This window comes from Microbispora sp. NBC_01389, from assembly GCF_045040095.1.
GTDB lineage: Bacteria > Actinomycetota > Actinomycetes > Streptosporangiales > Streptosporangiaceae > Microbispora.
This window is the reverse complement of sequence record NZ_CP109552.1, coordinates 2,865,207-3,090,026: the sequence shown is the minus strand read 5'-3', so window position 1 is coordinate 3,090,026 and position 224,820 is coordinate 2,865,207. Positions and strand designations below refer to the sequence as shown.

General features: G+C 70.4%; 233 protein-coding genes, 3 tRNA genes, 2 pseudogenes and 2 CRISPR repeat arrays (2 of these 240 running past the window's edge). Of the genes and pseudogenes, 63 read left to right on the top strand and 175 right to left on the bottom strand.

Features of this window, described 5'->3' with window-relative positions; all coding sequences use genetic code 11:
* A protein-coding gene (locus tag OG344_RS14145; RefSeq protein ID WP_405088597.1) for a THUMP-like domain-containing protein crosses the window boundary here: on the top strand, positions 1-163 show its 3' end. 1,133 nt of this gene lie to the left of the window's left edge; only the last 163 of its 1,296 coding nucleotides appear in the window; its start codon lies beyond the left edge, outside the window; its stop codon occupies positions 161-163.
* Between the two features lie 159 nt (positions 164-322).
* Positions 323-1,333: a hypothetical protein gene (locus OG344_RS14140; protein ID WP_405088596.1), complete on the top strand. Its 1,011-nt coding sequence runs from the start codon at positions 323-325 to the stop codon at positions 1,331-1,333.
* A 25-nt stretch (positions 1,334-1,358) separates the two neighbouring features.
* On the opposite strand, the gene tsaD is transcribed toward OG344_RS14140, so the two are convergent.
* The 11 genes from tsaD to OG344_RS14085 form a co-directional block, all read right to left on the bottom strand.
* A complete protein-coding gene (gene tsaD, locus OG344_RS14135) occupies positions 1,359-2,396 on the bottom strand; it encodes a tRNA (adenosine(37)-N6)-threonylcarbamoyltransferase complex transferase subunit TsaD (RefSeq protein WP_327043744.1) in 1,038 nt (345 codons plus the stop codon).
* Positions 2,393-2,893, bottom strand: a complete 501-nt coding sequence (rimI, locus tag OG344_RS14130) for a ribosomal protein S18-alanine N-acetyltransferase (protein WP_405088595.1) — start codon at positions 2,891-2,893, stop codon at positions 2,393-2,395. Before rimI ends, tsaD begins: the two co-directional genes overlap by 4 nt.
* 19 nt (positions 2,894-2,912) lie before the next feature.
* Positions 2,913-3,635, bottom strand: a complete 723-nt coding sequence (gene tsaB, locus OG344_RS14125) for a tRNA (adenosine(37)-N6)-threonylcarbamoyltransferase complex dimerization subunit type 1 TsaB (RefSeq protein WP_327043742.1) — start codon at positions 3,633-3,635, stop codon at positions 2,913-2,915.
* A gap of 42 nt (positions 3,636-3,677) precedes the next feature.
* Entirely contained in the window at positions 3,678-4,232 is a 555-nt protein-coding gene (locus tag OG344_RS14120) for a class F sortase (RefSeq protein ID WP_405088594.1), read from the bottom strand.
* A gap of 2 nt (positions 4,233-4,234) precedes the next feature.
* Positions 4,235-4,882, bottom strand: coding sequence for a hypothetical protein (locus OG344_RS14115; RefSeq protein ID WP_405088593.1), 648 nt, complete (start codon positions 4,880-4,882; stop codon positions 4,235-4,237).
* Positions 4,883-5,032: 150 nt separating this feature from the next.
* Positions 5,033-5,455 carry a tRNA (adenosine(37)-N6)-threonylcarbamoyltransferase complex ATPase subunit type 1 TsaE gene (tsaE, locus tag OG344_RS14110; protein WP_405089087.1) on the bottom strand — a complete coding sequence of 141 codons (423 nt, stop codon included), beginning with the start codon at positions 5,453-5,455 and terminating at the stop codon, positions 5,033-5,035.
* Positions 5,456-5,580: 125 nt separating this feature from the next.
* The gene (locus OG344_RS14105) at positions 5,581-6,633 is read right to left on the bottom strand and encodes an alpha/beta fold hydrolase (RefSeq protein ID WP_405088592.1); all 1,053 of its coding nucleotides are present in this window, start codon (positions 6,631-6,633) and stop codon (positions 5,581-5,583) included.
* 25 nt (positions 6,634-6,658) lie between these two features.
* Positions 6,659-7,804: an alanine racemase gene (gene alr, locus OG344_RS14100; RefSeq protein WP_405088591.1), complete on the bottom strand. Its 1,146-nt coding sequence runs from the start codon at positions 7,802-7,804 to the stop codon at positions 6,659-6,661.
* Positions 7,805-7,856: 52 nt separating this feature from the next.
* Entirely contained in the window at positions 7,857-9,443 is a 1,587-nt protein-coding gene (locus OG344_RS14095) for an NAD(P)H-hydrate dehydratase (RefSeq protein ID WP_405088590.1), read from the bottom strand.
* A gap of 127 nt (positions 9,444-9,570) precedes the next feature.
* Entirely contained in the window at positions 9,571-9,921 is a 351-nt protein-coding gene (locus OG344_RS14090; protein WP_405088589.1) for a holo-ACP synthase, read from the bottom strand.
* A gap of 105 nt (positions 9,922-10,026) precedes the next feature.
* On the bottom strand, positions 10,027-10,797 hold the full coding sequence (locus OG344_RS14085; protein WP_405088588.1) for a GntR family transcriptional regulator: 771 nt from the start codon (positions 10,795-10,797) through the stop codon (positions 10,027-10,029).
* Between the two features lie 701 nt (positions 10,798-11,498).
* Between OG344_RS14085 and OG344_RS14080 the strand changes: the two genes are divergently transcribed.
* Positions 11,499-11,753 (top strand): hypothetical protein, encoded by a 255-nt coding sequence (locus OG344_RS14080; protein ID WP_405088587.1) that lies wholly within the window; start codon positions 11,499-11,501, stop codon positions 11,751-11,753.
* A 603-nt stretch (positions 11,754-12,356) separates the two neighbouring features.
* Here OG344_RS14080 and OG344_RS14075 read toward each other — a convergent pair.
* From OG344_RS14075 to OG344_RS14020, 12 genes are all read right to left on the bottom strand, one after another.
* Positions 12,357-12,719 (bottom strand): transposase, encoded by a 363-nt coding sequence (locus OG344_RS14075; RefSeq protein WP_405089086.1) that lies wholly within the window; start codon positions 12,717-12,719, stop codon positions 12,357-12,359.
* Positions 12,720-12,918: 199 nt separating this feature from the next.
* Complete coding sequence (locus OG344_RS14070) at positions 12,919-13,095, bottom strand: hypothetical protein (protein ID WP_405088586.1); 177 nt, start codon at positions 13,093-13,095, stop codon at positions 12,919-12,921.
* A gap of 25 nt (positions 13,096-13,120) precedes the next feature.
* Complete coding sequence (locus OG344_RS14065; RefSeq protein ID WP_405088585.1) at positions 13,121-13,906, bottom strand: ISL3 family transposase; 786 nt, start codon at positions 13,904-13,906, stop codon at positions 13,121-13,123.
* 259 nt (positions 13,907-14,165) lie between these two features.
* A CRISPR array of direct repeats spans positions 14,166-15,962; the repeat unit is 29 nt; unit sequence GGGACCATCCCCGCGTGCGCGGGGAGCAC.
* A 117-nt stretch (positions 15,963-16,079) separates the two neighbouring features.
* Positions 16,080-16,451, bottom strand: a complete 372-nt coding sequence (cas2e, locus tag OG344_RS14060; protein WP_405088584.1) for a type I-E CRISPR-associated endoribonuclease Cas2e — start codon at positions 16,449-16,451, stop codon at positions 16,080-16,082.
* Positions 16,448-17,410, bottom strand: coding sequence for a type I-E CRISPR-associated endonuclease Cas1e (cas1e, locus tag OG344_RS14055; RefSeq protein WP_327043733.1), 963 nt, complete (start codon positions 17,408-17,410; stop codon positions 16,448-16,450). Before cas1e ends, cas2e begins: the two co-directional genes overlap by 4 nt.
* 3 nt (positions 17,411-17,413) lie before the next feature.
* A complete protein-coding gene (gene cas6e, locus OG344_RS14050; protein WP_405088583.1) occupies positions 17,414-18,103 on the bottom strand; it encodes a type I-E CRISPR-associated protein Cas6/Cse3/CasE in 690 nt (229 codons plus the stop codon).
* Positions 18,103-18,819: a type I-E CRISPR-associated protein Cas5/CasD gene (gene cas5e / locus OG344_RS14045; protein ID WP_405088582.1), complete on the bottom strand. Its 717-nt coding sequence runs from the start codon at positions 18,817-18,819 to the stop codon at positions 18,103-18,105. Before cas5e ends, cas6e begins: the two co-directional genes overlap by 1 nt.
* Entirely contained in the window at positions 18,816-20,012 is a 1,197-nt protein-coding gene (gene cas7e, locus OG344_RS14040; RefSeq protein WP_405088581.1) for a type I-E CRISPR-associated protein Cas7/Cse4/CasC, read from the bottom strand. The genes cas5e and cas7e overlap by 4 nt, the downstream gene beginning before the upstream one ends.
* Positions 20,012-20,695 (bottom strand): type I-E CRISPR-associated protein Cse2/CasB, encoded by a 684-nt coding sequence (casB, locus tag OG344_RS14035; protein WP_405088580.1) that lies wholly within the window; start codon positions 20,693-20,695, stop codon positions 20,012-20,014. Before casB ends, cas7e begins: the two co-directional genes overlap by 1 nt.
* Positions 20,692-22,359 (bottom strand): type I-E CRISPR-associated protein Cse1/CasA, encoded by a 1,668-nt coding sequence (casA, locus tag OG344_RS14030; RefSeq protein WP_405088579.1) that lies wholly within the window; start codon positions 22,357-22,359, stop codon positions 20,692-20,694. Before casA ends, casB begins: the two co-directional genes overlap by 4 nt.
* A complete protein-coding gene (gene cas3 / locus OG344_RS14025) occupies positions 22,349-25,240 on the bottom strand; it encodes a CRISPR-associated helicase Cas3' (RefSeq protein WP_405088578.1) in 2,892 nt (963 codons plus the stop codon). The genes casA and cas3 overlap by 11 nt, the downstream gene beginning before the upstream one ends.
* Before the next feature lie 211 nt (positions 25,241-25,451).
* Positions 25,452-25,637, bottom strand: a complete 186-nt coding sequence (locus tag OG344_RS14020; protein ID WP_327043724.1) for a hypothetical protein — start codon at positions 25,635-25,637, stop codon at positions 25,452-25,454.
* A gap of 468 nt (positions 25,638-26,105) precedes the next feature.
* Positions 26,106-27,537: a CRISPR direct-repeat array (repeat unit 29 nt; unit sequence GTGCTCCCCGCGCACGCGGGGATGGTCCC).
* 73 nt (positions 27,538-27,610) lie between these two features.
* On the opposite strand from OG344_RS14020, the gene coaA reads away from it, so the two are divergent.
* The 8 genes from coaA (at position 27,611) to OG344_RS13980 (ending at position 34,877) form a co-directional block, all read left to right on the top strand.
* Positions 27,611-28,552, top strand: a complete 942-nt coding sequence (coaA, locus tag OG344_RS14015; RefSeq protein WP_405088577.1) for a type I pantothenate kinase — start codon at positions 27,611-27,613, stop codon at positions 28,550-28,552.
* 10 nt (positions 28,553-28,562) lie between these two features.
* Positions 28,563-29,492 carry a DUF389 domain-containing protein gene (locus OG344_RS14010; protein WP_405088576.1) on the top strand — a complete coding sequence of 310 codons (930 nt, stop codon included), beginning with the start codon at positions 28,563-28,565 and terminating at the stop codon, positions 29,490-29,492.
* A gap of 78 nt (positions 29,493-29,570) precedes the next feature.
* The gene (locus OG344_RS14005) at positions 29,571-30,497 is read left to right on the top strand and encodes an ABC transporter ATP-binding protein (RefSeq protein WP_405088575.1); all 927 of its coding nucleotides are present in this window, start codon (positions 29,571-29,573) and stop codon (positions 30,495-30,497) included.
* Entirely contained in the window at positions 30,494-31,360 is an 867-nt protein-coding gene (locus tag OG344_RS14000; protein WP_405088574.1) for an ABC transporter permease, read from the top strand. Before OG344_RS14005 ends, OG344_RS14000 begins: the two co-directional genes overlap by 4 nt.
* Before the next feature lie 17 nt (positions 31,361-31,377).
* Positions 31,378-32,310, top strand: coding sequence for an ABC transporter ATP-binding protein (locus OG344_RS13995; RefSeq protein ID WP_405088573.1), 933 nt, complete (start codon positions 31,378-31,380; stop codon positions 32,308-32,310).
* Complete coding sequence (locus tag OG344_RS13990) at positions 32,307-33,023, top strand: ABC transporter permease (protein ID WP_405088572.1); 717 nt, start codon at positions 32,307-32,309, stop codon at positions 33,021-33,023. The genes OG344_RS13995 and OG344_RS13990 overlap by 4 nt, the downstream gene beginning before the upstream one ends.
* Before the next feature lie 40 nt (positions 33,024-33,063).
* Entirely contained in the window at positions 33,064-34,407 is a 1,344-nt protein-coding gene (locus OG344_RS13985; RefSeq protein ID WP_405088571.1) for an AAA family ATPase, read from the top strand.
* A gap of 14 nt (positions 34,408-34,421) precedes the next feature.
* Positions 34,422-34,877, top strand: a complete 456-nt coding sequence (locus OG344_RS13980; protein WP_405088570.1) for a hypothetical protein — start codon at positions 34,422-34,424, stop codon at positions 34,875-34,877.
* Between the two features lie 165 nt (positions 34,878-35,042).
* Here OG344_RS13980 and glmM read toward each other — a convergent pair whose 3' ends face one another.
* Genes glmM through rplM form a run of 3 tightly spaced genes read right to left on the bottom strand, consistent with a single transcriptional unit; the run spans position 35,043 to position 37,425 of the window.
* The gene (glmM, locus tag OG344_RS13975; protein ID WP_405088569.1) at positions 35,043-36,428 is read right to left on the bottom strand and encodes a phosphoglucosamine mutase; all 1,386 of its coding nucleotides are present in this window, start codon (positions 36,426-36,428) and stop codon (positions 35,043-35,045) included.
* A 1-nt stretch (position 36,429) separates the two neighbouring features.
* Positions 36,430-36,951 (bottom strand): 30S ribosomal protein S9, encoded by a 522-nt coding sequence (gene rpsI / locus OG344_RS13970; protein WP_327043717.1) that lies wholly within the window; start codon positions 36,949-36,951, stop codon positions 36,430-36,432.
* A 30-nt stretch (positions 36,952-36,981) separates the two neighbouring features.
* Complete coding sequence (rplM, locus tag OG344_RS13965; protein WP_405088568.1) at positions 36,982-37,425, bottom strand: 50S ribosomal protein L13; 444 nt, start codon at positions 37,423-37,425, stop codon at positions 36,982-36,984.
* 338 nt (positions 37,426-37,763) lie between these two features.
* Between rplM and OG344_RS13960 the strand changes: the two genes are divergently transcribed.
* The 3 genes from OG344_RS13960 to OG344_RS13950 all read left to right on the top strand — a co-directional run bounded on the left by OG344_RS13960 (position 37,764) and on the right by OG344_RS13950 (position 43,141).
* A complete protein-coding gene (locus OG344_RS13960; protein WP_405088567.1) occupies positions 37,764-38,495 on the top strand; it encodes a CAP domain-containing protein in 732 nt (243 codons plus the stop codon).
* A gap of 49 nt (positions 38,496-38,544) precedes the next feature.
* On the top strand, positions 38,545-39,729 hold the full coding sequence (locus tag OG344_RS13955; protein WP_405088566.1) for a hypothetical protein: 1,185 nt from the start codon (positions 38,545-38,547) through the stop codon (positions 39,727-39,729).
* Positions 39,730-39,835: 106 nt separating this feature from the next.
* Complete coding sequence (locus tag OG344_RS13950; protein WP_405088565.1) at positions 39,836-43,141, top strand: hypothetical protein; 3,306 nt, start codon at positions 39,836-39,838, stop codon at positions 43,139-43,141.
* Positions 43,142-43,154: 13 nt separating this feature from the next.
* On the opposite strand, the gene truA is transcribed toward OG344_RS13950, so the two are convergent.
* From truA to OG344_RS13705, 49 genes are all read right to left on the bottom strand, one after another.
* The gene (truA, locus tag OG344_RS13945) at positions 43,155-44,084 is read right to left on the bottom strand and encodes a tRNA pseudouridine(38-40) synthase TruA (RefSeq protein WP_405088564.1); all 930 of its coding nucleotides are present in this window, start codon (positions 44,082-44,084) and stop codon (positions 43,155-43,157) included.
* A 75-nt stretch (positions 44,085-44,159) separates the two neighbouring features.
* Positions 44,160-44,696 (bottom strand): 50S ribosomal protein L17, encoded by a 537-nt coding sequence (rplQ, locus tag OG344_RS13940; RefSeq protein WP_405088563.1) that lies wholly within the window; start codon positions 44,694-44,696, stop codon positions 44,160-44,162.
* Between the two features lie 147 nt (positions 44,697-44,843).
* Positions 44,844-45,860, bottom strand: coding sequence for a DNA-directed RNA polymerase subunit alpha (locus tag OG344_RS13935; protein ID WP_030508347.1), 1,017 nt, complete (start codon positions 45,858-45,860; stop codon positions 44,844-44,846).
* A gap of 157 nt (positions 45,861-46,017) precedes the next feature.
* Positions 46,018-46,644 carry a 30S ribosomal protein S4 gene (gene rpsD / locus OG344_RS13930; RefSeq protein WP_327043710.1) on the bottom strand — a complete coding sequence of 209 codons (627 nt, stop codon included), beginning with the start codon at positions 46,642-46,644 and terminating at the stop codon, positions 46,018-46,020.
* A 20-nt stretch (positions 46,645-46,664) separates the two neighbouring features.
* A complete protein-coding gene (rpsK, locus tag OG344_RS13925) occupies positions 46,665-47,069 on the bottom strand; it encodes a 30S ribosomal protein S11 (protein WP_020542285.1) in 405 nt (134 codons plus the stop codon).
* A gap of 94 nt (positions 47,070-47,163) precedes the next feature.
* Positions 47,164-47,544 carry a 30S ribosomal protein S13 gene (rpsM, locus tag OG344_RS13920; protein WP_327043709.1) on the bottom strand — a complete coding sequence of 127 codons (381 nt, stop codon included), beginning with the start codon at positions 47,542-47,544 and terminating at the stop codon, positions 47,164-47,166.
* 221 nt (positions 47,545-47,765) lie between these two features.
* A complete protein-coding gene (gene rpmJ, locus OG344_RS13915; protein ID WP_003956441.1) occupies positions 47,766-47,879 on the bottom strand; it encodes a 50S ribosomal protein L36 in 114 nt (37 codons plus the stop codon).
* Between the two features lie 45 nt (positions 47,880-47,924).
* On the bottom strand, positions 47,925-48,146 hold the full coding sequence (gene infA / locus OG344_RS13910; RefSeq protein ID WP_030508344.1) for a translation initiation factor IF-1: 222 nt from the start codon (positions 48,144-48,146) through the stop codon (positions 47,925-47,927).
* A gap of 251 nt (positions 48,147-48,397) precedes the next feature.
* Positions 48,398-48,841 (bottom strand): DUF1707 domain-containing protein, encoded by a 444-nt coding sequence (locus tag OG344_RS13905; protein WP_405088562.1) that lies wholly within the window; start codon positions 48,839-48,841, stop codon positions 48,398-48,400.
* A gap of 64 nt (positions 48,842-48,905) precedes the next feature.
* A complete protein-coding gene (gene map, locus OG344_RS13900) occupies positions 48,906-49,748 on the bottom strand; it encodes a type I methionyl aminopeptidase (protein ID WP_405088561.1) in 843 nt (280 codons plus the stop codon).
* Positions 49,749-49,834: 86 nt separating this feature from the next.
* Positions 49,835-50,488 (bottom strand): adenylate kinase, encoded by a 654-nt coding sequence (locus OG344_RS13895; protein ID WP_204284272.1) that lies wholly within the window; start codon positions 50,486-50,488, stop codon positions 49,835-49,837.
* Entirely contained in the window at positions 50,488-51,795 is a 1,308-nt protein-coding gene (secY, locus tag OG344_RS13890; protein ID WP_327043697.1) for a preprotein translocase subunit SecY, read from the bottom strand. The genes OG344_RS13895 and secY overlap by 1 nt, the downstream gene beginning before the upstream one ends.
* A 181-nt stretch (positions 51,796-51,976) precedes the next feature.
* Complete coding sequence (gene rplO, locus OG344_RS13885; protein ID WP_327043696.1) at positions 51,977-52,432, bottom strand: 50S ribosomal protein L15; 456 nt, start codon at positions 52,430-52,432, stop codon at positions 51,977-51,979.
* A gap of 2 nt (positions 52,433-52,434) precedes the next feature.
* Positions 52,435-52,617, bottom strand: coding sequence for a 50S ribosomal protein L30 (rpmD, locus tag OG344_RS13880; RefSeq protein ID WP_111699899.1), 183 nt, complete (start codon positions 52,615-52,617; stop codon positions 52,435-52,437).
* 2 nt (positions 52,618-52,619) lie between these two features.
* Positions 52,620-53,252, bottom strand: coding sequence for a 30S ribosomal protein S5 (gene rpsE / locus OG344_RS13875; protein ID WP_327043695.1), 633 nt, complete (start codon positions 53,250-53,252; stop codon positions 52,620-52,622).
* 64 nt (positions 53,253-53,316) lie between these two features.
* Positions 53,317-53,700 carry a 50S ribosomal protein L18 gene (gene rplR, locus OG344_RS13870; RefSeq protein WP_327043694.1) on the bottom strand — a complete coding sequence of 128 codons (384 nt, stop codon included), beginning with the start codon at positions 53,698-53,700 and terminating at the stop codon, positions 53,317-53,319.
* A gap of 2 nt (positions 53,701-53,702) precedes the next feature.
* A complete protein-coding gene (gene rplF / locus OG344_RS13865; protein WP_327043693.1) occupies positions 53,703-54,245 on the bottom strand; it encodes a 50S ribosomal protein L6 in 543 nt (180 codons plus the stop codon).
* 18 nt (positions 54,246-54,263) lie between these two features.
* Entirely contained in the window at positions 54,264-54,662 is a 399-nt protein-coding gene (gene rpsH, locus OG344_RS13860) for a 30S ribosomal protein S8 (RefSeq protein WP_111699902.1), read from the bottom strand.
* Between the two features lie 172 nt (positions 54,663-54,834).
* A complete protein-coding gene (locus tag OG344_RS13855) occupies positions 54,835-55,020 on the bottom strand; it encodes a type Z 30S ribosomal protein S14 (protein ID WP_030451489.1) in 186 nt (61 codons plus the stop codon).
* Between the two features lie 2 nt (positions 55,021-55,022).
* Positions 55,023-55,607 (bottom strand): 50S ribosomal protein L5, encoded by a 585-nt coding sequence (rplE, locus tag OG344_RS13850; RefSeq protein ID WP_405088560.1) that lies wholly within the window; start codon positions 55,605-55,607, stop codon positions 55,023-55,025.
* A complete protein-coding gene (gene rplX, locus OG344_RS13845) occupies positions 55,607-55,912 on the bottom strand; it encodes a 50S ribosomal protein L24 (protein ID WP_327049506.1) in 306 nt (101 codons plus the stop codon). Before rplX ends, rplE begins: the two co-directional genes overlap by 1 nt.
* A gap of 8 nt (positions 55,913-55,920) precedes the next feature.
* The gene (gene rplN / locus OG344_RS13840; RefSeq protein ID WP_030508330.1) at positions 55,921-56,289 is read right to left on the bottom strand and encodes a 50S ribosomal protein L14; all 369 of its coding nucleotides are present in this window, start codon (positions 56,287-56,289) and stop codon (positions 55,921-55,923) included.
* Between the two features lie 187 nt (positions 56,290-56,476).
* The gene (rpsQ, locus tag OG344_RS13835) at positions 56,477-56,782 is read right to left on the bottom strand and encodes a 30S ribosomal protein S17 (protein WP_405088559.1); all 306 of its coding nucleotides are present in this window, start codon (positions 56,780-56,782) and stop codon (positions 56,477-56,479) included.
* Positions 56,775-57,011 carry a 50S ribosomal protein L29 gene (gene rpmC, locus OG344_RS13830; protein WP_327043690.1) on the bottom strand — a complete coding sequence of 79 codons (237 nt, stop codon included), beginning with the start codon at positions 57,009-57,011 and terminating at the stop codon, positions 56,775-56,777. The genes rpsQ and rpmC overlap by 8 nt, the downstream gene beginning before the upstream one ends.
* Positions 57,011-57,430, bottom strand: coding sequence for a 50S ribosomal protein L16 (gene rplP / locus OG344_RS13825; protein WP_030508327.1), 420 nt, complete (start codon positions 57,428-57,430; stop codon positions 57,011-57,013). Before rplP ends, rpmC begins: the two co-directional genes overlap by 1 nt.
* 2 nt (positions 57,431-57,432) lie before the next feature.
* Positions 57,433-58,287, bottom strand: a complete 855-nt coding sequence (gene rpsC, locus OG344_RS13820; RefSeq protein ID WP_327043689.1) for a 30S ribosomal protein S3 — start codon at positions 58,285-58,287, stop codon at positions 57,433-57,435.
* Entirely contained in the window at positions 58,287-58,640 is a 354-nt protein-coding gene (gene rplV, locus OG344_RS13815) for a 50S ribosomal protein L22 (protein ID WP_327043688.1), read from the bottom strand. The genes rpsC and rplV overlap by 1 nt, the downstream gene beginning before the upstream one ends.
* A 33-nt stretch (positions 58,641-58,673) precedes the next feature.
* Positions 58,674-58,952 carry a 30S ribosomal protein S19 gene (gene rpsS, locus OG344_RS13810; protein ID WP_055506384.1) on the bottom strand — a complete coding sequence of 93 codons (279 nt, stop codon included), beginning with the start codon at positions 58,950-58,952 and terminating at the stop codon, positions 58,674-58,676.
* Between the two features lie 11 nt (positions 58,953-58,963).
* Complete coding sequence (rplB, locus tag OG344_RS13805) at positions 58,964-59,800, bottom strand: 50S ribosomal protein L2 (protein WP_150930849.1); 837 nt, start codon at positions 59,798-59,800, stop codon at positions 58,964-58,966.
* Between the two features lie 131 nt (positions 59,801-59,931).
* Complete coding sequence (rplW, locus tag OG344_RS13800; protein ID WP_327043687.1) at positions 59,932-60,234, bottom strand: 50S ribosomal protein L23; 303 nt, start codon at positions 60,232-60,234, stop codon at positions 59,932-59,934.
* Positions 60,234-60,884: a 50S ribosomal protein L4 gene (gene rplD, locus OG344_RS13795; RefSeq protein WP_327043686.1), complete on the bottom strand. Its 651-nt coding sequence runs from the start codon at positions 60,882-60,884 to the stop codon at positions 60,234-60,236. Before rplD ends, rplW begins: the two co-directional genes overlap by 1 nt.
* Complete coding sequence (gene rplC, locus OG344_RS13790; RefSeq protein WP_327043685.1) at positions 60,881-61,537, bottom strand: 50S ribosomal protein L3; 657 nt, start codon at positions 61,535-61,537, stop codon at positions 60,881-60,883. The genes rplD and rplC overlap by 4 nt, the downstream gene beginning before the upstream one ends.
* 13 nt (positions 61,538-61,550) lie before the next feature.
* The gene (gene rpsJ, locus OG344_RS13785) at positions 61,551-61,859 is read right to left on the bottom strand and encodes a 30S ribosomal protein S10 (protein WP_012887830.1); all 309 of its coding nucleotides are present in this window, start codon (positions 61,857-61,859) and stop codon (positions 61,551-61,553) included.
* A gap of 245 nt (positions 61,860-62,104) precedes the next feature.
* Complete coding sequence (gene tuf, locus OG344_RS13780) at positions 62,105-63,298, bottom strand: elongation factor Tu (protein ID WP_405088558.1); 1,194 nt, start codon at positions 63,296-63,298, stop codon at positions 62,105-62,107.
* 97 nt (positions 63,299-63,395) lie between these two features.
* Positions 63,396-65,495, bottom strand: a complete 2,100-nt coding sequence (gene fusA / locus OG344_RS13775; RefSeq protein WP_405088557.1) for an elongation factor G — start codon at positions 65,493-65,495, stop codon at positions 63,396-63,398.
* A gap of 33 nt (positions 65,496-65,528) precedes the next feature.
* Positions 65,529-65,999, bottom strand: a complete 471-nt coding sequence (gene rpsG / locus OG344_RS13770; protein ID WP_030508317.1) for a 30S ribosomal protein S7 — start codon at positions 65,997-65,999, stop codon at positions 65,529-65,531.
* A gap of 1 nt (position 66,000) precedes the next feature.
* Positions 66,001-66,375: a 30S ribosomal protein S12 gene (gene rpsL, locus OG344_RS13765; RefSeq protein ID WP_030508316.1), complete on the bottom strand. Its 375-nt coding sequence runs from the start codon at positions 66,373-66,375 to the stop codon at positions 66,001-66,003.
* 681 nt (positions 66,376-67,056) lie between these two features.
* On the bottom strand, positions 67,057-70,932 hold the full coding sequence (locus OG344_RS13760) for a DNA-directed RNA polymerase subunit beta' (RefSeq protein ID WP_405088556.1): 3,876 nt from the start codon (positions 70,930-70,932) through the stop codon (positions 67,057-67,059).
* A gap of 19 nt (positions 70,933-70,951) precedes the next feature.
* Complete coding sequence (gene rpoB, locus OG344_RS13755; protein ID WP_405088555.1) at positions 70,952-74,425, bottom strand: DNA-directed RNA polymerase subunit beta; 3,474 nt, start codon at positions 74,423-74,425, stop codon at positions 70,952-70,954.
* A 422-nt stretch (positions 74,426-74,847) separates the two neighbouring features.
* Positions 74,848-75,354 (bottom strand): hypothetical protein, encoded by a 507-nt coding sequence (locus OG344_RS13750; protein WP_327043677.1) that lies wholly within the window; start codon positions 75,352-75,354, stop codon positions 74,848-74,850.
* The gene (locus tag OG344_RS13745; RefSeq protein ID WP_327043676.1) at positions 75,351-75,839 is read right to left on the bottom strand and encodes a hypothetical protein; all 489 of its coding nucleotides are present in this window, start codon (positions 75,837-75,839) and stop codon (positions 75,351-75,353) included. The genes OG344_RS13750 and OG344_RS13745 overlap by 4 nt, the downstream gene beginning before the upstream one ends.
* 188 nt (positions 75,840-76,027) lie before the next feature.
* Positions 76,028-76,417 carry a 50S ribosomal protein L7/L12 gene (gene rplL / locus OG344_RS13740; RefSeq protein ID WP_405088554.1) on the bottom strand — a complete coding sequence of 130 codons (390 nt, stop codon included), beginning with the start codon at positions 76,415-76,417 and terminating at the stop codon, positions 76,028-76,030.
* Between the two features lie 79 nt (positions 76,418-76,496).
* Positions 76,497-77,021 (bottom strand): 50S ribosomal protein L10, encoded by a 525-nt coding sequence (rplJ, locus tag OG344_RS13735; protein ID WP_327043674.1) that lies wholly within the window; start codon positions 77,019-77,021, stop codon positions 76,497-76,499.
* 211 nt (positions 77,022-77,232) lie between these two features.
* Positions 77,233-78,072, bottom strand: coding sequence for an LppX_LprAFG lipoprotein (locus tag OG344_RS13730; protein WP_327043673.1), 840 nt, complete (start codon positions 78,070-78,072; stop codon positions 77,233-77,235).
* Between the two features lie 195 nt (positions 78,073-78,267).
* Positions 78,268-78,981: a 50S ribosomal protein L1 gene (gene rplA / locus OG344_RS13725; RefSeq protein ID WP_405088553.1), complete on the bottom strand. Its 714-nt coding sequence runs from the start codon at positions 78,979-78,981 to the stop codon at positions 78,268-78,270.
* Between the two features lie 74 nt (positions 78,982-79,055).
* The gene (gene rplK, locus OG344_RS13720) at positions 79,056-79,487 is read right to left on the bottom strand and encodes a 50S ribosomal protein L11 (protein ID WP_139580512.1); all 432 of its coding nucleotides are present in this window, start codon (positions 79,485-79,487) and stop codon (positions 79,056-79,058) included.
* Positions 79,488-79,580: 93 nt separating this feature from the next.
* Positions 79,581-80,399: a transcription termination/antitermination protein NusG gene (gene nusG / locus OG344_RS13715; protein ID WP_405088552.1), complete on the bottom strand. Its 819-nt coding sequence runs from the start codon at positions 80,397-80,399 to the stop codon at positions 79,581-79,583.
* Positions 80,400-80,455: 56 nt separating this feature from the next.
* Complete coding sequence (secE, locus tag OG344_RS13710) at positions 80,456-80,713, bottom strand: preprotein translocase subunit SecE (protein WP_111699923.1); 258 nt, start codon at positions 80,711-80,713, stop codon at positions 80,456-80,458.
* 76 nt (positions 80,714-80,789) lie between these two features.
* A tRNA-Trp gene (locus OG344_RS13705) sits at positions 80,790-80,862 on the bottom strand.
* A 234-nt stretch (positions 80,863-81,096) separates the two neighbouring features.
* Here OG344_RS13705 and OG344_RS13700 point away from each other — a divergent pair.
* The gene (locus tag OG344_RS13700; RefSeq protein ID WP_327043670.1) at positions 81,097-82,302 is read left to right on the top strand and encodes a pyridoxal phosphate-dependent aminotransferase; all 1,206 of its coding nucleotides are present in this window, start codon (positions 81,097-81,099) and stop codon (positions 82,300-82,302) included.
* Positions 82,303-82,435: 133 nt separating this feature from the next.
* Here the strand turns inward: OG344_RS13700 and OG344_RS13695 are convergent, their stop codons facing one another.
* The 3 genes from OG344_RS13695 to OG344_RS13685 form a co-directional block, all read right to left on the bottom strand.
* Positions 82,436-83,677, bottom strand: coding sequence for an ATP-binding protein (locus OG344_RS13695; protein ID WP_405088551.1), 1,242 nt, complete (start codon positions 83,675-83,677; stop codon positions 82,436-82,438).
* A gap of 157 nt (positions 83,678-83,834) precedes the next feature.
* Positions 83,835-84,851, bottom strand: a complete 1,017-nt coding sequence (locus OG344_RS13690; protein ID WP_405088550.1) for a PASTA domain-containing protein — start codon at positions 84,849-84,851, stop codon at positions 83,835-83,837.
* A complete protein-coding gene (locus tag OG344_RS13685; protein ID WP_405088549.1) occupies positions 84,848-85,348 on the bottom strand; it encodes a SigE family RNA polymerase sigma factor in 501 nt (166 codons plus the stop codon). Before OG344_RS13685 ends, OG344_RS13690 begins: the two co-directional genes overlap by 4 nt.
* Before the next feature lie 74 nt (positions 85,349-85,422).
* Between OG344_RS13685 and OG344_RS13680 the strand changes: the two genes are divergently transcribed.
* A complete protein-coding gene (locus OG344_RS13680; RefSeq protein ID WP_405088548.1) occupies positions 85,423-86,442 on the top strand; it encodes an adenosine deaminase in 1,020 nt (339 codons plus the stop codon).
* Positions 86,443-86,515: 73 nt separating this feature from the next.
* Here the strand turns inward: OG344_RS13680 and OG344_RS13675 are convergent, their stop codons facing one another.
* The 3 genes from OG344_RS13675 to OG344_RS13665 form a co-directional block, all read right to left on the bottom strand.
* On the bottom strand, positions 86,516-87,388 hold the full coding sequence (locus OG344_RS13675) for a hypothetical protein (protein ID WP_405088547.1): 873 nt from the start codon (positions 87,386-87,388) through the stop codon (positions 86,516-86,518).
* Entirely contained in the window at positions 87,375-87,923 is a 549-nt protein-coding gene (locus OG344_RS13670) for an RNA polymerase sigma factor (protein ID WP_405088546.1), read from the bottom strand. The genes OG344_RS13675 and OG344_RS13670 overlap by 14 nt, the downstream gene beginning before the upstream one ends.
* An 86-nt stretch (positions 87,924-88,009) precedes the next feature.
* Positions 88,010-89,194: an RNA-guided endonuclease InsQ/TnpB family protein gene (locus OG344_RS13665; RefSeq protein WP_405088545.1), complete on the bottom strand. Its 1,185-nt coding sequence runs from the start codon at positions 89,192-89,194 to the stop codon at positions 88,010-88,012.
* Between the two features lie 331 nt (positions 89,195-89,525).
* Between OG344_RS13665 and OG344_RS13660 the strand changes: the two genes are divergently transcribed.
* From OG344_RS13660 to OG344_RS13645, 4 genes are all read left to right on the top strand, one after another.
* Positions 89,526-90,257 carry a class I SAM-dependent methyltransferase gene (locus OG344_RS13660; RefSeq protein ID WP_405088544.1) on the top strand — a complete coding sequence of 244 codons (732 nt, stop codon included), beginning with the start codon at positions 89,526-89,528 and terminating at the stop codon, positions 90,255-90,257.
* Between the two features lie 89 nt (positions 90,258-90,346).
* Positions 90,347-91,045, top strand: coding sequence for a response regulator transcription factor (locus OG344_RS13655; RefSeq protein ID WP_405088543.1), 699 nt, complete (start codon positions 90,347-90,349; stop codon positions 91,043-91,045).
* Positions 91,045-92,430 carry a sensor histidine kinase gene (locus tag OG344_RS13650; RefSeq protein ID WP_405088542.1) on the top strand — a complete coding sequence of 462 codons (1,386 nt, stop codon included), beginning with the start codon at positions 91,045-91,047 and terminating at the stop codon, positions 92,428-92,430. The genes OG344_RS13655 and OG344_RS13650 overlap by 1 nt, the downstream gene beginning before the upstream one ends.
* A gap of 40 nt (positions 92,431-92,470) precedes the next feature.
* Positions 92,471-94,348 carry an acyl-CoA dehydrogenase family protein gene (locus tag OG344_RS13645; protein WP_405088541.1) on the top strand — a complete coding sequence of 626 codons (1,878 nt, stop codon included), beginning with the start codon at positions 92,471-92,473 and terminating at the stop codon, positions 94,346-94,348.
* Between the two features lie 125 nt (positions 94,349-94,473).
* On the opposite strand, the gene OG344_RS13640 is transcribed toward OG344_RS13645, so the two are convergent.
* Entirely contained in the window at positions 94,474-94,632 is a 159-nt protein-coding gene (locus tag OG344_RS13640; protein WP_327043659.1) for a hypothetical protein, read from the bottom strand.
* Between the two features lie 307 nt (positions 94,633-94,939).
* Between OG344_RS13640 and OG344_RS13635 the strand changes: the two genes are divergently transcribed.
* On the top strand, positions 94,940-95,095 hold the full coding sequence (locus OG344_RS13635) for a hypothetical protein (protein WP_327043658.1): 156 nt from the start codon (positions 94,940-94,942) through the stop codon (positions 95,093-95,095).
* A gap of 73 nt (positions 95,096-95,168) precedes the next feature.
* Here OG344_RS13635 and OG344_RS13630 read toward each other — a convergent pair whose 3' ends face one another.
* The 7 genes and pseudogenes from OG344_RS13630 to OG344_RS13600 all read right to left on the bottom strand — a co-directional run bounded on the left by OG344_RS13630 (position 95,169) and on the right by OG344_RS13600 (position 102,807).
* Entirely contained in the window at positions 95,169-95,696 is a 528-nt protein-coding gene (locus tag OG344_RS13630; RefSeq protein ID WP_327049505.1) for a Uma2 family endonuclease, read from the bottom strand.
* 179 nt (positions 95,697-95,875) lie between these two features.
* Positions 95,876-97,021 (bottom strand): acetyl-CoA C-acetyltransferase, encoded by a 1,146-nt coding sequence (locus tag OG344_RS13625; protein ID WP_405088540.1) that lies wholly within the window; start codon positions 97,019-97,021, stop codon positions 95,876-95,878.
* A 162-nt stretch (positions 97,022-97,183) separates the two neighbouring features.
* Positions 97,184-98,218, bottom strand: a complete 1,035-nt coding sequence (locus OG344_RS13620) for a hypothetical protein (protein WP_405088539.1) — start codon at positions 98,216-98,218, stop codon at positions 97,184-97,186.
* 53 nt (positions 98,219-98,271) lie between these two features.
* Positions 98,272-99,468: pseudogene (locus tag OG344_RS13615) on the bottom strand (RNA-guided endonuclease InsQ/TnpB family protein); the annotation flags it as partial.
* A gap of 206 nt (positions 99,469-99,674) precedes the next feature.
* On the bottom strand, positions 99,675-100,580 hold the full coding sequence (locus tag OG344_RS13610; RefSeq protein WP_405088538.1) for a class F sortase: 906 nt from the start codon (positions 100,578-100,580) through the stop codon (positions 99,675-99,677).
* A 9-nt stretch (positions 100,581-100,589) separates the two neighbouring features.
* Positions 100,590-101,522: a hypothetical protein gene (locus tag OG344_RS13605; RefSeq protein WP_405088537.1), complete on the bottom strand. Its 933-nt coding sequence runs from the start codon at positions 101,520-101,522 to the stop codon at positions 100,590-100,592.
* Positions 101,523-101,679: 157 nt separating this feature from the next.
* Positions 101,680-102,807, bottom strand: a complete 1,128-nt coding sequence (locus OG344_RS13600) for a hypothetical protein (RefSeq protein WP_405088536.1) — start codon at positions 102,805-102,807, stop codon at positions 101,680-101,682.
* A 149-nt stretch (positions 102,808-102,956) separates the two neighbouring features.
* Here OG344_RS13600 and OG344_RS13595 point away from each other — a divergent pair, with 149 nt between their 5' ends.
* Positions 102,957-103,781, top strand: coding sequence for a hypothetical protein (locus OG344_RS13595; RefSeq protein WP_405088535.1), 825 nt, complete (start codon positions 102,957-102,959; stop codon positions 103,779-103,781).
* A 51-nt stretch (positions 103,782-103,832) separates the two neighbouring features.
* Here the strand turns inward: OG344_RS13595 and OG344_RS13590 are convergent, their stop codons facing one another.
* A complete protein-coding gene (locus OG344_RS13590; protein ID WP_405088534.1) occupies positions 103,833-104,861 on the bottom strand; it encodes a class F sortase in 1,029 nt (342 codons plus the stop codon).
* Positions 104,862-104,872: 11 nt separating this feature from the next.
* Entirely contained in the window at positions 104,873-106,276 is a 1,404-nt protein-coding gene (locus OG344_RS13585; protein WP_405088533.1) for a hypothetical protein, read from the bottom strand.
* A 239-nt stretch (positions 106,277-106,515) separates the two neighbouring features.
* Between OG344_RS13585 and OG344_RS13580 the strand changes: the two genes are divergently transcribed.
* Positions 106,516-107,661, top strand: a complete 1,146-nt coding sequence (locus tag OG344_RS13580) for an acyl-CoA dehydrogenase family protein (RefSeq protein WP_405088532.1) — start codon at positions 106,516-106,518, stop codon at positions 107,659-107,661.
* Here the strand turns inward: OG344_RS13580 and OG344_RS13575 are convergent.
* Positions 107,658-109,184, bottom strand: coding sequence for an FAD-dependent monooxygenase (locus tag OG344_RS13575; RefSeq protein ID WP_405088531.1), 1,527 nt, complete (start codon positions 109,182-109,184; stop codon positions 107,658-107,660). The two genes, OG344_RS13580 and OG344_RS13575, sit on opposite strands and share 4 nt — an antisense overlap.
* 72 nt (positions 109,185-109,256) lie before the next feature.
* Here OG344_RS13575 and OG344_RS13570 point away from each other — a divergent pair, with 72 nt between their 5' ends.
* Complete coding sequence (locus tag OG344_RS13570) at positions 109,257-109,994, top strand: TetR/AcrR family transcriptional regulator (protein WP_405088530.1); 738 nt, start codon at positions 109,257-109,259, stop codon at positions 109,992-109,994.
* Here OG344_RS13570 and OG344_RS13565 read toward each other — a convergent pair.
* From OG344_RS13565 to pdxH, 4 genes are all read right to left on the bottom strand, one after another.
* On the bottom strand, positions 109,960-110,121 hold the full coding sequence (locus tag OG344_RS13565; protein ID WP_165900601.1) for a hypothetical protein: 162 nt from the start codon (positions 110,119-110,121) through the stop codon (positions 109,960-109,962). The genes OG344_RS13570 and OG344_RS13565 overlap by 35 nt on opposite strands.
* A gap of 42 nt (positions 110,122-110,163) precedes the next feature.
* Positions 110,164-112,389 (bottom strand): SpoIIE family protein phosphatase, encoded by a 2,226-nt coding sequence (locus OG344_RS13560; protein WP_405088529.1) that lies wholly within the window; start codon positions 112,387-112,389, stop codon positions 110,164-110,166.
* Between the two features lie 120 nt (positions 112,390-112,509).
* Positions 112,510-113,214 (bottom strand): metal-dependent transcriptional regulator, encoded by a 705-nt coding sequence (locus OG344_RS13555; protein WP_327043644.1) that lies wholly within the window; start codon positions 113,212-113,214, stop codon positions 112,510-112,512.
* Between the two features lie 134 nt (positions 113,215-113,348).
* The gene (pdxH, locus tag OG344_RS13550) at positions 113,349-113,993 is read right to left on the bottom strand and encodes a pyridoxamine 5'-phosphate oxidase (RefSeq protein ID WP_327043643.1); all 645 of its coding nucleotides are present in this window, start codon (positions 113,991-113,993) and stop codon (positions 113,349-113,351) included.
* A 170-nt stretch (positions 113,994-114,163) separates the two neighbouring features.
* Here pdxH and OG344_RS13545 point away from each other — a divergent pair, with 170 nt between their 5' ends.
* Complete coding sequence (locus OG344_RS13545; RefSeq protein ID WP_405088528.1) at positions 114,164-115,270, top strand: citrate synthase 2; 1,107 nt, start codon at positions 114,164-114,166, stop codon at positions 115,268-115,270.
* Between the two features lie 94 nt (positions 115,271-115,364).
* On the opposite strand, the gene OG344_RS13540 is transcribed toward OG344_RS13545, so the two are convergent.
* Entirely contained in the window at positions 115,365-118,127 is a 2,763-nt protein-coding gene (locus tag OG344_RS13540) for an ABC transporter substrate-binding protein (RefSeq protein ID WP_405088527.1), read from the bottom strand.
* Between the two features lie 122 nt (positions 118,128-118,249).
* Between OG344_RS13540 and serC the strand changes: the two genes are divergently transcribed.
* Positions 118,250-119,362 carry a phosphoserine transaminase gene (gene serC / locus OG344_RS13535; RefSeq protein WP_405088526.1) on the top strand — a complete coding sequence of 371 codons (1,113 nt, stop codon included), beginning with the start codon at positions 118,250-118,252 and terminating at the stop codon, positions 119,360-119,362.
* 30 nt (positions 119,363-119,392) lie between these two features.
* Here the strand turns inward: serC and hemC are convergent, their stop codons facing one another.
* The gene (hemC, locus tag OG344_RS13530) at positions 119,393-120,397 is read right to left on the bottom strand and encodes a hydroxymethylbilane synthase (protein ID WP_405088525.1); all 1,005 of its coding nucleotides are present in this window, start codon (positions 120,395-120,397) and stop codon (positions 119,393-119,395) included.
* A gap of 285 nt (positions 120,398-120,682) precedes the next feature.
* Between hemC and OG344_RS13525 the strand changes: the two genes are divergently transcribed.
* Together OG344_RS13525 and OG344_RS13520 are read left to right on the top strand one after the other, a co-directional pair.
* Positions 120,683-121,249: an RNA polymerase sigma factor gene (locus tag OG344_RS13525; protein ID WP_405088524.1), complete on the top strand. Its 567-nt coding sequence runs from the start codon at positions 120,683-120,685 to the stop codon at positions 121,247-121,249.
* Complete coding sequence (locus tag OG344_RS13520) at positions 121,246-121,926, top strand: hypothetical protein (protein ID WP_405088523.1); 681 nt, start codon at positions 121,246-121,248, stop codon at positions 121,924-121,926. The genes OG344_RS13525 and OG344_RS13520 overlap by 4 nt, the downstream gene beginning before the upstream one ends.
* Before the next feature lie 9 nt (positions 121,927-121,935).
* Here the strand turns inward: OG344_RS13520 and OG344_RS13515 are convergent, their stop codons facing one another.
* The 8 genes from OG344_RS13515 to OG344_RS13480 all read right to left on the bottom strand — a co-directional run bounded on the left by OG344_RS13515 (position 121,936) and on the right by OG344_RS13480 (position 129,485).
* Complete coding sequence (locus tag OG344_RS13515; RefSeq protein ID WP_405088522.1) at positions 121,936-122,556, bottom strand: rhomboid family intramembrane serine protease; 621 nt, start codon at positions 122,554-122,556, stop codon at positions 121,936-121,938.
* Positions 122,557-122,629: 73 nt separating this feature from the next.
* Complete coding sequence (locus tag OG344_RS13510) at positions 122,630-123,439, bottom strand: crotonase/enoyl-CoA hydratase family protein (RefSeq protein ID WP_405088521.1); 810 nt, start codon at positions 123,437-123,439, stop codon at positions 122,630-122,632.
* 24 nt (positions 123,440-123,463) lie between these two features.
* Positions 123,464-124,243 carry an SDR family NAD(P)-dependent oxidoreductase gene (locus tag OG344_RS13505; protein ID WP_405088520.1) on the bottom strand — a complete coding sequence of 260 codons (780 nt, stop codon included), beginning with the start codon at positions 124,241-124,243 and terminating at the stop codon, positions 123,464-123,466.
* 33 nt (positions 124,244-124,276) lie between these two features.
* The gene (locus OG344_RS13500) at positions 124,277-124,621 is read right to left on the bottom strand and encodes an STAS domain-containing protein (RefSeq protein WP_327043635.1); all 345 of its coding nucleotides are present in this window, start codon (positions 124,619-124,621) and stop codon (positions 124,277-124,279) included.
* A 38-nt stretch (positions 124,622-124,659) separates the two neighbouring features.
* Positions 124,660-125,412 carry an energy-coupling factor ABC transporter ATP-binding protein gene (locus OG344_RS13495; RefSeq protein WP_405088519.1) on the bottom strand — a complete coding sequence of 251 codons (753 nt, stop codon included), beginning with the start codon at positions 125,410-125,412 and terminating at the stop codon, positions 124,660-124,662.
* The gene (cbiQ, locus tag OG344_RS13490; protein WP_405088518.1) at positions 125,409-126,173 is read right to left on the bottom strand and encodes a cobalt ECF transporter T component CbiQ; all 765 of its coding nucleotides are present in this window, start codon (positions 126,171-126,173) and stop codon (positions 125,409-125,411) included. The genes OG344_RS13495 and cbiQ overlap by 4 nt, the downstream gene beginning before the upstream one ends.
* A 150-nt stretch (positions 126,174-126,323) precedes the next feature.
* Positions 126,324-127,373, bottom strand: coding sequence for an energy-coupling factor ABC transporter permease (locus OG344_RS13485; protein WP_405088517.1), 1,050 nt, complete (start codon positions 127,371-127,373; stop codon positions 126,324-126,326).
* A gap of 75 nt (positions 127,374-127,448) precedes the next feature.
* Positions 127,449-129,485, bottom strand: a complete 2,037-nt coding sequence (locus OG344_RS13480; protein WP_405088516.1) for a glycosyltransferase family 2 protein — start codon at positions 129,483-129,485, stop codon at positions 127,449-127,451.
* A gap of 178 nt (positions 129,486-129,663) precedes the next feature.
* On the opposite strand from OG344_RS13480, the gene OG344_RS13475 reads away from it, so the two are divergent.
* The 3 genes from OG344_RS13475 (at position 129,664) to OG344_RS13465 (ending at position 132,530) form a co-directional block, all read left to right on the top strand.
* Positions 129,664-129,885 carry an EF-hand domain-containing protein gene (locus tag OG344_RS13475; RefSeq protein WP_405088515.1) on the top strand — a complete coding sequence of 74 codons (222 nt, stop codon included), beginning with the start codon at positions 129,664-129,666 and terminating at the stop codon, positions 129,883-129,885.
* A gap of 158 nt (positions 129,886-130,043) precedes the next feature.
* On the top strand, positions 130,044-130,673 hold the full coding sequence (locus OG344_RS13470; RefSeq protein WP_327043628.1) for a TetR family transcriptional regulator: 630 nt from the start codon (positions 130,044-130,046) through the stop codon (positions 130,671-130,673).
* Between the two features lie 306 nt (positions 130,674-130,979).
* The gene (locus OG344_RS13465; RefSeq protein ID WP_405088514.1) at positions 130,980-132,530 is read left to right on the top strand and encodes an FAD-dependent monooxygenase; all 1,551 of its coding nucleotides are present in this window, start codon (positions 130,980-130,982) and stop codon (positions 132,528-132,530) included.
* A gap of 12 nt (positions 132,531-132,542) precedes the next feature.
* Here the strand turns inward: OG344_RS13465 and OG344_RS13460 are convergent, their stop codons facing one another.
* The 6 genes from OG344_RS13460 to OG344_RS13435 are packed head-to-tail and all read right to left on the bottom strand — an operon-like array spanning position 132,543 to position 139,624.
* Complete coding sequence (locus OG344_RS13460) at positions 132,543-133,862, bottom strand: MFS transporter (protein WP_405088513.1); 1,320 nt, start codon at positions 133,860-133,862, stop codon at positions 132,543-132,545.
* A 27-nt stretch (positions 133,863-133,889) separates the two neighbouring features.
* Positions 133,890-134,225: a hypothetical protein gene (locus tag OG344_RS13455; RefSeq protein WP_405088512.1), complete on the bottom strand. Its 336-nt coding sequence runs from the start codon at positions 134,223-134,225 to the stop codon at positions 133,890-133,892.
* Positions 134,226-134,250: 25 nt separating this feature from the next.
* A complete protein-coding gene (locus tag OG344_RS13450; protein ID WP_405088511.1) occupies positions 134,251-134,580 on the bottom strand; it encodes a pyridoxamine 5'-phosphate oxidase family protein in 330 nt (109 codons plus the stop codon).
* The gene (locus OG344_RS13445) at positions 134,580-135,236 is read right to left on the bottom strand and encodes a hemerythrin domain-containing protein (RefSeq protein ID WP_405088510.1); all 657 of its coding nucleotides are present in this window, start codon (positions 135,234-135,236) and stop codon (positions 134,580-134,582) included. The genes OG344_RS13450 and OG344_RS13445 overlap by 1 nt, the downstream gene beginning before the upstream one ends.
* Before the next feature lie 47 nt (positions 135,237-135,283).
* Entirely contained in the window at positions 135,284-138,568 is a 3,285-nt protein-coding gene (locus OG344_RS13440) for a BTAD domain-containing putative transcriptional regulator (RefSeq protein WP_405088509.1), read from the bottom strand.
* Between the two features lie 57 nt (positions 138,569-138,625).
* On the bottom strand, positions 138,626-139,624 hold the full coding sequence (locus tag OG344_RS13435) for a nitroreductase/quinone reductase family protein (protein ID WP_405088508.1): 999 nt from the start codon (positions 139,622-139,624) through the stop codon (positions 138,626-138,628).
* 756 nt (positions 139,625-140,380) lie between these two features.
* On the opposite strand from OG344_RS13435, the gene OG344_RS13430 reads away from it, so the two are divergent.
* From OG344_RS13430 to OG344_RS13420, 3 genes are all read left to right on the top strand, one after another.
* Complete coding sequence (locus tag OG344_RS13430) at positions 140,381-142,228, top strand: FAD-dependent oxidoreductase (RefSeq protein WP_405088507.1); 1,848 nt, start codon at positions 140,381-140,383, stop codon at positions 142,226-142,228.
* A 76-nt stretch (positions 142,229-142,304) separates the two neighbouring features.
* Positions 142,305-143,330 (top strand): ATP-binding cassette domain-containing protein, encoded by a 1,026-nt coding sequence (locus OG344_RS13425; RefSeq protein WP_405088506.1) that lies wholly within the window; start codon positions 142,305-142,307, stop codon positions 143,328-143,330.
* Complete coding sequence (locus OG344_RS13420; RefSeq protein ID WP_405088505.1) at positions 143,327-144,163, top strand: ABC transporter permease; 837 nt, start codon at positions 143,327-143,329, stop codon at positions 144,161-144,163. Before OG344_RS13425 ends, OG344_RS13420 begins: the two co-directional genes overlap by 4 nt.
* Before the next feature lie 1,731 nt (positions 144,164-145,894).
* Here OG344_RS13420 and OG344_RS13415 read toward each other — a convergent pair.
* Together OG344_RS13415 and OG344_RS13410 are read right to left on the bottom strand one after the other, a co-directional pair.
* A pseudogene (locus OG344_RS13415) lies at positions 145,895-147,085 on the bottom strand (ATP-binding protein); the annotation flags it as partial.
* A 418-nt stretch (positions 147,086-147,503) separates the two neighbouring features.
* Positions 147,504-147,926, bottom strand: coding sequence for a GNAT family N-acetyltransferase (locus OG344_RS13410; protein WP_405088504.1), 423 nt, complete (start codon positions 147,924-147,926; stop codon positions 147,504-147,506).
* Positions 147,927-148,015: 89 nt separating this feature from the next.
* On the opposite strand from OG344_RS13410, the gene OG344_RS13405 reads away from it, so the two are divergent.
* Positions 148,016-148,273, top strand: a complete 258-nt coding sequence (locus tag OG344_RS13405; RefSeq protein ID WP_405088503.1) for a hypothetical protein — start codon at positions 148,016-148,018, stop codon at positions 148,271-148,273.
* A 50-nt stretch (positions 148,274-148,323) separates the two neighbouring features.
* Here the strand turns inward: OG344_RS13405 and OG344_RS13400 are convergent, their stop codons facing one another.
* Positions 148,324-148,701: a 5'-nucleotidase C-terminal domain-containing protein gene (locus OG344_RS13400; RefSeq protein ID WP_405088502.1), complete on the bottom strand. Its 378-nt coding sequence runs from the start codon at positions 148,699-148,701 to the stop codon at positions 148,324-148,326.
* A 551-nt stretch (positions 148,702-149,252) separates the two neighbouring features.
* Between OG344_RS13400 and OG344_RS13395 the strand changes: the two genes are divergently transcribed.
* A complete protein-coding gene (locus tag OG344_RS13395; protein WP_405088501.1) occupies positions 149,253-151,949 on the top strand; it encodes a ricin-type beta-trefoil lectin domain protein in 2,697 nt (898 codons plus the stop codon).
* Between the two features lie 220 nt (positions 151,950-152,169).
* Here OG344_RS13395 and OG344_RS13390 read toward each other — a convergent pair whose 3' ends face one another.
* Positions 152,170-153,015 carry an alpha/beta fold hydrolase gene (locus OG344_RS13390; protein WP_405088500.1) on the bottom strand — a complete coding sequence of 282 codons (846 nt, stop codon included), beginning with the start codon at positions 153,013-153,015 and terminating at the stop codon, positions 152,170-152,172.
* Positions 153,012-153,455: a MarR family winged helix-turn-helix transcriptional regulator gene (locus OG344_RS13385; protein WP_405088499.1), complete on the bottom strand. Its 444-nt coding sequence runs from the start codon at positions 153,453-153,455 to the stop codon at positions 153,012-153,014. The genes OG344_RS13390 and OG344_RS13385 overlap by 4 nt, the downstream gene beginning before the upstream one ends.
* A gap of 330 nt (positions 153,456-153,785) precedes the next feature.
* Here OG344_RS13385 and OG344_RS13380 point away from each other — a divergent pair, with 330 nt between their 5' ends.
* Positions 153,786-154,055, top strand: a complete 270-nt coding sequence (locus OG344_RS13380; RefSeq protein WP_405088498.1) for a transposase — start codon at positions 153,786-153,788, stop codon at positions 154,053-154,055.
* A 46-nt stretch (positions 154,056-154,101) separates the two neighbouring features.
* On the opposite strand, the gene OG344_RS13375 is transcribed toward OG344_RS13380, so the two are convergent.
* Positions 154,102-154,470: a helix-turn-helix domain-containing protein gene (locus OG344_RS13375; protein ID WP_405088497.1), complete on the bottom strand. Its 369-nt coding sequence runs from the start codon at positions 154,468-154,470 to the stop codon at positions 154,102-154,104.
* On the bottom strand, positions 154,467-154,841 hold the full coding sequence (locus OG344_RS13370; RefSeq protein WP_405088496.1) for a type II toxin-antitoxin system RelE/ParE family toxin: 375 nt from the start codon (positions 154,839-154,841) through the stop codon (positions 154,467-154,469). Before OG344_RS13370 ends, OG344_RS13375 begins: the two co-directional genes overlap by 4 nt.
* A gap of 327 nt (positions 154,842-155,168) precedes the next feature.
* On the opposite strand from OG344_RS13370, the gene tnpC reads away from it, so the two are divergent.
* A complete protein-coding gene (gene tnpC / locus OG344_RS13365; protein WP_405088495.1) occupies positions 155,169-156,662 on the top strand; it encodes an IS66 family transposase in 1,494 nt (497 codons plus the stop codon).
* A 103-nt stretch (positions 156,663-156,765) separates the two neighbouring features.
* Here tnpC and OG344_RS13360 read toward each other — a convergent pair whose 3' ends face one another.
* The 5 genes from OG344_RS13360 to OG344_RS13340 form a co-directional block, all read right to left on the bottom strand.
* On the bottom strand, positions 156,766-157,338 hold the full coding sequence (locus tag OG344_RS13360) for an Imm21 family immunity protein (protein ID WP_327043609.1): 573 nt from the start codon (positions 157,336-157,338) through the stop codon (positions 156,766-156,768).
* A gap of 310 nt (positions 157,339-157,648) precedes the next feature.
* Positions 157,649-158,122, bottom strand: a complete 474-nt coding sequence (locus OG344_RS13355; protein ID WP_405088494.1) for a DUF6941 family protein — start codon at positions 158,120-158,122, stop codon at positions 157,649-157,651.
* Entirely contained in the window at positions 158,122-158,538 is a 417-nt protein-coding gene (locus tag OG344_RS13350) for a hypothetical protein (RefSeq protein WP_405088493.1), read from the bottom strand. Before OG344_RS13350 ends, OG344_RS13355 begins: the two co-directional genes overlap by 1 nt.
* 3 nt (positions 158,539-158,541) lie before the next feature.
* Complete coding sequence (locus tag OG344_RS13345; protein WP_405088492.1) at positions 158,542-158,817, bottom strand: hypothetical protein; 276 nt, start codon at positions 158,815-158,817, stop codon at positions 158,542-158,544.
* Between the two features lie 216 nt (positions 158,818-159,033).
* Positions 159,034-159,522: a hypothetical protein gene (locus tag OG344_RS13340; RefSeq protein ID WP_405088491.1), complete on the bottom strand. Its 489-nt coding sequence runs from the start codon at positions 159,520-159,522 to the stop codon at positions 159,034-159,036.
* Here OG344_RS13340 and OG344_RS13335 point away from each other — a divergent pair.
* The 3 genes from OG344_RS13335 to OG344_RS13325 all read left to right on the top strand — a co-directional run bounded on the left by OG344_RS13335 (position 159,521) and on the right by OG344_RS13325 (position 160,716).
* Positions 159,521-159,685, top strand: a complete 165-nt coding sequence (locus tag OG344_RS13335; RefSeq protein WP_327043605.1) for a hypothetical protein — start codon at positions 159,521-159,523, stop codon at positions 159,683-159,685. The two genes, OG344_RS13340 and OG344_RS13335, sit on opposite strands and share 2 nt — an antisense overlap.
* A 153-nt stretch (positions 159,686-159,838) precedes the next feature.
* Positions 159,839-160,294: a hypothetical protein gene (locus OG344_RS13330; RefSeq protein ID WP_405088490.1), complete on the top strand. Its 456-nt coding sequence runs from the start codon at positions 159,839-159,841 to the stop codon at positions 160,292-160,294.
* 11 nt (positions 160,295-160,305) lie between these two features.
* On the top strand, positions 160,306-160,716 hold the full coding sequence (locus tag OG344_RS13325; protein WP_405088489.1) for a tyrosine-type recombinase/integrase: 411 nt from the start codon (positions 160,306-160,308) through the stop codon (positions 160,714-160,716).
* Between the two features lie 59 nt (positions 160,717-160,775).
* Here the strand turns inward: OG344_RS13325 and OG344_RS13320 are convergent.
* The 3 genes from OG344_RS13320 to cysS form a co-directional block, all read right to left on the bottom strand.
* A tRNA-Thr gene (locus OG344_RS13320) sits at positions 160,776-160,848 on the bottom strand.
* 51 nt (positions 160,849-160,899) lie between these two features.
* Positions 160,900-161,856: a 23S rRNA (guanosine(2251)-2'-O)-methyltransferase RlmB gene (gene rlmB, locus OG344_RS13315; protein WP_327043603.1), complete on the bottom strand. Its 957-nt coding sequence runs from the start codon at positions 161,854-161,856 to the stop codon at positions 160,900-160,902.
* A gap of 22 nt (positions 161,857-161,878) precedes the next feature.
* Positions 161,879-163,273 carry a cysteine--tRNA ligase gene (gene cysS, locus OG344_RS13310; protein WP_327043602.1) on the bottom strand — a complete coding sequence of 465 codons (1,395 nt, stop codon included), beginning with the start codon at positions 163,271-163,273 and terminating at the stop codon, positions 161,879-161,881.
* 324 nt (positions 163,274-163,597) lie between these two features.
* On the opposite strand from cysS, the gene OG344_RS13305 reads away from it, so the two are divergent.
* Positions 163,598-165,334: a DUF2637 domain-containing protein gene (locus OG344_RS13305; RefSeq protein ID WP_405088488.1), complete on the top strand. Its 1,737-nt coding sequence runs from the start codon at positions 163,598-163,600 to the stop codon at positions 165,332-165,334.
* A gap of 209 nt (positions 165,335-165,543) precedes the next feature.
* Here the strand turns inward: OG344_RS13305 and OG344_RS13300 are convergent, their stop codons facing one another.
* The 3 genes from OG344_RS13300 to OG344_RS13290 all read right to left on the bottom strand — a co-directional run bounded on the left by OG344_RS13300 (position 165,544) and on the right by OG344_RS13290 (position 166,963).
* Positions 165,544-165,813: a GlsB/YeaQ/YmgE family stress response membrane protein gene (locus tag OG344_RS13300; RefSeq protein ID WP_327043600.1), complete on the bottom strand. Its 270-nt coding sequence runs from the start codon at positions 165,811-165,813 to the stop codon at positions 165,544-165,546.
* Positions 165,814-166,004: 191 nt separating this feature from the next.
* Positions 166,005-166,478 (bottom strand): 2-C-methyl-D-erythritol 2,4-cyclodiphosphate synthase, encoded by a 474-nt coding sequence (gene ispF, locus OG344_RS13295; RefSeq protein WP_405088487.1) that lies wholly within the window; start codon positions 166,476-166,478, stop codon positions 166,005-166,007.
* 2 nt (positions 166,479-166,480) lie between these two features.
* Positions 166,481-166,963, bottom strand: a complete 483-nt coding sequence (locus OG344_RS13290) for a CarD family transcriptional regulator (RefSeq protein ID WP_327043598.1) — start codon at positions 166,961-166,963, stop codon at positions 166,481-166,483.
* Positions 166,964-167,219: 256 nt separating this feature from the next.
* Between OG344_RS13290 and OG344_RS13285 the strand changes: the two genes are divergently transcribed.
* Complete coding sequence (locus OG344_RS13285; protein WP_405088486.1) at positions 167,220-167,876, top strand: copper chaperone PCu(A)C; 657 nt, start codon at positions 167,220-167,222, stop codon at positions 167,874-167,876.
* A 74-nt stretch (positions 167,877-167,950) separates the two neighbouring features.
* On the opposite strand, the gene OG344_RS13280 is transcribed toward OG344_RS13285, so the two are convergent.
* Both OG344_RS13280 and OG344_RS13275 read right to left on the bottom strand, forming a co-directional pair.
* Positions 167,951-168,640, bottom strand: a complete 690-nt coding sequence (locus OG344_RS13280) for a response regulator transcription factor (protein ID WP_327043596.1) — start codon at positions 168,638-168,640, stop codon at positions 167,951-167,953.
* Positions 168,637-169,827 (bottom strand): sensor histidine kinase, encoded by a 1,191-nt coding sequence (locus tag OG344_RS13275; RefSeq protein WP_405088485.1) that lies wholly within the window; start codon positions 169,825-169,827, stop codon positions 168,637-168,639. The genes OG344_RS13280 and OG344_RS13275 overlap by 4 nt, the downstream gene beginning before the upstream one ends.
* 104 nt (positions 169,828-169,931) lie before the next feature.
* On the opposite strand from OG344_RS13275, the gene phoU reads away from it, so the two are divergent.
* A complete protein-coding gene (gene phoU, locus OG344_RS13270) occupies positions 169,932-170,591 on the top strand; it encodes a phosphate signaling complex protein PhoU (protein ID WP_405088484.1) in 660 nt (219 codons plus the stop codon).
* Between the two features lie 151 nt (positions 170,592-170,742).
* Positions 170,743-172,170, top strand: coding sequence for a hypothetical protein (locus tag OG344_RS13265; RefSeq protein WP_405088483.1), 1,428 nt, complete (start codon positions 170,743-170,745; stop codon positions 172,168-172,170).
* A gap of 46 nt (positions 172,171-172,216) precedes the next feature.
* Here OG344_RS13265 and OG344_RS13260 read toward each other — a convergent pair whose 3' ends face one another.
* The 3 genes from OG344_RS13260 to mshA are packed head-to-tail and all read right to left on the bottom strand — an operon-like array spanning position 172,217 to position 174,817.
* Positions 172,217-172,960 (bottom strand): phosphoglyceromutase, encoded by a 744-nt coding sequence (locus OG344_RS13260; protein WP_405088482.1) that lies wholly within the window; start codon positions 172,958-172,960, stop codon positions 172,217-172,219.
* 39 nt (positions 172,961-172,999) lie between these two features.
* Complete coding sequence (locus OG344_RS13255) at positions 173,000-173,485, bottom strand: YbjN domain-containing protein (RefSeq protein ID WP_327043592.1); 486 nt, start codon at positions 173,483-173,485, stop codon at positions 173,000-173,002.
* A gap of 9 nt (positions 173,486-173,494) precedes the next feature.
* Positions 173,495-174,817, bottom strand: a complete 1,323-nt coding sequence (gene mshA / locus OG344_RS13250) for a D-inositol-3-phosphate glycosyltransferase (RefSeq protein WP_405088481.1) — start codon at positions 174,815-174,817, stop codon at positions 173,495-173,497.
* A 137-nt stretch (positions 174,818-174,954) separates the two neighbouring features.
* On the opposite strand from mshA, the gene OG344_RS13245 reads away from it, so the two are divergent.
* The 3 genes from OG344_RS13245 to OG344_RS13235 are packed head-to-tail and all read left to right on the top strand — an operon-like array spanning position 174,955 to position 177,135.
* Positions 174,955-175,755, top strand: coding sequence for an SDR family NAD(P)-dependent oxidoreductase (locus tag OG344_RS13245; protein WP_405088480.1), 801 nt, complete (start codon positions 174,955-174,957; stop codon positions 175,753-175,755).
* On the top strand, positions 175,752-176,597 hold the full coding sequence (locus OG344_RS13240; protein ID WP_405088479.1) for a class I SAM-dependent methyltransferase: 846 nt from the start codon (positions 175,752-175,754) through the stop codon (positions 176,595-176,597). The genes OG344_RS13245 and OG344_RS13240 overlap by 4 nt, the downstream gene beginning before the upstream one ends.
* 10 nt (positions 176,598-176,607) lie before the next feature.
* Positions 176,608-177,135: a GNAT family N-acetyltransferase gene (locus OG344_RS13235; protein ID WP_405088478.1), complete on the top strand. Its 528-nt coding sequence runs from the start codon at positions 176,608-176,610 to the stop codon at positions 177,133-177,135.
* A gap of 15 nt (positions 177,136-177,150) precedes the next feature.
* Here the strand turns inward: OG344_RS13235 and OG344_RS13230 are convergent, their stop codons facing one another.
* Positions 177,151-177,711, bottom strand: a complete 561-nt coding sequence (locus OG344_RS13230; RefSeq protein WP_405088477.1) for an O-acetyl-ADP-ribose deacetylase — start codon at positions 177,709-177,711, stop codon at positions 177,151-177,153.
* Positions 177,712-177,762: 51 nt separating this feature from the next.
* On the opposite strand from OG344_RS13230, the gene OG344_RS13225 reads away from it, so the two are divergent.
* From OG344_RS13225 to OG344_RS13205, 5 genes are all read left to right on the top strand, one after another.
* A complete protein-coding gene (locus tag OG344_RS13225; RefSeq protein WP_111697688.1) occupies positions 177,763-178,119 on the top strand; it encodes a BlaI/MecI/CopY family transcriptional regulator in 357 nt (118 codons plus the stop codon).
* Positions 178,116-179,042 carry a M56 family metallopeptidase gene (locus OG344_RS13220; RefSeq protein ID WP_405088476.1) on the top strand — a complete coding sequence of 309 codons (927 nt, stop codon included), beginning with the start codon at positions 178,116-178,118 and terminating at the stop codon, positions 179,040-179,042. The genes OG344_RS13225 and OG344_RS13220 overlap by 4 nt, the downstream gene beginning before the upstream one ends.
* 101 nt (positions 179,043-179,143) lie before the next feature.
* Positions 179,144-179,578, top strand: coding sequence for a helix-turn-helix domain-containing protein (locus OG344_RS13215; protein ID WP_405088475.1), 435 nt, complete (start codon positions 179,144-179,146; stop codon positions 179,576-179,578).
* Positions 179,579-179,581: 3 nt separating this feature from the next.
* Positions 179,582-179,953 (top strand): hypothetical protein, encoded by a 372-nt coding sequence (locus tag OG344_RS13210; protein ID WP_405088474.1) that lies wholly within the window; start codon positions 179,582-179,584, stop codon positions 179,951-179,953.
* 158 nt (positions 179,954-180,111) lie between these two features.
* Positions 180,112-180,438, top strand: a complete 327-nt coding sequence (locus tag OG344_RS13205) for a DUF2516 family protein (RefSeq protein WP_405088473.1) — start codon at positions 180,112-180,114, stop codon at positions 180,436-180,438.
* Positions 180,439-180,462: 24 nt separating this feature from the next.
* On the opposite strand, the gene OG344_RS13200 is transcribed toward OG344_RS13205, so the two are convergent.
* Positions 180,463-181,434 (bottom strand): magnesium transporter CorA family protein, encoded by a 972-nt coding sequence (locus tag OG344_RS13200; protein WP_405088472.1) that lies wholly within the window; start codon positions 181,432-181,434, stop codon positions 180,463-180,465.
* Between the two features lie 77 nt (positions 181,435-181,511).
* Here OG344_RS13200 and OG344_RS13195 point away from each other — a divergent pair, with 77 nt between their 5' ends.
* Complete coding sequence (locus OG344_RS13195; RefSeq protein ID WP_405088471.1) at positions 181,512-183,212, top strand: DUF2207 domain-containing protein; 1,701 nt, start codon at positions 181,512-181,514, stop codon at positions 183,210-183,212.
* A gap of 50 nt (positions 183,213-183,262) precedes the next feature.
* Here the strand turns inward: OG344_RS13195 and OG344_RS13190 are convergent, their stop codons facing one another.
* Entirely contained in the window at positions 183,263-184,204 is a 942-nt protein-coding gene (locus OG344_RS13190) for an asparaginase (RefSeq protein ID WP_405088470.1), read from the bottom strand.
* A gap of 45 nt (positions 184,205-184,249) precedes the next feature.
* Here OG344_RS13190 and dtd point away from each other — a divergent pair, with 45 nt between their 5' ends.
* The gene (dtd, locus tag OG344_RS13185; protein ID WP_150931022.1) at positions 184,250-184,675 is read left to right on the top strand and encodes a D-aminoacyl-tRNA deacylase; all 426 of its coding nucleotides are present in this window, start codon (positions 184,250-184,252) and stop codon (positions 184,673-184,675) included.
* Between the two features lie 3 nt (positions 184,676-184,678).
* Here dtd and OG344_RS13180 read toward each other — a convergent pair whose 3' ends face one another.
* The 9 genes from OG344_RS13180 to OG344_RS13140 form a co-directional block, all read right to left on the bottom strand.
* Complete coding sequence (locus tag OG344_RS13180) at positions 184,679-185,755, bottom strand: folate-binding protein (protein WP_327043581.1); 1,077 nt, start codon at positions 185,753-185,755, stop codon at positions 184,679-184,681.
* A gap of 85 nt (positions 185,756-185,840) precedes the next feature.
* Positions 185,841-187,415, bottom strand: coding sequence for a SpoIIE family protein phosphatase (locus OG344_RS13175; RefSeq protein WP_405088469.1), 1,575 nt, complete (start codon positions 187,413-187,415; stop codon positions 185,841-185,843).
* A complete protein-coding gene (locus tag OG344_RS13170; protein WP_405088468.1) occupies positions 187,408-189,093 on the bottom strand; it encodes an ATP-binding protein in 1,686 nt (561 codons plus the stop codon). The genes OG344_RS13175 and OG344_RS13170 overlap by 8 nt, the downstream gene beginning before the upstream one ends.
* Positions 189,090-190,085 carry an ATP-binding protein gene (locus OG344_RS13165; RefSeq protein WP_405088467.1) on the bottom strand — a complete coding sequence of 332 codons (996 nt, stop codon included), beginning with the start codon at positions 190,083-190,085 and terminating at the stop codon, positions 189,090-189,092. Before OG344_RS13165 ends, OG344_RS13170 begins: the two co-directional genes overlap by 4 nt.
* Before the next feature lie 44 nt (positions 190,086-190,129).
* A complete protein-coding gene (locus tag OG344_RS13160) occupies positions 190,130-190,513 on the bottom strand; it encodes an anti-sigma regulatory factor (RefSeq protein ID WP_405089085.1) in 384 nt (127 codons plus the stop codon).
* 14 nt (positions 190,514-190,527) lie between these two features.
* The gene (locus OG344_RS13155) at positions 190,528-190,893 is read right to left on the bottom strand and encodes an STAS domain-containing protein (protein ID WP_327043576.1); all 366 of its coding nucleotides are present in this window, start codon (positions 190,891-190,893) and stop codon (positions 190,528-190,530) included.
* Entirely contained in the window at positions 190,893-191,726 is an 834-nt protein-coding gene (locus OG344_RS13150; protein ID WP_405088466.1) for an STAS domain-containing protein, read from the bottom strand. Before OG344_RS13150 ends, OG344_RS13155 begins: the two co-directional genes overlap by 1 nt.
* A 99-nt stretch (positions 191,727-191,825) precedes the next feature.
* Complete coding sequence (locus tag OG344_RS13145) at positions 191,826-192,236, bottom strand: Fur family transcriptional regulator (RefSeq protein ID WP_111697701.1); 411 nt, start codon at positions 192,234-192,236, stop codon at positions 191,826-191,828.
* Positions 192,237-192,612: 376 nt separating this feature from the next.
* The gene (locus tag OG344_RS13140; RefSeq protein WP_405088465.1) at positions 192,613-193,110 is read right to left on the bottom strand and encodes an FABP family protein; all 498 of its coding nucleotides are present in this window, start codon (positions 193,108-193,110) and stop codon (positions 192,613-192,615) included.
* 144 nt (positions 193,111-193,254) lie between these two features.
* Here OG344_RS13140 and OG344_RS13135 point away from each other — a divergent pair, with 144 nt between their 5' ends.
* Positions 193,255-193,617 (top strand): DsrE family protein, encoded by a 363-nt coding sequence (locus OG344_RS13135; protein WP_405088464.1) that lies wholly within the window; start codon positions 193,255-193,257, stop codon positions 193,615-193,617.
* A gap of 69 nt (positions 193,618-193,686) precedes the next feature.
* On the opposite strand, the gene OG344_RS13130 is transcribed toward OG344_RS13135, so the two are convergent.
* The 4 genes from OG344_RS13130 to OG344_RS13115 form a co-directional block, all read right to left on the bottom strand.
* A complete protein-coding gene (locus tag OG344_RS13130; RefSeq protein ID WP_405088463.1) occupies positions 193,687-194,394 on the bottom strand; it encodes a type 1 glutamine amidotransferase in 708 nt (235 codons plus the stop codon).
* Positions 194,384-195,658: a MurT ligase domain-containing protein gene (locus OG344_RS13125; protein WP_327043570.1), complete on the bottom strand. Its 1,275-nt coding sequence runs from the start codon at positions 195,656-195,658 to the stop codon at positions 194,384-194,386. Before OG344_RS13125 ends, OG344_RS13130 begins: the two co-directional genes overlap by 11 nt.
* Positions 195,659-195,686: 28 nt before the next feature.
* Positions 195,687-198,788, bottom strand: coding sequence for an ATP-binding protein (locus tag OG344_RS13120; RefSeq protein WP_405088462.1), 3,102 nt, complete (start codon positions 198,786-198,788; stop codon positions 195,687-195,689).
* A 97-nt stretch (positions 198,789-198,885) separates the two neighbouring features.
* The gene (locus OG344_RS13115) at positions 198,886-200,829 is read right to left on the bottom strand and encodes a hypothetical protein (RefSeq protein WP_405088461.1); all 1,944 of its coding nucleotides are present in this window, start codon (positions 200,827-200,829) and stop codon (positions 198,886-198,888) included.
* A gap of 146 nt (positions 200,830-200,975) precedes the next feature.
* On the opposite strand from OG344_RS13115, the gene OG344_RS13110 reads away from it, so the two are divergent.
* The 3 genes from OG344_RS13110 to OG344_RS13100 are packed head-to-tail and all read left to right on the top strand — an operon-like array spanning position 200,976 to position 203,292.
* Positions 200,976-201,635 (top strand): hypothetical protein, encoded by a 660-nt coding sequence (locus OG344_RS13110; protein WP_405088460.1) that lies wholly within the window; start codon positions 200,976-200,978, stop codon positions 201,633-201,635.
* Complete coding sequence (locus tag OG344_RS13105) at positions 201,635-202,312, top strand: DUF4352 domain-containing protein (protein WP_405088459.1); 678 nt, start codon at positions 201,635-201,637, stop codon at positions 202,310-202,312. The genes OG344_RS13110 and OG344_RS13105 overlap by 1 nt, the downstream gene beginning before the upstream one ends.
* Positions 202,309-203,292 carry a hypothetical protein gene (locus OG344_RS13100; RefSeq protein ID WP_405088458.1) on the top strand — a complete coding sequence of 328 codons (984 nt, stop codon included), beginning with the start codon at positions 202,309-202,311 and terminating at the stop codon, positions 203,290-203,292. The genes OG344_RS13105 and OG344_RS13100 overlap by 4 nt, the downstream gene beginning before the upstream one ends.
* Here OG344_RS13100 and OG344_RS13095 read toward each other — a convergent pair.
* The 10 genes from OG344_RS13095 to OG344_RS13050 form a co-directional block, all read right to left on the bottom strand.
* Positions 203,246-204,592, bottom strand: coding sequence for a hypothetical protein (locus OG344_RS13095; RefSeq protein WP_405088457.1), 1,347 nt, complete (start codon positions 204,590-204,592; stop codon positions 203,246-203,248). The genes OG344_RS13100 and OG344_RS13095 overlap by 47 nt on opposite strands.
* 30 nt (positions 204,593-204,622) lie before the next feature.
* A complete protein-coding gene (locus OG344_RS13090; RefSeq protein ID WP_405088456.1) occupies positions 204,623-204,784 on the bottom strand; it encodes a type II toxin-antitoxin system VapC family toxin in 162 nt (53 codons plus the stop codon).
* Positions 204,774-205,070: a hypothetical protein gene (locus OG344_RS13085; protein WP_405088455.1), complete on the bottom strand. Its 297-nt coding sequence runs from the start codon at positions 205,068-205,070 to the stop codon at positions 204,774-204,776. Before OG344_RS13085 ends, OG344_RS13090 begins: the two co-directional genes overlap by 11 nt.
* A gap of 121 nt (positions 205,071-205,191) precedes the next feature.
* Complete coding sequence (locus OG344_RS13080; protein ID WP_327043562.1) at positions 205,192-205,494, bottom strand: DUF1416 domain-containing protein; 303 nt, start codon at positions 205,492-205,494, stop codon at positions 205,192-205,194.
* Positions 205,494-206,333, bottom strand: a complete 840-nt coding sequence (locus OG344_RS13075) for a sulfurtransferase (RefSeq protein ID WP_327043561.1) — start codon at positions 206,331-206,333, stop codon at positions 205,494-205,496. The genes OG344_RS13080 and OG344_RS13075 overlap by 1 nt, the downstream gene beginning before the upstream one ends.
* A 459-nt stretch (positions 206,334-206,792) precedes the next feature.
* Entirely contained in the window at positions 206,793-207,185 is a 393-nt protein-coding gene (locus OG344_RS13070) for a thioredoxin family protein (RefSeq protein WP_405089084.1), read from the bottom strand.
* A gap of 206 nt (positions 207,186-207,391) precedes the next feature.
* Positions 207,392-208,261: a zf-HC2 domain-containing protein gene (locus tag OG344_RS13065; RefSeq protein ID WP_405088454.1), complete on the bottom strand. Its 870-nt coding sequence runs from the start codon at positions 208,259-208,261 to the stop codon at positions 207,392-207,394.
* Entirely contained in the window at positions 208,258-208,770 is a 513-nt protein-coding gene (locus OG344_RS13060) for a sigma-70 family RNA polymerase sigma factor (RefSeq protein ID WP_327043558.1), read from the bottom strand. The genes OG344_RS13065 and OG344_RS13060 overlap by 4 nt, the downstream gene beginning before the upstream one ends.
* 145 nt (positions 208,771-208,915) lie before the next feature.
* Entirely contained in the window at positions 208,916-209,596 is a 681-nt protein-coding gene (locus tag OG344_RS13055; protein ID WP_405088453.1) for a DUF2993 domain-containing protein, read from the bottom strand.
* A 142-nt stretch (positions 209,597-209,738) separates the two neighbouring features.
* The gene (locus tag OG344_RS13050) at positions 209,739-209,987 is read right to left on the bottom strand and encodes a MoaD/ThiS family protein (RefSeq protein WP_405088452.1); all 249 of its coding nucleotides are present in this window, start codon (positions 209,985-209,987) and stop codon (positions 209,739-209,741) included.
* A gap of 301 nt (positions 209,988-210,288) precedes the next feature.
* On the opposite strand from OG344_RS13050, the gene OG344_RS13045 reads away from it, so the two are divergent.
* On the top strand, positions 210,289-211,002 hold the full coding sequence (locus tag OG344_RS13045; RefSeq protein WP_182888052.1) for a response regulator transcription factor: 714 nt from the start codon (positions 210,289-210,291) through the stop codon (positions 211,000-211,002).
* Between the two features lie 71 nt (positions 211,003-211,073).
* Here OG344_RS13045 and OG344_RS13040 read toward each other — a convergent pair whose 3' ends face one another.
* A complete protein-coding gene (locus OG344_RS13040) occupies positions 211,074-212,921 on the bottom strand; it encodes a bifunctional metallophosphatase/5'-nucleotidase (protein WP_405088451.1) in 1,848 nt (615 codons plus the stop codon).
* A 131-nt stretch (positions 212,922-213,052) separates the two neighbouring features.
* Here OG344_RS13040 and mshD point away from each other — a divergent pair, with 131 nt between their 5' ends.
* Complete coding sequence (mshD, locus tag OG344_RS13035; RefSeq protein ID WP_405088450.1) at positions 213,053-213,970, top strand: mycothiol synthase; 918 nt, start codon at positions 213,053-213,055, stop codon at positions 213,968-213,970.
* Positions 213,971-214,009: 39 nt separating this feature from the next.
* Here mshD and OG344_RS13030 read toward each other — a convergent pair whose 3' ends face one another.
* From OG344_RS13030 to dcd, 3 genes are all read right to left on the bottom strand, one after another.
* A complete protein-coding gene (locus OG344_RS13030; protein ID WP_405088449.1) occupies positions 214,010-215,008 on the bottom strand; it encodes an anion permease in 999 nt (332 codons plus the stop codon).
* Positions 215,009-215,626, bottom strand: a complete 618-nt coding sequence (locus tag OG344_RS13025) for a DUF47 family protein (RefSeq protein WP_327043552.1) — start codon at positions 215,624-215,626, stop codon at positions 215,009-215,011. It abuts the gene before it with no gap.
* Positions 215,627-215,781: 155 nt separating this feature from the next.
* Positions 215,782-216,357: a dCTP deaminase gene (gene dcd, locus OG344_RS13020; protein ID WP_327043551.1), complete on the bottom strand. Its 576-nt coding sequence runs from the start codon at positions 216,355-216,357 to the stop codon at positions 215,782-215,784.
* Between the two features lie 118 nt (positions 216,358-216,475).
* On the opposite strand from dcd, the gene OG344_RS13015 reads away from it, so the two are divergent.
* Positions 216,476-216,549, top strand: a tRNA-Gly gene (locus OG344_RS13015).
* Between the two features lie 4 nt (positions 216,550-216,553).
* Here the strand turns inward: OG344_RS13015 and OG344_RS13010 are convergent.
* The 5 genes from OG344_RS13010 to OG344_RS12990 all read right to left on the bottom strand — a co-directional run bounded on the left by OG344_RS13010 (position 216,554) and on the right by OG344_RS12990 (position 219,077).
* Complete coding sequence (locus tag OG344_RS13010) at positions 216,554-216,979, bottom strand: type II toxin-antitoxin system VapC family toxin (protein ID WP_191055145.1); 426 nt, start codon at positions 216,977-216,979, stop codon at positions 216,554-216,556.
* Entirely contained in the window at positions 216,976-217,221 is a 246-nt protein-coding gene (locus OG344_RS13005; protein ID WP_191055146.1) for a hypothetical protein, read from the bottom strand. The genes OG344_RS13010 and OG344_RS13005 overlap by 4 nt, the downstream gene beginning before the upstream one ends.
* A gap of 331 nt (positions 217,222-217,552) precedes the next feature.
* Positions 217,553-217,966 carry a type II toxin-antitoxin system VapC family toxin gene (locus OG344_RS13000; RefSeq protein WP_405088448.1) on the bottom strand — a complete coding sequence of 138 codons (414 nt, stop codon included), beginning with the start codon at positions 217,964-217,966 and terminating at the stop codon, positions 217,553-217,555.
* On the bottom strand, positions 217,963-218,223 hold the full coding sequence (locus tag OG344_RS12995) for a CopG family transcriptional regulator (RefSeq protein WP_405088447.1): 261 nt from the start codon (positions 218,221-218,223) through the stop codon (positions 217,963-217,965). The genes OG344_RS13000 and OG344_RS12995 overlap by 4 nt, the downstream gene beginning before the upstream one ends.
* 302 nt (positions 218,224-218,525) lie before the next feature.
* Positions 218,526-219,077 (bottom strand): NAD-dependent epimerase/dehydratase family protein, encoded by a 552-nt coding sequence (locus tag OG344_RS12990; RefSeq protein ID WP_405088446.1) that lies wholly within the window; start codon positions 219,075-219,077, stop codon positions 218,526-218,528.
* Positions 219,078-219,245: 168 nt separating this feature from the next.
* Between OG344_RS12990 and OG344_RS12985 the strand changes: the two genes are divergently transcribed.
* Positions 219,246-219,548, top strand: coding sequence for a hypothetical protein (locus OG344_RS12985; RefSeq protein ID WP_405088445.1), 303 nt, complete (start codon positions 219,246-219,248; stop codon positions 219,546-219,548).
* A 104-nt stretch (positions 219,549-219,652) separates the two neighbouring features.
* On the opposite strand, the gene OG344_RS12980 is transcribed toward OG344_RS12985, so the two are convergent.
* From OG344_RS12980 to OG344_RS12960, 5 genes are all read right to left on the bottom strand, one after another.
* Complete coding sequence (locus OG344_RS12980) at positions 219,653-220,351, bottom strand: hypothetical protein (protein ID WP_405088444.1); 699 nt, start codon at positions 220,349-220,351, stop codon at positions 219,653-219,655.
* 41 nt (positions 220,352-220,392) lie between these two features.
* Entirely contained in the window at positions 220,393-221,268 is an 876-nt protein-coding gene (locus OG344_RS12975) for a carbohydrate ABC transporter permease (RefSeq protein WP_405088443.1), read from the bottom strand.
* The gene (locus tag OG344_RS12970) at positions 221,265-222,209 is read right to left on the bottom strand and encodes a carbohydrate ABC transporter permease (RefSeq protein WP_405088442.1); all 945 of its coding nucleotides are present in this window, start codon (positions 222,207-222,209) and stop codon (positions 221,265-221,267) included. Before OG344_RS12970 ends, OG344_RS12975 begins: the two co-directional genes overlap by 4 nt.
* A gap of 43 nt (positions 222,210-222,252) precedes the next feature.
* Positions 222,253-223,659 (bottom strand): ABC transporter substrate-binding protein, encoded by a 1,407-nt coding sequence (locus tag OG344_RS12965; protein WP_405088441.1) that lies wholly within the window; start codon positions 223,657-223,659, stop codon positions 222,253-222,255.
* A 287-nt stretch (positions 223,660-223,946) separates the two neighbouring features.
* Positions 223,947-224,820: the final stretch of a BTAD domain-containing putative transcriptional regulator gene (locus OG344_RS12960; RefSeq protein WP_405088440.1), read on the bottom strand. Its footprint extends 1,958 nt past the window's final position; 874 of the gene's 2,832 nt are visible here — the last part of the coding sequence; its start codon lies beyond the right edge, outside the window — the gene reads right to left on this strand; it ends in the stop codon at positions 223,947-223,949.

Sequence of the window (224,820 nt, the reverse complement as noted above, 5' to 3'; positions counted from 1 at the left end):
CGGCGCGGTGACGATCAAAAAGCGCGGGTCCGCGGTCGATGTCGAACGGCTGCGGAAGGACCTCCGGCTTTCCGGAGGTGAATCCGTGGTGATAGTGCTCACCCGGATAGAGGAACGGCCCTTCGTGTTCCTTTGTCAGCCTGTGACCAGCCAGAAGGGCTGAACTCCCGGCATTTCACCGGCAATCATCGCCTTTCCCAGTCCACGCCTGACGGCCGCGGGTCAGGGCCTACAGTTGGCCGTCGGGCAGTGCCGCCTGCTCGTTCGTCTGCGCGAGACCGGGCCGGACACAGCGGTTCGGCGAGCTGAAGGAGCAACCTCGGTGGAGCATTCCAGCCACAACCTCCTCCAGGCGGGCAGCCAGACCGCCATCTCCGACCGGATGCGCGAACTGCTCGCCCGTGCGGCCCAGGACCACGTCTACGAGCAGCGGACGCAGGGCGCCGCGCTCGACGACATCCGCCAGCGACTGGAGGGCATGGAATGGCTGCTCCGCGAGGTGCGGGAGCGTGAGCTCGGCGGCCTCGGCGCGGCGCTGGAGGCGATCACGCAACGGCTCGACGACCTGGCCGCCAGACCGCCGGCCTGGGCCGAAGGTCTCGCCCAGCACGTGGAACTGCTGCGCGGCCACGTGGAGGAGGCCGGCGGCCGGACCCAGGGGCTGGCCGACCGGATGACGGAGTTCGCGCACCGGCTCGGCAAGTTCCAGGGCGGCATGGAGGCGGCCGCCGGGCGCTTCACCCGGCTCGACAGGGCCCTCAGCTCGCTCACCGAGCGGACCGAACGGCTGGAGGCTGTCGTGATCGAGCGGCTGGAGTCGGTCGGCGGCAGGATCGAGGCGGTGGAGAGCGGCGTCGAGGCGGTCGGCGAACGCGTCGGGATGCTCCCCGCCGAACTGGGCATCGGAGACCTGCGCGGCGCCGTGGCGGGGCTGGGCTCCAGCGTGGACGGCGTGAACACCACCGTGGCCGGGCTGAGCGCCGGAGTGGGAGACGTCACCGCGAGCGTGGACGAGATGAGCACGACCATGGCGGGCATGAACGCCGACCTCACCCTCACGGCGGGGGCGGTTGCCCCGCTCGCGGAGGCGGTGCGGAGCAGGCCCGACCGCGAGCAGATCGCCGAGACCGTCTCGGACGCGGTCACCAGCGCCATGGAGCCCGCACGCGGCGACGTGGCCCGGCGGCTCGCCGCGCTGGAGGAGACCATGCTGGCGCTCGCGGAGGCCCTGCTGCGCCCCGTCCACGGCCCCGGCCCCGTCCACGGCCACAGCTCAGCCCACGGCGCCGGCCACAGCTCAGGCCACGGTCACCCCCGCGACCGCGCCGACTGACTCCGTCGCCTGACTCCGCCGATGCTCAGACGTGGACGACGGTGATCGGGAGGGACGAGTCGGCCGGGATCCGCAGCGTCGAGGGCGTGGCCCCGGCCGCGACCAGGTCGGCGCCGAGCGCCGCCACCATCGCGCCGTTGTCCGTGCACAGGCCCGGCCGGGGCACCCGCAGGCGCACCCCCGCCGCGTCGCAGCGCTCCTGGGCCAACGCCCGCAGCCGCGAGTTGGCCGCGACGCCACCACCGATCAGCAGGTCCTTCACGTCGTGGCGGGCGCACGCCTGCAGCGCCTTGCGGGTCAGCACGTCCACGACCGCCTCCTGGAACGACGCGGCGACGTCGGCCACCGGCACCGGTTCGCCCGACGCCTCGCGGGCCTCGACCCACCGGGCCACGGCCGTCTTCAGGCCGGAGAAGGAGAAGTCGAGCGTGCCGTCGTCGTGCTTGCCGCGCGGGAAGGCCACCGCCGAGCCCGAGCCCTCGCGGGCGGCCCGGTCGATGTGCGGCCCGCCGGGGAACGGCAGCCCCAGCACCCGGGCCACCTTGTCGAACGCCTCGCCCGCCGCGTCGTCCACGGTGGAGCCGAGCGAGATCACGTCCTGCGCGACGTCCGGCACGAGGAGCAGTGAGGAGTGCCCGCCCGACACCAGCAGCGCGATCGCGGGCTTGGGCAGCGGGCCGTGTTCGAGCTGGTCGACCGCGACGTGCGCGGCGAGGTGGTTGACCCCGTAGAGCGGAACGCCGAGGCCCAGCGCGTACGCCTTGGCGGCGGCCACGCCGACGAGCAGCGCGCCCGCGAGGCCCGGGCCCGCCGTCACGGCGACCGCGTCGATGTCGGAGAACCGCAGCCCGGCGGCGGCCAGCGCGCCCTCGACAGTCGGCGTCATCGCCTCCAGGTGCGCCCGTGAGGCCACCTCGGGCACCACCCCGCCGAACCGGGCGTGCTCGTCCATGCTGGAGGCGATGGTGTTGGCCAGCAGCGTGTGGCCGCGGACGATGCCCACGCCCGTCTCGTCGCAGGACGTCTCGATCCCCAGCACGATCGGCTCGTCGCGCCCCATCATGACTCCTTCTGTGCTTCCCGCTCAGCGTCGGGACGCTCACTCCCGAGGTCCTTCGTCATGGTGATGGCGTCCGTTCCGTCCTCGTAGTAGCGCCTTCGCAGGCCGAGGCGGCGGAAGCCGAACCGCTCGTACATCGCCTGTGCCGGGGGGTTGTCCGCGCGTACCTCCAGGAACACCGCGGTCGCGCCGCGCCGTGCCGCCTCGGCGAGCAGCGCGTCCATCAGCGCGGCGCCGACGCCGGCGCGGCGGTGCGCGGCGAGGACGGCGATCGTCTGCACGTCCGCCTGGTCGGCCGCCACCGCGAGCCCGGCGTACCCCGCGACCCGCTCGTCCACCTCCGCGACCAGGTAGTGCCGGGTGCGCGGCTGGTCGCGCAGCTCGCCCCGCAGCATGGCCTCGCTCCAGGCGTCCGCCGGGAACGTGGCCCGCTCGATCTCCATGACCGCGGGCAGGTCCGCCGCGGTCATCTGACGCAGGACGACCTCCGCCTGCCTCACGGCGTCTCCCCGGCGCGGGTCACGCGGTCACCCTCTTCGGCGTCCCGGGCACCTGCGCGTCGGGGCGCCGCAGGTAGATCGGCCGCGGCGGCCCGAGCACGGACAGCTCCCGCGCCTTCTCCACGGAGTCGACCCGCCCCTCGGGCACGCGGGCGATCTCGGCCGCCTCCGCCTCGCTCAGCGTGGCGAGGCGCCCGGCCGCCAGGGCCGCGAGCGCTCCGGCCGAGGGGTGCAGCGGGCCGCGTGTCCGGTCGGCGCCGATGACGTCCGCGTACATGGCGCCGCCCGCGCCGATCACCGGCAGTTCGCCGGGCAGGTCGTGCGGCCGGTCCACGCGCGGCCCGTCGAGCCGCGTGCGCGGGTCGCCGTACCGGGCCCAGAAGACCTCCTTGCGGCGCGCGTCGGTCGCGACCAGGAACGGCCCGCTCTCCTCCGCGGCGTACGCGAGGGCGTCGAGCGTGCACACCCCGAACGCCGGCACGCCCGCGGTCAGCGCCAGCGCCGTCGCCGTCATCAGGCCGACCCGCAAACCGGTGTACGGCCCCGGCCCGGTCCCCGCGACGATGGCGGTGACATCCCTGAGCGTCGCCCCGGACTCACGCAGGACCTGCTCGACGGCGGGCGCGAGAAGCTCCCCGTGCCGCCGCGCGTCGATCGTCGTCGACTCCGCCACCACACGCTCGCCATCGTGCAGCGCGGCGGTGACGGCGGGAGTGGCGGTGTCGAAGGCCAAGACAAGCACGAAGGTCAAGCGTAGTCGCTCCGCTCAGGCGGCCGGACACCGTCAGGCGGAGCGGGCCAGGGAGGCGTAGACGATGACGTTGTCGCGGTATTCGTGCTGTTTCCAGTCGAAGTCGCCGCCACAGGTGATCAGGCGCAGGCCGTCCTCGGTGTAGACGCGCTCGGCCGGGAAGTCGTTCTTGGGCACGCGCTCCACGGAGTCCACCGTGTAGGAGGCGGTCCTGCCGTCGCTGCGCACCACCTTCACGACCGCTCCCCTGCGCAGGTCGCGCAGGTGGTAGAAGACGGCGGGAGCGGTCTTGGTGTCCACATGGCCGATGATCACGGAGGCGCCGGGGTCGCCCGGCACGGCGCTGCCGGTGTACCAGCCCGCCGTGGTCGGCTTGTCGAAGGGCGGCAACTCCACGTCGCCCTCGTCGGAGAGGCCGAGCTTCATCAGCGGCGCCTTGAGGCGGAGCGCCGGGATGTCGATCCGCTTGGGGACGACGGACGTTCTGACCTCCGCCTGGTCACCCGCGTTCCCGCCCCCGGTGATCACGGCGAAGACGAGCCCGGTGACCACCCCGGCGACGATCACCCCCCGGGTGGACAGCGCCAACGTCAGGCTCCGGAGCGCCTGCGGGCCACCCCGACGCCGACGCCGAGCGCGGCCAGCAGCACGACGACGGTGACGCCCACCGGCGGGCCGGACGCGTCCTCGGGGCCCCCGGCGGCCGTGCCGCCGCCACCCGCGTGCGGAGCGCGGGTGGGAATCCTCGTGTGGTCCTCGGTGCCGTCCGGCTCCCCTTGCGGCGCGACGATCCGGAACGACGCCTCGCCGACGTCGTTGGTGGCCTCGCACCGCACCTGCACGCGGTAACCGCCCGCCTTCGCGCCGGCCCGTACGGTCGCGCTGCCCGTCACGAGCGGCATGGCCGTGGCGGAGGCCGGGGTGCCCGACTTCGCCGGCGGCGGCACCAGCGTGACGAGCCCCGTGAACGCGTCGGAACGCGCGGTCGCGCGATATTCGGGACCGCCTTCCGACAGCGGGCAGCGGGCGCTGACGCGCACGCTCCTGGTCGCGCCTCCCGTGATCCGCTTCGGCTCGACCGTCACCCGGATGTCCTGGCGCGAGATCGAGACGAGCGGCGTCGGCAGGGCCGGGGTCAGCGTCATGGTCGGTTCGGCCTGCACCGAGGCCTGCGCGGTGCAGCCCATTGCCCCGGCCAGGAGGACTCCCGCGACGGCGACCTGCGTGACCCTGCTCAACCGCACACCTCTTCCACCCAGGTCCCTTACCCAGAAAATCCAGACCGATTCATGACCGAGGATCTTCCGTGCCCCGATGATCCACAGGAACGCGGACAGGCGTCAAGGACTGCGCGGCGGACCGGTCTGAATCGCGTACGGCCAACGCCCTCAGGCGAGGGTGACGGCGGCCCACCGCGGGCCCACGCCCGACAGCCGTACGAGCCGTTCCTCGCCCTCGGCGCCGCGCTCGATGTGGACCTCCAGGCGGTCCTCCGACAGCCCCTCGACCAGGCCCTCGCCCCATTCGACCACGGTGACCGACTCCTCCAGCGAGGCGTCGAGATCGAGGTCGTCCACCTCCACGAAGCCGCCGAGCCGGTAGGCGTCCACGTGCACCAGCGCGGGCCCGCCCGACAGGGACGGGTGGACCCTGGCGATCACGAAGGTGGGGGAGGTGATCGGCCCGCGCACCTTGAGTCCCTCGGCGAGGCCCTGCACCAGGGTGGTCTTCCCCGCGCCGAGCGGCCCGCTCAGCACGACCAGGTCTCCCGGCCCGAGCAGCGCGGAAAGCCGCGCGCCCAGCGTCCGCATCTCCTCGGCGGTCACGGCCCGAAGCTCAGCGGCCCGAAGCTCAGCGGTGCGGAACTCCTCGGCTTGGGACTCAGCGGCTTGGGACTCGGCGGTCCCGGACTCGGCGGCCCGGGACGCGCCGGTGGTCACGCGTTTCCCCTCTCGGCCCGCTTCAGCAGCTCGCGCAGCGCCTCGTTCACGACGTCGGGCCGTTCGAGCTGCACGAGATGCGACGTCTCCGGCACGGTGGTGAGCTGGGCGGTCGGCACGGCGGCCGCGATCGCCCTGCTGTGGTCGAGCGGCGTCAGCCAGTCGCCCTCACCGACGATGATGGCGGTCGGCACCTTGTTCAGCACGTCGAGCGCGGTCAGCTTGTCGTGCGACATGAGCGCCGGGTAGAAGTCGGCGATCACCTCGGAGGGAGTGGCCCGGATCATCGACTCGACGAAGTCCACGACCGTCGGGCTGACACTCTTGGAATCGCCGAAGGCGAGATGGCGCAGCGCGAGGAACGACAGGTCGGTGCCGGCCTCCCGGCCGCGGTCGACGAGCGCGCCGCTCCGGCGCATGACCGTGACGGCGGACGGCACCGCGAGGTTGACCACCTTGGAGACCAGGGCGGGCAGGCCCAGGGTGATCTCGGCGAGCTTGCCGGCCGAGGTCGCGATCAGCGACACACCGCGGATCTTGTCACCGAACAGCTCGGGCCGCCGCTCCGCCAGAGCCATGATCGTCATGCCGCCCATCGAGTGGCCGACCACCACGCAGGGCCCGGGGACGAGCTCGTCGAGCACCAGCGCGAGGTCCTCGCCGAGCCGCTCGATCGTGCAGTCGCTCGACGGCGCGCGGGCCGACAGCCCGTGGCAACGCTGGTCCCACACCACCAGACGGTAGGAGTCGCGCAGGACGCGCCGCTGGTAGTGCCAGGAGTCGGAGGACAGGCAGTAGCCGTGGCACAGCACCACGGTCAGCGGCGCGTCCTCCACGCCGTCGACCTCGGCGTGGATCTGGACTCCGTCGGAGGTGGTGAGCGTCACCGGCCGTCCGCGCAGCTCCCCGAAGGGCTCGCTCCCCTCCAGGTCGGGCCGCAGGCGGATGCGGCCCACGGCGTATCTCTTGGCGAGCGTGGCCGCCGCCACCCCCGCCGACGCCGCGCCGAAGACCGCGCCGGCGATCCCGACCTTGCGACGTGTTCTCATGCCTGCCCTCCTCGCAGCCGCATGCTCAGCGTCCGTCCGTGTGGACGCGAGGCACGCGGGATCCGATCCTCGTCACGATCTCATGAGTAATCGTGCCCAAGGAATCCGCCCACTCCTGACAGGTCGGCTCTCCGTGGCCACCGGGGCCGAAAAGGATCACCTCGTCCCCCGATTCCGCCGCGTCGTCGCCGAGGTCGACGACGAACTGGTCCATGCACACCCGGCCGGCGATCCGCCGCCGCCGGCCCGCCGCCAGCACCTCCGCCCGATTGGTCCCGTTTCGCAGGATGCCGTCCGCATACCCGAGAGGAACGAGGCCAAGCGTCGTTTGCCGGTCGGTGACGTACAGGTGCCCGTACGACACGCCCGTCCCGGGGGCGACCCGCTTCACGCTCGCGAGCCTGGCGGTCAGCGTCATCGCGGGCCGGAGCCCGAAGTCGCCGAGCTCGGGGACCGGGCTCAGCCCGTAGATCGCGATGCCGGGGCGGACCATGTCGTACCTCGCCTGCGGCAGCGTGACGGCCGCGGCGGAGTTGGCGATGTGCCGGACGGCGTCGCTCGGCACCCCGGCCTTGTCCGCGACGGCGAGCGCCTCGTCGAACGCGGCGAGCTGGGCCTCGATGGAAGGATGGCCCGGGATGTCGGCGCACGCGAGGTGCGACCAGATGCCCGCGATGTCGACGGCGCCGGTCGCCCGCGCGGCGAGGGCGTGCTCGACCAGCGACGGCCAGTGGGCGACGGTGGCGCCGCCCCGGGAGATGCCGGTATCGATCTTCAGGTGGACCCGGGCGGTGCGCCCGGTCCTGCCGGCGGCCGCGACGATCTCGTCCACGACCCAGGGGGCGCCGGCGGACAGGTCGACGTCCGCGAGCAGCGCGGCGTCCAGCGGCTCGCCCGGCGTGATGAGCCACGACATGACCGGCGCCGTGATCCCCGCCTCGCGCAGGGCCAGCGCCTCGCGTACGAAGGCGGTGCCGAGCCGGGCCGCGCCCGCCTCCAGGCACGCGTTCGCCACCGGCACCAGGCCGTGCCCGTACGCGTCGGCCTTGACCACGGCCATCGTCTCGGCGCCGCCCGAACGCTCGGCCAGCAGCCGCACGTTGTCCCTGATCGCGGACAGGTCCACCCGTGCCTCAGCCTGGGTGGCCGCGCCCGCCGTCGAGAAGCTCACTTTCCCAGTGTGTCAGGTGGACCCGGGTGGATGCGCCCATAGACGCCGCACGTCAGAGCATGCGCAGGGCCGCCGGGATCGCCTCGGCGACGTCGAGGGCCGCGATCGGGGCCTCCCCGCGCCTCCCGCCGTCGCCCCCGTACCCGGCCTCGGCGCGCCTCCCGCCGTCGCCCCCGTACCCGGCCTCGGCGCGGCCCCCGGCGTCTCCACCGTCGCCGCCCCTGGCGGCGATCCGCGCGGCCAGGCCGTGGACGTACGCGGCGCACGAGGCCGCGTCGTAGCCGGACAGGCCGGCGGCGAGCAGGGCGCCTGTGATCCCGGACAGGACGTCGCCGGTGCCGCCCGTGGCGAGCCAGGGCGTCCCGGTGGTGTTGACCCGCACCGGCCGGTGCTCCTCGGCTACGAGGGTGGTCGAGCCCTTCAGCAGCACCGTCGCCCCCAGCTCCTTGGCGGCCCGCCGCACATGGTCCAGCCGGGCGGCCTCGATCCGCTCCCTCGGCACGTCGAGCAGCCGCGACAGCTCACCGGCGTGCGGCGTGAGCACGGTGGGAGCGGCCCTGCGCAGCAGCGTCCGGTCCTTGGCGACCAGAGTGAGCCCGTCGGCGTCCACCAGCACGGGCACGTCGGCCGAAAGCACGGCGCGGGCCACGGCGTGCGCCTCCGGGCCGGTGCCGAGCCCGGGCCCGAGCACCCACGCCTGCACCCGCCCGACCTCCTCCAGCAGGCCGTCCGGGGACGACGACGGGTCGAGCACGGTCGTGACCGCCTCGGGCCAGCGGGCCCTGACCAGCCGCACCGGCTCGGAAGCGCTCGCGAAGCGGACCATGCCCGCCCCGGCGCGCACCGCGCCGCCGGCCGAGAGCACGGCGGCTCCCGTGTACCTGTCGCTGCCCGCGGCGATCCCGACGACCCCCCGGCGGTATTTGTCGCTCTCCGCGCCCGGCCGGGGCAGCAGACCGGCCACGTCGTCGCCGGTCGGCGCGGTCACCTCGGGGTCCGGCAGGTGCGGCCCGAGGCCGATGTCCACCAGCTCGACCGATCCAGCGTGGGAGGCTCCCGGATCGACGAGCAGACCGGCCTTGTAAGCCCCGAACGTCACCGTCAGGTGCGCGCGGACCGCCGGTCCCTCGACCCGCCCGCTGCTCGCGTCCACCCCGCTCGGCACGTCGACCGCCACGACGAGACCCGCGGCCCCGGCGGTCAGCTCCGCGAGCGTGCCGTACGGTTCCCGCAGCGCCCCGCCGCCCCCGATGCCGACGAGGCCGTCGAGCACGACGTCGGCCCGGGCGAACAGGTCGGCGGCTTTATGGGCATCGAAGGGGCCCGCCCGTCCACCGGCCGCGAGCAGCGCGGTCAGGCCGCCCTCGTGGGCGCGTGAACCGGCCAGCACGGCCTCCACCCGGGCTCCCCTGCGGGCCAGCCGGGCCCCGGCGTACAGGGTGTCGCCGCCGTTGTCCCCGCCGCCGACCAGCAGCGCCACGTGGGAGCCGTACACCCGGCCGCGCACGCCTTTGAGCAGGTTCGCGCAGACCATGGCGAGCCCGGCGGCGGCCCGGCTCATCAGGGTCCCCTCGGGGAGCCTCGCCATCAGCGCCGTCTCGGCGGTCCGGATCTGGTCGGAGGTGTAGGCGGTCCGCATGCGTCCGACCGTAGCCTCCCGCCATGTCGATCGCGATCACCGCGCCCCACCGGTCGCCGGAAGACGCCGTCTCATGCCTCGGCGGCCTCAGGGCTCGAGGATGTCGGAATCCGGCGATTCGGAGGCATCAGGACTCGGCGATCACGTAGGCGACGGCGATGCCGCCGTCGTGCGACAGGGAGACGTGCCACCGGCGCACGCCGAGGCCCCGCGCCACTTCCGCGGCCCTGCCGGTGAGTCGCACCTCGGGACGGCCGTGCCCGCCGCGCACCACCTCCGCGTCGAGGTGGCTCAGGCCCGGCGGGGCTCCGAGGGCCTTGGCCACCGCCTCCTTGGCGGCGAACCGCGCCGCCAGCGACTCCGGCGACAGCGCCGCCTCGGCCTCGGTGAACAGGCGTCGTCGCAGACCGGGCGTGCGCTCCAGCGCCGCGCGCAGCCGCGCGACCTCGACCACGTCCACCCCGATGCCCACGATCACACCGCCAGCGTACGGGGGGCCTCCGTCTTTCCCCGTCTTACGCGAAAGTAATCCATCGATTTTCATCCACAGCCTGTGCACAACCCTCTGAGGCGTGCTGGGGGGTCATTTCGCCGCGCCCATCTGAGCCGAGTACTCCAGCAGATACAGATCCGCCGGCAAGACGATGTCGGCCGTCTCGACCGCTCGGCCACGCGATTCGTAGACTCGCTCGATCGTCAGCATGACGGAGCCCTGCGGATGAGCGAGCTTCGCGCACTCCTCCGCAGTCCCCAGTCGCGCTCCAACGGTCTCCGTCCAATCGTCGACGGGATGACCGATGACAAGCATCCGCTCGGCCACACCTCGCCCCGCGTGCGGACCCTCCTCCGGCATGACGACCGGCGTGCCCCTGGTGATGTCGAGAGGCTCCCAGCTCGTGGAGAGCATGACCGGGTGCCCGTCTGCGGAGAAGACATAGTCCGTACGGAGCACGTCCGGCGTGTCCGCGGCCGGTTCGCTCAGCCCCAGCCGCTCCCTGATCGACGCTGGTGCCTGCGCCGTACGCGAGGTGTAATCCCATGCGGCCCGGCGACCCTGGGCTTCCATCTCGCCCGCGAAGGGGCTCCCGGAGCGATTGCCTCGGTACCAGGCCCGAACCAGACGCTGCAGTTCGGGCTTGCCGCGTACGTAGGTGCCGGAGCCCGGCCTGGCCACGGCCAAACCCTCGGAGATCAGCACCCGCGCGGCCTGCTTGGCGACCGCATCGGACACACCGAACTCTCGCATGATCTCCGGACGGGACGGCAGGCGTGCGCCCGGAGGCAGTTCACCCGTGGTGATCTGCTGCCGGAGGTGTTCAACGATGCGCAGCCATAGAGGGCGATCGGGATCCACCGGAACAGGTTGACAGGCTGTGTCCCCAGCCTGCAAGCTGAGGACACAGTAGCAGAGCAGTGCCACCAGCTTAGGCGGTGTCTCCGTATGGATAAGCGAACTTTGGCTGGGGTCCCGGAGGCGGCCGACAAGGTCCGGTCATGGGCGCGTAGCACGGCGAGCGGGTACCACCCAGAACTTGCTGATCTGTGTGAGCGCGTGGCGTCCCGGCTGGTGGCGATCGCGGTGGAGCGCACGCCTGAGGACGGGGTGATCGCAGCCACGATCACCTTGGTCGACGGCGGCCTACGAGTGGAGGTCCACGATCCCGGTGAACCCGTGAGAGGCGACGAGAAGGACAAATGGTCAAGGGTGTCGGAGCTCACGCCGTGGTACGGCTGCAGCCGCACTCGGGACGGACACATGACGTGGGCCGAGCTGAGGGAACCAGCAGATCTCTCAGGTTCCGAAGGTCGACGCCGCACGGCCACCGCGACCCCTGGCTCTGAATTCATAAACAGGCGCCTACTCATCGAGTAGGCACATCTGAAGCTGCCCCGCTGGTCGACGTTGCCACGACTGACGGGGCTGGGCGGCCCCACGCCTGAGGGGGCTACCGGGGCCGCCCACCTATTCAGCCCGCCGCCATCGGAAAAGAAACGAGCCCGCCGAGATGCAACCCGCCGGACGGGCTCTTGAGATCAGGAACCGAGGTCCTGACCGTGGACAACAACCGCACGCCCTCCGCCCCGCCCGATGACGATTGGTCATTTCGCCGGCTCGTCGACGCGTACCGCGGCGACTGGGTCGTCCGACGCCAACCGTGGCCGTCGGCGACCAGGCGATGCCAACTCCCCTTCAGTGTGCTTGTCAAGAGCGACCTGGCCATGACGATCTACGCGTCCGATCTCGCCGACCTGGCCCGGCAGCTCGAGGAGCAGACCCGGCTTGCGGACGAACACACGGGGAAGGCGTGATCCTCCCGTCGTATCACGGCATCCACGTGCCTGATCCGCAGCCTGACGCCCAGAAGCTGCGATGGCTGAAACCACAGCCGCGCTGCCCCCACGTCAGAGTTCAGCGGCACACCTGTGAGTGCCGAGTCCGCATATACGAGCTGTGCCAGGCCGGAGGACTCGTCTTCGTCCGGCGGACCGACCGTGAGGAGACGGGGCTGGAGGTGGCGGAAACGGAGTGGCTGCTAACCGCCCGGGCACGGGAGCTGTGGGAAAAGATCCTCACTGGCCGCAGCGTGTGAGCCGGAGAGGGGACCGGCCGCCCTCACAGCCGATACAACCATCCCCGCGTTCATGGGAGCACCTGCCTCGTGCGGGCCGGCCGGTCCGGGGTACGGGGCTATGCCCGCACGTGTGGGGAGCACTCCAAACATGTGTTCTAGGTGAGGACCACTCCAGGACCATGCCCGTGGCCTAGTGCAGGCGGCGGATCTTCGCCCAGACTTCCACCTTGATCACCCCGCACAGCTTTCGAGGGGAGGGGGTCAGATTTCAGCCGTCCCCACGGGGTCAGTTCCGAGGATCTGGCCCACATCTCGTGATCATCACGACCCCCTATGAGCATCACGTTGTGAGGAGCACGCGCTTGCGAAGCAGGTCGAAGGTGGCGCGGCCGTAGGTCTGCCGCTTGAGCATCTTGAGCCGGTTGACGTTGCCCTCGACAGCGCCGGAACTGTGCTGCAGGGTCAGGCCGTTGAGGACGGCCGCGTGGTCTTGTCGGAGGCCTTTGGTGAAGGACCGCAGGTAGGGCAGGTCGTCGGCGTCGACCTTCGCCATCCAGTCGTCGAGCCGATCGCCGCGACGTTCGAGCATCATCTGGGCGAAGCCCTGTACATGCCCGGCAAGGACATCCAGGTGCGGGCAGTCGGCGAGTGCCTGCTTGAGGGCGAGTTGGTCGTCGCTGTCGAGGTTGTCGGGATGGGTCATGATCCACGCGGTGAGGGTGCGCACCTTGGGCGGCTTGGTGACGGCGGGCGGCGCGACGCGGGTCTCGCGGAACGGGGCCAGGTAGTCGCGGACCGAGCCGTAGCTGCCTCGGTACCCCCGCGCGGCGATCTCGCGGTGCAGTTCCAGGACATTGGTACAGCCCTGGTTCCAGCGTTCATGCAGGTGAGGCTTGTACGGGTCAAGCTTGCGGCCGCCCGGCCACGCTGGTGGCCACGACGTCCTCGGCCGTCTCGGCGCGGTAGAACCGGCGGACGGTCTCCTTGGCCAGGCCGAGCTCGCGCATGATCGGCTTGATGCCCTTACCTGCGGCCTTCAACGCCTGGACCTTGGCGTAGCGTTCGCGCGTGCGGACCACGATCGCGCTGGTCTCCGCGCGGGCCTTAGCCGCGTTGTCGGCCAGTTGCTGCAGGTCGCGGTCGGGTGCCGGCGACCGGGGCTGGCTGGGCAGGGTCGGCGCGGCGCAGACAGTGGTGGTGGGCGGCCACCGTCTCCTCCACGTATTTGCCCAGGTTGTTCCACAGATGCCAGCGGTCAGCAGTCTGGATGGCGTCCGGTGCGCCGGTACGGGCGCCGTCGGCATAGGCTCCGGCGCGGTCCCGGCAGATCACCTCGACGCCCGGGTGCGCGCGCAGCCATGCGGCCAGCGTCTCGGCCTCCCGGTCGGGCAGCACGTCGACCGGGTCATGGGTGTCCATGTTGATCAGGATCGTTCCGTAGACGTGGCCACGGCGGAACGCGAAATCGTCCACCCCGAGCACAGTCACCACACCTATCTCCGGATCGGGCATCGCCCGGATCCGGCGCAGCAGCGTGCTGCGGCTGGTCCTCAGCCCGAGCAGGTCGGCCAGGCGGGCACCCGCGCGGCCCGCCAACGCCAGCGCGATCGCATCCAGCATCCCGGTCAACAACGGGCTCCGCCGCGCGTACGGCCTGGTCAAGCCTGCGATCTGCTCGGCGAACGTCTGGGCGGGGCAGAGGCTGTTGTCGCAGAAGAACCGGCGGGACAGCACCCGGATCAGCACCCTGCGACCGCCGAACGCCGCATCAGCGAGCCGTCGCTCATAGTGACTATGCACACGAGTGGAGACGCACCCGCACTTCGGGCATGTGCCCTGCTCGGCACGGGGACGAACCCAGATCGTCACGTACGCCTCGGCCACCTCCACGCGGTCAACAACGACGCCGGCAAGGTGAGGAAGGAGGGCTCCAAGCCCAGGCTGATCACACCCGAGTCATGATCACAGAAATCCAGGTGCAGGGGGTCGTAACGATCACGAGATGTGGGCCAGATCCAGTTCCGATGACTGCCAACGCGGACTACACGTCCATCAGCCGCGACTTCCCTGTCCGCTGAGCAGGTGTTTCTCGTGTCCGTTCTCATGCGCGGGAGCACTTGTCATCACGCTCGTCGTGGCCATGCCGGTGGGGACCATCCCCGCATGCGCGGGGAGCACCCAGCGCAGCAACTCTTCGTCCCAGGCCCGAGGGATCATCCCCGCGTGCGCGGGGAGCACATCGGGACCATCCGGTAGACGCGGGCGGGGAAGGGACCATCCCCGCGTGCGCGGGGAGCACCCGAGGTGGCCGGTGAGCTTGTCCATGTCGGGGGGACCATCCCCGCGTGCGCGGGGAGCACGCATCTCGGGAGGAGGCGTCCGCCGCGCCGGGGGGACCATCCCCGCGTGCGCGGGGAGCACTCCGTGTCGTCGCAGAACACCCGGGCCACCTCGGGACCATCCCCGCGTGCGCGGGGAGCACTACACCTCGGCCCGGTGCGAGAACTCCAGGTAGGGACCATCCCCGCGTGCGCGGAGAGCACACGGCGTCCTCGATGCGCGCCGTCAGCTTGCCGGGACCATCCCCGCGTGCGCGGGGAGCACACGGACTTCGGGCGGCTCCTCGGGTCCAAGACGGGACCATCCCCGCGTGCGCGGGGAGCACGAGATCACCGCGCCGGGCGGCGCGACCGCCAAGGGACCATCCCCGCGTGCGCGGGGAGCACTGACCGAGGTTGGACAGGTTCAGCTTGCCCGCGGGACCATCCCCGCGTGCGCGGGGAGCACGCGTCCTCGAAAAGCTTCGCCTTCTGGGCGTCGGGACCATCCCCGCGTGCGCGGGGAGCACGAGGAGGAGGCGCAGGTGCCGCGCCCGGAGTGGGGACCATCCCCGCGTGCGCGGGGAGCACCAGTCGGTGATCGTGACGTCGGCGGTGTCCTCGGGACCATCCCCGCGTGCGCGGGGAGCACATGCCCACGATGGCCGCCGCTTTCGTGATGCTGGGACCATCCCCGCGTGCGCGGGGAGCACTCAGGAAGGGAAGTCGCAGCGGACCTCGCGCCGGGACCATCCCCGCGTGCGCGGGGAGCACCTGCCGAAGGACGGGGACGACGCCGCGGGGGCGGGACCATCCCCGCGTGCGCGGGGAGCACCCGTGCTCGCCGTCGGGGGTGAAGTCGACCGCGGGACCATCCCCGCGTGCGCGGGGAGCACCGGTTGCGGGTGGACGACATCACCCGCGCCCAGGGACCATCCCCGCGTGCGCGGGGAGCACGGGGAGACTTTTCGGCGGAGCGCGTATATGTGGGGACCATCCCCGCGTGCGCGGGGAGCACTCACACGCCCGCAGGACGGCGAGGACCGCATCGGGACCATCCCCGCGTGCGCGGGGAGCACGGGGGCGTCGAGCGTGCCCACGGCCTTCGGCGGGGACCATCCCCGCGTGCGCGGGGAGCACCACCACTCGAAGGAGATCAGATGCCGGTCAACGGGACCATCCCCGCGTGCGCGGGGAGCACGCCCATCGTCGCTGTCAGCGGGTCGAGGTCGCGGGACCATCCCCGCGTGCGCGGGGAGCACACCCGGTACGGGCACCTGTTCCTCGCCTGCCAGGGACCATCCCCGCGTGCGCGGGGAGCACGGCCACGCTCCGCGGCCGTGCTTGTCGACCTTGGGACCATCCCCGCGTGCGCGGGGAGCACAGGCCCTACGAAAACCTCGGCAGCCCCGGGACGGGACCATCCCCGCGTGCGCGGGGAGCACGCGTTCAACGAGGGCGCGGACGCGGCCCGCCGGGGACCATCCCCGCGTGCGCGGGGAGCACTACTCGTTCGGATGTTGTCCCCACGGCTATGTGGGACCATCCCCGCGTGCGCGGGGAGCACGTGTTTGCCGCGCCGAGCTGCTCCTTGGTGGCGGGACCATCCCCGCGTGCGCGGGGAGCACACTGGCTGACCTGCTGCTTTATCTGGCTGAGAGTCTAGTTTTGAGCACTTGTAGAGATTTGGACATTTCCGACATATTCGACGATGGGTCGGCCCTGCGGATTTCTGTTGCGGTTTCCTACCCCGGGTTGGCCTGGCCTCCGCGGCCGTAGCGGCGGCGTTGTGCGGCCTTGCTCCAGCCGGAGGGAGCGGGCGTGGCGGCGCTCACGGTGGGCTGATCCTTGGGACGGCGGAGCAGGATGAGGCCCTCGTGATCAATTGGATGCCACTTATGGTCGTAGGTCTCGAAGGTGAAGCCCTGCTCGTTGTCCGTGGTGTAGGCGAGAAGGGCGCGGCCGGTGTCGGCGTAGTGCTGGACCTCGTTCCAGAGCGCTTCCCGAATCCGCGCGGAGGGGCCGCCGATGAAGACGCCGGGTGAGATTTCCATCAGCCACCGGGTGAGGAAGCCGCGCAGGCCGGCAGGGCAGCGGGTGAGGACGATGACCGTCACCAGTCCACCTCGTAGTATTCGCCGTCGTAGTTGCGGCCGGCCTCGAGTTCTACGCCGTGGTCACTTTGGAGTGTGACTCGGTCGATGTCGTTTCCGGTGGGGTCGTCGCCTCCTCCGTCGGTCAGGAGGAGATGCTTGATGTCCTTCACACACCGCCGCAGGAGACCGATCTTGTTCACGTGATCGCGGATGGCGCGGCGGGTGAAAGAGCCGACGTCTTCCGGGCTTTCTGCGGCGATGTCGAAGGCGATCGGCAGGGCGATCTCGGTCTTGTACAGGTCGGCGATGTCCAGGACGAAGGCCAGTTCGTGGCCGGAGTGGATGAATCCGAGGCCGGGGGCGCAGCCCAGGGCGTGCACGGTGGTCTGGGCGATGCCGTACATGCATTGGGCGGCCGCGGTGACCGCCTGGTTGACGGGGTCGCCGGAGTCGAATGAGCCAGGGGTGTAGACGCGACCGTTCCAGGGGATCCCGACGCGGGCGGCCTGTGCCCGGTAGGAGTCTTTGACCCGGCGGCCTTCCCTGCCGAGAAGTTCGTGCCGGGTGAGGCCGTCGGGGTTCTCGTTCGGGAAGCGCATGCGGTACATCTCGCGAGCGACTTCCAGGCGCGTGCGCCGGTTGGCCCACTTGGTGGCCTGCGCTTCTACGAAGGTGGAGGACCGGTTGAGGGATCGGCCGCCGGAATAGAAGCGCACGCCGTGCTCCCCCACCCATACGACTCCCGCTCCACTGTCCCCGAGGACGCTCATCGCCTGGTGGGTGACCCGGGTACCGGGGCCCAGCAGCAGGGTTCCGATGGTGGCGGAGGGGATGTGGGTGATGCCGTTGGCGTCTTCGGCGGTGATGGCGTTGTCCTCGCGGTGCAGGGTGCAGCGTTCGAGGTAGATGAAGGAGATCCGGTCACTGATTCGGGTGAGTTCGCGAGGTGAGGAGGCTCCTCGCCGGCCTACTGTCGCCATGAGTCACGCCTTGACCAGAGTCATCAGGCCACAGCCGTAGCCTTTGGCCTTCCCCAGGCCGTGAGTGAGGGTACGCCGCAGTACGGCGGGGTCGGTCACCTCCAGGCGTCCGTCGAAGGTGACGGAGACCAGAGTGACCGGCTTGCCTTGGCCGGCCTTGGTGAAAGCGAGCTCCCGCCGGTTGTGGACGACGAGTTCGTGGCGGTCCCGTTCGGGGACCAGCTGATGCTCCGATGCCTTCTCAATGACACGGAATCCGGCGTTGTCCTGGCGCTGCAGGAGCCAGCCCATCTGATGCCGTACTCCGACGTGCGCGGTGATCTTGGTGGGTTCGTCGTCCTTTCGGCGGGCGGTGTGAACGGGGTTGGCGGTAAGCCGGAACGCCCACCGCTGGCCGGCCGCTAGCAGGTCGAGGAACGGCCCGTAGTCGAAGGTTTCCCAGCGGCCGGTCTGCGGCCAGCCGACCTGTTCCACGAGGTGGGTGAGGTCGGGCTTGGCGGGGCTGACGATGTGGAGGTGCGTCGCGGTGGGGCTGTCCTGATCGATGCGCCACAGAACGCGGGGGCCCTGTCCGGCGGGCGCGGGGATCTCCGCGAAGGACGACATCACCGCCGCGTGCATCCGTTGGGGTGAGGACAGCAGCCGCCGGGCGCCGACGCGGGCGGTGTTGATGCGGAAGCGGGTCAGGTACATCAGGCGCCTCGCAGGACGGCGGTGGGGTCGTGGCTCAGTGGGAGCGGAACGCGTGCGGTGGGGTTGGGCACCCCAGGGACGGTGATTCGCCGGACGCCGCGCAGAGCGTAGCGGCGGTGCAGCGGGTCGAAGCTCAGCGGCTGGTCACGCAGGGTGTCGACCGCGCCGTCCGCCGGTGTGGCTTCGATCAGCGCTTCCAGTTCGACGTGCTGTTGGGTTCGGTGTCGCCGCTGGTACCAGCGCGATGCCCGCCATTCCTGCCGCGCGAGCGCATCCTCAAGGGTGAGGTCGTTCCGCACGCCCAGGTCGACGGGCCGGGACGGCGGGCAGGAACGGCGGCCGAGGTAGGGCAGGAAGACCGGGTCGCGCAGCGCCCGGTGCAGCTCTTCCACCAGGCCCTGCTCACCTTCGACGCCTGCCACGAACACCGCGTCGGCAAGGTAGTACCGCTCCGACACCGGCATGGCAGCGTCGGTGTCGAAGCGGTGGGCGGTGTGGAAGTCGCGCAAGCGCGTGCCGGGCTGATCGATCCGCACGCCGAACTTCAGCGCGGCCAGGTCGGCGAGGTCGTCGCCCCGCAGGCGGCCCTGCGCGGCGGCGAGCAGCCCGACGACCCCGCTCTTGGTGGGGGCGGCCTCGGTGGATCGTCGGGCGAAGCGGGAGGAGGAGCCCCAGGCCTGCAAGGGTCCGGCGAGCTGCATCAGCAGAACGCTCATGCACCGGCCTGCCTGCGGGTGACCTCGGCCCCGACCTCCGCGACCAGGTCCGGCAGGGACAGAACGGTGCCGAGACCGGCCAGGGCCTCGGTGCTCCCGCCCACCCGCAGCACCCAGGTGGGAGTGTCCTGGGCGATGCCGTAGGCGCGTTCGATCTCGGGCATGTAGGCGGCGAGCCGCTCGCACGCCTGCCCCATGTGGCCGCCGATCTCCGGCTCGGCCCGGCAGGGCTCCTCGAAGGCCGCGACGACGTTGATGGGCCGTGAGGTACGCAGCTTCACGACCACCGCGTCGGGCATGGTGTGGTTGGCGAAGGTGTTGATCTTTCCGGTGGGCAGCGAGGTCAGGAAGCACTCGACGAACGCCTCGGTGGCGCGGCGCACCGGCTCGGTCACCGGCTCGTCGTCGCGCAGCCCTTTGCCCAGGTTGGCGCGCAACAGATCCACATCGAGCGCGGCGTAGCGGTAGAGGGTGGCGGAGTTGAACTCGACCGTTCCGATCATGCCCGCGCCCAGGTCGTCGTCCTCGCGCTCCTTGTAGTCGTCGACCGCGGTGTAGTAGTCGGACTCGATGTCCACCGGGTGCACGCTGAGGGCGTGGGCGACCTGTGCGGCGGCGTCAACGTTGATGTCGGAACCGTCGGCCACCATCCGGCCGAACAGGGCGATGTCGACCGAGTGCCGGGCGTTGGCGATCTGACGGGCGCGGTCCTTGTTGGCCTTGTCCTTGAAGAAGTCCGGGCCGGAGCCGTGCGCCTTGACCGCGAGCTCGGCCAGGCCCCGCAGCTGGTGGGCGCTGAGGAACATCAGGTACTTCGACTCCGGTGCGGGCGGCTCCGGGTTGTCCTTGGCCGCGGTCGCCTTGCGCTTGGGCACCTCGACCTTGGATCCGGTCGCCGTCTGGATCGTCTCGGCGGCCAGCTTCCACGCCTGGGCCTGCTCGATCGAGTCGTCCAGTTCGGCGATGTGCTCGGCGAGCACCTCGGCCACTCGCCGGGTGCGGACCCCCAGCTCGGCGGGGTCCAGCCGCCCGTGGAACGCGTGCCGGGTGGCCCGCTTCCAGGCCTGGCTCGACACCCGGGCCCTGCGCACTCCGCCGTACACGGCGCTCTTGGGGGTGCCGGTGTCGTCCCGGTTGAGGCAGCTGGGAGGGACGGTCTGCAGGGCGTGTACTTCCACGATGGTGCGTGTCATCACATGTCCTTGTCGGTGGGGTCGTCGTCGCTCGCGGAGGAGCTGTCCGGGGTGCTGTCGGAGGAGCCGTCTGGGGAGGCGGGGGGGAGGTAGGCGTGGAAGCCTCGCCCCCAGCTGTGGCGGACCTGGCGCAGCCCGTCGGGCCACTGGGCCTGGTAGAGCTGCCGGGCGAGCAGGCCGTAGTCCAGCGGGATGTAGGCTCCGCGCAGCAGGGAGACGATCTCCCGCAGCCGGTAGGCGAGCGCGTCGAGGGAGGTGGCAGTGCCCGTGCGGACGAAGCGGCGCCGGATCGGCTCGTCGATCCCGCCCTTGGGCATCAGCCGGCGGACGGCGGCACCCAGGTCTGCCCGGGGGCGGTGCATCCTGTCCGTCGTGCGCGACTGCTGGTGCAGCGCGTACAGGGTCACCGCCAGGAACAGGGCGGATTCGGCCCTGTCCTTCACCTGCTCGGAGTCACGCTCGCTGAGCCCTTGCTCGCCGTACAACCGCTCGATGCCGGCGATGCCCCACAGGTCCGGGGCCTCCTGGGGGAGTTTGCCGGCGCCACGTCGCAGCCTCGCCAAGGTGGCGACCGCCGTACTCCGATCGGCGAGGTATCCCGCCTGCAGTTCGGCGATGTAGGCGCCCGCGACCTCGCCGACCACCTGGCCGACAGGACGGCGGGTCGGGGTGGGTGCGGTCATGTCCGTGCCTCCAGTTCGTCGAGAGCCTTGCCGGGTGAGTCGGTCGCGGCCAGCGGCAGCGCTTTGCGTAGCCTGGCGTGGAAGCTCCGCTCGGCACCGGGTGCATTCAGCCACAGCGCCTGACCCTGCTTGGTTTCGATCACGCGCCCTTCCCATGCGGCGTCACCGGCCTCGCGCAGCACCTCATAGCCCAGTCGCCTGACCATGTCGTGGGCTTGCTGCTGCCAGACCGCGCGCACCCGGCTGGGGTCGTCCTGCGGACGGAGATCGGCGAGCCATGCGCGGAACGGTCCATCGAGAGTGGCGAACGCGAGATGCCGTGCCGCCTCCTTGGGTGGTTCGGTCTCGGCTCCGGCGGCGAAGGCGAGGTCGGCGGCGAAGTAACCCAGCGCGCTCACCGCGGCCTCGGCGTCGGCGACCGCGTCGACGGCCGCCTGTCCCAACCCGTGATCTTCTCGATGCAGCAGCACGAGCGGCATGGTGACGGAGTCATCGATGATCTCGTCGATGACCGACTGCTGCGTGCCGTACACGACGCCGAACAGGCGTGCCCGGATCAGGAAGGCGGGCAGGTCGCCTTCGACGCTGAGACGAGCCGCCCAGTCGAGAATCCGGGGCCGCACGATGGCGGCGGCCTCTCCGCGTTGCTCCCCGCTGGGGGCGTTCCCGGCGATCAGCGCGCCGAGCCCGCGCCAGGCGCTGCGGCTGGGATCGTGCTCGCGCGGCCAGTAGACCTGGGCCAGGCCCAGCTTCTTCTCCTGGGCCGGGCTGCGCCGCCAGCCGGTCATCGGCTCCAACTGATGCTTGTTGTGCGGCGCGAGGGTATCGCCGTAGCCGAGGATCGCCCCCGTCACGCCGTGCGCGTCGTAAGTCAGCCGCACCCGCCGGGACTGCCAGGTGTACAGGTCACGCACCCCCGCCGGGCGGCTGCTCAGCTCCAGCGGATCCATCTGACCGGGACCCGGGGACGGGTGACGCCAGGCCGGGAGGTCGCGAGCGGGGTCGGTGCGCAGGTTGTCGGTGTCGAAGGCGATCAGGTTGAGCAGCAGCGTCTCGCTGAGGGTGTCGCCTTCCACGAGAACGCCGCCGAGGTTGCCGGCCCAGCCGACACCGAGGGGGTAGACCTTGCCGTTCTTGACCCTCGGGTCGCCCTTGGCACCGGTCTTGATGCCCGAGGTGTCGAAGGCATGCGCGTGCAGGAGCCAGCGTGCGGCCTCGGCGAAGCCGAGCCGGGGCGCACCGCGGGCACGCATGGTGAAGAAGGGCGCGCCGTTGGGGACATCGGCGACGATGCGGTCCGGCGAGCCCGCCTCGCCGGCGATCTCCAGGCGGGCGCACTGCAGGAAGGGCTCGGTGGGGTGCAGCAGATCGAACCGGTGCCGGTGCTCATTCAGGTAGGCGGTGATGTCCTCGACGGGAAGGCCGCCGTCCCACAGCTCCTGCCACTGTTCCAGGTCGACCGGGCCCTGGATCGCGTCATGCGTGATCGCGAGCAGCAGGCGCAGCAGCGCGAACTCCTGGGTGGGAACGTCACCCACCAGCCGCTGCACCTGGGCGGCCTGTTCGAAGACCTCTCGCAGCGACAGCTCGTCCTCGGTGCCGTCCCGCATCCGGACCGGGAGCCAGCGACACCGAGTCAGGTCGAACGACGGATCAGCTCGCATCAGTCACCTTCAGACCGTCCTCGTGGGAGTAATGCAGGGCGTAGCCTGCCAGTTGGGTCCGACAGTTCTCGTCGAGCGTGAGGATCAGCTCTCCGGCCAGCCAGTGGCTCTCCTTCGACTGCCAGGCCGGGACGCAGTCCGCCTCCAGCTGCTCGATCGCCCGGTCCATCGTCTCGGGAACCGAGAAGTGGTGCGGCAGTCGCAGAGCGCACGCGGCCACGATGCGCGCGACCCTGGGCTCGGGCACCGAATCCGTGGGCAACTCCACGCCGCCTCGTCCTCGCGACAGCCACGGCACCGTGGTCAGGGTGCCGTCGCGGCGACGCTGGACGACCAGCACCTCCAGCGACTCCTGGGTATCCCGGACCTGGGCGCGGCCCCTGCGGGTGTCGTCGGCGTCACCCACCCCGGCTTCCACCCAGCCGACAAGAGCACGGCCGGGCCTGCCCACATAACTGATCTGAAAAGCGTCGGCCTTCTCGCGCTGCGTCGCCTGGTGCAGCTCGTGGGCGGCGCGGGCGCGGACCATCGCCTCCTGCCACGCCTGCGGGCCGACCTGCTGGTCGCTGTAGGCGCACTGCACAAGCGAGCTGATGTCGTCCGGCAGCCATACGACATTCCGCTTCGGCGCGGTACCGGTGAGAAAGGGCTCCAGCACGGCGGCCGACCGCAGCAGGGCGTGTAGTCGGTAGACGCGCTTGGAGCCGGGCACCGGCTCGACCGGCACGGCCGCCCAGTCCGCACCGGTCACCAGGCATCGGGCTGTCCGCAGCCGTACGGGGCGGTCGGCTTGGCCTTTGCCTCGCTGGTGGCGGTGAAGTCTGCCTATCCGCTGTAACAGAAGGTCAATCGGGCACAGGTCGGACACGAGTAGGTCGAAGTCGACGTCCAGGGACTGCTCAGCGACCTGGCTCGCAACGACGATGTGCGCGCTGGCGGGCCGGTTGTGGCTTTTGTCCGGAGGTCCGAACAGCTCCAGCAGCAGGGCGTCCTTCGCCAAACGGTCCAGGTCCAGGAAGCGGGCATGGGCCACGGTCACATGCTCGAATCGTTCGCGCAGGTAGGCCGCGGTTTCCAGCACCCGGTCCACCGTGTTGCGGATCACCAGCGCGCAGCCGCCCTCGGCCAACTCCTTCGCCAGGCGATCCCCCAGCGTCGGCAGGTCGTCGGCGAGAGGCTCAAGGTGCACGTCGGTCGTACGCCCAGAGCCCTCCACCGCTTCGATCACCGGCGGCCGATCTCGTTCAACCGCTGTGAGCAACGGGTAGTCGTCGGCGGCCTCGATCTCAGCGAACCCGGCCGTCCCTGCGTACGCCTCGGCCAGCTCGCGGCGTCGCCGGGCCGGGAGCGTCGCCGAGAGCACCACCACCGGCACGCCGTACGCGCCGAGCCAGGACAGCACCCGGTCCAGATAGGAGTTCATGTAGGAGTCGTAGGCGTGTGCCTCGTCGATCACGACCACCTTGCCGGCCAGGGCCAGATGACGCAGCGCCAGATGACGGCTCTTCAACCCCATGAACAGGAGCTGATCGATCGTCCCCACACCGAACGAGGCCAACATCGCCTTCTTCCGGCCCCGCAGCCACTGGTGCGCGATCAACTCGGCCGAGGCCGCCCGATCATCGCTACCCGGACTCCACACCTCTCGGCCACCGTCGGTGTCGACGCCACGCACTGACCGCCGACCGGCCCGGATCAAGTCGGCGTACGCCTCGTTGAGCGCCGCCTTGGAATGCGCCAGGTGTACCGAGTGCCGTCCCTCCTGGCCTGAGAAGACCCTGCCCAGCCACGTCAGCAGCCGGGGAAACATCGCGTTGCCCGTCGCCATCGTGGGCAGTGCGACGAAACAGCCGCCGGCTCCCGACTGGTGGGCGAAGACCTCCGCCACGGCCAGGGCCGCTTCGGTCTTGCCTTCGCCCATCGGCGCCTCGATGACAAGGAGACCCGGGCGGGCCATGGATCTCGCGATCTCGACGGCGCAGCGCTGCACCGGTCGGATCCTCGCATCAGTGGGCAGGGTGAAACGCGAGAAGAACAGCTCCGCCACATCGCCGGCCGGATGCGCCGCCTGCCACGGTGCCGGCAAATTCAGACCGTGCCACGCCGCTCTGACGCGTTCCTGGTCACTAACGCTTTGAGCATCGGGGAAATACGGGAAGAGATCGGGGTTGCTGGCGATCCAATCAGCGACGATGACCAGGCCGGTCAAAAGCACCTGCGCTTGCTGTGGCAGTTTTACCGTCTGCCACGCCGGAAATCTTTCCCGAAGTCGGCACAGATCAGCACACCGGTCAAGAAACTCCCATTGAACCTCTCGCCACAGCACCGCGCATTCCCGCGTACGAAGCAACTGCGGGCGATCGACCACCTGCTTGATATCCAGGGCCGTCGGCGGCACCCCATGGTGGCCACCGGCGACGATCGCGAACTGCAGAGCGGACGACTTTCGCCAGCCGTACCGCTCCGCCATCCACTCCTGCAAGAGAACCAGGCCGGCGAGGCCATGCGGGGCGAGCTTCCGGTCGGGGAACCGCTTCTGAAGCGGCATGTCCAGCCCTTCGGCCCGCATGCCGTCGGCAAGCAACTCCACCTGACATGCGAAAGCCGGCGTTGCCTTGCCGATATCGTGTGTCATCGCCGACCACACCACGAGACAACGAGCATCCGCTTCACCGCCGGGAAGCGCGTCCGACAGTATCCGCCATACCTGAGCCGGGACCCACTCATCCCACAACAACCCGGCTACGGCCCCGCTGTCAGCCATATGCCGCCACAACGGCAACCAGCCATCGCTGTCACGGTCATGCTTGGCCCACACCGCTCGCGCCGCCCTGGAAAGCCCTTCGGCGAGCTCGGCACCTACTGGCTCTTCATCGACCACAGAATCATCCCAATAAGCAGCGACGGCCTGCGTGTCACTCCGAATTCGTGACAACCCGAAACGTAACAGAGGAGAGGTGCTCTTCAAGGGCGAACTACGGATTGACCTGCTTCTTGTCACCCATGGCCGGACTCGCACTTTTGTCCACTCTAACCACATTTGCGCCATACCGGCCCCAGATGAGCCATCATTCGCGACCGTCTTCTCGGCGCTAGCGCAGCAACTTCTGTGCCCAGATGAGAGCCGCGCCGGCGGCAGCCCCGCCCGCGATCACGGACTGCGGCTGATTCCCGCCGGCGAGGTGAGTGAGGACGCCAGTGGCGCAGCCGACCAAGGTCGCGAACAGAAGGAGCACGAAGCTCTTCAAGTCGAGGAGCGGCTCCGGTTCCTTCGCCATAGAACCTCCTGAGGGGGAAGATGAAGCTCTATCGTTCGCATGTTGCCGTTCTTTGAGCGAGGAATCTACCACAGGAAGAACCGCGAGTAGGGCTATAAGAGAGGCCTCCTCGCCGACGACCAACCTCACGAAGAGTAATCGATCCAGTTCAGCCGCCGTGCCAACCGCTCAATCACGTAGGCCATCATGGGAGATGGCATGCTCCCCATGACATGGGGATGGTCCCATGCGGACGATAGTAGTAACCGTGCTCCCCGCGCACGCGGGGATAGTCCCAGCTCGCCACACCGCGAGCCCGCCGCCGCGCCGCGCCGGGGCCGTCCTCGCATTGACGGCCCTGGCGCCCCGCCAGGCACGTCAAAGCGATCGACCATCCAAGACCCAAAGCCAATACAGTCCGAAATGTCCGAGTCTACGAAAGTGCTCGTAATGTCGTCACGCGGCTCGCGTCTTCGCAGGTCGTGAAGTGTGCTCCCCGCGCACGCGGGGATGGTCCCGGGCCGCAGAGAAGGCGCTCACGGGCGGCTACGTGCTCCCCGCGCACGCGGGGATGGTCCCTTCACCATCAGCACGCCCGCCACCGCGGGGCAGTGCTCCCCGCGCACGCGGGGATGGTCCGTCCTGCTCCTCGATCGTCCTGGACGGCTTCACGTGCTCCCCGCGCACGCGGGGATGGTCCCGTGCGCGCCTGGGACTCCCTCACCCTCGGCGTGTGCTCCCCGCGCACGCGGGGATGGTCCCAGCCCTGGGCCGCCCTCATCGCCACCGGCCTCGTGCTCCCCGCGCACGCGGGGATGGTCCCAGGATCGTCGGCTTGCTCGCGACCTGAGGCGGGTGCTCCCCGCGCACGCGGGGATGGTCCCGGTTCGAGGTGCTCGCGCGCGGCCCTGCTGAAGTGCTCCCCGCGCACGCGGGGATGGTCCCAACCCGAAGCCGCCCCGGTCGCTGGACGAGCCGTGCTCCCCGCGCACGCGGGGATGGTCCCGGACATCCGTCGCACTGTTGAAACACTAGATCGTGCTCCCCGCGCACGCGGGGATGGTCCCGCCGGGTTGGAGCTGTTCGGCCCGGCGATCACGTGCTCCCCGCGCACGCGGGGATGGTCCCAGGGCCACCTGCGCGGCGCATTCCGTTGGAATGTGCTCCCCGCGCACGCGGGGATGGTCCCTGGCGGTGCTGGTCACCACCCGGCGCGGTGAAGTGCTCCCCGCGCACGCGGGGATGGTCCTCCCCTCGACCTCCCGATCGAGTGGCGGCACAAGTGCTCCCCGCGCACGCGGGGATGGTCCCGGGACGAGCATGGCCGGGGCCTTCTTGGTGCCGTGCTCCCCGCGCACGCGGGGATGGTCCCTGGACTCCCAATCCGATTGACGAGCCCTGTATGTGCTCCCCGCGCACGCGGGGATGGTCCCGTCAACCATTTCCCTTGTGAACCTACGCGGAAGTGCTCCCCGCGCACGCGGGGATGGTCCCTCGGGAAGACCGACGTGGACGTGCATGTCACCGTGCTCCCCGCGCACGCGGGGATGGTCCCGCCGCGATTCAGGCGGCCATCTCGACCGGCCTGTGCTCCCCGCGCACGCGGGGATGGTCCCATCATCCGCGCGGTCGGGGCCGGTATCCCCGTATGCTCCCCGCGCACGCGGGGATGGTCCCTTCGGACATGGGACTCTCCCTTCGGGAATGCTGTGCTCCCCGCGCACGCGGGGATGGTCCCATTTGTCGGGCGTCCGCGTGCAGGCCCGCGTCGTGCTCCCCGCGCACGCGGGGATGGTCCCTTCATGTACTACCAGGTCCGGGACGGGGACAGGTGCTCCCCGCGCACGCGGGGATGGCCCCTTCATGTACTACCAGGTCCGGGACGGGGACAGGTGCTCCCCGCGCACGCGGGGATGGTCCGGTCTGAGGCGCTGCGTGATTAGGGGGTGTGCTGTGCTCCCCGGTGAGCCCCTCGGTCAGGCAGGCGAGGAGTCATGGCTACGCTTGCCGTCGTGGCAGATGGGGACGCGTATGTCGAGCTCAGCCGGGAGCAGTGGCGTGACCTGCGCAGGAACACGCCGCTCACGCTCACCGAGGCGGAGCTGCGGGAGCTGCGCGGCGTCCACGACCCGATCGACCTGTCCGAGGTCACCGACGTCTACCTGCCGCTCACCCGGCTGCTGAACCTGCACTTCACCGGCTCGCGGCAGCGCGGCGCCGCCGTCGGCGCGTTCCTCGGCGAGCACAGCGCGCCCCCGCCGTACGTGCTGGGCATCGCGGGCAGCGTCGCGGTCGGCAAGTCGACCACGGCGCGGCTGCTGCACACGCTGCTCGCCCGCTGGCCCGAGCACCCCCGCGTCGACCTGATCACCACCGACAGCTTCCTCCATCCCAACAAGGTGCTGGAGGAGCGCGGGATCACGCACCGCAAGGGCTTCCCGGAGAGCTACGACCGGCGGGCGCTGGTGAGTTTCGTGGCCGACGTGAAGGCGGGCCGTCCCGCGGTCGAGGCGCCCGTCTACAGCCATCTGGAGTACGACATCGTGCCCGGCGCGACACACGTCGTCGACCGGCCGGACATCCTGATCGTGGAGGGGCTCAACGTCCTGCAGCCCGCGCCGCCGGACGCCCTCGCCGTCTACGACTACTTCGACTTCTCCATCTACGTGGACGCCCGGATCGAGGACATCCGCACCTGGTACGTCGAGCGCTTCCACAAGCTGCGCCGTACGGCCTTCGCGGACCCGAAGTCCTACTTCCGGCACATCGCGGCGCTCTCGCACGAGGAGGCGACCACGTTCGCGCAGGGCGTCTGGCGCGACGTCAACGAGCGCAACCTGGTGGAGAACATCGCGCCGACGCGCGAGCGGGCCGGGCTGATCCTCCACAAGGGTTCCGACCACTCGGTCACCCACGTACGGCTCCGCCGTACCTGATAATCGTCTGGTGCTGCATCTGCGGGTGATCGCCCCTTATGAGCGTACGGACCGGGTCGTCGAGGCGCTCGACCGCACGCCGGGCGTCACCAACATCGTGGTCCTGACCAAGGCGGCCCGGCGGCCTGAGGGCGACATGGTGCTCGCCGACGTCGCCAGGGAGGCCGCCAACACGGTCATCGAGGAGCTCAAGGCGCTCGGCCTGGAGGAGGACGGCTCGATCACGGCCGAGGAGATCGAGCTGTCCATCTCCCGGGGAGCCGACGAGGCGGAGGAGCGGGCGCCCGGCGAGGGCGAAGACGCGGTGGTGTGGGACCAGTTCGAGGCGCGGGTCGCCCTCGACAGCCGCATCACCTGGGCGTTCCTGACGTTCCTCACCATCGCCACCCAACTGGCGGCCATCGGTGTGGTCATCCCCTCACAGATCCTCATCGTCGGCGCCATGGTGCTCGGTCCCGAATTCGGCGCGGTGGCGGCGGTCTCCTTCGGCCTGCTCGGCCGCCACTGGCGGCTCATCGGCGCGGCGGCCCGTACGCTCACGGTCGGCTTCGCGGTCGCGGTCGCCGTCACCCTGGCCTGCGCACTCGCGGCGCGCGGCCTCCACTGGATCTCCCCCGAGACGCTGCGGCACCACGACGAGGTGCGCTTCATCGTGACGCCCGACAAATGGTCCTTTATCGTGGCGCTGCTCGCCGGAGCCGCCGGCGTACTGTCGATCACGGCGGGCAAGTCGTCGGCCCTGGTCGGCGTCTTCATCTCCGTCACCACCGTCCCCGCGGCCGGCTACATGGCGGCGGCCCTCGCGCTGGGCCGCTGGGACGACGTCGGCGGCTCCGCGCTGCAGCTCGTCGTGAACCTCGCCGGCATGGTCGTCGCGGGCACCTCGACGCTGTTCCTCCAGCGCCTCCTGTGGAGCCGGTACGGCGGAAGTCGCGCGTGACAGGCATACCTGAGGCGTAGATCGGTTCCTCCATCAGACGGAGGCCCGGCGGGGGCGTCGCCGAGTAGGGTGCCAGTCATGACAGCGAGCGCGACTCCATGCATCGCGACCGAGGGGCTGACCAAGCGGTTCCCCCGCGTCACGGCGCTCGACCACCTCACCGTCGCGGCCGGGACCGGCGTGACCGGCCTGGTCGGCGCCAACGGCGCGGGCAAGTCCACCCTGATCAAGATCCTGCTCGGCCTGGTGCCACCCACCTCGGGGAGCGCCTCGGTGCTGGGCCTGGACACGGCCACCCAGGGCCTGGAGATCCGGCGGACCGTGGGCTACATGCCCGAGCACGACTGCCTGCCCCCGGACATCTCGGCGACCGAGTTCGTGGTCCACATGGCCCAGATGTCCGGCCTGCCGCGCACCGCGGCCCGTGAGCGCGCGGCGGACACGCTGCGCCATGTCGGGCTGGACGAGGAGCGCTACCGCCCGATGGGGGGCTACTCCACCGGCATGCGGCAGCGCGTCAAACTCGCCCAGGCCCTCGTCCACGACCCTCGGCTGGTCTTCCTCGACGAGCCCACCAACGGGCTCGACCCGCAGGGCCGCGACGACATGCTGGGGCTGATCCGGCGGGTCGGCACCGAGTTCGGCATCAGCGTCCTGGTCACCTCCCACCTGCTCGGCGAGCTTGAGCGGGTGTGCGACCACGTGATCGTCATCGACGGCGGGCGGCTGCTGCGCTCCTCGGCGATCCGGGAGTTCACCCGGGCCGAGCAGACCATCGCGGTGGAGGTCGAGGAGGGGCAGCAGCAACTGGCCGACCGCCTCACGGGCGGCGGCGAGACGGTGGCGGTGCAGGGCAGGCTGCTGACGGTGCAGGTGTCCGCCGACGACCCCGGCCGCACCTACGACGCGGTGCGCGACGCCGTCAGCGACCTCGGTCTCAGCCTCCTGCGACTGGAGCAGCGCCGGGGCCGCATCGAAGATGTGTTCAAGGAGCCGGTGGCATGACGATCGAGCCGACCGCGGTCATCCACGACATCGGATACCGCCACTACGACGGCGTACGGCTCGGGCGCGGCCGGGCGACGCTCGCCCTCGGCGTGCAGAGCCTGCGCGGCGTGTTCGGGCTGGGCCGCACGATCCGCGCCAAGATCATGCCGTTGTTGCTGGCCGCGATCATGGTGATGCCGACGGTCGTGTCGATCGGCGTGATGGCGATCGCCAAGCAGTTCGTCATGCCCTATTCGCAGTACGCCGTCTTCATGCAGGCGGTGATCGCCGTCTTCCTGGCCGCGCAGGCGCCGTACCTGGTCGCGCCGGACCTGCGGTTCCGCGTGCTGCCGCTGTATCTCTCCCGCCCGCTGACCGTGACCGACTACGTCGTGGCGAAGCTGGCCGCGCTGACGGTCGCGCTGTTCTGCCTGATGGCGATCCCGATCACGATCCAGTTCGTCGGCGAGATGCTGATCGACATGCCGATGCCGCTGCACACGGGCGACTTCCTCGGCGCGCTGGGCGGCACGGTCCTGCGCGCGGTGCTGCTGGCCGCCCTGGGCGTCGCCCTGGCGTCGTTCACCCCGCGCCGCGGCCTCGGGGTCGCCGTCGTGATCGCGTTCTACATGTTCACCGCCGCCGTCTCCGGGCTCTTCTACGCCGTGCTCGCCTCGACCGGCCGGGACGACGTGGCCCCCTGGGCCCTGCTCCTCAACCCGTTCTTCCTCGTCGACGCCGTCCAGTCGGCGCTGTTCGGCACCGAACCGGCGGGCGGCGAAGCATACCCCGCGGGCATCGCCTCGGGCCTGATCCTGCTGGCCGTGACCGCCCTGGCCGTGACGGGCGTCCTCCTGCGCTACCGGAAGGCGGCGTCGTGACCACCACGAGTCCCCCCGTGACCACCCGCCAGGGCGTGCTGGAACTCGCCCAGGTCTCCCGCTGGTACGGCAACGTCGTGGCGGTCAACGACGTCACGATGACGATCGGGCCCGGCGTCACCGGCCTGCTCGGCCCGAACGGCGCCGGCAAGTCGACGCTGCTGCACATGATGGCCGGATTCCTCGCGCCGTCGAACGGCACGGCGACCCTGGACAGCCGGCAGATCTGGCACAACCACGACATCTACCGGCAGATCGGCCTGGTGCCCGAGAAGGAGGCCGTGTACGGCTTCCTCACCGGCCGGCAGTTCGTGCTGTCGGCGGCCCGGCTGCACGGCCTGCCGTCCCCCGACGACGCGGCCCGCCGGGCCCTCGACCTGGTGGAGATGACGGAGGCGTCCGGCCGCCGCATCGAGACGTACTCCAAGGGCATGCGGCAGCGCGTGAAGGTCGCCGCGGCCCTCGTCCACGACCCGCAGGTGCTGCTGCTGGACGAGCCGTTCAACGGCATGGATCCGCGGCAGCGGCTCCACCTGATGGACCTCGTCCGCCGGATGGGCGAGGAGGGCCGGACGATCCTGTTCAGCTCGCACATCCTCGAAGAGGTCGAGCGGGTGGCCCACCACATCGAGGTCCTGGTCGCCGGACGGCACGCCGCGTCGGGCGACTACCGGGAGATCCGGCGGCGCATGGCCGACCGGCCGCATCAGTTCCGGGTCAGGTCGAGCGACGACCGGCGGCTCGCCGCCTCCCTCATCGCCGATCTGTCCTCCAGCGCCGTCTCGCTGACGGAGCAGGGCATCGAGGTGCAGGTCACCGACTTCGCGCGCTTCACCGCGCTGCTGCCCCGGACGGCCCGCGACCTCGACGTCCACCTGTGGCAGGTCTCCCCCACCGACGAGGACCTGGAAAGCGTCTTCTCCTACCTCATCTCCGGGAGCTCCCGATGAACACCGTGGTCGCGGACATCACGTACCGGGCCATGCTCGGACGCAAGCGGATCTGGCTGCTGGTGCTGCTCCCGGTGGCGCTCGTCGTGATCGCGCTGCTGCTCAGGCTCATGAACGGCCCGTCCGAGCAGACGGCCGTGACGCTGATGAAGAGCTTCGCGATCGGCACGATGCTGCCGCTGCTCGGGCTGATCGGCGGGACGGGCGTCATCGCCCCGGAGATCGAGGACGGCACGATCATCCACCTGCTGTCCAAGCCGATCTCCCGCCCGGTGATCGCGGTGACGAAGTTCGTGGTCGCGGCCTCCATCATCGCGGTCTTCGCGGCGGTCTCCACGTTCGCCGCCGCCTACCTCCTGACCGGCATGGAGTCGGGCGTCGCGACCGGGTTCACGCTCGGGGCGCTGTTCGGCGCGGTCGCGTACGCGGCGGTGTTCCTGCTCCTGGGCGTGCTCACTCGGCACGCGGTCGCGATCGGCGTGATCTACGCCCTCGTCTGGGAGGGCGTCGTCGGCGGCTACGTGCCCGGAGCGCGCAAGTTCTCCATCCAGCAGTGGGCCCAGTCGCTCGCCGACCACGTCTCCTCGTCGGCCTTCTTCTCCACCGAGGTGACGCTGGGCTTCGCCGTACCGGCCATGGTCATCGTCACCGTCGGGGCGGTCCTGTGGACCGGCCAGCGCCTGCGCTCCCTCTCCCTCACCGGCGACGACTGACCACAGACCGACGCCCCTCGTTGTCGCTACGGTGGGACGCATGACACCGCGCCTGGCGCAACTCCGCCTGACCGAGTTCAAGTCCTTCCGCAACGAGTCCGTGCTGCGGATGGGCGACATGACCGTGCTCATCGGACGGAACAGCAGCGGGAAGTCGAACGCCCTCGACGGGCTGGAAGTGCTCTCCCGGCTTGCCACGGGCGCGGACCTGGTCGACGCTCTCGACAGCCGCCGTGGCGACGAGGGCCCCCTCCGCGGGGGCATCGAGGGATGTCCCCCTCACGGCGCGGACCGCTTCCGTCTGGGTTGCAGCGTCCTGTCGCCTGATCGGACGGGAAACGGCTACGTCGTCCTCCACCTCGACCTCACCGTGAAGGTGAGGCCGGAACCCGAAATCGTCAGCGAGACGCTGTCCGGGGCATCCGGCAAGCTCCGCAACACGAAAGATCCGACGGCAAACATCCTGCACAACCTCCTAAAAACCCGCCAGCCTGCGCCAGGAGGCGGCAGCATCGAGGCCACCTGGTACCGGGGAACCCGCGGACGTGATCGAGCGGCCTCCTTCCGTTCCACCAGGCTGCTGACTGCCCAGCTTCCGCTCCGGCTGGCGCAGGACACCGAGGCGGAAAGGCACGTGGTCCAGGCCGCCAAGGATGTGGTCCAAACACTTCAGGGTGTGTTCCATCTCGATCCCGTCCCGCACCTCATGCGGCAGTACGTGCCTGGGCGTGACGTGCGGCTGCGGCGGACAGGAGAGAACCTCTCCGCCGTGATCGGCCAGATGGCGGAGCGCGATCCTGACCAGTTCGCCCATCTGGTCGGGCTCGTCCGGGATCTCGTCGAACACGAGGTGACAGGCATCGACGTCATCCGGTCCGAACTGAACGACGTCATGCTCGCGCTGCGAGAGGGCCGTTCCGTCACCCCCGCCCGGGAAATGAGCGACGGCCTGCTGCGCTTCATGGCCATCGCGACAACCCTGATCACTCGTGGCCGGGACGTGGATCTCGGCGGCATGCCGGACCATGAGCGCCCCGTGACCGTGGTCATCGAGGAGCTGGAGAACGGGCTGCATCCCTCGCAGGCCGGCAAGGCCCTCGAACTCGTACGCAGGGCGGTCAAGGACGACGGAGCGCAGGTGTTGTTCACCACGCACAGTCCCGCGCTGCTGTCGGGACTGTCCGCCGAGGACCACAAGTCCGTCATTGTCTGTTCCCGCGACCGGGAGACTCAGGAGTCGACCCTCACGCCCCTGCCCGAGCTGGACGGCTACCCGCGGCTGATGGCCCAGGGAGACCTCGGCTCCGTCGTCACCGCGGGATTGCTGGGCGAGGAGCGTCGCGACGACTTCTCCGAGTTCGACCGTCTCATGGGGATCGGGTGACGGTGGCGCGACGCGTGGAATTCGTGGACACGTCGATCCTGTGCAATCTCCTCGACGTACCGGGCAAGAACCAGCACCAGCGAGAGATCGCGGAAGAGCTGCTGCTCAAGCGACGCCAGTGTGATCTCATCCTGCCCGTCACCGCGGTCATCGAGACGGGCAACCACATTGCGCAACTCCCGAACGGTCACGACCGGCGGGATCGGGCGAAGAAGCTCCACGCCCTCCTCGACCTGGTCGTCAGGGGCGTAGCGCCTTGGGTGCTGCACACGGTGGAGTGGGGCGAGCCCTTCCTGCGCGAGCTCCTCGAAGGCGGCGGTACGGGGATCGGTCTGGCCGATCATGCCATGAGCGGGCTCGGCCTCGGCGACCTGTGCATCCTGACCGAGCGAGAGATGTACAGAGAACGCGTGATCGGCGTCGAGGTCGGGATCTGGACGCTGGACGGACAACTCAAAGCGCACGAGTGACTCCAGACGCGGACGGTGCCGACGTCGGCGTGCCGTGCGTCAGAAGGGTAACTCGGCGAACAGCGGCGGCATGCGTTGAGGACCCCGCCGGGTGGGTGCCCGGCGGGGTCCTCGGAGTGTCGTGGTGTCAGGCGCGCAGGCGCGTGCCGGCCGTACGGGCGGGGGTCAGGCGCAGACCTCTTGGACGACCCCCGCGAGGCGGTCCGCCACGGTCCTCGCCTGCTCCTGTGACGCGGCCTCGACCATGACCCGGATCATGGGCTCGGTGCCGCTCGGCCGGATCAGTACCCGCCCGGTCTCCCCGAGCTCGGACTCCGCCTTCGCGACGGCCTCCCGCAGCTCGGGCGCCGACGCCTTGGACCTGGCCACGTCCCGCACGTTGACGAGGACCTGCGGCAGCTTCGTCATCACCGACGCCAGATCGGCGAGAGAACGGCCCTGCCGCGCCACCTCCGCCATCAGGTGCAGCGAGGTGAGCAGGCCGTCGCCGGTCGTTGCGTGGTCCATCATGATCACGTGACCGGACTGCTCGCCGCCGAGGTTGTAACCGCCGTCCTGCATCGCCTCCAGTACGTACCGGTCGCCGACCGTGGTCTCCACCACGGACAGGCCGGCCTCCCGCAGGGCGATCTTGAACCCGAGGTTGGACATCACCGTGGCGACGACCGTGTCCTTGGCGAGGCGGCCGTCGGCGTGCATCGCCAGGGCCAGGATCGCCATGATCTGGTCGCCGTCGATCTCCTCGCCCGCGGCGGTCACCGCGAGGCAGCGGTCGGCGTCGCCGTCGTAGGCGATGCCGAGGTCGGCGCCGCGTTCGGCGACGGCCTCCCGCAGGGGGGCGAGGTGGGTCGAGCCCACACCGTCGTTGATGTTCAGCCCGTCGGGTGCGGCGCCGATGGTCTCCACGGCCGCGCCCGCGCGCAGCAGCGCCTCCGGGGCGACCATGTGCGCCGCGCCGTGCGCGCAGTCGACGACGATCCGCAGCCCGTCGAGACGGTGGGGCAGGGTGGTCAGCAGGTGCGAGACATACCTGTCCGCCTCGCCGTACGCCTCCCGGACCCGGCCCACGGCCGGGCCCACCGGGCGGTCCCACTTCTCCCCGAGCCGCTGCTCGATCTCGTTCTCCACCGCGTCCGGCAGCTTGTAGCCGCCCCGCGTGAAGAACTTGATGCCGTTGTCGGGCGCGGGGTTGTGCGACGCCGAGAGCATGACACCGAGGTCGGCGCCCAGGGCGTTGGTCAGGTAGGCGACCGCCGGGGTGGGCAGCACACCGAGTCGAAGGACGTCCACGCCGGACGACGCGAGGCCGGCGACCACGGCGGCCTCCAGGAACTCTCCTGAAGCCCGCGGGTCCCGGCCTACGACGGCCATCGGGCGGCCGCGCCGCCCGACACTCGCGTGGAACGCCCCGGCGTCTCCGAGCACGTGCGCGGCGGCCACGGAGAGATCCATGGCCAGTTCCGCGGTGAGGTCGCGCCCGGCGACCCCACGTACCCCGTCGGTGCCGAAGAGGCGCCCCCCGGAGGAGGCGCCTACGGGCTCCCGCGACACGTTAGCGCTTGCTGTACTGCGGAGCCTTGCGGGCCTTCTTCAGGCCGTACTTCTTCCGCTCCGTGGCGCGGGCGTCACGGGTGAGGAAGCCGGCCTTCTTCAGCGGCGGGCGGTTGACCTCGGCGTCCAGGATGGCGAGCGCGCGGGACAGGCCCATGCGCAGGGCGCCGGCCTGGCCGGTCACGCCACCGCCGTCGATACGGGCGATGACGTCGAACGCGTCCTCGGCCCCGAGGACGACGAACGGCTCGTTGATGAGCTGCTGGTGCACCTTGTTCGGGAAGTAGCTCTCCAGCGAGCGGCCGTTGATGGTCCACTTGCCGGTGCCCGGCACGATGCGAACCCGGGCGATGGCCTCCTTGCGGCGGCCGGTGCCGTACGAGTTGCCCGTGGTGACGGGCTTGCGTGCGGCGCCCTCGCCGGCGGGGGCCGACTCGGTGGTGTACTCGGAGGGGAACTCCTCCGGGGAGTAGTCTTCCGGCTCGCCCTCGACGAGCGTCTCGATACCGGTGGGCTCGGCCACGGTTCTCCTCTTAACTTTCCTGGCTCGCGATTACTGGGCGATCTGGGTGATCTGGAAGTCCACCGGCTGCTGGGCCTGGTGCGGGTGCTCGGCACCGGCGTAGACCTTCAGCTTCTTGGCCATCTTCCGGCCCAGGGAGTTTTTGGGAAGCATGCCCCGGACGGCCTTCTCGACAGCCCGGTCGGGACGCTTCTCCATGAGCTCGCCGTAGCTGACGGCGCGCAGACCGCCGGGGTAACCCGAGTGGCGGTACGCCTTCTTCTGCTCCAGCTTGTTGCCGGTGAGGGCGACCTTGCCGGCGTTGATGACGACGACGAAGTCACCCGTGTCGACATGCGGGGCGAAGATCGGCTTGTGCTTCCCGCGGAGCAGGATCGCCACCTGACTGGCCAGCCGGCCGAGCACGACGTCGGTCGCGTCGATGACGTACCACTGACGTTCGACGTCGTTGGGCTTCGGTGAGAACGTGCGCACGGCAGTGCCTTCTGTCGGAATGTGAACTCTCGGTAGGTTGCGCAGGCACGGCGACAACCTCCGTCTCCACATGTACGGGAGAAGACGCCGGACGCGCCGTGCACCGGTCTGCGGGCAGACCGGTCCACACACAACGAACTCGCAGACTACCGCCCCCGTCTCGCACGGTCAAAACGACGGACGGAAGGGGTGTCTGGAACGACACAATTGAACGTTCATCAAATCCGTCCCCATGCGCCCCTTCTTCCTCCCTGCCGCAGGTCCCTATATTTGATGACGGCATGTGGCAGACCCCTCACAAAAGGAATACCCTTCGGGGCCCCTTCCGGGTGACTCAGATGGGTTTGCTGGCGTGCGCCGTCGCCGTCCTTCTCACCGGCGTCGTCATCGGCCGGGTGACCGCCGCCCCGGACCGCGCCGGGAACGTCTACCTTCGCGAGTCGCAGCCCGGGCCGCCGTCTCCCAGCGCGGACGCCCTCGCGCCGGCGCGGGGGGACCGGCCTCCCCTCGATCACGTGGCGCGCGCCGAGGCGCCCCAGGTCGTCACCAGGACGACCCCGGTGCCCAGATCCTCCCGGCGCGAGCGGCCGTCGACCATGATCGACGGCTCCGGCGGCGGCTCGTCGTACACCACGCTCACCCCGGAAACAGGCGGGGAAGGCGGCTCCTACGGCGAGGACCCGATGCGCTTCGCCTCGATGGAGGCCGAGCTGGTGCGCCTGGTGAACGCCGAGCGCCGCAGGCACGGATGCCGGCCGCTGCGCGTGGACCCCCGCCTGGTCGGATCCGCCCGCGCGCACTCGGAGGAGATGGCGGCGGGCAACCGGTTCCGGCACACCTCGCCGGGCGGAGCCACCCCCTGGGACCGCATGGGGGCCGCGGGTTACCGCGACGGCGGGGCCGAGACGATCGCGCGCGGCTACGACACCGCCGAGCAGGTCGTACGCGGCTGGATGGCCGGCTCCACCGACCGCGCCACACTGCTCAACTGCCGCCTGGTCGCGACCGGGGTCGGCGTGAGCGCGGGCCCCGGAGGCCCGTGGTGGACCGAGGACTTCGGTTATTCCTGACCCTTCCTCATCTCCTCATCTGTCCGGATCGCCGACTAATCTCAGCGCCATGGGTTATCCCGGCGACCAGCAACCACCCCGCCAGCCGCACTTCCCCCCCGATCCCCGCAGGCGGGACCTGCCGCCGTACGGAGCCGGGGACGACTCGCCCCGCTCCCCCTCCCGCCGCGAGGCGCCCTACGGCGGCGAGCAGCCTCCGTACGGGAACCGTGAGCACGGGTGGGAGCAGGGGCGGGAGGAGCAGGGGCGGGAGGAGCAGTCCTACGAGAACCGCGAGCAGCCCCCGTACGCCGGCCGGGCGCCTTCGCCGTACTCCGGCCGCGATCAGTCGCCCTACGGCGCGCGCCGGGAGGCCGGCCCGGGCCTGCCGGGCGGGCCGTACGACCCCGCGAGTGCGCCCCGGGCGGGTGAGATCGGTCCGGACCAGGCCCAGGAGAACCGCGAGGTGCGGCGCGAAGCCGCCGTTCCGCGGGTGCCACCCCCACCCGAGCCCCAGTGGGACCCCGACGACCGCGGACCTCTGTGGCGCCGTCCCTGGGTGCTCGGTCTCGCCCTGCTGGCACTGATCGGCGCGCTTCTCACCGGTCTGTGGTACGCCGCCCAGAACGAGGAGCCGCCCCCGCCGGACCCGGGTCCCACGGCCCGTCCCACAGCGCTCGTGCCCGACCGCCCGATGACCAAGTACGGCTACGCGGCCTCACGGACGACCGACAAGAGCCCGCTGTCGCTGCGAGAGATCTTCGGCAGGCCCAAACCGGTCAACAACAAGCGGGTGTACGTCCGCACGGCGACGCGCAAGGAGAAGAAGTGCGCGGACGGCGTCACCGGCGAGAAGATCACGAAGGCGCTCAAGGCGGCCGGCTGCACGCAGTTGCTGCGCGCGAGCTTCGCGGACGCCAAGGGCACGATCATCGGCACCGTGGGGGTCGCCAACGTCAGGACCTCGGCGATGGCGAAGAAGGTCGCCTCCGCCGGAGCCGGTGACGAGCGCAAGGACTTCCTCAAGCCGCTCCCCGGCAAGGACGAGGCGACCAAGCATCTCGGCAGCGGCGAGGCGTCCGCGGGAGGCTGGACGTACGGGCACTACGCGGTGCTGTTGTGGTTCCAGTTCAAGGACGGCCACAAACCCACCAAGAGCGAGCTCAAAAAGCTGTACCAGGCGGCGACGGACATAGCCGACGCGTCTGTTTACCCTGCCCTCGACACGCGTGCGCTCAACGGCGGTCCCAGCTGAGACCACACGTTCACTGAGGTGAGCGCGGCGCGGGCGCGTCCGGGAAGGCAGACCGAAACCCCCATGAAGGCACGCCGATCGCGTCCGCGCCGTTACGCTTCCGGCTATGCGTGGCAAGGATTCCGGTTCCGAGCACGAACATGACACGGCGTGGACTCGCAACGAGGCGGACGCCGACGGCTCGGCGACGACACCCGCGACGCCACCGCCGAGCTTCGGGCAGACGCCGCCGCCCGGCCGCGGCCGGGCGGAGCCGGACGAGGACCCCGCCCGGGCTTCCGACGCCACCCGCGCGGCGGGCGAGGCAGACCCGTGGACGCCGCCGGCCGTCCCCTATCCGACCCGGTACGGCTTCCAGGGCGGCCTGCGGGCGCAGGGCGGCTACGACGACGATGACGACCCGGAGAACACGAACAGGTTCAGGGCCATCCCGGCCTATGACGCCCCCCCGCCCGAGGGGGGTGGGGCCCCCGCCCACGGCGCCCACTCCGCTCCTCCCGGCCCGCCCGGCGGTCAGCCCGCTCCTCCCGGCCCGCCCGGCGGTCAGCCCGTTCCCCCCGGCCCGCAGCCTGGCCCGCCGGGCGCGCAGCCTCCTCCGCCCGGCGGTCACGCCGTCCCTCCCGGCCCGTTGAACCAGTCTGGCCCGCCGGGCGCACAGTACGGCCCGTACGGCGCTCACCCTCTTCCGCCGGGGACGCAGCCCGGCCCTCCCGCCCCGCAGCCCGGCATGCCGGGCATCCAGCATGTCCCGCCCGGTCCTCAGCCGGACGCCGGGGCTCTCCCCGCGCCGCGCCGTCCGGGCGACGCCGAACCGGGCGTCGGCTGGGTTCCTCGGCAACCCGCGTCCGGGCCGGACCTGCCCCCAGCACACCAGGGCGGGAGCACGCCGTCCTGGCAGCCTCCCGCGCAGAGCGGACCACCGGCCTGGCAGTCTCCCGCCCAGGGGGGACCACCGGCCTGGCAGCGAGTGGCCCATCCCGGCCCGGTCCCGCCTCAGCAGAACCCCGGCGCGACCGAATGGCCGCCGCCGCAGGACGCACGGCCCCCGTCGTCGTGGCAGCCGCCGCAGGAGCCCCAGGCCCCCTGGTGGCGACAGGTGGGCCCCGACGGGACGCAGGCCGAGGCCCCACGATCCGACGAGCCCTCGCCTGGCGTGCCGTCGTTCGCCGCGTGGACGCCGGGCCCCGTGGAGGACCGACCCGCGGAAGACGCGAGGTGGGCACCTGGAGACCCCGGTCAGCCGGGAGCCCAGAGCGTGCCCGCGCAACCGGCGCAAGCCGATCGACCGGCGGAACCGGCGCGGGACGTCAGCGGCGGCGCCGCGCCCGTGCCCTCGCCGCCCCCGGACGCGCCCGCCGCTCCGGGCACCCCGGTGCCCGCCCGGCCCGGCGACCTGCTCCCGGCTCCGGGCGAGCCGGGCGGCGCGTACGGCGAGGCCCACGCCTCCTCGGCCGCGTCGACCCGCCCCGGGGAACCCGGCGACGTGCCCGTGTGGCCGCCGAGGCTGCCGGGTGAGCCCGATCCCCAGGGCGAGGGCCGGGTTGGGAGTTCGTGGCCACCCTCAAGCGTCTACCGAGGCGCGCACGCGAGCGGCGACAGCAGCCCGGCCGGTGCCGGCGGCAGCGGCCACGACAACGATCGAAGCGGTGCTCGGAGCGGCGGAAGCGGACCAACCGGTTCCTCCACCGTCACCGGGCAACCCGGCATTGCCGGTGACCAGGCCGGCCCGTCCGGCGAGCACTCCGGCGTATCGGACGGCCCGGTGGACGAGACGGCAGGCAACGCGGCCTCGGCCTCCGGCGCCCTGCCCGGCGATCCCGGCTCCGGTCCCGCGCCGTACCCTCAGGGCGCCGGTGACCGGCCGTCCTCTCAGGACAGGGACGACGTGGACGGGAACGACGCGCACAGGGACAACGCGCACGAGGACGACGCGCACAGGGGCGAGGCCGGCGGAGACGAGACGGGCTGGAGCCCCTCCTCGCCCCATGGCGCCCTGCCGCCCGGAGCCGCCGGTGCCGGTGCCGGTGCCGGTGCCGGTGCCGCATCCGGCCCGTACGCCCTTCCGGCGGGGCCGCCCGCGGGCTTCGGAGCGGAGATCGGCCAGGCCGTCACCCCGATCGAGGGGTTCCCGATGCCGGGCGGGCCGTACGAGCCCGGTCAGCCCGTCCCGTACGCGGGTCAGCACGCCGCCCACCACGACCAGGGCGGCCCGTACGGCGGCCCCCCGCAGGAGGGCACGTGGCCGGTGCCCCCGCCGTCCCCCGAGGGCCCCTACACCACACCATCGCAGCAGCCGCCCGGCCAGGCGCCGAACCACCTCCCGGGCCAGGTCCCGGGCCAGATTCCGGGCCAGATTCCGGGCCTGCCTCCCGGCTACACACCGTCCGGAACGTCCCCCGGGGACGCTCCGCCCGCCGTGCCGGACCCCGGCACGGCACCGTACGACGCGCCGCCCGTGAGCCTGTCCGAGACCGACGACGCTCAGCGGCCGGCCTCCCCCGACGCCGATTCAGGACAGATGCCAACGACCTCCCCCGCGACCGGCTCCTCCACTCAGCCGAACGGCGAGACCCCGTTCGCGTTCACGCCGGTGACCCCGGCCAAGGCGGGCAGGCCCGCCCCTCCGCCCGGTTTCGGACCGCCCCCGACCGCACCCGGCAGCGCCCTTCCCGCGACGCTCGGGTCCACCACCCCTCCCCCTCAGGGTGGGAAGGTCAAGCGGATCCTGATGGCCGCCGGAGCGGTGGTCGTCGTGGGCGCCATCGGCACCGCGGCCTACTTCGCGTACGCGGGCGAGCCGGAAAGCGGCCCGCGGCCCCGCACATCGCCGGCCGGCGCCGCTCCGTCCTCCGCGGCGCCGCGGCCGAGCGCCGCGGTCGCCTCCACCATCCTGGACACCGAGCAGACCGATCCCCGGACCCTCAAGCCCGGCGAGGCGTTCCCCGACGAGAAGGTGACGCTGGACGGACGCACCTACCGCCGCGTGAAGGTCGACGTGACCGACGACTGCGGGAAGGCGGCCGCGGGCGCGTTCGCCACCGCCCTCACCGACCAGCAGTGCCGGCGGGTGCTCAGGGCCACTTACGTGGACGGCAAGCGCGACTACGCGGTCACCGCGGGCATCGCGGTGCTGCCCAGCAAGGTGGCGGCGCTCGCCGTGGACCGGGAGAAGAACCTCGGCGCCAACGTCTGGTTCCGCGGCCTCAACGGCACGCGGGCGAGCGGGGCCGACAAGGTGACGATCTCCGGCGGCTACGCGGCGGGGATGGTCTGGGGACGCTACATCGTCTTCAGCTACGCCACCTACGCCGACGGGCACACGCCGGACGCCAAGGACACGGGCCTCGGCCCGGTCAGCGGTGCCTTCCGCGACCACATGACCAAGGTCATCCAGAAGCGCGCCACCCGCTGAGCCCGGCGGGGCCTCAGGCGGCCGGCGTACGCACCCGGCGCGTGGCGGCGGCGCGCCGGGCCAGTTCCCCCGGCTCCGGGTAGCGCACCTCCTCCAGCGTCAGCCCGTGCGCGGGCGCGACGTGCACCCCCGAGTCGCGTACGGCTGTCGCCAGCACCTCGCCGGGCCACTCGACGGGCCGCCTGCCCTCCCCGACGGCCAGCAGCGAGCCGACCAGCGCCCGGACCATGGAGTGGCAGAAGGCGTCGGCGACCACGGTGGCGAGCAGGATGCCGTCCTCGCCCCTGACCCAGTCGAGCCGCTGCACCTCGCGGATCGTGGTCGCGCCCTCCCGTCTCCGGCAGAACGCGGCGAAGTCGTGCTCCCCCAGCAGGCGGGCGGCGGCGGCGTTCAGCAGGCCGACGTCGAGCGGCCGGGCGTACCAGAGCACCTCGCGCCGCCGCAGCGGGTCGATCCCTCCCGGCGCGTCGCCGACGCGGTAGCCGTACCGGCGCGACAGCGCGGAGAAGCGGGCGTCGAAGCCCTCGGGCGCCACGCTGACGGCGTGCACCCGCACATCGGGCGGCAGCACACCGGCCAGCCGCCGCGTCAGCACAGCGAGCAGCTCAGCGCCGCGCTCGCGCCAGGCCTCCTCGGGATCCTCGGGATCCTCGGCGTTCTCGGCGTTCTCGGGGGCGGGCCCGCGCCCGGACGAGAACGCGACGGTCGCGGCGAGCGGCACGTCGACGTGCGCCACCTGACCCCGCGCGTGGACGCCCGCGTCGGTGCGGCCCGCGACGGTCAGCGACGGCGCGGGATCCAGGCGAAGGATCCGGCCGAGCGCGTCCTCGATCTCCCCCTGCACGGTCCGCCGCCCGGGCTGGCGGGCCCATCCCGAGAAGTCGGTGCCGTCGTAGCCGAGGTCCAGCCTCAGCCGTAGTTCTCGCTCCACGACATCCCTCATACCGGTCCGGAACACGAAGAACGGGCCCAGCGTCCCCCTGAAGGGAAGCTGGGCCCGCTCACGGAGCCTGTCGGATCAGGCCTCGTCCTTCTTCTCACCCTGGGCCGACTCCTGGGCCGACTCCTCGACGGCCTCGGGAGCCTCGGCCGCCTCGTCCTGCGCCGCGGGCGTCTCCTCGACGTCCGCCTCCACCGGAGCGGCGGCGGGCGCCGCCTGCGCGGCCGGAGCCGTACGGGTGGTCCGCACCGGGTTGAGCTGCTCGGTCACCAGCTCGATGACCGCCATGGGGGCGGCGTCGCCCTTGCGGGGGCCCAGCTTGGTGATCCGGGTGTAGCCACCGGGACGCTCGGCGAACGTCGGCGCGATCTCGGTGAAGAGGTGGTGGAGGACACCCTTGTCACGGATGACCGTCAGCACCTGGCGACGGTTGTGGATGTCGCCCTTCTTCGCCTTGGTGATCAGCTTCTCCGCGAGCGGGCGGAGGCGCTTCGCCTTGGCCTCGGTGGTGCGCACCCGGCCGTTCTCGAACAGCGCGGTGGCGAGGTTCGCCAGGATCAGCCGCTCGTGGGCCGGGCTGCCGCCGAAGCGGGGGCCCTTGGTGGGCTTGGGCATTTCATGCTCCTCATGGATAACCCGCCCCGGCCGTGTCAGGTACCGGGGTCGGGCCGACCGGCATACCGGTCGTGACTGTCATCGCCGTCTCGTGCCGCCTCGCGGGGCGGCACGAAACGGTGGTGCCGCTGCTCGGAGAACGGGCGATCAGTACTGCTCGGTCTCGATGAACCCGCCGTCCTCGTCGTCGTACCCGCCGCCGGCCACGGCGGAGGGGTCGAACCCGGGCGGGGAGTCCTTGAGAGCGAGGCCCATCTCGTGCAGCTTCTGCTTGACCTCTTCGATCGACTTGGCGCCGAAGTTGCGGATGTCCAGCAGGTCCTGCTCGCTGCGGGCGACGAGCTCACCCACGGTGTGGATGCCCTCGCGCTTGAGGCAGTTGTAGGAGCGAACCGTGAGGTTGAGCTCCTCGATCGGCAGCGCCAGGTCCGCCGCCAGGGCGGCGTCCGTCGGCGACGGGCCGATGTCGATGCCCTCGGCCTCGACGTTGAGCTCGCGGGCCAGGCCGAACAGCTCGACCAGGGTCTTGCCGGCCGAGGCCACCGCGTCGCGGGGCTTCATGGACGGCTTGGTCTCGACGTCGAGGATCAGGCGGTCGAAGTCCGTGCGCTGCTCGACACGGGTCGCCTCGACCTTGTAGGTGACCTTGAGAACCGGGGAGTAGATCGAGTCGATCGGAATCCGCCCGATCTCCTGTCCCGGCTGCTTGTTCTGCGCGGCGGAGACGTAGCCGCGACCGCGCTCGACGGTCAGCTCCATCTCCAGCTTCGCCTTGCCGTTCAGCGTGGCGATGTGCAGGTCGGGGTTGTGCACCTCGACACCGGCCGGCGGCGCGATGTCGGCCGCGGTCACCTCACCCGGGCCCTGCTTGCGCAGGTACATCACCACGGGCTCGTCGTGCTCGGAGGAGACGACCAGCGACTTGAGGTTCAGGATGATGTCGGTGACGTCTTCCTTGACCCCGGGCACGGTCGAGAACTCGTGCAGCACGCCCTCGATGCGGATGCTGGTGACCGCCGCCCCCGGGATGGAGGACAGCAGCGTGCGCCGCAGCGAGTTGCCGATGGTGTAGCCGAAGCCCGGCTCCAGCGGCTCGATGATGAACCTGGACCGATGCTCCTCGAGCGACTCCTCCTGGAGGCTCGGGCGCTGTGCGATGAGCATGTGGTTACTCCTGACCGGGATCCCCCGTGTCGCTCCGAACGAGGGGCCCCTCGGTTACGGCGACGCCCGCTATTTGACGCCGCTCGCCTACAACCAATGATGCCGTACGGCCGGGAATGCGCCGGGCCGTACGGCGTCACGAGGTCGCCGGGCTCTGTTACTTCGAGTAGAGCTCGACGATGAGCTGCTCCTGGACCAGCGTGTCGATCTGCTGGCGGACCGGGAGCTGGTGCACGAGGACGCGCATGTTCTCGGCGGAGGCGCCCAGCCAGGCCGGGACGGTCTTGTCGCCGGCGGTCGCGCGGGCCACCTCGTACGGGAGCAGGTTGCGCGACTTCTCGCGGACCTCGACGATGTCGTGCTCGCGCACGCGGTACGACGGGATGTCGACCTTCTTGCCGTTCACGAGGAAGTGGCCGTGGCGCACCTGCTGGCGAGCCGCGTCCCGCGACTCGGCGAAGCCGGCGCGGTAGACCACGTTGTCGAGACGGCTCTCCAGGATCTGGAGGAGGTTCTCACCCGTCTTGCCGGCCTTGCGGTTGGCTTCCTCGTAGTAGTTGTGGAACTGCTTCTCGAGGACGCCGTAGATCCGGCGGGTCTTCTGCTTCTCACGGAGCTGGAGCTGGTACTCCGACTCCTTCGGACGGCCGCGGCCGTGCTCACCCGGCGGGTACGGCCGGATCTCGATGGGGCACTTGGCGGACTCGCACTTCTTGCCCTTGAGGAAGAGCTTGGTCTTCTCACGACGGCAGAGCTTGCAGTCCGGACCCGTGTAACGAGCCATTTCTCTCTATTCTCCTGAGCTCAGACGCGGCGGCGCTTGGGCGGACGGCAGCCGTTGTGCGGAACCGGGGTCACGTCCTGGATGGACCCGACCTCGAGGCCGGTCGCCTGCAGCGACCGGATCGCGGTCTCACGGCCGGAACCGGGGCCCTTGACGAAGACGTCGACCTTCCGCATGCCGTGCTCCATGGCGCGGCGGGCGGCGTTCTCGGCCGCCATCTGCGCGGCGAACGGGGTGGACTTGCGGGAGCCCTTGAACCCGACGTGGCCGGCACTGGCCCAGGAGATCACGTTCCCGTTCGGGTCGGTGATCGATACGATCGTGTTGTTGAACGTGCTCTTGATGTGGGCGTGCCCGTGAGCGACGTTCTTCTTTTCCTTGCGGCGCACCTTCTTCGGTGCGCCCTGGCGGCTCTTCGGCGGCATTTAAGCGCTGTCTCCTGGAATGTGGCTGCTTGCCCCATCCCCTGGACCTTCCAACCGGTACGACCGGCAAGATCCTCGGGCCGGGGCCTAAGGACTACTTCTTGCCGGGCTTCTTCTTGCCGGCGACGGTCTTCTTCTTACCCTTGCGGGTGCGCGCGTTCGTCTGCGTCCGCTGACCGTGGACGGGCAGGCCCTTGCGGTGCCGGATGCCCTGGTAACAGCCGATCTCGATCTTGCGCCGGATGTCGGCCTGGACCTCGCGCCGGAGGTCACCCTCGATCTTGTAGTTCGCCTCGATGAAGTCACGCATCGGGATGATCTCGGCGTCCGTGAGCTGGTGGACGCGCAGATCGGGGCTGATGCCGGTCGCGTCCAGGATCTCCTGGGCGCGGGTGCGGCCGATTCCGAAAATGTAGGTGAGAGCGATCTCCAGCCGCTTGTCGCGGGGGAGGTCGACGCCAACCAGGCGAGCCATGGTCGGGCATTCTCCTTCGATGTGGCGGAGGTCTTACGCCTCGCTTCCCCTCCCATGCCCGGGCGAGGGCCCCGGCCTCCGACCGGGGGTCTCCCGCGTGGTACGGCTTTCGCCGCCTGCGCGGGTGCGAGACGCGACTACAGTGTTCGGCCCTCACGCGGGCCGAGCCCGTCACCTGGACGGACTCACCTGCGGGCCTGGTGGCGACGTGTCTGAGAGACTCAGCCCTGGCGCTGCTTGTGGCGCAGGTTGTCGCAGATCACCATGACACGACCGTGCCGGCGGATCACCTTGCACTTGTCGCAGATCTTCTTGACGCTCGGCTTGACCTTCATAGTCCTTATTCGTTCCGCATACGGGCCCGTCCGACGACGGAAGGGCTACTTGTACCGGTAGACGATCCGCCCACGGCTGAGGTCGTAAGGGCTCAGTTCCACGACCACCCGGTCATCGGGAAGGATCCGGATGTAGTGCATCCGCATCCGCCCGCTGATGTGGGCCAGGACCTTGTGACCGTTGTCGAGTTGCACCCGGAACATGGCGTTCGGAAGCGACTCAATAACAGTGCCCTCAATCTCGATGGCGCCGTCTTTCTTGGCCATGGCCCTCGCGTTTCGCTGATCGGATCGTCAGAGGCTTCGGAACACTAAGCAGCCGCGACCTTCGGGCGCTTCCAGAGAGCGGCGACCAGCCAGGTCGCCTGAGCGCGAAAGGTCATAGTGAACCGACAAAGGAGTGTACGACAACCCGGGCCGAAATGCGAAACGACGGCAGGGGTCGCGACACAACCAGATGACAGAGTACCCCCCAGGGAGGGCGTACGGCCAGTGCCCGCCGGGACGGCGGGCCCGGATCAGCGACGCGGCCGGGGCTGGCCGATGGTGCCGAACACGGTGCCGACGAGGAGGACGGTGCCCCAGGGGCCCATGACCCAGAGCGGCCAGGGGTAGACGAAGTGCCCGCCGGTGAGTCCGATGATCAGCCAGACCATCCAGTTCACGGCGACGGCACTGGCCCAGGTGGCCCACGCCACCTTCACCGCGGTCCGCGCCTTGTTGCGCCGGGCCGGCGGGGGCGCGTCGCCTTTCGCCGCGGCGGGCAGGCGGTGCAGGTCCATCTCGGGCAGGTCGGCGGTCAGCGTGGCCAGCTCGCCGTACGTGCGGCTCCGGTAGAGCTGCTCCAGCCGCTCGTTGAACTCCTCGACGCTGAGCCTGCCCTCGGCCACGTGCTCCCGCAGAGCCGCGGCGACCCGGTCCCGGTCGCCGTCCGAGGCCCGCATGTCGGGCGTAGCCGCCATCACCATCTCCCGGTCATCGGAACGTTACGCTCCATTATGGTTCACGCCTCGCCCGGGCGAGCGATCAGAGACCGGTCTCTCCGGTCTCTGGGGTCACCCCTGCCCCGGCCCGGGGGAATCGGGAGGCGCCGCCGTCCAGCGCGGTGAGCACGAGCGGCCCGTCCTCCGTCACCGCGACGCTGTGCTCGAAGTGGGCGGAGGGCCGGCCGTCCATGGTGACGACCGTCCAGTCGTCGTCGAGTACGCGGGTCCTGTCGGTGCCGAGGTTCACCATCGGCTCGATCGCGAAGCACATGCCCGCCTCGAACTTGGGGCCGCGCCCGGGACGGCCGTGGTTGGCCACCCAGGGGTCCATGTGCATCTCCGTGCCGATCCCGTGCCCGCCGTACTCCTGGGGGATGCCGTAGCGGCCCTGAGACCGCACGTACCGCTCGACCTGGAAGCCGATGTCGGACAGGTGCCCGCCGACCCGCAGGGCGGCGATACCGCGCCACATGGCCTCCTCGGTCACCCGCATGAGCTCGGTCAGCGCCGGGTCGACCACTCCGATCCCCACGGTGATCGCGGAGTCGCCGTGCCACCCGTCGAGGATCGCGCCGCAGTCGATGGAGATGATGTCGCCCTCGCGAAGCTTGCGGCTGTCGGTGGGGATGCCGTGGACGACCTCGTCGTTCACGGAGGCGCAGATCGTGGCGGGGAAGCCCTGGTAGCCCTTGAACGAAGGGATCGCGCCCTCGTTCCGGATGGCCTCCTCGGCGGCGACGTCGAGATCCAGCGGCGTCATGCCGGGCTGCACGGTCGTCCTCAGCAGCTCAAGCGTACGGGCGACCACCAGGCCGGCCGCTCGCATCTTCTCCACCTGCGCGGCGCTCTTGAGCTGAATGCCGTGTCTGTTCTTCTTGAACACGTAACGCACCCCCTCTCGAAATTGTCCCATATAAGCCTGAACGCCACCCCACGATGTGGGGTGGCGTTCCCGGCCGTGGTAACGACTCAGTCGGCGAACCGCCGCAGCGCCGACATCGCCCGCTGAGTGATCTCCTCGACCGGGCCGGTCGCGTCGACGCCCTGCAGGATGCCCTCGTCGGCGTAGAAGGAGATCAGCGGTGCCGTCTGCTCCTGGTAGACCTCCAGGCGCCGCCTGATGGTCTCCTCGCGGTCGTCGTCCCGCTGGAAGAGCTCGCCACCGCAGGCGTCGCAGACGCCCTCCGTGGCGGGCGGGTCGAACACCAGGTGCCACACCTTCCCGCAGGAGCGGCAGGTGCGGCGCCCCGCGAGGCGCCGTACGACCTCGTCGTCCTCGACGACCAGGTTGAGGACGACGTCCAGCGAGGTGCCGAACTCGGCCAGCATCTTCTTGAGGACCTCGGCCTGGGGCACGTTGCGGGGGAAGCCGTCGAGAAGGAAGCCCTCCTTGGCGTCGTCCTCCGAGAGCCGGTCACGGACCATGGCGACCGTCACCTCGTCGGGGACGAGGTCGCCGCGGTCCATGTACTCCTTGGCGAGCCTGCCGAGCTCCGTGCCGCCGGAGACGTTGGCACGGAAGATGTCGCCTGTCGAGATTTTCGGGATCGACAGGTGCGATGCGATGAACTGGGCCTGCGTCCCCTTACCCGCTCCGGGGGGCCCCACCAGGACGACGCGCACTATCTCAGGAAGCCCTCGTAGTTACGCTGCTGGAGCTGGCTCTCGATCTGCTTGACCGTGTCCAGACCCACACCAACCATGATCAGAATGCTGGTCCCTCCGAACGGGAAGTTCTGGCTCGCTCCGGCCACCGCCAGCGCGATGATCGGGATGAGCGAGATGACACCCAGATACGGAGCGCCCGCTGCCGTGAGCCGCGTGAGCACGTAGTTGAGGTACTCGGCGGTCGGGCGGCCCGGACGGATGCCCGGGATGAACCCACCGTACTTCTTCATGTTGTCAGCCACTTCCGGGGGGTTGAAAGTGATGGACACGTAGAAGTAGGTGAAGAAGATGATCAGCAGGAAGAACACGGCCATGTAGATCGGGTGGTCGCCCCGCACCATGTTCTGGGCCAGCCACTCGATCACGGCGTTCGGCTGGCTGCTGTTGCCGAACAGCGTCACCAGGAGCTGCGGGAGGTACAGCAACGACGAGGCGAAGATGACCGGGATGATGCCGGCCTGGTTCACCTTGAGCGGGATGTAGGTCGAGGTGCCGCCGTACATCCTGCGGCCGACCATCCGCTTGGCGTACTGCACCGGGATGCGGCGCTGCGCCTGCTCGATGAAGACGACGACGCCGATCATCACGATGCCGACGACCATCACCACGACGAACTTGAACGGGCTGAGCCGGTAGATGTTGATCAGCTCGGACGGGAAGACGGCGATGACCTGAGTGAAGATCAGGATCGACATGCCGTTGCCGACGCCCCGGTCGGTCACGAGCTCGCCCAGCCACATGATCACCGCGGTGCCGGCGGTCATCGTGATGACCATGGTCACGAGCGGGAAGATCTCCTGGCTCAGCAGGACCTGCTCCTTGCAGCTCGGGAAGAGCTGCCCGCTGCGGGCCAGCGCGATGAACGCGGTCGACTGCAGCACCGCGAGCCCGATGGTCAGGTACCGCGTGTACTGTGTGATCTTCGCGGTGCCCGCCTGGCCCTCCTTCTTCAGGGCCTCGAGCCGCGGAATGACCACGGTCAGCAGTTGCAGGATGATGCTGGCGGTGATGTAGGGCATGATGCCCAGAGCGAAGACTGAAAGTTTCAGCAGGGCTCCGCCGCTGAACAGCTGCACCATCCCGTAGATGTTGCCGGCGTCCCCTGCCTGGGCCTGGTCGAGACACAGGGCGACGTTCTGGGCGTTGACGCCCGGAGTGGGAAGCACCGAGCCCAGCCGGAACAGCGCGATGATGCCCAAGGTGAAGAGCAACTTGTTGCGCAGGTCCGGCGTCCGGAAAGCCCGGGTAATCGCGGTCAGCACGGTCCCTCCTGCGCGCCTGTGACGCGGTAACGGTCGGCGATGGCCCGCGAGGCGTCCATCGACGAAACTTCTTGCCAAAGAGCTTGTTCGGCCACGGTCTGCGCCGTGTGCCAGGCGAACTCTAACGCACTACGGGCGCGGAGGCTCATAACGAACCTCCGCGCCTCGTGCTGCCTCATGCCTACAGCTCGGAAACCGAGCCACCGGCCGCGGCGATCTTCTCCTTCGCGCTGGCGGAGAAGGCGTGCGCCTGCACGTTCACCGCCACGGAGATGTCGCCGGTGCCCAGCACCTTGACGGGCTGGTTCTTGCGAACCGCGCCCTTGGCCACCAGGTCGTCGAGCGTGACGTCGCCGCCCTGGGGGAAGAGCTCCCCGAGCCTGTCCAGGTTGACGACCTGGTAGGTCGTCTTGAACAGGGCGTTGGAGAAGCCCTTCAGCTTCGGCAGCCGCCGCTGGAGCGGGACCTGGCCGCCCTCGAAGCCCGGCATCACGGTGTTGCGGGCCCTGGTGCCCTTGGTGCCACGCCCGGCCGTCTTGCCCTTGGACGCCTCGCCGCGGCCCTTGCGGGTCTTGGCCTTGTTGGCGCCGGGGGCAGGACGGAGGTCATGGATCTTGAGCGGAGCGTTCTCGGTCATGACTAGTCGACCTCCTCAACCTCGACGAGGTGCGACACCTTGGCGACCATGCCCCGGATCTCCGGGCGGTCCTCCTTGACGACGACGTCGCCGATTCGCTTCAGGCCCAGCGAACGCAGCGAGTCACGCTGGTTCTGCTGACCACCGATCTTGGACCGGGTCTGAGTGATCCTCAGCCGTGCCATCGTCAGCTCACCACCTTGGCGGCCGCCGCGGCCTCGGCGAGGCCCTCCGCGCGGGCCTTGAGCATCGCCTTGGGAGCGACGTCCTCGATCGGCAGGCCACGGCGGGCGGCGATCTCCTCGGGCCTGCTGAGGCCCTTCAGAGCCGCCACGGTGGCGTGCACGATGTTGATCGGGTTGTCCGAGCCGAGCGACTTGGACAGCACGTCGTGGATCCCGGCGCATTCCAGGACCGCGCGCACCGGGCCACCCGCGATGACACCCGTACCGGGCGAGGCCGGACGCAGGAGGACGACGCCGGCGGCTTCCTCGCCCTGCACCGGGTGCGGGATGGTGCCCTGGATCCGCGGGACCTTGAAGAAGTGCTTCTTGGCCTCCTCGACGCCCTTGGCGATCGCCGCGGGCACCTCCTTGGCCTTGCCGTAGCCGACCCCGACGAGGCCGTTGCCGTCGCCGACGATGACCAGCGCGGTGAAGCTGAAGCGCCGGCCGCCCTGGACGACCTTGGCCACACGGTTGATCTTTACGACGCGCTCGATGTACGAGACGCCCTTGTCTGCGGCGCCACCGCGGCGGTCATCACGACGGTCACGCCGCTCGCCACCGCCGCCGGCACCGCGACGCGGAGCTGCAGCCATCAGTGGTTCCTCTTCTCGTTGCTCTTGGGACGGGCCGCCGGTCGCGGCCTCCGGACCGGAGCCATCAGAACTCCAGCCCGCCTTCACGGGCGCTGTCCGCGAGGGCGGCGATACGCCCCGCGTAGCGGTTGCCACCGCGGTCGAACACGACGGCGGTGATCCCGGCGCTCTTGGCCCGCTGAGCGAGAAGCTCGCCGACCTTCTTCGCCTTCTCGGTCTTGTCACCCTCGGACCCGCGCAGCGAGGCGTCCATGGTGGAGGCGCTCACCAGCGTGTGGCCCTGGGTGTCGTCGACGATCTGCACGAACAGGTGACGCGTGGACCGATTGACGACCAGACGCGGACGCTCGGTGCTGCCGAACACGTTCTTGCGGACGCGGTTGTGACGGCGGGCCCGGGAGACCGTGCGGGCGGCCGTGTGCTTGCCGAACGCAGTCTTTCCAGCCATGCCTACTTACCAGCCTTTCCGACCTTGCGGCGGACAACCTCGCCCTGGTAGCGCACACCCTTGCCCTTGTACGGGTCGGGCTTGCGCAGCTTCCTGATGTTCGCGGCGACCTCGCCGACCTTCTGCTTGTCGATGCCGTCCACGTGGAACAGGGTCGGCTTATCGACGCGGAACGTGACGCCCTCGGGAGCGTCGATGATCACCGGGTGGCTGAAGCCCAACGAGAACTCCAGCTGCGTCGGGCCCTTGGCCGCGACGCGGTAACCGACGCCGACGATCTCCAGCGTCTTCGTGTAGCCCTGTGTGACGCCCGACACCATGTTGGCGATGAGCGTGCGAGACAGGCCGTGCAGCGCCCTGACCCGGTTCTCGTCGTTCGGGCGGGAGACGGCGATGGTGCCGTCCTCACCGCGCGAGACCTCGATGGGCTCGGCGACCGTGTGCGTGAGCGTGCCCTTGGGTCCCTTGACCTGGACCGCCCGGCCGTCGATCGTGATGTCGACACCCGTCGGTACGGGGATGGGCAGCCGTCCGATTCGCGACATGCTGGGTTCCTCCCCTCGTTACCAGACGTAGGCGAGGACTTCCCCGCCCACTCCACGCTTGCTCGCCTGCCGGTCCGTCATCAGACCGCCGGACGTCGAGATGATCGCGACGCCCAGGCCGCCCAGAACGCGGGGCAGGTTGTCCTTCTTTGCATAGACCCGCAGACCGGGCTTCGACACCCGGCGCAGGCCCGCGATGGAGCGCTCGCGGGTGGGGCCGAACTTCAGCTCCATCACGAGGTTCTTGCCAACCTTCGCGTCCTCGACGCTCCAGCCCTGGATGTAGCCCTCCTGCTGGAGGATCTCCGCGATGTGTGCCTTGATCTTCGAGTAAGGCATGCTCACGGTGTCGTGATAGGCCGAGTTCGCGTTCCGCAGACGCGTCAGCATGTCTGCGATCGGGTCGGTCATCGTCATGGCCGGTGGCCTTCCTCACCGCGGTTTCCCGATGGGACCTTCGGTGCGGTCGTGGGCGCTGTGGGCAGCGCCCGGTTGATAAGACTTCGTGCGGGGGGGCAGGCCCCCCGCACACCCCGAGAGCATCGCAGCGGGTGCGATGCCTTCAAGGAATGACATCCCTACCGGGATGTCACCAGCTCGACTTGGTGATGCCGGGCAGCTCGCCCCGGTGCGCCATCTCGCGGAAGCACACGCGGCAGAGCCCGAACTTGCGGTAGACCGCGCGGGGACGACCGCAGCGCGAACAACGAGTGTACGCCCGGACCTCGAACTTCTGCTTGCGCGCTGCCTTGACCTTCAGCGACGTCTTCGCCATGATCAGGCCTCCTTGAAGGGGAAACCGAGGAGCTTCAGCAGCGCCCGGCCCTGCTCGTCGTTCTTCGCGGTGGTCACGACCGTGATGTCCATGCCCCGCTGCCGGTCCACCTTGTCCTGGTCGACCTCGTGGAACATGACCTGCTCGGTGAGGCCGAAGGTGTAGTTGCCGTTGCCGTCGAACTGCTTCGGCGACAGGCCCCGGAAGTCCCGGATACGCGGCAGCGCCAGGGACAGCAGGCGGTCGAGGAACTCCCACATACGGTCGCCGCGCAGCGTGACGTGCGCGCCGATCGGCATGCCCTCGCGCAGCTTGAACTGCGCGATGGACTTGCGGGCGCGGGCGACGGCCGGCTTCTGGCCGGTGATCGCGGTCAGATCGCGCACGGCGCCCTCGATGAGCTTCGAGTCGCGAGCGGCCTCGCCGACGCCCATGTTCACCTTGATCTTGGTGATCGTGGGCACCAGCATGATGTTCTCGATGCCGAACTCCTCGCGCAGCTTCGCGATGGTCTCCTCGCGGTAGCGCTGCTTGAGGCGCGGAAGGGTGCGCCCGGTCTCAGTAGACGCAGTGGTGGTCGCAGTCATCAGCTGTCCTCACCCTCACTCGTCGTCTCGGCGTCGCCCTTCGCGGCGGCCTTCTTCTCGGGCTTCTTCTCGTCATCCTTGAGCTTCTTGACGTTGCTCACGTGGATGGGAGCCTCCATGGTCTGCACGCCGCCTTCCTTGGCGCCGCGCGGTCCCTGGTTGGTGACCTTGGAGTGCTTCTTGATCATGTTGACGCCCTCGACCACCACGCGCTCCCTGTCGGGGTAGGCGGCGATGATCCGGCCCTTGGCGCCCTTGTCCTTGCCGGCGATGACCTGGACGAGGTCACCCTTCTTCACGTGCAGCTTCGGCATCACAGCACCTCCGGCGCGAGCGAGATGATGCGCATGAACTTCTTGTCGCGCAGTTCACGGCCCACCGGGCCGAAGATGCGGGTGCCCCGCGGGTCGCCGCTGTCCTTGATGATGACCGCGGCGTTCTCGTCGAAGCGGATGTAGGAGCCGTCGGGGCGGCGGCGCTCCTTCACGGTGCGCACCACGACAGCCTTGACAACGTCGCCTTTCTTAACGCCTCCGCCGGGAATGGCGTCCTTCACCGTGCCCACGATGATGTCGCCGATTCCCGCGTAGCGCCGACCCGAGCCGCCGAGAACGCGGATGCAGAGAATCTCCTTGGCACCCGTGTTGTCGGCGACCTTGAGCCGCGACTCCTGCTGGATCACGTCTACTCCTGTGTGTCGTGCCGGTTCTCACCCAGCGGTGAGCCTGGCCGAACCCGATGTGGTCTTTTTCCCCCGGCGACAGTCTGTGACCGCCGCCGCGGGCGGACCGGGCCGATGGACGGCCCCGCCCCTTGGACACCGTCGTGGGGGGTGGTCTCCCACCCCCCACGAGGCGCGTCTTGGTGTGTTACTTGGCCTTCTCGAGGATCTCCACGACCCGCCACCGCTTGGTGGCGGACAGCGGCCGGGTCTCCATCAGGAGGACACGGTCGCCGACGCCGCAGACGTTCTGCTCGTCGTGGGCCTTGTACTTGGTCGTCCGACGGATGACCTTGCCGTACAGCGGGTGCTTGACGCGGTCTTCGACGGCGACGACGACGGTCTTGTCCATCTTGTCGCTGACGACCAGGCCCTCACGGGTCTTGCGGTAGTTCCGCGCCGCGGTGGCGTCGGTGCTCGCGTCGGTGGTCGGGGTCTCGGTTGCTTCAGACATCGCTCGGCTCCTTCTCGACCGTGACGATGCCGAGCTCGCGCTCGCGCATCACGGTGTAGATACGGGCGATCTCGCGGCGGACGGCGCGCAGCCGCCCGTGGCTCTCCAACTGCCCCGTCGCCGACTGGAAGCGGAGGTTGAACAGCTCCTCCTTGGCTTCCTTCAGCTTCTGGACCAGAGCCTCCTGGTCCTCGACACGCAGCTCCGCGGCGGTCAGACCCTTAGCCATCACGCCTCACCCACTTCACGCTTGACGAAACGGCACTTCATGGGGAGCTTGTGCATCGCGCGCCGCATGGCCTCGCGGGCCACGGGCTCGGCGACGCCGGAAAGCTCGAACATGACACGGCCGGGCTTGACATTGGCGATCCACCACTCCGGAGAGCCCTTACCGGAACCCATGCGGGTCTCGGCCGGCTTCTTCGTGAGGGGGCGGTCCGGGAAGATGTTGATCCACACCTTGCCGCCACGGCGGATGTGCCGGGTCATGGCGATACGCGCGGCCTCGATCTGGCGGTTGGTCACATAGCTGTGCTCAAGCGCCTGGATGCCGAACTCGCCGAAGACGACCCTGGTGCCGCCCTTGGCGGCGCCGCTGCGGTCGGGCCGGTGCTGCTTGCGGTGCTTGACCCTGCGCGGGATCAGCATGGTCAGCTCCCTTCAGCACCCGGCTGCTCCGCCGGGCCGGTCTCGGGGGCGGCCTGCGCGGCCGCCTCGGTCCTGGGTGCGCGGTCGGTACGACCGGCACCACCACGACGGGGACGGTCGCCGCCGCCGCGACGGGGACGGTCGCCCGCGCCGCCGCCACCACGACGGTCGTCACGCTCACGACGCTGGCCCGCACGGGCGCCGGCCGCGGCCGCCTCCCGCTCGGAACGGCTGGTCGGAGCCTCGCCCTTGTAGATCCACACCTTCACGCCGATGCGGCCGAAGGTGGTGCGGGCCTCGTAGAAGCCGTAGTCGACGTCCGCGCGGAGCGTGTGCAGGGGCACGCGGCCCTCGCGGTAGAACTCCGAGCGGGACATCTCGGCGCCGCCCAGACGGCCGGCGCACTGCACCCGGATGCCCTTGGCGCCGCTCTTCATGGCGGACTGCATGGCCTTGCGCATGGCCCGGCGGAACGAGACGCGGCTGGACAGCTGCTCGGCCACGCCCTGCGCGACGAGCTGCGCGTCGATCTCGGGGTTCTTCACCTCGAGGATGTTCAGCTGGACCTGCTTCTTGGTCAGCTTCTCCAGGTCGCCGCGGATGCGGTCGGCCTCGGCGCCGCGGCGGCCGATGACGATGCCCGGCCGGGCGGTGTGGATGTCGACCTGGACGCGGTCGGTCGTACGCTCGATCTCGACCTTGGAGATGCCGGCCCGCTCCATGCCCTTCTGCAGCATGCGACGGATCGCCACGTCCTCGGCGACGTACGACTTGTACAGCTTGTCGGCGTACCACCGGCTCTTGAAGTCGGTCGTGATGCCGAGGCGGAACCCGTGCGGGTTAACCTTCTGGCCCACTAGCGGGTCCTTCCCTTCGGCTCGCGGGACTCCACGATCACGGTGATGTGGCTCGTCCGCTTGTTGATCCGATAGGCACGACCCTGGGCGCGCGGGCGGAATCGCTTGAGGGTCGGCCCCTCGTCGACCCACGCGCGGCTCACGAAGAGCGTTCCCCGGTCGAGCTTGAAGTTGTGCTCAGCGTTCGCGATCGCGCTCGAGAGCACCTTGTAGACGGTCTCGCTCGCCGACTGGGGAGCGAACTGCAGCACGGCCTGCGCCTCCGAAGCGGGCAGCCCGCGAATGAGGTCCACCACACGGCGGGCCTTCCGGGGCGTGTGGCGCGCGAACCGCGCCTGTGCCCTGGCTTCCATCGCTTTCTCCTCTAACTGCTGGCTTGAAGGCGCTTACCGCCGGCTGCGGCGGTCTTCCTTGACGTGGCTACGGAACGTCCGCGTGGGGGCGAACTCGCCGAGCTTGTGACCGATCATCGAGTCGGTGACGAAGACCGGGACGTGCTTGCGGCCGTCGTGCACGGCGATCGTGTGACCGATCATGTCGGGCACGATCATGGAGCGCCGCGACCACGTCTTGATGACGTTCTTGGTGCCCTTCTCGTTCTGGGCGTCCACCTTCTTCTGCAGGTGGTCGTCCACGAAGGGACCCTTCTTAAGGCTACGTGGCATATCGGCTGCTCCTACCGCTTCTTCCTCTTGCTCCGACGACGGATGATCAGCCGGTCGCTTGGCTTGTTCGGCTGGCGCGTACGGCCTTCGGGCTTGCCCTTCGGGTTCACCGGGTGGCGACCACCGGAGGTCTTGCCCTCACCACCACCGTGCGGGTGGTCGACCGGGTTCATGGCGACACCGCGGACCGTGGGGCGCTTGCCCTTCCAGCGGTTCCGGCCGGCCTTGCCGATGTTGATGTTGGACTGCTCGGCGTTGCCCACCTGGCCCACCGAGGCCCGGCACCGCACGTCGACCTGGCGCATTTCGCCGGACGGCATGCGCAGCGTGGCGTACATGCCCTCCTTGGCGAGCAGCTGGATCTGCGCGCCGGCGCTGCGGCCGAGCTTGGCGCCGCCACCGGGGCGAAGCTCCACCGCGTGGATGAAGGTACCGGTCGGGATGTTGCGCAGCGGCAGGCAGTTGCCCGGCTTGATGTCGGCCGTGGGGCCGTTCTCGATCTGGTCGCCCTGCTTGAGGCCGGCCGGGGCGAGGATGTAGCGCTTCTCGCCGTCGGCGTAGTGCAGCAGGGCGATGCGGGAGGTGCGGTTCGGGTCGTACTCGATGTGCGCGACCTTGGCCGGGATCCCGTCCTTGTCGTGACGGCGGAAGTCGATGATCCGGTAGGCGCGCTTGTGGCCGCCTCCCTGGTGCCGGGCGGTCACCCGCCCGTGGACGTTGCGGCCGCCCTTGCTGTGCAGTGGGGCAAGCAGCGACTTCTCCGGCGTGCTGCGCGTGATCTCGGCGAAGTCCGAGACGCTCGCGCCGCGCCGACCCGGAGTCGTCGGCTTGTACTTACGGATGCCCATCTTTTTCGTTCATCCTTCGTCGGTTCGTACCGGTCGGGGTCCGCCTCACGGCGGTCCCCCCGGTGCTCTCTTTCTCGGGGGCCGGTCCCTCGCACGGTGGCGAGGGGCCCCTCTCCCCGCTGCGGCAGGTGCTAGCCGATCTGACCGAAGATGTCGATCCGCTCACCCTCGGCCAGGCTCACGATCGCCCGCTTGGTGGTCGGGCGCTGGCCGTAGCCATGCTTGGTCCGCTTGCGCTTGCCCTGGCGGTTGATCGTGTTCACGCCGGTCACCCTGACGCCGAAGATCTGCTCGACGGCGATCTTCACCTGCGTCTTGTTGGCACCCTTGCGCACCAGGAACGTGTACTTGTTGTGCTCATCGATCAGGCCGTAGCTCTTCTCGGAGACGACCGGCTTGAGGATGATGTCACGCGGGTCGGCGATCTTCTGCATCAGGCCTCTTCCTTCCCGCTGTTCGCCAGCCGCGCCACGACCTGGTCGTAGGCCTCACGGGTGAAGACCACGTCGTCGTGGCAGAGCACGTCGTAGGTGTTGAGCTGCCCCGCGTCCAGCAGGTGGACCTCGGGGGCGTTGCGCAGGCTGAGCCAGGTGAGCTCGTCGTTCTCGTCGACCACGACGAGGACGCTGCGGGCCTGCGTAATCTTCCGCAGCGCCTCCAGGGTGGCGCGGGTCCCGGGCGTGTCGCCCGTGACCAGACCGCTCACCACGTGGACGCGGCCGCCGCCGGCGCGGTCGGACAGCGCGCCCTTCAGGGCCGCCGCCTTCATCTTCTTGGGCGTCCGCTGCTCGTACGAGCGCGGCTGCGGGCCGTGGACGACGCCACCGCCGGCGAACTGCGGAGCGCGGGTCGAGCCCTGGCGGGCGCGGCCGGTGCCCTTCTGCCGGTACGGCTTCTTGCCGCCGCCGGAGACGTTGCCGCGGGTCTTGGTGGCGTGGGTGCCCTGCCGGCGCGCGGCCAGCTGGGCGACGACCACCTGGTGGATCAGCGGGACGTTGACCTTGGCGCCGAAGACCTCCTCGGGGAGGTCGACGGTCCCCGCCTTGGCGCCGCTGGCGTCGAGGACGTCGATGGTCGTGGTCACTTGGCAGCAACCCCCTTCTTGGCGGCGGTGCGAAGAAGAACCAGGCTGCCGTTGGCGCCGGGGATCGCACCCTTGATCAGGATGAGGCCCTTCTCTGCGTCCACGGCGTGCACCTTGAGGCTCTGAACCGTCGTGCGGACGTTGCCCATCCGGCCGGCCATGCGCAGGCCCTTGAAGACGCGGCCCGGGGTGGCGCACCCGCCGATGGAGCCCGGGGAGCGGTGCTTGCGCTGCGTACCGTGCGAGGCGCCGAGACCACGGAAGTTGTGGCGCTTCATGACACCGGCGAAACCCTTGCCCTTGCTCTTGCCGGTGACGTCGATGTACTGCCCGGCCTCGAAGGCGTCGGCGAGGATCTCCTGGCCGAGGGTGTACTCGGAGGCGTCGTCGGTGCGGACCTCGGCGAAGTAACGGCGCGGCGTGATGTCGTGCTTGCGGAGGTAGTCGCCCAGGGGCTTGTTGACCTTGCGAGGGTCGATCTGCCCGTAGCCGAGCTGGACGGCGGAGTAGCCGTCCTTCTCCGGAGTGCGGACCCGGGTCACCACGCACGGACCGGCCTCGACGACGGTGACCGGGATCACCCGGTTCGTCTCGTCGAAGACCTGGGTCATGCCGAGCTTCTTGCCCAGGACGCCCTTGATCTGCTTAGCCATGTCAGTGCGTTCCTTAGAGCTTGATCGAGATGTCGACACCGGCGGGAAGGTCGAGACGCATGAGCGAGTCGACCGTCTTCGGCGTCGGGTCGATGATGTCAATCAGCCGCTTGTGCGTACGCATCTCAAAGTGCTCGCGGCTGTCCTTGTACTTGTGCGGCGACCGGATGACGCAGTACACGTTCTTCTCGGTCGGCAGCGGCACCGGGCCAGCGACCTTGGCGCCGGTCCGCGTCACCGTCTCGACGATCTTCTTGGCCGAGCTGTCGATGACCTCGTGGTCATACGCCTTGAGCCGGATGCGGATCTTCTGTCCCGCCATAATGGCCTCGGTGTCCTTCGCTGTCGTCCTATAAAGCTTCACGCGGCCTGGTGCCGCAGGTCGTTTCCACGCGACCGACGTTCCGGAGCGCGTCCGGTGTTCCGTGATCTGGCAGTGGCTTCGGTCGAAGTGCGGCCGAAAGCACTGCGAGATCACGGTCTCGTCGTCCGTGGGGGGCCGTCTCCGGCCCCTCCGTGGTGCGGCGGCCAGGCCCTCACGGGCCCGACCGCCACCCAGCGGTGCTACTACTTGATGATCTTCGTCACGCGGCCGGCGCCGACGGTGCGGCCACCCTCGCGGATCGCGAACTTGAGGCCGTCCTCCATCGCGATCGGCTGGATGAGCTGGACGGTCATCTCGGTGTTGTCACCGGGCATGACCATCTCGGTGCCCTCCGGCAGGTTCACGACACCGGTCACGTCCGTGGTACGGAAGTAGAACTGCGGCCGGTAGTTGTTGAAGAACGGCGTGTGGCGGCCGCCCTCGTCCTTGGACAGGATGTAGACCTGCGCCTCGAACTCGGTGTGCGGGGTCGTGGTGCCCGGCTTGATGACACACTGGCCGCGCTCGACGTCCTCGCGCTTGATGCCGCGGAGGAGCAGACCGACGTTGTCACCCGCCTGGCCCTCGTCGAGGAGCTTGCGGAACATCTCGACACCGGTGACGGTGGTCGTGGTGCTCTTCTCCTTGATGCCGATGATGTCGACGGTCTCGTTGACCTTGACGATACCGCGCTCGATACGGCCGGTGACGACCGTGCCGCGACCGGTGATCGAGAACACGTCCTCGATCGGCATGAGGAACGGCTTGTCCGTGTCACGAACCGGCTCGGGGACGTTCTCGTCCACGGCGTTCATGAGCTCGATGATGGAGTCGCCCCACTTCTCGTCGCCCTCGAGCGCCTTGAGCGCGGAGACGCGCACGACCGGCAGGTCGTCGCCCGGGAACTCCTGGGCGGACAGCAGCTCGCGGACCTCGAGCTCGACGAGCTCCAGGATCTCCTCGTCGTCGACCATGTCGGCCTTGTTGAGGGCCACGACGATGTAGGGAACGCCGACCTGGCGGGCCAGGAGGACGTGCTCCTTCGTCTGCGGCATCGGACCGTCGGTCGCCGCGACCACCAGGATCGCGCCGTCCATCTGGGCGGCACCGGTGATCATGTTCTTCACGTAGTCGGCGTGACCGGGGCAGTCCACGTGGGCGTAGTGGCGCTTCTCGGTCTGGTACTCGACGTGCGCGATGGAGATGGTGATTCCGCGAGCCTTCTCCTCGGGCGCCTTGTCGATCTTGTCGAACGGGGTCGCGTCGTTGAGCTGCGGGAAACGGTCGTGAAGCACCTTGGTGATCGCCGCGGTCAGAGTGGTCTTGCCGTGGTCGATGTGCCCAATGGTGCCGATGTTCACGTGCGGCTTGTTCCGCTCGAACTTGGCCTTGGCCACTGGTCTGTCTCCTTAGAGATTCTGACTTGACTTGCGTCTTGCAACTCAGGCTGTGCCCGGCGGAGGGATCACTCCCCCCGCCGCGCACCGAGCGGAACTATTCGCCCCGAGCCTTCGCGACGATCTCCTTGGCGATGCCCGGGGGCACCTCCGCGTAGGAGTCGAACTGCATGCTGTAGCTCGCGCGCCCCTGAGTGCGGCTGCGCAGGTCGCCCACGTAGCCGAACATCTCAGACAGCGGCACGAGCGCCTTGATGACACGGGCGCCGGACCGTTCGTCCATCGCCTGGATCTGCCCGCGACGACCGTTGAGGTCGCCGATGACGTCACCCATGTAGTCCTCGGGCGTGGTGACCTCGACGGCCATCATCGGTTCGAGGAGTACAGCGTCCGCCTTGCGCGCGGCCTCCTTGAAGGCCATCGAGCCGGCAATCTTGAACGCCATTTCCGACGAGTCGACCTCGTGGAAGGCGCCGTCCTGGAGCGTGACCTTCACGCCGACCATCGGGTAGCCGGCGAGCACGCCGAACTCGGCCGCCTCCTGCGCGCCCGCGTCCACCGACGGGATGTACTCCCGCGGGATGCGGCCACCGGTGACCTTGTTCTCGAACTCGTAACCGTCGTTGCCCTCGCCCAGCGGCTCCAGGTGGATGATCACGCGCGCGAACTGGCCGGAACCACCGGTCTGCTTCTTGTGCGTGTACTCGACCTTCTCCACCTTGCGGCGGATGGTCTCGCGGTAGGCGACCTGCGGGCGGCCGACGTTCGCCTCGACCTTGAACTCGCGGCGCATCCGGTCGACGAGGATCTCCAGGTGGAGCTCACCCATACCCCAGATGACCGTCTGGCCGGTCTCCTCGTCCCGGCGGACCTGGAAGGACGGGTCCTCCTCGGCCAGCCGCTGGATCGCGGTGCCCAGCTTCTCCTGGTCGCCCTTGGTCTTGGGCTCGATCGCGACGTTGATGACCGGCGCGGGGAACGTCATCGACTCGAGGACGACCTGCTTGACCGGGTCCGAGAGGGTGTCGCCGGTGGTGGTGTCCTTCAGGCCCATGACGGCCACGATCTGACCAGCGGTCGCGGACGGGCGCTCCTCGCGCTTGTTCGCGTGCATCTGGTAGATCTTGCCGATCCGCTCCTTCTTGCCCTTGACCGAGTTCACCACGGTGGTGCCGGTCTCGAGCGTGCCGGAGTAGACGCGGATGTAGGTCAGCTTGCCCAGGTGCGGGTCGCTCATGATCTTGAACGCCAGTGCCGAGAAGGGCTCGCTCGGGTCCGGGTGACGCTCGACGATCTCCTCCTCCTTGCCCACCGCGTGGCCCTTGAAGGCCGGGATGTCGGTGGGAGCGGGAAGGTAGGCGACGATCGCGTCGAGCAGGGGCTGCACGCCCTTGTTCTTGAACGCGGTGCCGCACAGGACCGGGTTGATCGAGCCGGTGATCGTCGCCCGCCGGAGGGCGGCGACGAGCTGCTCCTCGGTGGGCTCGACGCCCTCCAGGAAGAGCTCCATCAGCTCGTCGTCGTTCTCGGCGACCGTCTCGACCAGCTTGTCGCGCCACTCACGGGCGGCGTCGGCGTGGTCGGCCGGGATGTCGACGGTGTCGTACATCTCGCCCTTGGCCGCCTCGGCGCTCCAGAGCAGGCCCTTCATCCTCACCAGGTCGATGACGCCCTTGAAGTCGGCCTCGACGCCCCAGGGAAGCTGGATGACCGCCGGAGTCGCGTTCAGCCGGTTGATCATCATGTCGACGCAGCGGTGGAACTCCGCGCCGACCCGGTCCATCTTGTTGACGAAGCAGATGCGGGGCACACCGTAGCGGTCGGCCTGACGCCACACCGTCTCGGACTGCGGCTCCACGCCGGCGACGCCGTCGAACACGGCGACCGCGCCGTCGAGAACACGCAGCGACCGCTCGACCTCGATGGTGAAGTCCACGTGTCCGGGCGTGTCGATGATGTTGATCGTGTGATCAAGCCAGCTGCAGGTGGTCGCGGCGGAGGTGATGGTGATGCCGCGCTCCTGCTCCTGCTCCATCCAGTCCATGGTGGCAGCGCCCTCATGGACTTCACCGAGTTTGTAGTTGATGCCGGTGTAGAACAGGATGCGCTCAGTCGTCGTGGTCTTGCCCGCGTCGATATGGGCCATGATCCCGATGTTGCGGACCATGGCCAGGTCAAGAGCGGTCGTGGTGGCCACTTCTTCGCGTCCTTAACTCGTCGTCGGTGCTCACTACCAGCGGTAGTGGGCGAAGGCCTTGTTGGACTCGGCCATCTTGTGCGTGTCCTCGCGCCGCTTGACGCTGGCGCCGAGGCCGTTGCTCGCGTCGAGAAGCTCGTTCATGAGCCGCTCGGTCATGGTCTTCTCGCGGCGCGCCCGGGAGTACTGGACGAGCCAGCGCAGGGCCAGCGTGGTGCTGCGCGAGGCCTTCACCTCGACGGGCACCTGGTAGGTGGCACCACCGACACGGCGGCTCTTCACCTCGAGCGTCGGGCGGACGTTGTCGAGGGCCCGCTTCAGGGTGACGACCGGGTCGTTGCCGGTCTTGTCCTTGCAGCCCTCGAGGGCGCCGTAGACGATCGACTGCGCGAGGGAGCGCTTGCCGTCCAGGAGAACCTTGTTGATGAGCGCGGTGACCAGCGGCGAGTTGTGCACCGGGTCAGCGACCAGCTGGCGGCGGCCAGGGGAACCCTTGCGCGGCATGTCAGCTCTTCTCCTTCTTCGCGCCGTAACGGCTGCGGGCCTGCTTGCGGTTGCGGACGGCCTGGGTGTCCAGCGAACCGCGGATGATCTTGTAGCGAACACCCGGCAGGTCCTTCACACGACCACCGCGCACGAGCACCATCGAGTGCTCCTGGAGGTTGTGACCCACCCCAGGGATGTAAGCCGTGACCTCGATGCCGTTGGTGAGCCGAACACGGGCCACCTTGCGCAGCGCCGAGTTGGGCTTCTTGGGGGTGGTCGTGTAAACGCGGGTGCAAACGCCGCGCCGCTGCGGGCTCCCCTTGAGGGCAGGAGTCTTGGTCTTGCTGACCTTGTCCTGCCGGCCCTTGCGGACCAACTGCTGAATGGTGGGCACCGCGTCTCCGTTTCGTGCCTAGCCGGTGATACGTCGTCCCGATCCTGGCGATGCCGCCCCTCACGGGTTTGCAGGTGCTGCCGGTGTCATGACCTGCGGATTTTCCATCCCCGCCGACCCACGCGCTCGGGTGTGTCGCGCTCTGCGCGCGCCACAACCGGACAGACCCGGTCGATCTGGAGGATTCACGCGGCGCCCCCCGCCCGCTCTCCCACAAGAGAGCACGGCTGTCAAGCGCACGCATGCGAGCCCACGAACCCATGGGCACGAAAGAAAAGACTACCCAGCGGTTCGCAAGTCGTCAAAACGACCGCCGCCGGATCGTCGGGTCCGTGTCATGGTTCCCGTCGCCTGCCTGCAGGCAGACAGCCAGAGGGCTCGGGAAGAGTGTACTCGCCCGCCACCCCTCCCCTCGCCATTTCCGCCCACCCCACGCCACTCAAAAGGAGAACGCCGAGCGGGAGGTACTGAGCGAGCCGGAGGGGCGCGCCGCCGATCTGGACCGAGAAGCGCGCGGGAGCGAAGCGACCAAGCGCGACGAGGGAAGCGCTCATCGCGCGCCTCCGGCACGACCAAGCGGAAGTGAGCGCCCCGATGAGCGAAGCGGGAGACACAGAACCGCCCGGGGAGCGGGTGCTCTCCGGGCGGTTCGGGGTTCGGGACTCAGCTGCTGTCCGGGACTCAGCGGCCGTACTGGCCGAAGTCGTACTCCTCCAGCGGGACGGCCTCGCCGCTGCCGGAGCCGAAGGTGTAGTCCGCCGCGGAGCCGTCGTAGCCGCCGACCGTGTACATCGCGGCCTTGGCCTCCTCGGTGGGCTCCACCCGGATGTTGCGGTACTGGGGCATGCCCGTACCGGCCGGGATGAGCTTACCGATGATGACGTTCTCCTTGAGGCCGAGCAGCGAGTCGGACTTGGCGTGGATCGCCGCGTCGGTGAGGACTCGCGTCGTCTCCTGGAAGGACGCCGCCGACAGCCACGACTCGGTGGCCAGCGAGGCCTTGGTGATGCCCATCAGGACCGGACGGCCGGAGGCCGGCTGGCCGCCCTCCGCCACGGTCTGCCGGTTCATCGCCTCGAAGCGCGGCCGCTCGACCAGCTCGCCGGGCAGCAGCTCGGTGTCGCCCGACTCGAGCACGTTCACGCGCTTGAGCATCTGCCGGACGATGACCTCGATGTGCTTGTCGTGGATCGACACACCCTGCGAACGGTAGACCTGCTGCACCTCGTCCACGAGGTGGAGCTGGACGGCCCGCGGGCCGAGGATTCGCAGGACCTCGTTCGGGTTGCGCGCACCGGCGATCAGCAGCTGGCCGACGTCCACGCGCTGTCCCTCGGAGACCAGCAGCCGCGACCGCATCGAGACCGGGTACGCGATCTCCTCGGAGCCGTCGTCCGGAGTGACGACGATCTTGCGGGTCTTGTCGGTCTCGTCGATCCGCGCGCGGCCCGCGACCTCGCTGATCGGGGCGACACCCTTGGGGATGCGCGCCTCGAACAGCTCCTGGACACGCGGCAGACCATGCGTGATGTCCGCGCCCGCCACACCACCGGTGTGGAAGGTACGCATGGTCAGCTGGGTGCCGGGCTCACCGATCGACTGGGCCGCGATGATGCCGACGGCCTCGCCGACGTCCACGAGCTTGCCGGTGGCCAGCGAGCGGCCGTAGCAGGTCGCGCAGACACCGATCTTGGCCTCGCAGACCAGCGTGCTGCGGGTCCGGACCGTCTCGATGCCGGCGTTCACCAGCGCGGTGACGGTGTCGTCGTTGATGTCGACGCCCGCCGCGGCGACGAGCTTGCCGTCCACCTCGACGTCCTCGGCGAGGATGCGGCCGTGCACGTTGCTCTCGGCGTTCTCGGCCTTGACCAGGGCGCCGGTGGAGTCGCGCTCGCCCACGTGCAGCGGGACGGCGCGGTCGGTGCCGCAGTCGATCTCGCGGACGATGACGTCCTGGGCGACGTCGACGAGACGACGCGTCAGGTAGCCGGAGTCGGCGGTCCGCAGGGCGGTGTCCGCCAGACCCTTCCGCTGACCGTGGGTCGAGATGAAGTACTCCAGCACCGACAGGCCCTCGCGGAAGGAGGACTTGATCGGCCGCGGGATCGTCTCGCCCTTGGTGTTGGACACCAGGCCGCGGATGCCGGCGATCTGCCGCACCTGCATGCGGTTGCCTCGGGCACCGGAGTTGACCATCATCCAGACCGGGTTGGTCGCCGGGAACGCGTTGACCATGTCGGTCTCGACGTCCGCCGTCGCGTGGGTCCAGATCTCGATGAGCTCCTGACGGCGCTCCTCGTCGGTGATCAGACCCCGGTCGTACTCGCGCTGGACCTTGTCGGCACGCTTCTCGTACCGGTCCATGATCTCGGCCTTGTTCGGCGGCGCCACGACGTCCTCGATGGAGATCGTGACACCGGCGCGGGTCGCCCAGTGGAAGCCGGCGTCCTTCAGCGCGTCGAGCGCGTTGGCCACCTCCACCTTCGGGTACCGCTCGGCCAGCTCGTTGACGATCGCCGAGAGCTGCTTCTTGCCGACCTGGTAGTTCACGAAGGGGTAGTTGGCGGGCAGCGTCTGGTTGAACAGGCACCGGCCCAGCGTGGTCTCCAGCCGGATCGCGTCACCGGCCTCCCAGCCCTCCGGGGCCTCCCAGCCGCGCGGCGGCGGGACGTCCTTGAGCCGCACCTGGATCTTGGCCTGGATGTCCAGCTCGTGCCGGTCGTGGGCCATGAGGGCCTCCGACACGGTGGTGAACACCCGGCCCTCGCCCTGGCCGCCCTCCTTCTCGGTGGTCAGCCAGTACAGACCGATGACCATGTCCTGGGTGGGCATCGTCACCGGCTTGCCGTCCGCCGGCTTGAGGATGTTGTTGGTGGACAGCATCAGGATCCGCGCCTCGGCCTGGGCCTCGGCCGACAGCGGCAGGTGCACCGCCATCTGGTCGCCGTCGAAGTCCGCGTTGAACGCGGTGCAGACGAGCGGGTGGATCTGGATGGCCTTGCCCTCGACCAGCTGCGGCTCGAAGGCCTGGATGCCCAGGCGGTGCAGCGTGGGCGCGCGGTTGAGCAGCACCGGGTGCTCGGTGATGACCTCTTCCAGCACGTCCCACACGACCGGCTTGGACCGCTCGACCATCCGCTTGGCGGACTTGATGTTCTGCGCGTGGTTGAGATCGACCAGGCGCTTCATCACGAACGGCTTGAACAGCTCCAGCGCCATCTGCTTGGGCAGGCCGCACTGGTGCAGCCTGAGCTGCGGGCCGACGACGATGACCGAACGGCCGGAGTAGTCGACGCGCTTGCCGAGCAGGTTCTGCCGGAAACGGCCCTGCTTGCCCTTCAGCATGTCGCTGAGGGACTTCAGCGGGCGGTTGCCCGGGCCGGTGACCGGACGGCCGCGGCGGCCGTTGTCGAACAGGGCGTCGACGGCCTCCTGGAGCATCCGCTTCTCGTTGTTCACGATGATCTCGGGCGCGCCGAGGTCGAGCAGACGCTTGAGCCGGTTGTTCCGGTTGATGACCCGGCGGTACAGGTCGTTCAGGTCCGAGGTGGCGAAGCGGCCGCCGTCGAGCTGGACCATCGGCCGCAGGTCCGGCGGGATCACCGGGATGCAGTCGAGGACCATGCCACTCGGCGAGTTGCGGGTGTTGAGGAACGCCGCGACGACCTTGAGGCGCTTGAGGGCGCGGGCCTTCTTCTGGCCCTTGCCGCTGCGGATGGTCTCCCGCAGGTTCTCCGCCTCGGCCTCCAGGTCGAAGCCGCCCAGCCGCTCCTGGATGGCCTGGGCGCCCATGCCGCCGCGGAAGTAGCGGCCGAACCGGTCGCGCATCTCGCGGTAGAGCATCTCGTCGCCCTCAAGGTCCTGGACCTTGAGGTTCTTGAAGCGGCTCCAGACCTCCTCCAGCCGGTCCAGCTCGCGCTGGGCCCGGTCGCGGAGCTGGCGCATCTCACGGTCGGCGCCCTCGCGCACCTTGCGGCGGGCGTCGCCCTTGGCGCCGGAGGCCTCCAGCTCGGCCAGGTCGGCCTCGAGCTTCTTCTGGCGGGCCTCGATGTCGGCGTCACGGCGCTGCTCGACGTGCTGCCGCTCGACGGAGATCTTCGCCTCCAGCGACGGCAGGTCGCGGTCACGCATCTCGTTGTCGACATGCGTGATCATGTAGGCCGCGAAGTAGATGACCTTCTCCAGGTCCTTCGGGGCCAGGTCGAGCAGGTAACCGAGGCGCGACGGGACGCCCTTGAAGTACCAGATGTGCGTGACCGGGGCGGCCAGCTCGATGTGGCCCATCCGCTCACGGCGCACCTTGGCGCGCGTGACCTCGACGCCACAGCGCTCACAGATGATGCCCTTGAAGCGGACGCGCTTGTACTTACCGCAGTAGCACTCCCAGTCCCGGGTCGGACCGAAGATCTTCTCGCAGAAGAGCCCGTCCTTCTCCGGCTTGAGGGTCCGGTAGTTGATGGTCTCCGGCTTTTTCACCTCGCCGTGCGACCACTGCCTGATGTCGTCGGCGGTCGCGAGGCCGATGCGCAGCTCGTCGAAGAAGTTGACGTCGAGCACTAGATAATCCCCTTTTGAATCAGACCTCGTCGACGGTCATCGCGCCCTCGTGGGGACGCCGGGACAGGTCGATGCCAAGCTCTTCTGCCGCGCGGAAGACATCCTCGTCGGTGTCCCGCATCTCGATCGACATGCCGTCGCTCGAAAGGACCTCGACGTTCAGGCAGAGCGACTGCATCTCCTTGATGAGGACCTTGAAGGACTCGGGAATGCCCGCCTCGGGGATGTTCTCGCCCTTGACGATGGCCTCGTAGACCTTCACCCGGCCCAGGACGTCGTCGGACTTGATGGTCAGCAGTTCCTGCAGGGCGTACGCCGCGCCGTAGGCCTCGAGGGCCCACACCTCCATCTCGCCGAAGCGCTGGCCGCCGAACTGCGCCTTACCACCCAGCGGCTGCTGGGTGATCATCGAGTACGGACCGGTCGAACGAGCGTGGATCTTGTCGTCGACCAGGTGCAGCAGCTTGAGGATGTAGATGTAGCCGACCGAGATCGGGTGCGGGAACGGCTCGCCGGAGCGGCCGTCGAAGAGCCGGGCCTTGCCGTTCTCCCCCACCATGCGGGAGCCGTCCCGGTTGCGCAGGGTGCTGTCGAGCAGGCCGACGATCTCCTCCTCGTGGGCCCCGTCGAACACCGGCGTGGCGACCTTGGTCCAGGGCTCGACCCTGTCCATGTCCTTCTCGCGCAGGCGCTCGGCCCAGGCCTCCTCGATGCCGCTGACGTCCCACCCGCGGGCGGCGATCCACCCGAGGTGGGTCTCCAGCACCTGGCCGACGTTCATCCGGCCGGGCACGCCCAGCGGGTTGAGCACGATGTCGACCGGGGTGCCGTCCTCCAGGAACGGCATGTCCTCCACCGGAAGGATCTTGGAGATGACGCCCTTGTTGCCGTGGCGGCCGGCGAGCTTGTCGCCGTCGGTGATCTTACGCTTCTGCGCCACGTACACGCGGACCAGCTCGTTCACGCCCGGAGGAAGCTCGTCGCCCTCCTCGCGGCTGAACACCCGGACGCCGATGACCTTGCCGGACTCGCCGTGCGGCACCTTCAGAGAGGTGTCGCGGACCTCGCGGGCCTTCTCACCGAAGATCGCGCGCAGCAGGCGCTCCTCGGGGGTCAGCTCCGTCTCGCCCTTGGGGGTGACCTTCCCGACGAGGATGTCGCCGGTCACCACCTCGGCGCCGATGCGGATGATGCCCCGCTCGTCGAGGTCGGCCAGCGCGTCCTCGGATGCGTTCGGGATGTCCCGCGTGATCTCCTCGGGGCCCAGCTTGGTGTCGCGGGCGTCGACCTCGTGCTCCTCGATGTGGATCGAGGAGAGCACGTCGTCCTGCACCAGGCGCTGGGACAGGATGATCGCGTCCTCGTAGTTGTGACCCTCCCACGGCATGAACGCCACGAGCAGGTTCTTGCCGAGCGCCATCTCGCCGTTGTCGGTGCACGGACCGTCGGCGATGACCTGACCCTGCTCGACCCGGTCGCCCTCGGCCACGATCGGCTTCTGGTTGAAGCAGGTGCCCTGGTTCGACCGCTTGAACTTCGCGATCCGGTACGTCGTACGGGTGCCGTCGTCGTTCATCACGGTGACGTAGTCGGCGGAGACCTCCTCGACGACACCGGCCTTCTCGGCGCTGATGACGTCGCCGGCGTCGGTGGCGGCGCGGTACTCCATGCCGGTGCCGACCAGCGGGGCCTCGCTCTTCAGCAGGGGCACCGACTGGCGCTGCATGTTCGAGCCCATGAGCGCGCGGTTGGCGTCGTCGTGCTCGAGGAACGGGATCATGGCGGTCGCGACCGACACCATCTGGCGCGGCGAGACGTCCATGTAGTTCACCTCGGACGGGTGGACGGCCTCGAACTCGCCGCCCTTGCGCCGGGCGAGCACCCGGGACTCGGCGAAGCCGCCGTCGGCGTTCAGGACCGTGTTGGCCTGGGCGACGACGTGCCGGTCCTCCTCGTCGGCGGTCAGATAGTCGATCTCGTAGGTGACCCGGCCGTCCTCCACACGGCGGTACGGCGTCTCGACGAAGCCGAACGAGTTGACCCGCCCGAAGGACGAGAGCGAGCCGATCAGACCGATGTTCGGGCCTTCCGGCGTCTCGATCGGGCACATGCGGCCGTAGTGCGAGGGGTGCACGTCGCGGACCTCGAAGCCCGCCCGCTCACGGGACAGACCACCGGGACCCAGGGCGGACAGGCGCCGCTTGTGCGTCAGGCCGGCCAGCGGGTTGGTCTGGTCCATGAACTGCGACAGCTGGGAGGTGCCGAAGAACTCCTTGATCGACGCCACGACCGGGCGGATGTTGATCAGGGTCTGCGGCGTGATCGCCTCGACGTCCTGGGTCGTCATGCGCTCGCGGACGACACGCTCCATGCGGGCCAGGCCCAGCCGGACCTGGTTCTGGATGAGCTCGCCCACCGTGCGCAGACGGCGGTTGCCGAAGTGGTCGATGTCGTCGGTCTCGACGACGACCGAGCCGTTCTCGCCCATCGACTCCTCGCCGGCGTGCAGCCGGACGATGTACTCGATGGTGGCGACGATGTCCTCGTCGGTCAGCGTGCCCTGGGTGATTTCGGCGCTGACGCCCAGCTTCTTGTTGATCTTGTATCGGCCGACCTTGGCGAGGTCGTAGCGCTTGTGGTTGAAGTACAGGTTCTCCAGCAGCGCCTGCGCCGACTCCTTGGTCGGCGGCTCGCCCGGCCGCAGCTTCCGGTAGATGTCGAGCAGCGCGTCGTCCTGGCCGGAGGTGTGGTCCTTCTCCAGGGTTGCCCGCATCGACTCGTACTGGCCGAAACGCTCCAAGATCTGGTCGCTGGTCCAGCCCAGCGCCTTCAGCAACACGGTGACCGGCTGCTTGCGCTTGCGGTCGATGCGCACGCCGACGCTGTCGCGCTTGTCGATCTCGAACTCGAGCCACGCGCCGCGCGACGGGATCACCCGGCAGCCGAACAGGTCCTTGTCGGAGGTCTTGTCGACCGAGCGGTCGAAGTAGACGCCCGGGGACCGGACGAGCTGCGAGACCACCACGCGCTCGGTGCCGTTGATGATGAAGGTGCCCTTCGGCGTCATGAGCGGGAAGTCGCCCATGAACACCGTCTGGCTCTTGATCTCACCTGTGGTGTTATTGATGAACTCCGCCGTGACGAACATCGGGGCGGAGTAGGTCATGTCCTTGTCTTTGCACTCATCTACGGAGTACTTGGGCGGCTCGAACCTGTGATCCCGGAACGACAGGGACATGGTTCCGGAGAAGTCCTCGATGGGACTGATCTCCTCGAAGATCTCTTCGAGACCTGATTGGGCCGGAATGTCCTTGCGCCCGGCCTGGCGAGCCACCTCGACCCGGCCCTTCCATCTCTCGTTTCCGAGCAACCAGTCGAACGACTCGGTCTGCAGGGCGAGAAGGTCGGGTACTTCGAGCGGCTCCTCGATTCGTGCGAACGACACGGTACGGGGACCGGCGGGTACGGCGGAGGCGTTGCGCGAGGCTGCCAACAGATGTCCTTCCGAGGGCTCGCGGACTGACTACACGCACGCCAGACGACCAAGATCAGAGGTTACTCAGAGAAGCGGTCGTCAAAGGGCAGCGCAAAGGGGCAGTGTAGCCGATCGGCATACACCTGTCCACTCCGCTCTCGCTCTGCGCTCCACGTTGCTGGCAGCATCACCCGTCCGCGCCAAAACGTCAACCCCGAGAGCCGACATTTCGCCTAACCGACAGGGGTCACGCTGGGTTTTCCCGCCCTCGGGACCTTAGCGAACGCCGGGGATCCAGTCCCTACCCGGGACCGGAGACGGGTAACGCTCAGTCACACGAACGGCCCAACGCTGACCGTGGGTCGACGCTGCCGTGCCCTTGAATACCCATCGGCAACCACGGTTCAAACGTGTTCTTTGCTAACAATTTAGCCACGCGCTTACGGGGCGGGCGTGTCCCCCAGAAGGGTGGACAGCCGGGAGGCCCGCCAGCCGTCGCCCTGCGTCACCATCACCAGACGTGCCCTGCCCTGACTGACCTGCTGTTTGGGCTCTTCCTCGCCCCCGCCCGACCGTGTCGTGACCATGTTCACGAACAGCAGCACGCGGACCTCCTCGGGCGTCGCCGACTCCACGCCCGCGGCCGCCACGACGGTCTGCTGGACCGTCCGCCGCTCCCGCGCCTCCGGGCCCAGCGTCGCCGCCAGCGTGCGGTAGCGCTCGGCCAGCTCCCCGGTGGCGTGGCCGCCCGCCCGGGCCATGTCGCGGTCGATCGTACGGTAGTCGTACGACAGCATGTCGGGCGCGTACGACCGGGCCGCCGCGAGGGCCTCGCGGGAGGCCGTGTCGGCGGCCTGGAGACGGCGCAGGTCGAGCAGCAGCCATACGGCGGCGACGGCCAGCCCCACGGCGGCGAGCGCCGGCAGCGCCCGCAGCAGCCGCCTCACTGCACCAGCTCCGCCCGGGAGACCAGCCACAGGCCCGACGCCTTGGTCACGTCCATCCGCCAGCGGAAGAAGCGCTCCTCCGGCGCGGCCTTCCTGCCGTCCTCCCAGTGGATCACCGCGTCGGCGACGACCAGGACCTGCGCCGTGCGCCGGTCTCCCGCGATGGAGGCGAGCGCGGAGGCCCGCAGGACACCCGTCTGGACGGCCTTGTTCTTCAGCGTGGCGGCCCTCAGTGCCGCCTGGTTCGCGGCGTAACGCGCCTTCTCCGGGCCGGTGGAGGTGGCCAGCGCGCGTTTGATGTCGTCGTCTATGCGGTGGTGGTCGATCGTCATGAGGCTCACGGCGTGCGCCATGGCGGCCCGGACGGCCATCTGCCGGTCCTGGACGGCCGCCTCGGCCTCCGTGCGGGCCCCGGCGAGGCGCTGGACCACCAGGGCCAGCGCGGCCGCGACGAGGACGAGCCCGACGGTCAGCGCGCGCCGCATCCCCGTCCACCTCCCCGAGCACCCGACCGTCTCGGCCTGATCACGTCGCGCCGGATCCTACGCCCCGACCATAGATCAACGGGCCCGCCCTGCCCATAGGGTCTGGATTCCGTACGGGCCCGGGCACGCGAAAGGGGCGGTCCCATCCGGCACCTGGATGGACCCGCCCCTTCGGTGAAGCGTGGAGACTACTTGACCGTGACGGTCGCGCCGGCGCCCTCCAGGGCGGCCTTCGCCTTCTCGGCCTGCTCCTTGTTGACCTTGCCGTCGAAGACGGCCTTCGGAGCGCCGTCCACGAGGTCCTTGGCCTCCTTGAGGCCCAGGCTCGTCAGGGCCCGGATCTCCTTGATGACCTGGATCTTCTTGTCGCCGGCGGCCTCGAGGACGACGTCGAACTCGTCCTGCTCCTCGGCCTCCTCGGCGGCGGCGCCACCGGCGGCCGGGGCGGCGGCGACGGCGACCGGGGCGGCGGCCTTGACGTCGAAGGTCTCCTCGAAGACCTTCACGAAGTCGGACAGCTCAAGGAGAGTCATCTCCTTGAAGGTCTCGAGCAGCTCGTCGGTGCTGAGCTTCGCCATGATGGTGTTCCTCCAGTGGATCTAGCAGAAAACGTGTAAGGGGACCGCGGTGCGCGTTTCCCCCGCCCGCTGCGCGGACCTACTCGCCGGCCTCTTCGCGCTTGGCGCGCAGAGCCTCGGCCAGTCGAGCCATGGTGGTGGGCAGCGCGGCGAAGGTGGCGGCAGCCTGGGACTGCTTGGCCTTCAGCGCACCGGCCAGCTTCGCGAGGAGCACCTCACGGGACTCGAGGTCGGCAAGCTTGGTGATCTCGTCGGGGGTCATCGACTTGCCGTCGACGACGCCGCCCTTGATCACCAGGAGGGGGTTGGCCTTGGCGAAGTCACGCAGCCCCTTGGCCGCCTCCACCACGTCGCCCTTGACGAACGCGATGGCGGTCGGGCCCTGGAACAGGTCGTCCAGAGTGGTGATCCCGGCGTTGTTCGCCGCGATCTTGGTCAGCGTGTTCTTCGCCACGGCGAACTTCGCATTCCCACCGAGAGAAACACGCAGCTGCTTGAGCTGCGCGACGGTGAGACCGCGGTATTCGGTCAGAACGGCGGCGCTGGATCCCTCGAACTCATTCTTGAGCTCGGCGATCGCGACGCTCTTCTCCGACTTCGCCATGGGCCTCCTTCCAGATGTGCCGCCGGCGGAAGGCCCTCGGAAAACAGACAAGCCCCGGCGCAGGCGCACGGGGCTTGGGCGGACGTCACACGTCCTCAAGCGTCTCCACACCTACGCGGGCCGTCCACTCACGTGGATCCTTCAGTCATCGGGCTGCACGCCCGGTGACGACCGGCGGTCTTCGGCAGGAGACAGACTACGTTGTCAACCGTCAGGACGGCAAATCGGCGGTGGCGCGCTGCGGCAGCTCGCCCACCTGGTCGGCCGCCGGCGCCGTGATGGAGACCGGCTCGTTGAACGACTTGAACATCGCCGTGGCCTTGAAGGCGCCCGCGTCCGGCTTGCCGCCGTTCAGCTCGACTTTCCGCGGCAGGCCCTGGGCGTCGATCCACGCGTCGAATTTGACGTCCTTGGCGCCGGCCAGCTCACCGCGCAGCTGTGAGCGCTGGTCGTCGGACAGCTGCTTGACCGCCTCGTCCACCGGGAACGTGCCCGAGTAGTGGGTCGTGTCCACCCCGCCGACCTGCTCGCTGCCCACCGACTTGACGTCCTTGGACGCCGTGAGCAGGGCGGTGCTGGTCTTCAGGTCGAACTGCCGGGCCTGGGCGAGGTACTGGTCGACGTCCACGCCCGCCTGCGAGCCGAGCTGCTTCAGGTCGAGCCTGATCCACGGTTTGGTGGCGCCGAGCAGGTTCTTGAGCATGTCGACCTTCACGTAGGCCACTTCGCCGTCGACGATGACCCGTACGCCGCCGGGCAGATTCTGGCCGTTGAACGACACCTGGCTCAGGTTGATGTCCGTGGCGACCTGCGGGCTCTTCTGGTAGAGCATCGTGCCCTGCACAAGCCCCGCCTGGGCACCCTTAGCGTCGGTGACGTTGACCACGAGATCCGCGGCGTAGGTGTTGACGTCGCCGGCCTTCTGCGCGCTCTGCTGCAGGACCTCGGACGCCGAGAGCGTGATCTTCTCGAGAGACGGAGTCGCGGTCGTCCCGCATCCCGCGACCGTGATCGCGGCCACCGCCCCCGCGGCCACTAGTAGTCGTCGCATTTTTCCATCCCTTTCTGGGTTCCCCCTTTACCTGCCCTTGACCCTATTCGCCTAACGCCTTACGTGCGTCGTCCCTGTCGCAACCCTCATGACATATGCACAAAACCTACACATGGACAGACAGGAGCCCCCGCCCGATGTCCCGGGCGGGGGCTCCTGTCAGGCTCGGCGGCCTGTCCGGCCGTCGTGAAACGGTCAGGCGTCGATCTCGACGGTCAGCGCCCGCGTCACGTTCGGGTCGACCGGGATGCCGGGGCCCATGGACGTGGTGAAGGTGACCTTCTTGAGATAGCGGCCCTTGGCGGCCGACGGCTTGAGACGAAGCACCTCGTCGAGCGCGGCGGCGTAGTTCTCCACCAGCTGGCGCTCGTCGAAGGACGCCTTGCCGATGATGAAGTGCAGGTTCGCGTGCCGGTCGACCCGGAACTCGATCTTGCCGCCCTTGATGTCGGTCACGGCCTTGGCCACGGCGGGCGTCACGGTGCCGGTCTTGGGGTTCGGCATGAGGCCACGGGGGCCGAGCACGCGGCCCAGGCGGCCGACCTTGCCCATCATGTCCGGCGTCGCGACGACCGCGTCGAAGTCCAGACGGCCCTTCGACACCTCGTCGATCAGCTCGTCGGAACCGACGATGTCGGCGCCCGCCGCGCGGGCCTCCTCGGCACGGTCACCGGTCGCGAAGACCAGGACCCGGGCGGTCTTGCCGGTGCCGTGCGGGAGGTTGACGGTGCCGCGGACCATCTGGTCGGCCTTGCGCGGGTCGACGCCCAGCCGCAGGGCCACCTCGACGGTGGCGTCGAACTTCGTGGTCGCCGTCTTCTTGGCCAGCCGCACGCCGTCCAGCGGGGCGTACAGGGCCGCGCGGTCGACCTCGGCCGCCGCGTTCTTCCAGCTCTTGCTGCGCTTCACTTCGTACTCCTAAGGAGATCGTGGTCCGGGCCGCGCCTCGGCCCTCCCACAGCGTTCGAATTCGCCGGTGAGAGTCAGTCGGCGATGGTGATGCCCATGGAGCGGGCGGTGCCGGCGATGATCTTCTCGGCGGCCTCGACGTCGTTGGCGTTGAGGTCCTGCATCTTGGTCTCGGCGATCTGGCGAAGCTGCTCGCGGGTCAGCTTGCCCACCTTGTCCTTGTGCGGGTTCGCGCTGCCCTTCTGCAGACCGGCGGCCTTCTTGATCAGCTCAGGCGCCGGCGGCGTCTTCGTGATGAAGGTGAAGCTGCGGTCTTCGAAGATGGTGATCTCGACGGGGATGATGTTGCCCCGCTGGGCCTCCGTCGCCGCGTTGTACTGCTTGACGAAGTCCATGATGTTGACGCCGTGCGGACCGAGCGCGGTACCGACCGGCGGCGCGGGGGTGGCCTGGCCAGCGGGAAGCTGGACCTTCACCAGGGCCGCGACTTTCTTCTTTGGAGGCATTAGTCCTTCTCCGGGTCCTTGGTCCTACAAAAGCCTCACGGCACGCCGGAACACGGCGTGCGTGAGGACGGCTATCGAGTCTACGCGAGCCGGTCAGATCTTCGAGACCTGGTTGAACGACAACTCGACCGGGGTCTCCCGGCCGAAGATCGAGACGAGGACCTTGAGCTTCTGCGACTCGGCACTGATCTCGCTCACCGTGGCCGGCAGCGTGGCGAACGGCCCGTCCATGACGGTGACCGACTCGCCGACCTCGAAGTCGACGGTCGCGGTGGCCGTCTTGGCCGCGGCCTTCTTGACTTCCTCGGACGGCTCCGGGGCGAGCAGCTTGGCGACCTCGTCGAGGTTCAGCGCGCTCGGCTTGTTGGACAGCCCGACGAAGCCGGTCACACCGGGCGTGTTGCGCACGGCGGCCCAGGACTCGTCGGACAGCTCCATCCGGACCAGCACGTAGCCGGGAAGCACCCGCTCCTTGATCGGCGTCTTCTTGCCGCCCTTGAACTCGGTGACCGTGTGGGTCGGCACCTCGACCTGGAAGATGAAGTCCTCCATGTTGAGGTTTCCGATGCGGCTTTCGATGTTCTGCTTCACGCGGTTCTCGTAACCGGCGTAGGAGTGGATGACGTACCACTCACCGAACTGACCGCGAAGCTGACGCTTGAACTCCTCGACCGGGTCGACGTCGGGGAGGACGTCGCCGTCCTCGTCGACCCGCGCGGCGTCGGCCTCTTCGGCGTCGGCCTGCGCGGTGTCGGCCTGTTCGGCGGCCTCGGCCGAGTCTTCGCCGCCGTCACCGCCGTCAGAGTCGGCGGCCGTGGTCTCCTCGACCTCTTCTACGGCCTCGTCCTGCTCGGTGCCCCACTCGTCATGCTCGTCATGGGAGCGGTCGGCCGGCATCGGGGACTCGGACACGGGACTCTTCCTTCTTCGCTTGGTGTCGTGGACGTGCTAAGACGTCTCGGGCCGGATCAGGATCCGCCGAAGACCCACAGCACAGCCTTACCCAGCACGGTGTCGATCCCGAAAACGAGCGCAACCATGATCACAACGAAGACCAGGACGACCACCGTGTATGAGATCAGCTCAGTGCGCCTCGGCCAGATGACCTTACGCAGCTCGGCGACGACCTGCCGGTAGAACAGAGCGGGCGAGGTACGCCTTGCCTTCTTCTCGCCGGTTGGCTTACCGGGCTTTCCAGCGGTCTCGCCGCGGGTGTCGATCGCCACAGTCCTCACCTGATCCGTCGTGTCCGTCGCAGTTTGCGGCGCGCTTTCACGCCATTGTTGCGCGGACCGCACTCCGCAGGGCACGAGGGACTCGAACCCCCAACCGCCGGTTTTGGAGACCGGTGCGCTACCAATTGCGCTAGTGCCCTAGGCCGTGCACCACGATACCCGAGAAACGCGTTGACGCATCCGTCCGTCGCTCACGTGGCCCACTAGTCGGTGAAGTGTACGCGGCAATCACCACTCCGTCGAACCGGACCGCTCGCCTGCCGTCCGGAGACCGCCCGGCACCGCTCCGATCCGGGCTCAAAGCTACCGTGCGGACCCGCCCGCGGGCCGGATATGGATGCGAAACCGCGCGGCGCGTCTGGAACGATGGAGGCATGACCCGACCTCGCATCTCCGCACGTATTTCCGCGATCTCCGAGTCCGCGACTCTGGCCGTGGACGCCAAGGCCAAGGCGATGAAGGCGGCCGGTCGGCCGGTCATCGGCTTCGGCGCCGGCGAGCCCGACTTCCCGACGCCCGGCTACATCGTCGAGGCGGCCGTCGAGGCGTGCCGGAACCCCAGGTTCCACAAGTACACGCCCGCCGGAGGACTGCCCGAGCTCCGGCAGGCGATCGCCGAAAAGACGCTGCGCGACAGCGGGTTCCGGGTCGAGGCCGCTCAGGTCCTGGTGACGAACGGTGGCAAGCAGGCGGTCTACGAGGCGTTCGCCACGCTGCTAGACCCCGGTGACGAGGTGCTGGTCGTGGCGCCGTACTGGACGACGTATCCGGAGGCGATCAAGCTCGCGGGCGGCGTCCAGGTCGACGTGGTCACCGACGAGACGACGGGTTACCTCGCCTCGGTCGAGCAGCTGGAGGAGAAGCTGACCGACCGCACGAAGGCGCTGCTGTTCGTGTCGCCGTCCAACCCGACGGGGGCCGTCTACTCCCCCGCCCAGGTCGAGGAGATCGGCCGCTGGGCGCTGGACAAGGGCCTGTGGGTCGTCACCGACGAGATCTACGAGCACCTGGTCTACGGCGAGACGGAGTTCTCCAGCATCGCCACCGCCGTGCCCGAGCTGCGCGACCGGGTCGTCGTGCTGAACGGCGTGGCCAAGACGTACGCGATGACCGGCTGGCGGGTGGGCTGGCTGATCGGCCCGTCCGACGTGGTGAAGGCGGCCACCAACCTGCAGTCCCACGCCACCTCGAACGTCTCCAACGTCGCGCAGGCCGCCGCGCTCGCCGCGGTCTCCGGCGACCTGTCCGCCGTCGCCGAGATGCGCACGGCCTTCGACCGGCGCCGCCAGACCATGGTCCGGATGCTCAACGAGATCCCCGGCGTGGTCTGCCCCGAGCCGTTCGGCGCGTTCTACGCGTACCCGTCGGTGAAGGCGCTGCTCGGCAAGGAGATCCGCGGCAGGCGCCCGGCGTCGTCGGCCGAGCTGGCCGAGCTCATCCTGGAGGAGGCCGAGGTCGCGCTGGTGCCCGGTGAGGCCTTCGGCACCCCGGGCTACTTCCGCCTCTCCTACGCCCTGGGCGACGACGACCTCGCCGAGGGCGTCAGCCGGCTGGCCAAGCTCCTGGCCGAGGCGCACTAGGACGAGCGCACCAGGACCCCGCTCACCTGGGCTCACCCGGCACGAAGGCCCGGCCCCGCCACGTGGGACCGGGCCTTCGCCATGCCGGCGATCAGGTGAACGACGGCTTGCGGCCGAGCCGCCGTGGCCGCGTTCAGGACCAGAGGACGCAGATCGGCGCTGCGACGATTTTTTCGTCCATTTCGATGACGCGCGGACCGGTGTGCAGCACGACACCGGCCACGAAGCGATCACCCAGTTCGTCCCGCAACCACCGCAAGTGCTTCGCGTCGTCGTGGCGTGGGGTGGCGGCGGCCTTGACCTCAATCCCGATAACTCGTCCCATGCCGAGCTCCAGAATGATGTCGACCTCGTGCCGTCCCTGGTCCTGCCGCAGGTGGTAGATGCGGGGCCGGCTGTCGCACACCGGCGCCTCCGCGCGTAGCTGCTGAACCACGAAAGTGTCGAGCAACCGGCCGAGCAGATCGCCGTCGCGGAGGACCGCTCGTTCGTCCACCCGCAGCAGGGCCGCGACCAGTGCAGGGTCGACGAGATAGCGCTTGGAGCCGCGAGTCAACCGCTTCAAGCGGTTACTGAACCAGGCGGGGACCTTGTCGGCGACAAGGAGATCGCGGAGGAGGCGCTCGTAGGCCTCTCCCGTACGGGCGTTCACGGCCGCCGCGTCGTAGAGCGTCTTGTCCGTGACCACACCGGCGGTATTCAGGGCCAGCGCCTCCATGTAAGCCCGGAGGCGCACAGGGTCGCGCCGTCCGTCGAGTGTCTCGATGTCTCGCGTCAAGGTCTGCTCGACATAGCTGTCCAGCCATCGCGCCCGCACCGAAGGCGGCATCCACTGAGCCTCGGGGAAGCCACTGCGCAATGCCCGATCCACATAGTCGGCCAGATCGGGCGGCTGTGCCGGTGTGGCGAGTTCCTGAATCCGTCCGTGCGCGAGCAGATCGGCGAAAGCAGGTCTCCTCGTATTGCGCTCAAGCTCCTTGACCGCGAGCCCCATCATGTCGATGCGGACCACCCGTCCCGTGCCGGGCCAAGTCCGGCCGCCGAAGTCGGACCATACGGAGCCGGTGAGGATGAATCGGCCGGGGCGGTGGTCGCTGTCCACCGCCCGCTTCACCGCTCCGAGCACATCGGGCACGATCTGCCACTCGTCCAGCAGGACCGGCTCCGGGAGCCGGCCCAGGGCTGCATCCGGATCGGCGAGGAAGGCGGCGTTCTCCCTGTCCCGGTCAAGTCGCACCACGGTCTCGACGTGCCGGACGGCCGTGGTGGTTTTGCCCGTGGCTCGTGGGCCAACCAGCATGATCGCGGGTAGCGTCCGAAAGAGGCCGTCGATGATCGGATCCACCATGCGCGGGATGTAGGAATCACGGCTCACCCAGGCACATTACCAATTTGACCCAGTCCTCAGTACCATTTTCCCCCAGGCGCCAGTACAACTTTGACCCACGTTAGAGTGCGACGATGACCCATCCGGAGGTGGGCGACGCCTCCGGCTTGGGGGGCCGGAGGCGTGGTGAGGACGGGGTGGAGTGTCAGCGGTCGAGGGCGACTCCGGCGGCGATCTTCCGCAGTTCCCGGTCGGCCGCGGCCCGGCCGAGCTTCGCCTCGTAGTCGGGGCTCATCATCACCTCGATCCCGACGCCGGAAGCGAGCGTCCACGTGATCGTGCGGGTGCCCCCATCCGTGATCCGGTCGCCGCCCTCCGACAGGCTGACCAGGTACGCCCTCCTGCCGTCGACGTCGACCGGCCTGGCGCCCTGCGCGGCGTAGCCTCTCAGCCGCTTCGCGAGCAGGCTCGCCGCCTCCTTCCGGTAGACGATCAGCTGGATGCTGTACACGCCGGGCTCCAGCCCCGGCTCCACCCAGCTCGTGGTGTAGCTCTCGGTGCCGAACCCGTCCTTGCCGGACCACTTGCCCCATTCGAGTTCCTTGGGCAGGTAACCGACGTGGACGCCGCCGAGCGTCCGGCCGTTCCCGAGGTCGCCGAGGTCCTGCGGCGTCCACGAGGTCTGCGCGTCCGGCGTGGTGTCGGACGTCGAAACGACCGTCGTCGCGACCGTGATCATGACCGCCGCCCCGGCGGGCGCGGTCGTGCCGGGAGCCGGCATCTGCGCGATGACCGTCCCCTCCGGGGCGTCGCCGGTGACGACCTTCACGATCCGCACCGTGAATCCGGCATTGTCCAGGAGGGTCATCACGTCCCCGGCGCTCTTGCCGACCACGTCGGGGACGACGCCCACGGGTACGGCGACCGTGTCACCGGAGCCGGTCTCGGACGGGGTCGCCGGCACCGGAGTGGTGACGCCGGCCCCGGCCCCGGTTCCCGGTCCGGCGAGGCCGCCGACGATCGGGTCGGCGCCGGGCCGGGCGGTCAGCGCCACGGGCACCCCCACCGCGACCGCCGCGGTGAGCACGGCGGCTCCCGCCGTACGAAACCGGACGGTGGCGCGGCGGCTGCGCCGCCGCACCGACTGGCCCAGGGACGGCGGCGCGTGCACACCGGCGACCTGCGCGGCCATCGCGTCCCTCAGCGCCTCCTCGACGTTCATGCCGACGCTCCTTCCAGGTTCTCCATGCGTGCGCGTACGCGGGCGAGGCCGCGCGCGGCCTGGCTCTTGACGGTGCCGACCGAGCAGCCGAGCAGCGCGGCGGTCTCGGCCTCCGACAGGTCCTCCCAGTAGCGGAGGACCAGCACGGCCCGCATGCGGGCCGGCAGTTTCCTGAGTTCGGCGACCAGCACCTCCCGCAGCCCGAGGTCGGGCGACTCCACCGGCGTCTCCGGCGGCTGGGCGAAGGCGATCTCCCGGATCACCCTGCGCCGCCTGGCCCTGCTGATCGCGCCGTTCACCACGACCCGCCGCGCGTACGCCTCCGGGTTGTCGTGGCGGATGCGCGGCCAGTGGCGGTAGACCTTCTCCAGCGCGCTCTGGACCATGTCCTCGGCGTCGGCGGCGGAGGCGCCGCAGACGAGGATCGCGGTGCGCAGGAGGGCGGTGCTGCGCGCGGCCAGGAACTCGTCGAAGGCCGCCTCGTCTTCATCGGTCATGACCCCCCCTTTCGCCCGTCCACAACGCGCGAGCCCGGCGGCGGGTTGAGAGCGGGATACGGCAGGATATGGAGATGGCACGCCCACTCGACACGCTCCCCAAGGCACACCTGCACCTGCACTTCACCGGTTCCATGCGGCACTCGACGCTCATCGAGCTCGCAAGGGATCAGGGCGTCCATCTGCCCGACGCGCTGGTGCAGGACTGGCCGCCGAAACTGCGGGCGACCGACGAGCGGGGCTGGTTCCGGTTCCAGCGGCTGTACGACATCGCGCGGTCGGTGCTGCGCCGCCCGGAGGACGTCTACCGGCTGCTGCGCGAGGCCGCCGAGGACGAGGCCAGGGAAGGCTCGCGCTGGCTGGAGATCCAGGTCGACCCGTCCGGGTACGCGCAGCGTTTCGGCGGACTGACCGAGACCCTTGAGCTGATGCTCGACGCGACGGAGAAGGCGGCGCGGGCGGCGGGGATCGGGATGGCGGTGATCGTGGCCGCCAACCGCACCCGGCACACGCTCGACGCCAGGACGCTGGCCCGGCTCGCGGTGCGGTACGAGGGCCGGGGCGTGGTGGGCTTCGGGCTGTCCAACGACGAGCGGCGGGGCCGGGCCAGGGACTTCGAGCACGCCTTCCGCATCGCGAGGCGCGCGGGCCTGCTCGCCGTGCCGCACGGAGGCGAACTGCTGGGAGCGGCGAGCGTCGCCGAGTGCCTCGACGAGCTGTCCGCCGACCGGATCGGGCACGGGGTGCGTGCGGCCGAGTCGCCCCGGCTGATGGAACGGCTGGCCGACCGGCAGGTCACCTGCGAGGTGTGCCCGCTGTCGAACGTCGGGCTGGGGGTCGTCGAGCGGCCGGAGGACGTGCCGCTGCGACGGCTGTTCGAGGCGGGGGTGCCGATCGCGCTCGGCGCCGACGACCCGCTGCTGTTCGGCGCCCGGCTGCTGCCGCAGTACGAGCTCGCCAGAGAGGTGTACGGCTTCGCCGACGCGGAGATCGCCGAGCTCGCCCGGCAGTCCATCCGGTCGTCGACCGCCCCCGAACCGGTCAGGAAGGAGCTCCTGGCCGAGATCGACGCCTGGCTCGCCGCTCCCGCCTGATCTCTCCCGTCCGGACCGCGACGTCGGCGGAGCCGGGGCACGTGCCGGGACGGCTCCCCCACGTGCTTCCGCCTCAGCGGACGGAGGAGGCGATCCGCAGGGCCTCGTCGCGGCCGGGGCCCTCAAGGCGCAGCCCGACCAGGCCGTGCTGCCAGACGAGCGTGGGCCCGGCCACCCGCTCCTCCCGCGCCCGGCCCTGCGCCGAGACGTACGACACGCCGTGGTTGCGGGAGATCCACCAGCCGCCGACCGCGCTCACCTGCTCCGGCCACGGCTCTCCCAGTTCCTTGTGCCAGACGACGGTCAGCGTCCCGTCGTACTCGTCGAGCCGGACTCCCGGCCACAGCAGCGTCACGACCCGGCCGCCGTCGGCCACGCGGACGTCCGCCGGCTCGCCCAGCGCGGACGGCACGACGACGGGGAACCGCACGGCCCGCCGCGCCTCGGGGAGCGTGACCCGGCGCTCTCCCGGGAGCGGGCCGGGCAGGCCCGTCGGCAGCGGCCCCGCGCCGCCGACGTGGATTTCCACCCCGGCGAACCGGAGCACCGACACCACCGCGGCCCGTCCCTGCGGGGTCGCGCCGAACAGCGCCGCCACCAGCACCGCCACCAGGGCCGCCGCGAGGCGCGGCGACGGCCGCCCGAGCCGCCACCTGGGCCGCCACCTGGGTCGCCACCCCTGCCTCCAGTCGGGCCTCCAGTCGGGCCTCCAGTCGGGCCCCCGGCCGATCCGGCGAGCGGGAAGGATCTGCGCGTCCTCGTTCTCCAGCCGGGCCCGGACAGCGCGCGCCATCTCGGCGGGAGACGGCCCGGAAGCGCCCAGACGCTCGCCGAGCGCCCGCAGCCGCGCCTCCAGCGCCTCCGTCTCCCCCGTATCCGTCTCCGCCGCCTCCGGCGTCTCAGGGGTGTCCGGGTCGCCGGAGCGGCCGTCGTCAGAGATGCTCACGGCCCACCTCCTCCCGCAGGCGTCGCAGTGCCCGGAACGTCCGCGACTTCACCGTGCCGAGCCGTACGCCGAGAACCTCGGCCGTCTCCGCCTCGGACAACTGCAGGAAATACCGGCACACCACCGCTTCGCGTTCCCCGTCCGGCAGCCGCCGCACCGCCTCGTACAGGCGGCTCCTGCCGTCGGCGCCCACAGCCGCGCTCTCCGGGTCGTCCGGCCCGTCCGGCGCGTACGGGTCCCGCTCCCGGCCCAGCCGTACGGCGAGGTCGGAGCGGCGGCCGCGCGACCGGGTGAGGTCGTGGGTCACGTTGGCCACGATCCGCAGGAACCACGGGCGGAACGACGCGTCCCTGCGGAAGCTCCGCAGGTGACGGAACGCCCTGACGAACGCCTCCTGGACGACGTCCTCGGCCTCGTCGCCCGCGCCGAGCAGGCTCGCCGTACGGTGGGCGATCGTGCTGTAGCGGGTGACCAGCGCCTCGTAGGCGCCGAGATCACCGGCCAGCGCGCGGGTGACAGCCTCGTCGTCGTCCATCGGGGGGAAATGTCGCTCGGGGGGGCATCGGCATCGGAAAGGTGAAGACTGTGACTCCTCCGCTCCCTGAAGGGAGCGGCTTCTCGCTAAGCCGCTTCCGCAGCGTCGCGAAGGGCAAGCCCTGCCCTCAAGATGTTGATTGCCGCGTTCACGTCGGCGTGCGTCTCGTGGCCGCACGCCTGGCATCGGAACTCGGCCTGGGTGACGCGGTTGTCCTTCGCGCGGTGCCCGCAACGCGAGCAGGTGCGGGAGGTGTTGGCAGGGTTCACCGCGATCAGCTCGCGACCGGCGCTTTCAGCCTTGTGCGCGAGCACACGCAGGAACACCCCCCAACCCGCGTCCAGAATCGAACAGTTCAACCCGGACTTCTGGGCGACGTTCCGGCCGGGCCGGGCGATCGTGCCGGACGCGGACCGGGTCATGTTCACGATCCGCAGGTCCTCATGCACGATCACGTCGTAACCGCCGACCAGTGCGAGCGCGGCCTTGTGCGCGCCGTCCAACCGCTGCCGCCGCACCTTGGCGTGCAGCGCGGCGACCCTGGCGGCGGCCTTACCGCGGCGCCTGGACCCGCGCTTTGCGCGGGCCAGCGCCCGCTGTGCCGCCGCGAGACGGCCGGCGGACGCGGCACGGCGGCGCGGGTTGTCCAGACGCTCCCCATCGCTGGTGGTGACCAGCGAGGCCACACCCATGTCCAGCCCGACCGCCGCGCCGGTCGCGGGAAGGGTTTCGGCGGGCACGTCATCACACGACAGGATCACATACCAGCGGGCGCCCTCCCGCTTGACGCTGATCGTCTTGACGGCGCCGAGCACACGGCGGTGCTGGTGGACGCGGACATGCCCGATGCCCTGAAGACGGACGAACGTCGCCGAGGGGTGCTCGGGCTGGGAGTCCCACCGGCACCCATCGCCGTCCTTCGGCCACTCCACCGTGCCGAACCAGCCGCGCCCCTTGAACCGGGGAAACCCCGGCGTGCGCCCGGCCTTCACCCGGGCGAAGAACGCCGCGAACGCCTTGTCCAACCGGCGCAGGGTGGCCTGCTGGGAGGAGAACGACCACCGGCCCTGACCGGCGGGGTCGTCGGCGCGGATGTGCTTAAGATCGGCCGACTGGTCGCCGTACCGGACCGTCACTCCAGCCCTGCGGTAGGCCGTACGGCGGTGCTCCAAAGCGGCGTTGTACAGCTGCCGGTGCTCCTCCAGGCACGCGGCGAGCGCGGCCGCCTGCTTGGCCGTGGGGCGCAGCAGGAACGTGAACGATCTGCGCACGCCCACCTCCCACATTCGGGAACGAGAACACCACGGTATCGCCTGGCACCGACGAAACCCGGAAGGAAATCCGTGATGCGCAGACCACGCAGGTCAGGGCACACTCTGGCCTTGGCGGCCCGCCCGCTCCCGATTCCCCCGTCGCCTCAAGGCGACGGCCCCCTCGGGAGAATCTGATGGGGGGACGGATGATCCGTCCACGAACTACGGGGAAAAGATCGTCGAGAACCCCGAAGCGTGTCCCAGCCCACCCCCGCGGCGAAGCGGATACCGGCCGATGGGACGGGCACTACACTTTCCACGATCGTCAGCGCGTGCAAACGAGGATTCTATGTCTGGGTATGACCGAGTAGTCCAGCCGGCCGCCGGTGACGAGGCTCTGGAGAACCACCTCGGCGGCGACGAGGCCAAGAACTACCGGCAGTACGAGTTCGACATGGTCGCGCCGCACGTCGGGCGGTCGCTGCTGGAGATCGGCTCGGGGCTCGGGCACTTCGCGGAGCAGTTCCTGCCGCGCCTGGACCGGCTCGTGGTGAGCGATTTCGATCCCTACTGCGTGGAGCAGCTGCGGCAGCGGTTCACCGACCGCGACGACGTGTCGGTGCTGCAGTTCGGCCTGCCGACGCGGATTCCGCTGGACGACCCGGTCGACACGGTCGTGATGATGAACGTCCTGGAGCACATCGAGGAGGACGCCGAGGCGCTGCGGTCCCTGGCCAGGGTGACCGCCCCCGGCGGCCGGATCATCATCTGGGTGCCGGGCTACATGCAGCTTTACGGGGACTTCGACCGCAAGGTGGGACACGTCACCCGCTACACCCCGGCCACGCTCCGCAAGACGGTCACCGACGCCGGTCTCGGCGTCGAGGTGCTCAAGCCGATCAACTTCCTCGGCGGCATCGCCTGGTGGGCGGCCGTGCGGCGCGGCGGCGTGGGCTACCCCGACCCCCGGCTCGTCAAGATCTACGACCGGACCGTGGTGCCGGTGACCCGGTTCATCGAGCGGTTCGTCACCCCGCCGTTCGGCCAGACCGTGTTCTGCGTCGCCCGCGTCCCGAGGTAAGGCCCACACGCCCCGAGGCGGGTCGCTCGCGTCCCGGAATCGACCGGCGAAATGCGACCAAGGACGTAGACCTGCACAATGGGTCCCCGATGAGTGAAACCAGAATCCTCGTCGTGGAGGACGAGCCGAACATCAGAGACATCGTGGAAGTCGCCCTGCGGTTCCACGGTTTCACAGTGACGGCCGTCGGCACCGGGGCGGCGGCGATCGACGAGGTCGGCAGGGATCAGCCCGACCTGGTCGTCCTCGACGTCATGCTGCCCGACATCGACGGCTTCGAGGTGTGCCGGCGGATCCGCGCGGACGGCGTCCATCCCCCGGTGATCTTCCTCACCGCCCGCGACGCGGTCGCCGACACCGTGCGCGGGCTGGGCCTCGGCGGGGACGACTACGTGACCAAGCCCTTCTCCGTCGAGGCGCTGGTCGCCCGGATCCGTGCGGTGCTGCGCCGTACGACCGTGCCCGCCGCGGCCGAGCGGGGCCAGGGGCCGACCCTCCGGGTGGCCGACCTCGAGCTCGACGAGGCGCGGTGGGAGGTGCGCCGCGGCGGCGTGCCGGTGGACCTGTCACCCACCGAGTTCCGCCTGCTGGCGTTCCTGATGTCCAACGCCGGGCTGGTGCTCACCAAGAGGCGCCTGCTGGAGGAGGTCTGGGGCTACGGCGGGAGCTCCCAGGTGCTCGAAACGTACATCTCCTACCTGCGGCGCAAGCTCGACCCACTCGGGCCGCCGCTGATCCACACCCAGCGCGGCATCGGGTACGCGCTGCGCCCGCCCCAGGGTTCCTGATGTCGCTGCGGACGCGGCTGCTCGCCGGGCTGCTCGGCGTGAGCGCCGTCCTGCTCGTCGTGCTCTCCCTCGCCGGCGTCCTCGTCCTGCGCGGGCACCTGCGTACGCGCCTGGAGGGGCAGGTGCAGGCGGCGACGGTCACGGCGGCGCGGCGGGTGGTCGAGGACGACCCGCTGGCGCAGGCGCTGACCGGCTCCACCTACGCCGTCGCCGCCTACGACATGGCCACCGGGACGGCCCATCTGGTCAGCGGTGACGCCGACAACGCCGCGGTGGTCCCCGGGCTGACCGAGGCGCTGGGCAGGAACCGGCTGCTGGCGTACGCGGCGCAGGGCGACACCTTCGACCTCGATCCCGGCGGGGAGAACGAGATGATCGCGGCGGCCGCGTTGTCCAGGAGCGGCCTGCGGCTGATGGTCGTCGCGGTGCCCCTGGACGCGGTCGACGACCCGGTGCGCCACCTTCTCGTCAGCGAACTGGCGACCGGCGGGGTGCTGATCCTGCTGCTGGCCGCCGGCGGGCGGCTGCTGATCGCCGGTGGGCTGGCTCCCCTGGGCAAGATGGCGCGGACCGCCCACCTGGTGGCCGAGGGAGGGGATCTCTCGGCCCGCATGCCCGAGGGGCCGTCGGAGGTGGGCAGGCTCGGCGCCGCGATCAACCTCATGCTCGACCGGATCGCGGACGCCTTCCGGGACCGCCAGGCGTCGGAGGACCGGGTGCGCCGCTTCGCCGCCGACGCCTCCCACGAACTGCGCACCCCGCTCTCGACCATCTCGGGGTACGCCGAGCTGTACCGGGCGGGCGCGATCCCGTCCGACGACCTTCCGAAGATCATGGGGAGGATCGAGGCCGAGGCCAACCGGATGGGCCGCCTCGTGGGCGAGATGCTGGAGCTCGCGCGGCTCGACCGGGGCGCGGCCCTGGCGCTCGCCGAGACCGACCTGGCGCAGCTGGCCCGGGAGGTCGCGGCCGACTCGGCGGCCCTCGACCCGGCGTACCCGGTGACCGTGGACGCTCCGTCCTCGCTGGTCGCGGTGGTGGACGAGGCCAGGATCCGCCAGGTGCTGGTCAACCTGCTCGGCAACGTGCGGGCGCACACCCCCGAGGAGACCAAGGCCACCGTACGGATCCTGCGCGCCCCCGGCGCGGTGACGATCCAGGTGTCGGACACCGGCCCCGGCATGAGCCCGGAGCAGGCCGAGCGCGCCTTCGACCGGTTCCAGCGGGGGGAGGACCATCTGTCGGGCGGTGCGGGGCTCGGCCTGTCGATCGTGAAGGCCATCGTGGAGGCGCACGGCGGCCGGTGCCGGATCATCTCCTCCCCCGGCGGAGGCACGGCCGTACATATCGGGCTCCCGGCGGTGCAAAAGGCTACTGGCGGGTAGGTAACGAGCACAGCTCGCTTCACCGCCGAGGAGGCCGACGATGACGACCGATTACGCGAGGGCCAGGGAGGTGGCCGAGCAGGCGCGCGAGACGGAGTGGACCCGCCCGAGCTTCGGCAGGCAGCTCTTTCTCGGGGACTTCCGGCTGGACCTGGTGCACCCCGCGCCCCGCCTGAGCGAGGAGCAGGTCAAGAAGGGAGACCACTTCCTGCGCGTCCTGCGGACGTTCCTGCAGGAGAAGGTCGATCCCGCGCTCATCGAGCGCACCGCCGTGATCCCGGACGAGGTGATCAAGGGCCTCGCGGCCATCGGCGCGTTCGGGATGACCGTCGAGGAGGAGTACGGCGGGCTGGGGCTGAGCCACCTGTACTACTGCCGGGCGCTGGCTCTCGTGACCTCGTGCTCCCCCGCGCTGAGCGCGCTGCTGTCGGCGCACCAGTCCATCGGGGTGCCGCAGCCGGTGCGGCTGTTCGGCACCGAGGAGCAGAAGCGGCGCTTCCTGCCAAGGTGCGCGCGCGGGGAGATCTCGGCGTTCCTGCTGACCGAGCCGGACGTCGGCTCCGACCCCGCCCGCCTGTCGACGACCGCCGTACGGGACGGCGACGACTACGTGATCAACGGCGTCAAACTGTGGACGACCAACGGCGTCGTGGCCGACCTGCTGGTCGTGATGGCGCGCACCGGCACCAAGATCTCCGCCTTCGTGGTCGAGGCCGACGCCCCCGGCATCACCGTCGAGCACCGCAACGCGTTCATGGGCCTGCGCGGCATCGAGAACGGCGTGACCCGCTTCCACCAGGTGCGCGTGCCGGCCGAGAACCTGGTCGGCCGCGAGGGGCAGGGCCTGAAGATCGCCCTCACGACGCTGAACACCGGGCGGCTGTCACTGCCCGCCACCTGCGTCGGCGCGGCGAAGTGGGCCACCAAGATCGCCCGCGAGTGGGGCCGGGCGCGGGTCCAGTGGGGGCGCCCGGTCGGCGAGCACGAGGCCGTCGCCCGGAAGGTCGCCTTCATCTCCGCCACCGCGTACGCGATGGAGTCGGTGGTGGACCTGGTCGGACGGCTGGCCGACGACGAGCACAACGACATCCGCATCGAGGCCGCCCTGGCCAAGCTGTACGGCTCGGAGATGGGCTGGCAGGTCATGGACGAGCTGGTGCAGATGCGGGGCGGGCGCGGCTACGAGACCGCCGAGTCGCTGCACGCCCGCGGCGAGCGCGGCGTGCCGGTCGAGCAGATGCTGCGCGACCTGCGCATCAACCGCATCTTCGAGGGCTCGACCGAGATCATGCATCTGCTCATCGCCCGGGAGGCGGTGGACGCCCACCTGTCGGTCGCGGGCGAACTCATCGACCCGAAGGCCGACCTGCGGGCCAAGGGCCGGGCGGCCACCCGGGCCGGCGCCTTCTACGCCAAGTGGCTGCCGGGGCTCGTGACCGGTCCGGGCCAGATGCCCACGTCGTACGCGGAGTTCGGCCCGCTGGCCCGGCACCTGCGGTACGTCGAGCGGACCAGTCGCAAGCTGGCGAGGTCGACGTTCTACGGGATGTCCCGGTGGCAGGGACGGCTGGAGCACCGGCAGGGGTTCCTGGCGCGGATCGTGGACATCGGCGCGGAACTGCTCGCGATCACCGCGGTCTGCGTGCGCGCGCAGGAGGACTCCGCCGAGTTCGGGCTCAAGCCATACGAACTGGCCGACACCTTCTGTCACCAGGCCCGGGCACGGGCAGAGGCGCTGTTCGACCGGCTGTGGGAGAACACCGACGCGGAGGACGTACGGCTGGCCCGGCGGGTGCTCGACGGGCGGTACACGTTCATGGAGGAGGGGATCGTGGACCCGTCCCTGGAGGGGCCGTGGATCGCCTCGCAGCGCACCGGGCCGGCCACGTTCGACGACGTCCACCGCCGCATCGGCTGACCCGCCCTGGTAGGGCGGCCTGTCCGGACGGCCTCGCCCGGAAACGGAACGGGCCCCGCCCCGCGACGCTGCGGGACGGGGCCGGGGCCGTGGGAGCCGGCCGTGGAGGGCCGGGCCGACAGGGCTCACACGTCGTAGCAGTACATCCAGCCGTAACCCGAGATGTAGCAGCGGTACCAGCCCTCCGGCTGCATCGCCTGCGCCGGGGCGGACAGGACGCCGAAGGTGGTGACGGCCACGGCGGTGGTGGCGAGGACGGCGGCGGCGCGCTTGATGGACTTCACTGGTATCACTCCTGGTGCGTGTGTCTCTCTGACAGTTACGAGTAGACACGAGGCGACTTGGGATGATCTGGGAGCCGACTTGGACTCCGCTTGTACTCCGACGGTCGCTTAGTTGGATGTCCAGGCGCGCGAAAAAGCCTTTGTGCCCGGTTGTGGCGCCTTGTTAGTGTCACCGGCATGTGGATTCTCTACGGCGACCGCTGATCAGCCCACGCTGATCCGCTCAGCTTTCCGGCCCTGTCCATCCGACGCGGCGGCTGAGTGACGGCACCTCGGTGCCGCGTCTCGACGTACCAGGAGATCCCTTATGCGTACTCGCATTTCCGGCAGAAGCGGCGACGGCGGCAAGCAGAACCCGCCCGCCCCGCAGCCCCGGCGTTCCTTCCCGCCCCCACCGCGTCAGATCCCGGCGCCGCCCATGCGGCCCGTACGGCAGCCCCGGCGGCTGCCGAAGGCCAAGTAGGCCGTTCACCCACATCGAAGGGGCACTCCGGCCGGCCCGGAGTGCCCCTCTTTTCGCCGGTCGGCGGGCTCCCTCAGACCGAGACGAGCACCGCGGGATCGATGGTGAGCTCCACCGGTGTGCGGATCTCCAGCAGATCCCCGGCGAAGACCCGCTCGACCCGCCGATAGGCGCCATGACCGGGGACCAACGCCCAGACCGTGATGTTGGGCTTGGGCAGCAGGTCCACCACCCAGTACTGACCGATCCCCGCCTTGGCGTACTCACCAGGCTTCTCGTACCTGTCGGTGCGCTCGCTGCCGCTCTCCCGCGAGACGACCTCGATCACCAGAAGAAGGTCCACTCCCTGGTAGGCCCGCTCGTCCCGTTCGACCGCCCGCCGGGCCGCCCCACCGTCGACGACCGCGACATCGGGCACCCGGATCCCGGTGGACGTGAACACGTCGACAGGACCGTTCACGTACAGATCGGCACCAGACCGTGTGATCGCGCCTTCCAACTGCCTCCGCAGGTTCCGGACCGCGTGATCGTGACGAATGCTGGGCCAGGGGGACATGACGATCCATCCGTTGACGAGCTCGTACCGAGCATCCCTGGGCATCCGATCGAGATCGGCAATCGTATACGGTCCGTGGTGATAGGAGTGCTCACGGTCATCATAAGCGACGCTCATGCCACCTCCTTCGCCCCGGACTCCCATCGTCACGACTCAGCGTAACCCAGGGGAAGCCGGGAGGACCGCCGCTCGGCGTGGTGGGGTGCGGGGCCGGGCCGGTGGGGTCAGAGCCGTTCGATGATGGTGACGTTGGCCTGGCCGCCGCCCTCGCACATGGTCTGCAGGCCGTACCGGCCGCCGGTGCGCTCCAGTTCGTGCAGGAGCTTGGTCATGAGGATCGCGCCGGTGCCGCCGAGTGGGTGCCCCAGGGCGATCGCGCCGCCGTTGGGGTTGGTCCTGGCCGGGTCGGCGTCGATCTCCCTGAGCCAGGCCAGGGGCACCGGGGCGAAGGCCTCGTTGATCTCGATGACGTCCATGTCGCCGATCGAGAGCCCGGTCCTGTCCAGTGCCTTGCGGGTGGCCGGGATCGGGGCCGTCAGCATGTAGACGGGGTCGTCTCCGGCCAGCGCCAGCGTGACGATCCGGGCGCGCGGGACGAGTCCGTGCTCGCGCACCGCCCGCTCGGACGCGATCAGCAGCGCGCCGGACCCGTCGGAGATCTGCGAGGAGGTGGCCGCGGTGATCCGGCCGCCCTCGCGCAGCGTCTTGAGCCCGGCCATCTTGTCCAGCGTCGTGTCGGGCCGGGGTCCCTCGTCGTCGGTCACGCCGCCGACCGGGGTGATCTGCTCCCTGAAGAGACCGCCCGCGATCGCCTTGGCCGCCCGCTGGTGGCTCTCGTAGGCGTAGACCTCAAGGTCCTCCCGCGTGAAGCCCCACTTCTCGCACATCAGCTCGGCCCCGCGGAACTGGGAGATCTCCTGCGTGCCGTACCGCTCGACCCACTTGTCACCGAACGGGAACGGCATGCCCTTCTCCAGGGCGGCCGTGATGCTCGACCCCATCGGGACGATCGACATCGACTCCACACCGGCCGCCACGACCAGGTCCTGGGTGCCCGACAGCACCCCCTGCGCGGCGAAGTGGACGGCCTGCTGCGACGACCCGCACTGCCGGTCGATCGTGACGCCGGCCACGGTCTCCGGGAGGCCCGCGCTCAGCCAGGCGTTGCGCGCGATGTCCATGGACTGCGGGCCGAACTGCATCACGCAACCCATGATCACGTCGTCCACGGCACCGGGGTCGACCCCGGCGCGCTCGACCAGCGCGGAGAGCGTGTGCGCGGCCAGGTCGACCGGGTGGACGGTGGAGAGCCCGCCCTTCTTCCTGCCGACCGGAGTGCGGACCGCCCCGACGATGTACGCCTCTGCCACAGTGCCTCCCGAGCAAAACCGAGCAATGTTCGGTTAGTGAGAGGTTACACCAGAGCTTTCGTCGGGGCGGGCGCGGAAAGGGCCGGCTTCAGGTGAGCCGGCTCAAGCGGGCGGGTTCAAGCGGGCGGGTTCAGGTGAACGGGTTCGGGTCAGCGAGCGGGTTCAGGTGGGCGTAGGCCCGGCGTATCCCCCGGGCAGCACGTCGGCGGGCTCGGCTAGCTGGAAGCCCCGGCTGTCGGCGGCGATCCCCTGCAGCCGCTGCGCGATCTCCAGCGCCACCGCCGCCCGCCGCACCAGCGCGTCCCGCGCGACGGCGACCGCGTCGTCGTCGGACGCGGCACCGCCTTCCGCCTCCCCGGTCTCCGCACCGGTCTCCACGGCGTCCGGATCGCCCGGGTCCTCGGATCGCGCGGCCTCCTCGCCCGCTACGACGGGAACCTCCTCGCCCGGCGCGACAGCGGCCACGCCTTCAGCGTCCTCGGCGCCCTCGGCGTCTGCCGCGCCTCCGGTCGCCTCGGCGACGGGCCGCGTCTCCTCCGTACGGCCGGCCGGAGAGACGACGGCGACGGCGATCTCCGTGAGGTACGGCCAGCGGGCCCGGGCGACGGGCGGGACGCGGTGGCCCTCCTCGATCGTGACCACCAGTTCGTCGTCCGCGTACACGTCGGCCACCCTGCCCCGGCGCACGGGGACGTGGACGACGCCGTCGACGAGCTCGCCCTCCGGCCACCTGCCGGTGTCCACGGCGTCCGTGTGGAGCAGCCCCGCCAGGATGGGCAGGACCTCCTCGGGTTCCGGTACGGCCGGCAGGTAGATTACCGGATCGCCACCCGCCTCCTCGGCGGGGTCGACCGGATCGCCCTGGCACACCGACCAGCCGCCCAGCCGGTACGCGATGCCCTCGGCCAGGCTCTTGTCGAAGAAGTCCACCGGCAGCGGCCCGTCGGCGGCGATCCGGCACGCCCAGAGCGGTTCCTCGCCGGGGACGCCGAGCTTGGCCAGGAGGTCCGGGCCGAGCTCGATCGGCGGCTGGACGCGCGAGCCGCCCGCGACGACGTCGTCCCCGGCCGGCCTCGCCTCGGGATCGGCGAGCTGCGCTATCGCCAGCAGTGTCTTCGGGTCCGGCCGGGCCGGCAGCAGCGCCGTGGGGCCCGTACGCAGCCGGCCGGGGAGCAGAAGATTCGACAACCAGCCCACAAGGCCCTCCTCTTGACATCCTCTCCTCCCTTAAGGGAGGAGATTCCAACCCTCACAGGTTGGTCTTCCTGTTTCGCCGCCGGTTGCCCGCTCGGAGGACTCCGTTGAGGTCTTACACCAGCTCCGCAGGCGTTTCACCTCTCCGCCAGCCCGGCGGCGAGAACGTTCCTGGCGGCGTTGACGTCCCGGTCATGGACCGCGCCACAAGCACACTCCCACTCCCGGACGTGCAACGGCATCGACTTCCGCAGTGCCCCGCAGGCCGAGCACAGCTTCGAGCTGGGGAACCACCGGTCGATCACCACGAGTTCTCGCCCGTACCACTGCGCTTTGTACTCCAGCATCGACCGCAGCTCCCGCCAGGAGGCGTCGGAGATGGCGCGGGCCAGCGAGTGGTTCTTGACCATGGCACGGACGGTCAGGTCCTCGATCACGACCGTTTGATTCTCACGGACGAGCGAGGTGGTCAGCTTGTGCAGGAAGTCCCGGCGCCGGTCGGCGATCCGCGCGTGCAGGCGGGCGACCCTCACCCTGGCCCTGGCCCGGTTGCCGCTGCCTGCGGTTTTGCGGGCGAGGGCACGCTGAGCCCTGGCCAGCGCACGCCGGTCGGCCCGCTCATGCCGGGGGTTGGTGATCTTCTCACCGGTCGAGAGGGTGACCAGGGCGGTGATCCCCGCATCCACGCCAACCGTGTTGCCCACCGGGTCGAGCGGGTCGATGGTCTGCTCCACCAGGAGGGACACGAACCACCGCCCCGCCGCGTCCCTGCTCACCGTCACCGTGGACGGCTCCGCCCCCTGCGGGAGCGGACGCGACCACACGATGTCCAGCGGCGCGTCCATCTTCGCCAGCGTGAGCCGCCCCTCCCGCCAGCGGAACGCCGAGCGGGTGTACTCGGCCGACGCCCGCGACTTCTTCCGCGACTTGAAGGTCGGGTACCTGGCCCGCTTGGCGAAAAAGTTCGCGAACGCCGCCTGCAGGTGCCGCAACGCCTGCTGCAACGGCACGGACGACACCTCAGCCAGGAACGCCAGCTCTTCGGTGCGCTTCCATGTGGTGAGCGCGGCCGAGGACTCGGCGTAGGAGACGCGGACGCCTTCCCGGGTGTAGGCGCGGGTGCGTTCTTCCAGGGCCTTGTTGTAGACCAGGCGCACACACCCGAACGTCCGGGCAAGCTCGGACGCCTGCTCGGGGGTGGGATAGAAGCGGTACTTGTAGGCCCGCTTCACCATCTGCGCCACGCAACACATCATGCCACCCGATCAGTCGCCGATCGCGTAAATTCGCACAGCGGTTCGCCTTCCGGCGAAACCCCTACCCCTGCCCTGCTCCGCAGGGAGTCCGATTCCTCCCCCGCCTGAAGACGGAGGTCTCCTCGGAGGCTTCGATGATCGGTCGAAGAGACGATAGTCCTACAGGGGCGTTCTCCACGACCCTTTCCGGCGGGCCGCCCGGTTCAGGACTTCGGTTTCGCCAGGCGGGTGCCGGTCATCAGGGCGTAGACGATGACGTTGTCGGTGTAGTGACCGGTCGTGTGGTTGTAGGAGCCGCCGCAGGTGATCAGCCTGAGCTCGGCGTCCGCGGCCTGGCCGTACACCCGGCTGGTGGGGAACGTCTGCTTGTCGGCCTGCTCGATGCCGCCCACGGTGAAGACCGCGATCGTCCCGTCCATGCGGGTGACCTCGATCGTGTCGCCGTACGCGAGCTCGTGCAGGCGGCTGAAGACGGCGCTGCGCGAGACGGTGTCCTTGTGGCCGAGCATGACGGCCGGACCGGCCTCTCCCACCGTCGGGCCGCCCCGGTACCAGCCGACGAGGTTGTGGTTGTTGATCGGCGGGGTCTGGATCGCGCCGGCGCGGTCGAGACCGACCGAGGTGATCGGCGCATTCACCCCGATCTTGCGGATGATCAGGCGCTTGGGCGTGGACGGCTGCAGGGCCGGGGCGGCCGGGATCTTCGGCAACGGCGCCGGGGCATTGGCGACCGCCTGCGTGAGGGGCTGCCCCACGCCGCCCGGACCCACCGACTGAGCCAGCCCGTTCGGCGGAACCACCATCTTCAGCGACGTACGGCTCGACGGAGCGTACTCGTCCGGGTGGTTCACCATGATCACAACACCCACGAGCACGGTGACCAGCCCCACGATGGCCGCCGTGATCAGCACGCGGCGGGCCGTGAGCGCGGCGCCGCCCGGAGGCGGCTCCTGCTGCGGCTGCTGTGCGGGCTGCATCTGAGGAGGCAGCACGACCTGCTGGAAGACGGGCTGGCCGTAGACCGGCTGCGGGTACCCCTGACCGCCCGGCCCGGGAGGCATGCCGTACGGCTGGCCCGGCGGGTACTGTCCAGGTGGCGGGGTCGTCATGGCACCGTCCTACTGCCTCGCCGGCCTGCGCCGGGTCCGGAGCACGAGCCCGCCGCCCCCCGCCGCCAGCATCAGCGCGGCACCGGTGAGCACGAACAGGCGCGCGTCGGGGCCGGCGTCCCCTCCGCCGCCGGTGGCGGCGCCGCCCGCGGGCGTGTGGGGAACCTGCTCCGAACCGGTCGTCGCCTTGTCGGTCGCGGGCTTCGCGGTGACCGTCTCGTACACGGTGCGGGTGCCGCGCGGGGTGGGCGTCGCGCTCGGCGTCGGCGTCGGGGTGGGGGTGGGGGTGGGGGTGGGGGTCGTGCTCGGCGAGGCCGTGACCGCGATCGTCACCGAGGCGGGCGTCGTGCTGGTGCCCGACGTCGCGAGCAGACACGTGTAGAGCAGGGTGGGCGTCGTCGTGACGGTGCCCGTCCCGGCGGGCGCGTACATGTTGATCTTGAAGTCCTTCGCCGTGAGAGCGACGGACGTCGCCCCGGCGGAGGGGGTGATGGTCAGCGTCGCCGCCGGCAGCGGGGGCATCGTCCCCTGGGCGGTCACGTTCGCGGCCACCGCGCTGGTCGGCGAGGGCGTGGAGACGCCCGCGGTCGCGGTGGCGGGCAGCACCGTGGCCGCCACACTGGGCAGCAACTGGAGCGACGCGCCGCTCTCGATCGCCACCGGCGCCGGGAAGGGCGACTCCGCCGAGGTGACCGGCACGATGGTCAGGGTCGCGGTGTACTGCGTGCCGGTCCCCGCCTGCCTGGGGATCTCCGTGAGTGACACGGTGAAGTCATGGGCGACTTCGGTGGAAGGGCTGGTCCCGGTTGAACAGTTGTAGCTCACGGTCTTCGAGTCGGCCTGCGCGTCGAGCGCGGTCAGGCCGAGGAGGACGCCCGCGCTGACTACGCCGGCCGCGGCGGCTCTCCCGGCGACACGGCCCCGCGCCTTGAACTTCAGCACTGACTTCTCTCCCCTACTTGTGCCTCAGGATGAACAGACGTACCAGCATTCCAGAGTACGGTCACGACAGGGTAGAGAGTTTACGGACAAAAGCCCCAACATTGCCGCCGATTCCCCAAAACTGGTCATGTTTTCGTTATCTTCGCATCACGCCACGCTACCGCCCACCGTACGGGCGCGGGCGCGGGCCGAACCGGCGGAGCAGCAGCCCTCCGGCCGCGGAGGCGGCCATCAGCAGCAGGCCGGTCAGCACGACGACCCGGGCGTCCGGGCCCGCGTCGCCGCCCGCGCCCGTCTGCGCGCCGCCGATCGGGGTCCTGCCGACCTGCGCGGTCACCGTGTGGGAGACGGTCGTGGTCGCCCTGGCCGTGGCGGTGTGGGTGACCGTGGCCGTCGCCGTCGCGGTCTCGGTCGCCGTCGTGGTCTCGGTCGGGGTGGGCGTCGGGGTCGTGTCGTCCGCGTCACCGGTGTCCGAGGGGCTCGGCGAGGTGGAGGGGGACGGCGAGGCGGCGACCGTGAGCGCGAGCGAGGCTCCGGCCGCGGTGGCCGGCAGGGTGCATGTGTAGAGCGCCGCTCCCGTGCCCGTCCCGGACGGCAGCAACCGCAGCGTGAAGTCTCCCGCCGTCACGCCGATGACCCCGGCCGCCGTCGGGGCCAGAGTGACGACGAGATCGGGGATCGGCGACAGGGTGGCCTGCGCCGCCACGGGCGTCCCGGCCGTCACCGTCGCCGAGGGGCTCAGCGTGCGGCCGCCCGCCGCGGCGAGGGACTCCTTCGACGGCTCCGACTCGTCCGGGGACGGGGCCGTGTCGGTGCCGCCCGGCGGATTCGCGTCGACGTCGGGCGGAGTCGGGGTGGGAGTCACAGTCGGAGTCGGAGTCGGGGTGGGCGTCGCGCTGGCGCTCGGGGAGGGCGAGGGGGACCCGCTCGCCACCGGAGTGCCGGTCACCTCCATCACGCCCTCGGCGACCACGACGTCGTCCGACGCGATGGACGTCGGCGCGAGCATCGGCGTCTGTCCCTCAGCGGCCGTGGCGGGGGCCATCCGCCAGGTGATCTGGACGTTGCCACCCACCGCGGGGTTGTCGGGCCCGAGCAGGGTCACGCTCACCGGGTAGGTCCCCTGGCCGCCACCCAGCGCGGTGCAGGAGTAGACGACGGTCTTGGTCTCGCTCGCGGCGAGCACCGGCCACGTCATCAGTGCGAACGCCGCCGTCGCTCCCGCCGCCACCCGCGCCGCGATTCGTCGCCGGGCAGTTCGCTGCCGGGCGCTGGGGTCGGCCACGACGTCTCTCCCGCCACCTCAGTCACGTACAGGTTGGCCTCAGTCTCCCAGGAGCTGACCATCGCCATAACCACATGCACCGAGAAGTCAGGAAATTCTCAGGGAACCCTCATGGACTTCCGGCGGTAAGGAGGACGGAGGTGACTGAGATGAGACGACTGATCCTGGCCCTCGCCGCACTGGCGGCGGTCCTGGTGACGGCGCCGCCCGCACACGCCCGGGCGGGGTTCTGGGCCGTCACCGAACTCGACCCGCTCCCCGCGACGCTGCGGCCCGATGTGTCCTACACGGTCGGCTACTGGGTGCTGCAACACGGCACGCATCCGTACGACGACTACGGCGCGCTCGGGCCGACCGGCCTGCTGCTGACGGGAGAGGACGGCACGACCCTGAGTTTCGGTGGGACGCCGTTGCCGGATCCCGCCCACTACGCGACGACGATCACGGTGCCCGCCGGGCGGTGGCGGGTGCAGGGCGTGCAGGGCAAGTTCGCGCCGTACGAGGTCGGGACGCTCACCGTGCCGGGAACGCTGAAGCCGGCCCCGCCGCAGTACGCGATGCAGGCCGGATCGGAGATCACGGACTACTGGGGCCAGGTGAAGCCGCCGGGGTTTCCCTGGAAGGCGGCGACCGTGATCCCCGCCCGAGCGCGGTTCGCCACCCCGCCGGGCGCCCCGTCCGAGCAGAGGGCAGGGCAGGGGGCCGGGCAGACAGCCGGGCAGGCAGGACTCGCGCCGCCGTCCCCGCAGCCCGCACAGGCGAAGCGGCTGGACGGAGTCACGGCCGCGAGCGCCGACGACTCCTCGCCCTGGCGGCAGCCGTACGCGCTGATCGTGGTGGCGCTCGCGGCGGTGGCCGGAACGCTGCTGGTGCAGCGCGCGGTCCGGGCCGCTCGTGCGGCGGGACGCCGCGAGCCGTACGACCCGCCCGAGCGCGAGGCGCGGGAGGGCGAGGAGGTGATCGGACTGGGCTGACCACCCGCCGGGGTGAGGGGCGCGACGGCGCCCCTCACGGGCGAGCGGGGATCACTTGCCCTTGGTCGCCGTCAGCGTCGCGTAGACGACGATGTTGTCGGTGTAGCTGTGCTCCTTGGCGTTGAAGACGCCGCCGCAGGTGATCAGCCGCAGCGACGACGTGATCGTGTTGCCGTAGACCCGCTTGGTCGGGAACGCCGACTTGCTGACCTGCTCGATCCCGTCCACCGTGAAGATCGCCGTCTTGCCGTCCGCGCGCAGTACGGCGATCTTGTTGCCGCGCTTGAGCTCGCGAAGGCGGCTGAACACGGCGGCGCCCTTACGGGTGTTGACGTGCCCGAGGATGATCGCCGGTCCCTGGTCGCCGGGGGCGGGCCCGAAGCGGTACCAGCCGGTGAGGCTCGGCCTGCTCAGCGGCGGCGCCTGGATGACGCCGGACTTCTGCACCCCCACGGAGCCGACGCGGGCCTTCACGCCGATCGACGGAATGCTGAGCTTCAGCGGTCTGCCGGTGGCCTTCGCCGCCGTGCTGGTCTTCGCCTTGTTCGTAGACGCCGTGTTCGAGGACGAGGACACCGGCGAGGAGGACGACGAGGCCGTGGTGGTGGTGAGGGCCAGCGGGCCGATCGGCTGGATGGCGGGCAGCGGCGGCGGCGCGGTCGGGTTCGCCGCCGTGAGCGGCACGCCCGGCCCGCCCGGGCCGACGGTCGGAGGCAGGTACGCCTCGCTGCCGACGTCCTGCACGTTCAACTGAACGCCCGGCACCTGAGCGGTGTCCTGGGAGTCACCGGGCGACAGCACGGCGAGCATGCCCGCCATCACGGCGGCGATGCCGCCGAACGACCCGGCCACGAGCAGCGTCGCGAGAACCGGCTGCGGCAGGCCCTTCCGCTTCCCCGCCGTATCCCCCTGGCCGCTCGGCGCGCTCGGCGCGCCCTGCGCGTTCGGCACACTCTGCGAACTCTGCGCGGCCTCGCCGCTCTGCACGTCCTGGACGGCTTCGCCGCTCGTCGCCTTCTGGACGGCTTCGCCGTTTTGTGTGTCCTTGGCGGGGGTGCCGCCCTCGGGAGTCGGGTTCATCGTCATCCTCCTCAGGCCCGCTCGCCCGCGTGCGCCGCCCTGCGCCGCAGCAGTGCCACACCGCTGAGCACGCCGATCGTCAGTAGCGCGCCGCCCGAGCCGAGCAGGAGCGGACCCGAGGCGGCCATCCGCTCCGGAGCCTCACCGGTCTGCGCGCCGCCCTGCGGGGTGACCGCCACCTGGGCCACCGTCGGCGTCGCGGTCAGCGTCACGGTGCGCGTCGCCGTCGGCGACGGGCTGCCCTTGACGACCACACTGGTCAGATAGCTCTGCGTCGCCGCCACCGGCGGAGTCGGACTCGGCGTCGTGCTCGGCGACACCGACGGAGACGGCGAGTTCCCGTCCGGCGGCGGGCTGTTGCCGTCCGGCGTGCCACTCGGCGATCCCGACGGCGAGGTGTCGGGCGAAACCGACGGAGAACCGTTGGGGGACGGACTGCCCGGCGTGTCACCGCCGGCGATCGTCACCTGCACGGCGACCGGAGCACTGATGAGCGTGCATGTGGCGCGGTACTGCGGCGGCGGGCCGGGCAGCTCACCGGTGATCACACGGAAGGCGTCCAGCAGCGTCCGCTTGTCCTCGGCGCTCTTGATGGAGATCGTGTGCTCGCCGTACTCCAGTTCCGTGAAGCTCCACAGGGTCTGGCCGCCGACGTTCGAGTCGTTGACCAGCGTGCCGTCGTCCTTCTTGTTGGGCTCCACCCGCGGCGGAGTTCCCGGCTGGTTGTCGACCCAGATCTCGACCGGCCCCGCATGCCGGTCCCGCTGCGCGACGTACTCGATCCCGGTGCCGGTGAAGGTGAGCGCCGCCCACGCACCGGCCTTGTTCGTCCGGTGGTAGTCGAGGTGGTAGTCGTTGTCTCCGCTCGGCCGGTCGTTGACGTCCGTCCAGTCACCCGCGCTGTAGGTGATCGAGAGATCATCGTCGTTGACCATGACCTCCGAGGCGGGGGGCCGGAAGTCCACGTAGAGGTTCCCCGGCTTGACCGTCACCGTGCCGGCCCTCGTCGTGTACGCGAAGTCCGAGATCGTGGTCGGCAGAGTGAGGGGGGTCCCCTTCTTCATCGCCCCAGCCTGGTCGACGTTCCCCACCGGCTGGAGCTGTCCCTTCCAGCCGTCGCTGAGGTTGACCTCTCCGGTCGCGTAGATCCTGCCGCCGTTGGGCAGCAGGGCGGGCGCTCCGAAGCGGGTCGCGTCCCGGTAGGCCAGGTTCCAGCCGACGTTGAGGGGATCGCCCACGTTGAGCGTCGTCGGGACGGTGAGCTTCGTCCGCAGATAGACCGTGCCGGACCCGGAGGACGCGATGCCCTGGTTGCAGGCGTAGTCGACGACGAGGTCGGCGGTACTGGCCGTGGCCGTCATCGCCGGCACGACCACCGCCGCCGTTCCGGCCAGGCCGAGGGCCAAGGCGGCCATGGTCCTAGGGAGACCCGCTCTCCACCGATTCACCACATACTCCGATCAAAGGTCCGCGCCCTGGCGGGCCTACAGCAAACGCGAGCTAGATCTTAGAGGCACGGAAGTGGTCAAAGGGGTCGTTATGGCGATGGTGTCGGAGTTGTGACCCGCCGTTGAAGGAAGAGCCGATCGACCGGGGCCCGACCAGAATCGTATTCTGGTGCCGCAGACCGTTCCTGCCCCCGGAGGCGTACCTGATGCGGCGAGACCTCTTCGACGAGGAGCACGACCTCTTCCGTGAGACCGTCCGTGAGTTTCTGGCCCGTGAGGTCGTCCCTCACCACGCGCAGTGGGAGAAGGACGGCATCGTCCCCCGCGAAGTGTGGAAGAAGGCGGGCGAGCTGGGCATGTTCGGCTTCTCGATACCAGAGGAGTACGGCGGCTCGGGCATCTCCGACTTCCGCTACAACACGGTGATCGTCGAGGAGATCATCCGCGTCGGCGCGTCGGGCCTGGGCTTCGGCCTGCACAACGACATCATGGCGCCGTACCTGGTCGATCTCACGAACGACGAGCAGAAGCAGCGGTGGCTGCCGGGCTTCGCGTCCGGCGAGCTGATCACGGCCATCGGGATGACCGAGCCGGGAGCCGGCAGCGACCTGCAGGGCATCCGCACCACCGCCGTCCGCGAGGGCGACCACTACGTGGTGAACGGGCAGAAGACCTTCATCACCAATGGCATCAACTCCGATCTCGTCGTGGTCGTCGTCAAGACCGACCCCTCGGCGGGCGCCCGCGGCACGTCGCTGCTGATGCTGGAGCGCGGCATGGAGGGCTTCACCCGCGGCCGCAACCTGGAGAAGGTCGGCATGCACGCCCAGGACACGGCCGAGCTGTTCTTCCAGAACGTCCAGGTGCCGGTGGCCAACCTCCTCGGCGACGAGGAGGGCCAGGGGTTCTTCCAGCTGATGAACAATCTGCCGCAGGAGCGGTTGTCGATCGCGGTCGCGGCCGTGGCGGCGGCGGAGACCGTCCTGGAGGAGACGATCGAGTACTGCCGCGACCGCACGGCCTTCGGCCGGAACCTCGGCAAGTTCCAGAACACCCGGTTCCTGCTGGCCGAGCTCGCCACCGAGGTCGAGATCGCCCGCCACTATGTGGACAAGTGCGTACGCGCGCTCAACGCCGGGGAGCTCACGGCGGTGGACGCGGCCAAGGCCAAGTGGTGGACGACCGAGCTGCAGAACAAGGTCGTCGACCGGTGCGTCCAGCTGCACGGCGGCTACGGCTACATGCTGGAGTATCCGGTCGCGAAGGCATGGCTGGACAGCCGCGTCCAGACGATCTACGGCGGCACCACCGAGATCATGAAGGAGATCATCGGCAGGTCGTTCGGCTTCTAGTCGTCCTGCCCCCGAGCCAGGAGGCGGTCGAGCACGCCGTCGAGCCGTTCGGGGCCGCCTTCGGCCCGCCAGGCGACGTACCCGTCGGGGCGTACCAGCAGCGCGCCGCCCGGCGGGATCTCGGCCAGGTCGACGGCGTGGGCGTCCAGGCCGAGCCGGGCCGCCGCATCCGCCCACGCGGCGCCGCCCGCCTCGTCGCGGTCTCCGCCGGGCCGCCTGGTGAAGACGGTGAACCGCGACCGTACGAGGTCGAGGGTGGACACGCCCTCGGACACCCAGGCGTGCGGCATCCGGGAGCCGGGGGAACCGTCGAGGCAGGCGACGACGTCCTCGGCCGAGGGCGGTCCGGGCCGCGGATCGATCACGGCCGCGGAGACGTACCGCTGGCCGAGGTGGACGACCGGGGCGTTGAGAGCGCCCGCCCGCGCCCTGGCCTCGGCCGCGGCGGGGCCGTGGCCCCAGTGCAGGGCGGGGTCGGACATCCGCACCAGCGCCTGCTCCATGGTGAGCGACGCCACCGGCCGGCGTTCGGCGTCGTAGGTGTCGAGCAGCGCGGGCCCGGCCTCACCGCGGAGCACGAGGGCCAGTTTCCAGGCCAGATTGTGCCCGTCGGCGACACCCGTGTTGAGGCCGAAGGCGCCGAGCGGCGGCACGGCGTGCGCGGCGTCCCCGGCCAGAAACACCCGGTCCTGCGCGAACCGCTCCGCGACCTGGGCCCGCGCCCGCCAGACCAGCGTGCTGAGGATCTCCACCTCCAGGTCCGGCACGCCGGTCGCGGCGCGGATCAGCGCGGGGGCCGGCTCCCGGTCGAGTCCGGTGAGGAACACCCACTCCTTCTCGCCGTCGATCGTGATGAGCATGCCCGGCGCGGCCGAATCGGTGATCTCACAGGCCACGAAGTGCCGTCCGCGGACCAGTTCCCGCAGGTCGGCGCGGAAGAGGATGTTCTGCCCCGGTTCTGTGAGCGCACCCGGACCGGTCACGCCGATGCCCAGCGCGGCCCGGACCCCGCTACGGACGCCGTCGGCCGCCACCAGGTAGCGGGCCCGCACCCGCTCTCCCGTGGACAGTACCGCCGTGACGCCCTCCCCGTCCTGGGTGAACGAGACCAGTCCGGCGCCGTACGACACGGTCGCGCCGCGCTCACGGGCGGCGGCCAGCAGTACGGGGTCCAGCCGGTTCTGCGGGCAGGGGCCGCGTAACGCGGCGGGGCTGTAGGGCGCCTGCCGGGAGACGGCGGGCGCGGGCGGGGCGGTCTCCGCCAGGTTGGCCAGGGTCCGCGCCCTGGCCTTGCCCAGGGCGCCCGCCGACCAGTCGAGGGCGACCGCGTCCACCGCGCCGGCCAGCCCGACCTCCCGGAGCATCTCCACCGTCCTGACGCCGATCCCCGTGGCGCGCGGGTGCGACTGCGGCCCTTCGGCGCGCTCCACCAGCAGTGTCCGCACTCCGTGGTGGCTCAGGAAGACCGCCGTGGCCAGCCCGACCGAGCCGCCTCCCACAACCAGCACCTCTGTCGTCCGCATGGCTCCCCCTACATGATGGGTACAGTGTTCCCTCATCGGGAACACTGTACCCATACCGGTACGATGGACGCCATGGGTGCGGAGAGCTCACTTCCGGGCCGGGTGTGGGGCCGGGAGCGGCCCACGCCCCGGCGGCAGGCGCCGACGGCCGGGCGGATCGTCGAGGCGTCGATCGCACTGGCCGACGCCGAGGGGCTCGACGCGCTCTCCATGCGGCGTGTCGCCGCCGAGCTCGGCTCGGGCACGACCTCGCTCTACCGGTACGTGACCGGGCGCGACGAACTGCTGGAGCTGATGGTCGACGCGATCGCGGGCGAGATGGAGCCCGCCCCGCTGACCGGCGACTGGCGGGCCGACCTGGCGGCGATGGCGCGCGGGCATCGGGAAACGCTCCTGCGCCATCCTTGGCTCGGCGCGGTGATGGCGACCCGGCCCGCGCTCGGCCCGAACTCCCTGCGCCACATGGATCACGCGCTCGCCGCCGCCGGGCAGCTGACCTCCGACATCACGCTGGCGGCCGGCATCGTCGCCCTCGTCGGCGACTACCTGGCGGGAGCCGTCTCCCGCGAGGTGGCCGAGCAGGAGGCGCAGCGCCGGACCGGCCTGACGGAGGAGCAGTGGCGGGCGGGGGTCGGCCCGTACATCCGCGAGGTGATCGAGAGCGGCGCCTACCCGCAGTTCGCCCGCCGGGTCGTCGAGGCTCGGGACCAGACCTACGGCGAGCGGTTCGAGTTCGGGCTGGCCTGCCTGCTGGAGGGAGTCGCCGCGACGTGCGTCAGCGGTGCTGCTGGCCCCACAGGAGCAGCATGACCAGCACGAAGACGATCATCACCCCCGCGTAGGCCACCGTGCCCAGCCGGAAGAACCGGCGCACCTTGTTCAGCAGCCACGCGAACAGGAACGCCAGGAAGACCAGAAGGATGAGTCCGGGGTCCATGACGATCAGTATGCGCGTCTTTCGCCGCCCGCGCGCGTCAAGCTACCGGCCGCCGATGGGGATCTCGAACCAGACCGCCTTGCCTTCCCGGGTCGGACGCGAACCCCAGCGCCGGGCGAGCTGGTCGACGAGGTAGAGGCCCCGCCCCCCCTCGTCGTTCTCCCCCGCGCTGCGGATGCGCGGCAGGCGCAGGTCCTGGTCGAAGACCTCCACCCAGACGGACTCCCCGCCCCGGCGCAGCCGGAGGGTGAACTCCTTGTCGCCGGCCATCTCCTCCTCGAAGCCCGGCACGTCCCACGACTCGTCGAAAGGCAGCGGCGGGCCGTCGAGCACCAGCTCGCGGCGGGGCACGCCGGCGCTCGCGGCGTGCAGGACCACGTTGGTCACGACCTCGGAGACGAGCAGGCAGGCCAGCTCCGAGCGCTCCTCGGGCACCTGCCACGCCTTGAACGCCTCGGACGCCATCCGCCGGGCCTCGCTCACCATGATCGGTTGCGCCGGGAACGTCCGCTCCTGCGACTGCAGCTCGGTGCCGGCGGCGCGGACGACGAGGATGGCCATGTCGTCGTCGATCTCGCCCGGGACGGCCCCGGTCGCGAGGTCGGCGATGCGCTCGACGGACTCCGCCGAGGACTTGGCCAGTTTCTCGCGGAGCACCGTCATCGTCTCGTCGTCGTCGTACACACCCGCGGCCGCGTCGCGCGGCGGCCTGCGGTCGACCAGGCCGTCGGTGTAGAGCAGCAGGGTCGCGCCGGCCGGCAGGATCCTGGTCTCCTCCTTGTAGACCAGGTCGGCGTGCATGCCCTTGGCCCGCACCCCGAGCGGCTGGCCGACCTCGGTGATCTCCAGGTCCCTGACCACGCCGTCCACGAGCAGCAGCGGCGGCGCGTGCCCGGCGTTGGCGAACCACAGCTGCCTCGACCAGGCGTCGTACACCATGTACTGGCAGGTGACGATCGGCGGGTTGGTGATGTCGGCGCCGAAGTCGTCGTGCTCCGGCGACGCGACCACGCGGGTCCACTCGTCCAGCCGGGCGAGGATGTCGGCGGGCGGCTTGTCGTCCTGGGCGAAGGCCCGCAACGCGGCCCTGAGCTGGCCCATGACCGCCGCGGCCTTGGCCCCCCGGCCCTCGACGTCGCCGATCACGATGCCGACCCGGCCCGCCGACAGCGGGATCACGTCGTACCAGTCGCCGCCCACCTGGGTCTGGATGCCCTGGCCGTGGGTGGCGAGCGGGGCGGCGGGGAAGTAGCGGTGGGCGATCTCCAGCCCGTCGAACGACGGCAGCACACGCGGGAGCAGGTGCTTCTGGAACGACTCGGCGGTGTGCCGTTCCTCCTCGAACAGCAGCGCGTTGTCGACGGCGAGCGCGACGCGGGTGGCGATGGCGCCGACGAAGTCGCGGTCGAAGGTGTCGTAGTGGGGCGAGTGCCGGTTCGTGAGGTTGGACAGGATCAGGTACATCAGCCCGAGCGTCTCGCCGCGCACGCACAGGGGGGCGACGATGGCGGAGGTCACCCCGATCTCGCCCCACAGGCGAGCCTCGCCCTCACTCGGCGCCGGATAGCTGACCTGGGAGAAGTCCTCGACCATGATCGTTTCTTGGCGGCGCAGCGCGGTGTCGGCGTAGTGCCCGAGGGGGTAGGCCATCTCCGCGCCCACCGGCGGCCAGGAGCCCGGTGGCGGCGTCCAGCCGTTCACGTGGGTGGAGACCTTGCGGACCAGGCGGTCGCCCTCGGCCAGTTCGATGAAGCAGTGGTCGGCGAACTGCGGGACGAGCGACTCCGCGACCCGGTTGAGCGTCTCCTCGACGTAGAGGGAGCCGGCCAGCCGTTCGCCGATCCGCTCCAGCAGGCCGAAGCGGTCCTTCTCGCGCTCGTTGCTGCGCATCGCCTCGCGTGCGGTGATCACGATGCCGGTGATCGAGCCGGACGGATGCCGCAGCGGCACCGCCTGGGCCCGTACGTAGATCAGCGTGCCGTCGCCGCGGACCACGTCGAAGGTGCCCTCCCACACGCCGCCCCGCAGCACCTGCTTGGCGAGGTCGGCCGCGAGCGGGTGGTCGTGGTCGGAGATGCCGAGCGTACGCAGCGACTCCCGGCCCGGATTGGCCCCCACCCGGCCGAACAACCGCTCGGCGAAGGGGTTCCAGTAGAGGACGTTGCTGAACCGGTCGGTCACGACCACGGCCATCTCCGCGTGGTCCAGGACGGAACCGGCGGTGAGTCGGTCGTCCGCGTCCTGTGACAAGTCTCCCCAGCGCCTCATGCCACGACCTTCCCTTGACGAGGCGGGTTCGCTATGCCGGGCACTGGCGCTCCTGCGAAGGCTGGGTCGCGAGAAATGAAGGGACTCCCTACGGGATTCAACCAGGCACAACTCTTTCCGTCATCGTCTGGTGACGAAAACGTGAGAGGCCACATCGCGCGGAAGCTCCGCGGTCGCGCTGCCCACCTCACCATCACCTGTCACCCGTACACCGTTGTCGCTCGCCGCGAGCGTGACCTCGCGTCCGGGTTGTATCCCAACTTGCTTGAGTTTAAGCATCACAGCCGGATCGCTTTGCACTTGTTCGCTGATTCGCCGCACGACGACGGACACGGCGGTCGGACCCGCGAGGGTCACCATGGGAGACACCATCTCATCTCCGGCCGAACCGGGCTGGGGCACCCCCAGCTCGTCGAGACCGGGGATCGGGTTGCCGTGCGGGCAGAACCGGGGGTTCTGCAGCAGGCCGACAAGCCGGGTCTCCACCGACTCCGACATCACGTGCTCCCAGCGGCACGCCTCGATGTGGACCTCCTCCCAGGGCATGCCGATCACCTGGGTCAGCAGGCACTCCGCCAGCCGGTGCTTGCGCATCACCCGGATCGCGAGCGTGCGGCCCAGGTCGGTCATGCTGAGGTGTCTGTCCCCCTGCACCTTGACCAGGCCGTCGCGTTCCATCCGCGCCACCGTCTGGCTCACCGTCGGGCCGCTCTGCTGCAGGCGTTCGGCGATCCGGGCACGGAGCGGCACGATGCCTTCCTCTTCGAGTTCGAAGATCGTACGGAGATACATCTCCGTCGTGTCGATCAGGCCGTGTGCGGTCAAGGCTCCTCCACTACTACAACGATGCTACGACCTCCCCCGCGTTCGCAGCCGACCCTATTGGGGAAGCGACCCAGGATGGGAAACATCGGAGCCCAGCGATTCCTTCCTGCCGAGGTCGGTCGGCGGCCGCGGGGTCATGGGGCCAGGCGCTCCATGACCCAGGAGCCGCGCGCCAGCCGGTAGCGGAGCCGGTCGTGCATGCGGTCGGTCCGGCCCTGCCAGAACTCGACCTCCGCGGGCGCCACCCGGAAGCCGCCCCAGAAGTCCGGCATCGGCGGGTCCTCGGGCCAGCGCTCGGCCAGTTCCCGGTAGCGGGCGTCGAGCCGCTCGCGCGACTCCACCACGGCACTCTGGCGGGAGGCCCACGCGCCGATGCGCGAACCGTACGGCCGGGAGTGGAAGTAGGCCGCGCTGTCCTCGCGCGAGATCCGGGTGACCGAGCCCTCCACGCGGACCTGCCGCCGGATGGGATGCCAGGGGAACAGCAGACAGGCCCGCGGGTTCTCGGCGAGGTCGCGGCCCTTGCGAGACTCGTAGTTGGTGAAGAAGACGAACCCGCGTTCGTCGAACCCCTTGAGGAGGACGGTGCGGGCGGAGGGGCGGCCGCCGGCGGAGCTGGTGGCGACGACCACGGCGTTAGGTTCGGGCAGTCCCGCGGCGACGGCGTCGGCGAACCAGAGCGCGAACTGCGTCACCGGGTCGTCGGCCATGCCGGATTCGAGCAGGGGCTCACCCTCGTAGCTGTGCCGGAGCCCGGGCAGGTGCGAAGCGCTGTCCACGGAAAGGTATTGTCGCGCGCCCGGCGCACTTCTCACCCGGTGGCCCCCAACAGGGGGAACGGCGTGGGGGAGGGGCGGCGACACGACAGTGTCACACTGCGGGTTAAATTGACCCGCCGGTATCTCGACATCAAGGCTCTGGACTTCACAAGAGAGGGAGGCGGCCGAGAATGTCCGACTTCAAACCCGGGCTCGAAGGCGTGGTGGCGTTCGAGACCGAGATCGCGGAACCGGACAAAGAAGGGGGCGCCCTGCGATACCGGGGCGTCGACATCGAAGAACTCGTGGGCAACGTCTCCTTCGGGAACGTCTGGGGCCTGCTCGTCGACGACAGGTTCCAGCCGGGGCTGCCCCCGGCGGAGCCGTACCCCGTTCCCGTCCATTCCGGCGACATCCGAGTAGACGTACAGAGCGCGCTGGCCATGCTGGCGCCCGCGTACGGCTTCCGCCCGCTGCTCGACATCGACGACGACCAGGCCCGCGACGATCTCGCACGCGCCTCGGTCACGGCCCTGTCGTTCGTCGCGCAGTCGGCCCGCGGCCTGGGGCTGCCGATGGTCCCGCAGCAGCGCGTGGACGAGGCCGAGAGCATCGTCGAACGTTTCATGGTCCGCTGGCGCGGTGAGCCCGATCCGAAGCACGTGAAGGCCATCGACGCGTACTGGACATCCGCCGCGGAGCACGGCATGAACGCCTCGACGTTCACCGCCCGCGTGATCGCCTCCACCGGCGCCGACGTCGCCGCCGCCCTGTCGGGGGCGGTCGGCGCGATGTCCGGCCCGCTGCACGGCGGCGCGCCGGCGCGGGTGCTGCACATGATCGAGGGCGTCGAGCAGATGGGCGACGCCCGCAAGTACGTCCAGAGCGAGCTGGACAAGGGCAACCGCCTGATGGGCTTCGGCCACCGGGTCTACCGTGCCGAGGACCCGCGTGCCCGCGTGCTCCGCCGTACGGCGAAGGAACTGGGCGCGCCGCGCTACGAGGTCGCCGCCGCGCTGGAGACCGCCGCGCTGGAGGAGTTGCACGCCCGCAAGCCCGACCGGGTGCTCGCCACGAACGTGGAGTACTGGGCCGCGGTCGTCCTCGACTTCGCCGAGGTGCCGTCGCACATGTTCACCTCGATGTTCACCTGCGCCCGCACCGCCGGTTGGGCCGCCCACGTCCTGGAGCAGAAGCGCACGGGCAGGCTGGTCCGCCCCAGCGCGAACTACGTGGGCCCGAAGCAGCGCTCGATCAACGACGTGCCCGGCGCTGGCGAGGTCGTCGGCAGGGTCTGAGCAGCCGCCCGAGGGACTGCCGAGGGCCCGCGGCTTTCCGAGAGAGCCGCGGACCCCCGGCCGTCCCCCGCGCCCGCTCGGCGTGCGGAGGCCCTCAGCGCCGGGATCCGGCGTCCTCGCCGTACACGTCGGCGAGGTGGTCGCAGACGCCGCCGGGCGGTACGGACTCCCGCAGGCTGAGACGCCCGCAGCGGACCGCCACGCTCACGCCGCCGCCGGCCTTCACCCGCATGATGGCGATGGTCTTGTCGACGGGGTCGTGTGCCTCCCTGCCGCCGAAGTCGATCACTCCGCTCGAACCGTTCCGGGCGAGCCGCCCGGAGACGAGCGCGAGCCGGTAGAGGAGGTCTCCCCTGCTGGGCAGCCTCCTGCCCTGGTAGGCCCGGTTGGCCGAGTCGTAGAAGAGCTCGACCGCGTCGTAGCCCAGGATGAGGTTGTCCTCCGACTCGGTCGAGTCGCGGCCGAGGAGCGACTGGATGTATCCGGTCGGCTGCGTGCCGTGGTCCCGCGCCGGCTCCCGCCACAGCTCCCGGCTCGCGAGCGCGGCGTAGTACACCTGCACGCGCCTGTAGTCGCCGATCTCCTTGCCGTGGTCGGTGATCACTTTGATCACGTCGTCCCCCGCGATCACCTTGACCTGCCCGTCGCTGCACTTCTCGACGGCGTCGACGAAGCCGAGGAACTCGGTGGCCCGGCCCGCGTACAGGATCACGTCGGGATGGCGCCCGCAGGCGACCGACGTCGCCTCGGCGATCCCGCCGCCGTCCACGGTGTAGTAGACCTCGTCACGCTCGGAGATCCTGATCCCCTGGTCGCCGGCCGCCTCCTTGTAGTCGCGGGCGAGATTGTTCGTGTAGCTGTCTCCGGGCGACCGGTCCTGGACGATCACCGCGGTGGGCGAGGCCTTCCCGGGCAGCAGCGTCCGGCGGACGAACCGGGCGACGAGCTCCGCCTCACGCCAGTTCGTCGGGCCCATGCGGAAGTAGTAGGGGGACGGCCGCCTGGGCGCTGTGTCGGACGTACCGGCGGTGTCGGCGGTGTCGGGCACGTACCCCAGGTCGTCCGCGGTCGCGGTGGTGGAGAGCATCGGGATCTTGGCCTGGTGCAGCACGCTGATCGCCTCTTCGACGCCCTCGACACTGCGCGGGAAGCCGATGACGCCGAGCGTGTGCGGGTCCTCGGCGGCAAGCCTGCTGACCAGCTGGGCGGCCCGGCGCCCCTGGCGGAAGTCGGCCCCGGCGTTGGCGATCAGGACCTGGAGGCGGGGAACGTTCCGGACCGCGCTCTGGTACTGCTCCACGGCTTTCAGCTCCGCCAGCGCCCCGGCCACCCGGCTGTCGTCCTCCGGCGCGTTCTCGCCGGGCTCGGCGGGCTCGCCGTCCGGCCGCGGGCTCCTGATCGAGTACTCCCCGAACAGGACCACGTTCACGTACGCGCCGACGTTCCGGGCGGCGGCATTGTTGTCGTCGATCCGCTTCACGACGGCGCCGATGTTCCTGCCGAACAGGTTGTCGGGGGCCGGGCCGTCCGCGTTGACGACGCCCACGCACTCGTCACCGACGAGCTCGGCCCAGGACAGGCCGCCGCAGCGCGCCTTCTGGTCCTGGTAGATGCGCCAGGCCAGGGTGACCGGGCCGACGACGAGCAGCGCGATCACGCACCAGTATCCGAGCGCCCGCATCCGGCTGGGCAGCAGCCGCGGCCGGTAGTCGTCGTCGGGCGTGGGGCCGGACGTGGTGGCCAGCAGGCGCAGCGGCGGCACGCGCCGCCGCACCCGGGCCCGCCAGGCGTCGGCCAGCTCCGGCAGCTCCGGCAGCTCCGGCAGGCGGCCCTCCGTGACCGCCCTCGCCTCCGCGGCCTTCGGCTCCGGCACCGCGGCCAGCACCAGCATCGGCGGGAGGAGGCCGGTCTCCTCCGTGGTCTCCTCCAGGAGGCGCAGGAACCGCTCGCCGGCGCACCCCGGCAGGGTGGCGTCCAGGACCAGCAGGCCGTACAGGCCGCGGCCCCAGCTCGGCCAGGGAATGATCCACTTCTGGTACGCCTGGCGGAGGTCCTGGCACAACGCGTGCACCAGCAGCCGGTCGGCGTCCTCGTCGCTCGCGCTCGCCACCCGCAGGGCGTACTGCGACAGCCGCTCGAACGGCTTCCTGGTCAGGTACGGCTGCCGCCGGAACCAGCCGTTGAAGAACGAGCCCCGGACCGACAGCAGCCCCTGGACGACCGTGCCGGCCGCGAAGACGAGCAGGCCGAGCGCCCACGGGAGCACGCCGACCAGGTCCGGCGCGCTGTCGAGCCACCAGGGCGCGTGGTCGCCGGACACCCGGGTGCTGAGCAGCACCGCGGCCAGGGTGCCGACCGGCAGCCAGGTCGTCGCCGCGCGCCCGAAGAAGTCGGCCGCCGTCCTGCGGCCCTGGTGCCCGCCGTGCCTGCCGCCCCGCCAGAGCTTCAGCCGTTCCTTGAACTCCTCCAGGTTCCCGCGCGACTGCGGGTCGGGCCAGCGCGGGGACGGCGGCCCGCCGCGGTCCGGCTCCGGCGGCAGGTCGCGCTGCCTGCGCGCCCACAACACGAACTGCACCAGCGAGAAGCGCGGCGGCGGCAGGAACGAGCCGCCCACCGGCCTGCCGAGCTGCCCCTGCTCCCCCGCCAGGGCGTCCACGAGATCGTGCAGCGTGCCGTACCGGCCGGCCGCCACCGTCGCGTGCGGGAGGCAGTCCTCGAACGGCGCGGCGAGACGGCGCGCGGCCTCGAACGCGTCACCGTCCCGTTCGACCACGAACACCAGGGGCAGCGGCTGGTCCGGCAGCCAGAAGAACGGCCTGCGGACGAGTTTCTCGATGACGCCGTGCACGTCGGCCACGTGGATGTCTCCCGGGAGGTGGAGTCCGTTTTCGGGGTGGTGCGCGCGGTGAAACGCGACCATGGTGTCTCATAATCCGGACCATGGTCTAGAGCATTCGCAGGTCTCACTACGCTTGAACCGTGGCTGACATCGTGATTCCCGCTGACATCAAGCCCGCTGACGGCCGTTTCGGCTGCGGGCCCTCGAAGGTACGCCCCGAGCAGCTCGCCGCTCTGGCCGGCGAGGGCGCGAAGGTGATGGGCACGTCCCACCGGCAGAAGCCCGTCAAGAACCTCGTCGCCCGCGTCCGCGCCGGGCTCACCGACCTGTTCTCCCTCCCCGAGGGGTACGAGGTCGTGCTCGGCAACGGCGGCACCACGGCGTTCTGGGACATCGCCTCCTTCGGGCTGATCCGGGAGAAGTCGCAGCACCTCAACTTCGGGGAGTTCTCCTCGAAGTTCGCGACGGTCGCGAAGAAGGCCCCCTGGCTCGCCGACCCATCGGTGATCAAGTCGGAGCCGGGCACCCACCCGCTGCCGGTCGCCGAGGAGGGCGTGGACGTCTACGCGCTCACCCACAACGAGACCTCCACCGGCGTCGCCATGCCCATCAAGCGCGTGGGTGACGACGGGTCGCTCGTCCTCGTGGACGCCACCAGCGGCGCGGGCGGCCTTCCGGTCTCCGCCGAGGACTTCGACGTCTACTACTTCGCGCCGCAGAAGAGCTTCGCCTCCGACGGCGGCCTGTGGATCGCGCTGTTCTCGCCCAGGGCGCTGTCCCGGGTGACCGAGATCGCCGAGAGCGGCCGGTTCGTCCCCGAGTTCTTCAGCCTGCCGACCGCGATCGACAACTCGGTCAAGGACCAGACCTACAACACGCCGGCGCTCGCCACGCTGTTCCTGCTGGCCGACCAGCTCGACTGGATGAACGGGCAGGGCGGCCTCGGGTGGACGACCGCCCGCTCGGCCGACTCCGCCTCGCGCCTGTACACCTGGGCCGACAAGACGTCGTACACGTCGCCGTTCGTGGCCGACCCGGCGCAGCGCTCCAACGTCGTCGGCACCATCGACTTCGACGACTCCGTGGACGCGGCGGCGGTGGCGAAGGTGCTGCGGGCCAACGGCATCGTGGACACCGAGCCGTACCGCAAGCTCGGCCGCAACCAGTTGCGGATCGCGATGTTCCCGGCGATCGACCCCGCCGACGTCGAGGCGCTGACCTCCTGCGTCGACTACGTGGTCGAGCACCTCTGACGGTTCTCCCGGTGGCCGCCGCCTCCATGGTCACTTGCGGGTGGCGGTGATCAGGCGGCGCGCCCCCTGATGCAGCAGATCGGCGGCCACGCGGGAGCCGAGGGTGGCCGGGTCGTCGAGGTCGCCCCAAGCATGGGAGCGGACGAACTCGCTGCCGTCACGGTTGAAGACCATGCCGAACAGCGACAGCTTCCGGTCGGCCGTCTGCGTGGCGTACCCGGCGATCGGGCTGTTGCAGTGACCGCGCAACATGTGCAGCATGGTCCGCTCGGCCAGGATGTACCGCGCGGCCGCGGCGTCGTTGAGCTCGTCGAGCAGTCGCATCACGGGGGCGTCCGCCTGCCGGGCCTGGATGCCGATGACACCCGCGCCGGCCGCGGGCACCATCGAGACGACACCCCCGTCAGCGGGGTGGAACTCCACGGGGAGCACCTCGTAGTGGTACCGGCCGAGGATGCCCAGCCGTACCAGGCCGGCGCGGGCCAGGACCAGAGCGGCGTAGCGGCTCCCGTCCTCAAGTAGCTTGTCCAGCCGGGTATCGATGTTGCCGCGGATGCGTTCGGTGCGCAGGTCCGGCCGGTACATCGTGAGCTGCGCGCGGCGGCGCACCGAACTGGTGCCGATCAGGGATCCGGCGGGCAGGTCGGCGAGCGGTGTGCCGTCGGGGGTGATGACGACGTCGTGGACGTCGTCGCGGGGCAGGTAGGCGCCGAAGGCGGTGCCCTCGGCAAGGGGGACGTCTCCGGGGACGTCCTTCATGCAGTGGACCGCGATGTCGATCTGCCCGGACACGAGGGCACGGTCGATCTCCTTGCTGAAGGCGCCCTTGCCACCGAGCTCGGACAGGTCGCCGGGCCACAGGTCGGCGCTGACCTGAGTGGGCACGACCTCCGTCTCGATTCCGGGCGCCTGCTTGCCGATCAGCGCGGCCGCGTGCTCGGCTTGAACCCGCGCCAGCGCGGATGTGCGGGTGCCGATCCGCAACGGACTCTCCGCGAATCGGGACAGCAGGACGTCGGACAGGGCATCGGTCATAGGTTCGGTCGCTTTCGCATGGTTGCAGGTCGGAGCGGGCCGTCTGTTGCGCGGCCCGCCGTAAGGGACGGTAGTCCGCCCGCCTGCCGTACGGGGACCCTCGGGTGTCTCCCGGCCGACGGTGGACACGATCCCGGCGGCGAGCAGGGCCAAGGTCGGCGTGCGCCGCCGGGTGGCACGCCACCGCACCTCGTCGGCTTTTTCTTTTTCCTCCGGACGTGTAACGGTACGGGGCGCTCCGTCCAAGCAGGGGTGTGCTGAACCACATGACCGAGGGGAGCGCCGGTGCGCCGTGAACAGACCGGTCCGGCGGACTTCGCCCGAGATCCCGACGCGTTCGAGACCTTCTACCGGCGGCACGTCGACGCCGTGACGCGGTTCCTGGCCAGGCGGGCGGCCGATCCGCACCTGGTCGCCGATCTCACCGCCGAGGTGTTCCTCGCCGTGCTCGACTCGGCGCACACCTACCGGCCGGACCGGGGCAGCGAGATCGCCTGGCTGTACGGCGTGGCCCGCAACACCGTGCTGGCGCAGCGCCGCCGTACGGCACGGGAGTTGCGAGCCACCAGCCGGATCGCGGGCCGCCGCCTGCTCGACGCCGACGACATCGCCCGCCTGGAGGAACGCGTCGACGCCGAGTCGCCGGCCCGCCTGGCGCTGGAGGCGATGGCCGATCTGCCCGACGGCGACCGCGCGCTGCTCGAACTCGTGGCGGTGGACGGGCTCAGCCCGGCCGAGGCCGCCGCCGCGCTCGGCATCGGGCCGGGCGCCGCCCGGGTCAGGCTGCACCGCGCCCGGCGGCGGATCCAGCGCGTCCCCGGAGTCATGGAGCTGATCGGAGGAACGAAGTGAACGACACGTTCGAGGACAGGCTGCTCGCGGAGCTCAAGGCGGAGATCGTGGCACGGGAGGCCCGGACGCGCGCGCCGGGTGTGCGCCGGATCCCCCGGCTCCGCCTCCTGGCCGGGGCCGGGATCGCCGTCGCCGCCGCCACGGCCGTCGCGGTGCCGCTCGTGATCGGGCAGCAGACCCCGGCGTACGCGCTGACCAGACACCCGGACGGCTCCATCAGCCTTCAGATCAACGAGTTCAGGGACCCGGACCAGGTCGAGCGGGACCTGGCGAAGATGGGCGTGCGGACCGACGTCACCTATCTGCCGCTCGGAAAGAGATGCGCCGACGGACGCGCCCCTTTCGTCGCGGGCGACCACACGTCCACCTCGAAGGAGGACCTGGCGAGCAGGGATCCGGCCGTGCAGGCGCGGATCCGGAAGGAGGCGGAGAAGCTGGCCTCGGCCCGGGCCATCCGGCCGGAGCACGGAATCACGATCCGCCCCCGGTTCATCGAGCCGGGGCAGATCGTCATGATCGAGATCAACGAGAACCCGGTGCCGCCGGACGCCGCCCGCCCGGGAGTGGCCTGGCAGTTCAGCGGGCGCCTGACGGACGGCCCGGTCAAGCCCTGCCAGGTGGTCGACGATCCCGGAGCGTTCGACATGGGGACCGCCGGGCCGCCGCCCGGGTCCTGAGTCCGTGCGTCAGTAGGCCCGGCGGCGGCGGAGCAGCCAGGCGGCGATCACACCGCCGATGAGGCCGAACAGGTGGCCCTGCCAGGAGACGCCCGGCTGGGTGGGCAGGGCCCCCCAGAGGATCGAGTAGTACGCCACGGCGACCACCACGCCGAGCACGATGTCGAGGGCCCGGCGGTCGAACAGGCCCCGGGCCACGACGTAGCCGAAGTAGCCGAAGACGAGGCCGCTCGCACCGATCGTCAGCGTGTCGGGCGGGCTGGTGAGCCACACGCCCATGCCGCTCACCAGGATGACGATCAGGCTCGCGGCGAGGAAACGGCCGATGCCCCGGATGGCGGCCACGAACCCCAGGATCAGCAGCGGCACCGAGTTGGCCATCAGGTGGGCGAAGCCCGCGTGCAGGAACGGGGCGAACAGGATCCCGGGCAGGCCGTCCGGCTCGTGCGCGACGATGCCGTACCGGTCGAGCCTGTTGTTCTCGACGTAGTCGATGATCTCGATCGCCCACATCGCCGACACGAGCACGATCATCAGGATCGCGCTGCCGAGGGCGCCGGTGAGCAGCTCGGACGTGCGCTCCCGCATCGACCGGCCGGACGGGGGCAGCCCGGACCCGGATACACTCATGGATTCACCGTACGCAGTCACGCCCATGGACGAGCGGACTGCCCGGAACCACCCCCTTCATGCCTGCCGGCGGCTATTCGCCTTTCCAGACGGGAGGGCGCTTCTCCGCGAAGGCCACGGCGCCCTCCATCGCGTCGCCGGAGGCGAAGACCGGGCCGATGATCTCGCCCTGCCTGCGGAACATCTCCTCCCTCGGCCAGTCGGCCGACTCGACGACGACCCGCTTGGTCGCGGCGAGGGCCAGCGGCGCGTTCGCGGCGATCGTGCGGGCCAGTTCGAGCGCGCCGTGCAGGGCCTCGCCCGGGTACGTGACCCGGTTGACCAGCCCCAGCTCGTACAGCCGGGCGGCAGGGTAGTGCTCGCCGGTCAGCGCGATCTCCATCGCGACGTGGTACGGAATCCTGCGCGGCAGCCGCATGATCCCGCCCGCGGCGGCCACGAGCCCCCGTTTGGGCTCCGGCAGGCCGAACCTGGCGTCCTCGGACGCGACGACGAGGTCACAGGCGAGCGCCAGCTCGAACCCGCCGGCCAGCGCGTATCCCTCGACGGCCGCGATGATCGGCTTCTTCGGCGGCGCCTCGGTGACGCCGCCGAATCCCCGGCCCTCGACCGTGGGCACGTCGCCGGTGAGGAAACCCTTCAGGTCCATGCCCGCCGAGAACGTGCCGCCGGCCCCGGTCAGGACGATCACCGACACCTCGGGGCTGTCGTCGAACTCGTCGAGAGCGGCGGCGATGCCACGCGCCACCGCGCCGTTGACGGCGTTCCTGGCCCTCGGCCGGTTGATGGTGACGACGGCCACCCCGCCGTCGACGATCTCGGCGAGCACCTCGTCCGGCGGGGTGGCCGACGGAGTCGCCGGCCCGGAGTCAACCTCGGACAACCTGACCTCACTCGGTTAATTGGGTCACTTGGGCTGGAAGCGGATGCCGCCGTCGAAGCGGACGACCTCGCCGTTCATGTAGTCGTTCTCGATCAGCGTGCGGACCAGGTGGGCGAACTCGGACGCCTTGCCCAGCCGCTTAGGGAACGCCACCGGCCCGATCAGCTTGGCCTTGAACGCCTCGGCGTCCTGGTCGCCGATCTTGCCGTAGATGGGGGTGTCGATGATGCCCGGCGCGATCGTCAGCACGCGGACGCCGACCACGGCGAGGTCGCGGGCGGCGGGCAGGGTCATGCCGATGATCCCGCCCTTGGACGCGGAGTAGGCCACCTGGCCCGTCTGGCCCTCGATGCCGGCCACCGACGCGGTGTTGACGACCACGCCGCGGGCGCCGTCCTCGTCCGCGGGCTCGGTCCTGGCCATGGCCGCCGCGCCGATGCGCATGAGGTTGAACGTGCCGATCAGGTTGACGTCGATCACCTTGCGGTAGGACGCCAGGTCGTGCGGAGAGCCGTCCCGCCCGACGGTGCGCTGGGCCCAGCCGATGCCCGCGCTGCTGACCACGGCGCGCAGCGGCTTCCCGGTGGCGACCGCCGTCTCCACCGCGGCCTGCACCGACGCCTCGTCGGACACGTCGGTGTGGGCGAACACGCCGCCGATCTCGTCGGCCAGCGCCTTGCCGCGCTCCGCGTTCAGGTCGGCCACGACCACGGTCGCGCCGACACGGGCCAGCTCGCGGGCGGTCGCCTCGCCGAGGCCGCTGGCGCCGCCCGAGATGATTGCTGCTGCTCCGTTCAGATCCATAGCCGGACCCTAACGCGACAACCGAATGAAGTTCTACTCGGGGTGACGCAAAATCGCGGTATCGACATCCGGGTAGACCTTGATCCGGCGGTCCAGTCCGGTCGTGCGCAGGATGCGGGCGACCGGCGGCCGCGGCGAGGCGAGGCTGACCCCGCCGCCCTCGCTCGTGGCGAGGCGCCAGGCCTCGATCAGCACGCTCAGGCCGCTGGAGTCCATGAACGACAGCTCGCCGAGGTCGAGCACGAGAGTCGGGCTGTCGTTGGTGATGGCATCGCGCACCTCGTCGCGCAGGAACGGCGCCGTGAACAGGTCGAGCTCACCCTCGACGGCCACCACGACGGCGTTGGAAAGCGATTGGCGCGCGAGCCGCAGCTTCAACGTGAGACCTCCTCCGCTGCGCCCACTTTACTTATCCCTCACCCGGGGTGAGCGGGTACGGCGAAGCCGTAAGGCAGTTCGAGCCGATGATCGGCGAGCAGTCGCTCGTCGGCGAGCAGCGTGTGCGTGGGCCCGTCCGCGGCGATCACCCCCTCGGACATGACGAGCGACCGCTCGCACAACTCCAGCGCGTACGGCAGGTCGTGGGTGACCATCAGCACGGTCACGTCCAGGCTTCTGAGGATCTCGGCGAGCTCGCGCCGCGAGGCGGGGTCGAGGTTGGACGAGGGCTCGTCGAGCACGAGGATCTCCGGCTCCATCGCCAGCACGGTCGCCACGGCCACCCTGCGCCGCTGGCCGAAGGACAGGTGGTGCGGCGGCCGGTCGAGGGCGTCGAGCATGCCGACCCGCTCCAGCGCGGCGCGGACGCGGCGGTCGAGTTCGGCGCCGCGCAGGCCGAGATTGGCCGGCCCGAACGCGACATCCTCACGGACGCTCGGCATGAAGAGCTGGTCGTCGGGATCCTGGAACACCAGCCCGACCCGGCGGCGGATCTCCCCCAGTGTGTCGGCGCGCACCGGAAGGCCGCCCACCTCCACCGTGCCGTGCCCGGCGGTGAGGATGCCGTTGAGGTGCATGACCAGCGTGGTCTTGCCCGCGCCGTTCGGGCCGAGGAGGGCCACCCGCTCCCCCCGCCGGATCGTCAGGTCCACGCCGTACAGCGCCTGCGTCCCGTCGGGATAGGCGTACGCGAGCCTGCTCACCGCGAGCGAGGGGCTGCCGGAGGTCATGTGGTGCTCCACGCCAGTAGGGCCGTCGCCGCGGCGAGGCAGGGAAGGATAGCCGCCGTCCCCCAGTCTCGCCCAGACGCCGATATATCCCTAATCGTCGGCATCTCGCCGGTGTAGCCCCGGCTCAGCATGGCGAGGTGGACCCGCTCCCCCCGCTCGTACGCCCGGATGAACAGGGCGCCCGCCGACTTCGCCAGCACCGGGGCCTGCCGCAGGTCGCGGGCGACGAATCCGCGCGACTCCCGGGCGACCCGCATGCGCCGCATCTGGTCGAGGATCACGTCGAGGTAGCGCAGCATGAACGTCGCGATCTGCACGAGCAGCCGGGGCAGCCGCAGCCGTTCGGCGCCGAGCAGCATCACGCGGGGCTCGGTCGTGGCCGCGAGCAGGATCGAGGCGACCACCCCCAGCGTCGCCTTGGCGAGGATGTTCCAGGCGGCCCACAGGCCGGGGAGGCTGAGCGACATCCCGAGCACCTGCACCCGCTCACCGGTGCCGATGACCGGGATCGCCAGGGCGAACAGCACGAACGGCACCTCGATCACCATCCGCCGCGCGATCGCGCCCGCGGGCACCCGCGCCGCCACCGCGACGGCGGCCAGCAGCAGCGCGTGGACGGCGAACGCCCAGAAACGCTCGCGCGGCGTGGCGACCACGCACACCGAGAACGCGACGACCGCCACCAGCTTGCACTGAGGCGGCAGCCGGTGGACGGGCGTGTCCGCGGGCCGGTAGATCGGATGACGGTGCCCGGCGCTCATCACCTCGTACTCACCCCGCCATCATGGCCGACCTGCCGCCGCCCTCCGCGCGGGAGGGGCGGCAGGGCTCGTGGAGGAGCTCACGCGGGAGCTCGCAGTGCCCGCGAGAGGGCTCACCGGACGCTGAAGCAGGGATCGCCGAAGCAGGGCTCACGGGGCGCCGGCGGGCGAGACGCCGCCGGTCAGCCGCCGGCGCCGCCGGACCGCGTAGAACACCCCGCCGCCGGCCGCGACCGTCAGCGCGACGCCGGCGACCCCGGCCAGTCCACCGGAGAGCCGCTGGCCGCTCAGGCCCTTCACGGAGTATCCGGCCAGTGGGGCGTCCTCCGCCGCGTGCGGCTTCTCCTGTGCGCTCAGCCCCTTGTCGGACGCCACCTTCTCCAGCCCGTCGGGGGCGCTGGAGGCGTAGAACGACACGACGCCGGCCAGCAGCACGGCCACGATCGCGCCGCCCGCCAGGACCGGACGCAGGCCGATCCCCGCCGAGGGCGTCTCGGCGGGCCGCCCGCCGACCTCGATCTCCCCCTCGGCCGTACGCAGCACCAGCGGCGCGGCCGTCCCGCGCGCGCCGTAGACGAGGTCGGGCCGTACGGCCAGCACGCTGCTCACGGTGAGCGCGGTGATGAGGCCCTCCCCCAGCCCGATGAGCACGTGGACGCCGCCCATCGCGGCGGCCACCGCGCCGAGGTCGATCGGCGCGGTGCCGCCGAGCCAGAACAGGACTGTGAAGACGAGCGCCGCGGCGGGCACCGAGACCAGCGCGGACAGGAACGACGCGGCCACCAGCGTGCCGCGCCCGCGCGGGCCGGTCCGGGTGACCAGCCGGAACACCGCCCAGCCGACGACCGAGGTGACGATCGCCATGAGCGTGATGTTGACCCCGAGGGCGGTCAGCCCGCCGTCGGCGAAGAAGAACCCCTGGACGAGCAGCACGACCGCGACGCACAGCACGGCGGTGTACGGCCCGACGAGTATCGCGGCCAGCGCCCCGCCGAGCAGGTGACCGCTGGTGCCCGCAGCGACGGGGAAGTTGAGCATCTGCGCCGCGAAGACGAACGCGGCCACCAGGCCCGCCATGGGAGCGGTGCGGTCGTCGAGCTCCCGCCGGGCCCCCCGCAGGCACACGGCCACGCCGGCCGCCGCGAAGACGCCGGCACCGACGGACACGGGGACGTCGAAAAACCCATCGGGTACGTGCACGATCAAACCCCTCCGAAACGGGCGAATCTCAACCCCACTTTAGAGCACGGGGTTGTAGTTGCAAATGATTCGCAATTAGCGCCGGCGCAGGGCCCGGATCACCCGCTTGACCGTGGTCAGCGGGGTGTCCACGCGCACCGACAGGCTTAGCCGCCGGTTGACCGCCGTCGCGTACGGCCTGGCCGTCCACCGCAGCGGGCCCCGCCACCACCGCATCGTCCGGGCGGGCGTGTCCATGGCGGCCACCTTGACCGGGAGGCGCACCGGCGGCCCGCCGAGGTCGAGTTCGAGGTAGGCGTCCCAGGTGCCGGGCCTTGGGACGTCCGTCTCGGCCGCGAATCCCTCGGGCGAGACGGACATGGCGCGCTCCCGGTGCTCCTCTCCAGATCCCCGCTCGCGCCACACCAGGTGCCGTACGGCCGGGGCGGCGGGCTCCTCGCCGACCCGCACCCGCCCCTCGATCAGCAGCCGCCCGGCCCGCCGGCGAGCGCGGGTCAGCCGCGCGGCGGCCGGAACCCTGACCGCGTGTCCTCCGGCGTCGATCGACAGGTGTCCGAGCGACCGGGTGCCCTGCGGCCGGGTGCCCTGCGACCGGGTGAGGAAGGGCACCACGGCGACGCCGTTCACCAGGCGCGGGCCCGGGACGCCCACGCCCGGGTCGCGGCCGGAGCCGAACCGGGCCGGCCTGCGCACGCCCTCGCACTCGACGAACACGTGGACGTCCCACACGCCCGGCGGCAGCGCGCTCACGTCGATCAGGGTGGCGAAGGTGCCGGCTGCCTGCCGCGCGGGAAGCACCCGTTCCTCCCGTGAGAGGCGCTCACGCAGCACCAGCCCCACCACCCCGCCCAGCCCGTCATCCCGGGCGGGGTCCTCCGGCGTGGGGGCGAGCAGCACGGTGGCGGGCGCTGCGGGGGCGGGCGCTGCGGGGGCGAGCGCTGCGGGCGCCGGTGGTGCGGGCGCCGGTGGTGCGGGCGCCGGTGGTGCGGGCGCCGGTGGTGCGGTTGCGGGCGCTGCGGTTGCGGGCGCTGCGGGGGCGGGTGGTTCGGCCAGGCAGGCGTGCCCGCCGACCAGCAGGTGATCGCCGTGCCATGTGAGGGCGGTCAGCCGGTGGCGCAGCGGCGCGGCCTCGACCCGTGCGAGCCGTACGAGACGGGCGGTGTCGTCGAGCGCGGCGAGCCTGGCGGCGTCCATGTCGTCGAGGGCGGCGCGCACGCCGGGCGTCAGCCACTGGCCGCAGATGTCGGCCACCTCGACGGCGATCTTCTCGCGGTCCGCCTCGTCCGCGGCCAGGAACGGCGCCCCCAGCCGGGCCAGCACGTCACGGCGCAGGTGCCGCAGGAGCAGCCGGTCGCGCAGCGCGCCGGGCGGCACGTGCCGCGCCATCACCTCGATCGGCGTGCGGACCAGGCGCAGCCGGGTCAGCGGGTCTGCCGCGCACCCCGTCACCCCGCTCTCCGTTCCCGTCGCCTCTCCCACGGCTTCGGCGTGGTAGCAGTCGTGGCCGGCCACCACGGAGACGACCCGGGCGTGGCAGTAGGCGTGCACGGTGAAGGTCGTGTCCTCGCCCGTCCGCTGGGTCTCGTCGAAGCGGAGGGCGTGCCGTTCCAGGAAGGCCCGGCGGAAGAGCTTGAAGCAGGTCAGGTCGTCGTAGACGGCGGCTAAGGAGGCCCGGTCGGCGCTGTCCCGCAGCCCGTCGCGGGCGCCGGAGACCCGTCCCACGACGACGTCCGAGCCGTTCCGGTCGGCCGCGGCGACCAGGGGCGCCAGCGCCTCCGGCGCGAGACGGTCCCCGGCGTCGCAGAAGAAGACGTACCGCCCGGCCGCGCGGGCGAGCCCTCTGTTGCGGGCGCCGCCCGGGGTGCAGGGGTGGCGGTCGTGGATCACGGTGACCAGCCGCGGGTGGCAGGCGGCGTAGAGGTCGAGCAGCTCACGGGTCCCGTCGCGGGACCCGCCGTCCACGACCACGATCTCCTTCGCGACCCGCTGGACCAGCAGCGAGGTGAGGCAGCGGTCGAGGGACGCCCGGCAGTTGTACGCCGGGACGACGACGCTGACGTCGATCCCCCCGTGGGCCCCCCGGCCGGCACGCCGGTCACTCTCCGTGTCCATCGCCTTTCATTATGTGCCCACGACCCTCGCGAACAGCGCCTGAACCGTTCGACCGGCGCGTCACGCCTCGCCGGGGACGGCATCGCCGGGCCCGGGAGGGGAACCGGCCGTCGATCTGCCGCCGGTCGCGGCATAGGTTGTCTGGAGTTCCAGCCACTGACGGCAAAGGCAGGTCACTGTGACGCACGAGCTCAGTCACGAGCGGTTCGAGACCCTCAAGCGTGAATTCGACGCGATCGACCTCGACGGTGACGGCTTCATCACCGAGGCGGAACTGCTCTCCTACTTCCCCGGCCTGCCGCCGGAGGCGATCGCCGCGCTGGACCGGGTCGCCGACGTGGACGCCGACGGCCGGTTCTCGCTGGAGGAGTTCGTCCGCCTGGCCGGCGCCCACGGCTGAGAGGAGTTCGTCCGCCTGGCCGGCGCCCACGGCTGAGAGGAGTTCGTCCGCCTGGCCGGCGCCCACGGCTGAGACGTCACCATCAGGAAATTGCGCGTTCCGCAAATTTGCTTTGTGCGCATCTTTGCGGGGCGCGCAATCAGTTGTATGGTGGTCGCATGACGGACGACGGGCGCCCGGGGCTGCGCGAGCGCAAGAAGCAGGAGACGCGCATCGCGCTGAGCTGGGCGGCGATCCGGCTCGTCGTGGAGCGCGGGCTGGAGAACGTTCGGGTGGAGGACATCGCCGCGGAGGCGGGCGTGGCTCCGCGGACCTTCAACAACTACTTCTCCAGCAAGAGCGAGGCGATCGTCGCCAGGCACCTCGAACGCACCCGCCTGATCGCGCAGGAGCTGCGCCACCGTCCGGTGTCGGAGCCCCTGTGGGATGCGATCACGAGCGCCGTGATCAGCCAGCTCGCGATGGGTGCGGACTACGACGACCGGCGGCCGGACCAGCAGTGGCAGGCCGGCATCCGGCTCATGATCAGCGAGCCCTCGCTGCAGGGCGAGATGCTCAAGGCCAGCGCCGTCGCCGAGAACGAGCTGGCCGCCGCGATCGCCGATCGGACCGGCACCGACGTCGCCCACGACCTCTACCCTCGCCTGGTGGCGGGCGCGGCGGGGGCCGCGATCAGGGTGGCGATGGACCAGTGGATGCGGGCCGACCCGCCGGTGCCTGTGAGATCGCTGATCGAGGACGCGCTCGGCCGGCTCGCCGCCGGCCTGCCCGAACCCCGATCGTCATAGTCGTCGGCGGCCCGCGGGCCGCCGGACCGTCACCCGTTCCGCTTCGAGAGCGTCGGAACGGCCGTACTCCGTGTCACTGACGTGCCGTGTCCTCGGCACGCGACCGTTCGATTCCTGATCCGCCCGTCCCCTGATCCACCCGTTCCCTGATCCACCCGTTCCCTGATCCACCCGTTCCCTGATCCACCCGTTCCCTGATCCACCCGTTCCCTGATCCACCCGACGGGCGCCGTCGTCCACCGGTGCCGCCGGTTGATTCGTCGTGCCCGAAATCTCGGGCATGCCCGGAAACCAAGGAGGACCACCATGACCGTCGATGTCCTGATCGCCGGAGCCGGGCCGAACGGGCTGATGCTCGCCTGCGAGCTGAGCCTGGGCGGCATACGGCCGATCGTGCTGGAGCGCCTGCCGGAGAACACCAAGGAGAACCGGGCCAACGGGCTGGTCGGCCAGGTCGTGCGGGCCCTCGACCGGCGCGGCCTCTACGAGCGCCTCACCGGCGGCGCCGAGCCGCCCCGGCCGAGCCCGGCCTTCGTCTTCGGCGCGATGCCCCTGGAGCTGAGCAGGCTCGACGACAACCCGATGTACGGGCTCGCGGTGCCGCAGCGCCGGGTGGAGCAGGTCCTGGAGGAGCGCGCCCGGGAGCTCGGCGTGCAGATCCGCCGGGGGCACGAGCTGACGGGGCTCACCCAGGACGAGGACGGGGTCACCGTGGAGATCACCGGCCCGGAGGGCCCCTACACGCTGCGTACCCGGTTCCTCGTCGGCGCGGACGGCGGACGCAGCCGCGTCCGCAAGCTGTGCGGCATCGGCTTCCCCGGAGTGACCAGGGACGACTCGGTCTCCATCGGCGCGCACGTCACCGTGCCGGCGGAACTGGTCGACGCGGCCACCGGCGGGCTGAACGTCCCCGGGTACGGGCCGATCCCGCCGTTCATGCACCACCGCACCGATCACGGCCTGTTCGTGTACGCGCCGTTCCCCACCGGAACGCTCGTGAACACCACGGAATGGCACCGGGACGGCGGCGGCGACCAGCCGCCGACGCTGGACGACCTGCGGGAGAGCGTGCGCCGGGTGCTCGGCGCCGACCTGCCGCTCGGCCCGCCCGACGGGGACGGGCCGCACCTGCTGCGCCGCCTGAGCGGCGGCAACACCCGCCTGGCCGAGCGGTTCCGGGACCGCCGCGTGCTGCTGGCCGGCGACGCCGCCCACGTGCACAGCGCGATCGGCGGCCCCGGCCTCAACCTGGGTCTCCAGGACACGATCAACCTGGGGTGGAAACTCGCCGCCGAGATCCACGGCTGGGCGCCGCCCGGCCTGCTCGACACGTACGAGACCGAGCGGCGGCCGGCCGCCGAGCGCGTCGTCATGCACACGCAGGCGCAGTCGGCGCTGATCGCACCCGGACCGGAGGTCACCGCGCTGCGTGCGCTGTTCACCGAGTTGCTGCGGGACGAGCGGACCACCAAGCACATCGCCGACCTGATGTCCGGCGCCGACATCAGGTATGACCTCGGCGGGGACCATCTTCTCACCGGCCGGCCCGCCCCGGACCTCACGCTGGAGACGGAGAACGGCCCCGTACGGCTGGCCGAGCTGACCAGGACGGCCCGTCCGCTGCTCCTGGATCTGACACCCGAGGCAGCACTGGCCGGGGCGCTGGAGGGCTGGCGCGACCGCGTCGACCTGGTCGTCGGCAAGGCGAGCGAGGACGCCCCCGCCGCGCTGCTCGTCCGGCCGGACTGCTTCGTCGCCTGGGCCTCCGACTCACCCCGACTCGACGACAAGGAGGGTGACGCGCTGCGCGCGGCCCTGACCGCCGCCTTCGGCGCCCCTTCCGGCGCCGGGGGCTGAGAGGAGTGAACGTCAGCCCGTGGCGCCGGACAGCTCGGGGTTCGGCTGCCGGATCGGGGTGAAGAACGCGGCGAACGCGATCAGCAGGCAGGCCGCTCCCGCCAGCAGGCAGACCACCGCCACCCCGTGACGCTGCGCGCCCCAGGTCAGCACGGACGCCCCCGCCGGCCCGAGCGAGAAGTGGATGGTCCAGAAGGCGGAGGTGACCCTGCCGAGCAGATGGTCGGGGGTGACCTGCTGGCGCAGCGACATCGAGGCGATCCCGGCCACGCTGACACAACCGAGGTAGACCGCGGCCGCCACCGCGACCGCGGGTACGCCGCCCGACGTGCCGAGCCCCACGACGGCGAGCCCGGCGACGGCGATCGCCCCGATCCAGGACGCGCCGAACCCCAGCCTGCGGCGTACGGGGCCCACGAGGAGCGAACCGGCGACGGTGCCGAGCGCGGCGACCGCAAGCACGGCTCCGACGGCCCCGTCCGGCTGGCCGAGGTCGTGCTTCAAGTGGTAGATCAGCACGTCGGTCAGCCCGAGGGTCAGGAAGATGAAGAACGACAGCAGCACGGTGAGGGCACGCAGCACCGGCTGCCGCCACAGGAAACGGGCCCCGGCGAGCATCCCCCGCCAGGGCCCCCGGGCCTCCTGGCCCTCGGGAGACTCCCCTGCCTGCTGGACCCCCCGCGCCGCCGAGGCCTCCGGGGACGACGGGGACGACGGGGACGGCGGGGCCGGCTGGGACGCCGACGGCCGCCGCCCGAACCTGATCATCACGACGCCGAGCGCGGAGATCCCGAAACTGGCCGCGTTGACCGCGATCGCGGCCGTCGGCCCGGCCCAGCCCGCGACCACCCCGGCCAGCAGCGGCCCGCCGATCCCCGCCGCGGCGGAGGTGGCGCCGAGCCGCCCGTTCGCCTCGGTGATCCGGCTCGGCTCGACCAGGGTGCGCACCACCGTGACGTACGTGACCTGGAAGACCATGCCGATCGCCTCGGCGGCCGGAAGGATCACGTAGAGCAGCCAGATCTTCGGCCCGAAGGCCCAGGCGACGGGCACGATCCCGTATAACGCCATCCTGGCGAGATCACACCAGATCAGCAGCCGCCTGCGGTCGAGCCGGTCGGCGAGGACCCCGGCGAAGACCCCCGCCGCCACCGAAGCCGCGCTCGCCAGGCCGGTCAGCAGGCCCATCCGCGCCACCGACCCGGTCACGTGCAGCACGAGCAGCGGGACGGCGATCAGGGCGAACGAGTCCCCCGCCACCGACAGGGTCTGCGATCCCCAGAAGACCATGAAGTTCCGGTCACGCCACAGCGATGATCCTTTCCCCTCCACCTCCGTCATGCTGCCGTACGGACGGGTTCAGCCGCGCGGGCGGCGGACGACGGGGACGGGCTGGCCGCGGCGCGCGGCCTCGGCCCGAAGGCGGTTCCCGAGCTTCCTGCCCTCACCGAGGAACGACCGGAACCGCTCGCGGCCCGGGGGAAGACTCCAGTCGTTCAGCGCCCGCTCGACCCGTACGCCCAGCCGGTCGCCCTCCCCTGTCGCGGTCCCGACCAGCACCACGTTCTCCTGCCAGGTCAGGGCCGGCCCGTGCCGGTGGAAGGTGAGGCACACCGGCCCGTCTGCCGCCTCGACGCCGGCGGGGAGCCGCAGGTCGAAGCCCGTCCCGGTGCGTACGGCCGCGCGGGTGCGCACCGGCAGCGGCCGGCCGTCGGCGACCTTACCGGTCGGTGCCAGCCTGCAAATCCGCGTCGCGTACGGTCGCCCGGCCCTGGACGAGGACCACGGGCGCCCGGCCGGCGCCGCTGCCCTCGGCGTCGGAGCAACGGTCGGAGTACAGCAGCGCGACGCGCGGGTTCCTACGGGCTCGCTCCGCCTTGTCCGGGTAGGTGAGGCCGGTGCTGACGTCGAGCGTGCCGTCCCGGCCGACGTACGGCGTGACCGGCCAGGTGACGGGCCGCCCGTCGCGGGTGAGCGAGGCGTACTCGCACACCACGGCACGTCCGAACAGCTCGGCCGCCTCGCGCGGCCAGGTGACGAGCGGGCTCATCACGCCTCCAGAACGGCGGGCAGAACGGCGGGCAGGGCGACGGCGGTGCCGTACAGCCGGGTGAACCGGCGCCGGTAGGCGGGCCACCAGAACAGGCGGAACATCAGCCGGGCCGGTCCGGGCATGTCCGCGAACGCGGTCGCGAGCAGACCGGCGTCCGCGCTGGAGGCGAGCCAGCCGAAGATGACGGGCACCCGGCGGCGGCCGAAGTCGGCCATCGCCTGGCGCTTGTCCGCCTCGATGTCGTCGGCGGTGAGGTGCCGGAGCATCAGCGGCACGGCCGTCCGCTCCTCGTGGTCGAGGTGCTCGCCGACCAGCTCGTGCAGCCGCCACAGGACGGGCACGCGCTCCGGAATCGGGACCGCGCGGTCGGCGGCGGCCGCCAGGAGCGGGTCGAGCACGGCGTGCTCGGCCTCCAGCTCGGCCAGCGCGGTCCCCGCCTCGGGGTCGCGGCCGGCGAGCTTCGGCCACAGGGTGACGTCCTCGTGCGTGTGGTGGGCGTGGAGCATCTCCAGCACGAGTGTGAGCTGCTCCTCCAGGAGTTCCCGGTGCTCGCCGTCACGGGGGTCGCGGCACGCCTCGGCGAGGCGGCCGAACTCCGCGCGGAACCCGGCGTGCATCAGCAGGAAACCGGCCAGGTCCTCTTGTGTGATCATCTGTCTGCTCCCTCACGTCTGTGGGGAACAGCGTGCGTTTCCTCCCCTTACGAACACTTGTCGAGGGCTAGCTGGGCCCTTGACAGCCAGTAGCCGGCCCCGGCCTGTTCGAGGAGGCGCACCGCGTCCCGCAGCCGCTCGCGCGCCGCCGCCCGGTCGCCGAGCGCCAGCAGCGCCTCGCCCAGATGGCCGTCGTACGCTCCGGGGACCGTGGTGCAGGTGCCGACCACGAGCAGCAGGCCGGAGAAGGGGCGCAGCAGGTCGCAGACCTCCCGGAGGACCTCCTGCTCGCCCAGCCGGATCGCCGTGTGAAGCCGGAGCATCGCGGCGAGCGACCAGCTGTAGTCACGCGGTGGCATGGGGGTCCCGTGCAGCAGCCGCCGGGCGCGGTCGCGCTCCGGCTCACCCAGCCCGCTCAGCGTGTACGCCGCGGCGTACGCGACTCCGGGGTGACCGGTGCGGCGGAAGGCGTCCTCCAACCGGCCGGCCTCGTCGGCGAGGTCGTCCACGGGAAAGAGCGCCTCCATCCGCAGGACGACCATGCTCGCCTCGAAATAGGCGAGGTCGGAGAACGACAACGTCGCTCTGAGCGGCTCCAGGTGGCGGAACGCGTCCGGCACCCCTTGGAAGAGGTCGAGCCCCACCCGCGTGACCGCCACCTGGAGCGCCAGCGTCGGGTTGTGCGGCTCACGCAGCGACGCGCCGGTCTCGGCCAGCAGCGCGCGGGCGTCCGCGACCCGGCCGCGCCCCACCAGCTCGGTGGCGACCTGGAGCTGCGCGATGACCCTCAGGTGGGACGGCAGGTGCGGCTCCGCCAGCAGGCGCCGCGCGGTCGCCGCCCGCTGCTCCGTGAAGTCCTGCCCCAGCAGCGCGATCAACCGCAGGTGGAGCGCGCGCCGGAGCGCTTCCGGCTCGTCCAGGCGTTCGGCCGCCGCCACGGCCTGCGCCGAGACGTGCTCGACCTCGGCCTCACGACCGGTCTGGGCGAGCACCACGGCCCGTACGGCCTGCGCCGAGGCCCGGGCAGGCGCGGCCGGAGGCAGCTCCCGGACCGCGCGGTCCATCGCCGCTCGCAGGGCGACCGGATCGAAGTCCTGGTTGAACGGCACCCAGACACCGTGGCCCATGGCGATGTCGGCGGCCCGCACCGCCTGGTCCAGGTCGTCGCCGGCGAGCGCCAGCGCCTGCTCGATCGCCTCGTAGCCCTCGTCGAACCGCCCGGCGGCGTAGCGGCTCTCGGCCAGGCCCACGGCGAGCTCGAACCGCTCGTCCGCGCCCGCCCCGGCGAGCTCGGACACCGCGAGCGCCTCCTGCCAGGAGGTGGCCGCGTCGTCGAGGGCGTGCCTGCGCATGGCCACCCGCGCCGTGCGGGCGGCGTAGCTCATCGCCATGCGGGCCGGCTCGGGCCCGAGCTCCGCCGCCGCCAGCCAGTGCCGCGCGATGGTCGCGGCCTGGTCGTCCCGATCCCCGTACGCGCGGGTGAGCACGCCCGCCAGCCGCGCGTGCACCCCCGCCTGCCACAGGCGGGAGCGGCGCGACAGCAGCGCGTCGGTCACCAGGGCGTGTGCGAACGCGTACCCGCCCAGCCGGGCGCCCGACTCCCGGATCAGACCCGCCGCCAGCGCGGCGTCCAGCGAGGGCACCAGGTCGCCCAGGCCGCGCCCGGCAACCTCGGCCATGACCGCCGCGTCGAACTCGTCGCCGGCCACCGCGGCCAGCTCCAGCAGGCCGGCCGCCTCCTCCCCCAGCCCGGCCACCCGGTGCAGCACGACGTCGAGCACGCCCTGCGGCAGTTCCTCACCCGCCCGGGCCAGCTCGGTGAGGAAGAACGGGTTCCCGGCGGTGCGTCCGCGCAGTTCCCCGGCCCTGCGGCTGCCGGGGTCGCGGCCGGACAGCTCCCGTACGAGCGCGCGCACCTCCTCCGTCGCGAGACCGTCGAGTTCCAGCCTGCGGGCGCCGAGCCGGGACAGCGCCGAGAGCGTGGCGGTCAGCGCCGACGCCTCGTGCCGCCGGAAGCTCGCCACGACCAGCAGGCCCGGCCGCGCGGTGGAGGCCACATGGACCAGCAGGCGCAGCGTCGCGTCGTCGGCCGCGTGGATGTCCTCCAGGACGACGGCCACCGCGCCGAGATCGGCCAGAAACGCGCCGACCGCCTCGAAGAAGCGCAGCCGTGCCCCCTGCGCGTCGTACGCCGGGATCGCCTCCACCCCACCCGACAGGAACGTACGGACCTCCTCGGGCAGCACGGCCCCGGGTGTGGCGTCCGCGAGATCGCGCAGCACCTGCTCCCACGGCCACAGGGCGGGCGCCGTCTCGTGGTCGGGGCTCGACCCCCACCCCACGGGGACGCCGGCCGTCGCGCGAAACCTCCTGAGCAGACTCGTCTTGCCGACCCCCGGTTCGCCGTCCAGGAGCACGATCCGCCGGCCCGCGGACGCCGCCTCCGCCGCGCCGGCCAGGAACCCCAGCGCGCTCTCGCGCCCGACGAACGGCCCGTCATCCGTGTGCCGGCCGGGCGCGGGCCGCTGCACAGGCCGCTGCATCGGGGGCGGGGCAGTCCTCCGCGCCGGAGTCAGCGCGGCGTCCTGGCGCAGGACGGCGGTCTCCAGTTCGCGCAGCCGCGGCCCGGGGTCGATGCCCAGCTCGCCGGCGAGCACCTCGCGCACCCTGCGCAGGCACTCCAGCGCCGCCGCCTGACGGCCCGACCGGTAGTGGGCCAGCACCAGCATCTCCCACGCCCGCTCCCGCAGCGGGTGGTCGTGGACGAACGGTTCCAGCCGTGCGACGACGTCGGTGTGGCGGCCCAGGTCAAGCAGGGACTCCGCCAGCCCCTCGACCGCGTCGAGCCTGAGCTGCTCCAGCCGGGCGATCTCGGGGCGCGCCCACTCCTCGGCGCGCACGTCGGCGTACGCGTCTCCCCGCCACAGGCCGAGCGCCTCGGTGAGGACGGCGGCCGCCTCCTCGTTCCGCCCCTCGCCGAGGTGGCCCGAGCCCGTGGACACGAGCGCGTCGAAGTCCCGCGTGTCGAGGTCGAGCCCGCCGGTCATCAGGCCGTACCCGTCCGCGGCGCTCACGAGGACCGCGGACGGCGTCCTCGCCTTCCGGCCGGGCTCCAGACGGCGGCGCAGGTCGGAGATGTACACCTGGAGGCTGCCCTGGGCGCTGGCGGGCGGGCTGCCGGACCACAGCCGGTCGGCCAGCACGTCGGCCGGGAGCACCCGGTCGGCGTGCATCACGAGGAGGGCCAGCAGCGCCCGCTGCTTGGGCGGCCCCACCGGTACGGCCTGCCCGGCCACGACGAGTTCCATGGGACCGAGGACGTTCAGCCGCACGGGCCAATGGTAGGGACCCGCCTTGAAACGGTCCACCCGCTCGATAAGCCGCGGGCCTCACTTTCCCGGCCGATCGGACTGGGGTGCACCCGTCACCGGCGGGAACGGAATCGCCACCAGGACCGGGAGGAGCCACTCCTCCTCGTCGTCGAGATGCGCCCGCAGCTCCGCCGACATGCGGTCGAGCTCGGCCATGAAGCGCCGAGGCTCGGCCCTGCCGATCCCGTCCAGCAGGGCGACCAGCTCACCCTGGATCCGCGCGATCACCCGGTGCTGCTCGCCGAGGCGGTCGAGGGCGTCGCGCAGGTGCGGGTGCATGTCCGCGAGCGCCGGGAAGACCGCGGCGTCCTCGCCCCGATGATGGAGCTCCAGGCCCTGGCAGAATGCCAGGCAGTGCTGCCTGAGCCGCAACCCGAGCCTGAGATCGCCACGCTCCGCCTCGCCCGGCCTCGCGCTCCCTGCCTCCCCACGCTCCGCGCTCCCTGCTTCCCCATGCTCCGCGCCGCGTGTCTCCTCGTGTTGTGCCCGCTCGGCGAAGTGGGCCCCGGCCTCCTCCCGTACGTGCCCGAGCTGGGCGCGCAGCCAGGCGTGGATCTCCAGCAGCTTGCCCGCCATGGTGGTGACGTCCTCGGGCGCCTCGGCCGGCGCCTCCGGGCGCTCCAGCACGACGACCGGCAGGGCGCGGGCCGTACGGGCCTGGTAGTCGCCGTAGCCGGGCGCCACCCGCACGACGTGCTCGAACAACCGCTCGCGCGCCGCGCCCTCGGCCGGCACCGCGATGGCGTCGAAGACCTCCTCTCCCAGCTCGACCCGTACGGCCGGACGCGCGAGCAGGTTGTGATACCAGGCGGGATGGCGTGGCGCACCGCCCGCGGACGCCACGACCAGCAGCAGATCGCCGTCGCGGACGTAACCGAGCGGAACGGTGTGCTCCTTTCCCGACTTCGCGCCGACGGTGGTCAGCAGGAGCAGGTCGCCGCCCTCGAAAGGGCCGCCGACCTTACCGCCATTGGCGCGGAACTCGTCGATGACGGACTGGTTGAACGATTCGGACACTGATGAACTCCAAGAGCGTGGGACGAACGAATACAAGGGCGGGCGCGGTGCGCCGCCGGGCCGCCGGCCGGTCGTCGCGACAGGCGTCGGCGAGCGGGCACGGGCAGGCCGGGGTGAGGTGCGGTGACGGCGCGTACCGGCATGCCGCTTGGGCACATCGACACACGGAAAGACCGGCAGGCGGAGATCTCCGTACGCGGCCGGACGGCGAGAACCGCACCGGAGGCACAGGAACGCGGCGGCTCAGCCGCGACGCGCGAGCGCGGAGCGCGGCGTCAGGCGGGAGATGCGGAGTGTGTACTCACGGCGGAGGTCCCTTCACGAAGGTGCGGCCCGGCTGCCGATCGGCCTATCGCTGCCTCCCTGGGGCAGCGTCCATGTGATCGGCGCCACGCGGCACGCCGATCATTAGAACCGGCGCGTTCTCCTCCTGTCAACGCGGTCCGATCACCTGCTCGACGACCATCGCCGGGGCGACCGGTGGCCCGCCGTCATCGTGGCCGGCGGCGAGGTCGTCGGCCAGGTGACCGAGAGCACAATCCTGCGCGGCCCCTTCGGCAAGGGCTTCCTCGTCGACGGCGCATGGCAGGACGAGATCTTCTGGGAACGACTGCTCGACGAGGAGCCGGCCGCCGCTTGACCCGCGCTTAACGATTTCCTGGGGCACCAGTTACCCGCCCCCGGCGCGTCGCGCGCCGCCGTACGGCCGCGGTCTCGAAACTCACTCTCCGCAACCATCTCGTGGAGGAGGAGTTCGTGGGCACAATCGACCGGCGAGGATTCGCCAAGCTGGCCGGGCTGGGGGCGGTGGCGTCCGTCGCCGCCCCGTCCCTGGGCACGGCGCCCGCCTCGGCGGCACTCGCGCCGTACGCGGGAGAGCGCCGGCAGACCTGTCTTCGGGTGGCGCGCGATCTCCTGCTCGTCGGGGAGGACGGCACCGACCTCAAGCACCGGTACCTTCAGGTGCTGATCGACAAGGGTCTCCCCCGGGCCCGTACGCCCAAGAGGGTCCTGGTCGTGGGGGCCGGCATCTCCGGGCTCGTGGCCGCCACGCTGCTCAAGCAGGCGGGGCACCGGGTCACCGTCATCGAGGCCAACGGCAACCGGATCGGCGGCCGGATCAAGACCTTCCGCTCGGGGTTCCGCGACCGGCGCCAGTACGCCGAGGCGGGGGCGATGCGCATCCCCGACTTCCATCCGCTGACGCTGGCGCTGATCGACAAGCTGGGGATCACCCGCCGTCCCTTCTACAACGTCGACGTCACGCCCGGCGTCCTGCCCAAGGGACCGGTGCCGCCGGTCGTCTACACCTCGCGGCAGGGCCAGGTGTGGCGCTCCGGCCCGCCGGAGGGCGACTTCACCGCCCCGCCGCGGATGAACCACACGTTCATCCACGTGAACGGCGTCACCCAGCGGCGGGACGAGTACGCCGCGGACCCGCGCAGGATCAACGCCACGTTCGGGCTCAGGGACGGCCGGACCGCGGCCCGGATCCTCGACGAGGCGCTCGACCCGGCGCGGGACTACTTCTCCGTGGTCCGGGGCGGCAACCGGGCCGACAAGCCGCTGCCGGAGCTGGTCGACGGCTGGGCCCGGCTGCTGTACGACTTCGACGGCTACTCGATGTACGCCTACCTGAAGGAGCACGCGAAGCTGGGCGACGAGGCGATCGACGCCATCGGCACGCTGGAGAACCTCACCTCCCGCCTGCCGCTGTCGTTCATGCACACGTTCCTCACCCGCAGCCTCGTCAACCCCGACGTCACCTACTGGGAGATGACCGGCGGCAGCGGATCGCTGCCGTACGCGCTGGAGCCCGGGCTGCGCGACGAGATCCGCATGGACCGCAGGGCCATGCGGATCGACACCTCCGGCCGGGGCGTGCGCGTCTCGACCGTCAGCGAGGCGGGCAGCACGGAGGACGAGTTCACCCGGCAGGGGCGGCGCGAGACGTTCGAGGGCGACGTCGCGATCATCACGGTGCCGTTCTCCGCGTTACGCCACGTCGAGATCGCGCCCGCCCTGTCCTACGCCAAGCGCCGCTCGATCATGGAGTTGCACTACGACTCCGCGACGAAGGTGCTGCTGGAGTTCGGCAGGCGCTGGTGGGAGTTCACCGAGGAGGACTGGAAGCGCGAACTCGGCGGCCGTTACCGCCCCGGGCCGGTGACGCATGTGACGGGCGGCGGGTCGGTCTGCGACAACGCCAACCGGTTCATGTACTTCCCCTCCCATCCGGTGCCCGGGAGCGAGGGCGGGGTCGTGCTGGCCAGCTACTCGTGGGCCGACGACGCGACCCGCTGGGACTCCATGGCCGACGAGGAGCGGTACGGCTACGCGCTGCGCGGGCTGCAGGAGGTGCACGGCGACCGGATCGCGGAGTTCTACACCGGCCACGGCCAGACCCAGAGCTGGATGCGCAACCGCTACGCCTTCGGCGAGGCCGCGGTCTTCACCCCCGGCCAGATGACCGAGATCCACCCCGCCATCGCCGTCCCCGAAGGCCCGCTGCACTTCGCCGGGGAGCACACCTCGCTCAAGCACTCCTGGATCGAGGGCGCCCTGGAGTCGGCCGTACGCGTGGCCCTGGAGGTCAACGCCTGAACCGTGCCGATGTCATCGTAAAGCGGTGAAACCTGGCCGAGGGCACCGTGAAACCCGGGCCGCCGACAGTGGTGCCATGAGCATCACAGAATTCCGGCCTTCCGGGGGCGGCCCGGCCCCGGCCGGGGACACCGATCTGGCCGTACGGGTGCGAGGGCTCGTGAAGACGTTCGGCGAGCACCGCGCCGTCGACGGCATCGACCTCGACGTGCGTTCTGGCGAGATCTTCGGCGTCCTCGGCCCGAACGGCGCCGGGAAGACCACGACACTGCGCATGCTGGCCACCCTGCTGAAGATCGACGAGGGTCGCGCCGAGATCTTCGGGGTCGACGTGGCCGGCAACCCGCACGTGATCCGGCAGCTGGTCGGCGTCACCGGACAGTACGCGTCGGTCGACGAGAACCTGACCGCCCGCGAGAACCTCTGGCTCTTCAGCCGCCTGCAGGGCGTCGCCGGGCCGCGTGCCCGGAGCATCTCCACCGAGTTGCTGGGCCAGTTCGGCTTGGAGGACGCCGCCGACAAACCGATCTCACAGTTCTCCGGCGGCATGCGCCGGCGTCTCGACCTGGCGGCCAGCCTGATCACCAGGCCACCGCTGATCTTCCTCGACGAGCCGACCACCGGTCTCGATCCGCGCACGCGCGGCCAGATGTGGGACACCATCCGCGGTCTGGTCGCCGACGGGTGCACGGTGCTGCTGACCACGCAGTATCTGGACGAGGCCGACCAGCTCGCCGATCGCGTCGCCGTCATCGACCACGGCCGCAAGGTCGCCGAGGGCACCCCCGACGAACTGAAGACCGCCGTGGGCGACTCCACCCTCCAGTTGCTGCTCGCCGATCCCGGCGAGGTGCCCGCCGCCGTGGAGGTCGTACGGCGCGTCCTCGGCTCCGAGCCGGTCCTCAGCCCGGAGAAGGGCCGCCTCAACGTCCCCCTCGACCAGGCCGACCTCGCCGCGGACGTACTGATCGCGCTGCGCTCCGCCGGGGTGTCGATCACCTCGGTGAGCGTGGACAAGCCCAGCCTGGACGAGGTGTTCCTGGCCCTCACCGGTCACGAGACGGACGGGGACGACGAGAACGGCACGAAGGAGAACCGATGAGCACCGTGATCGCACCTGCCCGCGAGGTGGTCCGGGCCGCCGAGCGCGTGGCGGCCGCCCGGCGGCGCGTCTCCCTGGGGGAAACGCTCGGCCAGACCCTGATGATGGCGTGGCGGGCGCTCAAGAAGATGCGCCGCAACCCGGAGCAGTTCTTCGACGTGGCGCTGCAGCCGCTTCTGTTCACCGCGATGTTCGCCTTCATCTTCGGCGGCGCCATCGCCGGCGACGTGGCGAGCTATCTCCCCCTGATGATCCCCGGCATCGTCGCCCAGACGGTGCTGACGACGTGCATGGCCACGGGCACCCAACTCCGCGAGGACATGGAGAAGGGCGTCTTCGACCGGTTCAAGTCGCTGCCGATCGCCCGGATCGCGCCGCTCGCCGGCCCGATGGTGGCCGACCTGCTGCGCTACACGATCGCGGCCACGCTGACCTTCGCCATGGGCCTGGTGATGGGCTACCGCCCGGACGGCGGACCGGCCGGAGTGCTCGCCGCGATCCTGCTGGCGGTCGTCACGGGCTGGTCGCTGGCATGGGCCTTCACCTGGGTCGGCACGATCGCCCGGAGCGCCCAGGCCGTGCAGGGCATCTCGATGATGATCCTGTTTCCGCTGACGTTCCTGTCGAACGCGTTCGTCCCGGTCGAGACGCTGCCCGGCTGGCTGGCGGCGTTCGTCCGGATCAACCCGGTCTCACACCTGGTCACGGCCACCCGCGACCTCGCCAACCACGCAGTCGTCAGTGGAGAGGTGGGCTGGACGCTCCTCGCGTGCGCCGTCGTCATAGCGATCTTCGCGCCGCTGTCGGTGCGCAGCTACAAGCGGCACATGTGACGTCCGTCCGGCACGGCCGAAGACCTGCTCGACGAGGCTCCGCGCCTCGGGGAGCAGGTCGGCGCCGCGCCGGTCGCCGTACTCGGCCCGTACGGCGGCGATCGTCCCGGGCGCGGCCCGCTCCGCGTACGGTTCAATCCGCTGGAAGGCCATGCTGGGCATGTTGTTGTGGTAGGTGAACCGCTCGGCCAGCACCAGCAACCCGATCGCGTCGCGGGGAGTCATGGCTCCCCGCAGCAGCCCCCAGGCGCCGAGCGCGAAGAGCACCGAGCCGCACAGCGGGTAGTCGAAGGCGGGGTCGTCCACCGTCCACATGCCGTGACCCCAGGCCTCGGGGGAGGAGATTTCGGTGGCCAGTGGGTTGTAGGCCTGTGCGACGGAGAACAGCGTCTCGCCGTACCCGACGTCCTCCGGCGAGGCGTGGTACGCGTACGCCGTCAGGGTGACCGACACCGCGATGATCACCCACGGCGTGTCCGCCGGGTGGGGAGCGCCCGGCAGGCGCAGGTCACGCGCCCGCTCGACGGCCAGGCGGTACTCCCTGAGCGCGACGGCCGTCTCGCCGCGGGCGAGGGCGAGCTCGGCCGCGCACAGCGAGGCGATCGCCCTCCCCCCGAGCACCGCCTCGTTCGCGTTGATCCGGGTGATCTCGGCGAACTCGGCCTCGGCGCTCGCGAGATCACCGTCGGCGAGGGCGGAGACCAGCAGCACCGTACGGAGCTGGGTCTCGTCCTCGGTGGCTCCGAGCCGGCTCAACACCGGAATGGCGGTCCGCGCGTGCCCGACCGCCCGCCGGTGGTCGCCGAGCCGCATCACCAGGTGGGCGAGCGCGGTGCGCACCATCGCGGCGAGCCACGGCCCCTCGTCCTCGGGGAGCATCGTCAGGGTCCGCTCGGCGGCCTCGATCGCCCCGTTCACCTCTCCCGCGTTCTCCATGATGTAGACGCTCATCTGCGTCGCCATGAAGGCTGTGTAAGGGTCGTGGCTCCGGCGCAACTCCGCCAGCCGGCGGTACATCTCGGCGCCGTCGCCCGTGTGGCACACGAACAGCACCTTGGCCATCGCCGCCAGCCGGGGATCCGTCGTGGCGCCGACGGGCAGCGTATGGAGGAGGTCGCGTACCGGCTCGACCCGCCGATCGGTGACCATGCTGTTCATGAGCGTGATCAGCATGGCGCCCCTGGTCACCTCGACGAGGTGCGGGGGCGGCGCCCAGACGGTGATCACTTCGCAGATCGCGTCCAGGTGCACGAGGAGCCGGGAGTGCTCGCCGCGGATCGACCACAGCGCCCCGAGGCCGGCCAGCAACTGGACCGTCGTGGCCGGATCGGCCTCGCCGAGGGCCCGCCGGAGCAGATCGGCAAGGTTGCCCTCCTCCGCCCGAAGCGCGTCGACCGCCGCGAACTGGGCCGAGGTGAACAGCACCCGGCCGTTTTCGACGGCATACGCCGTCGCCCAGGCCCGTTGCGCCGCCCGGGCGGGCGCCTCCTCGCCGGCCTCCCTCAGACGCATCCGCCCGAACTCCCTGACGGTCTCCAGCATCCGGTAGCGGAGGCCGTACGCCGTCTCGGAGAGGCTCAGCATCGACTGCTCCGTCAGCGCGCCCAGGACGTGCAGGGCGTCCGGGCCGAGGACCTGCTCGGCCGCGGCCAGCGTGAAGCCGTCGCCGAACAGCGACAACCACCGGAGCGCCCGCCGTTCCGGCTCGTCCAGCAGGTTCCACGACCAGTCGATGACCGCGAGCAGCGTCTGGTGCCGGTCGGGGGCCGTACGGTTCCCGCCGCGCAGCAGGGCGAAGCGGTCCGCCAGCCGCCGTGCGATCTCCTCCACCGACATCACCCGCGCCCTGGCCGCGGCGAGCTCGATCGCGAGCGGCAGCCCGTCGAGGCGGGCGACGATCTCCTCGACCACGCCTTCGTCGATCCGTACGCCCGGGCGGGCGGCGGTGGCGCGCTGGCGGAACAACTCGACCGCGTCGCGCGCGGGCAGCGCGCCGAGCGGATAGACGCGTTCGGCCGGAATCGACAGGGCGGCGCGCGAGGTGGTGAGCACCCGCAGGTCGCGGGTCGTCACGGTCAGGAAGCCCACCAGGTCGGCGACGGCCTCGATCACGTGCTCGCAGTTGTCCAGGATCAGCAACGCCGGGGCCTGGTCGAGATGCCGGGCGATCCGGGCGCGGACGTCGGAGCGCTGCTCGGCGGTCAGGGCGCGGCGCCCGCTGACCGAGTCGCGGACTCCGAGCGCCGAGCCCACCTCGCCCACCACGCCCTCTGGCGAGGAGACGCCGACCAGTTCGACGAAGTGCGCGACGGGCTGCGCGGCGTTCCTGCCGACGACATGAGCCAGCCGCGTCTTGCCCAGCCCGCCGGGGCCGATGACGGAGACCACCCGGTTGGTCCGGAGCAGGGCGTGCACCGCGCGGATGTCGCCGTCCCGGCCCAGCAGCGAGGAGCCGTCGAACAGGATGCCCTCACGCACCGGCCGGTCGGCGGCGAGGAGCTCGGCGTACACGCGGGTGAGCTCGGGCCCGGGTTCCGCGCCGAGCCGCTCCGCGACGCCCGCGCGATACCGCTCGTAGCGCTCCAGCGCGGCGGCGGCACCCCGTACGGCGGCCTCGCTGCGCAGCAGGCAGGCGAGCAGTTCCTCGTCGTGCGGCCGATCGGCGGCGGCCTCCTCCAGCAGCGGCAGCGCGCCCTCGTGCGCGCCACTGCGGCCGCGGGCGATCGCCGCCACCCGCCGCGCCTCGGCCGCCCATCCCGCCGCGATGCCCCTGAGCTCGGCGAGCGGGCCCGTCGCGCCGTCCGAGCCGCTCCTCCCGAGATCGATCGCCTCTTCGGCGCTGCGGCGCGCGAGCGCCACGTCGGCCTCGCCCAGCGCGGCCCGCGCCTGCTCCACCAGCGCGGCGAGCAGCAGCGCGTCCACCTGGTCGGCGGCGAGCCCGAGCCGGTAACCGCGCGGGACCCGGACCACGACGTCGGCGTGGGTCGCCGCCCTGGTCCGCGAGACGACCACCTGCAGCGCCTTCGCCGGATTGGCCGGCGCCTCGTCGGGCCACAGCTCCTCGATCAGGCGCTCGTCACGGACCCCGGAACGTCCGTGCGTGGCGAGCACGGCCAGCAGGGTCTGCGCACGGAAGCCGACCACGCGCGCGCCCCGCCAGCGGACGCCGTCGAGCAGGACAAGTTCAGGGGACACACCTTCAGCTTACGGACGAGCCCCCCTCCACGAGCGTGCCCGCGCACGACCTGAGCCCGTTTGCCGGCGAATCCGTTTTCCAAGAGCGCGCGATCACCTCACGGGCGCTCCTCGGGGAGTGGACTGCGGCCAGCGCCTCAGGGCTCTATCTCTGATCGAGTAGGCGGGTCATCCAGATCATGTCGCCGCGTTCGGCGTCCTCGGTGACGCGGTCGCTTCGGTGGAAACCGAGCTTCTCAAGGACGCGGAACGAAGGTGTGTTCCACTCCCGCACGGTCGCCCAGAGCCGTCGGCGTCCTGTCCGCGCCGCGGCTCCCATGACCGCACGGGCGGCTTCCGTCGCGTAACCGTGGCCATGAGCTTTTCGTGCCAGCTCGTACGCGATCTCGGGTTCGTCGAAGGTCGCCTGGCCGACGGTCAGTCCGCAGTATCCGATGAACTCACCGGTGTCCCGCAGTTCGATCGGCAGCAACCCGAGCCCCGGATCCGCCATCAGCGGATTGCCGAGGAGCCGACCGCGCATCTCCTCGACCGTCGGGCGCCCCTCGGCGTCGATCCGCCGTCGCAACGGCGGAGAACATCAAATGTACAAAATATCGCCCGCGCTGTGATGCTTCACAGTAGAAGTCCGGCACGACATCGCTCCAAGGAGGGTAAGTGCGGAAAATCAAATCTTTGGCCGTCGCCGGCGCATTGATCAGTGGGCTGGCGGTCGTCGCGAACGCCGCCCCCGCGCACGCCGACACACTGCGCAACGTCTACTACTCCTCCTACGACTGCTACCGGTACGGGGACTACGGCGTCCAGAACCACATGTGGACCTGGTATCGCTGCGATTACCATACAACCTGTGGTTCCTCTGGAGCGTCCCGTAAAAGGTCCTCCAGGGCCGTGACCGGACCCAAGGTGCACTGATCGCCGGGCGGAACGGATTCCGCCCGGCGATCAGCACGTTCACGCCATGCTCATCGAATGGTGACCCGGGCGCCGGCCGGTGCGCTGACCGGTGAGTTCTTCACCAGATAGGCGGCCAGTGTGTAGCGGAGCGAGGACGACGGCGTGAGCACCCAGCCCTGCGCGTTCGGGTACGCGAGGACGGACTTCAGCGCGGCGCCGGTGACCTCCCACACGTCCACCGCGAACCCGGCCGGAAGCGTCGCGAACACCTCCTCGTAGGTGACCGGGCCCGCGTCGCGATGGGCTCGCGTCCCGTAGACCTTGAAAGTGACCGGGCACTTCGACGCGGTGGTCCGCTCGAGTGCGAGGGTGAGTTTCCCCAACCGCCGCCGGCGCCCGGCAGGGCAGGCGCCGACCACCACCGACATGGCCAACGGGCTGTCCACTCGCTCCAGCCTCGAACCATCTGTGGGTCGCCGATCGAATGTGATCGATTCTGTTGATGAAAGTTTCACCGGCATGTGCGATTCACCGCCGGTGATGTCAGCCGATCCACCCTCCGCCCGCCCGGATCGCGGGCCGGCCCGGACAGAGGGTCCGGTGCGCCGCTGACACCGCCTGCAGCACTGCGCCAGACCACGGGCAACCGGCGCGAAGGCGGAGGTACCAGTACCCGACCTGGAAGAACGGACCCACGACCGGCCGGATCCCACCGTACGCCCGACCGGCGGCGTCCCACCGCAGCCCGTGGGAGGTCCGCGACGCCCCGGAAGATCACCCGGCATCGCCGCGCCGAGGGGTGCGTGCCCGCGCCGCATCGACTGTTGCCAGAAACCTCTGTTAATGCGACATTACCCCCACACATCAGTCGGCATACGTCATACGTTACTGCGTCACGAAGGACCATGAGCCGCCTTTGGCGTACACCCGATGAGTCCTGTATCGGCGGGGTTATGCGCGGTGAAAACGTGCTCGGAACCAGCGAAAGGAACAGAGCGTGAAGTCAGCCCTGTCCACCACTGGGAAGGCGTTAGCAGCGCTCGCGGTGTTCGTCGCCGCTGTGTTGCTGCCGGTCTTCGCAGGTAGTGTCCCGGCCTCGGCGGCGACCCAGGCCACCTACTACGTCGCCCCCGACGGCAACGACGCCAACCCCGGAACGGTCACGTCACCGTTCAGGACCCTGCAGCGCGCGAGGGACGTCGTCCGCACGGTGAACGCCAACATGACAGGCGACATCTACGTGTATCTCCGCGGGGGCACCTATTCGGTCAGCAGCACCATCGACTTCACGCCGGCCGACTCTGGCACGAATGGCTACCGGGTCGTATACGCCGCGTACCAAAACGAGACGCCGGTCCTCACCGGAGGCGTCCAGGTAACCGGATGGACCCAGCACAGCGGAAACATCTGGAAAGCCCCGCTGAATCGCAGCAACAAGCTCCGTGCGCTCTATGTCAACGACAAGCGAGCGTTCATGGCGTCGAAGACGATGAACTCGGCGGGATGCTACGGCACCTACACCATCACGGCGGGGCAGGCGTCCTGGGCGTGGGAATCCGGTTCGCAGTGCGCGGGAGCGAAGTACAGCCTGAACGACTTTCCCGCCGTCGCCACGAACCAGGATGACATCGAAATAGAGACCGCGACGACCTGGACCACGGCCATCGTGGGTGTCCGGCAGGTCACCACCGAGGGCTCGAACCGGATAGCTCTGTTCCAGCAGCCGGGAGCGGCCATCGCCCAGGGCGCCTTCAACGGCAACGCCCAGGTCGGCGGCAGCCACAAGGTCATGAACGCCTACGAGTTCCTGCACGCGCCGGGCGAGTTCTTCTTCGACAAGACGAGCCGGACGTTGTACTACTACAAATCGGGCTCGGAGGACATGACGACCGCCTCGGTCTGGGCGCCGAACAACGTGTCCACCCTTATCCGGGTCGCCGGCGCCTCCACGAGCAGCCGCGCCCGGAACATCACGTTCTCCGGCCTCACGGTCCAGCACTCCGACTGGAACCTGTTCAACGTGGCCGGCTCGGTGCTCAAGCAGGCCCAGCAGGGCAACCTCGGCGCCATCGCGTACGCCAAGCAGAACTTCCACGCCTACTACTACCGCAACGTCGACCTGGCGCCCGGCATGATCCAGGTCGAGAACGCCAACGGGCTCGTCCTGCAGAACAACCGGATCCAGCACACCGGCGTCGACGGAATCACCCTGGCCAACGACGTGGTGAACACGCAGCTGATCGGGAACTACACCAACGACATCGCCGGATCCGCCATCTCCGTGGGCCATCCCCAGCATGTCTACATCGGCGACTACACCTCGACGAACCGCGAGAAGTATCCCGTTCAGGTCGAAGGCGCGCCCAAGAACATCGAGATCAAGAACAACTACATCTACGACAGCGCCGTGTTGTTCAACGGGCACAGCCCGATCTCGGCGTACTTCGCCGACACCCTGTCCATCCAGCACAACCGCATCGAGAAGACCCCGTGGTCCGGTATCACGCTCGGCTGGGGTTGGTGGAACTTCGACGGATCGTCAGGCTCGATCGCGCCCAACCGGCCGACCACCACGGCGAAGAACAACACCATCAGCTACAACCACATCATCGACACGGTGCAGCGGCTGAGCGACACGGCGCCCATCTACACGCTGGGCAACCAGCCGGGCACCACGATCACCAACAACTACCTGCAGGGCGTCCCGTCCGGTCACAAGTACGGACTCCACCCGGACGAGGGCTCGGGGAACATGACCTTCCGCGACAACGTCCTGAGCGTGGACAAGAACGTCACGTGGCTCATCAACAGCGACGACTTCGGGCGTAAGCACGACCTGAGCATCACGCAGACGTACGGCCCGATCAACAAGGTCTCCAACAAGAACCTGCCGAACAGCACGGTCCAGGACATCCTCGTGTCCTCCGACTATGTCTGGCCGTCGCAGGCGTATGGCATCGCCGTGAACTCCGGACTCGAGGACGCGTACAGGAACATCGTCCCGCAGAGCAATCTCTCTCTGCCGGATCACGTCCTGCCCGCCAGCACCTTCGTCGCCGCCGGGGTGACGTCGATTCCCATCCGGAGCGCCGGCGACGCGGGCAAGACCGTCTGGCTGGCTCCCTCGGGCACGACGTCCTTCTCCGCCGGCGCCACGATGACCAGGGCGGACGGAACCGCGACCTCCATCGCCGTTCCGACGGCGAACGGTGAATATCGCCTCTACGTCGTGGACGCCCAGGGGAATCGTTCGGCTGAGTCGAAGTCGCTCGTCAGGCAAGGAAACGGCGGCGGGAACGGCCAGCAGAGCGGCACGATCGTGGGCACCCAGTCGGGCCGGTGTGTGGACATCAGCGGCGGCACGGCGACCAACGGCGCTCAGGCGCAGCTGTGGGACTGCAACGGCCAGACCAACCAGCGGTGGGTGTACACGTCGGGCAAGCAGCTGCAGGTGTTCGGCAACAAGTGCCTGGACGCCTACGGCCAGGGCACCTCGAACGGCACCCAGGTGATCATCTGGGACTGCAACAGTCAGACCAACCAGCAGTGGAACGTCAACTCCAACGGCACCATCACCGGCGTGCAGTCCGGGCTGTGCCTCGACGCCAACGCGGCCGGCACCGCCAACGGCACAAAACTCATCCTCTGGGCCTGCAACGGCGGAAACAACCAGAAGTGGACCCTGCGCAACTGACGTAATGGTCCCACCGGGCCGCGGACGGTGACACGCGCACCGCCCGCGGCCCATGCTTTTGTAGGTCCCGTGCCGTATTCACAGGCAACGGAGCCACCCGACCATGGGATACGAGCCCGCTTTGATACGGCGGACAGGTTGAGTGTGGCGCGACTGACCACGGGGCGTCGTCGAGGGCGACACCGACTCCGGAACGATCACGAGACCGCTTGGCTGAACATCACAGGAAGAACGCCAGAGCCCGCTCGGCCACAACCGAGGCTGGTTTCCGTTCCGATGGCCCCAAATGGTTGAGGCCGTCCAAGATTTCGAGTGTGGCGTTGGGAAGGGTGTCGCGGAGCATGGCGAACTCCGCTCGGTGCGCGCGCGAAGAGCGGCCGCCGCAGAGGAGCAGCACCGAGGTGGTGACGTTCGCGAACTCGGTGAGCCGACCCTGTTGCGCTGCAATCTGCTCGTGCTCGGCCAGATTGGCTTCCAGAAGGGGCCGCATCCGCTGCCAGCTCGGCCCACGGAATCCCACACGCAACGCCATCCGCAGATACCAGTACGGCAGTTTGGTCATAAAGGCCGGCGCGCCGTCCGATCCTCGGATGAAGTGGACGAACGCGCCGTAGGGATCGCCTGCGGCCAGCCGTTCCCGGTAAGGGGCCATCCAGCCGGTGGGGACAGGGGCGCAGGGCACTCCGGGCTCATAGACCGCGATGCGATCGAACAGCTGGAACGAGCGTGCGGTCTCAAGAGTGACGAGTCCGCCGTAGCTGTGTCCGAACGCCAGCCGCGCCCCGGTCTCCGCCTGCACGGCAAGGAGATCTTCTACTTCCTTCCTCAGGGCGTACTGGGACCCCTGAGGGCCGCTGGCGCCGCGTCCTCGCCGCTCGACGAGGTACACCGTGAAAGAGCGGGCCAGCACGGAGGCCAGCGGCAGGTAGTCCTCCGAGGTTCGCAGAGCCCCGCCGAGCACAATGAGACCCGGCCCAGCGCCCATCGTCTGATAGCTGATCGCCGTGCCGTCAGCCGAGAAGACCGTGCGCTGGCGTACCGGCGGGGTCTGGATGCTCTGGCTCACTTGGCCACCTCCCGCTCCCGCTCCAGCCGATCAAACGTCCCCAGCAACCGTGCGGTGTGCTCGGCGTACTCGGCGTACGGCACGCCGCTGTGTGCGACGAGGGCGGCCAGCCGTTCTTCGAACCCCTTCTGGACCGAGGCCACCAGCTGCTTTCCCTCATCGGTGAGGCTCAGCCGCCGGCGGTGCCCCCCGGCCGGGTCGGGCTGGACGTCAAGAAGCCCGTCGGCGGCAAGGACAGTGGTCATGCGGCTTACCGACGGCTCGGTTACACCGAGGCATTCGGCAAGGGTCCGTTGCGTCGAGGCCCCCAGCTCCCCTACCACGGTCAGCGCCAGGAAGCGGCTGTAGGACACGTTGCGCTCCGCCCGCAGGGTCCGGTCGGCTGCCCGGTCCAGCCGGGCGGTGAGCACGTGCAGGTTGAAACTCAGATTGCGTTCCATGCCAGTAACTTAACATGCTAATTTAGCATTGCAAGTTACCGCCTCGGCCGGTTCACCCTCGGGTGGTAACCATGGGTCACAAGCTGCCGCGACCGACCCGTGCTGAACGGACCGTGCCGAAGATGCAGCACCGCCGTCCGGCCTGGACCGCGCACAGTGTCATAGCATTCGGACACGGGCATTGGTGACTACTCCCACGACACCGTTGATGTCCCACCAGATGCCTGACGGGTGCACGCTACGGCGCGGGACAGGACACGGCAGAGACGGCTTTGCCTAGTCCGGGGCGTAGCGCGTTGTCGTAGCGCGCCTGCCTTGCTTGCCTCCCGGATGAGAACTTTCTCTACGTCTTCAAGCCAGGACTACCTGCGGTTCGCCCGAGACGAACGGGTGCCCTTCGACAACAACGCGGCCGAGCGCGAGATCAGGATGATCAAGCTGAGGCAGAAGGTCTCCGGTTGCCTGCGCACGTTGGCCGGCGCCGAGCAGTTCTGCGCGATCCGCAGCTATCTAGCCACCGCCCGCAAACACGGCGTCGACTTCTTCCACGCCCTCGTTGAACTCGCCGAGGGACGTCCCTGGCTGCCTGCCACCGCGTAATTCCACACGTCTCGATCTTGATGGCCTAACCAGTTACCTCGAGCATTCACGCTGCTGAGGTGTGGCCTCCGGTTGTTGGCTCACCAGGCCGGGGGCCATCGTGGGGCGTGAAGACGAAGGCAGAGCCGTTGTCGTCCAGCCGGATGGTCAGGGCAGCGTCCAGAGCGCTCGCGAGCCGGGTCAGCAGGGGCAGTGTGGGTACGGAGTCACCGCCTTCGATGTTGGAGATCTGGGGTTGGGTCATGCCGGCGTGGCGAGCGAGTTCGGCCTGGGAGAGGCCGAGGGCGGTGCGGCGGTTGTAGACGGCCTGGCCGAGAGCCAGAGCCTGACCCGCCTCCACGTAAGTGGGAGACTCCTCGACCGTCTCGCCCAGGAGCTTCCTGGTCCGCCGGGTCTTCCACTGAGAGTGGTTCACGGCTTGTCCTCCTTGGTCCGGTCGTAGATGTGTTCGGCAGGGGTGTGCTCGGCTTCGCATACCTTCTGTGCTTGCCGTGCCCGTTCGATCTCCGCGTCCTCCCGTTGCCGGGTCTTACGGAACACGGTGAGGAGCACGATGCGCTGGTCGGGGGCGAGCCAGTAGGTGATGCGGATGGCGTTGCCGTCCAGAACGAAGCGCAGTTCGCGGACCTTGCCGCCGAGGTGGCGTGAGTACGGCTCGCCGAGGGTGGTCGCCTGGGAGGCGAGCATGTCGACGGCCCGCTCGGCCTTGTCGTAGTGCCGGTCGGTGAGTATCTCCAGCCACTGTCGGACCTCTGCCTCGATCTCGATCCGCCAAAGCGCGCCCACCTGCTGATTATACAAAAAGTGGTATCGCGGGTGTCGATGGTGCGGAGGCTGGCCACCGCGACCTGGAGACATCCTTGATGGATCACACGAGCATCGTCTTGACGCAACATCGTCTGGCCGGCACCGCCCTGACGGCGGCCGCCGAGCCGAAGGTGCGTCTACAAACAGCGCCGACCGCCCCGCCCTCATCGTTGACCTGATCGTCCCCGGCGGTAAGCATTCACGTCATGCGCGCTTTGTGACCGATGGCTTGCTGGTGTGACGTTCCGTCACTTTGATCGTTGATCTCCGGCATGCTGTGATGGCCGTGTGCCTGGCCTGGAAGAGATGTCGCGTGAGGAGCTGATCGCTCTTGCGCGCGCTCTGGCCGAGCGGACGGTGATCCTGGAGAAGGAGAATGCCGAGCTGCGCGAGCATGTGGCCGTGCTGGAGCAGGAGAATGCCGCGCTGCGTGAGCGGGTCGCGCGGTTGGAGCGGCTGATCTCGCGCAACAGCGGTAACTCGGGGATGCCGCCCTCGGCTGATGATCTGCCGGGTAAGAAGCAGCCCAAGGCCTCTTCCGCGGCCCGTGGGGCGGGCAAGCGCAGGCCGGGCAAGCAGCCGGGCGCTGCCGGGGTGAGTCTGGCGTGGTCGGATGAGGTCGCCGAGCGCGACATGGTCGAGCACTTTCCCGAGGGGGCCTGCGGGTGCGGGGCCGATCTGGCCGGCGCGGCCGATCTTGGGGTGACCGGCCGGCATCAGCAGATCGAGATTCCGCTGGTGACCGCCCGCCGCCTGCAGCACAACCTGCACACGGTCGCCTGCCGGTGTGGTGCGGTGGATACCGCTGCCCGCCCGGACGGGGTGAGTTCCGCGCCGGTCAGCCTCGGGGTCAATCTGCAGGCGTGGTGCGTGTATCTGCTGGTGGTCCACGCGATCCCGGTGCATCGGTGCGTGGAGTTGGTCGCCTCGCTGACCGGGGCGCAGCCGTCGGTGGGGTTCGTGCACGGCCTGATCGCCCGCGCCGCGGGCCTGGTCGCCTCGGCCAATGCGCGGATCCGTGCGCTGCTCACGCTGGCGTACGTGGTGTGCTGCGATGAGACGCCGATCCGGGTCGGACCGAAGAAGGCCAAAAAGTACCTGCTGGTGGCCTGCACGAAGGTGTTCACCTCGTACATGCTCGGCGACCGGGACATGGCCACGTTCAAGAGGTTCGTCGTCGCCGGGTTGACCGGCGTCGTCGTCCACGACCGCTACCAGAACTACGACTCGGCCGAACTCGGCGAGCACGACCACCAGCTGTGCGTGGCTCACCTGCTTCGTGATCTGCAGGACTGCGCCGAGACCTACCCTGGTGCGGCCTGGCCGGCTCAGATCCAGATCGCGCTGCGCGGACTGATCCACGCCGCCAACCTCGCCCGCGAGCAGGGCAGGGACGCCATCGCCGAAGGCACCCGGAGAATGTGGATCAGCAGCTTCCGGCACGGGGTGCGGGTGGGCCTGTCGGAGGTTCGCCGTCTTCCCGGCCCGGCCAAGACCGTCACCCAGCCCGTCGGCCGCGTGCTGCTGGAGGTGTTGCGCGACCGCGAGGACGACGTGCTGCGCTTCGCCCGCGACCTGCGGATTCCTCCCACGAACAACCAGGCGGAACGCGATGTCCGCCCAGCCAAGACCCAGCAGAAGATCTCCGGCCGGCTCCGCTCCGAACGAACCACCGCGCACCGTTACGCCATCCGCGGCTACCTGTCCACCGCGGCCAAGCACGGTGCCGATGTCATGACCGCGATCCGAGACGCCCTCGTCGGCCGCGCCTGGATGCCTCCCGATCCCACACCGGCCTGACCCCAACACCCACCCCGGGACGACTCGCGGCCATGCACCATCACACACCGCGATCAAGCAACACCGGAATGCATCAGAGCTGAATGCTTACCCCCGGCGGCCTTCAAAAACTTGAAGAGGCGACTGCGGACAGGTTCAGCCATACGAGCACGATGCGCTCTTCCGGAAGTTCGACGTAAGCGGCTCGCACCTTGTATCGGCCGGGTCTCAGGTCGATCCACAGATGGTCCTCGGATGCGACGTACTCATGCCCATGAACGGAGTCGAAGAGAATCACTGACTCTTCTACCGTCCATGTCACCTCTTCGTCCTCCGGCACGGTTCCCGCGTCGATGATCCCGACCACCGCCTTCGTGAGGGTGCTCGCCTCCTGCGCGTAACGTGCGGCTGATCGCATGCCTACCCGTTGGATGATCACGTTTCGTTCTGGCAGGTAGGTCGTAGCGCCAAGTTCGCCCGCCACGACCAGCGCTTGGGACGGGCCGACGTCGATCAGCCCGATGTACGACTGCACGGAGCAGGCGCGGCCGTAGTCGCCCTCATCCTCGGGATAGTCCACAGGCGCTCCGTGCCAGTACGAAAGCACTGACTGCGGCACGAGGATGTGCGGGCCGCCCAACGTACTCACCCACGTGAGCCCACCGGAATCCGCCTGCTTCGGATCATTTGCGGCCATGCCGCTGAGCGTACACAGGCAACACGCCAAAATCCTCGGCGACTCGACTAACACAAGGCCCCTGACCGGGAATCACCTGGTCAGGGGCCTTCGGTACGAGAGCCGCCTTGGGGAATCGAACCCCAGACCGTCTGTTTACAAGCCGACTCAGACATGTCTAGGACCATCCATCATTGCCCATATTCAGGCATTACACGGACTACCGCTGCCATTCGAGTCCACCCTCGTCCACGCCGGTTGCCGCGTGGCGAGTACACCGGGATTGCGCGCGGTCTGATGTACAGGCCACGTTGCATTGGAGGGTCAGCGGTCAGAGTTCTTCTAGATCGTCATCTGCCTCTTCGACAACGTCCTTTTCTCGCCTGATAGCGAAGGCAACCGAGGCCGCTTCCCGATCATTGAGGCGGAGCACCCATCGGTAGACCCGCCCTGGGGGCAGTTTGATCATTCCCACGTCGACGGCGAAATTGGCGTGAACCCCAACGGCGGAGATATCTTCATCCAATTCGTTCCGGTCGGAGAGCCTGAAGTTCCCTTCAATGAACAGAGGCCGCATCTCTCCATCGGCAGCCTCGACACTGACTGGCTCGCCATCCATCTCCACTAGATGCAGCCTGAAGAGAACGGGCTCGGTGGATTCCAGCACGCTTGCCCGAACGAATATCGCCAATGACATGTGAGTTCGGCCTGGCCCAATGAGCGACCAGCCCCCGCCCAGGATGCTGATCTTCCCCGTACCATGCTCGTTCCGGACGCTATCGGCCAGAACCAGAAACGCCTCCATTAGCAGCCCACCGTGAATTTCTTACGCACCGTAGCGGAACGAGTAGCCGGATGGCCTGAACTGCTGAACGCGACAGGTATTCCATCTGGCCTGCTGGTGATGCTCACGCGGACGTGACTTGCCATGGGTTCGCGGGAATGCTTGACGATCTCGTCTATCGCGATATCTGGATCGAGCCATACCATCAGCCGTGCCCGTAGGTCGCGCTTCAGCTTGCTGAGGCTTAGCCGTGTCATCTTGATGCTTCGCAAGTCGGGCGATGAGGCCCGCCACCCGTCGTCAGTTTCGCTGTACACGATTCGGATCACACGTGGGCGTTCGACCGTCTTCGCGGCAGGCTCAGAGAGATCGTCCCAGGGCTCACCAGATCGTGTCGTCACACCTCTCATGATGCCTGCTTTCTCGTCATGGCGCACCTGTCATTCCTCTTCATATGCGGTGCCCAGCCGGTAGTGCCCGTCTGGTTCATCCACGATGTACAGGTAGGCGCGGAACTTGACCCCGCTGAAGGTCTCGGCCCAGACGATCTTTCGGGTGCCGTACTCAGGGTGATCCTCGGTTTCACCGATAACGCCCGGCTGAGCGACCAGGGCGTCATGGACGTCTTCACCGGTCAGGTCGTGCTTAGATTTGATCTTCGAATCGATGTTGCCCGGAATGTCAAGCTTGGAGATCCAGACCCGGGTGCGCACCACGACTCGCAAGTCTCCCACCAGACACGAGCTCGCGCACTCCGTTGAGCAGATCCCGGCTGCGCTTGGGCGAGAGTCGATGTGCGGCACTGACCTTGAGCACAGTGCCGATACCCAGATCTTTCAGGATCATGATCGAGTCCTCCCGAGTGCCGTGTTGATCACGGGGCGGGCGGGTGAGCGGGGCCTTTCTGCTGGCCGGGGCGGATGGGGTCGCGGTCAGGTGGGGGCGGCCAAGGCTCGGATCTTGCTCCAGGCCGTGATCAGGTCGGCGGTGTGGGGATGGTCGGCGCATAGCCGGATGAGGCGTTTTCGTGCGCGTCGGACGGGCCGGCAGAGCGCGGGTGTGGCGGTGCGCAGGTGGGGGTGGTGGTCGAGGATGAGCAGGCGGAGCCAGGTCAGCGGGTCGGCGGCGAGCATGACAGGTCGAGCAGGCCGGTCAGTTCGGTGACGAAAACCGAGGCCAACCTCGACGGCAAGTACCTCCTTCGCTGCAGTGACCCCCACCTCAGCGCCGAGGACATCTCCCTGGGCTACAAGCAGCTCCTGGAAGTCGAGCGCGGCTGGCGCGACATGAAGCAGACCATCGACCTGCGGCCGGTCTACCACCGGCTCGAAGAACGCATCCGCGCCCACGTCATCTTGTGCTGGCTCGCCCTGCTGCTCATCCGCATCGTTGAGACCCAGACCGGCATGACCTGGCCTCATGCCCGCCCGCGAGCTCCAACGCCTCCACATCGGGACCTTCGCCGGCCCCACGGGCACCTTCCAACAGGTCACCAGCCTCACCAAGGCGCAGAGCGACTTGCTCGCCAAGCTCGGCATCCCCCGTCCCAAGCAGATCCTCGACCTTCAGCCCACACCCCGCTGACCAGCAGGAACATCGCCGCCTAGAGAAACGCCCTCCAGGCTGCCAAACCCATGTCCTCGCAGGCCAGACCCCGAATCCGGTCCTCCAGGACACCGAATTACGTCGAACCCGGGCAGAACGAGGATTCCATTTATAAGGACGGCGATCGGTGGCGTGGGGCGATTGCGCTCGGCTACGGGCCGGACGGCAAGCGGATTCGAAAGGGGCTACAAGGGCAACAGCATCCGCAACATGCGGGCCGTACTCCGGAAGGCGCTGAGCCAGGCAGAGCGTGAGGGGCTGATCGTGCAGAACGTCGCGGCGCTCTCGCTGCCTCCTCGTATTCGGCAGTCAGAGGGGCGGACGCTCACAATCGATCAGGCGCACACGCTCCTCGACGCGGTCGCCGAACATCGCCTCGGCCTGGTGGTCCTTCTCTCGCTCGTCTTCGGGCTGCGGCGCGGGGAAGCCCTGGGATTGGTGTGGGACGCGTTCGATCCCGAAGCGAAAACGCTCCGGATCACCCACGCCGTGAAGCGGCTCAAGAACCGGGACGCGAACGCCGAGACCAGGACGAAGATCGTGATCAGCGAGGTAAGACTCCCAAGTCACGCCGGACACTGGCGCTGACCTCCGAACTGGTGGACGCGCTCAAGGCGCACCGGGCCAAGCACAACGCCGCACGGCTGAAGGCCGGCGACGCATGGCGGGAACACGGCCTGATCTTCCCCACCTCGTCGGGCCGTCCGTCCGATCCGGACAACTTCTCTCACGTCTTCTCGCGCCTGACCAAGAGCGCGGGTCTAGGCCACTGGCACCCGCACGAACTCCGCCACTCCGGAGCCTCGATCATGCTCGCCCAGGGGACCCCGTTGCACGTGGTCTCCGAAGTCCTCGGGCACGCCAGCGTCGCGATCACCAAAGACGTCTACGGGCATCTCATGGAGGGTGACCGGCGGGCGGCGACGGAGGCCATTTCCGGCGCTCTGCTGGGACAACGGAGGCGGGCGGCTCCCAGGGTGGCTCCCGACGACGCCGAAGAGACCGGATGAGCCGCGAAAGCACAAAGCCCCTGACCGTGAATCACGTGGTCAGGGGCCTGTCGTACGAGAGCCGCCTTGGGGAATCGAACCCCAGACCTTCTGTTTACAAGACAGATGCTCTGCCGATTGAGCTAAGGCGGCCTGCTACCCACACGAGTTTAGTGGGCCGGGGGCCGTACCGTCACGGCGGAATCACCGGCGGCGGTGGCGGGCGACCTCGTAGAGGGCGATCCCGGCGGCCACGCCGGCGTTCAGGGACTCGGCGGCGGCGTTCATGGGGATGCGGGCGATCTGGTCGCACGACTCCCTGACCAGGCGCGACAGGCCCTTGCCCTCCGAACCGACGACCACGACGAGCGGCTCGGAGGCCAGCTCGACGTCGGCGATGTCCACGGTGGCGGTGCCGTCGAGGCCGACCACGAAAAGGCCCTCCTCCCGGTACGCCTGGAGCGTCTGGGTGAGGTTCGAGGCGCGGGCGACGGGCAGGGTGGCGAGGGTGCCCGCCGAGGTCTTCCAGGCGCCCGCGCTGACACCCGCGGAGCGGCGGGACGGGACGAGCAGCCCGTGCGCGCCGAAGGCGGTCGCGGAACGCGCGATGGCGCCGAGGTTGCGGGGGTCGGTCACGCTGTCCAGAGCGACGATCAGCGGCACCTCCGCCGCGTCCCTGGCCAGCTCCACGAGCCGCTCGGGATGCGCGTACTCGTACGGCGGGATCTGCAGCCCGACACCCTGGTGGCCCGTGCTCTCGGTCAGCCGGTCGAGCCTGTCGCGGCCGACCTCCAGCAGCGCGATCCCGCGGTCGGCCGCGATCTTGATGGCCTCGCGGACCCGGTCGTCGCTGTCGATCCGCAGCGCCACGTACAGCACGCTCGCGGGAACGCCGGCCCGCAGCGCCTCGACCACCGGGTTACGCCCGCCGATCACCTCGGGAGCGTCGTCCCTGCGCGTACGGCTCGGCGTGCGGGACGACGAGGCGCCGCCCCGGGACTCCCGCTCGATCCGCTCGGCGCGGGCCTTGTCCTTGTACCAGTGCCGCATCTCCGCCGGCGGCGTCGCTCCCCTGCCCTCCAGGGAGCGACGAACCTTGCCACCGGAGCCCTTCGCCGACCCCTGCTTCTTCGACGGCTTCCCTGAAGCCCTACCCGCCATGGTCTCTAGGGTAGGGCCACGTTCACCGTGCCAGTTCCCATCGCGGGCCCTGCGGGGTGTCCTCGACCACGATGCCCGCGGCGGCGAGCTGGTCGCGGATCGCGTCGGCCGCGGCGTAGTCCTTGCGGGCACGGGCGGCCTGCCGCTGCTCCAGCGCCACCGCCACGAGCGCGTCCACGACCTCCCGCAGCCCCGAGTCGCCGGTCGTACGCCACTGTTCCGACCTCGGGTCGAGGCCGATCACGTCGAGCATGTTCTGCGTCTCGGCGAGCAGCCGGGCGACCTGCTCCTTGTTGCCCTGGGCCAGGGCGACGTTGCCCTCGCGGACGACCTCGTGGATCACGGCGAGCGCCTGGGAGACGTTCAGGTCGTCGTCCAGGGCGTCCACGAACGCCTGCGGCAGCGGAGCGGCGGCGTCCACGTCGTGGATCACCTCGGCCGCCCGGGTGACGAACCCCTCGATCCGGCGGTATCCGGCCGCCGCCTCCTGGAGCGCCTCGTCGGAGTAGTCGATGGCGGAGCGGTAGTGGGCCGCGACCAGGTAGTAGCGGAGCTCCACCGGGCGCACCTTGCGCAGCATGTCGGGGATCAGCAGCGAGTTGCCGAGTGACTTGCTCATCTTCTCGCCGCCGAGCTTGAGCATGCCGTTGTGCAGCCAGTAGCGCGCGAAGCCGTCGCCCGCCGCCTGCGACTGGGCGATCTCGTTCTCGTGGTGCGGGAAGATCAGGTCGACGCCGCCGCCGTGGATGTCGAACGTGCCGCCGAGATACTTGGTCGCCATGGCCGAGCATTCCAGGTGCCAGCCCGGACGGCCCCGGCCCCACGGCGTCGGCCACGTGGGCTCGCCGGGCTTGGCGCCCTTCCACAGCGCGAAGTCGCGCGGGTCGCGCTTGAGCGAGTCGGTGTCGGTGTCGCCCGCCGCCCGCATGTTCTCCGGCTTCTGGTTGGAGAGCTTGCCGTACCGGTCGGCGTAGGAGACCACGTCGAAGTAGACGTCGCCGCCCGACGCGTACGCGTGGCCCTTGTCCATCAGGCGCCGCATCAGCTCGACCATCTCGGGCACGTGGCCCATCGCGCGCGGCTCGACGGTCGGCGGCAGGCAGCCGAGCTGGTCGTACGCCCAGGTGAAGGCGCGCTGGTTGCGCTCGGAGACGACGAACCAGGGCACGCCCTCCGAGGCGGCCACCCTGATGATCTTGTCGTCGAGGTCGGTCACGTTGCGGCAGAAGATCACGTCGAAGCCCTGCCGTAGCAGCCATCGGCGCAGGACGTCGAAGTTCACGCCGGACCTGATGTGACCGATGTGCGGCGGAGCCTGAACGGTCGCACCACACAGATACATCGAGACCCGGCCGGGCTCGACCGGTACGAATTCACGGACCGTACGCGTGCTGGTGTCGTAGAGGTGCAGGCTCACGAAGGCTAGGCTAACGCCTGACGCCACAGCACAGGGCTACTTGGGCGCCCGTGAATGCCGCCGCCTGGCCGAGTAGTGAAACATACGTCACATAAGTCCCGATTTAAGCCGCAGCAAAGCCGGTATTGATCGAATCGTGGCCCCGCCGAATACCTCGGGTCCGTCCCGGCCGCCGGAGCCGCGTCGAGGGCCGCGCACCGGAAGCCTCCCGGGACCCGCGGGCAGAGCCAGACCCTTCACACGGCACGCCGTCACGACACGAAGCGGGCCGGCGCCCCAGTGCGATCAACCCGCTGGTCCGATTCCGTTAGGCTCGAAGACGCCATGGACGTGACTCCCCCCGGCGCGGCAGGCAGGGCCTCCCGCCCGTCCCGAAACACCCCTTCCGGAATCCCGCTGGTGCTGCGCCGCCTCGCCGTCGGGCTCGCGGGCGCAGCCCTCGCGATGCTCGCAGCAGTCGCCTGCGCGCTCTCCTTCGAGGATCTACGGGCCCTGGCCGTCTCCGGACGCGCCGAGCCCCGCCTCGCCTACCTCTATCCCGCCGCGTTCGACATCCTGCTGATCGTCGCCCTGGTCAGCGTGCCCCTGCTGCGGGGAGCGCGTCTGCTGGTGCGGGTGCAGGCGGGTTTAGTCCTGCTGGTCCTCCTCGCGTCCGCCGCCGCCGCGAACGCCTCGGCCGCCATGGGCGTCTCCTTCGATCTTGAGGACGCCACGCTCGTCGTCGCGCTCCTGCCCTGGGTGATGCTCACCGTCGGGCTGTGGTTGCTGCTGCTTCTGCTGAAGCACGTGCGGACCACCCGGGCCGACCTGGATCTGGACGGCGACCTGGACGGCGACCTGGACGGCGACTCCGACGAGGACCTCCTGCCGTTCGACCGCGAGCCCATGAGCAGGCGCGCCCCCCTGCCCGCCGCCACCGCCCCCTATCCCACCGTCCGCGGGGAACGGCGCACTCCCCCGCATCCCCCCGCCGAGGAGCATGCCGCCTCGCTGCAGCCCGCACCCGAGGCCGTGGCGCCGCCCGGCTACGTCCCCCCACTGCCGGTCAGCCCGGTCGCCGAAACGGTCGCACCACCCGAGTACGCCCCGCCCCTGCCGGCCATCGCTCCGGCGGACGGCGTCACGACCGGGCCCCACGCCGCCGAGCCCGGCGCCGCCACCCCTGACACCGCCCCTCCTGACACCGACGAGGACGGCGTACGGCTGTCTCCCGAGGCGGTCCCCGGCGGGACGGTGTCCGAGGCCGAGGCCGCCGAGGACCGGGACGACCCCGAGGCCATGGCGGTCGTGCCCCCGACGGCGGCGCCCCCGACGCCTGCCGTTACGGAGCTTCCCGTGGAGGGGCCCGCCGAGAAGGTCACCGAGCAGGCCGCAGAACAGATCACAGAGCAGACCACTGAGCAGACCACTGAGCAGACCACTGAGCAGACCGACGCGGGGAGAACGGAGCCGGCTCGGCACGCATCGTCTGATGAGACGGCCGTGGCGGCCGTGCCCGCGCCGGAGCCCGTCACCGACGAGACTCCCGAGAAACCCGACCCGGTCGTCGCCGGCTCCGCCGAGGCTGCCGCAGGTCCCGAGAGCCCCGAGAGCACTGAGAGCCTCGCGAGCACCGAAGGCCCAGCGAGCCCTGGTCCGGCCGTGCAGGAGACTCCGCCCCGGCGGAACCGGCCGGTGCGCTGGGGTGATCTCGTCCGGCCCCACACCGGCGACGTCCTCGTGCATCCACGGCCGAAGCCGGCGGAGGAGGCTCCGGAGCCGGACGACGTCGCGGACGACCCGCAGGCGGACGACGCACAGGTGGACGACGCGCAGGACGAGGCGGGCATCGACACCCAGCCGCTCCGCACCATCCGCGACGTCCCCGACCCCGCGCACGCGGCGGACTGCGCCGAACCGGACGAGCAGGCCGGACGGCACGACCCGTACGTCGCCGAGGGCGAGCAGGCCTCGGCGCAGGAGGCCGCTGAGGACGCTGAGAACGCTGAGGACGGCGGAGAGTCCGTGCCCCTGGCACCGCCGTCAGGCCGGATGCGCAGCACCCCCCGCCCGCCCGCCTGACGGGGCGCCGCGTAGGGGGTCACGTGGACCCGCAGGGGCAGCGGACGGGTCGTACCCAACAGGACAGGCCCGGGCCCGCCGGTCCCCGCCGTCGGCGTGGAGTGGAGTGGGCCGGCCAGGCGCGAACGCGGTGCAGGCCCGCCCGGCTGGGGAGCCGGACGGGCCTGCACCGTTGATTGGGGCGGGAGCCGCCCTACCTTGCGAGTGCCTTACACCCGCGACCCTCGCTTCAGGCCGGCGACGATGCCGACACCGACGACGGCCAGTACGACCTGCATGACGAGCTCGATCCAGTCGATGCCCGGCGTCGTGTCGACGCCCATCACCTGGGCGATCGCGGTACCGATGAGGGCCGCGACGATGCCGACGACGATCGTCAGGACCCAGCCGATCGGCTGCCGCCCCGGCAGGAGCAGACGGCCCACAGCGCCGATGATCGCGCCGATGATGATAGCGCCGAGAATGGACTCGATTGTCATATCGACCTCCCGTTGAGGGTGACCCTTTCATCCTCGAACTGTGGGCTACCCCATGGGACGGGAATATGCATCCCACGAAAGAAAAAAGAGGGCGGCGGCTCGACTCCGCGCCTGGTTCGTGCCGCCGCCCACGTGATAGTGAGACGCGCCGGGTCTCAATCAGGTTGGCATGTCCGATTGGAACGGGACATTCACATCGGCACGATGAGAGCGGTCGCGATGGCCGCGACGCCTTCGCCCCGGCCCGTGAGCCCGAGACCGTCGGTCGTGGTGGCGCTGACGCTCACCGGCGCCCCCGCGGCGGCCCCGAGGGCCTTCTCCGCCTCCGCGCGGCGGGGGGCGACCTTAGGCCGGTTCCCGATGATCTGCACCGCCAGATTGCCGATCTCGAAACCGGCCGCCCGCACCTGCCGTGCGGCCTCCTCCAGGAGCGTGACGCCCGCGGCGCCGGCCCAGCGGGGGTCCGCGGTCCCGAAGATCGCGCCGACGTCTCCGAGCCCGGCCGCCGACAGCAGCGCGTCACAGCACGCGTGGGCGGCCGCGTCACCGTCCGAGTGACCGGCCAGCCCGGTCTCGCCCGGCCAGAACAGCCCGGCGAGGTGAAGATCTCTTCCAGATGCGAAAGGGTGGACGTCGACGCCGACGCCCACCCTTGGGAATGTCATGTTCAGGAGTTGAGCACCTCGTCGAGCAGGGCCTCGGCCTTGTCCTCGTTGGTCTTCTCGGCCAGCGCGAGCTCGCTGACGAGGATCTGGCGCGCCTTGGCGAGCATGCGCTTCTCACCGGCGGACAGGCCGCGCTCCTTGTCGCGCCGCCACAGGTCGCGCACGACTTCGGCCACCTTGTTGACGTCTCCCGACGCCAGCTTCTCAAGGTTGGCCTTGTAGCGGCGGGACCAGTTGGTGGGCTCCTCCGTGTGCGGCATGCGCAGCACGTCGAAGACCCGCTCGAGTCCTTCTTGGCCGACGACGTCGCGCACCCCGACGAGCTCGGCGTTCTCTGCTGGTACCTGTACGGTCAGGTCGCCCTTGTCGACCTTGAGCACCAGGTAGGTCTTTTCCTCACCCTTGATGGTTCGGGTCGTAATGGCATCGATCCGAGCAGCCCCATGGTGGGGGTAGACGACAGTGTCGCCGACCTGGAAAGTCATGTGACGAGTACCCCTTCCGCTGTACTCCAGAGTACCACGCGGTTACCGCCTCCCGGAACAGTGAAAGAAACATAACTGCAGGTCAAAGCCTCGTTTTGGGGCTTGACAAGCTATCCACTCTGTGAATCGGCCGGTGTTACACAAGGGGTGACCTGCGGTGCTACGGGTCTCGGGCGGGAGCCGACGCCGGACCGGGGAGCGGCGCGGATAAGGTGATTGCTGCCCATACACGTGCGTACCAAGGAGACCTCGAACCGTGACCAGCAGCAGCCGTCGCAGGGCGTTCGCCGTTGCCGCGCTCCTCGCCGCCGCCATCCCTGCGCTGGCCGCGTGTGGCGCCGGTTTCGACGCCAACACCAACGTGCCATACGCCCCTGGCGAGGCCGGGGTCCTCATCTCCGATGACGGTTCCGGCCAGGCCTACGGCATGAACGGCATCAAGATCCCGCAGGCGTTCATCCTCGGGCCGGACTCCGGCGAGCAGATCGCCGCCGGTGGGTCGGCGCCGATCCACCTCACTCTCCTGAACGGCACGGGGGTCGCGGACCAGCTCGTCGGCATCGTGCCCGAGGAGCAGAAGGCCACCTCGGTGAAGGTGCAGAGCCCCATCGCGGTGGAGCCCGGCACGCTCGCCAAGACCCCCGGCGTCACGATCGAGGGGCTGAAGACGCCGCTGCGCGGCGGCGAGACCATCCAGCTCACGCTGCGGTTCGAGAAGGCCGGTGACATCCCGGTCACCGCGCCCGTCGTCACCCGCAGCCGCGAGTACGCCACGCTGTCCCCGGCCGCCCAGGCGACGCCCACGCCGGCGGCCTCGGCGGCGGCCGGCGAGAGCCTGGCGCCGACGGACGCCACGCTGCCCGAGGCGGGCCAGGCCGCGCCCTCCGGCTCCCCGAGCGCCCCTGCGGGGTGAGGGGGCCGAAGGCGCCCTGAGAGGAAACACGAGAGCCCCTGTCCGCGGCCGGACAGGGGCTCATGCCGCGCGGATCACTCCTCGGCGGGGTCGAACTTGTAGCCCAGGCCGCGTACGGTCAGGATGCAGCGGGGGTTGGACGGGTCGGCCTCGACCTTGGCCCGCAGCCGCTTGACGTGGACGTCGAGCGTCTTGGTGTCGCCCACGTAGTCGGCGCCCCAGACCCGGTCGATCAGCTGGCCGCGGGTGAGCACCCGCCCGGCGTTGCGCAGCAACACCTCCAGCAGCTCGAACTCCTTGAGCGGAAGCTGCACCTGCCGGCCGCGCACGGCCACGATGTGCCGGTCGACGTCCATGCGGACCGGCCCGCCGGTCAGCACCGCCGACTCCATCTCCTCGACGTCGCCCTGCCGGCGCAGCACCGCGCGGATGCGCGCCACCAGCTCGCGGGACGAGAACGGCTTGGTCACGTAGTCGTCGGCGCCCAGCTCCAGGCCGACGACCTTGTCGATCTCACTGTCCTTGGCCGTCAGCATGATGACGGGCACCTTGGACCGCTGCCGGAGCGACCGGCAGACCTCGGTTCCGGGCAGGCCCGGCAGCATCAGGTCGAGCAGGACGAGATCGGCTCCGTTGCGGTCGAACGCCTCCAGGGCCTCGGGGCCGGTGGCCGCCACGGCGACCTCGAACCCCTCCTTCCTGAGCATGTACGACAGGGCGTCCGAGAACGACTCCTCGTCCTCGACGACGAGTACCCGAGTCATTGAGCGGCCTCCAGGGGGATGGTCGTGCTTGGTACGGGGACCGCCTGACCGCCGAACGCGGGAAGGCGAAGCGTGAAGGTGGATCCGGAGCCTTCCTTGCTCCACACGGTGACCTCGCCCCCGTGGGCGCCGGCCACATGTTTGACTATCGCGAGCCCCAGCCCGGTGCCGCCGGTGGCCCGCGACCTCGCCGCGTCGACGCGGAAGAACCGCTCGAAGATGCGTTCCTGGGCGCTCTCGGGGATGCCGATGCCCTGGTCGCTCACGCTCACCTCGACGGCGCTCCCGGCCGGTCTGGCGCTGATGACGACCCGGGTGTGCTCGGGGCTGTAGGCGACCGCGTTGTCGATGAGGTTGCGCAGTGCGGTGACGAGAAGCTCCTCGTCGCCCCAGACCTTGAGCCCCTCAGTGCCGCCCGCCACCAGCGTGATGTCCTTGGCCGACGCCTTGGTGTTGCACCGGTCGATGGCCTCGTGGACGGTCTCGTCCACCGGCACCTGCTCCGGCGCGGGGATGGGCTCGCCGCCCTGGATCCGCGACAGCGTGATGAGGTCCTGCACCAGGTAGGTCAGCCGGGCGGCCTCGTGCTGCATGCGGCCGGAGAACCTCTTGACGGCCTCGGGGTCGTCGGCGGCGTCCTCTATGGTCTCGGCGAGCAGGCTCAGCGCGCCGACCGGCGTCTTCAGCTCGTGGCTGACGTTCGCGACGAAGTCCCGGCGTACGGCCTCGACCCGCTGGCGCTCGGTCTGGTCCTCGGCGAGCACGAGCACCTGCCCGTGGGAGCCCAGGGGGGCCACCCGGACGGCGAACGACGTGGACTCCTGCCCGAACTTGCGCCCGGCGGTCTCGATCTCGCTCTCGCGGATCTCGCCGTCCCGCCGGACCTTCCGGGCCAGCGCGAGCAGTTCGGCGGCCATCAGCGCCTCTCCGCGTACGAGGCCGAAGGCGCGCGCCGCCGAGCTCGCGCGCAGCACCCGGTCCTCGCGGTCGAGCACGACCGCCGAGGAGGGCAGCACGGCCAGCACCGACGCCACGCCCGGAGGCAGGGTGTCGTCCACCGGGTCGGGCTCGGGGGGCTTGTAGGTCTGCCGTCGGATCGTGAGCATGACGAAGGAGCCGAGGACGAATCCGCCCATCGCCGCCAGGCTCGCCAGTAACTCGTTCACATTCAGCAGCCTAGGCGGCATTTCGGGTTCCTCCACCTGTCCGACCAGGCACGACTCTTCTGTTTCCGGAAATGTTCATCCGGCGGTCGAAATTCGTTCATCGGCGCGCGCGTAGCGTGGCGGCCATGCGCGACGCCTATCACGAAGAGCTGGCCGCCCTGACCGACCGCCTGGTGGAGATGACACGCCTGGTGCGGTCGGCCATGTCGAGGGGGACGACCGCCCTGCTCGACGCCGACCTGCAGCTGGCGGAGAGCGTCATCGCCCAGGACGCCGAGGTCGACCGGCTGCACATGGAGATGGAAACCTCGATCTACGAACTGATGGCCACCCAGCAACCGGTGGCGGTCGACCTGCGCACCGTCATCACGGCGCTGCGGATGGCCGCCGACCTGGAGCGGATGGGCGACCTCGCCGAGCACATCGCCAAGCTGGCGCGGATGCGCCACCCCGAGTCGGCCATCCCGGCCGAGCTGCGCGAGACGTTCGTCGAGATGGGCGCCATCGCCGAGAACCTGATCACCAAGGCGGGCAGCTGCATCGCCTCCCGCGACGTCGATCTCGCCAAGGAGTTGGAGGAGGACGACGACGCCATGGACCGCCGGCACCGCCGCCTGTTCCGCGTCCTGCTCTCCAAGGACTGGGAGCACGGCATCGAGGCCGCGATCGACATCACGCTGGCCGGCCGCTACTACGAGCGGTACGCCGACCACGCCGTGCGCGTCGCCCGCGACGTGGTGTACCTCGTCACGGGCACCCGCGACGCGGACGCCCTCACCGGCTGACGCGCCACGACACAAGGAAAGCGCGCAAGGGAAAGCGCACGGGGGACGGCGTACGGAAGCCGCGAGAGCCCCGGTCCTCGGGGGGCCGGGGCTCTCGCACGCGTTCTGTCGCACGGGTCGCGTAGTCTGCGCTCCCCCGAGACGATCATTGGTGCTCTGGGCGGCGGCGGTGCTGCTCTCCGCGGCTCCCACCCTCTACTTCTGGACCGCGTCGATCCTGACCGGCGGCGAGACCGGAGGCTTCTTCTCGACGGTCTCATTCGGGAGCTCCTGCCCGGGGTGGGAGATTTATGACCTTGTCTATTTCCCGGCATACCCGGTCATCGGCCTCCCCCTCCTCGCGACCGACGGAGCCCCGCTGGTCGTCCTGGGCTGCGCGGGCTGGTGGCTCGGCGTCCGGAGAGGGCGGCTCCGGCTCGGCCGGATCATCGGCCGTTGCGTCGCCGTCGTGCTGCTCGTCCGCTACCTCCCCGAGTTCCTGCTCCCCACGCTGGACGCCGCCCTCGGCCCCGCGTGCCGGCAGCAGTGGGGACCGCCCGGGCTGTTCGACTCGCTGGTCGGGTGGGGGCTCTACGACTCCCTTCCGCCGCTGCTCATGCTGCTCGCCGTACGCGCTCCCCGGCGCGGGTTCGTGCGGCGAGGGCCGGTCGCCCGTACGGCGGCGGCCGCCCTGGCGGCGACCGCGGTCGTCCTGCTTCCGGCAGCGTCGGCCGCCGCCGGCAGGGTGAGCACCGCTCGGGAACTCGGCTGCGCCGGATACGGCGACGGCACCGTCACGGGGCTGACCACTGCGGAACGGCGTTTCCTCTGCGCGGTCCGCGGCCACGACCTCCCGATCTACCCCTCGTACGGCTCCCCTGTCGAGGAGTGGGACGAGGTCACGGACGAGGCCGTCCTGGCTCAGGGGCGGCACCTGTGCGCGCTGGCGACCCGGCACGGAGGCGACCTCGGCGCGCGGGCCGTCCAGGAGGCCCCGGAGGCGTCGCTGGCGATCAAGCTCGCGAGCCTGTGCCCAGCCGTGGCCGGCGCGCAGCAGGCGGAGGAAGATCGGCAGCAGGCGGAGTCGGACGCGTACGTCGCCGAGAAGGAGAAGGTGTGCGCGGCGCTGCCCCGGCACCGGCCGGCGATCAGGCCCGTACGGCAGCGCCGGGCCATGATGTGGGCCGAGTTCTGGACTATCGACGGCTGGGAGGACGGCTACGAGGGCAATCCCCCGGACCTGGTGCGAAACCTGGTGGGAAGCGACCGGGGCTCGCTCGCGATCTGGGCCGCCGACGAGGTCGGGCACGCCTGCGTGACCGTCGAGTCCTACACCCGGCGCCCGCCCGTGGAGACCGGAGGCTGGGAGGAGGTGATCGAGGTGGCGTACGAGAGCCCGACCGGCTCCCTGGAGCTCGTCGACGGCTACGGACAGAGACTGACCGGGCTCACCACGCGCGGGCCGGGCTCCTACCGGGTCAGGGTCCACCTGCGCGGCCGCAAGCTCGTCACCCAGGTGCCCGATCCCCCCGACGGCGCCGTACGGATCCTCGTCGAGGTCTTCCCCGGCAGGGCGAAGAAGACCGTCGTCTACAAGTAGGCCGCGCCCCTCGGGAGGGGCGCGGCCGTGGTGACGGATGCGGGGGTTACTTCTTGCCCTGGTTGGCGACGGCCTCGATGGCGGCCGCGGCGGCGGCGGGGTCGAGGTACTCGCCCTTGCCGACCGGGCGGAAGGCGTCGTCGAGCTCATAGCGCAGCGGGATGCCGGTGGGGATGTTCAGGCCGGCGATGTCCTCGTCGCCGATGCCCTCCAGGTGCTTGACCAGCGCGCGCAGGGAGTTGCCGTGCGCGACGACCAGCACCGTGCGGCCGCCGGTCAGGTCGGGGACGATCTCGTCGTACCAGTACGGCAGCATCCGGCCGACGACGTCCTTGAGGCACTCGGTGCGCGGCACCAGCTCCGACGGCAGCAGCGAGTAGCGGCCATCGCCGAGCTGGGAGTACTCGTCGTCGTCGGCGATCGGCGGCGGCGGCACGTCGTACGACCGGCGCCACAGCATGAACTGCTCGTCGCCGAACTCGGCGCGGGTCTGCGCCTTGTCCTTGCCCTGGAGCGCGCCGTAGTGGCGCTCGTTCAGCCGCCAGGAGCGCTTCACCGGGAGCCACAGCAGGTCGGCCGCCTCAAGGGCGATGTTGGCGGTCCTGATGGCCCGGGTGAGCACCGAGGTGTGCACCACGTCGGGCCGGATGCCGGCCTCGAGGAGCAGCTGCCCGCCGCGCCGCGCCTCCTCCTCGCCGGTCGGCGAGAGGGTGACGTCCACCCAACCGGTGAACAGGCCCTTGACGTTCCATTCGCTCTCACCGTGCCGCAGCAGCACCAAAGTAGCCATGCGGCCAATCCTATCGGCGTACGGTTGACGGCCCGTTGGTCAGGAGCCGACCACCCGGGCGAACGCCTGGAGGTTCGCCGGCGACTCGCCGCGCTTGACCCGCCACTCCCACTCGCGCCTGATGGACGACGCGAAGCCCAGCTCGAGCGCGCGGTCGAACGACTCGTCCGAGTAGGTGAGCACGCAGCCGAGGATCCGGTCGATCTCCTCGCCGGTCACCGCGCCGAGCGGCAGCCGGCCGACCAGGTGGACGTCGCCCACGGCGTCGACGGCGAAGTGGACGCCGTACGTCGAGCCGTTCTTGTGCAGCAGCCAGCGGTAGAACTCGGCGTGGTTCTCGTCCGGCTGCCGGCAGAAGAACGCCTCGACGGTCAGCGCCTGGTCGCCGACGACGAGCCAGGTCATGGTGGCGAGCTTGTGCCGGCCCGGCAGCTTGACCAGGAACGCGCCCGGCCTGGGTCGCTCGTAGGACAGCTCGGCGGACTCCAGCGCCGACTCGATCACGGCTTCGAGCTCGGTTCTCATTCCGCCAGCCTACGAGCTGACCGCGATGGGGGTCCGGTGGAGCTGGGCCTTGGCGCCGGCGTAGACCTCGGCGAGGCGGGCGGCGGTCGCCGACCAGCCGAAGGCGGTCGCGTGCTCCACGGCGTTGGCGGCGAGCGCGGCGAGCCGGTCGGGACGCCCGGTCAGCAGGGCCAGCTCCCGCGCCCAGTCGTGCGGGTCGTGCCCGTCCACCAGCACGCCGGACACGCCGTCCCGGACGGCGGTGCGCAGTCCGCCGACCGCCGCCGCGACGACGGGGGTGCCGCACGCCTGCGACTCCAGCGCCACCAGCCCGAACGACTCGTTGTGCGAGGGCACGACGGTCACGTCGGCGGCCCGGTACCAGTCGGCGAGCTCCTGCTGCGGGGCGGGCGGCGCGAGCCGTACGACGTCGGCGATGCCGAGCTCGGCGGCGAGGTCGCTGAGCAGCGCGGGACGGGCGAGGCCGTTGCCGCTGGGCCCGCCGACGCAGGCGACGACGAGCCGCGACCGCAGCGAGGGGTCCTCGACGAGCATCCGGGCGGCGGCCCTGAGCAGCACGTCGGGGGCCTTGAGCGGCTGGATGCGTCCCACGAACAGCAGCACGCGCGCGTCCTGCGGCAGGCCGAGGCGGCGCCGGGCGGAGCCCTTCGACGCGGGCTGGAAGACGGCGAGGTTCACGCCGGGGTTGACCACGGCCACGCGCTCACGCGGCGCCTTGTAGAGGTCGATCAGCTCCTCGGCCTCGGCGGCGGTGTTGGCGACCAGGCGGTCGGCGACCTCCACGACCTGCTCCTCGCCCAGCACCCGCATCGCCGGCTCGGGCTTGTCGCCCTCCGCGAGCAGGGCGTTCTTGACCTTGGCCATCGTGTGCATGGTGTGCACGAGCGGCACGCCCCAGCGTTCCTTGGCCAGCCAGCCCACCTGGCCGGACAGCCAGTAGTGGGAGTGGATCACGTCGTAGCGGCCGGGGTCGTACATCGCCTCGGTGCGCAGGACGCCGGACAGGAAGCCGCACAGCTGGCCGGGGAGGTCGGCGCGGCCGAGCTCCTCGTACGGCCCCGCCGTGACGTGACGGACCAGCACGCCGGGGCTCAGCTCGGCCTCCGGGGGCAGGTCGCGTGCGGTGCGCCGCGTGAAGATCTCGACCTCGACGCCGAGCGCGGCGAGCCGCTTGGCGACCTCGACGATGTAGACGTTCATGCCTCCCGCGTCGCCCGTGCCCGGCTGGTCAAGCGGGGACGTGTGCACGCTTATGGTCGCGACGCGGTTGACCCGACGCCGAAAGACCGACACCCGAACCACCTCCGAAAGGCTTACAACCACCAAAATCATCACCGGATTCCCCGACACTTGTGAGCGCCGGGGGCCCTGAGAGGATGGCGGCTGCCCCTGCGGCCGCCCCAGGGGGTGCCCTGGGAGTGCCCAGGGGCTGTCCAGAGGAGCGGCGTGGAGTGAGGAGGGCGGTGGGGATGACCGATCCGACGATTCCGGCGGTGACCGATCCGGGGGCGACCGATCCGGGGGTCAGGACCGCGGTGGTGACCGGTGCGAGCAGCGGCATCGGCGAGGCGACGGCCCGGCGGCTCGCCGCGGAGGGATATCAGGTGGTGGCCGCGGCGCGGCGGCGGGACCGGCTCGACAAGCTGGCGGCCGAGGTGCCGGGCGTCCGCGCGGTGACGCTCGACGTGACCGACCAGGCGTCGGTGGACGCGCTGGCCGGCTCGCTCGACCGCTGCGACGTCCTGGTGAACAACGCGGGCGGCGCGTTCGGGCTGGAGCCGGTGGCCGGGGCGCGGGTGGACGACTGGCAGCGGATGTACGACGTGAACGTGCTCGGCGCGCTCCGGGTGACCAGGGCGCTGCTGCCGAAGCTCGTCGCGTCGGGCGACGGCGTGCTGGTGATGCTCACCTCGACGGCCGCCTTCGTGTCGTACGAGGGGGGCGGCGGCTACAGCGCGGCCAAGCACGCGCAGACCGCGATGACCGAGACCCTCCGCCTGGAGCTGTGCGGCGAGCCGGTGCGGGTGATCGAGGTCGCCCCGGGCATGGTGAAGACCGACGAGTTCGCGCTGACCCGCTTCGCGGGCGACGCCGAACGGGCGGCCAAGGTGTACGAGGGCGTCCCCGGCCCCCTGACCGCGGACGACATCGCCGACGTGATCGCCTTCGCGGTGACCCGCCCCGCCCATGTGAACATCGACCGGCTGGTCGTGCGGCCGCGGGCCCAGGCCGCCCAGCACAAGGTGCACCGGGTCACGCCGGGGTCATGAGACCGGCCCGGCCCGGACGGCCCGCCCGGCCCGTCGGTGCGGTCACCCGCGGCACCACCGGGCACAACCGGCTGCGCCGCTGCGACCGCTGGATCACCGCCGTGTATGGCCCGCTGCTGCGCTCGGGCCGCGCGGGGACGGCGCCGCCGCTGGTGGTCGACCTCGGCTACGGCGCGTCCCACGTCACGACGACCGAGCTGTTCACCAGGCTGCGCCGGGTCTGCCCGGTGGTCGAGGTGGTGGGCGTGGAGATCGACCCCGGGCGGGTCGCGGCGGCCAGGCCGTACGAACGGGAGGGGCTGTCGTTCGTCAGGGGCGGCTTCGAGCTGCCGGTCCCCCGCCCGCCGCTGATCGTCCGCGCGTTCAACGTGCTGCGGCAGTACGGCGAGGACGAGGCGTGGGCGCACTGGGACCTGCTCCGCGCGGGCCTGCACCCCTCGGGAGTGGTCGTCGAGGGCACCTGCTCGGAGATCGGCCACCGGGCGACCTGGGTGGCGCTCGGCGCCGAGGGGCCGCGGACGCTGACCTTCGCGGCCCGTTTCACCGGCTTCGGGCGGCCGTCCGACCTGGCCGAGCGGCTGCCCAAGACGCTGATCCACCGCAACGTCCCCGGGCAGCCGGTCCACGCGTTCCTCGCGGACTGGGACCGTGCCTGGGCGGCCTGCGCCCCCTTCGGCGCGTACGGCGCCCGGCAGCGCTGGATCAGGGCGGCCGAGCTGGTGGCGCGGGACTGGCCGGTGGAGACCCTGCCGCCGGCCGGGGGCCCGGGGCGGTGGCGGCTCGGCGAGCTGACCCTTCCCTGGAGCGGCGTCTCCCCAGTCGGCTCCTCCGGCGGTTGGTAACGTCCGGGCCATGCGTTTCGTCCTCGACCCGGAGATGACCCCCGAGCTTTTCGAGCAGCTCCTGCACTGCTGGACGGAGGTGACCAACGCGGACGGCGCCGTGGGCTTCGTGCCTCCTGTGACGCCGGACGTCATCAGGCCGACGGCGGAGAAGGCGTTCGCCCGCACCCGCTCCGCCGGCGGCCCGGCGGCCCCGGACCGCCTACTCGCAGGGTTCGGCGACGACGGCGAGGTCGCCGCCTGGCTCATCCTGGCCGACAACGGCTCGCGCCTGCGGGCGCACTGGCGGTGGATGCTGCGGGTCATGGTCCACCCCAAGCACCAGGGCAGGGGGCACGGCCGGGCCCTGCTGCGCGCGGCCGACGAGGCCGCGCGGTCCCTCGGCCTGGAGGCGCTGCAGCTCACCTGCCGCGGTGGCACCGGAGTGGACGCCTTCTACGCGAGCGCGGGCTACCAGGAGGTCGGCCGGGTGCCCCGATCGATCCGGGTGGCGCCCGGCGACGACCGGGACGAGATCTACATGCTCCGCCGGCTGTGAATTTTGGCCCAATGCTTAGGGCGACTCCGCGAGAGCGGTCTCGAACGCGGCATAGGCTGCGTTACTGAACAGTACGAACCGCACCTCGCGGACGGCGGAGGCGGCCTGCCGCACAGTGGTTATCCCTACGGTGGTCATCCCTACGGTGGCCATCCGCACGGCGGTCAGCGCGATGCGGGCGGCGTCCTCCATCGGCCACCGGTAGACCCCCGTGGAGATGGCGGGGAAGGCCACGGTGGCGGCGCCCAACCGGTCGGCGACGACGAGCGACTCCCGATAGCAGGAGGCCAGCAGATGGGATCGGTCCTCACCCGGCGAGTACACGGGCCCGACCGTGTGGATCACCCATCGGGCGGGCAGCCGCCCGGCGGTGGTCTCGACGGCCTGCCCGGCCGGGAGCCCCCGTTCGTACCGGGAGGAGCGCAGCGCCCGGCACTCCTCCAGGATCGCCGGGCCACCGCCCCGGTGGATGGCCCCGTCCACGCCTCCGCCGCCCAGCAGGGACGAGTTGGCCGCGTTGACGACCGCGTCGACCCGCTGCTCGGTGATGTCTCCCTCGACCAGAACGATGTCCATGTGCCTCACCTCTCTACAGGACGTAGTACTACCCCAGGTAGCCTTGGAGGTGTGAAGGGACTGGGAGAGCTCGAACGCAGCATCATGGACATCCTCTGGGCGGAGAACGCTCCGCTCACGGCCCGCGAGGTCGGGCGTCTCATCGAGGATCGCGACCTCGCGCCGACGACCGTGATGACCGTGCTCGACCGGTTGTCCCGCAAGGGGTTCCTCACCCGCACCCGGGACGGGCGCGCCTGGCGCTACCAGCCCGCCGCGAGCCGCGACGCGTACGTCGCCGAGCTCATGCTCGAAGCCCTCGACATGACCGGCGACCGGGACGCGGCGCTGACCCGCTTCGCCCAGGCCGTCTCCGGGACCGAGGCCGAGATCCTCCGGAAAGCGCTCACGGAGCTGGGGGAAGAGTGATCGCGGCGGCGGTCCTGGCCGCACTCGCGACGACCTGCGCGCTGGCCGCGTGGCGGCTGACCTTCGCGCGCTGGACCTGGCGCGCCCCGCGCACGGCGATCCTGCTGTGGCAGTCGCTCGGGGTGACCTGGGGCCTCGCCTCCACCGGCGCCCTGCTCGCCTTCGCCCTCGGCCCGTACGGCAAGGGGGTCGTGCACGGCCTGGCCGAGTTCCTGGCGGGCTTCCTGGCGAGCGTGGGCTCCAGCGTGCGCGACCCGTACGACGTGGTCCGGCTGGCCGCGCTGGTCGCGGGCCTGTCCCTGCTCGCGGTGCTGGTGGCCCTGCCGCTCGCGGCGGGGGCGCAGACGCTGCGGGCCCGCCACCGGCACCGGCTGCTGCTCGCGCTGGTGGCCAGGGACGAACCGGCCGTGCCCGGCGTGCGGGTGGTCGACTTCCCCGGCGCCGCCGCCTACTGCCTGCCCGGGCTGAAGTCGCAGGTCGTCATCAGCGACGGCACCCTGCACCTGCTGTCGTCCGCCGAGCTGGAGGCCGTGCTCGCGCACGAGGCCGCGCACGTGCGCGAACGCCACGACCTGGTGCTGCTGCCCTTCGCCGCCCTGCGCCGCGCCCTGCCGTGGTCGAAGCTGGTCCGCGACGCACAGGCCTCGGTCGAACTGCTGATCGAGATGGCCGCCGACGACCGCGCCCGGCGGCGCTGCTGCCCCCGCAGGCTGGCCACGGCCCTGCTGCGGTTCGGCACCTCGGCCGCGCTGCCCACACCGCAGGGCGCGCTCGGCGCGTCCGCGTCGTCGGGCGTGATGGCCAGAGTCGACCGGCTCGTGCGTCCCGAGGTGGCCCTTCCCGCCGCGCAGCGCTTCCTGATCCTGACCGGGTCGGTGCTGCTCGCCACCAGCGCGCCGCTGCTCTGGCTGCTGCCCGGCTGAGACCGCCTCCCGGCCCGGCCGTTTCATGGCCGGCACTTGGGTGTTAGCTGGAGTTAGTCACCGAGTTTGCAATTGCAAGCAGCGCGATGCAGACTGGGGACATGGAACTGCCCAAGGTCGGCTCGCTCGGTGAGTACATCCGCCAGCAGCGGCAGCAGGCGAAGATCTCACTCCGCCAGCTCGCCGCGCAGGCAGGCGTGTCGAACCCTTACCTGAGCCAGGTCGAGCGGGGCTTGCGCAAGCCGAGCGCGGAGATACTGAACCAGATCGCCAAGGGTCTGCAGATCTCCGCCCAGGCGCTGTACGTCCAGGCCGGCCTCATCGAGGACCGTGAGCCGCACAGCGACGTGCTGGCCGCGGTCCGGGCCGACGTGGCGCTCACCTCGCGGCAACGCCAGGTGCTCGTCGATATCTACGAGTCGTTCCGCAAGGAGAACCGGGCCGGCGCCGCGCAGCCGCCGCAATCGGCTGCGCATCCCGGGGACGGCCCGGTTCCCTCGCGTGACGGCTTGACGCCGGATTCGCTGGAAGGATAACCCATGACCACCATCGTCACCCAGGCCAAGAAGATCACCGAGAGCAAGCCGTTCTACGCCCTGACCGGGGCCGGCGACTTCGCCGTGGAGAAGGCCCGCGCCTACGCCTCCACGGTGCAGGACAGGGCCGAGACCGTCGCGCGTGAGCTGCCGGACAAGGCCAGGGGCTACGCCGACGCCGCCACCACCCAGATCAACCGGCTGTACGACGACCTCGCCAGCCGTGGCCGCAAGGTCGTCAGCCGGGTGAGCGGCGAGGCCGCGCTGGAGCTCACCGAGGTCTCGGAGACCGCCGAGCCGGCGATCGCCGCCGAGACCGCCGGCAAGCGGACCACGACCGGCCGCGCCCGCGCCACCACCGCGAGCCGGGGCTGATCTCCCGACCGCGCGAGCGACACCCGCGAGCGACACGGCGGCCCGTCTCCCCCCAGGGGAGGCGGGCCGCCGCCGTCCACGCCACCTGTCGGCGGCGCCCACTAGTCAGCGCCTATTAGTCTTGGGGTCGTCGGCGACCTTGACCATGTGGAGAACCAATGTTCGGGCTGCACGGAATCCTCTCCATCATCTTCTGGCTGCTCTCCCTGGCGGCCTTCCTGCTGTGCGTCGTGGCGCTGGTCCACGCCGTGCGCATCCCGGCCCGGGCCTTCCCCGCGGCGGGCAAGCAGACCAAGCAGCTCTGGCTGATCATTCTCGGCTTCGCGACGCTGTTCACCTTCGCCGCGGCGGTCCAGTTCCTGGGCGCGCTGAGCATCTTCACGATCGCGGCGGTCATCGCGGCCGGCATCTACCTCGCCGACGTGAAGCCCGCGGTCAACGAGCAGAAGGGCGGCGGCAACCAGGGCCCGTACGGACCCTGGTGACCGGGGCGGCGCTCCAGAGCCGGCTCAGAGCCAGTCGCGCGCCCGGAACACCCGGTAGAGCGCGGCGGAGACGGCCACGATCAGCACGCTGGACGTCCAGAAGCCCCAGTGATGCCCGAAGCCGGGGAACGGGATGTTCTGGCCGTAGAATCCGGTGATCAAGGTCGGCACCGCGATGATCGCGGCCCAGCTGGTCACCCGCTTCATGATCAGATTCATCCTGTTGTCCTGCAGGGTCAGCTGCGTCTCACGGATGTTGCCGATCAGGTCGCGCAGCGACTCGGTCCATTCACTGGCCCGCAGGACCTGGTCGTACACGTCCTGGAAGTACGGCGCCATCTCCCCGTCGCCGACCGTGCCGTTGCGGCGCAGGAGCGTGTTCACGGCCTCCCGCATGGGCATCACGACCCGGCGGAGCGTGACCAGGCTCCTGCGCAGCTCGAACGTTCGCCGCTGCTCCCCGGGGCCGACCGGCCGCTCGCCGAAGACCGTGCCCTCCAGGTCCTCCACCTGCTCGTCCATCGCCTCGACGGTCTCGAAGTGGCTGTCCACCACGTAGTCGAGCAGGCCGTGCAGCAGGAACGCGACGCCGTGCCGGGCGAGGTCCGCCCCGTCGTCCCAGCGCCGCATCACCTCCTCGACGGAGAACTCGTCCGACTGCCGCACGGTGACCAGCGCGTTCGGGGTGATGAAAGCGGTGGCCGGGGTGACCCGCACCCGGCCGGACTCCGAGTCGAAGGCCGACGCGTAGACGCTCAGGAACATGTGGCCGTCGTAGACGTCCAGCTTGGGCCGCTGCCGGCGTTGCAGCGCGTCCTCCACCGCCAGGGCGTGCAGCCCGAGTTCCTCGCTGATCGCGTGGAGGTCCTCCTCCGAGGGGTCGCACATGTCGAACCACACCACGGCCGCGGGATCCTTGAGGTGCTCGGAGACGTCGGCGACCGGAAACCCCTCGGCCTCCAGGACGCCGTTCCGGTACAACCGGGTATGCCCCATGGACGGTAACCCTACCGACCTCGCGGCCCTGCCGACCCCGCTAAACATGTCAGAGGGGACCGATAGGGTTTCGGCTCATGCTGGATCTCGCGCGCCGGCTCGGACCGGCGGCACTGCTCGCCGTCCTCCCCGCCCTCGCCGCCTCCCCCGCGCATGCCTCCCCCGCGCATGCCTCGCCCGCACCCGCCCAGCCCGCGTACGCACAGCCCGCACGCGCCGCGGCGGCGCCGGTCGCCAGGGACGAGGTGACCCTGGAGCTCCGCCCGGACGGCGTGCTCCACGTGAAGGAGACGGTCGCCCCCGCCGACGGGACCGTGCGGCGCACGCCGATCACCCGCACCCGATTCGACGACGGCCACGACCGCGTCTACCGCCTCTCCAACGTCAAGGGCGGCTCGTACGACGGGGAGACCCTGACGTTCGGCGGCACGGTCGAGTACGACGTGACCGGCGCGGTCGCGCCCGTCGCCGACGGCGCGGGCGGCGGGGGTGAGGAGCTGCGCTGGTTCGCGGTGTCCGGCCCGGTGCGGGAGGCGGTGGTGACCGTGACCGGCCCGGGCAGGGTGCAGAACCTGTCCTGCTTCGCGGGCGAGCCCGGCGCGGCCACGGCCTGCACCGGCGCGTCGGCCGACGAGACCGGCGCCACCGCCGCCTTCGAGCAGCAGGACCTCCGGCAGGGCCAGACGCTCACCGTCGTCGTCGGCTATCCGAAGGGCGCGACCGGCGCGGCCCCGATCCTGGAGCGCAGGTTCGAGCTGTCCAACGCGTTCGCGCTGAACGCGGTGACCGGCGGGTCGCTCGCGGCGCTGCTGGTCCTGCTGCTGGGCGGCGTGGCCCTGCTCTACTGGACGCGCGGGCGCGACGCCCGGGTGATCGGCGGTGAGACGGCCGGCGGGACGACAGGCGCCTGGGCGACCCAGGCCGGCGGCGACGGGCGCTTCACCCCGCCGGACGGGGTGCGGCCCGGGCAGATCGGCACGCTGGTCGACGAGCAGGCCGACGTGGTCGACGTGACCGCGACCCTCGTCGACCTCGCCGTACGCGGCTTCCTGCGGATCGACGAGCAGCCCCGGCAGACGTACGAGGCCCCGGACTGGTGCCTGGTCAAGCTGCCCGGCGCCCCGATCGGCGACCTACTCCCCTACGAGCGCGCGCTCTGGGACGCGGTCTTCGACGGCCGCGACAGGGTGCTGCTGTCGCAGTTGCACGGGTCCTTCGCCGCGCGCCTCACGGCGGTGCGCGACGCGCTCTACCAGGACGTGGTGAACCAGGGCTGGTTCGCCCGGCGGCCCGACTCGGTGCGGTCGCGCTGGACCACCCTCGGGGTGGCGGTGCTCGCGCTCGGAGTGGTCGCCACGGTCCTGCTCGCCTGGTTCACGTCGTACGGCCTGCTGGGACCGGCTCTGATCATCGCGGGCGCGGCCCTGGCCTTCGGCGGCCAGTACATGCCGGCCAAGACCGCCAAGGGCGCCGAGGCGCTGGCGCAGACGCTCGGCTTCCGGCAGTACCTCGCCCACGCGAGCGCCGACGACGTGCCCCCGGACCGCCGGGTGGAGCTGTTCTCCCGCTACCTGCCGTACGCGGTGATCTTCGACAACGTGGACCGGTGGGCGAGGCTCGTCGGCTCGTTCACCGGCGACGGCCGGCAGGCCGACCACCTGTACTGGTACCAGGGACCGGCGGAGTGGGACCTGTCCAGGTTCGCCGACTCGATGCGGACGTTCACGCTGACCACCTCGGGCGCGATCTCGTCCTCCCGCCAGTTCCGCTCGCTCTGATCTCCCCGCCCCCGGTCGGGGGGGCGGAGGGCGGGCGCGGCGTGCGCGGCTCAGACGGCGTGGACGCGGACCTCTCCGACCGGGACGCCGCCGCCGAACAGCGGCGTGGTCGCGAGCCCGGCGAGCTCGGGGGCGTCGATCCCGGCCGCGCGCAGGGCGGCGACGGTGACGGGCACGCGGGCACGGCCGCCACCGTCCACGATCTTCACCGCGCCGGCCCGGCCCTCGGCGTCGGCGAAGGCGTCGAACGCCTCCGCGCCCGACTTCACCAGCAGCCCGGGAACGGCCCGCATCAGCACGGCCTCGGCCCGGGTCGTGCCGCTCGTCCACTCGGGGTGCGCGCGCATCGCGTCGGCGACGCGCCGCTCGGGGCTGCCGTCCGGGGCCAGCGTGAGGCGGCGGAAGGCGCGGGTCACCGCCGCCATCGAGACGAAGAACAGCGGCGCGCCGCAGCCGTCCACGCCCGTCGCCGCGACCCGTTCGCCGGTGAGCTCCTCCACCGTGGCGCGGATCGCGCGCTGCAACGGGTGCCCGGGATGCAGGTAGCCGTCCACCGGCCAGCCGTTGACCACGCAGGTGGCGAGCATCGCCGCGTGCTTGCCCGAGCAGTTCATGAAGACCCGGCGGGCCTCGCCGTACTGCCGCAGGACCTGGCGGCTCGCCTCCTCGTCCAGCGGCAGGTCCTCGGGGCAGCGCAGGTGGGACTCGTCGAGCCCCGCGCCCGCGAGGATCTTCCGGGCACCGTCGACGTGGAAGGACTCCCCGCTGTGGCTGGCGGCGGCCAGCGCGAGCAGTTCCCCCTCCAGCGGCAGGCCGGCCCGGACCATCGCGAGCGCCTGCAGCGGCTTCAGCGCGGAGCGCGGCGAGGCGAGGCTCGCCGTGTCCCCGCGCACGAGGGCTTCGGAACCGTCCGCCCCGATCACGTGCACGCGGGCGCGGTGCACCGACTCGACGAATCCCGAACGGACGACCTCTACCACCATCTCCGACATGGGGCGCAGTCTACGAAGCGCCTGGGCATGGCAGAATCCGGGGGCATGCGTGCGGTCGTACAGCGGGTCAGTTCCGCGTCGGTTGTGGTGGAGGGCCGTGTCGTCGGAGCGATCGACGAGCCCGGCCTGCTCGTGCTCGTGGGCGTCACCCACACCGACGGCCGGACCGAGGCGGCGCGGCTCGCCGCCAAACTGTGGGGGCTGCGGATCCTGCACGGCGAGAAGTCGTGTTCCGACGTCGGCGCCCCGCTGCTGGTCATCAGCCAGTTCACCCTGTACGGCGACGCCCGCAGGGGCCGCAGGCCCACCTGGCAGTCGGCCGCTCCCGGCCCGGTGGCCGAGCCGCTGGTGGAGGCGGTCGTGGCCGAACTGCGGACGCTCGGCGCGCGGGTCGAGACCGGCCTCTTCGGCGCCGACATGAAGGTGACCCTCACCAATGACGGCCCGATCACGCTCGTCCTGGACGTCTGACCGTCAGCGGACGCGGCGGCGCAGGGAGGGGTCGATGTGCACGTTGCGGCCCGCGTCCGGCGGAACGACGACCTCCTGGCTCGCCGCCACCCCACCGGCCAGCAGGTCGATGTCCACCGGCACCGTCCGCTTGACGACCGCGAGGGCGATCGGGCCCAGCTCGTAGTGGCGGGCCGAGGAACCCACGAACCCCAGCTGGCCGGGCTCGGCGGCGCCCTCCACGGCCGCCTCGGGCTCCGCCTCGGCCGGGGTGCCCACGCCGAGCGTCACCGGGGCGCCGTGGGGCGGCAGGTCGTCGACGCTGCCGTCGAGGTGCAGGAAGACCAGTCGGCGGGGCGGGTGGCCGAGGTTGTGCACCCGGGCGACCGTCTCCTGCCCCCGGTAGCACCCCTTGTTCAGGTGGACCGCCACGCCGATCCAGCCGAGCTCGTGGGGAATCGTCTTGTGGTCGGTCTCGAACCCGAGCCGGGGCACGTGGGCCGCGATGCGCAGCGCCTCGTAGGCCCACAGCCCTGCAGGCCGCAGGCCCAGCTCCTCCGGGAGACCGGCCAGCCGGTCGCGCGGCACGAGCAGGTCGCCGCCCATCACGACGGTCCCCTCGGGGAGCGCCCTGCCCTCCGTCCGGGTCTCCTCCAGACCCGCGGGGGCGGGCGGGGCGACGGAGACCACCGCGTAGTCCGAGGTGAGGTCGGCGACCTCGACCCGCAGCATGAACCGCATCTTCTCCAGAAAGGCGACCAGCTCCGCCGCCGTGCCCGGCTCCACGTGCGCCCACACGGCCTCGCCGTCGTCCACCAGGGTCAGGTGGTGCTCGACGCGGCCCTGGCCGTCCAGCAGCAGCGCCTGGGCGGGCGTGCCCGGCCGGAGCGTGTCCAGCTTCTGGGAGCTGAGGTCGTTGAGCCAGCCGAGCCGGTCGGGCCCGGCGACGCGCACGACCTCGCGGTCGCTCCGGTCGACCAGCGCCCGCCCCGCCGCGAGCGCGCGCTGCTCGGCGTAGGGGTCGCCGTAGTGGGCCGCCACCGTCTCGTCCGGCGCCTGCGCGGCCACCGCGCCGGGTGTGTCAAGCAAAGGGCTCCGCATGCCCCCAAGGCTATTCGGTCCCCGGCGCCCGTCGCGGCCCCGGCTCGCCCCCTGTGGACAACCAGTCAGCGCGGCGGACAACCAGTCAGCGCGGCACGCGGCGGAAGGCGACGAGCGCCACGTCGTCCTCGCGGGCCCCGAACGTGGCGATGAGCCGGTCGCAGAAGCTCTCCAGGTCCTCGCCCACGTGTTCGGCCTGCTGGCGGGCGATCTCCAGGCTCTCGTCGAGCAGTTTGTCGCGGTCCTCGATCAGCCCGTCGGTGAACAGCACCATCGTGGCGCCCTCGGCCAGGTGGAGCCGGTCCACCCGGTACCGCTCCTCGGCCACGCCCAGCAGCAGGTTCCCGAACCGGTGATAGGCCGTCTCCCGGCCCGCCATCAGCGGCGGGATGTGCCCGGCGTTCACGAGTTCGATCTCACCCGTCTCCGGGTCGAGCAGGAGCAGGCAGACGGTCGCCGTCATCCGGGGGTGATAACGCCGCAGGACCGCGTTGAGCAGGCTCATCGACCGGGCCGGGTCGACCGCCTCGATCACCGACGCCCGCAGCGCGTACCGGAGCTCCGCCATCACGGTGGCGGCGTACAGCGAGTGGCCCTGCACATCGCCGAGCGCGATCAGCACCCGGTCGCCCAGCCGCAGGACCTCGTAGAAGTCCCCGCCCACCTCCACGTTGTCCACCGCGGGCTGGTAACGCACGGCGATCCGCAGGCCCGGCACGGACGGGATCCTCTCGGGCAGCAGGCTGCGCTGCAGCGTCAGCGCGATCGTGTGCTCCTCGGCGTACGCGCGGGCCGCGTCGACGGCCAGGGCGACCGCCTGGCCGAACTGCCGCAGCAGGCTCACCTCGTCGCCGTCGAGCGCCGGGTCCGACTCCACGCCCAGGAAGACCGGCGGCCGGCCCGACTTCGTACGGCACAGCACGCCCGACACGCCACCGGCCACCTCGCTGTCGGGGACGAAGGCGGCCCACCTCGAGCTGTCCAGGTCGAACGTCCACACCCCGGTGGAGTCCCCGACCGCGATGGCGGTGAGCTTGTCGAGGGTGTCGGGCCGCACCGGCCGGGCCGCACCGGCCTCGCCGGGCTGGGCGGAGAACCTGCGCAGCTTCCCGTCCGGCGAGACGGCCAGCACCCGCGCGGGCCGCTCCACCAGCCGGGAGCAGCCCTCGGCGGCCACCGACAGCAGCCGCTCGAAGTCGCCCGCCTCGTTCAGGAGCAGGGTGATCTCGGCGAGCGTGCTCAGCCGGGCCGCCATCCGCTCGGCCCGCTGCCGTGCCCGGTAGTAGCGCAGCATCGCCCGGACCGTCGCCGCGAACTCGTCGGGCTGGATCGGCTCGGAGAGATAGGCGTCGGCCCCGCGCTCCAGCCCCTCGGCGCGGTCGGCCGGGGTGATCGCGTTGCCGGACACCTGGATCACCGGGATCGAGGTGGTCTCGGGGTTGGCCTTGATCTTCTCGCAGACCTCCATGCCCCCGAGGTCGGGCATCCGCACATCGAGGACGACCAGGTCCGGCCTGAGCGTGGCGACGAGGGCCAGCGCCTCCTCGCCGCCGCCAGCCTCCACCACACGGTGCCCCGCCCGCCGCAGCCAGCTGGACAGGATGTAGCGCTTGGTCGGGATGTCGTCGACGACGAGCACGGTCGCCGCGGCGTCAATCATCGGCCCCACCTCCGCGCCGCGCGGCGACCGCCTCCCTGACCGTCTCCAGCAGCCGGTCCCGGCGCAGCCCGTGCTTGCTCAGCGACAGGTGCGCGCTCTCCTGCTCGTCCAGCGCTCCCGACACCGTGATCACAGGCACCTCCCGGAAGGTCTCGTCCCCGGCCATCCGCTGCCGCAGGGCGGCGCCGTCGAGGCGAGGCATGAAGAGGTCGACCAGGGCGACGTCCGGGACGTGCTCACGCATCCGTTCGAGGGCCTCATACCCGTCGGCGGCCTCGTCCACGACGGCGGCGAAGCCGAACAACAGGCGCCGGGCCAGCGCGCGGAACCCCGCGTCGTCGTCGGCGACCAGCACGTGGCCGATCTCGGGGCTCGCCATCCGGTGCGGCACCCGCAGCTCCACCGTCGTCCCCTCCCCCTCCGTGCTCGACAGCTCCAGTGTGCCGCCGAGCGCCTCGGCGAGCCTGCGGGCGTACGGCAGGCCGAGGCCGGTCCCCTTCGCCTTGAGCTGGAGCGGGCCTGGCACCTGGAAGAACTCCTCGAAGACCCGCTCCAGGAATTCCTCGGGGATGCCGACGCCGGTGTCGGTGATGGTGAAGACGACCTCGGCCATCGCCGGGTCGACCTCGGCGGTCAGCCGCACCTCACCCTCCCGGGTGAACTTCAGCGCGTTGCTGAGCAGGTTGCGCAGGATCCGGGTGAGCATGACCTCGTCGACGAGCATCTCGCCGACCTCGCGGGACACCTCGATGACCAGGCCGACCCCCTCCGCCCGTACGGCGGTGTGCAGTGTCCCGCGCAGCGCCTCGGCCAGTGCGACCACGTCCACCAGCGACGGCTCCGGGTCGAGCCGGCCCGACTCGGCCTTGGCCAGGTCGAGCAGCTCCCCCACCAGGCCGAGCAGGGTCTCCGCGCTGCCGCCGATGAGGTTCACCTGGTGTTCCTGCTCCTCGGTCAGCGGCTCACCCCCCGTTCCGACCATCAGCCGGACCAGACCGATGATCGAGGTCAGCGGCAGCCGCAGCTCGTGGCTCACGTTGGCCCAGAACCGCTGCCTGGCCTCGGCGGCGCTGCGCAGCTGGGACGACTTCTCGTCCAGCTCGGCGTAGAGCGCCACGACCCCCCGGTTGGTCTCCTCCAGCTCCGCCGACAGCTGGTTGTACAGCGCCATCACGCCCTGGTTGGTCTCCTCGAGCTCGCCGTTGAGCCGCAGGACCTCCTCCAGCGTGCGGGCCAGCTCCTTGTTCTGCTCGCGCAGCTCGTCCAGCGCGGTGGCGGGCGCCAGCGGAGCCAGCTCGGCCCGTACCTCGGCGGCCGACGGGCTCCGCCGGTGCCCGGGCACCCGCTTCACCAGCGTGACGCGCCCCTCCTCGGCGGCCAGGGTGATCTCGTCGACGAGTCGGCCGGCGAGCGTCAGGCCCTCGCTGCGCCGCAGGCCGTGCCCGTCGCCGTAATCGACGGTGACGACCACCCGGTCCTCGGCCAGGTTGAAGGTCACGTGCCCCTGGGCGCCCGAGGCCAGCACCTCGCGGCCGATCTCGCTGAGCGCGGTCGCCATGCGGATCTGATCCTGCGACTCCATGCCCACGAGCTCGGCGATCCGCCTGCCGAGCCGCCGGACCGCGAAGACGTCCTGGTCTCCGCCGATGTCCGCGCGCGTGAGCACCTCGCCCGTCACGACCGTTGCCTCAGCGTCACGACGCAGGCGTCGTCCCTTCGGCTGCCGGCGTCGCGCAGCAGGGTGGCGCCGATCACGGCCGGGGTGCGGGCGAACAGGCCGGGGAAGGACGCGGGGTCCCAGCGGTCGGTGAGGCCGTCGGAGTGCAGCACCACCGTGGCGTGCGACGGCAGCGCGTACTCGTACTGCTGCGGGCGCCTGCCCTTGTGCCCGGCGATGCCCGGCAGGGAGATCATGCCCTGGCGGCCCTCGGCGTGCGCGATCCAGCCCGAGATGTTGCCGAGCCCGGCGTACGACACGGTCTCCCGCTCGACCCTGACGACGGCCACGGCGCCCCCTCTGGTGTGTCCCAGCCCCCGGTGTACGCGCTCCAGCGTGGCGACGGGCGGGGCGAGGGGATCGTCCAGGAACAGCCGGACCGCCTCGCGGGAGGCGTACGCGGCGGCGGCGCCGTGGCCGAGCCCGTCGCAGAGGACGGCCGTGATCACGTCGCCGGTGTCGGCCACGGCGTAGGAGTCCCCGCAGACCGTCTCCTCGCCGATCGGGCGGCGGATCCCGCTCGTGCGCGGCGGCGGCTCGGGCCGGCCGTCCGCGGTGAAGTGCGTCACCAGGACGGTGCCCCGGCCCGGAATGCTGTGGACGTCCCAGGCCGAGGCCATGCGGGCGATGGCGCCCAGCCCGATGCCGAGGGTTCCCGAAGTGGAGAAGCCGTCCCGCAGGGCGCGGGCGAGGTCGGCGATGCCCGGTCCACGGTCGACGGCCACCAGTTCCACCACGCCCGGCCGCTCGCCGTGCGCGCGCACCAGGACGACGCCGTCCTCGGCGTGCTTGACCAGGTTCGATACCGCCTCGGTGACCGCCACGGCCACCTGGCCCGTGCGGTTCTCGTCGAACCCGGCGGCGGTCGCGAGCGCGACCGCCGACCTTCGGACGGCGCCGATCACGCTGGGGTCGGTGGCGCGGACCCAGACGTCCTCGGGACGGCCGGCCATGCGGCCCTCACCCGGTTCGCCTACCGGTCCGGCCAGCGGGCCGCTCAACGGGCCCACTTGGTCACCGTGATGCGGGTGCCCTCTCCGGGGGCGGAGACCAGGTCGAAATCGTCGACGAGCCGCCGCGACCCGCTCAGGCCGAGCCCGAGACCGCCCCCTGTGGTGAAGCCGTCGGTCATCGCCTGCGCGATGTCGGAGATGCCGGGGCCCTCGTCGGAGAAGACGAGCCGCAGCCCCGGCCGCAGCCCGGTGGAGACCTTCTCGACCTCCACCTGTCCGCCGCCGGCGTGCACCAGGACGTTCCTGGCCAGCTCGCTGGCGGCGGTTACGATCTTGGTTTGGTCGACCAGGGAGAGCCCGATCTCGGCCGCCACGCTCCTGACCTTCTGGCGCACCAGTACGACGTCGCCGTTGGTGGCGATGGGCATCTCCTGCGGCCCGCTCACCCCTCGGCGCTCCTCGCGTGCTCCAGCATCACGACTCCCTTTTCGAGGTTGAGGGCCGTGCGCACGCCGCCGAGGGACAGTCCCAGCTCCACCAGCGTGATCGCCACGGCGGGACGCATCCCGACCACCACGGTCTCGGCGTCGAGCATGCGCGTCATCGCGGCGATGGTCGACAGCATCCGGCCGATGAACGAGTCGACGATCTCCACGGCGGTGATGTCGATGATCACCCCGCGCGCTCCACTGGACACCACCCTCTCGGCCAGGTCCTCCTGGAGGAAGAGCACGCTCTGGTCGTCCAGATCGATCTGGATGGAGACGATCAGGATGTCGCCGAGCTTGAGGATCGGCACGCGCTCCATCAGCCGCGCTCCGCCCTGACCGCGACCCGGGCGGTCGCGGCGCCCTTGAGCTGCACACCGCTGCGGGACAGCGCGTACGCGAGGGCGTCGGCGAGCGACGCCTTCGTCACGATGTCGCCGAACTCGATGCCCAGGGTGACGATGGTGTGCGCGATCTGCGGGCGGATGCCGGAGATCACGCACTCCGCGCCCATCAGCCGGGCCGCGACGACGGTCTTGAGCAGGTGCTGCGCGACCTCCGTGTCCACCGCGGGCACGCCGGTGATGTCGATCACCGCGTGCTCCGAGCCGGTGTCCACCAGCGTCTGCAGCAGCTTCTCCATCACCACCTGCGTGCGGGCGGAGTCGAGCGTGCCGACCAGCGGCACCGCGACGATCCCCTCCCACAGCTTCACGACGGGCGTCGAGAGTTCGAGAAGCTGCTCGGCCTGGTCGATGATGATCTTCTCGCGGGCGGCGGAGTAGGTCTCGAAGGTGAACAGTCCGAGATCGTCGATCAGTCGTGACAGCCAGGCGAAGCCGCGCAGCGCGTCGCCCTGCCCGTCGGCCTCGACCTGTTCGTACACCGCTTCCTTCAGGGAGAACACGACCCGGGCGGTGTCGGAGGGGGTGTAGCCCTGCCGCGCGCGGGCGCGGGACAGCTCGCCGAGCAGGCCGCGTACGTCGGCGAGGTCGCCGTCGCCGGTGAGGGCCGTGCGGAGCGCCTGGTGCAGGTCCCGGAGCTCGTCGACCGGCGCGCCGGACACCTGGCTCCACCGCCGAAGCAGCGGCCCCTCCTCGGATGTGAATATCTCAACGATGCGCCGCCGGGCGGCGTCCGCGGGAACGGTCACGTGCACTCCTGACGAGGGCCAAGATGTCTCACCGCAACGCTACCGTCATGAGTACGTAGTACCACCCACAACTGGGACATTACCGGCGTACCGGAAGCGTCAGCGGCACTTCCGGCAGGTGCCGAAGACGGTCAGATGGCGCACGTCGGTCGCGAAGCCCAGCTCCGCGTCGAGGGCCGAGACGAGGCCGTCCACCAGCGGGGGGGCCACCTCGGTGACCTCGCCGCAGCCGCGGCAGACGAGGTGGACGTGATCGGCCTCCGACGCGAGGTGATAGGTCGGAGCGCCGTGGCCGAGGTGGGTGTGGGTGACGAGCCCGAGCTCCTCCAGCAGTTCGAGGGTCCGGTAGACCGTCGAGATGTTGACTCCTCGGGCCGTCCGCTGCACCCGGGCGCAGATGTCCTCCGGGGTCGCGTGCCCCAGTTCGGTGACCGCTTCCAGCACGAGCTGGCGCTGGGGGGTGATCCGGTAGCCGCGGGCCCGCAGCTCTTCGTGCCAAGTCTCGGCCATGACCAGAAGTTTAGGTCGTGGCGCGGAAACCGGGCTCCGCCACGCCATCGGGACCGGCCGATAATCCGCTTGCCGCTTCGCGGAACGCTCGCATAACTTGAAGGCACGCAGAAGGGAGGTGGTCCAAACAATGGTTGATCATTATTGGGCTAGCGAGGTGGCTGTCCGCTAGGACTCGTCCATCTGGACCTTCCGTCTGGATGTCGTACGACGTCCCGGCGAATCCTCGACAGTCATCGGAACCCCGGGCAGCCGGCGGCCGCGGACGAACGTCCCGGTCATGGTCCAGCCGGCCCGCCTCCCCAGGAGGCGGAGCGCGCCCGGGGTTTTTCTTTTCCCGCCGGCGCGACCTCCGCTCCCGTCGGCTCCGCTCCCGTCAGGCCTGCTCGTCGGAGTCGCCGGTCCTCCTGAGCTCGGCCGAGGCGTGCGACTGCAGCGGGTGCCCCACCGCCGCCATGTCGTAAGCGTACATGAGGTTACCGTTCACCAGGCCGTAGAGCCGGTGGCCCGCGTTGTACTCCTTGGCCGTCGTGGTGCGCGCGACCACGTCCGTACGCAGCTCGATCTTGTGGAAGACGACCTCCCCCACGTAGATCTCGACGATGCCGGTGGGATGCGCGAGGCACACCTCGATCTGGCGGCCGGGCTGGATGCGCCAGAAGCCGGATTCGGTGGACAGCGGCCTGACCTTGTCGCCCTCGGCGTCCAGCAGCCAGCTCCGGCTCCGGTAGCTCAGGAACGGCTTCCCGTTGTGCCCGAACACGACCTCCTGGCCGAAATTGGCGCTCTCCATGGTGGGATAGCCGATCACGCCGGCCCCCTCCCAGCGGCCCAGGAGGAAGGCGATCGGCTCAAGGTCGGGGTGTACGTCCATGGAGACGAGCTTAGAGGCGGCGCGGAGAGCCCCGAAATCATCTGGTGCGTGACGGGAACCGAGAGCCGGGAGCACGGGGCGGGAGCCGGGAGCACGGAGCGAGAGCCGGGAGCACGGGGCGGCCCGGCGGACTAGGCTTCCGTTATGGCACGATCTTTGGTGATCAAGGTGACGGCCGGGGCGGACGCCCCGGAGCGCTGCAACCAGGCCTTCACGGTCGCGGCGGCGGCGCTGGCGAGCGGTGTCCCGGTCTCGCTCTGGCTGACCGGCGAGTCCTCCTGGTTCGCCCTGCCGGGGCGGGTCAAGGAGTTCGCCCTGGCCGAGGCCGCGCCACTGGAGGACCTGCTGGCGGCCGTCCTCGCCGCGGGCAGGGTCACGCTCTGCACGCAGTGCGCCGCCCGCAGGGGCATCACGGTGGACGACGTCATCGACAGGGTCCGCATCGCGGGAGCCTCCACGTTCGTCGAGGAGATCCTGGGCGAGGGCGTGCAGGCGCTCGTCTACTGATCCCGCTCCCAGGCCGCCCTTCGAGAGCGACCGCCGCCCCCGGTCCCGCGAGGGGCGCGAGGGGGCGGGTCAGGCGGGCAGCACCGCGCGCAGGCGCTCGTCGCGCAGCGCCTGATACCAGCCGTCGTCGATCGCGGGCAGCGGGCCGGTCACCCAGCTCAGCAGCAGGTCGGCCAGCGCGGGGTTGCGGGCGAGCGCCGGGCCGTGCAGGTAGGTGCCGATGATCCGGCCCGCGTAGCAGCCCTCCGTGCCGTCGCCGTTGCCGGTGCCGACGACCGTCCGGGACAGCGGGCGCACCCCCGGACCCAGCCGGGTCACGCCCATGTGGTTCTCGAACCCGGTCAGCGTGGGCAGCCCGAGCGCGGAGTCGACCTCGGCGGCCAGTTCGCCGACCGCGCGCCGCTCGCCCCGCCCCGAGCTGATGTCGAGCAGGCCGACGCCGGGCACCGGCTGGCCCTCCTCGCCGCCGAACACCGTGCCCATGATCTGGTAGCCGGCGCAGACCGCCAGCAGGGCCGCACCCCGCTGGATCGCGGCGTGCAGGCCGCCGTCGCGGCGCAGCCGCTCGGCGCCGAGGATCTGCGGCCGGTCCTCGCCGCCGCCGATCAGGTAGACGTCGCCCTGCTGCGGCACGGGGTCGGAGGAGCGCACGTGGATGGTCCGGGTGGGGATCCCCCTGGCCCGGGCCCGCTGCTCCAGCACCAGGACGTTCCCCTGGTCCCCGTACGTGCTGAGCAGGTCGGGATAGATCCAGACGATGGACAATTCAGACGGCACGGCCGAACTCCGCTCGGATCTGCTGAAACGCGGTGTAGTTGGCGATCACGTCGATCTTGCCGGGGGCGAGGACGGCCACCGCCTGCTCGAACGAATCGCAGAGCTGGAAGGGCACCTCCGCGACGGCGAGCCGCAGCGCGAGATCGAGCCGGCGCTCGCCGGTGACCAGCACCGGCCGGCCCCGCAGGATGCGGTAGTCGACGTCCCACAGCCAGGAGGTGTCGCGGCCGTCCGGCCCCTGCGCGTTCACCGACAGGATGATCGGCAGCGCCGGGTCGGCGACGTCGAACGCCTCCAGCCAGCCGGCCGGGTTCTTGGCCAGCAGCAGCCGCAGCGACCTGCCCTCCCGCTCGACGGTGGTGTAACGGCCCGCGACCGAGGTGACCATGCGCAGCCGGGGCAGCGCCCGGCCCGGGTCGAGGCCCAGTGTCTCGGCGACCGCCAGCGCGACGGCGGCGTTCGCCCGGTTCGCCTGGCCGGGAAGCTGGAGGTCCAGCCGCCGGCGCTGCCCGCGGGGATCGATCACGTCCTCGCCGTCGAGCACCCAGTTGGGCTCGGGACGGTGGAAGGTGCACTCGCGGCAGGCCCAACTGGTGTCGGCGAGCTGGGCGGCGGTCAGGTTCTGCCCGCCGTTGCCGAACCCAGCCCGGTCGAGCGGGCCGCCGCACTCGGGGCAGCACCAGGAGTCCTCCCGCCAGCGCTGCCCGGCCGCCACCCACGTCACCCGGGCGGCGGTGGAGGCGCCCCAGGTGACCAGCGGGTCGTCGCAGTTGGCGATCACGTGGGCGGGCCGCCCCGCGAGCGCGCGGCGCCACTTCTGGGCCAGCAGCCAGATCTCGGCCGCCCGGTCCATCTGGTCGCGGCTCAGGTTCATCAGGGCGACGATCCCGGCCTCGGTGGTGTCCAACACCTCGGGGAGATACTTCTCGTCCACCTCCAGCACGCCGTACGGCGCGCCCTTGCTGGAGGCGAGCGCCGACACGTGCCCGGCGGGCATGTTGGCGCCGAACGCGTTCGTCGCCACGTCGCCGAGCTCCTGCAGCGCCGAGGTGATGAGACGGGTCGTCGTGGTCTTGCCGTTCGTCGCGCTGACCAGGACGAGCTTGCGGTCGGCCGCGAGCTTGCGCAGCAGGTCGGGCTCCAGCATCAGGCCCACCCGGCCGCCGATCACCGAGCCGTCGCCGCGCCCGGTGGCCCTGGACAGCGTCGCGGCCGTACGGCCCAGAGCACTGGCGAGCTGGGCCCGCAACGGAAGCTGACTCATGCCGCGATACTAGTGCCCCTCCTTGAAATCACGATCCGAAGGACAGCTCGGCGGGGGTGTCGCCGTCGAACGGCAGCACGAACCGGCGGGGCCAGGACAGGACGGTCTCCAGCCAGCCCGCGCTCATCGTCTGGGCGACGTACCTGACCCGCTCGCGGGGCTCGACGGCGATGGCGACCGTCGTCACGTCCCGCTGGATGCCCTCGTGCTCGTCGTCGCCGAGGATGACCCGCCAGGCCAGCGCGCGGTTGCGGTCCACCTCCATCGACAGCGGGTGGTGGCGCAGCGCCTTGGCCCGGTGGCCCAGCAGTTCCGTGCGCATGCCGACCGCCACCGCGCCCTCGGCCGGCTCGGCGCCGTTGACGCCCTGGTGGGGGTACGGCCGGCCGGCGGGGTCGGTGCCGAACAGCGGATACTCCATCGCCGGGGCCGGGCTGCGCAGGTTGGGCGCGGGATGCCCGAGAGGGAACAACCGGTCCACCTCGTGCAGCCAGCGGACCTGCGGGATGACCCAGGCCGCGCCCGGCCGCTCGCCGGCGCGCATCGGCGGCTCGCCCTCCGCGCCGTCCGCCTGGCCGGCCGCGAGCAGCCCGGCCGCGACCTCGGCGGCCTTCTCGGTGAGCAGCGCGGGGTCGAACCAGGTGCGCAACGACCAGGCGCGGCGCGACACCGAACGCTCGACCAGCGTGGCCAGCAGGCACTCGCGCCGCTTGACCGGCAGCTCCGCCCAGATGTCGGCGAGCACCCGCGGCACGCCCGGCAGCGACCGGTTCGTCACGAACGCCAGGACCGCCGTGTCGGTCCAGATCCGCAGCCAGGCCCACTCGGGGGCCACCGCGAGCAGGTCGGCCTCGCGCAACTCCACCAGCGTGCAGGCCTTGCCCGTACGGCACTCGCGCCCGCAGGCAGCCGAGCGGCGCCCGCAGATCGGCGGGACCGGGCCGAGCGTCTCGCGCTCGCGGTCCTCTCCAAGCGGCACCCGCACGCGCAGCGGGCGGTCCATGCCGTCGGCGAACACCGCGGCGAAGCCCGGCTGGAGCGACACGACCTGACGCGACTGGTCCTCGCTCAGGTTCATCGCCGCGCCGACGAGCGCGCGGTCGTCCTCGGCCGGGAGCCGGTGCACGACCTTGAGCGCGGTGTTCTTCACCACGTCGGAGACGAGCTTGGTGGGGATCTGCTCGGCCACGACGATGCCCTCGCCGTACGCCCTGATCTCGGCGAGCATCCCGGCCAGCAGTTCGACGGCGTGGGTGGAGGCCCGCTGGGCGCCCCGGTCGCGCAGCAGCCGGTGCGCCTCCTCGATCACGATGACGTGCCGCAGGCCGCCGACGCCGTCCTCGGCCCGCGGTTCGGAGCGCGGTTCGGACCGGGCCCGCATCCGCAGGTGCTCGACGATCCGGATGATCAGCGTGCCCATGAGGAACGCCTTGTCCTCGTCGTTGGCGACGTCCTCGATCGCGAGCACCACGTTGCGCTGGAGCAGGCCGCCGATGTCGGCCGGGTGGCCGCCCTCGAAGAACCGGCCCGCGCTGCCGACGCGCAGGCTGCGCAGGCGCAGGCTGATGAAGCCCTCGACGTCGGCCTGGACCTCGTTGCCGTAGCCGATCTCCTGGATGACCTCCAGCGCGTGCTGCTGAAGCTGCTCCAGCGTCGGCACGGCCGGCTGCACGGCGGCCCCCGGGATGCCGCCGCCGGTCACCACGTCCCATCCGTTGGCCTCGTAGACGCGCTGCAACGCCAGCGACATGATCTGCGGGAACGGCTCCTCGGCGTCGAAGGCCGCCTGGAACAGCGCCCTGACCATGTCGATGTGCGCCTGCACGGGATAGCCGGGCTCGGGCGCGAGCGGGTTGACGCTGATCGGCACGTTGTCCGGCGCCGAGGGGTTGATGACCGTCAGCGGGGCCAGGTGCTCGACCCGGCCGGCCATCGCGGCGTACTCCGACTTGGCCGGTTCGATGGCCAGCCAGGGGATGCCCGCGTTCGTGAGCTGCTCCAGCAGGTGCCGTACGGTCTGGGACTTGCCGGAGCCGGTGGCGCCGGTGACGAAGGCGTGGCGGTTCAGCGTCGCGAGCGGCACCCGGAACGCGCCGACGGCGCGGTCCTGGCCGTCGACGATCGCGCCGAGGTCGATCGACTCCGCCGAGCCGTCCACGTCGGCCTCGCTCGTCACGTCGAAGAACCCCGCGTCGAGCACCCGGACTCCCGGCACCTCCCGGCGCGGCAGCCCGGCGAGGGCGGCGAGGGCCCCGGCCGTCGCCGCGAACGGCGCCGCCGCGCCGTCGGCCGAGTCCTGCAGGTCGACGGCGAGCGCCTCGGCGAAGCCGTACACCGACTCGCTCGCGCCGTCCCCCGACAGGGCGGGCAGCGTCATGGCGCTGCGCAGCCGGTAGGGGTGGTGGCTCATCTCCACCGAGCCGACCAGCACCGGCGCGATCTGGCGCAGTTCGTCCGGGCCCGCCGCGCCGGCCAGCACCCGGACGTTCCACAGACCGGCCTCGCGGAACGCGTCCAGCTCCTGCATCCGGCGCTCGGCCCGCTCGGCGTCGAACCGCGACCGCTCGGAGGCGTCGCCGTACTGCCGCAGCACGTTGAGCTGGGTGCGCAGGTGGGCCACCTCGGTGTCGAGCAGGTCGGTCGGCTCGGCGACGACCACCCAGGCGAACGGCCGGGACATGAGCGTGACCAGCGTCGACTCGAAGAGCGTGGGCCGCTTGGGCTCGTCCGGCTCCGGCTCGCGCCTGCCGTAGAGCGGCGGGGCCTGGCGGCCGGGGCACGGCGTCCAGACCAGGTCGGCGAGGTCGGCCAGCCACTCGTCGCCGATCTCCACGCCCCGCGCGCCGCCGGGGAACAGCAGCGGCTGCGGGCCGGTGACCGGCGGCTCCGGGGCCGCGGCCGCCCGGCGCGGCGGCTTGGGCGGCGTGAGCGGTCCCGCGTTGGTGATCAGCTCCAGCGGGGCACCCGACCCACGCGACAGCCAGCCGATGACGAACGGCCGGTTGCGCTGCGCGGCGGACAGGACCGCGGGGAGCACCGTGACGAAGTCCCACTCCGCGGACGAAGTGCGCGAGGGAGCGGTGATCGCCTGGATCCGGTACCACGGCCCGCTCAGAGGGAACGGATGCAATGAGACCCCTCAGTCGACGACGAACAGGAAAGAGACTCCTTCAACGATCACGCCCGCACACCGTGGTTGACGATGCCCTTACCGGCCGCGGACCGTGTCATGGCCGCTTGCGCCAGTCGAGGCGGGGCGGCGGGGGGCCGAGGTTCGGAGGGACCTCGGGCAGCGTGGGCTCGGCGGGCTCCGGCTCGGGCTCGGGCTCCCGCGGCGTCAGGGCGGCCCGGCGGATCTCCTCGAACTCGCCCAGCGTCGTCTTCGGGAAGGTGAGTATCGCCGGGTTCGCGTCCGCCAGGCGCACCTGGCGTCCCTCCGCCGTCGAGTAGGTGACGATCACGGACGTCGTGGGCAGCTGCTGGAGCTGGTGCGGCTCGACCAGGAACTCCCGCGACCGCTGGAGGACCCCGTCGGCCACCGTGGGCGCGCGCCGGCCCCACTCGGTCGACTCCGTGATGTCCTCGCGGATGTCGTCGCGCGGGTCGCCCTCCCGCAGGTCCTCCCCCTCCGTACGGCCCTCGCCGACGGTGGAGGTGTAGAACCCGCTCGGGACGTGGGCCGCCGAGCTGAACGTCTCGGTGAGCTGGGCGAGTTCGAGACGGTGCTCGGTGCCGACGTGCTCGCTGGCCACCCGGGCGTCCTCCGCGTTGCCCAGCCGCATGAACGCGACGGCCGCGTGTCCCCGGCCGAGCCGTTCCCGTACGGCCGGGGTGAGGCTGCGGTAGGTCAGCACGAGCCCGGTGCGCGAGGTCTCGCAGGCGTCCATGAGCCGGTCGAGCACGTCGCCGCGGAGCTTGTCCGCGCCCGCGACGATGATCGTGTGATACCAGGGCCGCTCGCTGGCCGGCGACTGGCGCAGGATGTGCGTGAGCGCGGTCGCGACGTACGTGCCGAGCACCCGGTTGCCGAACACGCCCGCCTGCCGGTCCATGCTGACCACCCGCAGCCGCGCGGGCGGCAGCCGTACGGCCTCCGAGCCCAGTGTCTCCAGCTTGCGCAACTGGGACTCCAGCGCCCAGGCCCGCTCGATGACCACCCGGTCGGCCACGCCCCGGCCGAACAGCGTGCCGATGCGTTCGAGCTGGGAGGCGGTCAGCAGGCCGCACTTCATGTCGTCGCGCGGGTCGCCCACCTGCGCGAGCGCCCGCAGCGCGGCGGTGACCTGGCTGATCGTGGCGTTCTCGCCGAGGACCTCCAGCACGCGCTCCAGGATCGCGTTGTCGAAGCCGATGTCCCTGCTGGTCTCCTCGCTGACGCTCACCACGTGGGCGAGCACGTCGGCGAACGCCTCGGGCTTGAGCGTCGCCCCCAGGTCGAGCCGGGGCAGGTCCACCGGGAGCACCCAGACCAGCGGGTCGTCCCCGCCCCGGCGGGCGAGCTCGATGAGGTCCTTGGCGATCGCTCCCTCGGACAGGTCGAGCACGGTGAGGTGGCCGCCGCTGTAAAGGCGGGTCGCGCCGATCAGCGTGACCAGCGCCGACCAGCCGGTCAGCGTGCCGCCGGCCACGTCGACCCGGTCGATGTCGTCGGGCACCGCCACGGCGTACCAGGTGATCTGCCTGTCGAAGCGGTTCTTCTTCTCGGCCCAGTCACGGTATTTCGCGGCGTGCTCCTCCTGGGCGGTGACAATCTCCCGCTGCCGCCGCTCCTGCTCCCGCAGCGCCTTGCGGCGGCGCTCGTCGAGCCGCTCGTTGACCGTACGGTCGCCCTGCCGGATGGCGTAGGTGCAGATGGCGGCCACGCCGCCCGCGGCGACCAGCCCGAGCAGCACGAACGACCAGGTGAGCAGGCCGCTCACGCCGAGGACGAGGATCCCGGCGGCCAGCACGGCCATGAACGTGCGGAAGAACCGGACCGGACGGTTCAGCAGGTCCTTCTGCAGCCGCTCCCGGTGAACCCAGTCCGTTTTGTCGGCGGGAGGCTCGGCGACGTCCTCGCGCGCCGGCCGCTTCGGCGGCGGCCCCGGATCGGGGTACAGCAGAGCGTACTGCCAGCCCAGGTAGATCCGGTCCGCCTGCAACTGGGCATGCTCGGGGTGCGGGTCGCCCACGGGCCCTCCATGTCCGCCTAAGGTCACAGCGTAGGATCTGGAAGCCCTGTCAGGGCGGGCTTCTCGCCATTCGGACCTATTTCCCGCCAGTGCCTGGAACCTATGGGGCCCATGGGGCGATTGTGATCGTACTACCATCGCTTGCCATGACGTCATCCCCCAGTGGCGGCCGCCGACGACGCCCGGTGCTGGTCCCGGTCGCCTCCGCGCTGGCCGTCGTGGGCATCGGCGTCACCGCCGCCTTCGGCGGTCTGCGCGACGCTCCGGACAAGCCGCCGCCCACGGCCTCGCCCGGCGACACGATCGACCAGGGGCGGTTCCGCACCCAGTTCATCAAGGCGATCGACACCACCGAGGCGGGCGGTTTCGGCGGCGTCAAGCGCTATCTGGAGCTCGTCGTCAAGGTCACCAACATGGGCGACGAGACCGCCTCGGTCGGCATGGTGCCGCAGCCCGGCAAGGGCTTCAGCCAGACCGGCACCTTCGCCGGCTCCCTGCTGCGGACCCGCCCCGAGATGAAGAGCGAGTACGGTCCGCGGGCCTCGGTGCTGAGCTACGGGATCGAGAGCCAGCAGCTCCATCCGGGGATCACCACCACGGTCGTGGTGAAGTACGAACTCCAGCCCACCGCGACCGCGCCCGGGGAGATCAGCCTCGACCTCGGCACGTTCGAGAACGAGTCACGCGGACTGCTCAACCAGGGTCGTGACTGGTTACTCAAGGGCGAGTACAAGGACGACGACGGCCCGTTCGAGCCCGAGGTCGCCTCGCGGATCACCCTTCCGGTGCGGAAGGAGGCCAGTTGATGGCACTGGTCCAGGCAGAGAGCCGTACGTCCCGCCGGGCCGCCGCCGGGCGGCCCCGCAGGCGCGGGCTGGGCCGGCGTCTCGCCGCCGGGGTGGCGGGCATCGTGCTCGCGGCGGCGGCCGTCTACGCGCAGCAGAACTTCGCGATGTCCTTCGAGCAGCGCACGTCCTTCCTGACCTACAAGGGCCGGATCGGTGAAACGGTGGCGACCAAGCGCTTCTCCGTGAAGGTCGTGTCGGTCACCGCCGCCCGCGCCGTGGACACGGCGGACTACTCCGGCAAGGTGACCAAGGTGGGGACGAGCCATCTGTTCCTGCTGATCGACGTCACCGCGACCAGCGCCCGTGAGCCCATGAAGCTGAGCAAGTACAGTCCGCCCCTCCTCCTCACCCGGGACGGCCGGCGTTACCTGCCCACCGACAAGGTCGACGAGAGCCTGACCCTGTTCAACCGGTACATCCAGCCGGGATTCTGGACGAGCGGACTGCTCGTCTTCGAGGTGCCCAAGGACGCGGTGCCGGGCGCGAGCCTCGTCTTCATCCCGCCCGTCAGCCCACTGGTCGTCGACAACTTCGCGCCCGAGGCGCAGGTCGACCTGGATCTGTCCGGCGCCGCCGCCGACCGGCTGATCGCGCAGGCGGAGGACTATCACACACTGGCGGGCCCGAGCCGATGACCGAGACGCCCATGGACGGAAATCCGCCGAGGAACGACCAGGACGCCCGCGACTGGTTCGCGCCGCCTCCCGAGCAGCCCACCGACATCGCCTCCGACATCACCTACAGCGGCGCGTTGCCGCCGCGGCCCATGCCGACGGCGCCGCCGTCCATCCCGATCCCCGGGAAGCTGGCCCCGCCGACGGACATACGCGTGTGGCCGCCGCCGGAGCCCGAGGGCGAGGACAGGTCGACGCAGCCGTTCCCCGCGCTGCGGACGAACCGGCAGCCGCCGCCCCGGGCCCTCGCCCCCACGGCCCCTCCCCCCACGGCGCCTCCCCTCGCCGCCCCGGCGTACGGCGTGCCGGCGGAACCGCCCGGCGTGGACCTCGCCGTGGCCGCCGCGCCCGCTTCACCCGCGCCCGCTTCGCCCGCGCGGCGGCGGACGGGCCTGCTGATCGGCGGCGCGGTGCTGTCCGTCGCGCTCGCCGTCGCGGCCCCCTCGGTCTTCGGCTACCAGGTCTTCAGGTACGGCCGCCCCGACTACACCGTCCACGTCGTGCCACCCGGCCAGGCCGGGACCGTGCAGCATGTGTCATGGCAGGCCACCGTCGAGAAGATCAAGGACCCCAGCGGCAAGCCGGACCGGTCCGACCGGCAGTGGATGAAGATCGTGGCCACCAGGACCGCGCTCGACGCCGAGGGCGCCATCCGCCACGGAGCGCCGGCGGATGTCAAGCTCACCGACCGGGCCGGGCGCACCTGGCAGGTGGAGACGCTGAACAACGAGACGCCGCCCGACGTCAAGGACAACAAGGTCGGCACGCCGTACCGGATGGAGATGCTGGGGGTGGTGCCGCCCTCGGTGGCCGACCAGGTCGAGGTCACCATCCGCCCGAGCACCTACCGTGACGTGCCCGGGCAGTCGGCGGCGGACTTCGTCAAGGACGCCTTCAGTTCGACGGAGAAGGACGACCAGGTTCTGCGCTTCCGGCGGTGACCGGCTCCCGGCGGCCCGTCCGGCCGCCCGCCCGTCCGTCGGTCCTGGCCCGGGTCGCGGCCAGGTCGAACGTGGCGGCGATCAGGCACATGGTCACCAGGGTCACGACCAGATCCGTCACGTAGTCGATCGGCACATCGGTCGCGAACCAGAGGTACGGCTCCTCACTCGCGGCGAGATAGCGGCCCGCCCTGCCGAGGAAGTCACCGCCGATGTGCAGGCCGACGTAGCACAGCGCGAAGAGGCCGAACAGCGGCGCGCCCCCGCGGGCCGTCAGGCGCAGGGAGTTCAGCAGCGGGATCCAGCGGCCCGTCCACCCGGCGCTCAGCTTGGCCAGCGCCCGCCTCGTCCAGTTGTGCGTGCGCTCCAGGTGGACCGCCGCCTGCTCCAGGCGGGTCCCCCTGATCGTCGTCTGCGTGTCCTCCGCGTACGCGCCGTAGACGAGGATGCCGACCGTCAGCCACGCGAGCGGGACGGCCAGGGCGTCGATCACGTACGGCCAGACCTCGCCCAGCCACTCCGAGACCTGCTGCCACCCGGGGACGCCGCCCTCCGCTCCGGCCATGAGGTCGTGCCAGCCGGCGACGGCGGACCGGCCGCCGATCCAGTCGGAGCGCGCCCCCACGGCCGCCGCGACCGCGTTGATGCCGAAGAAGGCGAACGCCAGCTCGCCGAAGGTGGCGAGCACGCCGGAGAACCGGCCGTTCCCCGCCTCGTGGCGGCGGCCGAAGTACCACTTCACCCCGTAGGCGACCACCATCGTCGCGAGGGAGACCCTCGGGTCCAGGTTGATCAGCCCGACGGCCACCCCGCTGTCGTCGCCGCTGCCCGCGTCGAGCACGTAGCGGTCCGGCTGCCGCATCATGTCGATGTTCATGAAGTCGCGGGCGTCCTCTTTGACGAACCCCCAGGTCGTGTAGATGCCGGCGAAGACGAGCGCGGTCCGGTTGAGGGCGCCCAGCAGGCTCTCCCTGGCCTCGCCGCCGGCGCGCCGGGCCCGGGTCTCCACCAGCGCCTCGCGGACGACGTACAGCATGCCGACGGTCGTGGCGAGGGACGTCATGACGACGAGCGTGAACAGGAACATCACCAGGACCAGCCGGGCCTGGTACCACGAGCCGTGCGAGACCGTCGCGGCCAGCAGGAGCAGGCCCCACCGGACGAGCCGTCCGAGCGAGAACCAGATGATCAGCGGCAGCGCGCACTTCGCGAGGATCCGCAGGGCGTGCAACGGCAACGCGTACGGCGACAGCATCCAGGCGAACCTGCGGGGGGCGGGCAGTGCGGACGTTCCGGACACCTGCCGCATGTTATCGGCTCCCGCTTCCTTTCAAGGCGTGACGAGCTCGACTGTCGGGAAGTACGTCCGGTAGCGGGCGGCGTCCCGGGTGAGCAGCCTGTACTTGCGGACCGCGGCATGCGCGCCGATGAAGAAGTCCGGCAGCGGCGATCGCTTCCCACCCCCGCGCCGCGAAGGCCCGCTACTCGTCACGCAGCAGCTCCAAGAGCTCGTCGGTCGTCATCGACGTCGTGGCGCTGCCTTGAAGCCGGTGTGCGGCGCGCTGACCCCGGGTGCTGCTGCTCTCCCGGCGCACGATCAGCGCGGAGCGCAGCTCAGGATCCAGCCTCGCGGAAGCCACATCGGCGGGCGCGGAACCGATGGGTCGCTTGCGGCGAAGGGCATCCACGTCGTATCCGGCTTCGGCTTCTTGCGCCAGTGCGGCTATCAGCTCGTCCGTAACCGGCACGCCACTCGAGGTCGGAAGATCCGCGCTCAACCGAGACATGATGCAAACGTAATGGCGGGACGCGCGCTCGCGCAGGGTGACTGCATGGTCGCCAAAGCCGGAAGGCCGGTGCGTTCGCGGGAACGCACCGGCCTTCGGGTGAAGCGGTGGATCAGACAGCGACCGAGAGCTGGGCGACCTCGCCGAGCTTGGCCTCGACGGCGACGTCCTTGGTGACGCCGCCGCCGGCGATGATGCGGACGGTCCACTGGCCGGGAGCGGCGAAGAAGCGGAAGACGCCCTCGTCGGAGACGACGACCTCGCCGGTGAACTCGCCGCTGTGGTCCAGCAGGCGGGCGTACGCCGTGCCGGCGCCGGTGACGACGCCCTGGATCACGGCCTGGTTGGCCAGGTCGATGCCGGCCGGCAGCGCGACGGTCTGCTCAGGAGCAGCGCAACCCTGTGTGGTGGTCATCAGCGGGCCTCTCCCAGCTCGATCGGCACGCCCACGAGCGAGCCGTACTCGGTCCACGAACCGTCGTAGTTCTTGACGTTGGGCTGGTCGAGCAGCTCGTGCAGCACGAACCAGGTGTGCGCGGAGCGCTCGCCGATGCGGCAGTAGGCGATGGTGTCCTTGGCGAGGTCCACGCCGGCGCCGGAGTAGAGCTCGCGGAGCTCGTCGTCGGAGCGGAAGGTGCCGTCGTCGTTGGCCGCCTTCGACCACGGGATGTTGCGGGCGGTCGGCACGTGGCCGCCGCGCTGCGCCGACTCCTGCGGCAGGTGGGCCGGGGCGAGCAGCTTGCCGGTGAACTCGTCGGGCGAGCGCACGTCGACCAGGTTCTGCTTGCCGATCGCGGCGACGACGTCGTCGCGGAAGGCGCGGATGTCGTTGTCGGGCTCCTGGGCGGCGTACTGGGTGGCGGGGCGCTCGACCACGTCCTTGACCAGCTCGCGGGACTCCAGCTCCCACTTCTTGCGCCCGCCGTCGAGCAGCTTGACGTTCGCGTGGCCGTAGACCTTGAAGTACCAGTAGGCGTAGGAGGCGAACCAGTTGTTGTTGCCACCGTAGAGGATCACGGTGTCGTCGTTGGCGATGCCGCGGGACGAGAGCAGCGCCTCGAAGCCGGCCTTGTCGACGAAGTCGCGGCGGACCGGGTCCTGCAGGTCGGTCCTCCAGTCGATCCTCACGGCACCGCGGATGTGACCCTTGTCGTAGGCGCTGGTGTCCTCGTCGACTTCGACGAGCACGACACCCGGTGTGTCGAGGTTGGCCTCGACCCAGTCGGCGTCCACCAGAACGGCGGAGCGGCTCATTGGATTCTCCCAGGTTGTAGACGGCGGATGAGCAGGTACGTTTCGCAGCCCGGGCGAACCCGGACGCTGCGTTGGGGAAGGCGGCCGGCGGTGCCGCTGCCGCACCCAGGGCCTGTACGGTGATCCTCCACGCGAACCCGATCAGTCCCACCAGCCCGGGCCCCGGCCCGGCGACCCGCGCGAGCCCCGCCATCCGTACGCACCCCGGCGGCGCCGAGGTTTCGGCGCGCGAGGGCGGCCGTGCGTACGGCCGCGTCGGATCGGGAGCCACGAGGGTCGATGTGCATCGTGGGAAACTCCTGAAGGATTCTCGGAGCGCGGCGTCACGCCGCAGGAATCACCCTCAGGCCATGCGACAGAGCGAGGTCGCGACGCGGCAGAAGTCCACCGCACGCCGCTTCGTGAGCAGCTCTGTCGTGGGAGTCATGGCCACGACAGTACCTCCCGTCTCGGCATCTGTCACACCTTGTCCGATGGATGAGATGAACCATGAGACGTTCCATCCACGGCGGCGCCGAGAGCGGCGATCACGTCGGCCTTGCGCGGCTGGCCGGACGCCTTTTTCACCACGTTTCCCGCGCCGTCGAGGACGAGCACCGTGGGGGTGCTCCGCACCTCGAACCGCCGGACCAGGTCGAGGCGCGACTCCGCGTCGATCTCGACGTGGCGCACGCCCGGCACCAGGCCGGCCACCTCGCCGAGGATCCGGCGGGTCGCCCGGCAGGGCTGGCAGAACGCGGTGGAGAACTGCACGAGCGTGGCCCGCTCGCCCAGATCGGCGCCGAGATCCGCGGCCCATTGCGCGGCCAGGACCGCGCCGAGGCCGCCTCTCGCCGCCGGGGCGTGTTCCATCGCTCGCACCCTCCCCTCGCGCCGCCAGTGAACCGGCCCGAGAACCGGCCCGAGAACCGGCCCGAGAGCGGGCCAGTGAACCGGCCCGGCGGCCACGTTCAGGACGAGCGTGGCCATCCGGGTCGCGATGCCTGCCATCGCCGTGTGCAACCCTCCGTACGCCGGGGCTGATTCCCGGCCCGGGTCACGGAACGGTCACAGCACGCTCAGAGCCTGGCGGCGACCAGTGTGCGGCCGTCGGCCCCGGCGAGCTCGACGCGCTCGATCTGGCCGGGGCTCAGCGCCGTCGAGCCCTCGAAGACCATCTTCGGCCCGCGATACTCCCCGCTCCCCACCGCCCAGGGGCCGAGGACCGAGACGGTGCCGTCCTTCCCGATCACGCGGAGCGTGCACACCGTCCCCGCGGGCACCCCGGCGACCCTCGCGACGACCTGCGTCCCGCGCTCCTGCGGGACGAGCCGTACGGTCAGCCGCATGTCGCCGTTGCTGCCGCGGGCCTCCGGCGAGGCGGTGACGGTCTCCTCCGCGGGCGACTGCTCGACCTTCCTCGCCACGGTGCCGGGTGACGGCACAGGCGAGTCCGGAGCGCCGAAGATCTGCGGGATCTCGTCGTTGCCGACCTTGGGTGCCTGGGCCGCCGCGGCGTCGGAGGCGGCGCCGGCGGCGGCCGCGCTACCCGCCCCGCCGTCGGGTGCGGTCTCGTACTGAGGGGCCGCGGCGGCCGACCCCGCCACCGTGTCCTGCGACGCCGTCTGCGCCGCCGACAGCCAGGCCGTTCCGCCCACGGCCGCGACGACGACGGACGCGGCGAGCGCCAGCAGCGCGCGGGACCGGCGCCCTCTCCTCGCCGACGCGGCGACCAGCCGGTCGAGCACGGCGCGCGGCGGCGCGGCGGCGCGCTCGACGTCCTCGGCCGACACGAGGGCCAGCAGGGGCGGCAGCCCCGACAGCGCGGCCAGCTCCGCCCGGCACTCCACGCAGGTCTCCAGGTGGGCCTCGACCTCGGCGGCCTCCTCCGCGTCGAGCGCCCCGAGGACGTGCACGCCGAGTGAGATCCGCACCTCCTCGCAGGTCATGGTGCCAGCCCCCGTTCCTCCAGGGCGAGTTTGAGCGCTCGGAGTGCGTAGTAGGTCCGCGACTTGACCGTCCCCTGCGGGATGCCGAGGATCTCCGACGCCTCCTTCACCGATCTCCCCCGGTAGTACGTCTCCATGAGCACCTCACGGTGCTCCGGCCTGAGCGAGGCCAGCGCCTCCGCGACCCCCCACGACTCGACGGCGCGGTCGAGCTCGTCGTCGGCGGGCAGCACGGCGAGCGCCTCGTCCCCCGTCTCCTGCGGCCTGGACCGGCGGGCCCGGTGCTGGTCGACGACGATGTTGCGGGCGACGGTGAACAGCCAGGCGCGCACCGGGCGCCCTTCGAGCACCCCGGGGTTGCGCCAGGCCCGGAGCAGCGTCTCCTGCACCACGTCCTCCGCTCTGCCCGGATCGCCGGTCAGCCGCAGCACGTAGCCGTACAACGGCCCTGCATGATCATCGAAAAGCGCGCGTACGAGCTCCTCGTCGGCGGTTCCGGCTGGACTCACACCCTCTTCACGTACGGAGTGGCCGGCCGGTTCGGCGGTGTGACCGTCTTCACGTGAGCCGTCACGTGGGCCGTCACGTGAGCCGTCACGTGAGCCGTCACGTGAGCCGTCACGTGAGCCGTCACGTGAGCCGTCACGTGGGCCGTCACCGGAAGGAGACATCGCTTGCGGTGCCCTGGACCGCGAGTCCCTCGCTGGTCGAGGTCACGCGGGTGATCCGCAGGTTCAGCGGCAGGTTCTTCACCGGGACCGTGAAGGAGATGAGCCGCTCGGGGTTCGGTACCGGAATCGCGCCCACGAGTTTCACGCTCGCCGGCGTGAGCCGGATCCCGTCCTTGATCGTCTCGATCTTCATGTCGGCGGTGACCGGCACCTGGTTCCCTAGCACGGTCACGTTGCCCGAGACGCGGAGCTTGTCGTCGCCGGTGCCCTCGACCTTGATGCCGGCCGGCGCGTGGGCGGACAGGGTCCGGCGCGAGATGACCACGGTCCCCGCCACCCGGTCGGCTTGGATCTTGGTGGCCGCGGCGTTCTTGATCAGGTCGGCGAGCGGGGCGGTCACGCCGTAGAGCGTGGCGTCGATGCGTTCGAGCCGGACGCCCTCCCGCTCCACCTGGCCGATGCCGATGGCGATCTCCTCGTAGCGGCCGGAGAACGCCTGCGTGAGGAACGGAAGGCCCTTCACCTGCACCGAGGGCGGCTGCGCCAGGTCGTACTGGGCCTCGATCTGGCGGGCGATCTCGCGCTGCACGCCGACGACGGCCACCCGGTCGAGCACGACGAGCAGGATGGCGAGCAGAACCACGGCCACAACCAGCTTGCGCATCCGACTCCTCCGAAAGCGCCCGTACGATCAGCGTAGTGCCCCGGCCCGCGAGATTTGCCCGAGAACGGACAATGTCCCGAGTTACGCCCATTCGCTCTGTACGCCGCGAGGGGCAAAGTTTGACAGGAGAGGCACGTGCCGCTCATCCCCCGGCGAATGGGGGCAAAACCTCTACCACGAATCCCTCGGGCAGCGTGATCCCAGCGGGGTCGCGGGTGCCCGCCGGGGCGCCGTCGACCAGGAAGGACGACCGGCGCAGCACGCGTTCCAGGGCCGCGTTCCGCCCGATCCCCGCGAGCAGGTCCGCCAGCGTGTCCGCGGCGGCGCCCTCCTCGGGCACGCCGGCGGCCTCCTTGGCCGCCGCCCAGTAGCGAATCGTCCCCGTGGCCATGGTCAGCCCGCTCCTCTCGTGCGCCTTGTCTCGGCCGGTGAGTCTCGGCCGGCATGTCTCTGTCGGCGTCCGATCCATGTCACCTCCATGAAAGCTCTCCGTCACCGTCACGTTACGGTCTTAAACCGCGTGACGTGTTGTTCACACGGGTGACGCGGATTGGACGCAAAGTTCGTGTGGGCTACCCTACGAATTAATGGACTCGGGCGATGTGGCCCCCGGGTCCTTACATGTTTGTACGGCTGTCGCGGTTTCCAGTGCTGCAAACGGCGCCGAGCCGACATGGTGCGAGGAGGCTCATGTGAGCAATCTGCTCCTGCTGACCAACGCTCTGGAGCCGTCGGCGGAGGTGCTCCCGGCACTCGGACTGCTTCTCCACTCGGTGCGGGTCGCCCCGGCCGAGGCCTCCGCTCTGATCGACGCGCCCCCCGCGGACGCCATCCTGGTCGACGCGCGCCGTGAGCTCGTGCAGGCCAAGAGCCTGTGCCGGCTGCTGCGCACGACCGGTGTCACCTGTCCGCTGATGGCGATCGTGACCGAGGGCGGCCTGGCGGCGATGACGGCGGAGTGGGGCGTGGACGACGTCATCCTCGACACCGCCGGCCCCGCGGAGGTGGAGGCCCGGCTGCGGATGTCCGTCGGGCGGCTGTCGCTGGCCGCCACGGAGGACGTCCCCGACGAGATCCGCAGCGGTGATCTGTCGATCGACGAGGCCACCTACACGGCCAGGCTGCGCGGCCGGGCGCTCGACCTCACGTTCAAGGAGTTCGAGCTGCTCAAGTATCTCGCCCAGCACCCGGGCCGGGTCTTCACCCGGGCCCAGCTGCTCCAGGAGGTCTGGGGCTACGACTACTTCGGCGGCACCCGGACCGTGGACGTCCACGTACGGCGGCTGCGGGCGAAGCTGGGCGCGGAGTACGAGGCGCTCATCGGCACGGTCCGCAACGTCGGCTACCGGTTCGTGCCCGACCGCGGCGGCGAGCAGCAGGCCGAGGCCGAGCCCGCCCGGCGCTGACTTCCCGGCGCTGACTCCGGGCCGGAGGGCCCGCCCCCGCGACGGGGACGGGCCCTCCGGTGTTCGGTCTCCTACCGGACGAGGTTGATCCGGCCGGTGGCCGGCGGGGCGATCGGCGAGTGCGCGCCCATGTAGGCGACGAACGCGTCGATGTCCAGCGGGCCGCTCCACAGGTTGGTGCCCTGGGTGAAGACGGTGAAGCCGTCGCCGCCGCCGACGAGGAAGTTGTTGGCGGCCACCCGGATCTGCTGGGCGTCGGTCACCGCGGTTCCGTTGATCTTGATATCGGAGACCCGCGAGCCCTCCGGCTTGGTGGTGTCGAAGGTGTAGGTCAGCGACGAGGACGGCTGCAGGATCCGCTGGGTGATGCCGCCCGTGCCCGGGTCGACCTTCCAGATCTGCTGCTCAAGCAGCGCCTTCAGCTGGGCTCCGGTGAGCGTGACGACCTGCATGAGGTTGTTGAACGGCTGCACCGTGAAGGCCTCGCCGTACGTCACGACCCCGTCGCCCTCCGAGCCGCTCTGCGGGAAGGTCAGGTCGGCGCGGACGCCGCCCGGGTTCATCAGCGCGATCTCGGCGTTGCCGCCGGACTTGGTCGCCTCCAGCTGCGCGTCGGCGATCAGGTCGCCGAGCGGGGTCTCGCCGACGTTGGCGCCCCGCCCGATGTTGGCGGTGATCTTGCCGATCGGCTTGTTGGCGACGGTCGAGACCCGCTCCTGCCAGGTCTTGATGTACGCCTCGGTGTCGGCGTCCGGAGTGACGGTGCGGGTCACCACGTTGTTCTTGGCGACGACGCTGGAGCGGACGACGTCCTTGGTCCTACGATCGATCTTGAAGTCGATCTGCGTGATCGCGCGGCCGAACGAGGAGCCCTGGGTGTAGACGCGGTCCTGACCGGCCGGGTCCTTCACCTTGCAGACGTACGCCTGGTGGCTGTGGCCGCTGATGACCAGGTCGATCTGCGGGTCGAGCCCCTTGGCGATCCGCGAGCCGGCGCCGGGGACGACCGGGCACGAGCTGGGGTCCTGGTTGGGCGTGATGTTGTCGCCCTCGTGCACCAGCACGACCTGCGCCTTGACGCCCTGGCGGGTGAGGAGCTTCGACACCTTGTTCGCGGCCTCGATCTCCTCGGTGAACTTGAGGCCCGCGATGCCGGAGGCGGTGACGATGCTGGGCGTGGTCTGGGTCACGAGGCCGATGAAGGCGACGTCCATCCCGTTGATCTTCTTGACGAAGTAGGGCGGCAGGGCGTAGTCGCCCTTCGACTCCTTCAGCACGTTGGCCCCGAGGTAGTCGAAGCTCGTGCCCTTCCACTTCCCGGCCGGGGAGCAGCCGTCGACCGGGTGGCAGCCGCCGTTCATGATGCGCTTGAGCTCGTTGATGCCCTCGTCGAACTCGTGGTTGCCCGCCGAGGAGGTGGCGAGGCCGAGCTTGTCGAGCAGCGCGGCGGTCGGCTCGTCGTGGTAGGCCGCGGACAGCAGCGGCGAGGCGCCGATGAGGTCGCCCGCGCCGACCAGGAGAGTGTTGCGGTCGCGCAGCTGCTTGAGGTGCGCGGCCAGGTAGGAGGCGCCGCCGGCGATCGAGTACCTGGCCCCCGCGATGCCGGTGAGCGAGCCGTCCGTGTCGGTGAGCGGCCCGTTGGGGTCGAGGATCCGGGAGCTGGACCCGGTCGGGGGCTCCAGGTTGCCGTGCAGGTCGTTGATGGTCAGCAACCGGACGGAGACGGAGGGGTCGGGCTTGTGGCCGTGGCCGGCCGAGGGCTTCGGCGCGTGGTGCGCCGGGGGCTTCGGCGCGTGGTTCGCCCCGTGGGCGGCCGCCTGGGAAGCGGGATCGGCGGCGGCCGGGCTCACGGTGAGAGCCGCGGCGCCCAGGATGGCGGCGCCGGCGACGGCCAGTCGCGTCAGTGATGCTCGGGTCATGACCCCCGACAGTAGAACGGCGATCTGATCGGGAAATGGCGCAAAGATTACGATTCAGGGAGGCTTGACCTGGCGTGTATTGCCGAAGCCCGCCGCCGGGACGCGCCCGCCCCTCGCCTATCGTGCCAGGCATGAACGTACGCGTGGAGATCACGGAAAACCTCGATGACGAGCGGATTACGGCCGTGCTCGCTCTGGTGGAGGCGGCCGCCGAGGCCGACGGGGTGCGGCCGCTCAACGAGCACGTGATGCTCCAGGTGCGCTACGGAGGCGTCCCGGGGGCGAGAGCAGTACTGCTGTACAAGGACGGCGACCTGGCCGGTTTCGCCCACCTGGGCCCACCCGGCGACCCGGCCGGTCCCGACGAGGGACCGAGCGGCGAACTCGTGGTGCGTCCGGCCCTCCGCGGGCTCGGCCTGGGCCGGCGGTTGCTGGACGCGGTGCTGGAGACGAGCGGCGGCAGGATCCGCCTGTGGGCGCACGGCGACCTGCCCGCCGCCGCCCGCCTCGCCGCGAGCGCGGGCCTGACCCGGGCGCGGTCGCTGTGGCGGATGCGCCGGCCGCTGGCGGAGCCCCTGCCCGCCGCCCCGCTCCCCGAAGGCGTACGGCTGCGCACGTTCGAGCCCGGGCGCGACGAGCAGGCCTGGCTCGCGCTCAACGCGCAGGCCTTCGCCGCCCACCCCGAGCAGGGCTCCTGGACGCTCGACGACCTTGAGCTGCGCGAACGCGAGCCGTGGTTCGACCCCGCCGGCTTCTTCCTCGCCGTACGAGGCGACACGCCGGTGGGCTTCCACTGGACCAAGGTGCACCGGGACGGCGACGGCGACGACCGCGAGCCGATCGGGGAGGTGTACGTCGTGGGGGTCGGGCCCGGCGAGCGCGGCACGGGCCTCGGCCGGGCGCTGACGCTCGCCGGGCTCGCGCACCTGCGCGGCCTCGGCCTGGCCCGGGTGATGCTCTACGTGGACGAGGAGAACGCTGCGGCGGTCCGGCTCTACGAGTCGCTCGGGTTCACCCGGTGGATCACGGACGTGATGTACCGCCGGTGACGACGGCGGGCCGGCCCCGAGAGGCGCCGGCCCGCCGGGTCATCCGAGGAAGAGGTTGAGGACGAAGTAGCCGATCGCGGCGACGACGGCCGCCGCCGGGATCGTCAGGACCCACGCGGTCACGATGCTGCCCGCGATGCCCCACCGTACGGCCGACAGCCGCTTGGTCGCGCCGACGCCCATGATGGCGCTGGTGATGGTGTGGGTGGTCGAGATGGGCGCGCCGAACCCGAGGGCCGCCGTGTAGAGCACACTCGCCGCGGCGGCCTCGGCCGCGAAGCCCTGCGGCGGGTCGAGGTGGATGATCCGGCGGCCGAGGGTGCGCATGATCCGCCACCCGCCGGCGTACGTGCCGAGGGAGATCGCCAGCGCCGAGGAGGTGATGACCCACTCGGGGATGTGCGACTCGGGAGAGGCGTAGCCGCCGACGACCAGGGCGAGGAAGATCACACCCATCGTCTTCTGCGCGTCCTGCAGGCCGTGGCCGAGGGCCATCGCGGCCGCCGACAGCGTCTGGGCGTACCGGAACCCCTTGCTGGCTTTGTGGGGGTTGGCCTTACGGAAGATCCACAAAATGGCGATCATGATGATCGCACCCAGGAGGAGCCCCACGACGGGGGACAGCACCATGGGGATGACGACCTTCTCGATCACCCCGCTCCAGTGCACGGACGCGCTCGCCGCCAGCGCCGAGCCGACGAGCCCGCCGATCAGGGCGTGGCTGCTCGACGACGGCAGGCCGAAGTACCAGGTGATGAGGTTCCACACGATGGCGCCGAACAGCGCCCCGCCGACGATGATCAGGCCGTGCCTGCCGTCCGGAGCGTCGATGATCCCCTTGCCCACGGTTGAGGCGACCGAGGTGCCGAGATGCGCACCGATGAAGTTCATGATCGCCGCCATGAGCAGCGCCACCCGGGGGGTCAGCGCCCGGGTGGAGACCGACGTGGCGATCGCGTTCGCGGCGTCGTGGAAGCCGTTCGTGTAGTCGAACACCAGCGCGATGACGACCACGCTGATGACAAGCGCGAGCTCCACCTAGCTTTCCTTGACCGCGATGGTCTCGACCGTGTTCGCCACGTGCTCGAAGGCGTCCGCGGCGAGCTCCAGCTGCTCGATGACCTCACGCATCTTCATGACGGTCAGGGCGTCGTACTCACCGCTGAACAGCTTGGCCAGCAGCCGGCGGTAGACCTGGTCGGCCTGGTTCTCCAGCCGGTTGATCTCGATCCAGTACTCGTTGAGGTGCTGCATCGAGCGCAGGCGCGGCATCGCGTCCGCGGTGAGCTCGGCCGCCCTCTCCAGGACCTCGACCTGGCGTACGACCTCCTTGGGCAGATGGTCGATCTGGTAGAGGACGATCAGGTCGGCGGCTGCCTCCATGAAGTCCATCACGTCGTCGAGGTTCGACGCGAGGCGGTAGATGTCCTCACGGTCGAAGGGCGTGATGAAGCTCTCGTTGAGCCGGTTCATGATGGCGTGAGTGCGCTCGTCGCCCGCGTGTTCGCAGGCGCGCATCTTCTCGGCCAGGGCGTCACGGTCGGAACCGTCGCTGATGATCTCGGCCAGCAGACGCGATGCGGTGACGAGGTTGTTCGCCGAGTCGGCGAACAAGTCGTAGTAGCTGTCCTCACGGGGCGTGAGACGCAGGCGCACGTCGTTTCTCCAGTGTGCGGGGACGGTCCGCAGAGAAGGGTACGGGTTACCAGTGGAAATGCGAAGTTCAGGCCATGCAGGCCCGCTTGTAACCTACTCTTCCCCTCCGAGCTGCCCGGAACGGCTCCCGTGACACACTTGTTGCGTGGTACGGCTCAGATCCTCGTCCGGTGGAAGTTGAGGAACGACCGGCTGGGAGTCGGCCCCCGCTGCCCCTGGTAGCGCGAGCCGTACCGGCCCGAGCCGTACGGGAACTCGGCGGGCGAGCTGAGCCGGAACATGCAGAGCTGGCCGATCTTCATGCCGGGCCACAGCTTGATCGGCAGCGTGGCGACGTTCGACAGTTCGAGCGTCACATGCCCCTGGAACCCGGGGTCGATGAACCCGGCCGTGGAGTGCGTGAGCAGGCCCAGCCGGCCCAGGCTCGACTTGCCCTCAAGCCGCGAGGCGATGTCGTCCGGAAGGCTGATCACCTCGTACGTGCTGGCGAGCACGAACTCCCCCGGATGCAGGATGAACGGCTCGTCGCCCTCCGGCTCCACCTCCCGGGTCAGGTCGGGCTGCTCCGTCGCCGGGTCGATGTGCGGGTAGCGGTGGTTCTCGAACACCCGGAAGTAGCGGTCCAGGCGAACGTCGACACTGGACGGCTGGATCATCACCGGGTCGAAGGGGTCGAGCTTCACCCTGCCCGACTCGATCTCGGCGCGAAGGTCACGATCGGAAAGCAGCACGCTGCCAGGCTAGTAGGCCCGTCGAGCGACCCGTGTCGGGGATCTTCGCGTCGGGACTGCAGGAGCACGCCCCGAATCCGCTACAGTAGGGGCAGCGACGAGCCTCATGGCCCGTCACGCGGGTGTAGTTCAATGGCAGAACATCAGCTTCCCAAGCTGACAGCGCGGGTTCGATTCCCGTCACCCGCTCCAAGATCTAAGCGAGTACCTCCGGCAGCAGTCTGAACGCCGCCACATGCCGCGGCCGGATCAGGCCGAAATCGCGCCGGTCGATCGTCGCGATCTGGGTGATTCCTAGACGCTCGGCGATTGCGACAACGGACACATCGGCAGGGTCGAGACGAGCATCTTTGTAAAGCCGGACGAGTTCGGCCATGCGCCGTACGTCAGCGGTAAGCAGATCGACCAGCTCGAACTCCTCGGTCACAAGATCGAGGAACCGCGCATGTACAGCAGGTCCCATATGCCTGTTGATCGTCCAACCAGCCTCGATCAAGATGGTCGAAGGAAGAAGCAACGGCCCTTCCAACTGCTCAAGGAGGCGTACGCACGAGGCATGATGCTTGTCATCGCGATCGACAACAGCGATCAGAGGCCCCGTGTCCAGGAGCGTAGCGGTCACACCGACCGATTGAACCGCTCCGCCAGCAGATCTTCGACCCGTTCCGACAGATCGCCCTCTCCGGACGCGCCGATCCCAGCGATAGACAGCCGGCGACGCCGTACCGGCTCGGGCAGGTCCTCGTTCGCGGCCTCAGCGAGTTCCGGGTCTGTCCTGACCAATCGCAACAGCCGACCCGCCTGGTCCGGCGACAGCCGATCCACCAGGTGATGAAGCTCCTCATGCGCATGCCCAGCGCTCATGCTCCGAGTCTACGCTTGCGATCTCGCTAGCGTCAGGGACACGGTGGCCGTGCCCGTTGCGTGCCCGTTCGGTTGGCGATCAGCGGGAAGCCGCGGGGATTCACGGTGACTCGACCGCCATAGGCCCAGGTTGTAGTTTTCCCAGCTCAGCGGGCTTGATCTTGAAAGACTTCCCAAGCTGACAGCGCGGGTTCGATTCCCGTCACCCGCTCTCACGGTAAAAGCCAGGGTAGACCGATGGATTCGGCACTTGTGGCTTTGATGGCATCGATCTCCGCGTGCCATTTGCGTCATGATTACCCTGCCAGAACCAACGGGACAGGATCACGACTCAAACCTTGATGACAGTCACGCGCACACCGCACAGGGCAGCGAGGTCCTCGGGATCGGAGGTGAGGACCGTGACGGGACCTGGGGCAGCGAGGGCGGTGGCGCTGAGCATGGCATCGATGGCGTACTTGTGCCCGTGCAAGCCGGCGTTGGACAGAAGAGTGGCGGCATGGCGGGCGATTGGCTCGGTGACCGGCTCGATGACAAGGCGGGACAGCGTCCACTCCAGAGCCGGCCGGTTGACGCGAGGGTGGACCCCCTCGACGAGAGTGGCGGCAGAGGTGATGACCCGGAGGTCGTCAGCACGGGCGAGAGAGAGCCATGCGGTGACCGCCCGGTCGCGCAGGACGGCCTTGGCCAGTCCTTCACTGTCGAGGACGAGAGTGCCGCCCGGAACGGCGAGAGAACGGGTCACGCAGCCGCCCCACCATTGCCCTGTCCCTGCCGGGCCCGGTGGAGTTGGTCGCGTAGTGCCTGGACCTCGTCGTCGGTGACGGGGCCGTGCTCGGCCTCGGCGACCTGAATGAGTTCACTGAGGTTGTCGCGCTCGATCTGGCGGGCGACGGCGGCGGCGACATAGGCGGACAGCCCGGAGGGACCACTCCGGGATCGGGCGGCTTCGGCGATGTCACGCGGCATGGTGATCGAATACTTACCGGTGGGCTCGCTCATACTCTTTATCCTACTCCTCATCCTCCCGCCGCTGGGGTCCGTTGGCGAGAGTCGATCGGTCTCCTCGCACCGTCCGCCAGGCGTGTCCGCTGTGTGCCCGTTCGGACGGCGGTCACCGAGTCTACGTTTGCGATCTCGCTTGCGTCAGGGCCCCGTTGGGCGTGCCCATCGCCGAGGTGGCCGCCCATCTCCGCCTGTCTCAGGACCGGCGTCGGGGTCCTGCGAGATACCAGTCTTCGGCCGCGTAGTCGAAGAATCGGCTGAAACGCGGGTCTCCCGCCTCGGGCAGGATGCCCGTCCGGTCACCGTTCCGTACGGCGTCGACGAGCCAGTCGACCTCGGCGGCGACCGTCGTCGCGTAGTCCCCCGCAGGCCGGTATCCGAGCTCCATGGCGGCCGACATGTCGAGCACGACCGGCTGCGTCGAGTCCCACGGGGTTGTGGTCGATGTCGCTGGGAGCCACGGTGGCCTGGGTCTCACGGATCGGCCCGTCGTACCGCGGCTCGACGTCGGAGTTGGGATGATTGCCGTGGGCGTCGACATAGACGGCCTTGGTGGAGATGAGCACTGTCGAGTCGGCGTCCTTGGCCAACGGAAGCAGGAGTCGCGCGTCGGCGGCGGTGTAGCAGACGCAGTCGACGAGCAGCTCCACGCCGTCAGCGAGGGCGGCCCGAAGCCGGCCCACGTCGGCGCGGTCCGCCGGAACGAATCCGGCCCCGGCGACGGCGACCTCGGACGGCATGTTGGAGGGGTTGCGACCGGTGACGGTTACCCGCCATCCGGCGGCCAGGAGGCGGAGCGCGGTGGCCCGGCCGAGCATGCCGGTTCCGCCGAGGATGAGTGCACGGGGCATCGGACGAGCCTAAAGGCAGGCGACGAGCGGCAGCCACAGTCGCTCATACCGGCAACGGGAATCGAATCCATGCTGTCAGCTCGGCGAATGCGTGGATGCCCTGTATGAGCGCCGATTTCCGCCTCTGCTGGTCTTGCGGCCCCCTTTGGACACGAGGATCATCCGATCATGAAGGTATCCGTAAGACAGGTGTTATGGGTCCTGGCGGGTGTGGTCACGGTTCTCGTCATTTACGTTGCCGTGGCCCTCGTTCTCTTCAGATTCGCGCTCAGCCTCTACCTGATTCCGATTCTTGCCTGGTATGTGCCGCTCGCCTTCCTGGCGATCGGGGTGCTGGGAGCCGCCATCTCCACGATGATGCTGAGACGGACACAGCCGACCACGTCAGCAGCCCTCTCACGCTTGTCGTTCTGGTGCGGCTGGTCGATATGTCCGGCCGGTTGGCTCGTTCTTCTCCTCCTCGGAAGGTGAGCTTCGCCGGTGCACGCCGGAACGGACGACGGTCAGCCGCGAATCGCGAGGGAATCACGATTGCCTGACGGAGCCCCGACCCCTGCCTGCCCGTAATGGTCAACTTATCGGGTGAAATTCCCGGTGAACGATGGCGTGTCCCCGATGATGCGTATCTGTTCGGCCTGCGTGAGTGACTCCGGGCCGGTCAGGACGTAGTCGCCGCCGGCGTGCCCGCCCTCGCTCAGGGTCCGCGCGATGACCGCGGCCACGTCTCGACCGTCGACCGGGGCCCTCTCCGCCGCGCCGTACGGCCGCCGGAACCTGGGATCGACGGGAACGGGCAACCCGCGCATGGCCTCCAGCACCGCACGATCACCCAGGGGACGGCCGAGCCGTACGATCACCTGCCTGAGGTATCCCACATCCGGGCAATCCCAGGAAGCTCCCCTCTCGTGCGGATGCTCCTCCACCACGATCAGGGCGGCGTGCGCGGACTCGACGGCTCGGGCGGTGTAGTCCGCGCCGCAGGGCCCGGTCGTCCGATAACCGGTGAACTCGGCGGTGAGCGTCCGATCGTCCTCGTGGACGGTCACCTTCTCGACGGACGGGACGCCGAGAAGGGGGGCGTACCCGTTCCGCCGCAGGGGTGTCGGAGTGGCCCCCGCCCCCTCTTTCACGAACGCCTGCTCATAGGCTTCGAGAGCCTGCCGTATGTGCCCGTCGAGCCGGCGGTCGTCCTCGGTGGTGATCCACCACAGCGACCCCGCCACGACCAGAACGGCGACGGCCGTGATGAGGGGGACCCAGCGCGTACGCGTCATGATCAAGAAGACGCCACGTACACGGCGCCGGTTCACGCGCGTCAGCGCAGTCCTCCGACGGACAGGCCGCCGCGCCAGTGCCGCTGGAGGGTGAAGAAGGCGACGATGAGCGGGATCACCGACACGAGCGCGCCCAGGATGATCAGGCTCCAGAGGGAGGTGGTTCCCGCGTTGTTCGCGGAGGCGATTCCCTGCCAGAGGCCGAGCCCGACGGTGACGGGGAAGAGGCGGTTGTCGGAGAGCATGGCGACGGGCAGGAAGTAGTTGTTCCAGGACGCCACGGCGGACAGGAGCAGCACGGTGACCACGGCGGGCCGCATCAGCGGGAGCGCGACCTGGAGGAACGTCCGCACCTCCCCCGCGCCGTCGGCCCGCGCCGCGTCCAGGATCTCGTCGGGAACCGCGTCGCGCGCGTACACGTGCATCAGGTAGACGCCGAACGGGTTGAGCAGCGACGGCAGGATCACCGCCCATATCGTGTTCGTCAGGCCGAGCCCGGAGAACATCACGAAGGTGGGGATCACCAGGGCCGTCGCGGGCACCATCAACGCGCCGAGCAGGACGGAGAAGCTGAGGCGTCTGCCGGCGAACCTGTACTTGGCGAATCCGTAGCCGGCCATGACGGCCAGGATCGTGGCGCCGATCCCGCCCGCGAACGCGTACAGCGTGGAGTTGAGGATCCACCTGCCGTAGATGCCGCCGTCGTAGGTGAACAGTTGCCTGAGGTTGCCGAAGTAGTCGGCCCGGTCGCCGAACCACAGGGTGTTGCCGCCGCCGAAGAGGCCGGGGGCGTCCTTGGAACTGTTGACGACGACCCACCAGAACGGCACGAGGAAGTAGACGACCAGGAAGCCGAGAAGCACCTGCAGGGGCAGGTGGCGTCGTGGCGGGCGGCGCGCGCCGGAACGGCCGGTCATCGCAGGAAGCTCCTCCGCTTGCGGGTGAGGAACAGGAAGGCGTAGACGCCGGCGAACACGATCCCGCCGAGGGCGAAGGAGATCGCCGACCCGTAGTTGAAGTTCGCGAGCGCGAACGCCTGCTGGTAGGCGTACATGTTGGGGGTGAAGTCCGGTCCGATCGTGCCGGCCGCGAGGAAGCGCAGGAACTGTGGTTCGTTGAAGAACTGCAGCGTGCCGATGAGTGCGAAGACCAGGATCAGGAGCAGCGCGGGGGCGATCAACGGGATTTTGATCCGCAGCGCGATCTGCCGGCCGCCGGCGCCGTCCATGCGGGCCGCCTCGTAGAGCGCCGGGTCGACGCCCTGCAGCGCCGCGTACAGGATGATCATGTAGTAACCGGCCCACTGCCAGGTGACGACGTTGACCAGGCCGTAGAAGATCAGATCGCCGCCGAGGAAGTCGGGCGCGGTGGCGCCGAACAACCCGAAGACGCCGGAGAGCGGCCCGAAGCTCCTGCTGTACAGAAACCCCCACATCACCGCCCCGATGACCGTGGGAATCGCGTACGGAAGGAAAATCATCAACCGCGAGAACCGGGCGAACGCAGATGTGACGGCATCCAGAATGAGGGCCATCGCGAGCGCGACGACGATCTGCAGCGGGATGGCGACCAGGGAGAAGCGGACGACGAACCACGCCCCGGAGAGGAAGCTCGGGTCGGTGAACGCCTTCACGTAGTTGTCGAACAGGACGAAGCTGGTGCCGCCGATCAGCTTCTTGCGGAAGAGGCTGAGGTACAGCGCGTACGCGAGCGGCGCGATGAGAAGCGCCACGAAGACGAGCCCGAACGGCCCGACGAAGAGCCACCCCATCAGGTGCTCACGGAGACGCACCTTGCCAAGCGCCTTGGGCGCTTTCTCTTGGGTGCTCGTCGCGCTCTCCTCGATCAGGAGGGTCATCTTGGGCTCCGGGAGGTCGATGCCGACGGGTCGGCCCGTGTTGTCACTGGACGGTGAAGCCCTGCTCCTTGGCGTAGTTCGCCACGTCCTCCTGGACGCGGTCGGCCGCCTGCGCACCGGTGACGGAGCCCTCGATGACCGCACCGATCTGCTTCGTCATGGCATCGAAGTAGTACTGGCCGAACGGGCTGTAGGTCATGCCCTTGTAGGCGTTCGCCGCGGGGACGTAGACCTCCTTGTTCGCCTGCTGGCCGTCGAAGAACGACACCTTCAGGTCCACGAACTCGGGATCGTCGAGCGCCTTGAGGTTCAGCGGGAAGATGATCTGGTTGGTCCAGCCGTCGGTGAGCGACTCGTCGTCGGCGTAGAGGCCGTACGCCGCCTTCGCCGCGAGTTCGGGGTTCTTCGCCTGGCTCGTCACGGAGAAGGCCGACCCGCCCCAGTTCACCTGCACCGGGTTGGCGGGATCCCACTGCGGCAGCGGCGCCACCGCGAACTTGCCGGTGTCCTTGCCCTTGCCGACGCCCGCGCCGGTGAGATATCCGGGCGCCCAGGCCGCCGAGATGTACGTCGCGTACTTGCCGTTGACCACACCGGAGATGTACTCCGGCGTGAACTGGTCCTGCGTCCCGACCAGGCCCTTCCGCGCGAGGTTCCCCCAGTAGTCCAGCACGTCCTTGGACCCCTGGTCGTTCAGCGCGACACCGATCGACTCGGGCCGCGCCGGGTCGTAGGTGAACGGAGTCGCGCCCTTCTGGATCTGCAGCGCCATCATGACGGCCGGCACGTTCGCGCCCAGGTCGCCGAACAGCGGGCCCCCCGCGTCCTTCACCTTCCGCGCCGCCTGCTCGTACTCGGCCCACGTCTTCGGGGGCGTGATCTCGTACTTGTCGAAGACGTCCTTCCGGTAGATCATCGCCATCGGCCCGCCGTCGACCGGCACGCCGTAGACCGCGCCGCCGATCGAGACGTCCTTCCACGCGCCCGGGCCGTAGTTGTCCTTGACAGCGTCGTAGCCGTACTCCTTGATGTCGATGAGCGCCTTCTGGATCTGGAAGGTCGGGATCCGGTCCGCCTCGATCATGATCACGTCGGGCGCGCCGGTGCCCGCCGAGATGGCCGTCTGGAACTTGTCGTACTCGTCACCGCCCTGGCCGACGTTGGTCCAGCAGACCTGGACCTCGTTGTTCTGCTTGTTGAAGTTGTCGACGACGAGCCGCATGTTGGGATACCAGCCCCAGAAGGTCACGACCGGCAGGTCCTTCTTGGCGATCGTGTTCGTGCAGTTGCTCGCCCTGTTTCCGGTCGCGTCGTTTCCGGTCGCGTCGTTTCCGCTGTTGCTCGCACCCGCGTTGCTTTCGCTTCCCGCGCCGGAGGAGCAGGCGGCGAGCACGCACGCGGCGGTGAGCACTGCTGTGGTGGCGAATAACCTTTTCGTCTTCGCTGACATGATTTCCCCTCCGAGATCGCTGCGCACAAGGGTCATGCGTCGCCGCTGAGGCCGACCGATCGGCCGGGAACGCCCACGCCCCGGCGGTGCCGCCTCGACGGGCTTACCTAGCGCTTGAACAGGCGCGGTGCCAGGTCGATGAGGTTCTTCTGCCACACGTCCGTGCAACCAGACGTGACTCGATCGTTGTCGATTACGTGTGCGGTTTTTTTAACGTAAGCGACAATGATTTCGAACACAAGACCGTTTTCGGCCATGCGATATGCCGCCTATAGGTCCTTCGCCCGTCAGGGGTGGGCCGCGGCTTCGGGTTCGCCGAGCCAGGTGGGGGTGATGCCGAGGTTCCGCCAGATGGCCTCGGCGAGGGCGAAGGACTCGGCCGCCTCTTCCGTTCTCCCCCGGCTGCGAGCGACCCGTCCGAGGTGGTGGAGCACGTCGGCTTCGACGATCCGCTCCCCCGCCGCCCTCGCATGCGCCAGCGCGAGCGTGAGAGTGCGGTGCGCGGTGTCCCATCGCGTCAGGGCGGCCCACGCCCGGCCCATCCCGTACAGGGCGTGGGCCATGCCGACCTGGTCGTCGATGGTCTGGCAGAACTCGTGGACGCGCTCGAACCGGGGTAATGCTTCGGCCGGTTCGCCGCACTCCAGGCTGAGCTCGCCGAGCCGGTAGTTCACCTGCTGGGCCAGGCGGGCGCCCTGCGCCTTCTGCGCCATCCGCAGGGCCTGCTCCAGGTTGATCCGTGCCTCTTCGTGGTTGCCGAGCTGGAGATGGATCTGCCCGACCTGGCGGAGCACGAGTGCTTCGTTGCCGACGTCGCCGAGGGCGCTGAGGGCGGCGGCGCTGCGTTTGGCGCGGGAGAGGGCGTCGTGCAGCCGCCCCCCGAGCCGGTCGAGTACGGCCAGCTTGTGCTCGGTGATGGCCTCGGCGTGCCGGTCGCGCAACGCCGTGAAGATCGTGGCGGCCTGCCCGATGAAGTTCGCCGCCGCACGGTAGTCGTGCCGGTGCAGGCTGAGCTCGCCGAGCTCGGCGAGGATGACCGCCTCGCCGCGGCGGTTGCCGGCGGCCCTGGTGGCGTCGAGGGCGATCTCGTGCGTCTGCTCCCACTCGTCGTGGTGTTTGCGGACCTCCAGGAGGGGCGCGGCGGTCACCGCGAGATCCCAG

What these genes read in the sequence shown, in the direction of transcription:
- OG344_RS13340 (WP_405088491.1), bottom strand. Translation starts at nt 159,522, where the DNA reads ATGAGGCCAGGTCATGCCGGTCTGGGTCTCAACGATGCGGATGAGCAG.
- infA (WP_030508344.1), bottom strand. Translation starts at nt 48,146, where the DNA reads ATGGCCAAGAAAGACGGCGCCATCGAGATTGAGGGCACTGTTATTGAG.
- OG344_RS13210 (WP_405088474.1), top strand. Translation starts at nt 179,582, where the DNA reads ATGACCACCATCGTCACCCAGGCCAAGAAGATCACCGAGAGCAAGCCG.
- tsaE (WP_405089087.1), bottom strand. Translation starts at nt 5,455, where the DNA reads ATGCGGACGCTGGGCGCGCGGCTTTCCGCGCTGCTCGGGCCGGGAGAC.
- OG344_RS13235 (WP_405088478.1), top strand. Translation starts at nt 176,608, where the DNA reads ATGCGTTTCGTCCTCGACCCGGAGATGACCCCCGAGCTTTTCGAGCAG.
- truA (WP_405088564.1), bottom strand. Translation starts at nt 44,084, where the DNA reads ATGAGGGATGTCGTGGAGCGAGAACTACGGCTGAGGCTGGACCTCGGC.
- casA (WP_405088579.1), bottom strand. Translation starts at nt 22,359, where the DNA reads ATGCGAGCTGATCCGTCGTTCGACCTGACTCGGTGTCGCTGGCTCCCG.
- rpmC (WP_327043690.1), bottom strand. Translation starts at nt 57,011, where the DNA reads ATGGCTAAGGGTCTGACCGCCGCGGAGCTGCGTGTCGAGGACCAGGAG.
- OG344_RS12980 (WP_405088444.1), bottom strand. Translation starts at nt 220,351, where the DNA reads ATGACGCGTACGCGCTGGGTCCCCCTCATCACGGCCGTCGCCGTTCTG.
- OG344_RS13655 (WP_405088543.1), top strand. Translation starts at nt 90,347, where the DNA reads ATGAGTGAAACCAGAATCCTCGTCGTGGAGGACGAGCCGAACATCAGA.
- OG344_RS13955 (WP_405088566.1), top strand. Translation starts at nt 38,545, where the DNA reads ATGGGTTATCCCGGCGACCAGCAACCACCCCGCCAGCCGCACTTCCCC.
- OG344_RS14075 (WP_405089086.1), bottom strand. Translation starts at nt 12,719, where the DNA reads ATGACCCATCCCGACAACCTCGACAGCGACGACCAACTCGCCCTCAAG.
- OG344_RS13425 (WP_405088506.1), top strand. Translation starts at nt 142,305, where the DNA reads ATGAGCATCACAGAATTCCGGCCTTCCGGGGGCGGCCCGGCCCCGGCC.
- cas6e (WP_405088583.1), bottom strand. Translation starts at nt 18,103, where the DNA reads ATGTACCTGACCCGCTTCCGCATCAACACCGCCCGCGTCGGCGCCCGG.
- rpsG (WP_030508317.1), bottom strand. Translation starts at nt 65,999, where the DNA reads ATGCCGCGCAAGGGTTCCCCTGGCCGCCGCCAGCTGGTCGCTGACCCG.
- OG344_RS13645 (WP_405088541.1), top strand. Translation starts at nt 92,471, where the DNA reads ATGACGACCGATTACGCGAGGGCCAGGGAGGTGGCCGAGCAGGCGCGC.
- OG344_RS13100 (WP_405088458.1), top strand. Translation starts at nt 202,309, where the DNA reads ATGACCGAGACGCCCATGGACGGAAATCCGCCGAGGAACGACCAGGAC.
- OG344_RS13960 (WP_405088567.1), top strand. Translation starts at nt 37,764, where the DNA reads ATGGGTTTGCTGGCGTGCGCCGTCGCCGTCCTTCTCACCGGCGTCGTC.
- OG344_RS13300 (WP_327043600.1), bottom strand. Translation starts at nt 165,813, where the DNA reads ATGACAATCGAGTCCATTCTCGGCGCTATCATCATCGGCGCGATCATC.
- OG344_RS13685 (WP_405088549.1), bottom strand. Translation starts at nt 85,348, where the DNA reads ATGACCGATGAAGACGAGGCGGCCTTCGACGAGTTCCTGGCCGCGCGC.
- dtd (WP_150931022.1), top strand. Translation starts at nt 184,250, where the DNA reads ATGCGTGCGGTCGTACAGCGGGTCAGTTCCGCGTCGGTTGTGGTGGAG.
- rplQ (WP_405088563.1), bottom strand. Translation starts at nt 44,696, where the DNA reads ATGCCCAAGCCCACCAAGGGCCCCCGCTTCGGCGGCAGCCCGGCCCAC.
- OG344_RS14020 (WP_327043724.1), bottom strand. Translation starts at nt 25,637, where the DNA reads ATGGCGAAGGAACCGGAGCCGCTCCTCGACTTGAAGAGCTTCGTGCTC.
- OG344_RS13480 (WP_405088516.1), bottom strand. Translation starts at nt 129,485, where the DNA reads ATGGACACGGAGAGTGACCGGCGTGCCGGCCGGGGGGCCCACGGGGGG.
- OG344_RS13385 (WP_405088499.1), bottom strand. Translation starts at nt 153,455, where the DNA reads ATGGAACGCAATCTGAGTTTCAACCTGCACGTGCTCACCGCCCGGCTG.
- rplR (WP_327043694.1), bottom strand. Translation starts at nt 53,700, where the DNA reads ATGGCTGGAAAGACTGCGTTCGGCAAGCACACGGCCGCCCGCACGGTC.
- rpsS (WP_055506384.1), bottom strand. Translation starts at nt 58,952, where the DNA reads ATGCCACGTAGCCTTAAGAAGGGTCCCTTCGTGGACGACCACCTGCAG.
- OG344_RS13175 (WP_405088469.1), bottom strand. Translation starts at nt 187,415, where the DNA reads ATGATTGACGCCGCGGCGACCGTGCTCGTCGTCGACGACATCCCGACC.
- rpsE (WP_327043695.1), bottom strand. Translation starts at nt 53,252, where the DNA reads ATGGCTGCAGCTCCGCGTCGCGGTGCCGGCGGCGGTGGCGAGCGGCGT.
- OG344_RS13165 (WP_405088467.1), bottom strand. Translation starts at nt 190,085, where the DNA reads ATGGCCGGCCGTCCCGAGGACGTCTGGGTCCGCGCCACCGACCCCAGC.
- OG344_RS13040 (WP_405088451.1), bottom strand. Translation starts at nt 212,921, where the DNA reads ATGACCCGAGCATCACTGACGCGACTGGCCGTCGCCGGCGCCGCCATC.
- OG344_RS13590 (WP_405088534.1), bottom strand. Translation starts at nt 104,861, where the DNA reads ATGAACCCGACTCCCGAGGGCGGCACCCCCGCCAAGGACACACAAAAC.
- OG344_RS12995 (WP_405088447.1), bottom strand. Translation starts at nt 218,223, where the DNA reads ATGAGCGAGCCCACCGGTAAGTATTCGATCACCATGCCGCGTGACATC.
- OG344_RS13730 (WP_327043673.1), bottom strand. Translation starts at nt 78,072, where the DNA reads ATGCGACGACTACTAGTGGCCGCGGGGGCGGTGGCCGCGATCACGGTC.
- OG344_RS13420 (WP_405088505.1), top strand. Translation starts at nt 143,327, where the DNA reads ATGAGCACCGTGATCGCACCTGCCCGCGAGGTGGTCCGGGCCGCCGAG.
- OG344_RS13660 (WP_405088544.1), top strand. Translation starts at nt 89,526, where the DNA reads ATGTCTGGGTATGACCGAGTAGTCCAGCCGGCCGCCGGTGACGAGGCT.
- OG344_RS13950 (WP_405088565.1), top strand. Translation starts at nt 39,836, where the DNA reads ATGCGTGGCAAGGATTCCGGTTCCGAGCACGAACATGACACGGCGTGG.
- OG344_RS13065 (WP_405088454.1), bottom strand. Translation starts at nt 208,261, where the DNA reads ATGACCTGCGAGGAGGTGCGGATCTCACTCGGCGTGCACGTCCTCGGG.
- OG344_RS13680 (WP_405088548.1), top strand. Translation starts at nt 85,423, where the DNA reads ATGGCACGCCCACTCGACACGCTCCCCAAGGCACACCTGCACCTGCAC.
- mshD (WP_405088450.1), top strand. Translation starts at nt 213,053, where the DNA reads ATGAACGTACGCGTGGAGATCACGGAAAACCTCGATGACGAGCGGATT.
- OG344_RS12990 (WP_405088446.1), bottom strand. Translation starts at nt 219,077, where the DNA reads ATGCCCCGTGCACTCATCCTCGGCGGAACCGGCATGCTCGGCCGGGCC.
- OG344_RS13360 (WP_327043609.1), bottom strand. Translation starts at nt 157,338, where the DNA reads ATGGCCGCAAATGATCCGAAGCAGGCGGATTCCGGTGGGCTCACGTGG.
- OG344_RS13125 (WP_327043570.1), bottom strand. Translation starts at nt 195,658, where the DNA reads ATGAGTCAGCTTCCGTTGCGGGCCCAGCTCGCCAGTGCTCTGGGCCGT.
- OG344_RS13050 (WP_405088452.1), bottom strand. Translation starts at nt 209,987, where the DNA reads ATGGCCACGGGGACGATTCGCTACTGGGCGGCGGCCAAGGAGGCCGCC.
- rplC (WP_327043685.1), bottom strand. Translation starts at nt 61,537, where the DNA reads ATGGCTAAGCAGATCAAGGGCGTCCTGGGCAAGAAGCTCGGCATGACC.
- rplE (WP_405088560.1), bottom strand. Translation starts at nt 55,607, where the DNA reads ATGACTGCGACCACCACTGCGTCTACTGAGACCGGGCGCACCCTTCCG.
- OG344_RS13290 (WP_327043598.1), bottom strand. Translation starts at nt 166,963, where the DNA reads ATGACTTTCCAGGTCGGCGACACTGTCGTCTACCCCCACCATGGGGCT.
- cbiQ (WP_405088518.1), bottom strand. Translation starts at nt 126,173, where the DNA reads ATGAGCGCCGGGCACCGTCATCCGATCTACCGGCCCGCGGACACGCCC.
- OG344_RS13055 (WP_405088453.1), bottom strand. Translation starts at nt 209,596, where the DNA reads ATGCGCAAGCTGGTTGTGGCCGTGGTTCTGCTCGCCATCCTGCTCGTC.
- rplF (WP_327043693.1), bottom strand. Translation starts at nt 54,245, where the DNA reads ATGTCGCGAATCGGACGGCTGCCCATCCCCGTACCGACGGGTGTCGAC.
- tsaD (WP_327043744.1), bottom strand. Translation starts at nt 2,396, where the DNA reads ATGATGGGGCGCGACGAGCCGATCGTGCTGGGGATCGAGACGTCCTGC.
- OG344_RS13515 (WP_405088522.1), bottom strand. Translation starts at nt 122,556, where the DNA reads ATGAGTGTATCCGGGTCCGGGCTGCCCCCGTCCGGCCGGTCGATGCGG.
- rpsD (WP_327043710.1), bottom strand. Translation starts at nt 46,644, where the DNA reads ATGGCTCGTTACACGGGTCCGGACTGCAAGCTCTGCCGTCGTGAGAAG.
- OG344_RS14105 (WP_405088592.1), bottom strand. Translation starts at nt 6,633, where the DNA reads ATGAGAACACGTCGCAAGGTCGGGATCGCCGGCGCGGTCTTCGGCGCG.
- OG344_RS13230 (WP_405088477.1), bottom strand. Translation starts at nt 177,711, where the DNA reads ATGGACATCGTTCTGGTCGAGGGAGACATCACCGAGCAGCGGGTCGAC.
- OG344_RS14005 (WP_405088575.1), top strand. Translation starts at nt 29,571, where the DNA reads ATGACAGCGAGCGCGACTCCATGCATCGCGACCGAGGGGCTGACCAAG.
- OG344_RS13005 (WP_191055146.1), bottom strand. Translation starts at nt 217,221, where the DNA reads ATGAGCGCTGGGCATGCGCATGAGGAGCTTCATCACCTGGTGGATCGG.
- OG344_RS13110 (WP_405088460.1), top strand. Translation starts at nt 200,976, where the DNA reads ATGACGTCATCCCCCAGTGGCGGCCGCCGACGACGCCCGGTGCTGGTC.
- OG344_RS13505 (WP_405088520.1), bottom strand. Translation starts at nt 124,243, where the DNA reads ATGGATCTGAACGGAGCAGCAGCAATCATCTCGGGCGGCGCCAGCGGC.
- OG344_RS13200 (WP_405088472.1), bottom strand. Translation starts at nt 181,434, where the DNA reads ATGGGGCATACCCGGTTGTACCGGAACGGCGTCCTGGAGGCCGAGGGG.
- OG344_RS12965 (WP_405088441.1), bottom strand. Translation starts at nt 223,659, where the DNA reads ATGTCAGCGAAGACGAAAAGGTTATTCGCCACCACAGCAGTGCTCACC.
- OG344_RS13180 (WP_327043581.1), bottom strand. Translation starts at nt 185,755, where the DNA reads ATGCGGAGCCCTTTGCTTGACACACCCGGCGCGGTGGCCGCGCAGGCG.
- rpmD (WP_111699899.1), bottom strand. Translation starts at nt 52,617, where the DNA reads ATGGCACGGCTGAGGATCACTCAGACCCGGTCCAAGATCGGTGGTCAG.
- cas7e (WP_405088581.1), bottom strand. Translation starts at nt 20,012, where the DNA reads ATGACACGCACCATCGTGGAAGTACACGCCCTGCAGACCGTCCCTCCC.
- OG344_RS13160 (WP_405089085.1), bottom strand. Translation starts at nt 190,513, where the DNA reads ATGCCCATCGCCACCAACGGCGACGTCGTACTGGTGCGCCAGAAGGTC.
- OG344_RS13450 (WP_405088511.1), bottom strand. Translation starts at nt 134,580, where the DNA reads ATGAGCCCGCTCGTCACCTGGCCGCGCGAGGCGGCCGAGCTGTTCGGA.
- cas5e (WP_405088582.1), bottom strand. Translation starts at nt 18,819, where the DNA reads ATGAGCGTTCTGCTGATGCAGCTCGCCGGACCCTTGCAGGCCTGGGGC.
- OG344_RS12985 (WP_405088445.1), top strand. Translation starts at nt 219,246, where the DNA reads ATGAAGGTATCCGTAAGACAGGTGTTATGGGTCCTGGCGGGTGTGGTC.
- OG344_RS13355 (WP_405088494.1), bottom strand. Translation starts at nt 158,122, where the DNA reads ATGGAGGCGTTTCTGGTTCTGGCCGATAGCGTCCGGAACGAGCATGGT.
- OG344_RS14000 (WP_405088574.1), top strand. Translation starts at nt 30,494, where the DNA reads ATGACGATCGAGCCGACCGCGGTCATCCACGACATCGGATACCGCCAC.
- OG344_RS13280 (WP_327043596.1), bottom strand. Translation starts at nt 168,640, where the DNA reads ATGACTCGGGTACTCGTCGTCGAGGACGAGGAGTCGTTCTCGGACGCC.
- OG344_RS12975 (WP_405088443.1), bottom strand. Translation starts at nt 221,268, where the DNA reads ATGACCGGCCGTTCCGGCGCGCGCCGCCCGCCACGACGCCACCTGCCC.
- OG344_RS13380 (WP_405088498.1), top strand. Translation starts at nt 153,786, where the DNA reads ATGAGAACTTTCTCTACGTCTTCAAGCCAGGACTACCTGCGGTTCGCC.
- OG344_RS13245 (WP_405088480.1), top strand. Translation starts at nt 174,955, where the DNA reads ATGACCGATCCGACGATTCCGGCGGTGACCGATCCGGGGGCGACCGAT.
- OG344_RS13670 (WP_405088546.1), bottom strand. Translation starts at nt 87,923, where the DNA reads ATGGACGACGACGAGGCTGTCACCCGCGCGCTGGCCGGTGATCTCGGC.
- rpsH (WP_111699902.1), bottom strand. Translation starts at nt 54,662, where the DNA reads ATGACGATGACCGACCCGATCGCAGACATGCTGACGCGTCTGCGGAAC.
- OG344_RS13070 (WP_405089084.1), bottom strand. Translation starts at nt 207,185, where the DNA reads ATGGAACACGCCCCGGCGGCGAGAGGCGGCCTCGGCGCGGTCCTGGCC.
- OG344_RS13075 (WP_327043561.1), bottom strand. Translation starts at nt 206,333, where the DNA reads ATGAGCCGCTCCGCCGTTCTGGTGGACGCCGACTGGGTCGAGGCCAAC.
- OG344_RS13080 (WP_327043562.1), bottom strand. Translation starts at nt 205,494, where the DNA reads ATGACCACCACACAGGGTTGCGCTGCTCCTGAGCAGACCGTCGCGCTG.
- rpsJ (WP_012887830.1), bottom strand. Translation starts at nt 61,859, where the DNA reads ATGGCGGGACAGAAGATCCGCATCCGGCTCAAGGCGTATGACCACGAG.
- OG344_RS13565 (WP_165900601.1), bottom strand. Translation starts at nt 110,121, where the DNA reads ATGGACCCCGGACTCATCCTTCTGGTCTTCCTGGCGTTCCTGTTCGCG.
- OG344_RS13260 (WP_405088482.1), bottom strand. Translation starts at nt 172,960, where the DNA reads ATGGCTACTTTGGTGCTGCTGCGGCACGGTGAGAGCGAATGGAACGTC.
- OG344_RS13630 (WP_327049505.1), bottom strand. Translation starts at nt 95,696, where the DNA reads ATGCCCAGGGATGCTCGGTACGAGCTCGTCAACGGATGGATCGTCATG.
- mshA (WP_405088481.1), bottom strand. Translation starts at nt 174,817, where the DNA reads ATGATTTTGGTGGTTGTAAGCCTTTCGGAGGTGGTTCGGGTGTCGGTC.
- OG344_RS13595 (WP_405088535.1), top strand. Translation starts at nt 102,957, where the DNA reads ATGAGACGACTGATCCTGGCCCTCGCCGCACTGGCGGCGGTCCTGGTG.
- rlmB (WP_327043603.1), bottom strand. Translation starts at nt 161,856, where the DNA reads ATGGCGGGTAGGGCTTCAGGGAAGCCGTCGAAGAAGCAGGGGTCGGCG.
- rplL (WP_405088554.1), bottom strand. Translation starts at nt 76,417, where the DNA reads ATGGCGAAGCTCAGCACCGACGAGCTGCTCGAGACCTTCAAGGAGATG.
- hemC (WP_405088525.1), bottom strand. Translation starts at nt 120,397, where the DNA reads ATGACCGATGCCCTGTCCGACGTCCTGCTGTCCCGATTCGCGGAGAGT.
- rpsM (WP_327043709.1), bottom strand. Translation starts at nt 47,544, where the DNA reads ATGGCTCGCCTGGTTGGCGTCGACCTCCCCCGCGACAAGCGGCTGGAG.
- OG344_RS13545 (WP_405088528.1), top strand. Translation starts at nt 114,164, where the DNA reads ATGTCCGACTTCAAACCCGGGCTCGAAGGCGTGGTGGCGTTCGAGACC.
- OG344_RS13155 (WP_327043576.1), bottom strand. Translation starts at nt 190,893, where the DNA reads ATGGAGCGCGTGCCGATCCTCAAGCTCGGCGACATCCTGATCGTCTCC.
- OG344_RS13855 (WP_030451489.1), bottom strand. Translation starts at nt 55,020, where the DNA reads ATGGCGAAGACGTCGCTGAAGGTCAAGGCAGCGCGCAAGCAGAAGTTC.
- rpmJ (WP_003956441.1), bottom strand. Translation starts at nt 47,879, where the DNA reads ATGAAGGTCAAGCCGAGCGTCAAGAAGATCTGCGACAAGTGCAAGGTG.
- ispF (WP_405088487.1), bottom strand. Translation starts at nt 166,478, where the DNA reads ATGACATTCCCAAGGGTGGGCGTCGGCGTCGACGTCCACCCTTTCGCA.
- OG344_RS13445 (WP_405088510.1), bottom strand. Translation starts at nt 135,236, where the DNA reads ATGATCACACAAGAGGACCTGGCCGGTTTCCTGCTGATGCACGCCGGG.
- OG344_RS13135 (WP_405088464.1), top strand. Translation starts at nt 193,255, where the DNA reads ATGGCACGATCTTTGGTGATCAAGGTGACGGCCGGGGCGGACGCCCCG.
- OG344_RS13560 (WP_405088529.1), bottom strand. Translation starts at nt 112,389, where the DNA reads ATGAGGCGCTGGGGAGACTTGTCACAGGACGCGGACGACCGACTCACC.
- OG344_RS13190 (WP_405088470.1), bottom strand. Translation starts at nt 184,204, where the DNA reads ATGTCGGAGATGGTGGTAGAGGTCGTCCGTTCGGGATTCGTCGAGTCG.
- OG344_RS13985 (WP_405088571.1), top strand. Translation starts at nt 33,064, where the DNA reads ATGACACCGCGCCTGGCGCAACTCCGCCTGACCGAGTTCAAGTCCTTC.
- OG344_RS13935 (WP_030508347.1), bottom strand. Translation starts at nt 45,860, where the DNA reads ATGCTCATCGCACAGCGCCCGAGCCTCCAGGAGGAGTCGCTCGAGGAG.
- rplB (WP_150930849.1), bottom strand. Translation starts at nt 59,800, where the DNA reads ATGGGCATCCGTAAGTACAAGCCGACGACTCCGGGTCGGCGCGGCGCG.
- OG344_RS13205 (WP_405088473.1), top strand. Translation starts at nt 180,112, where the DNA reads ATGTTCGGGCTGCACGGAATCCTCTCCATCATCTTCTGGCTGCTCTCC.
- cas1e (WP_327043733.1), bottom strand. Translation starts at nt 17,410, where the DNA reads ATGGCGACAGTAGGCCGGCGAGGAGCCTCCTCACCTCGCGAACTCACC.
- coaA (WP_405088577.1), top strand. Translation starts at nt 27,611, where the DNA reads ATGGCTACGCTTGCCGTCGTGGCAGATGGGGACGCGTATGTCGAGCTC.
- OG344_RS13240 (WP_405088479.1), top strand. Translation starts at nt 175,752, where the DNA reads ATGAGACCGGCCCGGCCCGGACGGCCCGCCCGGCCCGTCGGTGCGGTC.
- OG344_RS13105 (WP_405088459.1), top strand. Translation starts at nt 201,635, where the DNA reads ATGGCACTGGTCCAGGCAGAGAGCCGTACGTCCCGCCGGGCCGCCGCC.
- rpsQ (WP_405088559.1), bottom strand. Translation starts at nt 56,782, where the DNA reads ATGTCTGAAGCAACCGAGACCCCGACCACCGACGCGAGCACCGACGCC.
- OG344_RS13580 (WP_405088532.1), top strand. Translation starts at nt 106,516, where the DNA reads ATGCGGCGAGACCTCTTCGACGAGGAGCACGACCTCTTCCGTGAGACC.
- OG344_RS13335 (WP_327043605.1), top strand. Translation starts at nt 159,521, where the DNA reads ATGCCCGCCCGCGAGCTCCAACGCCTCCACATCGGGACCTTCGCCGGC.
- OG344_RS13140 (WP_405088465.1), bottom strand. Translation starts at nt 193,110, where the DNA reads ATGGACGTACACCCCGACCTTGAGCCGATCGCCTTCCTCCTGGGCCGC.
- OG344_RS13255 (WP_327043592.1), bottom strand. Translation starts at nt 173,485, where the DNA reads ATGAGAACCGAGCTCGAAGCCGTGATCGAGTCGGCGCTGGAGTCCGCC.
- OG344_RS13495 (WP_405088519.1), bottom strand. Translation starts at nt 125,412, where the DNA reads ATGACCTCCGGCAGCCCCTCGCTCGCGGTGAGCAGGCTCGCGTACGCC.
- OG344_RS13990 (WP_405088572.1), top strand. Translation starts at nt 32,307, where the DNA reads ATGAACACCGTGGTCGCGGACATCACGTACCGGGCCATGCTCGGACGC.
- OG344_RS13470 (WP_327043628.1), top strand. Translation starts at nt 130,044, where the DNA reads ATGACGGACGACGGGCGCCCGGGGCTGCGCGAGCGCAAGAAGCAGGAG.
- casB (WP_405088580.1), bottom strand. Translation starts at nt 20,695, where the DNA reads ATGACCGCACCCACCCCGACCCGCCGTCCTGTCGGCCAGGTGGTCGGC.
- OG344_RS12970 (WP_405088442.1), bottom strand. Translation starts at nt 222,209, where the DNA reads ATGACCCTCCTGATCGAGGAGAGCGCGACGAGCACCCAAGAGAAAGCG.
- OG344_RS13635 (WP_327043658.1), top strand. Translation starts at nt 94,940, where the DNA reads ATGCGTACTCGCATTTCCGGCAGAAGCGGCGACGGCGGCAAGCAGAAC.
- tnpC (WP_405088495.1), top strand. Translation starts at nt 155,169, where the DNA reads ATGTCGCGTGAGGAGCTGATCGCTCTTGCGCGCGCTCTGGCCGAGCGG.
- OG344_RS13610 (WP_405088538.1), bottom strand. Translation starts at nt 100,580, where the DNA reads ATGACGACCCCGCCACCTGGACAGTACCCGCCGGGCCAGCCGTACGGC.
- rplP (WP_030508327.1), bottom strand. Translation starts at nt 57,430, where the DNA reads ATGCTGATCCCGCGCAGGGTCAAGCACCGCAAGCAGCACCGGCCCGAC.
- rplW (WP_327043687.1), bottom strand. Translation starts at nt 60,234, where the DNA reads ATGCAGAAGATCGCCGACCCGCGTGACATCATCCTCAAGCCGGTCGTC.
- OG344_RS13215 (WP_405088475.1), top strand. Translation starts at nt 179,144, where the DNA reads ATGGAACTGCCCAAGGTCGGCTCGCTCGGTGAGTACATCCGCCAGCAG.
- OG344_RS14095 (WP_405088590.1), bottom strand. Translation starts at nt 9,443, where the DNA reads ATGCGGACCGCCTACACCTCCGACCAGATCCGGACCGCCGAGACGGCG.
- OG344_RS13650 (WP_405088542.1), top strand. Translation starts at nt 91,045, where the DNA reads ATGTCGCTGCGGACGCGGCTGCTCGCCGGGCTGCTCGGCGTGAGCGCC.
- OG344_RS13570 (WP_405088530.1), top strand. Translation starts at nt 109,257, where the DNA reads ATGGGTGCGGAGAGCTCACTTCCGGGCCGGGTGTGGGGCCGGGAGCGG.
- OG344_RS13305 (WP_405088488.1), top strand. Translation starts at nt 163,598, where the DNA reads ATGGACGTGACTCCCCCCGGCGCGGCAGGCAGGGCCTCCCGCCCGTCC.
- rplJ (WP_327043674.1), bottom strand. Translation starts at nt 77,021, where the DNA reads ATGGCGAAGTCGGAGAAGAGCGTCGCGATCGCCGAGCTCAAGAATGAG.
- phoU (WP_405088484.1), top strand. Translation starts at nt 169,932, where the DNA reads ATGCGCGACGCCTATCACGAAGAGCTGGCCGCCCTGACCGACCGCCTG.
- OG344_RS13575 (WP_405088531.1), bottom strand. Translation starts at nt 109,184, where the DNA reads ATGCGGACGACAGAGGTGCTGGTTGTGGGAGGCGGCTCGGTCGGGCTG.
- rplV (WP_327043688.1), bottom strand. Translation starts at nt 58,640, where the DNA reads ATGGAAGCCAGGGCACAGGCGCGGTTCGCGCGCCACACGCCCCGGAAG.
- OG344_RS13195 (WP_405088471.1), top strand. Translation starts at nt 181,512, where the DNA reads ATGCTGGATCTCGCGCGCCGGCTCGGACCGGCGGCACTGCTCGCCGTC.
- OG344_RS13690 (WP_405088550.1), bottom strand. Translation starts at nt 84,851, where the DNA reads ATGAACGTCGAGGAGGCGCTGAGGGACGCGATGGCCGCGCAGGTCGCC.
- OG344_RS13585 (WP_405088533.1), bottom strand. Translation starts at nt 106,276, where the DNA reads ATGGCCGCCTTGGCCCTCGGCCTGGCCGGAACGGCGGCGGTGGTCGTG.
- rplK (WP_139580512.1), bottom strand. Translation starts at nt 79,487, where the DNA reads ATGCCTCCAAAGAAGAAAGTCGCGGCCCTGGTGAAGGTCCAGCTTCCC.
- OG344_RS13700 (WP_327043670.1), top strand. Translation starts at nt 81,097, where the DNA reads ATGACCCGACCTCGCATCTCCGCACGTATTTCCGCGATCTCCGAGTCC.
- OG344_RS13465 (WP_405088514.1), top strand. Translation starts at nt 130,980, where the DNA reads ATGACCGTCGATGTCCTGATCGCCGGAGCCGGGCCGAACGGGCTGATG.
- OG344_RS13275 (WP_405088485.1), bottom strand. Translation starts at nt 169,827, where the DNA reads ATGCCGCCTAGGCTGCTGAATGTGAACGAGTTACTGGCGAGCCTGGCG.
- rpsK (WP_020542285.1), bottom strand. Translation starts at nt 47,069, where the DNA reads ATGCCGCCGAAGAGCCGCCAGGGCGCACCGAAGAAGGTGCGCCGCAAG.
- OG344_RS13905 (WP_405088562.1), bottom strand. Translation starts at nt 48,841, where the DNA reads ATGGCGGCTACGCCCGACATGCGGGCCTCGGACGGCGACCGGGACCGG.
- OG344_RS13145 (WP_111697701.1), bottom strand. Translation starts at nt 192,236, where the DNA reads ATGGCCGAGACTTGGCACGAAGAGCTGCGGGCCCGCGGCTACCGGATC.
- rplO (WP_327043696.1), bottom strand. Translation starts at nt 52,432, where the DNA reads ATGACCGAGAACGCTCCGCTCAAGATCCATGACCTCCGTCCTGCCCCC.
- OG344_RS13745 (WP_327043676.1), bottom strand. Translation starts at nt 75,839, where the DNA reads ATGCGGCGCGCGCTGACCGTCGGGCTCGTCCTCGTCGCGGCCGCGCTG.